This is a genomic window from Paenibacillus sp. FSL W8-0187, assembly GCF_037969755.1.
Lineage (GTDB): Bacteria > Bacillota > Bacilli > Paenibacillales > Paenibacillaceae > Paenibacillus_AQ.
The window spans coordinates 2,183,356-2,414,041 of record NZ_CP150206.1; the positions used below are offsets into that span (position 1 = coordinate 2,183,356).

Annotated in this window: 204 protein-coding genes, 5 tRNA genes, 1 other RNA gene and 2 other annotated features (2 of these 212 running past the window's edge); of the genes, 180 read left to right on the forward strand and 30 right to left on the reverse strand. The window is 49.6% G+C overall.

What is annotated here, in order from left to right; translation table 11 throughout:
• The 30 genes from MKY48_RS09625 to MKY48_RS09770 all read left to right on the forward strand — a co-directional run.
• On the forward strand, positions 1-347 hold the end of the coding sequence (locus MKY48_RS09625) for a class I SAM-dependent rRNA methyltransferase (RefSeq protein WP_339292830.1). Its footprint begins 1,027 nt before the window's first position; 347 of the gene's 1,374 nt are visible here — the last part of the coding sequence; its start codon lies off the left edge, out of view; its stop codon occupies positions 345-347.
• A 531-nt stretch (positions 348-878) separates the two neighbouring features.
• Entirely contained in the window at positions 879-4,409 is a 3,531-nt protein-coding gene (gene addB / locus MKY48_RS09630; protein WP_339292831.1) for a helicase-exonuclease AddAB subunit AddB, read from the forward strand.
• 5 nt (positions 4,410-4,414) lie between these two features.
• Positions 4,415-8,530, forward strand: coding sequence for a helicase-exonuclease AddAB subunit AddA (gene addA, locus MKY48_RS09635; RefSeq protein ID WP_339293485.1), 4,116 nt, complete (start codon positions 4,415-4,417; stop codon positions 8,528-8,530).
• 51 nt (positions 8,531-8,581) lie between these two features.
• The gene (locus tag MKY48_RS09640; RefSeq protein ID WP_076320583.1) at positions 8,582-9,760 is read left to right on the forward strand and encodes an exonuclease SbcCD subunit D; all 1,179 of its coding nucleotides are present in this window, start codon (positions 8,582-8,584) and stop codon (positions 9,758-9,760) included.
• A gap of 1 nt (position 9,761) precedes the next feature.
• Entirely contained in the window at positions 9,762-13,214 is a 3,453-nt protein-coding gene (locus tag MKY48_RS09645) for an AAA family ATPase (RefSeq protein WP_339292832.1), read from the forward strand.
• Positions 13,215-13,497: 283 nt separating this feature from the next.
• Positions 13,498-13,857, forward strand: coding sequence for a histidine triad nucleotide-binding protein (locus tag MKY48_RS09650; RefSeq protein ID WP_071222932.1), 360 nt, complete (start codon positions 13,498-13,500; stop codon positions 13,855-13,857).
• A gap of 185 nt (positions 13,858-14,042) precedes the next feature.
• Positions 14,043-14,216, forward strand: coding sequence for a 30S ribosomal protein S21 (rpsU, locus tag MKY48_RS09655; RefSeq protein WP_005547957.1), 174 nt, complete (start codon positions 14,043-14,045; stop codon positions 14,214-14,216).
• A 16-nt stretch (positions 14,217-14,232) separates the two neighbouring features.
• The gene (locus MKY48_RS09660; protein WP_053489149.1) at positions 14,233-14,673 is read left to right on the forward strand and encodes a GatB/YqeY domain-containing protein; all 441 of its coding nucleotides are present in this window, start codon (positions 14,233-14,235) and stop codon (positions 14,671-14,673) included.
• Between the two features lie 315 nt (positions 14,674-14,988).
• Complete coding sequence (locus MKY48_RS09665) at positions 14,989-16,293, forward strand: nodulation protein NfeD (RefSeq protein ID WP_339293486.1); 1,305 nt, start codon at positions 14,989-14,991, stop codon at positions 16,291-16,293.
• A gap of 94 nt (positions 16,294-16,387) precedes the next feature.
• A complete protein-coding gene (floA, locus tag MKY48_RS09670; RefSeq protein ID WP_339271915.1) occupies positions 16,388-17,395 on the forward strand; it encodes a flotillin-like protein FloA in 1,008 nt (335 codons plus the stop codon).
• Positions 17,396-17,413: 18 nt separating this feature from the next.
• Positions 17,414-17,983 (forward strand): hypothetical protein, encoded by a 570-nt coding sequence (locus MKY48_RS09675; protein ID WP_339292833.1) that lies wholly within the window; start codon positions 17,414-17,416, stop codon positions 17,981-17,983.
• A 141-nt stretch (positions 17,984-18,124) separates the two neighbouring features.
• Positions 18,125-18,418, forward strand: coding sequence for a sporulation protein YqfC (gene yqfC / locus MKY48_RS09680; protein WP_098742710.1), 294 nt, complete (start codon positions 18,125-18,127; stop codon positions 18,416-18,418).
• The gene (gene yqfD / locus MKY48_RS09685) at positions 18,415-19,608 is read left to right on the forward strand and encodes a sporulation protein YqfD (RefSeq protein WP_339292834.1); all 1,194 of its coding nucleotides are present in this window, start codon (positions 18,415-18,417) and stop codon (positions 19,606-19,608) included. Before yqfC ends, yqfD begins: the two co-directional genes overlap by 4 nt.
• 6 nt (positions 19,609-19,614) lie before the next feature.
• The gene (locus MKY48_RS09690; protein ID WP_339271919.1) at positions 19,615-20,586 is read left to right on the forward strand and encodes a PhoH family protein; all 972 of its coding nucleotides are present in this window, start codon (positions 19,615-19,617) and stop codon (positions 20,584-20,586) included.
• Positions 20,587-20,600: 14 nt separating this feature from the next.
• Complete coding sequence (locus MKY48_RS09695) at positions 20,601-22,901, forward strand: HDIG domain-containing metalloprotein (protein WP_339292835.1); 2,301 nt, start codon at positions 20,601-20,603, stop codon at positions 22,899-22,901.
• 2 nt (positions 22,902-22,903) lie between these two features.
• On the forward strand, positions 22,904-23,401 hold the full coding sequence (ybeY, locus tag MKY48_RS09700; RefSeq protein ID WP_076320591.1) for an rRNA maturation RNase YbeY: 498 nt from the start codon (positions 22,904-22,906) through the stop codon (positions 23,399-23,401).
• A complete protein-coding gene (locus MKY48_RS09705; protein WP_076320592.1) occupies positions 23,401-23,784 on the forward strand; it encodes a diacylglycerol kinase family protein in 384 nt (127 codons plus the stop codon). Before ybeY ends, MKY48_RS09705 begins: the two co-directional genes overlap by 1 nt.
• Before the next feature lie 19 nt (positions 23,785-23,803).
• Positions 23,804-24,211: a cytidine deaminase gene (gene cdd, locus MKY48_RS09710; RefSeq protein WP_339292836.1), complete on the forward strand. Its 408-nt coding sequence runs from the start codon at positions 23,804-23,806 to the stop codon at positions 24,209-24,211.
• Between the two features lie 72 nt (positions 24,212-24,283).
• Positions 24,284-25,186 carry a GTPase Era gene (gene era / locus MKY48_RS09715; RefSeq protein ID WP_339292837.1) on the forward strand — a complete coding sequence of 301 codons (903 nt, stop codon included), beginning with the start codon at positions 24,284-24,286 and terminating at the stop codon, positions 25,184-25,186.
• Between the two features lie 134 nt (positions 25,187-25,320).
• Positions 25,321-25,461 carry a YqzL family protein gene (locus MKY48_RS09720; RefSeq protein ID WP_076320595.1) on the forward strand — a complete coding sequence of 47 codons (141 nt, stop codon included), beginning with the start codon at positions 25,321-25,323 and terminating at the stop codon, positions 25,459-25,461.
• Positions 25,462-25,497: 36 nt separating this feature from the next.
• Entirely contained in the window at positions 25,498-26,253 is a 756-nt protein-coding gene (gene recO, locus MKY48_RS09725; protein ID WP_339271921.1) for a DNA repair protein RecO, read from the forward strand.
• Between the two features lie 370 nt (positions 26,254-26,623).
• Positions 26,624-27,511, forward strand: a complete 888-nt coding sequence (gene glyQ / locus MKY48_RS09730) for a glycine--tRNA ligase subunit alpha (protein WP_071223067.1) — start codon at positions 26,624-26,626, stop codon at positions 27,509-27,511.
• The gene (gene glyS / locus MKY48_RS09735; protein WP_339271922.1) at positions 27,504-29,579 is read left to right on the forward strand and encodes a glycine--tRNA ligase subunit beta; all 2,076 of its coding nucleotides are present in this window, start codon (positions 27,504-27,506) and stop codon (positions 29,577-29,579) included. The genes glyQ and glyS overlap by 8 nt, the downstream gene beginning before the upstream one ends.
• Before the next feature lie 326 nt (positions 29,580-29,905).
• Positions 29,906-30,385, forward strand: a complete 480-nt coding sequence (locus tag MKY48_RS09740; RefSeq protein WP_215157579.1) for a YaiI/YqxD family protein — start codon at positions 29,906-29,908, stop codon at positions 30,383-30,385.
• 41 nt (positions 30,386-30,426) lie between these two features.
• Positions 30,427-32,244 (forward strand): DNA primase, encoded by a 1,818-nt coding sequence (dnaG, locus tag MKY48_RS09745; RefSeq protein ID WP_339292838.1) that lies wholly within the window; start codon positions 30,427-30,429, stop codon positions 32,242-32,244.
• 42 nt (positions 32,245-32,286) lie between these two features.
• On the forward strand, positions 32,287-33,417 hold the full coding sequence (gene rpoD / locus MKY48_RS09750; protein WP_076321292.1) for an RNA polymerase sigma factor RpoD: 1,131 nt from the start codon (positions 32,287-32,289) through the stop codon (positions 33,415-33,417).
• Between the two features lie 266 nt (positions 33,418-33,683).
• Complete coding sequence (locus MKY48_RS09755; protein WP_339292839.1) at positions 33,684-34,442, forward strand: tRNA (adenine(22)-N(1))-methyltransferase TrmK; 759 nt, start codon at positions 33,684-33,686, stop codon at positions 34,440-34,442.
• On the forward strand, positions 34,418-35,533 hold the full coding sequence (locus MKY48_RS09760; protein WP_339292840.1) for a Nif3-like dinuclear metal center hexameric protein: 1,116 nt from the start codon (positions 34,418-34,420) through the stop codon (positions 35,531-35,533). The genes MKY48_RS09755 and MKY48_RS09760 overlap by 25 nt, the downstream gene beginning before the upstream one ends.
• Positions 35,534-35,686: 153 nt before the next feature.
• Positions 35,687-36,093, forward strand: an RNA gene (gene rnpB / locus MKY48_RS09765) — RNase P RNA component class A.
• 548 nt (positions 36,094-36,641) lie between these two features.
• On the forward strand, positions 36,642-36,920 hold the full coding sequence (locus tag MKY48_RS09770) for a hypothetical protein (RefSeq protein WP_339292841.1): 279 nt from the start codon (positions 36,642-36,644) through the stop codon (positions 36,918-36,920).
• Between the two features lie 78 nt (positions 36,921-36,998).
• Here the strand turns inward: MKY48_RS09770 and MKY48_RS09775 are convergent, their stop codons facing one another.
• Positions 36,999-38,924: a S8 family peptidase gene (locus tag MKY48_RS09775; protein WP_339292842.1), complete on the reverse strand. Its 1,926-nt coding sequence runs from the start codon at positions 38,922-38,924 to the stop codon at positions 36,999-37,001.
• A gap of 253 nt (positions 38,925-39,177) precedes the next feature.
• Here MKY48_RS09775 and MKY48_RS09780 point away from each other — a divergent pair, with 253 nt between their 5' ends.
• The 6 genes from MKY48_RS09780 (at position 39,178) to thiI (ending at position 43,885) form a co-directional block, all read left to right on the forward strand.
• Entirely contained in the window at positions 39,178-39,684 is a 507-nt protein-coding gene (locus tag MKY48_RS09780; protein WP_006209041.1) for a YpuI family protein, read from the forward strand.
• 136 nt (positions 39,685-39,820) lie between these two features.
• Entirely contained in the window at positions 39,821-40,045 is a 225-nt protein-coding gene (locus MKY48_RS09785; protein WP_006209042.1) for a DUF1540 domain-containing protein, read from the forward strand.
• 69 nt (positions 40,046-40,114) lie between these two features.
• Positions 40,115-40,477, forward strand: a complete 363-nt coding sequence (locus tag MKY48_RS09790; protein WP_076320604.1) for a hypothetical protein — start codon at positions 40,115-40,117, stop codon at positions 40,475-40,477.
• A gap of 150 nt (positions 40,478-40,627) precedes the next feature.
• A complete protein-coding gene (locus tag MKY48_RS09795) occupies positions 40,628-41,314 on the forward strand; it encodes a lytic transglycosylase domain-containing protein (RefSeq protein ID WP_339292843.1) in 687 nt (228 codons plus the stop codon).
• Positions 41,315-41,486: 172 nt separating this feature from the next.
• Complete coding sequence (locus MKY48_RS09800) at positions 41,487-42,647, forward strand: cysteine desulfurase family protein (protein ID WP_339292844.1); 1,161 nt, start codon at positions 41,487-41,489, stop codon at positions 42,645-42,647.
• Positions 42,647-43,885, forward strand: coding sequence for a tRNA uracil 4-sulfurtransferase ThiI (thiI, locus tag MKY48_RS09805; RefSeq protein WP_339293487.1), 1,239 nt, complete (start codon positions 42,647-42,649; stop codon positions 43,883-43,885). The genes MKY48_RS09800 and thiI overlap by 1 nt, the downstream gene beginning before the upstream one ends.
• 91 nt (positions 43,886-43,976) lie before the next feature.
• Here the strand turns inward: thiI and MKY48_RS09810 are convergent, their stop codons facing one another.
• Entirely contained in the window at positions 43,977-44,669 is a 693-nt protein-coding gene (locus MKY48_RS09810) for a TerC family protein (RefSeq protein ID WP_076320608.1), read from the reverse strand.
• Positions 44,670-44,798: 129 nt separating this feature from the next.
• On the opposite strand from MKY48_RS09810, the gene MKY48_RS09815 reads away from it, so the two are divergent.
• The 5 genes from MKY48_RS09815 to MKY48_RS09835 all read left to right on the forward strand — a co-directional run bounded on the left by MKY48_RS09815 (position 44,799) and on the right by MKY48_RS09835 (position 49,814).
• Entirely contained in the window at positions 44,799-45,461 is a 663-nt protein-coding gene (locus tag MKY48_RS09815; protein WP_339292845.1) for a TerC family protein, read from the forward strand.
• Positions 45,462-45,707: 246 nt separating this feature from the next.
• Entirely contained in the window at positions 45,708-46,220 is a 513-nt protein-coding gene (locus MKY48_RS09820; RefSeq protein ID WP_076320610.1) for a hypothetical protein, read from the forward strand.
• 152 nt (positions 46,221-46,372) lie between these two features.
• Positions 46,373-48,214 (forward strand): translational GTPase TypA, encoded by a 1,842-nt coding sequence (gene typA / locus MKY48_RS09825; protein WP_076320611.1) that lies wholly within the window; start codon positions 46,373-46,375, stop codon positions 48,212-48,214.
• Positions 48,215-48,253: 39 nt separating this feature from the next.
• Positions 48,254-48,547: a YlaH-like family protein gene (locus tag MKY48_RS09830; RefSeq protein WP_076320612.1), complete on the forward strand. Its 294-nt coding sequence runs from the start codon at positions 48,254-48,256 to the stop codon at positions 48,545-48,547.
• A 163-nt stretch (positions 48,548-48,710) separates the two neighbouring features.
• Positions 48,711-49,814, forward strand: coding sequence for an LCP family protein (locus tag MKY48_RS09835; protein WP_339271931.1), 1,104 nt, complete (start codon positions 48,711-48,713; stop codon positions 49,812-49,814).
• A gap of 460 nt (positions 49,815-50,274) precedes the next feature.
• Here MKY48_RS09835 and MKY48_RS09840 read toward each other — a convergent pair whose 3' ends face one another.
• Positions 50,275-50,937 carry a YhcN/YlaJ family sporulation lipoprotein gene (locus MKY48_RS09840; RefSeq protein ID WP_339292846.1) on the reverse strand — a complete coding sequence of 221 codons (663 nt, stop codon included), beginning with the start codon at positions 50,935-50,937 and terminating at the stop codon, positions 50,275-50,277.
• A gap of 117 nt (positions 50,938-51,054) precedes the next feature.
• Here MKY48_RS09840 and MKY48_RS09845 point away from each other — a divergent pair, with 117 nt between their 5' ends.
• Positions 51,055-52,386 (forward strand): PhoH family protein, encoded by a 1,332-nt coding sequence (locus MKY48_RS09845; RefSeq protein ID WP_076320616.1) that lies wholly within the window; start codon positions 51,055-51,057, stop codon positions 52,384-52,386.
• A 194-nt stretch (positions 52,387-52,580) separates the two neighbouring features.
• On the forward strand, positions 52,581-53,834 hold the full coding sequence (locus tag MKY48_RS09850) for an extracellular solute-binding protein (protein WP_339292847.1): 1,254 nt from the start codon (positions 52,581-52,583) through the stop codon (positions 53,832-53,834).
• Between the two features lie 32 nt (positions 53,835-53,866).
• On the opposite strand, the gene MKY48_RS09855 is transcribed toward MKY48_RS09850, so the two are convergent.
• Together MKY48_RS09855 and MKY48_RS09860 are read right to left on the reverse strand one after the other, a co-directional pair.
• Entirely contained in the window at positions 53,867-54,979 is a 1,113-nt protein-coding gene (locus MKY48_RS09855; RefSeq protein WP_339292848.1) for a hypothetical protein, read from the reverse strand.
• Between the two features lie 255 nt (positions 54,980-55,234).
• A complete protein-coding gene (locus MKY48_RS09860; protein ID WP_006209059.1) occupies positions 55,235-55,471 on the reverse strand; it encodes a DUF2626 domain-containing protein in 237 nt (78 codons plus the stop codon).
• A 342-nt stretch (positions 55,472-55,813) separates the two neighbouring features.
• On the opposite strand from MKY48_RS09860, the gene MKY48_RS09865 reads away from it, so the two are divergent.
• From MKY48_RS09865 to MKY48_RS10050, 38 genes are all read left to right on the forward strand, one after another.
• Positions 55,814-56,464: an RsfA family transcriptional regulator gene (locus MKY48_RS09865; RefSeq protein WP_076320619.1), complete on the forward strand. Its 651-nt coding sequence runs from the start codon at positions 55,814-55,816 to the stop codon at positions 56,462-56,464.
• A gap of 140 nt (positions 56,465-56,604) precedes the next feature.
• On the forward strand, positions 56,605-57,561 hold the full coding sequence (locus MKY48_RS09870; protein WP_339292849.1) for a 2-dehydropantoate 2-reductase: 957 nt from the start codon (positions 56,605-56,607) through the stop codon (positions 57,559-57,561).
• 11 nt (positions 57,562-57,572) lie between these two features.
• A complete protein-coding gene (locus MKY48_RS09875; RefSeq protein ID WP_213645351.1) occupies positions 57,573-57,959 on the forward strand; it encodes a DUF3397 domain-containing protein in 387 nt (128 codons plus the stop codon).
• Positions 57,960-58,108: 149 nt separating this feature from the next.
• Positions 58,109-59,770 carry a peptide ABC transporter substrate-binding protein gene (locus tag MKY48_RS09880; RefSeq protein WP_339292850.1) on the forward strand — a complete coding sequence of 554 codons (1,662 nt, stop codon included), beginning with the start codon at positions 58,109-58,111 and terminating at the stop codon, positions 59,768-59,770.
• Positions 59,771-59,979: 209 nt separating this feature from the next.
• A complete protein-coding gene (locus tag MKY48_RS09885) occupies positions 59,980-60,912 on the forward strand; it encodes an ABC transporter permease (RefSeq protein ID WP_071222972.1) in 933 nt (310 codons plus the stop codon).
• A gap of 2 nt (positions 60,913-60,914) precedes the next feature.
• Positions 60,915-61,865, forward strand: coding sequence for an ABC transporter permease (locus MKY48_RS09890; RefSeq protein WP_339292851.1), 951 nt, complete (start codon positions 60,915-60,917; stop codon positions 61,863-61,865).
• Positions 61,866-61,878: 13 nt separating this feature from the next.
• On the forward strand, positions 61,879-62,874 hold the full coding sequence (locus tag MKY48_RS09895; RefSeq protein WP_076320625.1) for an ABC transporter ATP-binding protein: 996 nt from the start codon (positions 61,879-61,881) through the stop codon (positions 62,872-62,874).
• On the forward strand, positions 62,871-63,809 hold the full coding sequence (locus tag MKY48_RS09900; protein WP_098742740.1) for an ATP-binding cassette domain-containing protein: 939 nt from the start codon (positions 62,871-62,873) through the stop codon (positions 63,807-63,809). Before MKY48_RS09895 ends, MKY48_RS09900 begins: the two co-directional genes overlap by 4 nt.
• Before the next feature lie 188 nt (positions 63,810-63,997).
• Positions 63,998-65,629 carry a bacillithiol biosynthesis cysteine-adding enzyme BshC gene (gene bshC, locus MKY48_RS09905; protein WP_339292852.1) on the forward strand — a complete coding sequence of 544 codons (1,632 nt, stop codon included), beginning with the start codon at positions 63,998-64,000 and terminating at the stop codon, positions 65,627-65,629.
• A 40-nt stretch (positions 65,630-65,669) separates the two neighbouring features.
• Positions 65,670-66,938 carry an adenosylhomocysteinase gene (locus MKY48_RS09910; RefSeq protein ID WP_076320628.1) on the forward strand — a complete coding sequence of 423 codons (1,269 nt, stop codon included), beginning with the start codon at positions 65,670-65,672 and terminating at the stop codon, positions 66,936-66,938.
• A 207-nt stretch (positions 66,939-67,145) separates the two neighbouring features.
• The gene (gene mraZ / locus MKY48_RS09915; RefSeq protein WP_339292853.1) at positions 67,146-67,583 is read left to right on the forward strand and encodes a division/cell wall cluster transcriptional repressor MraZ; all 438 of its coding nucleotides are present in this window, start codon (positions 67,146-67,148) and stop codon (positions 67,581-67,583) included.
• A gap of 77 nt (positions 67,584-67,660) precedes the next feature.
• Entirely contained in the window at positions 67,661-68,614 is a 954-nt protein-coding gene (gene rsmH, locus MKY48_RS09920; RefSeq protein ID WP_339293488.1) for a 16S rRNA (cytosine(1402)-N(4))-methyltransferase RsmH, read from the forward strand.
• A gap of 33 nt (positions 68,615-68,647) precedes the next feature.
• A complete protein-coding gene (locus MKY48_RS09925) occupies positions 68,648-69,061 on the forward strand; it encodes a cell division protein FtsL (protein ID WP_339271941.1) in 414 nt (137 codons plus the stop codon).
• Between the two features lie 18 nt (positions 69,062-69,079).
• Positions 69,080-71,350: a penicillin-binding transpeptidase domain-containing protein gene (locus MKY48_RS09930; protein WP_339292854.1), complete on the forward strand. Its 2,271-nt coding sequence runs from the start codon at positions 69,080-69,082 to the stop codon at positions 71,348-71,350.
• Positions 71,351-71,437: 87 nt separating this feature from the next.
• Positions 71,438-73,381: a stage V sporulation protein D gene (locus MKY48_RS09935; RefSeq protein WP_339271943.1), complete on the forward strand. Its 1,944-nt coding sequence runs from the start codon at positions 71,438-71,440 to the stop codon at positions 73,379-73,381.
• A 59-nt stretch (positions 73,382-73,440) separates the two neighbouring features.
• On the forward strand, positions 73,441-74,925 hold the full coding sequence (locus tag MKY48_RS09940) for a UDP-N-acetylmuramoyl-L-alanyl-D-glutamate--2,6-diaminopimelate ligase (protein ID WP_339271944.1): 1,485 nt from the start codon (positions 73,441-73,443) through the stop codon (positions 74,923-74,925).
• Positions 74,925-76,346 (forward strand): UDP-N-acetylmuramoyl-tripeptide--D-alanyl-D-alanine ligase, encoded by a 1,422-nt coding sequence (murF, locus tag MKY48_RS09945; protein ID WP_339292855.1) that lies wholly within the window; start codon positions 74,925-74,927, stop codon positions 76,344-76,346. Before MKY48_RS09940 ends, murF begins: the two co-directional genes overlap by 1 nt.
• Positions 76,347-76,350: 4 nt before the next feature.
• Complete coding sequence (gene mraY / locus MKY48_RS09950; protein ID WP_076320635.1) at positions 76,351-77,316, forward strand: phospho-N-acetylmuramoyl-pentapeptide-transferase; 966 nt, start codon at positions 76,351-76,353, stop codon at positions 77,314-77,316.
• A gap of 3 nt (positions 77,317-77,319) precedes the next feature.
• Complete coding sequence (murD, locus tag MKY48_RS09955) at positions 77,320-78,753, forward strand: UDP-N-acetylmuramoyl-L-alanine--D-glutamate ligase (RefSeq protein WP_339292856.1); 1,434 nt, start codon at positions 77,320-77,322, stop codon at positions 78,751-78,753.
• A 49-nt stretch (positions 78,754-78,802) separates the two neighbouring features.
• On the forward strand, positions 78,803-79,900 hold the full coding sequence (gene spoVE, locus MKY48_RS09960; RefSeq protein WP_076320637.1) for a stage V sporulation protein E: 1,098 nt from the start codon (positions 78,803-78,805) through the stop codon (positions 79,898-79,900).
• A 5-nt stretch (positions 79,901-79,905) separates the two neighbouring features.
• Positions 79,906-81,015: an undecaprenyldiphospho-muramoylpentapeptide beta-N-acetylglucosaminyltransferase gene (gene murG, locus MKY48_RS09965; RefSeq protein ID WP_339292857.1), complete on the forward strand. Its 1,110-nt coding sequence runs from the start codon at positions 79,906-79,908 to the stop codon at positions 81,013-81,015.
• Between the two features lie 157 nt (positions 81,016-81,172).
• Positions 81,173-82,078, forward strand: coding sequence for a UDP-N-acetylmuramate dehydrogenase (gene murB / locus MKY48_RS09970; protein ID WP_339292858.1), 906 nt, complete (start codon positions 81,173-81,175; stop codon positions 82,076-82,078).
• Positions 82,079-82,094: 16 nt separating this feature from the next.
• Positions 82,095-83,378, forward strand: coding sequence for a UDP-N-acetylglucosamine 1-carboxyvinyltransferase (gene murA, locus MKY48_RS09975; protein WP_071222989.1), 1,284 nt, complete (start codon positions 82,095-82,097; stop codon positions 83,376-83,378).
• 60 nt (positions 83,379-83,438) lie between these two features.
• Positions 83,439-84,194, forward strand: a complete 756-nt coding sequence (locus tag MKY48_RS09980; RefSeq protein WP_339292859.1) for an FtsQ-type POTRA domain-containing protein — start codon at positions 83,439-83,441, stop codon at positions 84,192-84,194.
• A 215-nt stretch (positions 84,195-84,409) separates the two neighbouring features.
• A complete protein-coding gene (ftsA, locus tag MKY48_RS09985) occupies positions 84,410-85,693 on the forward strand; it encodes a cell division protein FtsA (RefSeq protein WP_076320641.1) in 1,284 nt (427 codons plus the stop codon).
• Between the two features lie 57 nt (positions 85,694-85,750).
• Positions 85,751-86,881, forward strand: coding sequence for a cell division protein FtsZ (gene ftsZ / locus MKY48_RS09990; protein WP_339292860.1), 1,131 nt, complete (start codon positions 85,751-85,753; stop codon positions 86,879-86,881).
• A 392-nt stretch (positions 86,882-87,273) separates the two neighbouring features.
• Positions 87,274-88,290, forward strand: a complete 1,017-nt coding sequence (gene spoIIGA, locus MKY48_RS09995) for a sigma-E processing peptidase SpoIIGA (protein WP_339293489.1) — start codon at positions 87,274-87,276, stop codon at positions 88,288-88,290.
• Positions 88,291-88,461: 171 nt separating this feature from the next.
• Positions 88,462-89,184 (forward strand): RNA polymerase sporulation sigma factor SigE, encoded by a 723-nt coding sequence (gene sigE, locus MKY48_RS10000; protein WP_071222992.1) that lies wholly within the window; start codon positions 88,462-88,464, stop codon positions 89,182-89,184.
• A 77-nt stretch (positions 89,185-89,261) separates the two neighbouring features.
• Positions 89,262-90,044 (forward strand): RNA polymerase sporulation sigma factor SigG, encoded by a 783-nt coding sequence (sigG, locus tag MKY48_RS10005; protein ID WP_006209087.1) that lies wholly within the window; start codon positions 89,262-89,264, stop codon positions 90,042-90,044.
• Positions 90,045-90,240: 196 nt separating this feature from the next.
• Complete coding sequence (locus tag MKY48_RS10010; RefSeq protein WP_243390607.1) at positions 90,241-90,540, forward strand: YlmC/YmxH family sporulation protein; 300 nt, start codon at positions 90,241-90,243, stop codon at positions 90,538-90,540.
• A gap of 69 nt (positions 90,541-90,609) precedes the next feature.
• Positions 90,610-91,467, forward strand: a complete 858-nt coding sequence (pgeF, locus tag MKY48_RS10015; protein ID WP_339271949.1) for a peptidoglycan editing factor PgeF — start codon at positions 90,610-90,612, stop codon at positions 91,465-91,467.
• A gap of 8 nt (positions 91,468-91,475) precedes the next feature.
• Entirely contained in the window at positions 91,476-92,165 is a 690-nt protein-coding gene (locus tag MKY48_RS10020) for a YggS family pyridoxal phosphate-dependent enzyme (protein WP_339271950.1), read from the forward strand.
• A gap of 2 nt (positions 92,166-92,167) precedes the next feature.
• On the forward strand, positions 92,168-92,614 hold the full coding sequence (locus MKY48_RS10025) for a cell division protein SepF (RefSeq protein WP_339271951.1): 447 nt from the start codon (positions 92,168-92,170) through the stop codon (positions 92,612-92,614).
• A gap of 8 nt (positions 92,615-92,622) precedes the next feature.
• Complete coding sequence (locus MKY48_RS10030) at positions 92,623-92,892, forward strand: YggT family protein (RefSeq protein ID WP_076320646.1); 270 nt, start codon at positions 92,623-92,625, stop codon at positions 92,890-92,892.
• Between the two features lie 15 nt (positions 92,893-92,907).
• Positions 92,908-93,690: a YlmH/Sll1252 family protein gene (locus MKY48_RS10035; RefSeq protein ID WP_339292861.1), complete on the forward strand. Its 783-nt coding sequence runs from the start codon at positions 92,908-92,910 to the stop codon at positions 93,688-93,690.
• A gap of 172 nt (positions 93,691-93,862) precedes the next feature.
• The gene (locus MKY48_RS10040) at positions 93,863-94,357 is read left to right on the forward strand and encodes a DivIVA domain-containing protein (protein ID WP_076320648.1); all 495 of its coding nucleotides are present in this window, start codon (positions 93,863-93,865) and stop codon (positions 94,355-94,357) included.
• Between the two features lie 65 nt (positions 94,358-94,422).
• Positions 94,423-94,703 (forward strand) — a binding site (T-box leader).
• A gap of 62 nt (positions 94,704-94,765) precedes the next feature.
• The gene (ileS, locus tag MKY48_RS10045; protein WP_339292862.1) at positions 94,766-97,855 is read left to right on the forward strand and encodes an isoleucine--tRNA ligase; all 3,090 of its coding nucleotides are present in this window, start codon (positions 94,766-94,768) and stop codon (positions 97,853-97,855) included.
• A 241-nt stretch (positions 97,856-98,096) separates the two neighbouring features.
• Positions 98,097-98,444, forward strand: a complete 348-nt coding sequence (locus tag MKY48_RS10050) for a DUF5665 domain-containing protein (protein WP_076320650.1) — start codon at positions 98,097-98,099, stop codon at positions 98,442-98,444.
• Between the two features lie 62 nt (positions 98,445-98,506).
• Here the strand turns inward: MKY48_RS10050 and MKY48_RS10055 are convergent, their stop codons facing one another.
• Positions 98,507-99,247 carry a TraR/DksA C4-type zinc finger protein gene (locus MKY48_RS10055; protein ID WP_339292863.1) on the reverse strand — a complete coding sequence of 247 codons (741 nt, stop codon included), beginning with the start codon at positions 99,245-99,247 and terminating at the stop codon, positions 98,507-98,509.
• A 209-nt stretch (positions 99,248-99,456) separates the two neighbouring features.
• On the opposite strand from MKY48_RS10055, the gene lspA reads away from it, so the two are divergent.
• From lspA to MKY48_RS10175, 24 genes are all read left to right on the forward strand, one after another.
• Complete coding sequence (lspA, locus tag MKY48_RS10060; RefSeq protein WP_076320652.1) at positions 99,457-99,957, forward strand: signal peptidase II; 501 nt, start codon at positions 99,457-99,459, stop codon at positions 99,955-99,957.
• Positions 99,957-100,928 carry an RluA family pseudouridine synthase gene (locus MKY48_RS10065; RefSeq protein WP_076320653.1) on the forward strand — a complete coding sequence of 324 codons (972 nt, stop codon included), beginning with the start codon at positions 99,957-99,959 and terminating at the stop codon, positions 100,926-100,928. The genes lspA and MKY48_RS10065 overlap by 1 nt, the downstream gene beginning before the upstream one ends.
• Before the next feature lie 155 nt (positions 100,929-101,083).
• Entirely contained in the window at positions 101,084-101,239 is a 156-nt protein-coding gene (locus MKY48_RS10070) for a hypothetical protein (RefSeq protein WP_179090564.1), read from the forward strand.
• A gap of 142 nt (positions 101,240-101,381) precedes the next feature.
• Positions 101,382-103,346 carry an ATP-binding cassette domain-containing protein gene (locus MKY48_RS10075; RefSeq protein ID WP_339292864.1) on the forward strand — a complete coding sequence of 655 codons (1,965 nt, stop codon included), beginning with the start codon at positions 101,382-101,384 and terminating at the stop codon, positions 103,344-103,346.
• Between the two features lie 116 nt (positions 103,347-103,462).
• The gene (locus MKY48_RS10080) at positions 103,463-104,716 is read left to right on the forward strand and encodes an LL-diaminopimelate aminotransferase (protein WP_339292865.1); all 1,254 of its coding nucleotides are present in this window, start codon (positions 103,463-103,465) and stop codon (positions 104,714-104,716) included.
• Between the two features lie 318 nt (positions 104,717-105,034).
• Entirely contained in the window at positions 105,035-105,595 is a 561-nt protein-coding gene (gene pyrR / locus MKY48_RS10085; RefSeq protein WP_339271957.1) for a bifunctional pyr operon transcriptional regulator/uracil phosphoribosyltransferase PyrR, read from the forward strand.
• Positions 105,595-106,506: an aspartate carbamoyltransferase catalytic subunit gene (locus MKY48_RS10090; RefSeq protein ID WP_179090579.1), complete on the forward strand. Its 912-nt coding sequence runs from the start codon at positions 105,595-105,597 to the stop codon at positions 106,504-106,506. The genes pyrR and MKY48_RS10090 overlap by 1 nt, the downstream gene beginning before the upstream one ends.
• 121 nt (positions 106,507-106,627) lie before the next feature.
• Complete coding sequence (locus tag MKY48_RS10095; protein WP_339271958.1) at positions 106,628-107,929, forward strand: dihydroorotase; 1,302 nt, start codon at positions 106,628-106,630, stop codon at positions 107,927-107,929.
• Positions 107,930-107,989: 60 nt separating this feature from the next.
• On the forward strand, positions 107,990-109,126 hold the full coding sequence (locus MKY48_RS10100) for a carbamoyl phosphate synthase small subunit (protein WP_213645330.1): 1,137 nt from the start codon (positions 107,990-107,992) through the stop codon (positions 109,124-109,126).
• A 1-nt stretch (position 109,127) separates the two neighbouring features.
• Positions 109,128-112,334 carry a carbamoyl-phosphate synthase large subunit gene (gene carB, locus MKY48_RS10105; protein WP_339271960.1) on the forward strand — a complete coding sequence of 1,069 codons (3,207 nt, stop codon included), beginning with the start codon at positions 109,128-109,130 and terminating at the stop codon, positions 112,332-112,334.
• Positions 112,335-112,353: 19 nt separating this feature from the next.
• Positions 112,354-113,091: an orotidine-5'-phosphate decarboxylase gene (gene pyrF, locus MKY48_RS10110; RefSeq protein ID WP_339271961.1), complete on the forward strand. Its 738-nt coding sequence runs from the start codon at positions 112,354-112,356 to the stop codon at positions 113,089-113,091.
• On the forward strand, positions 113,088-113,729 hold the full coding sequence (gene pyrE / locus MKY48_RS10115) for an orotate phosphoribosyltransferase (protein WP_339271962.1): 642 nt from the start codon (positions 113,088-113,090) through the stop codon (positions 113,727-113,729). The genes pyrF and pyrE overlap by 4 nt, the downstream gene beginning before the upstream one ends.
• A 39-nt stretch (positions 113,730-113,768) precedes the next feature.
• A complete protein-coding gene (locus MKY48_RS10120) occupies positions 113,769-113,912 on the forward strand; it encodes a hypothetical protein (RefSeq protein WP_179090565.1) in 144 nt (47 codons plus the stop codon).
• 24 nt (positions 113,913-113,936) lie between these two features.
• Complete coding sequence (locus tag MKY48_RS10125) at positions 113,937-114,521, forward strand: TetR/AcrR family transcriptional regulator (protein ID WP_076320663.1); 585 nt, start codon at positions 113,937-113,939, stop codon at positions 114,519-114,521.
• A 218-nt stretch (positions 114,522-114,739) separates the two neighbouring features.
• Complete coding sequence (locus MKY48_RS10130; protein ID WP_339271963.1) at positions 114,740-115,534, forward strand: hypothetical protein; 795 nt, start codon at positions 114,740-114,742, stop codon at positions 115,532-115,534.
• A gap of 132 nt (positions 115,535-115,666) precedes the next feature.
• The gene (locus MKY48_RS10135; protein ID WP_339292866.1) at positions 115,667-116,431 is read left to right on the forward strand and encodes a hypothetical protein; all 765 of its coding nucleotides are present in this window, start codon (positions 115,667-115,669) and stop codon (positions 116,429-116,431) included.
• Between the two features lie 200 nt (positions 116,432-116,631).
• Complete coding sequence (locus MKY48_RS10140) at positions 116,632-116,796, forward strand: hypothetical protein (RefSeq protein WP_164817394.1); 165 nt, start codon at positions 116,632-116,634, stop codon at positions 116,794-116,796.
• An 82-nt stretch (positions 116,797-116,878) separates the two neighbouring features.
• Positions 116,879-116,955 (forward strand) — tRNA-Met (locus MKY48_RS10145).
• Between the two features lie 55 nt (positions 116,956-117,010).
• A tRNA-Ile gene (locus MKY48_RS10150) sits at positions 117,011-117,084 on the forward strand.
• A 1,009-nt stretch (positions 117,085-118,093) separates the two neighbouring features.
• The gene (locus MKY48_RS10155) at positions 118,094-118,681 is read left to right on the forward strand and encodes a hypothetical protein (protein WP_339271965.1); all 588 of its coding nucleotides are present in this window, start codon (positions 118,094-118,096) and stop codon (positions 118,679-118,681) included.
• 571 nt (positions 118,682-119,252) lie between these two features.
• The gene (locus tag MKY48_RS10160) at positions 119,253-119,636 is read left to right on the forward strand and encodes a YmaF family protein (RefSeq protein ID WP_339271966.1); all 384 of its coding nucleotides are present in this window, start codon (positions 119,253-119,255) and stop codon (positions 119,634-119,636) included.
• Positions 119,637-119,762: 126 nt separating this feature from the next.
• Positions 119,763-119,828, forward strand: a tRNA-Met gene (locus MKY48_RS10165).
• A 165-nt stretch (positions 119,829-119,993) separates the two neighbouring features.
• Positions 119,994-120,704: a DUF421 domain-containing protein gene (locus tag MKY48_RS10170; RefSeq protein WP_339271967.1), complete on the forward strand. Its 711-nt coding sequence runs from the start codon at positions 119,994-119,996 to the stop codon at positions 120,702-120,704.
• A gap of 260 nt (positions 120,705-120,964) precedes the next feature.
• Complete coding sequence (locus MKY48_RS10175; RefSeq protein WP_339292867.1) at positions 120,965-121,141, forward strand: hypothetical protein; 177 nt, start codon at positions 120,965-120,967, stop codon at positions 121,139-121,141.
• A 95-nt stretch (positions 121,142-121,236) separates the two neighbouring features.
• Here the strand turns inward: MKY48_RS10175 and MKY48_RS10180 are convergent, their stop codons facing one another.
• From MKY48_RS10180 to MKY48_RS10190, 3 genes are all read right to left on the reverse strand, one after another.
• Complete coding sequence (locus tag MKY48_RS10180; protein WP_339271968.1) at positions 121,237-122,442, reverse strand: MFS transporter; 1,206 nt, start codon at positions 122,440-122,442, stop codon at positions 121,237-121,239.
• Positions 122,443-122,560: 118 nt separating this feature from the next.
• Complete coding sequence (locus MKY48_RS10185; RefSeq protein ID WP_339271969.1) at positions 122,561-123,160, reverse strand: TetR/AcrR family transcriptional regulator; 600 nt, start codon at positions 123,158-123,160, stop codon at positions 122,561-122,563.
• A 362-nt stretch (positions 123,161-123,522) separates the two neighbouring features.
• Positions 123,523-124,287, reverse strand: coding sequence for a polysaccharide deacetylase family protein (locus tag MKY48_RS10190; RefSeq protein ID WP_076320669.1), 765 nt, complete (start codon positions 124,285-124,287; stop codon positions 123,523-123,525).
• A gap of 344 nt (positions 124,288-124,631) precedes the next feature.
• Here MKY48_RS10190 and MKY48_RS10195 point away from each other — a divergent pair.
• The 3 genes from MKY48_RS10195 to MKY48_RS10205 all read left to right on the forward strand — a co-directional run bounded on the left by MKY48_RS10195 (position 124,632) and on the right by MKY48_RS10205 (position 126,025).
• Positions 124,632-124,717, forward strand: a tRNA-Leu gene (locus tag MKY48_RS10195).
• A gap of 206 nt (positions 124,718-124,923) precedes the next feature.
• Entirely contained in the window at positions 124,924-125,610 is a 687-nt protein-coding gene (locus tag MKY48_RS10200) for a uracil-DNA glycosylase (RefSeq protein ID WP_215164057.1), read from the forward strand.
• A gap of 19 nt (positions 125,611-125,629) precedes the next feature.
• Positions 125,630-126,025, forward strand: coding sequence for a hypothetical protein (locus MKY48_RS10205; RefSeq protein ID WP_339271970.1), 396 nt, complete (start codon positions 125,630-125,632; stop codon positions 126,023-126,025).
• Between the two features lie 100 nt (positions 126,026-126,125).
• Here the strand turns inward: MKY48_RS10205 and MKY48_RS10210 are convergent, their stop codons facing one another.
• On the reverse strand, positions 126,126-127,202 hold the full coding sequence (locus MKY48_RS10210; RefSeq protein WP_339271971.1) for an AI-2E family transporter: 1,077 nt from the start codon (positions 127,200-127,202) through the stop codon (positions 126,126-126,128).
• A gap of 99 nt (positions 127,203-127,301) precedes the next feature.
• Positions 127,302-127,640, reverse strand: coding sequence for a L,D-transpeptidase (locus MKY48_RS10215; RefSeq protein WP_339271972.1), 339 nt, complete (start codon positions 127,638-127,640; stop codon positions 127,302-127,304).
• A 183-nt stretch (positions 127,641-127,823) separates the two neighbouring features.
• Between MKY48_RS10215 and MKY48_RS10220 the strand changes: the two genes are divergently transcribed.
• From MKY48_RS10220 to MKY48_RS10265, 10 genes are all read left to right on the forward strand, one after another.
• Positions 127,824-129,647 carry a sensor histidine kinase gene (locus tag MKY48_RS10220; RefSeq protein ID WP_339271973.1) on the forward strand — a complete coding sequence of 608 codons (1,824 nt, stop codon included), beginning with the start codon at positions 127,824-127,826 and terminating at the stop codon, positions 129,645-129,647.
• Entirely contained in the window at positions 129,640-131,151 is a 1,512-nt protein-coding gene (locus MKY48_RS10225; protein WP_339271974.1) for a response regulator transcription factor, read from the forward strand. Before MKY48_RS10220 ends, MKY48_RS10225 begins: the two co-directional genes overlap by 8 nt.
• Positions 131,152-131,278: 127 nt before the next feature.
• Positions 131,279-132,754, forward strand: coding sequence for an ABC transporter substrate-binding protein (locus MKY48_RS10230; protein WP_215164052.1), 1,476 nt, complete (start codon positions 131,279-131,281; stop codon positions 132,752-132,754).
• Between the two features lie 139 nt (positions 132,755-132,893).
• The gene (locus MKY48_RS10235) at positions 132,894-133,823 is read left to right on the forward strand and encodes an ABC transporter permease subunit (RefSeq protein WP_179090580.1); all 930 of its coding nucleotides are present in this window, start codon (positions 132,894-132,896) and stop codon (positions 133,821-133,823) included.
• A 53-nt stretch (positions 133,824-133,876) separates the two neighbouring features.
• A complete protein-coding gene (locus tag MKY48_RS10240; RefSeq protein ID WP_076321299.1) occupies positions 133,877-134,773 on the forward strand; it encodes a carbohydrate ABC transporter permease in 897 nt (298 codons plus the stop codon).
• 26 nt (positions 134,774-134,799) lie between these two features.
• Positions 134,800-137,097: a glycoside hydrolase family 3 N-terminal domain-containing protein gene (locus tag MKY48_RS10245; protein ID WP_339271975.1), complete on the forward strand. Its 2,298-nt coding sequence runs from the start codon at positions 134,800-134,802 to the stop codon at positions 137,095-137,097.
• A 3-nt stretch (positions 137,098-137,100) separates the two neighbouring features.
• Positions 137,101-140,214: an alpha-mannosidase gene (locus MKY48_RS10250; protein ID WP_339271976.1), complete on the forward strand. Its 3,114-nt coding sequence runs from the start codon at positions 137,101-137,103 to the stop codon at positions 140,212-140,214.
• 20 nt (positions 140,215-140,234) lie between these two features.
• A complete protein-coding gene (locus MKY48_RS10255) occupies positions 140,235-141,554 on the forward strand; it encodes a glycoside hydrolase family 125 protein (RefSeq protein ID WP_098742788.1) in 1,320 nt (439 codons plus the stop codon).
• Complete coding sequence (locus MKY48_RS10260) at positions 141,551-144,691, forward strand: beta-galactosidase (protein WP_339271977.1); 3,141 nt, start codon at positions 141,551-141,553, stop codon at positions 144,689-144,691. Before MKY48_RS10255 ends, MKY48_RS10260 begins: the two co-directional genes overlap by 4 nt.
• A 21-nt stretch (positions 144,692-144,712) precedes the next feature.
• On the forward strand, positions 144,713-147,448 hold the full coding sequence (locus tag MKY48_RS10265; protein WP_339271978.1) for an alpha-mannosidase: 2,736 nt from the start codon (positions 144,713-144,715) through the stop codon (positions 147,446-147,448).
• 206 nt (positions 147,449-147,654) lie between these two features.
• Here MKY48_RS10265 and MKY48_RS10270 read toward each other — a convergent pair whose 3' ends face one another.
• Together MKY48_RS10270 and MKY48_RS10275 are read right to left on the reverse strand one after the other, a co-directional pair.
• On the reverse strand, positions 147,655-147,816 hold the full coding sequence (locus MKY48_RS10270) for a hypothetical protein (RefSeq protein WP_179090567.1): 162 nt from the start codon (positions 147,814-147,816) through the stop codon (positions 147,655-147,657).
• A gap of 178 nt (positions 147,817-147,994) precedes the next feature.
• On the reverse strand, positions 147,995-148,498 hold the full coding sequence (locus MKY48_RS10275) for a L,D-transpeptidase (protein ID WP_306023904.1): 504 nt from the start codon (positions 148,496-148,498) through the stop codon (positions 147,995-147,997).
• 342 nt (positions 148,499-148,840) lie between these two features.
• Between MKY48_RS10275 and MKY48_RS10280 the strand changes: the two genes are divergently transcribed.
• From MKY48_RS10280 to MKY48_RS10315, 8 genes are all read left to right on the forward strand, one after another.
• The gene (locus MKY48_RS10280) at positions 148,841-149,467 is read left to right on the forward strand and encodes a TetR family transcriptional regulator (RefSeq protein WP_339271979.1); all 627 of its coding nucleotides are present in this window, start codon (positions 148,841-148,843) and stop codon (positions 149,465-149,467) included.
• Between the two features lie 22 nt (positions 149,468-149,489).
• Positions 149,490-150,050: a GNAT family protein gene (locus MKY48_RS10285; protein ID WP_076320684.1), complete on the forward strand. Its 561-nt coding sequence runs from the start codon at positions 149,490-149,492 to the stop codon at positions 150,048-150,050.
• Between the two features lie 45 nt (positions 150,051-150,095).
• Complete coding sequence (locus MKY48_RS10290) at positions 150,096-150,881, forward strand: ABC transporter ATP-binding protein (protein ID WP_076320685.1); 786 nt, start codon at positions 150,096-150,098, stop codon at positions 150,879-150,881.
• A 1-nt stretch (position 150,882) separates the two neighbouring features.
• Positions 150,883-152,514, forward strand: a complete 1,632-nt coding sequence (locus MKY48_RS10295; RefSeq protein WP_339271980.1) for a hypothetical protein — start codon at positions 150,883-150,885, stop codon at positions 152,512-152,514.
• Positions 152,515-153,082: 568 nt separating this feature from the next.
• Positions 153,083-153,694: a hypothetical protein gene (locus MKY48_RS10300; RefSeq protein WP_339271981.1), complete on the forward strand. Its 612-nt coding sequence runs from the start codon at positions 153,083-153,085 to the stop codon at positions 153,692-153,694.
• A 6-nt stretch (positions 153,695-153,700) separates the two neighbouring features.
• On the forward strand, positions 153,701-154,246 hold the full coding sequence (locus MKY48_RS10305; RefSeq protein WP_339292868.1) for an accessory gene regulator B family protein: 546 nt from the start codon (positions 153,701-153,703) through the stop codon (positions 154,244-154,246).
• A 40-nt stretch (positions 154,247-154,286) separates the two neighbouring features.
• Positions 154,287-154,364 carry a cyclic lactone autoinducer peptide gene (locus MKY48_RS10310; RefSeq protein ID WP_339293490.1) on the forward strand — a complete coding sequence of 26 codons (78 nt, stop codon included), beginning with the start codon at positions 154,287-154,289 and terminating at the stop codon, positions 154,362-154,364.
• A gap of 251 nt (positions 154,365-154,615) precedes the next feature.
• Positions 154,616-154,822 (forward strand): hypothetical protein, encoded by a 207-nt coding sequence (locus MKY48_RS10315; protein ID WP_339292869.1) that lies wholly within the window; start codon positions 154,616-154,618, stop codon positions 154,820-154,822.
• Between the two features lie 99 nt (positions 154,823-154,921).
• Here the strand turns inward: MKY48_RS10315 and MKY48_RS10320 are convergent.
• A tRNA-Val gene (locus tag MKY48_RS10320) sits at positions 154,922-154,994 on the reverse strand.
• Between the two features lie 135 nt (positions 154,995-155,129).
• Here MKY48_RS10320 and MKY48_RS10325 point away from each other — a divergent pair.
• Complete coding sequence (locus MKY48_RS10325) at positions 155,130-155,393, forward strand: hypothetical protein (protein WP_339292870.1); 264 nt, start codon at positions 155,130-155,132, stop codon at positions 155,391-155,393.
• Positions 155,394-155,742: 349 nt separating this feature from the next.
• Positions 155,743-156,186 (forward strand): GNAT family N-acetyltransferase, encoded by a 444-nt coding sequence (locus tag MKY48_RS10330; protein ID WP_076320690.1) that lies wholly within the window; start codon positions 155,743-155,745, stop codon positions 156,184-156,186.
• 90 nt (positions 156,187-156,276) lie between these two features.
• Here MKY48_RS10330 and MKY48_RS10335 read toward each other — a convergent pair whose 3' ends face one another.
• Both MKY48_RS10335 and MKY48_RS10340 read right to left on the reverse strand, forming a co-directional pair.
• On the reverse strand, positions 156,277-156,510 hold the full coding sequence (locus MKY48_RS10335; protein WP_076320691.1) for a DUF3892 domain-containing protein: 234 nt from the start codon (positions 156,508-156,510) through the stop codon (positions 156,277-156,279).
• Positions 156,511-156,572: 62 nt separating this feature from the next.
• Positions 156,573-157,310, reverse strand: coding sequence for an MBL fold metallo-hydrolase (locus MKY48_RS10340; protein ID WP_339271986.1), 738 nt, complete (start codon positions 157,308-157,310; stop codon positions 156,573-156,575).
• 250 nt (positions 157,311-157,560) lie between these two features.
• On the opposite strand from MKY48_RS10340, the gene MKY48_RS10345 reads away from it, so the two are divergent.
• Together MKY48_RS10345 and MKY48_RS10350 are read left to right on the forward strand one after the other, a co-directional pair.
• Positions 157,561-158,115 carry a copper amine oxidase gene (locus MKY48_RS10345; RefSeq protein WP_339292871.1) on the forward strand — a complete coding sequence of 185 codons (555 nt, stop codon included), beginning with the start codon at positions 157,561-157,563 and terminating at the stop codon, positions 158,113-158,115.
• 95 nt (positions 158,116-158,210) lie between these two features.
• Positions 158,211-158,534, forward strand: a complete 324-nt coding sequence (locus tag MKY48_RS10350; protein ID WP_071223049.1) for a DUF1292 domain-containing protein — start codon at positions 158,211-158,213, stop codon at positions 158,532-158,534.
• Between the two features lie 66 nt (positions 158,535-158,600).
• Here the strand turns inward: MKY48_RS10350 and MKY48_RS10355 are convergent, their stop codons facing one another.
• Positions 158,601-160,076: an aminotransferase class I/II-fold pyridoxal phosphate-dependent enzyme gene (locus MKY48_RS10355; protein WP_076320694.1), complete on the reverse strand. Its 1,476-nt coding sequence runs from the start codon at positions 160,074-160,076 to the stop codon at positions 158,601-158,603.
• Between the two features lie 363 nt (positions 160,077-160,439).
• Positions 160,440-161,063 (reverse strand): DUF1054 domain-containing protein, encoded by a 624-nt coding sequence (locus tag MKY48_RS10360; protein ID WP_076320695.1) that lies wholly within the window; start codon positions 161,061-161,063, stop codon positions 160,440-160,442.
• Between the two features lie 264 nt (positions 161,064-161,327).
• On the opposite strand from MKY48_RS10360, the gene MKY48_RS10365 reads away from it, so the two are divergent.
• Both MKY48_RS10365 and gndA read left to right on the forward strand, forming a co-directional pair.
• Positions 161,328-161,924, forward strand: coding sequence for a hypothetical protein (locus MKY48_RS10365; RefSeq protein WP_076320696.1), 597 nt, complete (start codon positions 161,328-161,330; stop codon positions 161,922-161,924).
• Positions 161,925-162,116: 192 nt separating this feature from the next.
• Entirely contained in the window at positions 162,117-163,526 is a 1,410-nt protein-coding gene (gene gndA / locus MKY48_RS10370; RefSeq protein ID WP_202618894.1) for an NADP-dependent phosphogluconate dehydrogenase, read from the forward strand.
• A 46-nt stretch (positions 163,527-163,572) separates the two neighbouring features.
• On the opposite strand, the gene MKY48_RS10375 is transcribed toward gndA, so the two are convergent.
• Positions 163,573-164,010, reverse strand: a complete 438-nt coding sequence (locus tag MKY48_RS10375) for a hypothetical protein (RefSeq protein ID WP_339292872.1) — start codon at positions 164,008-164,010, stop codon at positions 163,573-163,575.
• A 253-nt stretch (positions 164,011-164,263) separates the two neighbouring features.
• Here MKY48_RS10375 and MKY48_RS10380 point away from each other — a divergent pair, with 253 nt between their 5' ends.
• Positions 164,264-164,740: a shikimate kinase gene (locus MKY48_RS10380; protein ID WP_339293491.1), complete on the forward strand. Its 477-nt coding sequence runs from the start codon at positions 164,264-164,266 to the stop codon at positions 164,738-164,740.
• Between the two features lie 131 nt (positions 164,741-164,871).
• Here the strand turns inward: MKY48_RS10380 and MKY48_RS10385 are convergent, their stop codons facing one another.
• Positions 164,872-165,180 carry a rhodanese-like domain-containing protein gene (locus MKY48_RS10385; RefSeq protein WP_179090581.1) on the reverse strand — a complete coding sequence of 103 codons (309 nt, stop codon included), beginning with the start codon at positions 165,178-165,180 and terminating at the stop codon, positions 164,872-164,874.
• A gap of 167 nt (positions 165,181-165,347) precedes the next feature.
• Between MKY48_RS10385 and aroA the strand changes: the two genes are divergently transcribed.
• The 4 genes from aroA (at position 165,348) to ptsP (ending at position 170,944) form a co-directional block, all read left to right on the forward strand.
• Complete coding sequence (gene aroA, locus MKY48_RS10390) at positions 165,348-166,640, forward strand: 3-phosphoshikimate 1-carboxyvinyltransferase (protein ID WP_339292873.1); 1,293 nt, start codon at positions 165,348-165,350, stop codon at positions 166,638-166,640.
• A gap of 51 nt (positions 166,641-166,691) precedes the next feature.
• Positions 166,692-167,114, forward strand: a complete 423-nt coding sequence (locus tag MKY48_RS10395) for a CoA-binding protein (protein WP_339271988.1) — start codon at positions 166,692-166,694, stop codon at positions 167,112-167,114.
• Between the two features lie 186 nt (positions 167,115-167,300).
• Positions 167,301-169,184 carry a glucose PTS transporter subunit IIA gene (locus MKY48_RS10400; protein WP_076320700.1) on the forward strand — a complete coding sequence of 628 codons (1,884 nt, stop codon included), beginning with the start codon at positions 167,301-167,303 and terminating at the stop codon, positions 169,182-169,184.
• Positions 169,181-170,944 (forward strand): phosphoenolpyruvate--protein phosphotransferase, encoded by a 1,764-nt coding sequence (ptsP, locus tag MKY48_RS10405; protein ID WP_076320701.1) that lies wholly within the window; start codon positions 169,181-169,183, stop codon positions 170,942-170,944. The genes MKY48_RS10400 and ptsP overlap by 4 nt, the downstream gene beginning before the upstream one ends.
• 142 nt (positions 170,945-171,086) lie before the next feature.
• Here the strand turns inward: ptsP and MKY48_RS10410 are convergent, their stop codons facing one another.
• Complete coding sequence (locus MKY48_RS10410; RefSeq protein ID WP_339292874.1) at positions 171,087-171,614, reverse strand: type 1 glutamine amidotransferase domain-containing protein; 528 nt, start codon at positions 171,612-171,614, stop codon at positions 171,087-171,089.
• Between the two features lie 266 nt (positions 171,615-171,880).
• Between MKY48_RS10410 and MKY48_RS10415 the strand changes: the two genes are divergently transcribed.
• The 4 genes from MKY48_RS10415 to MKY48_RS10430 all read left to right on the forward strand — a co-directional run bounded on the left by MKY48_RS10415 (position 171,881) and on the right by MKY48_RS10430 (position 174,706).
• A complete protein-coding gene (locus MKY48_RS10415) occupies positions 171,881-172,342 on the forward strand; it encodes a hypothetical protein (RefSeq protein ID WP_339293492.1) in 462 nt (153 codons plus the stop codon).
• 95 nt (positions 172,343-172,437) lie between these two features.
• Entirely contained in the window at positions 172,438-172,785 is a 348-nt protein-coding gene (gene ytxJ / locus MKY48_RS10420) for a bacillithiol system redox-active protein YtxJ (protein WP_339271992.1), read from the forward strand.
• A 93-nt stretch (positions 172,786-172,878) separates the two neighbouring features.
• On the forward strand, positions 172,879-173,889 hold the full coding sequence (ccpA, locus tag MKY48_RS10425; protein ID WP_098742808.1) for a catabolite control protein A: 1,011 nt from the start codon (positions 172,879-172,881) through the stop codon (positions 173,887-173,889).
• Between the two features lie 115 nt (positions 173,890-174,004).
• Positions 174,005-174,706 (forward strand): 5'-methylthioadenosine/adenosylhomocysteine nucleosidase, encoded by a 702-nt coding sequence (locus MKY48_RS10430; protein WP_339292875.1) that lies wholly within the window; start codon positions 174,005-174,007, stop codon positions 174,704-174,706.
• 118 nt (positions 174,707-174,824) lie between these two features.
• Here MKY48_RS10430 and MKY48_RS10435 read toward each other — a convergent pair whose 3' ends face one another.
• Positions 174,825-175,457 (reverse strand): GNAT family N-acetyltransferase, encoded by a 633-nt coding sequence (locus MKY48_RS10435; RefSeq protein WP_076320706.1) that lies wholly within the window; start codon positions 175,455-175,457, stop codon positions 174,825-174,827.
• A 286-nt stretch (positions 175,458-175,743) separates the two neighbouring features.
• Here MKY48_RS10435 and acsA point away from each other — a divergent pair, with 286 nt between their 5' ends.
• A complete protein-coding gene (acsA, locus tag MKY48_RS10440; RefSeq protein ID WP_076320707.1) occupies positions 175,744-177,468 on the forward strand; it encodes an acetate--CoA ligase in 1,725 nt (574 codons plus the stop codon).
• A gap of 222 nt (positions 177,469-177,690) precedes the next feature.
• Here acsA and MKY48_RS10445 read toward each other — a convergent pair whose 3' ends face one another.
• Entirely contained in the window at positions 177,691-180,798 is a 3,108-nt protein-coding gene (locus MKY48_RS10445; RefSeq protein ID WP_339292876.1) for a transglycosylase domain-containing protein, read from the reverse strand.
• A gap of 144 nt (positions 180,799-180,942) precedes the next feature.
• Positions 180,943-181,200 (forward strand) — a binding site (T-box leader).
• Between the two features lie 51 nt (positions 181,201-181,251).
• On the opposite strand from MKY48_RS10445, the gene tyrS reads away from it, so the two are divergent.
• Positions 181,252-182,505 carry a tyrosine--tRNA ligase gene (gene tyrS / locus MKY48_RS10450; protein WP_339271995.1) on the forward strand — a complete coding sequence of 418 codons (1,254 nt, stop codon included), beginning with the start codon at positions 181,252-181,254 and terminating at the stop codon, positions 182,503-182,505.
• An 86-nt stretch (positions 182,506-182,591) separates the two neighbouring features.
• On the opposite strand, the gene rpsD is transcribed toward tyrS, so the two are convergent.
• The gene (rpsD, locus tag MKY48_RS10455) at positions 182,592-183,194 is read right to left on the reverse strand and encodes a 30S ribosomal protein S4 (RefSeq protein WP_076320710.1); all 603 of its coding nucleotides are present in this window, start codon (positions 183,192-183,194) and stop codon (positions 182,592-182,594) included.
• Positions 183,195-183,727: 533 nt separating this feature from the next.
• On the opposite strand from rpsD, the gene MKY48_RS10460 reads away from it, so the two are divergent.
• The 5 genes from MKY48_RS10460 to MKY48_RS10480 all read left to right on the forward strand — a co-directional run bounded on the left by MKY48_RS10460 (position 183,728) and on the right by MKY48_RS10480 (position 188,682).
• Positions 183,728-185,719 carry a sensor domain-containing diguanylate cyclase gene (locus MKY48_RS10460; RefSeq protein WP_339271996.1) on the forward strand — a complete coding sequence of 664 codons (1,992 nt, stop codon included), beginning with the start codon at positions 183,728-183,730 and terminating at the stop codon, positions 185,717-185,719.
• A gap of 103 nt (positions 185,720-185,822) precedes the next feature.
• A complete protein-coding gene (locus MKY48_RS10465) occupies positions 185,823-186,656 on the forward strand; it encodes a hypothetical protein (RefSeq protein ID WP_083659562.1) in 834 nt (277 codons plus the stop codon).
• 131 nt (positions 186,657-186,787) lie between these two features.
• Complete coding sequence (locus MKY48_RS10470) at positions 186,788-187,903, forward strand: aminopeptidase (RefSeq protein WP_339271997.1); 1,116 nt, start codon at positions 186,788-186,790, stop codon at positions 187,901-187,903.
• A 95-nt stretch (positions 187,904-187,998) separates the two neighbouring features.
• Positions 187,999-188,244, forward strand: a complete 246-nt coding sequence (locus MKY48_RS10475; protein WP_071223684.1) for an HPr family phosphocarrier protein — start codon at positions 187,999-188,001, stop codon at positions 188,242-188,244.
• A 150-nt stretch (positions 188,245-188,394) separates the two neighbouring features.
• A complete protein-coding gene (locus tag MKY48_RS10480) occupies positions 188,395-188,682 on the forward strand; it encodes a YlaN family protein (RefSeq protein WP_009589686.1) in 288 nt (95 codons plus the stop codon).
• 126 nt (positions 188,683-188,808) lie between these two features.
• Here the strand turns inward: MKY48_RS10480 and cax are convergent, their stop codons facing one another.
• On the reverse strand, positions 188,809-189,882 hold the full coding sequence (gene cax / locus MKY48_RS10485; RefSeq protein WP_339271998.1) for a calcium/proton exchanger: 1,074 nt from the start codon (positions 189,880-189,882) through the stop codon (positions 188,809-188,811).
• A 187-nt stretch (positions 189,883-190,069) separates the two neighbouring features.
• On the opposite strand from cax, the gene MKY48_RS10490 reads away from it, so the two are divergent.
• On the forward strand, positions 190,070-190,456 hold the full coding sequence (locus tag MKY48_RS10490) for an Asp23/Gls24 family envelope stress response protein (protein WP_009589611.1): 387 nt from the start codon (positions 190,070-190,072) through the stop codon (positions 190,454-190,456).
• Between the two features lie 56 nt (positions 190,457-190,512).
• On the opposite strand, the gene ftsW is transcribed toward MKY48_RS10490, so the two are convergent.
• Both ftsW and MKY48_RS10500 read right to left on the reverse strand, forming a co-directional pair.
• A complete protein-coding gene (gene ftsW, locus MKY48_RS10495; protein WP_098742818.1) occupies positions 190,513-191,730 on the reverse strand; it encodes a putative lipid II flippase FtsW in 1,218 nt (405 codons plus the stop codon).
• 11 nt (positions 191,731-191,741) lie between these two features.
• The gene (locus tag MKY48_RS10500) at positions 191,742-192,089 is read right to left on the reverse strand and encodes a YugN family protein (protein ID WP_215164023.1); all 348 of its coding nucleotides are present in this window, start codon (positions 192,087-192,089) and stop codon (positions 191,742-191,744) included.
• Positions 192,090-192,340: 251 nt separating this feature from the next.
• Here MKY48_RS10500 and MKY48_RS10505 point away from each other — a divergent pair, with 251 nt between their 5' ends.
• The 9 genes from MKY48_RS10505 (at position 192,341) to MKY48_RS10545 (ending at position 201,411) form a co-directional block, all read left to right on the forward strand.
• A complete protein-coding gene (locus tag MKY48_RS10505) occupies positions 192,341-192,850 on the forward strand; it encodes an NUDIX hydrolase (RefSeq protein WP_339292877.1) in 510 nt (169 codons plus the stop codon).
• A gap of 30 nt (positions 192,851-192,880) precedes the next feature.
• On the forward strand, positions 192,881-194,053 hold the full coding sequence (locus tag MKY48_RS10510; protein WP_339292878.1) for a M20 family metallopeptidase: 1,173 nt from the start codon (positions 192,881-192,883) through the stop codon (positions 194,051-194,053).
• Between the two features lie 212 nt (positions 194,054-194,265).
• The gene (locus MKY48_RS10515) at positions 194,266-196,050 is read left to right on the forward strand and encodes a DNA repair helicase XPB (RefSeq protein ID WP_339292879.1); all 1,785 of its coding nucleotides are present in this window, start codon (positions 194,266-194,268) and stop codon (positions 196,048-196,050) included.
• Positions 196,047-197,762: a helicase-associated domain-containing protein gene (locus MKY48_RS10520; RefSeq protein ID WP_339292880.1), complete on the forward strand. Its 1,716-nt coding sequence runs from the start codon at positions 196,047-196,049 to the stop codon at positions 197,760-197,762. The genes MKY48_RS10515 and MKY48_RS10520 overlap by 4 nt, the downstream gene beginning before the upstream one ends.
• 104 nt (positions 197,763-197,866) lie before the next feature.
• Entirely contained in the window at positions 197,867-198,304 is a 438-nt protein-coding gene (locus MKY48_RS10525) for a YlbF family regulator (RefSeq protein ID WP_098743096.1), read from the forward strand.
• A 47-nt stretch (positions 198,305-198,351) separates the two neighbouring features.
• On the forward strand, positions 198,352-198,615 hold the full coding sequence (locus MKY48_RS10530) for a YlbG family protein (RefSeq protein WP_076320721.1): 264 nt from the start codon (positions 198,352-198,354) through the stop codon (positions 198,613-198,615).
• A 429-nt stretch (positions 198,616-199,044) separates the two neighbouring features.
• A complete protein-coding gene (locus MKY48_RS10535) occupies positions 199,045-199,482 on the forward strand; it encodes a hypothetical protein (protein WP_076320722.1) in 438 nt (145 codons plus the stop codon).
• Positions 199,483-199,600: 118 nt separating this feature from the next.
• Entirely contained in the window at positions 199,601-200,506 is a 906-nt protein-coding gene (locus MKY48_RS10540) for a selenium metabolism-associated LysR family transcriptional regulator (RefSeq protein WP_339272003.1), read from the forward strand.
• Positions 200,507-200,544: 38 nt separating this feature from the next.
• Positions 200,545-201,411, forward strand: coding sequence for a PHP domain-containing protein (locus tag MKY48_RS10545; RefSeq protein WP_339292881.1), 867 nt, complete (start codon positions 200,545-200,547; stop codon positions 201,409-201,411).
• A 175-nt stretch (positions 201,412-201,586) separates the two neighbouring features.
• On the opposite strand, the gene MKY48_RS10550 is transcribed toward MKY48_RS10545, so the two are convergent.
• Complete coding sequence (locus tag MKY48_RS10550; RefSeq protein ID WP_339292882.1) at positions 201,587-203,344, reverse strand: NFACT RNA binding domain-containing protein; 1,758 nt, start codon at positions 203,342-203,344, stop codon at positions 201,587-201,589.
• Between the two features lie 178 nt (positions 203,345-203,522).
• Here MKY48_RS10550 and MKY48_RS10555 point away from each other — a divergent pair, with 178 nt between their 5' ends.
• The 18 genes from MKY48_RS10555 (at position 203,523) to spoVM (ending at position 224,130) form a co-directional block, all read left to right on the forward strand.
• Entirely contained in the window at positions 203,523-206,318 is a 2,796-nt protein-coding gene (locus MKY48_RS10555; protein ID WP_339292883.1) for a calcium-translocating P-type ATPase, SERCA-type, read from the forward strand.
• A 75-nt stretch (positions 206,319-206,393) separates the two neighbouring features.
• Complete coding sequence (gene dapF, locus MKY48_RS10560; RefSeq protein WP_339293493.1) at positions 206,394-207,230, forward strand: diaminopimelate epimerase; 837 nt, start codon at positions 206,394-206,396, stop codon at positions 207,228-207,230.
• A 181-nt stretch (positions 207,231-207,411) separates the two neighbouring features.
• Positions 207,412-209,283, forward strand: a complete 1,872-nt coding sequence (locus MKY48_RS10565; protein WP_076320726.1) for a bifunctional homocysteine S-methyltransferase/methylenetetrahydrofolate reductase — start codon at positions 207,412-207,414, stop codon at positions 209,281-209,283.
• Between the two features lie 38 nt (positions 209,284-209,321).
• Positions 209,322-210,209 carry a YicC/YloC family endoribonuclease gene (locus MKY48_RS10570; RefSeq protein ID WP_215164014.1) on the forward strand — a complete coding sequence of 296 codons (888 nt, stop codon included), beginning with the start codon at positions 209,322-209,324 and terminating at the stop codon, positions 210,207-210,209.
• A gap of 53 nt (positions 210,210-210,262) precedes the next feature.
• Positions 210,263-210,523 carry a DUF370 domain-containing protein gene (locus tag MKY48_RS10575; RefSeq protein WP_006209218.1) on the forward strand — a complete coding sequence of 87 codons (261 nt, stop codon included), beginning with the start codon at positions 210,263-210,265 and terminating at the stop codon, positions 210,521-210,523.
• A gap of 13 nt (positions 210,524-210,536) precedes the next feature.
• Entirely contained in the window at positions 210,537-211,109 is a 573-nt protein-coding gene (gene gmk, locus MKY48_RS10580; protein WP_076320728.1) for a guanylate kinase, read from the forward strand.
• A gap of 57 nt (positions 211,110-211,166) precedes the next feature.
• On the forward strand, positions 211,167-211,367 hold the full coding sequence (rpoZ, locus tag MKY48_RS10585) for a DNA-directed RNA polymerase subunit omega (protein ID WP_100536098.1): 201 nt from the start codon (positions 211,167-211,169) through the stop codon (positions 211,365-211,367).
• 124 nt (positions 211,368-211,491) lie between these two features.
• On the forward strand, positions 211,492-212,745 hold the full coding sequence (coaBC, locus tag MKY48_RS10590; RefSeq protein ID WP_076321307.1) for a bifunctional phosphopantothenoylcysteine decarboxylase/phosphopantothenate--cysteine ligase CoaBC: 1,254 nt from the start codon (positions 211,492-211,494) through the stop codon (positions 212,743-212,745).
• Positions 212,745-215,273 (forward strand): primosomal protein N', encoded by a 2,529-nt coding sequence (gene priA / locus MKY48_RS10595; protein WP_339292884.1) that lies wholly within the window; start codon positions 212,745-212,747, stop codon positions 215,271-215,273. Before coaBC ends, priA begins: the two co-directional genes overlap by 1 nt.
• Positions 215,274-215,316: 43 nt before the next feature.
• Positions 215,317-215,811 (forward strand): peptide deformylase, encoded by a 495-nt coding sequence (gene def, locus MKY48_RS10600; RefSeq protein ID WP_076320731.1) that lies wholly within the window; start codon positions 215,317-215,319, stop codon positions 215,809-215,811.
• On the forward strand, positions 215,808-216,749 hold the full coding sequence (gene fmt / locus MKY48_RS10605; RefSeq protein ID WP_339292885.1) for a methionyl-tRNA formyltransferase: 942 nt from the start codon (positions 215,808-215,810) through the stop codon (positions 216,747-216,749). The genes def and fmt overlap by 4 nt, the downstream gene beginning before the upstream one ends.
• 50 nt (positions 216,750-216,799) lie before the next feature.
• A complete protein-coding gene (rsmB, locus tag MKY48_RS10610; RefSeq protein WP_339293494.1) occupies positions 216,800-218,128 on the forward strand; it encodes a 16S rRNA (cytosine(967)-C(5))-methyltransferase RsmB in 1,329 nt (442 codons plus the stop codon).
• A gap of 180 nt (positions 218,129-218,308) precedes the next feature.
• A complete protein-coding gene (rlmN, locus tag MKY48_RS10615; RefSeq protein ID WP_076320734.1) occupies positions 218,309-219,349 on the forward strand; it encodes a 23S rRNA (adenine(2503)-C(2))-methyltransferase RlmN in 1,041 nt (346 codons plus the stop codon).
• A gap of 6 nt (positions 219,350-219,355) precedes the next feature.
• Positions 219,356-220,132 carry a Stp1/IreP family PP2C-type Ser/Thr phosphatase gene (locus MKY48_RS10620; protein WP_076320735.1) on the forward strand — a complete coding sequence of 259 codons (777 nt, stop codon included), beginning with the start codon at positions 219,356-219,358 and terminating at the stop codon, positions 220,130-220,132.
• Positions 220,129-222,267, forward strand: coding sequence for a Stk1 family PASTA domain-containing Ser/Thr kinase (pknB, locus tag MKY48_RS10625; protein WP_339292886.1), 2,139 nt, complete (start codon positions 220,129-220,131; stop codon positions 222,265-222,267). Before MKY48_RS10620 ends, pknB begins: the two co-directional genes overlap by 4 nt.
• A gap of 51 nt (positions 222,268-222,318) precedes the next feature.
• Entirely contained in the window at positions 222,319-223,227 is a 909-nt protein-coding gene (gene rsgA / locus MKY48_RS10630; protein WP_076320737.1) for a ribosome small subunit-dependent GTPase A, read from the forward strand.
• A gap of 3 nt (positions 223,228-223,230) precedes the next feature.
• The gene (gene rpe / locus MKY48_RS10635; protein WP_339292887.1) at positions 223,231-223,890 is read left to right on the forward strand and encodes a ribulose-phosphate 3-epimerase; all 660 of its coding nucleotides are present in this window, start codon (positions 223,231-223,233) and stop codon (positions 223,888-223,890) included.
• A 159-nt stretch (positions 223,891-224,049) separates the two neighbouring features.
• Positions 224,050-224,130: a stage V sporulation protein SpoVM gene (gene spoVM, locus MKY48_RS10640; RefSeq protein WP_034273235.1), complete on the forward strand. Its 81-nt coding sequence runs from the start codon at positions 224,050-224,052 to the stop codon at positions 224,128-224,130.
• Positions 224,131-224,574: 444 nt separating this feature from the next.
• On the opposite strand, the gene rpmB is transcribed toward spoVM, so the two are convergent.
• On the reverse strand, positions 224,575-224,763 hold the full coding sequence (gene rpmB / locus MKY48_RS10645; RefSeq protein ID WP_006209230.1) for a 50S ribosomal protein L28: 189 nt from the start codon (positions 224,761-224,763) through the stop codon (positions 224,575-224,577).
• A gap of 366 nt (positions 224,764-225,129) precedes the next feature.
• Here rpmB and MKY48_RS10650 point away from each other — a divergent pair, with 366 nt between their 5' ends.
• The 4 genes from MKY48_RS10650 (at position 225,130) to MKY48_RS10665 (ending at position 230,255) form a co-directional block, all read left to right on the forward strand.
• Complete coding sequence (locus MKY48_RS10650) at positions 225,130-226,908, forward strand: DAK2 domain-containing protein (RefSeq protein WP_339292888.1); 1,779 nt, start codon at positions 225,130-225,132, stop codon at positions 226,906-226,908.
• A 49-nt stretch (positions 226,909-226,957) separates the two neighbouring features.
• The gene (locus tag MKY48_RS10655; protein WP_339292889.1) at positions 226,958-227,815 is read left to right on the forward strand and encodes a DegV family protein; all 858 of its coding nucleotides are present in this window, start codon (positions 226,958-226,960) and stop codon (positions 227,813-227,815) included.
• A gap of 14 nt (positions 227,816-227,829) precedes the next feature.
• Positions 227,830-229,881, forward strand: a complete 2,052-nt coding sequence (recG, locus tag MKY48_RS10660; RefSeq protein ID WP_076320740.1) for an ATP-dependent DNA helicase RecG — start codon at positions 227,830-227,832, stop codon at positions 229,879-229,881.
• A gap of 86 nt (positions 229,882-229,967) precedes the next feature.
• The gene (locus tag MKY48_RS10665; protein ID WP_215164004.1) at positions 229,968-230,255 is read left to right on the forward strand and encodes a stage VI sporulation protein F; all 288 of its coding nucleotides are present in this window, start codon (positions 229,968-229,970) and stop codon (positions 230,253-230,255) included.
• 158 nt (positions 230,256-230,413) lie between these two features.
• Here the strand turns inward: MKY48_RS10665 and MKY48_RS10670 are convergent, their stop codons facing one another.
• Positions 230,414-230,686 carry the 3' end of an SOS response-associated peptidase gene (locus tag MKY48_RS10670; RefSeq protein WP_339292890.1) on the reverse strand. 435 nt of this gene lie beyond the right edge of the window, so only the last 273 of its 708 coding nucleotides appear in the window; its start codon lies off the right edge, out of view — the gene reads right to left on this strand; it ends in the stop codon at positions 230,414-230,416.

A 230,686-nucleotide genomic window follows, 5' to 3' on the forward strand; every position in this document is an offset into this window, starting at 1 on the left:
CCGCGGGAGGTGGACGTTCCTGGGATGTGGTCATTCTGGACCCGCCGGCGTTTGCCAAAACCAGGTCTGCTGTCAAGGGAGCTTGCCGGGGATATAAGGACATCAACCTTCATGGAATGAAACTGGTGAATGAAGGCGGTTATTTGGTTACGGCAAGCTGCTCGTACCATATGCGGCCGGATTTGTTCCTGGAGACGATTCAGGATGCTGCAAAAGATGCCGGCAAAATTCTAAGACTCGTGGAATGGCGTGCGGCTGGCAAGGATCACCCGCAAATTCTCGGGGTCGATGAGGGGCATTATTTGAAATTTGCCGTGTTTGAAGTGCGCAGCAAATCAAAGCTGTAAACTGCCACAGCTATAGCGGTTGATGCGAAGGATTTTGCCATGGTGGGTAAACCACGATGGCAGGATCCTTTTTTGTATGTCCGCAATATTTTGGAATGGGAATGAAATCCAAACGTATGTTCCATCAAACGATACTTATGCTATACTAGTAATCAACATCTTTTTTGATAGACAACGAACCAAAACGTGGATTTCATATGAATTTTGATACATTTGACGAATAGTGCGTGTTCAAAAAGGTCGATTTTCAGCACCGAAGCTTATGCTTCCGACGTGCGTTTTTACAAAACGCCTTAGTTGGATGAAGCTAGGGACGTCAGGAGCGGAGCGTACGATTTGGGTACGTGAGCACCGGAAGGCCCGGCTGAATTCAAGATTCGATGCCGAGCTGCTTCCTGATTCGCTTCGTGATCAAAAGCGGACTTTTTGAACAACCTCTAATAGATTCAAGGGCATGATTTCACCGGAAGCGCAGCTTATTTTGAAGGGTGAAGGAGTCCCTTTCGAAAGACGATGTAAAGGGGGCATAGCATGAGCATTCAATTTGTTATCGGCAGGTCGGGCAGCGGCAAGAGCACGTCGATCCGCCAAGAGATGATCGAGCGATTGGAGCAAGATCCCAGGGGGAATCCGATGATACTGATCGTTCCCGAACAAGGGTCCTATGAAGCAGAGCATGCACTCGTTAATGCGGGAGGCATTCGCGGGATAATGCGCGCGCAAGTGCTTAGTTTCCGTCGACTGGCTTACCGCGTCATGCAGGAAAGCGGCGGGGCCGCAAAGGTGGCGATCAGTGAAGAAGGCAAGCGCATGCTGCTGTACAAAATTTTACGGAGGCGCAAAGAAGAGCTCCAATTGTTCGGTGCTTCGGGAGAGCAGCATGGTTTTGTCGGTAAGCTGAGCGAGTTGTATACGGAAATGAAGCGCTATTGCATTGACGCATCCTGCGTAGAGGAGCAGCTGGGACAGATGATATCTGGCTCCGGGAATTCACCGATACTTCGGCGCAAGCTGGAGGACATCGTAACGGTCTTTCATGATTTTGAGCTTGAGATTTCACGGTTCTACATGGATGAGGAAGATACGCTGGCCTCATTAGCAGCGGGCGTGACCCAATCGGACTATATCAAGCGCGCCGACATTTGGATCGATGGTTTCCATGGTTTTACGCCGCAGGAGTACCGGGTGCTCCGGGAAATTATGGCCCATGCCAACCATGTAACGATTGCGTTGACACTGGACAAGCCTTATACGAACGGCAATGTTCCGCATGAGCTGGATCTCTTTCATCCTACCGCAGTGACGTACATAAAGCTTAAAGGCATTGCTGATGAGATGGGGTTGGATATGGAGCATCGTATTCTGCAACCCGATGTTCTTCCACGGTTTCAAGAATCCCCTTTGCTTGCCCACCTCGAGCGCGGTTATGATCGGAAGAAACGTTGGACGGAAGCTGCCCGAGATGGAAATACAGTAAGCAATCCGGACGGCAGCAGGACAGGTCTTCTTCTGCATTCTGCCAGTCACCGCCGGGCTGAAATCGAAGGAGCTTTACGTGAAATGGTTCGTCTCGCCCGGGAAGAAAGAGCACGATACCGGGAAATGGCCGTGTTTGTCCGGAATATGGGAGAATATGAGCACCTGATAGGTCCTTTGTTCAAGGAACACGGTGTTCCTTATTTTCTTGATCAGAAGCGGAGCGAGTTGCACCATCCGCTGGTCGAATTTATTCGATCTGCTCTTGATGTCATTGGACGCCGCTGGCGTTACGAGGACGTATTCCGCTGCGTGAAGACGGATCTGCTGCTGCCGCTGGACGGTTCGCTTACCCGTGAGGACATGGATCGTCTGGAGAACCACGTGCTGGCTTCCGGAATTCAGGGTTCGCGCTGGACGGATGGCCGCCCGTGGAGGGGAATTCCAAGCCTCTCATTAGAGGATGGCGAGAGTGAGGTGCGCAATCCGGATGGTATGCAGGCGATTGAGTATGCCAGAAAGGTGATTACGGAGCCGCTGCATGCGTTTGAGAAGCGGATGAAAAAGGCAACGAGTGCAATGGATCAGAGCACTGCAGTCTATCGGCTTCTGGAGGAAACCGCTGTTCCCGAAAAGCTGGAGCTGTTAAGCCGCGCTGCTCTGGATGCCGGGCGTCCTGAGGAAGCGAGGGAGCATCGCCAGGTATGGGGGGCTGTGCTTGACCTGCTCGACCAGATTGTGGAGATGATGGGTGCGGAGAAGCTCAGCACCGAATTGTTCACGGGCGTGCTGGGCACGGGACTTACGGAGATGAAAATGGCTCTGGTGCCTCCATCTCTGGATCAAGTGCTGATCGGCAGCATGGATCGGACACGGACGGGCGGGGTGAAATATGCTTTTCTGCTCGGCATTAACGATGGTGTACTCCCAGCCCAGTTTAAGGACGATGGGATCCTGACAGAACCGGAGCGTGTTCAGCTCGAAGACCGTGGATTGGAGCTTGCTCCAAGCATATCCCGAAGACTGCTGGATGAACGGTTCCTGATTTATAATGCTCTGACTTCGGCCAGCAAGCAGCTTTGGGTCAGCTATCCTGCGGCAGATGATGAAGGCAAGACGTTACTGCCATCCGAGGTCATCCGCCATTTGAAGCTGATGTTTCAGATGGAAGAGGTGCCTTTGTTTCCAAGACCGCATGCCGGGCAATCAGCCTGCGAGCAGGAGCATTATGCGTCACGTCCTAATAAGACGTTGGCTTACTTGACGGGTCGGCTACGGGACTGGAGAAATGGAGAGGAGATTCCGAACATTTGGTGGCATGTGTACAATTGGTACGCGGAACGGCCGGATTTAAGGTCGCGTCTTTCTTCGATGCTCTCGTCCTTGTCTTACCGGAATGAAGCCCGGCCACTTAAGCAGGAAACGAGCAGGCAGTTGTACGGAACGAAGCTGCGGACAAGCGTATCTCGGATGGAGCGCTTTGTTGCGTGCCCGTTTTCCCATTTTGCCTCCCATGGATTGAAGCTGAGAGAACGGCAGCTGTACCGTCTTCAGGCTCCTGACATCGGACAGCTATTTCATGCTGCCTTGAGCAGCATGGCCATGAAGTTTCAATCCCAGCATCGAAGCTGGGGAGACCTGACCGCGGAGGAATGCTTGCGCGAGGCGGAAGCGACCGTCGATCGGCTTGCTCCCATGCTGCAGGGTGAAATCCTGCTTAGCTCCAAGCGATATGGATATATTTCGCGCAAGCTGAAAAATATCGTGGGCAGAGCATCCGTGATTCTGGGTGAACAAGCAAGGCGCGGCAAATTCGAGCCGATCGGTCTTGAGCTTGATTTCGGTCCAGGGAAGCCGCTGCCACCCCTGACGTTTGAATTGCCGAACGGGGTCAAGATGGAGATTGTCGGGCGCATTGACCGGGTCGACATGGCACGCGGAGAGCAGGGGATCATGCTTCGGGTCATCGATTATAAATCCAGCCAGAAGGATCTGCGATTGCATGAGGTCTATTACGGATTATCCCTGCAGATGCTGACCTATCTGGACGTGTTGCTGACGTTTGCGGAGGACTGGCTCGGTGAACAGGCTTTGCCTGCGGGAACCTTGTATTTCCACGTTCATGATCCAGTTCTGCAATCTGCAAACGGCATGACGCCGGAGCAGGCGGCAGAGGAGCTGCTCAAACGTTACAAAATGAAGGGCTTGCTGCTGGCAGACCGCGAAGCGGTTTCCCTCATGGATTCTTTCCTTGAAAAAGGACACTCGGCTATTCTGCCTGTCGCCGTCAAAACGGACGGAAGCTTCTACAGCAGCGCAGCCGTGGCAACACCTGACCAGTGGGAGACCTTGTTGTCCGCCGTGCGGGAGAATATGCTGAATATCGGCTCCAGAATTACGGGGGGCGATGTCGCGATTGTGCCGTACCGGATTCAGCAGGAGACCGCCTGCACGTACTGTTCCTTCCGGCCTGTATGCCAGTTCGACGACGCAATTGAGGGCAGCGAATATCAGCTGCTGGGTAAACCGGGTAAAGATCAGGTTTGGGATATGCTTGGACATCCGAAGGGAGGAGAGAGCCGGTGAGAGAGATGATAGCAAAACCCGAGGGCAGCATGTGGAGTGACGACCAGTGGAAAGCCATCGCGCTGTCGGGCGATGATATGCTGGTTGCAGCTGCAGCAGGTTCAGGGAAGACCGCCGTGCTGGTTGAACGGATCATTCGCAAAATCCTCGACGATTCCGCGGGGTTCAGCGTAGACCGGCTTCTAGTAGCTACGTTTACCAAGGCTGCGGCTGCCGAAATGCGGGGACGGATTCGGGAAGCGCTTGACCGTGAGCTGGACCGGGAACCGGACAATGAGCATATCCGGCGTCAGCTTGCTTTGCTTGGTAGGGCGTCAATTACAACGCTGCACTCCTTTTGCATGGAAGTCATTCGGCGATATTATCAGTTAATACCGCTGGATCCGGGATTCCGCATTCTGAATGAACATGAGGCGGATTTAATGCGGCAGGATATGCTGGAGGAGCTGTTTGAAGAGAAATACGGCGAGGCCGAGGGCGACCAGGAAAGTCGGTTTCTTCATTTGGCGGACTGGTTCAGTGGCGAGCGAACGGACGACGCGCTGTACCGTCTCGTTCAGCGCCTCTATGATTTCTCCCGCAGCCATTCCTGGCCGGCACACTGGCTAAGGGAAACGGCTGCCGGCTTCCAGGTACAAGATACGGAGGCTCTCGGACAAACGCCATGGGTTCAAAGCATTTTGGCTGATGCCCGTCTGGCTCTGAACGGAGCGGCTGGCTTGCTGCAGCAAGCCAGGGCGATCGCCATGCAGCCGGGAGGGCCTGCACCGTATGTGGACAATCTCGATGAGGACTTGCGATTGGTCGCCTCCCTGCTTGAGGCCATCGATAGTTCGCCGTGGGAATCGTTGTACGGCATTTTTCGCGAGGCGTCTTTCGGCAAGCTCAAATCCGTTCGGAAGGATGAGGTGCTGCCGGAGCTTCAGGAACAGGTTAAGGAACTGCGCGACAACGTGAAGAAAATCGTCAATGAGCTGAAAAGTGCATTGTTTGGCCGTCCGGCATCGGAATTTTTGCAGGAACTTCACACGGCAGCGCCGCTGATGATGGAGCTGGCCGAGACGGTTATCGCTTTTGGCGAGCGATATCGTGAGGCCAAAGCCGCCAAAGGCATGGTCGACTTTAACGACCTTGAACATTACTGCCTTCATATTCTTCGTCACCCTGATTCCGTCCCGGGGCATATGATGCCTTCCGATGCGGCGATGGAATACCGCGAGCAGTTTGATGAAGTGCTGCTCGACGAATATCAGGATACGAACAGCGTACAGGAAGACATTGTACGATTGATCTCCAGGGAAATGCCGGGGAACCGGTTTATGGTCGGTGACGTGAAGCAGAGTATTTATCGGTTCCGCTTGGCGGAGCCGGGATTGTTTCTCGATAAATATAAGACGTTTTCTTCCGACGCAAGCACGACCCAAGCCGGCATCCGGATTGATCTGGCCCGTAATTTCCGCAGCCGGATGGAAGTGGTGGATGCCGTCAATTTGTTGTTCCGGCAGATCATGAATGAATCCGTAGCCGAGATTGCCTATGATGCTCGAGCGGAGCTTGTATGCGGCGCATCCTTTCCGGAGCAGGAGGTTCAGGGCGGTACGAACCCTTACACGCCTGAATTGCTCCTGATCGACCGTCTTGGAAAAGGGACGGAGGAGCAGTCCGAAGAATCATCTTCCGAAGAGGACGGGGTTCATCTTGAGGTTGAGGCGCTTGAGATGGAAACCGCCCAACTGGAGGCTCGCGCCATTGCCCGCAGAATTCGTGAGATGACAGGCGAAAACGGGAAGCCGCTCATGGTGTACGATAAAGGACTGAAATCGATGCGGCCCGCGGAGTATGGGGACATGGTTATTTTGCTTCGCTCAGCCATGGTATGGGCACCGTTAATTATAGAGGAACTGCGGCAGGAAGGGATTCCGGCGTTCGGCGAGCAGAACAAAGGGTACTTTCAGGCGACGGAAGTGGAGATCATTTTATCGCTGCTGCAGGTGATTGATAATCCCCGTCAGGATATTCCCCTGGCTTCCGTATTGCGCTCGCCGATACTCGGATTATCCGAGGAAGAGATGGCACAGGTGCGTCTGTGTGCCAAAGGGACTTACTACGATGCGCTTAAGGCAGCAGTCGCGTTAAGTGTCGTCCCGCCGGTCATGGATTTGGCCCGCCCTGTGGGCTTCGTGGATGGCAAATGGACGCCGGGTGTAGAACTGGAAGGTTTAGCCGAAGCAGCAGCAGGTCATGAGTTCGTGGCAGGCAGCCTTCTTTCGGATGCTCCGTTATCAGCTAAAGGTCAGAATATCGAAATATCTCCGGAGCTTAGCTCAAAACTTGGATTGTTTATGGATCGGCTTCAGCGCTGGCGGCAGGAAGCGCGCCAAGGAAGTTTGAGTGATCTGATCTGGGGAATTTTCAGTGAAACCGGCTACTTGGATTGGGTTGGCGGTCTACCTGGCGGCAAGCAGCGTCAGGGCAATCTGACCGCCTTGTATGACCGGGCCGTGCAGTATGAACAGGATACAGCCTCCAGAGGTCTCTTCCGTTTCCTGACCTTTATCTCCCGGCTCCGGGAGCGTGGCGGGGATCTCGGCACTGCCGGCGGTACGGAAAGCCAGGGCAATGCGGTACGGTTGATGACCATTCACAAGAGCAAGGGGCTGGAATTCCCGGTTGTTTTTGTAGCGGGATTGTCCAAAAATTTTAACCAGCAGGATTTGAATTCCCCTTTCCTTATGCATAAGGAGCTTGGCTTTGGACCGAAGTTTGTGGATGAAGGCATGCGCGTCAGCTATCCCACGCTGCCTAACCTGGCGATCCGGCGCAGGTCGCAGCTGGAGCTGTTAGCTGAGGAGATGCGTGTGCTCTACGTTGCCCTTACGCGGCCTAAAGAGAAGATGATTCTGGTCGGCACGGTGAAGGATTTGCCGAAGAAGGTGGCTGCGTGGGCACAAGCCGATTTTAACCCGGAGCTTCTTCTGCCGGATTACGTCCTTGCCCGGGGCCGGAGTTACTTGGATTGGATCGGCCCGGCTGTGATACGCCATCCATCCGCAGGTCTGCTCCGCGAGAAGGCGGGCTTATCCGAGGAGACGAACTCACGCGTGTTTAGAGAAGATCGATCGCAATGGATATTTTCGATCGAGACGCCGGAATCCTTGGCGCAGGGCATGATCGGTATTAAGGATGACGTGCAGGCGGATAACGATGACCGGATGAATAAGCTGAATGCCCTGCGCAAGCTCGAGCCGGTTGTTCCGATGGATAGTATAGCCGAAGCGGAAGATATGGGTACGGATGATCAACGTGCAAGCATCTATGAGCGCTTGTCTTGGAAATATCGTTATGAAATGGTCAGCCAAATTTCCGCCAAAACGTCCGTAACGGAGATGAAGAAGCTGCTTGCCTTGCAGGACAGCCCCTCCCTGGATCTACTGGAGGAGCAGGCCGTAAAACGGCAGAGCAAGGAAAATATCGGGGCAGGTGCATCTTTCACACTAAGCTTGCGACGGCCGAAATTTATGGAGTCAACGAAGCTGACACCTGCGGAACGGGGAACCGTGTATCATACGATCATGCAGCATGTGCCTCTTCAACGATTGGAGGGAGCCGCGGAACCGACGCCGGAAATCGAAGACACGATCCGCTACCTTGTGGAAAAAGAAATCATAACCGGTGAGCAGGCAGCCGCGGTGGAAGCGACGGAGATCAGCGGCCTGTTTGCTTGCGAGGTAGGGAAGCAGCTGCTGACTGCAGAGGATGTCTGGCGCGAGATGCCGTTTTCATATGCACTCCCCGCAGCTGAAGCATATCAAGGACTCGCTTTCATGGACCAAATCTCGGAACAAGCGGCCGAAGCAGTGCCGGATGTGCAGCTCCTTCAGGACGAAACCGTGCTGATCCAAGGGGTTGTGGACTGCCTGTTCAGGCAGGGCGGTAGACTTGTGCTGCTGGATTATAAAACGGACCGGGTGCTGGAGCATCGCGGCGGCGTTTCGGCCTTAGCAGAGCAGTATCGCTTTCAGCTTGATCTATATGCAAAGGCCTTGGAAGATATTTTAGGCGAGCCCGTTCATGAAAAATGGCTGTACTTTTTTGATGGGGGACATGCCGTTCAACTATAGTCATTTCGATTTGTTAGATTGGGAAGTTTGAAGCGGGAGAGGAGATTAGCGATGCGTATTTTGCATACCGGAGACTGGCATCTGGGGCGCGCACTTGAAGGCCGGAGCAGGCTTGCAGAGCAGGAGCGCTTTCTGGATGAACTGGTTAAGCTGGCAGATGAAGAGCAGGCCGATCTGATCCTCATGGCGGGGGATGTTTATGATTCCGTAAATCCGCCTGCGGCTGCAGAGCAGTTGTTTTATGATGCGGCCGCCAGACTTACGGAGGGGGGCCGTCCTATGGTGGTCATTGCAGGCAACCATGATCAGCCGGAACGGGTTGCATCGGTCACGCCGCTTGTTGCAACCAGGGGCATAACGCTGATTGGGACTCCCGTCGCCGATGCGATCACTGTTGCAGCGGCACGTACCGGAGAAACGGCCAAGATTGCAGCACTGCCTTATCCGTCTGAGGCCAGGCTCAATGAGCTGCTATCGATCGATGGAGATGAGGATCAGCTCCGGCGTGCCTATAGCGAGAGAGTCGGACAACTGATGAGGAAGATGGCAAGGGAATTTTCTCCGCAGACGGTCAATCTGGCCATGAGCCATATTTATGTACTTGGCGGCGTCGAGAGCGATTCCGAGCGGCCGATTCAGGTCGGTGGAGCGTACACGGTTGATCCGTTGGCACTCTCTGTAGGCGCATCTTATACGGCGCTTGGTCACCTGCATCGTTCTCAGGCAGTAAAAGGGGAGGGAATCATCCGCTACAGCGGTTCACCGCTGGCCTACAGCTTCTCGGAAGCGGGACAGGCCAAGTCGGTGACCCTGGTTGACGTATCGCCAGGAGGAGCACCCGTGATCGAAGAGCTGTTTCTCAGCAGCGGTCGCCCGCTTGTTCGCTGGAAGGCCAAAGGCGGCTTGGAAGAGGTGTATCGATGGCTTGATGAGGGGCGTGATCCCGAAGCTTTCATAGATCTGGAGGTATCCCTAACGGAGGCCATGGGGCTTGCCGACATTCAGCGACTTCGAAAGAGCAGGGACGGCATTGTTCACATCCGTCCGGTTTACCCGGAGATGGAGGCGCTGGAGCTGGAGAGCGAACGGTCCCGACTACCGCTGCCGGATCTGTTCCGAAAGTTCTACCAGCGGCAAACCGGCGGGGCGGAGCCCGAGGATCATCTGGTCGATTTGTTTCTGGAGCTTGTAGAGGAAGAGGAGTCTGACGGGATGGAGGTGAAGCCGTAAGATGAAACCGATCTTGTTGAAGTTATCCGGACTGCAGAGTTATCGAGAAACGCAGGAGATTGATTTTGAGACGTTGTGCGAAACCGGACTCTTCGGTATTTTCGGACCGACGGGAAGCGGGAAATCCACGCTGCTGGATGCTATTACTCTAGCCATGTATGGAAAGGTGGAGCGCGCAGTTAACGGAACCCAGGGCATCATGAACCATTCGGAGGACAGCTTGACCGTTTCCTTTACGTTTGAGTTGTCTTCCGCTGCCGGGCTGGAGCGATATCGGGTAGAGCGCCGATTCAAACGGGTCAACGAGCTCTCCATCAGCAATACGGTGAGTCGATTTATCCACGTTACCCCCGATGGGGATCAGGTGATGGCGGATAAATTGGCCGAAGTCACCCGCTGCGTAGAAGAGAAAATCGGACTTAAAATGGATGATTTTACTCGCGCGGTTGTCCTTCCTCAAGGAAAGTTTGCCGAATTCCTCTCCCTGAAGGGGAGTGAGCGTCGGCAGATGCTTCAGCGGCTGTTTCATTTGGAACGATACGGAGACCAGCTTGCGATCAAGCTCAGCCGCCGCGTTAAGGATACAGAGGGTTCGCTGAAATCCGTCGAAGCTGAACAGCAAGGGCTGGGCAGTGCAGGCAAAGAAGCTTTGGCGGAAGCGACTACGAGGCTGGAAGATGCCAAGAAACACGCGGTGTCATGCCGGAATCATCTCCAGGTTGCCATCGAAGCCCATGAAGCCATGGGTAAAATCCGTGAGTTGGATATGGAAAAACGGCGGCTTCAGGGGAAACTGGACGAGCTTGCCCTTCATGAGGAAGAGATGAAGGAGCTGGAACGAAAGCTTGAGCTGACAGGGGCGGCAGCCGCTGTTCTCCCTGCACTTGAGGCATGGCGGGAATCCGGCAAGGTCTGGGAGCAGCGGCGGCAGATTGCCGAAGGACTCACCGCCCAGGCTGCATCCGCTCAGAAGGCGGCGGAACAGGCCGTAAAGGCGGATGAAGCTGCCCAGGCAGCCCTTCGGGCCGAGGAGCCGAAGCTGGTGCTTCGGGAGCAGCAGCTGGAGCAAGCTGTTATATTGCAGCGGGAACGTGATGGATTACGGGAAGAACTGATTAGGCTGGATGCACAGCGAGTGGATGCACGCAAAGAGCTTGAAGGGGGAACTGCCCAACTGCAGAAGGAGCAGGAGCTGCTTGAACGAGGGCGAAAGCGGCAGGAGGAGCTTCAAGCCAAGCTGAAAGGGCTTGAGACCCGCTCTGGTGAGCGGCAGGCGCTTCATATGGCGATGCAGAAGGTTCAAGCCCTCGAGTCAGCCGGCAGACTCAAGCAGAAGGCTGAGCTCGATTTAAAGACACAGGAGAGCAAGCTGAAGGAGCAAAAGGCAAGGTTTATTGCCCTGCAGAAGCAGGAGCAAGAATTGCAGCAGCACTACATACAGCTCTCCGTGCAAGTTGACAGCTTGCAGCGTGATGCAGCCGAGGCCTCATCGTTTGCCGATCGGATGGCAGCCGCGGCAGCTCAGGTAAACCAGGCGATGAGCCAATCGCTTCGCGACAAACAGCTTCATGCCCTGTCCCTTTCGCTGGCCGCCGAGCTTCAGGCAGGAGCGCCTTGTCCGGTTTGCGGGAGCGAACATCATCCGCGCCCTGCTGCCTCATCAGGGCAGCCTGAAGATAATCTTGATGAGGGCATGGATCGGCTGACGCAGATCACGCATCAGATCCAGGAGGCTAGATTAACCCTGCGGGGGCAGCTTAACGAAGCGGAAGCGCTGGCTAGACAGACGCGCTCGCAGATTGAGTCGTACGCAGATGACGAGCTGCTTGCCGTCAAACGCGACGGGCAAGAGCAGGAACGCGGATGGATGGAGGCGGCAGTGTCAGCCATACCTACCGCTGATAAACTGTACGATGTGGAAAGGCTTGCTTCGGATACAGCATGGCTCCTAAAAGCAGCCGAAACTCAGGCTGCTGCCATCGGACCATGCCGTACGGAAGCCTCCAAGGTACAGCAGAGTCTCTCCACACGCCAGCAGGAGCTTATGAAACAGAGCGCCGCGCTTGAGAATGGTCAAATGACATGGAACCAGCTGCGGGATCAGCTTGCAGGACTGGAAGCAGAAGCTGAGGGCATTCTGAATTCCTGGCAGGAAGTCAAGCCGGATTTCTCTCTGGAAGAGGCGGCCGGCCGTTTTAAGCTCATGCAAGAGAAGGATGCGGAATCCGAGTCGATCAAGGAAGGGCTGGAGCGCAGCGTTCCATTTATCGAGGAGAAGAAGCAGGCCGTCCTTCACTTGGAGCAGCAGCTTCGTGAGCTGGAGAAGCAGCTGATTCAATGGGATGCGCAGCGTGAAGGTAAGATGGAGGGGCTGAAGGATAAAGAAGAGCGTCTTCAGGCATGGATCGGCGACCGGTCGGCTGAGGAGCTGCTGGGCGAATGCCGGACCAGAATGACGATGCTGAATGAATCCGCTGAACAAGCCAGAAGCGAGTGCAGGAAGGCAGAGGAGAAGGCTCAGCATGCAGCCAAGGAAGCGGCTCTTGCAGAACAGGCTGAGGGAGCCGCGCAGGAGCAGCATCAAGCTGCCAAGCTTGCCTGGGAGAACCAGCTGGCAGGCTCACCGTTCGCTACGGAGCATGCCGTCATGGAAGCCTGTTTAACCCCGGAAGAAATTGAACGATGTGCACAATTAGTGAAAGCCCATCGGGAAGGACAGCGGGAATGGACGCTGAGACTTCGCGACGTCGAACAGAAGCTAGGCATAAGCCCTTTTCATGAAGAAGAGTGGGAACGGTGCTCAGGCGAGCTTCAGGCGGCCCGTACAGCCGATGAGGAGGCCCTTCAAGCGAGAGCTCGAGCTGAGCGGGACTTGGAAGACCTGAACAAACGTCACATCCGTTTTATGGAATTGGAAGAGCAGCGTCTTAGCCTTCAACGAGAGAGCGAGCGCTTGTCCAAATTGCAGTCCTGCTTGCGCGGAAACGCGTTTGTGGAATACATTGCGGAGGAGCAGCTGATGCAGGTGAGTCAGTCGGCTTCCCAGCGCCTTCGCTATTTGACCAAGCAGCGCTACTCACTTGAGGTGGACTCCGGGGGGGGATTCGTCATTCGGGACGATGCCAACGGCGGCGTCCGGCGTCCGGTATCCACACTATCCGGCGGCGAGACATTCCTGACCTCATTGGCCTTGGCTTTGGCACTCTCGGCACAAATTCAACTGCGCGGGCAATATCCACTGCAGTTCTTTTTCCTCGACGAAGGGTTCGGCACGCTGGATCCGGAGCTGCTGGAGACGGTCATTACCGCGCTTGAGCGTCTCCATACGGATAAGCTGACCGTTGGCATTATCAGTCATGTGCCCGAGCTTCGGGCGCGTCTGCCGCGCAAGCTGGTCGTACGGCCGGCGGAGCAAGCGGGAGCTGGATCGCAGCTTGCAATCGAATCGATGTAATAGCGAAACATGGATGATGTGATCTAGATCACGGAAACAGCAACATGGCACTGTTATAGTACAGATAAGCCGACATATGTAAGAAGCACCGGGCAGGCGCTTGATCATGAGAGATTCCTATCTTTTTCCTTGCTCTCATGATCAAGCGCCTCCTTACTGGACAGCTGCGTTCCAGGGGTGCTTCTCTTTTTTTTGTGAGTATGCCTTAATTGTCATCTATTGGACGCACTGCCTAATTTCTTATATGATAAAAGTATGTAAACGTAGGAAAGGGGTAACCGTAATGGATTGTCTTTTTTGTAAAATCGTAGAGGGTGAGCTTCCTTCCACGAAGGTACTCGAGAATGATAAGGTGCTTGTTTTTCAAAACATTAACCCGGAGGCACCGGTTCATGTCCTGATCATTCCCAAGAAGCATATCGCATCCATGAATGATATTCAGGATGAAGATTTGCTGCTGATTGGCGAGATGCACAAAGCAGCTAAAGAAGCAGCGGCGAAGCTGGGCATTGCAGAGAGTGGTTATCGATTAATTAACAACTGCGGACCCGATGGGGAACAATCGGTGTTTCATGTGCACTATCATCTGATGGGCGGTCGCCGTTTGGGCGCTTTAACAGGCATTTCACCCGCTCATACATAACATCAGGCCATTGAAGAAATAGACCAGCCTCGCAGCGGGAGTGACGCAGCGGGGTTGTTCTAATTCTTGCCACTATCGTAAAATAGATGTCTAAGGTTGACACCCTATTTCCGTTTGCCCTATAATGAAGTTTGATGAACCGTGTTAATGCTCTTGGACGGTCTGGTCGGAGGGAGGGAAAACTGGTGTCTGAAACTAAAGTTCGCAAAAACGAGACAATTGATGCTGCACTTCGTCGCTTCAAGCGTTCCATTGCTAAAGATGGCGTATTGGCTGAAGTGAAGAAACGCAAGCATTATGAAAAGCCAAGCGTAAAGCGCAAGAAAAAGTCCGAGGCTGCTCGTAAGAGAAAGTTTTAGGAGGATCTGAACTAGCATGAATCTTAGCGAACGATTGAACGAAGATATGAAGCAAGCGATGAGGAGTAAGGACAAGTTCAAACTCTCAACGATTCGAATGGTTCGTTCGACGATAAAAAATCTTGAAATAGATTTGAAACGAAGTTTGGATGACAACGAAGTGCTTGATATTTTTAGTCGTGAAATCAAACAGCGCAAAGATGCCCTCCAAGAATTTGAAAAAGCGGGACGCGACGATCTTGCCGCCGATGCAAAAGCAGAAATTGAGCTCCTTAGCGCCTACCTCCCGGAACAGCTTACTGAAGAAGAAATTAAAGTCATTGTACAGCAGACCATCCAGGAAACCGGTGCTTCTTCAAAAGCCGAGATGGGTAAAGTAATGAGCGCTCTCATGCCGAAAGTTAAAGGGCGTGCAGATGGGAAGCTTGTCAATCAAGTTGTTCAACAATTTCTGTAACAACATAAGTGAAACACCCCTTGTTTTCTCAAGGGGTGTTTTTTCTTTTTTTTGTGGGTATGCTTTCGAGGACCGCCTCTTCGCGATGGTTTTTTTAAGAATGGGAATACTTTTTGAAACGAAATCGTTTCTGATTCGTAATAACTACCATATGAGTGCAAGTAGATACATATGCTTATGCAACAGGCAGGCCGCTGAACCCTATTTGTCGAAGTAATGGTTCAGATGGCTTAATACGTCGAAAAGGAGGGGAACAGATTGAGCAAACCGTTTTCGATCCGCAAATTACTGACATTCACGGCAGCTGTTGTTATGATGCTGATATCCATCGGAATGTATGTAGGTCCGCTGAAATCCGCGGTGGCTGCGAACATCGGGTCGGTGTATGTTATTCCGGTCAAGCAGCAAATTGAGCGTGGTCTAACTAGCTTTATGGAGCGTGGATTTAAGGAAGCCGAGAAGATGGGGGCAGGATTAATCGTCCTGGAAATCGATACGCCGGGAGGCCTGGTGGACCAAGCCGGTAAAATTGCATCCTTGATGAAGGACAGCGATATTCCGATTGTGGCTTACATTACGGGTGACGCCGCATCGGCAGGCAGTTACATCGCGCTTAATGCAGACAAGATTGCCATGTCTAAGGGGAGTATGATTGGCGCGGCTTATATGGTGGATGCCAGAGGAAATCCGATTGAGGATGCCAAGATGGTTTCCTGGTGGAAAACGAGCATGGCAAGTGCTGCAGAAGCTTCAGGTCGAAATCCGGAGATTGCTAAGGGAATGGCTGATCTCAATCTAAAGGTAGACATACCTGAAATTGGTTTGACCAAGCAGCCAGGCGAGATTATATCGTTGACGCATGATGAAGCGCTCAAGACAGGTTATGCGGATACGATAGCAACCAGCACAGAGGAAGTCATTGCGTGGATGGATTATTCCACGGAGGATGTGTTTCGGATGGAGCCAACCTTCTCAGAGAAGCTGGCTACTTTTCTTACGCACCCTGGCGTGATGACGCTGCTGCTCTTCATTGGTATCGCAGGTGTTATTATCGAAGTCATTGTTCCGGGCTTTGGCGTGCCGGGAATTCTTGGTGTGGTTGCATTCATACTGTATTTCTTTGGTAATCAGGTCGCTGGATTTGCCGGTTGGGAGACCTGGCTGCTGTTTGTGATCGGTATCGTGATGCTGGTGATGGAGCTGTTTGTACCAAGCTTCGGGATATTGGGCATCATTGGATCAGCCAGCTTGATTGCCGGCGTCGTAATGGCGGCCTACAGTACGTCACATGTTGCCCTGTCCCTAGGTATTGCAGCGGCATGTGCTTTGGTGGCTATCATCGTGGTTGCTCTCGTATTTAAGGAACGGGGAATATGGCGGAAGTTCATACTCAATGACAGCTTATCCAAAGAGCAGGGGTATATTCCGAATGAAGACCGGGATGTACTTATCGGTCTGGTCGGAACTTCGATTACGCCGCTTCGGCCGGCTGGAACGATGGAGCTGGAGGGACGACGACTTGATGTGGTTACCCTTGGAGGATTCATCGATTCCGGCCGCCCGGTCCGCGTCATCAAGACGGACGGCACCAGAATTGTGGTAGAGGAAGAAAAAGGGTGAACCTCGCCGCGTAATTGTGTAGTATTAAAAGGGCTAGTGTTTTAAACGTTCTAAGTTTATGAAGCCAATATTCAATAATGGAGGGTAAACGAATATGGAATTGGATGGTTCATTGGTACCGATTCTTCTAATCGGTGTTGTCGCGATTATCGTGCTTAGCGTGTTTTTCAGTTTCTTCCCGTTAATGCTTTGGATTTCGGCGCTCGCTTCCGGCGTGCGCATCGGGATTATTACATTGGTGGCCATGCGCCTGCGGCGCGTAACCCCGAGCCGGATTGTGAATCCGCTCATTAAGGCAACCAAGGCAGGACTTGGCCTTAACATCAATCAGTTGGAGAGTCACTATCTCGCAGGCGGTAACGTAGACCGGGTGGTCAACGCCTTGATTGCAGCCCAACGTGCAAATATTCCGCTCGAGTTTGAAAGAGCTGCGGCGATTGACCTTGCCGGACGGGATGTTCTGCAGGCGGTGCAAATGAGTGTTAACCCTCGCGTTATCGAAACGCCGGTTGTAGCAGCAGTAGCCAAAGACGGTATTGAAGTCAAAGTTAAAGCCCGTGTAACCGTACGTGCCAACATTGATCGTTTGGTCGGGGGCGCTGGCGAAGAGACAATTATTGCTCGTGTTGGTGAAGGTATCGTAACAACAGTGGGTTCCAGTAATTCGCATAAAGATGTCCTTGAAAATCCGGATCTGATCTCAAGAACGGTCCTGTCCAAGGGGCTAGATGCAGGAACAGCATTTGAAATCCTGTCGATCGATATCGCGGATGTTGATGTAGGCAAAAACATCGGCGCGTACTTGCAGACCGAACAGGCGGAAGCCGACAAGCGTATTGCCCAAGCGAAGGCGGAAGAACGCCGCGCGATGGCGGTAGCCCAAGAGCAAGAGATGAAGGCTCGCGTCGTAGAGATGAGAGCACGCGTTGTGGAATCGGAATCCCAAGTTCCGCTGGCTATGGCTGAAGCGCTTCGCAGCGGCCAACTGGGCGTGATGGATTATATGAACCTGAAGAATATCGAAGCCGACACCCAAATGAGGGGTTCCTTCGGTAAGATGGGTGAGAATAATGACAATCCTGGTGACAACAAAACCAAGTAACGATGAGGTGAGCCTATAGTGAGCTGGTTATTCGATAATATTTACATTGTAGCTGTTATAGGCTTCTTCATTATCTCCGCCCTCGGAAGACGCGGCAAGAACCCTGAGGAGGGGAAAAACCCCCGTATGCCGTCCTTTGGCGGCGAAGGGGACCGTCCTGCAAGACCGGGGCAGCAGCGGCCTGAAGCAAGACGGGTACAGACGACTCCACAAGTCTCCCGTCCGGCACCTGTTCAGGAAAGCACCCGGATCGAGCGGATGGATGAAGAAGAGACGGATACCGGAAACGGATACTCTCTTGAACATCGAGAGATTGATCGAGCCAGACGTGAGGAAGAGATGAAGACTCACCCTGATAGCATAGATCATAGACTCGAGATGATGGAGAGGGATTTGAACCGAATTCACTCCAATTTGAACCAGATGACCATCGCATTACCTGAAACGGTTGTCGAAAGCAAAGACGAAGATCCTGAACAGTCTAGGGGTAGTGGATCGTTTCTTGCAGAACAAGCTCGAAATGGCATTGTTTGGGCCGAAATTCTCGGAACTCCGCGTGCCAAGCGCTCCATGAATCCTCGGCGTTAAATTGGATGCAGTTAATAGATTCATAGAAGCGGGAGACCGCCTCGTCAGATTTTTTGACGGGGCGGTCTTTTTGCTTTTCATCTCATAAAACAGCTTCATGGGGCATAAGGTGTACAGTACAGGAAGGGGGAAAGTCTCCATATGTCCCGCATCAGCCGCAAGCTGCAGAAATGGACCCAAGAAATGCTTGATTTGCCACAGGACCTGTTATTTGATTTGCCGCGGTTGACCCTGATTGGCAATAAAGAGCTGCATATCGAAAATCATCGCGGAGTCCGGCATTTTTCCGAGGAGCGACTTGTGTTGTCTTTAACGCAAGGTTCTTTGGAGATTTCGGGAACCGGACTTGCGATTCAGGCTATTCAAAGTCATGAAGTGACCATCATTGGCACCATTCATCATATTCAATACATAGGAATGGGGGAGAAACCGTGAAGATTCCGACGATGATCCATCTTCGAGGATATTTGAAGCTCGCTGTTCGCGGTGAGCATGTGGAAGCATTCATCAATTCATTGGCGGAGGCGGGGATTCCGGTTTGGGATGTAACACCGACAGGGGCTCACTCAGCAGAGCTTAAGCTGCTGCTGAAGGATTTCAGAGGGCTCCGTCCGCTGTTAAAACGGACAGGCTGCCGTACGCGCATTAAGGGGCGCTACGGATCCCCCTTCAAAGCTCGCCGCCTGCTGAAACGCAAAGCGTTTGTTATCGGCGTTGTTGCGTTTTTTATGATCCTGCTGACACTTTCCTCGATGGTGTGGAACGTGGAAGTAGAGGGGAATGAAACCATCGCTTCAGAAGATGTGCTAGATGCGGCCAAGTTGGAAGGGATCTACCCGTTTCAATGGATATTCAAGCTGCAATCGCTGGACAAGCTGTCCGGGAATATGACGGCCCGCCTCCCGGGAACTTCATGGGTAGGGGTGGAACGCAACGGGACGCGCATACGCATACAGATCGTAGAGGCGGCTGTACCGGAGAAACCGCCGCTTCAGAGCCCAAGGCATCTGATCAGTACGCAGGACGCTGTCATCACCCATATTTACGCCGAGAAGGGGGTTCCTAAAGTAGGGATTAACAGCCGGGTAAAGAAGGGCGACGTTCTGATCTCCGGTGTACTTGGCGATGAAGAAAACTCGGAACGAATTGTAGCCAAAGGGGAAGTGAAAGGCCTTGTATGGCATGAATACGATATCGAGATTCCATTGGTGAAGACTCATAAAGTTTATACGGGGGAAGGGAAGAAGCGGTCCTATATCGTATTTGGCGATCGGGCCGTCCAGTTGTGGGGCTACGGGGATATTCCGTTTTCGCAGCAGGAGACCTTGACTTTCTATGATCCGCTTACTTGGAGGACGCGCGTGCTGCCGCTCGGCTGGATGACGGAAAAGATCATGGAGGTTACCGAGGTCCAGCGGACCATAAGCGAGGATGAAGCCAAGAAAGAAGGAATCGAGGGGGCACGCCGGGATATTTTGGCGAAATATGGGGCGGATTCCAAATTCGTGAGCCAAAAAATTTTGCATGATAAGAAAGAGAATGGTAAAGTTTATATGAAAGTGCTTTTTGAGGTGGAAGAGACCATCGCGAAAGAACTTCCCATAGTATATGATCAAGGAGAATGAGGCTATTTGTCACAGCAAACGACCAGCATTCAAATTTTACTTCAAAGCGCGTCAGAAGGTCTGTCCTTATTCGGACCACAAGATACATTTCTTAAATTAATCGAAAAAGAAATTCCTGCGACGATTGATTCACGGGAAGCGGTCATCACCATTCGGGGACAACATCGAAATGTGGAGAGTCTTCAGCAGCTGTTTGAAGTGCTGCTCCAGCTTGTGCGCAACGGCTACATTTTGACCGAGCGTGATATTCTTTATGCAGTAGAACTTGCCAAGGATCTGAGAGCGGATCAATTGCTGGATCTGTACAAGGGCGAAATCACGACAACCTTCAAGGGTAGGCCTATTCGTGTGAAAACCATCGGTCAAAAGCACTATGTGACCACCATCAAGAAACGGGATATTGTATTCGGTATCGGTCCTGCCGGAACAGGGAAAACCTACTTGGCCGTTGTTCTGGCTGTTGCCGCACTGAAGGAAGGATCCGTCAAACGGATCATTCTGACAAGGCCGGCAGTCGAGGCTGGAGAGAGCCTGGGCTTCTTGCCGGGAGATCTGCAGGAGAAGGTTGACCCTTATCTCAGACCGTTGTACGATGCCTTATACGACGTCATGGGCCCGGATCAAACGGCCAAGGCACTAGAGCGTGGGTTGATTGAAATCGCGCCGCTTGCTTATATGCGCGGGCGGACGCTGGATGATTCATTTATTATTTTGGATGAAGCACAGAATACCACACCGGAACAGATGAAGATGTTTCTGACACGGCTTGGATTCGGCTCGAAGATGGTCATAACAGGGGATGTAACCCAGATTGACCTGCCGCGGGGCAAGAAATCAGGACTTATCGAAGCTAAAAGGATATTAAGCGAAATTGAGGAAGTCGGATTCGTCTATTTTGCCGAACAGGATGTCGTACGTCACTCTTTAGTACAAAAAATCATCGTCGCTTATGATAAAGCAGCAGAAAACCAAGATTAAAGGGGATTGTCGCAATGGCCTCCAAAGAACCATCGACGGACAAGTCCATATGGGGTAAAAACAGCGGATGGAAATATAGCGTGGCAACACGCTATATTCTGTTTTTGCTGCTTGCATTACTCTTTTATATCAGTCTAGCATCCAAGCTTTTGCCGGAGCGGTATGACATACAGGTCAATACGAAAAGCGAAAAAAATATCGTTGCGCCCGTGCAAATTGAGGATAGCAAGGCAACGCTGAAGGCACAGGAGGCGGCGGCGGAGAACGTACAGCCGATTTACCCTCTCGTTCCTCTGCGGAATGACGTTCTCGTTACACAAATCCTTGATCGCATTGAACGTGTGAATCAGGACGTGGATATAAGCTCCGCGGAAAAGGTGGAAGTTTATCGCAGAGAAATTCCGAGGATGGCCCGAGAATTCGTGCAAAACTTCGTGTCGGCCAACAGCACGAATGAAGCTTATTCCAAAGAGCTGCTTCAGGAAATGCAGCGGGTTATCGAAGAACAAACCTATCGGATCCCTGAGGAAACGTTCATTAAGATACCGAGGTTGAATTCGGAAGATATTATTCAGATGAAGCCTGTAGCTCGCGAGATTGTATCCAGGCTGATGCTGAACGAAATCGTGGATGCCGATACGGCTCGTACCCGCGTGGCGGAGAGAGTGAACACAAGCTCGTTGAATGATCGGACCGCCAGGGAAGTCGTTCAGGAATTGGCGAGTTTAACGATTACGGCCAACAAGTTCTATGATGAGGTTGCCACGAAGAATGCGAAGGTTGAGGCCAGAGAGAATACCCCACCCGTATTTATCAAACAAGGGGATATCCTCGTAGCGAAGGGCCAGATGATCACACCGGAGCTTTACGAGCTGCTTGGTAAAAATGGCCTGCTGAAGGACGATATCAATTACTGGCCGGAGCTGGGCGTTCTGCTTCTGTCCGTCTTGCTGTCTCTTGGCATACTCAATTTCATTCGGCAGTCGGAACCCGGTAAATTTAAATATAACAACTCGCAGCTGCTAATGCTGGTCCTGGTGTATGTGATCACGCTGATCCCCATGCATTTGACCGCATTTCTGCAAAGCGATTCCCAGATGTATGTGGGATATCTTGCACCTGTCGCGATTGGCGCGATTCTGATTACCCTGCTGTTGGAAACCTCGCTGGCCTATTTCAGCGTTATCATTTTCAGCATCATGGCAAGTGTTATATTGAACGTCCAAGGCGAATTGTTTGACTTCAAGTTCGGGTTATTCGCAGCCGTGACTTCTTGCGTGGCGATCTTCTCGATTCACCGCGCGAGCCAGCGGTCGACGATGCTGAAGGGCGGTATTATGGCTTCTCTCTTCGGCTCATTGATCGTGTTTATCATGCTGCTGCTCAATAACGATACATGGACTACGAGCGAAACGCTGTATTCGATCGGTTTTGCCATCGCGGGCGGCTTGTTAACGGCCATCCTGGTTATCGGGTTAATGCCGTTCTTCGAAGTAACCTTCGGTATTCTGTCGGCGCTGAAGCTGGTGGAATTATCGAACCCGAACCATCCGCTGCTCCGCAAACTGTTGACGGAGACGCCCGGCACTTATCATCACAGTGTCATGGTCGGGAATTTGTCCGAAGCTGCGGCGGAAGCGATTGGCGCCAACGGACTGCTGTGCCGCGTCGGTTCCTATTATCATGATATCGGAAAAACTAAGCGTCCGATCTATTTCATCGAGAACCAGAACAATATGGAGAACCCGCATGATTCCATTGAACCGAAGCTGAGCAAATCCATTATCGTTGCTCACGCAAGGGATGGCGTAGAAATGCTCAAGGAGTACAAGCTGCCTAAACCGATACGGGATATCGCAGAGCAGCACCATGGCACAACGTTTTTACACTATTTTTATCATAAAGCGGTTCGTCAGGCTGAAGAGCAGGGCATCGATCCGGATTTTACCGAAGATGATTTCCGTTATCCAGGACCGAAGGCTCAATCCAAGGAGTCTGCGATTGTCGGCATAGCTGACAGCGTGGAAGCGGCTGTCCGTTCATTGCGTAAACCGACGGTGGAACAGGTTGAATCGATGATCGAGAAGATTATCAAAGGTCGTCTGGATGACCATCAGTTTAATGATTGTGATTTAACGATGAAGGAACTGGATATTATCGCCAAGACATTAAAGGAAACGGTGATGGGGATTTTCCATTCCCGGATCGAATATCCGGAAGATGTGAAGCGTCCCAAGCCGTCCGCACCAAATGGCGATATCTCGACTGCTTCCGAGACATCCGCAACGAGTGAGGAACAGAGAAGGAGCGTATAAGAATGAGCCTGCAGCTGGCATGGAATAATGAACAAGAGGATTTTCAGATTAGCGAGGAATTGATCGCCCTGCTTGAAGTGATTCTTCAGAAGGCCGGAGAGGCTGAAGGCGTAACCGATGGAGAGGTGGATCTGACCTTTGTCGATGATGAGCAGATCCATGAATTGAATCGGGAGTATCGTGGAATCGATCGTCCGACCGACGTTCTCTCCTTTGCAATGAATGAGATTACGAACGATGAGCTCGAGATCATTTATGAGATCGAAGAGGGAGAAGATCTGGAGAGCGTGCCGGATGTTCTGGGTGATATCATTATCTCGGTCCCTCGGGCGAAGCTGCAAAGCGAAGAATATGGTCATTCCTTGGAACGGGAGCTTGGTTTTCTGTTCGTTCATGGATTTCTGCATTTGCTCGGATATGATCATCAGGATGAGGCGAGCGAAGCGGAAATGATGGGCAAGCAGGAGGCTGTACTTGCAGAAGTAGGATTGACAAGATAGTGAAGCCGCACAGACAATCGTTATACAGGGCATTTGGGTGCGCGATACGCGGCATCTTGACGGCTGTACAAACGGAACGCAATATGAAAATCCACATTGCTGCTGCCTTGATTGTATTCATCGCAGCAGCTTTGCTGCAATTGGATCGAATGAGCTGGTTGTTTTTGTTATTGGCGATTGCCCTCGTATTTATCGCGGAGCTGGTGAATACTGCAGTAGAGGCCATTATCGATCTGATCTCGCCAGAAGAACATGTTTTAGCTCGGGTGGCTAAGGATACAGCAGCCGGTGCAGCGTTAGTTGCAGCGGTGTTTGCCGTCGTAATCGGCATTCTGGTCTTCTATGAACCGCTATGGGAATGGATACAATCAATGACAAGTTGAACAATAGGAGGAACTGGATATGGATGCAGGATTGTTAATGCAGGAAGCGATTAAAGCACGGACGCGGGCGTACATACCCTATTCGGCATTTGGGGTAGGGGCAGCCCTGCTCGATTCGCACGGAGAGGTACATCTTGGCTGTAATGTAGAGAATGCCGCATATGGCCCTACCAATTGCGCTGAGCGTACAGCATTGTTCCGTGCGATTGCCGATGGTCATGAAGCAGGAAGCTTCCAGGCCATTGCCATCATTGCCGATACGGAAGGCCCGTGCACGCCTTGCGGGGTATGCCGGCAAGTGCTGGTGGAGCTGTGCAAGCCGGATATGAAGGTGATCATGGGAAATATGAAGGGTGACATCAAGGAGACGACCGTCAGTGAACTGCTGCCGGGAGCGTTTGGTCCTTGGGATTTAAACAAGCAGTAAGTTTGCAAATGAACAGGAACATATCAAGGTTTACCCAACATGTAGATACAGGAACAGTAGCGGAGGAATGGTATGCAAAAAAAACAATTTAAGTCCGGGTTTGTGGCTATAATCGGAAGACCAAACGTAGGGAAATCAACGCTGATGAACCAGGTGATCGGTCAGAAGATTGCCATCATGTCGGACAAACCGCAAACAACACGGAATAAAATTCATGGCGTTTATACGACCAACGATTCTCAAGTGGTGTTTCTGGATACGCCGGGAATTCATAAACGTCAATCCAAGCTCGGGGATTACATGAATCAGACCGCTTTGAGCACGCTGGGCGAAGTTGAAGCCGCCTTGCTTCTGGTAGACGCTTCCGAGGGAATCGGCGGGGGAGACCGTTATATCGCCGAGCAGCTGCAGAAGATCAAGACTCCGATCATCCTGGTCATGAACAAAATCGACAAGATTGAGCCGCCCGCTCTGCTGCCTCTGATTGAGCAATATCGGAAGCTGCATGATTTTGCTGAGATCGTCCCGATTTCCGCGAAGCTCGGCAATAATGTCGACACGCTGCTTGAACAGATACAGAAGTATTTGCCTTCTGGCCCGCAGTATTATCCTGAAGACCAGGTGACGGATCATCCGGAGCAGTTCGTGTGCGCAGAGCTGATTCGCGAGAAAATTTTGCATATGACAAGAGAGGAAATTCCTCATTCCATTGCGGTTACCATCGAGGATATGCGGGTGGAGGAGAACGGAACCGTATATATTTCAGCCGTGATTTTTGTAGAACGTGACTCCCAAAAGGGCATCATTATCGGCAAGCAGGGTGCTCTGTTAAAAGAAGTTGGCAGACAAGCTCGTCAGGATATTCAAAGGCTGCTCGGGTCCAAGATTTTCTTGGAACTCTGGGTGAAGGTTAAAAAAGATTGGCGCAACCAAGAACGCGTTCTTCGCGATCTCGGATTTCACCGCGGGGAATAAAGCCGTAGTGCAAATCGGAGCCAAATCATACACGGCGCCGCCTGCCAACAATTGCATTTCATAAATCTGCTCTAGGCGCACATCCTAATTTTCGTAGATGCGAAACGTCATTTCCGAAGAGAGGATGAATACGAATGCGAGATTTTTCGTGGAAGTATTTTGCGATGACTGGAGATGTCGATGCGTATTTGCTGTATAAGCAAACCGAGGGTGAGTCGGTTCTTACAGCTGCATCCGTTGAAGATGAGGCGGCCCCGCATGAAGAAGACGAGTAATTATTGGTTGTTCCAGGAATGGTTGGGGGAAAGCGCATGCTATATCGGGCGGAAGGGATTGTCATCCGCAGCATGGACTACGGTGAAGGGAACAAAATCATTACACTTTGCACCAAAGAATCGGGCAAGGTAGGCGTGCTGGTCAGAGGAGCAAAAAAGGTGAAAAGCCGACATGCTGCTCTGACACAGCTATTTACCTATGGAGAGTATGTTTTCTTCCGAAATGGTACGGGGCTCGGCAACTTGAATGCCGGTGAGATCATGGAGTCTCATCACGGGCTCAGGGAGGATCTTGTGAAAGCCGCCTATGCTTCTTATGCTTGCGAACTCTTGGATCGGGTGCTGCAGGATGAGGAGACGGGCGCTTTTTGGTTTCATCAGCTCAAAGCTTGTCTGGAGGCTCTTCAGGAGGATAAGGATCCTCAAATTATCATCAATCTGTACGAGATGAAAATTCTGCAGGCCGCAGGGTACGGGCCGGAGCTGGATGTGTGCATCTCGTGCAATCAGCCGAGAAAAGACGAGGATTTGCTGGTGAGCCCCCGTCTTGGCGGCGTCCTGTGCCGTTACTGCAAGCATCTGGATCCGCCGGCGATGGCGATCTCGCCCAGAACGTTGAAGCTGCTCCGCCTGTTTGGACGGCTGGATTTAAGACGGCTCGGCAATGTGGATGTAAAGGACGAAACGAAGGCCGAGCTCAAAAAAATCATGCGGGCCTTGATGGATATGCAGCTTGGGCTGCGTCTGAAATCGCAAAACTTTTTGGATCAAATGGACAAGTACAATATTTGACGTAAGATATAGAATGAGGTATTATATTTATCAGTTTATTAGTTTTTTGAATACTGACATGCATTGAACGGGAAAGTAGTGAATGATCGATCCGCGAAATAGCGAGCCGGGGGCGGTGGAAGCCTGGTGGGAGATATTCATGAACAGGGCACCCGGGAGCATGATGAAACGATAAAGTGGGTTTTGTTGATCGCTGAAGACCAAGATTCTGTAGGCGACGCAGCAGGGCCAAGTAGGGTGGAACCGCGGGAAGCTACAGCTCTCGTCCCTATGTCTGTACAACAGGCGTAGGGCGAGAGCTTTTTGTTGTACAGAGAATGGATACGTATGACGGAATGAATTAGAAAAAGAATGTAAAGGAGCTAAAATCATGAATTTTCAGCAGATGATTTTGACGCTGCAGCAATTTTGGGCAGAACAGAATTGCATCATCGTGCAGCCGTACGACACGGAAAAGGGTGCCGGTACGATGAACCCGATGACATATTTGCGTTCGATCGGACCCGAGCCTTGGAATGTGGCTTATGTAGAGCCTTCCCGTCGCCCTGCTGACGGCCGCTATGGAGAGAACCCGAACCGTCTGTATCAGCATCACCAATTTCAGGTCATTTTGAAACCTTCGCCGGACAATATTCAAGAGCTGTATTTGGAGAGCTTGAAGCGTCTTGGCATCAACCCGCTTGATCATGACATCCGTTTTGTTGAGGACAATTGGGAAGCGCCGACGCTTGGTGCATGGGGCCTTGGCTGGGAAGTATGGCTGGATGGTATGGAAATTACGCAGTTTACGTACTTCCAGCAGGTTGGCGGCATTGACGCTAGCCCAGTCGCTGTAGAGATTACCTATGGTATGGAGCGTCTTGCCTCCTACATCCAGGATAAAGAGAATGTGTTTGATCTGGAATGGGTAGACGGCATCACCTATGGAGACGTATTCCATCAGCCGGAATTCGAGCATTCGAAGTACACTTTTGAAGTATCCGACGTGAAGATGCTGTTTACGCTGTTTAACATGTATGAAGAAGAAGCGAACAAAGCAATGAACCAAAATTTAGTATTCCCGGCGTACGATTATGTTCTAAAATGCTCCCACACGTTTAACCTGCTGGATGCCAGAGGGGCGATCAGTGTAACGGAGAGAACGGGATACATTATGCGCGTGCGAAACCTGGCTCGTCAGGTTGCAGCCACATATTTGGAGGAGCGCGAGAAGCTGGGCTTCCCGCTGATTAAGAAAGGGGGCGCAGACCATGTCTAAGGATTTATTGTTTGAAATCGGTCTGGAAGAAGTCCCGGCGAGATTTCTGCGCGCCGCGATGGAACAGCTTCAAGACAAATTAGTCAAATGGCTGGATGCTTCCAGAATCGGACATGGCGAAGTAACGGCATATGCTACGCCGCGGCGTTTGGCGGTATGGGTACAGAACGTTGCGGACAAACAAGAGGACGTCAGCGAAGAAGTGAAAGGGCCTTCCCGTAAGATCGCATTGGATGATAGCGGACAGTGGAGCAAGGCAGCGCTTGGCTTTGCAAAAAGCCAGGGCGTAGATCCCGCGAGTTTTACGTTTAAGGAGCTCGGCGGGGTAGAGTATATCTATGTGACGAAGAACAGCGTCGGCGTGGATACGAAGTCGATCCTGTCCGAAGGACTTCTTGGAATTTTGACTTCGATGACATTTCCGAAAAATATGCGCTGGGGGGCGCACGAATTTAAATTCGTTCGTCCGATTAAGTGGATGGTCGCTTTGCTCGGCAGTGAGACGATTGATCTGGAAATTACGGGCGTGAAGGCCGGCAACGTGACCCGTGGTCACCGTTTCCTTGGCGGAGAAGCCGTTATTCCTGAGGCATCCGCTTACCGCGATGTATTGCGCGAGCAGCATGTCATCGTAGACGTGAATGAACGCCAAGAGATGATTGTGTCGCAGATTCAGGCATTGGCCAAAGAGAAGGATTGGAATATCGCCATCAAGGATGATTTGCTCGAAGAGGTATTGTTCCTGGTTGAGACTCCAACTGTGCTGTATGGATCATTCGATTCCTCATTTCTCCATATTCCGCAGGAAGTATTAATTACTTCAATGCGTGAGCATCAGCGGTATTTCCCTGTACTGGATAAGCAGGGACAATTGCTTCCGTTCTTCGTAACGGTGCGCAGCGGAGACAGCCGTTCCCTTGACGTTATCGCAAGAGGGAATGAGAAGGTGCTGCGGGCTCGTTTGTCGGACGCCAAATTCTTCTATGAGGAAGATCAGAAGCTTCAGATCAAAGATGCCTTATCGAAGCTGGAGAGCATCGTTTTCCATGAGGAGCTGGGGACCATCGGTGATAAGGTCCGCAGAATCCGCCGGATTTCCGATCAGTTGTCCGCGAAGCTTAGCATTTCGGCTGACGAAGCCGATTCTGTGAGCCGTGCAGCTGATATTTGCAAATTCGATCTGGTGAGCCAGATGGTTTATGAATTCCCTGAACTGCAGGGGGTTATGGGAGAGGATTATGCAAGAAAAGCCGGTGAGAAGGAGCAGGTCGCCAAAGCGGTGTTTGAGCATTACCAGCCTCGCTTCGCCGGTGACGCAGTGCCTTCCACCTCGGTGGGATCCATCGTAAGTATCGCGGATAAAATCGATACGATTGTGGGATGCTTCTCCATCGGCATCATTCCGACAGGGTCCCAGGATCCTTACGCACTGCGCCGTCAGGCTGCGGGCATCGTTCAGATCATCTTGGAGCACAAATTCCCGGTGACGTTATCGGACGTCTTCGGCGTGGCCCTGGAGGTTCATGAGAACATTCGCGTATTGAAGCGCTCGGTGGATGAAATCCGTAAGGACCTTAAAGAGTTCTTCGGGCTTCGCGTGAAGAAGCTGCTGTCCGAAGATCAGCGTTATGATGTGGTGGATGCCGTGATTACCGCTGGATTTGATCATGTGGTGTCGGTTGTATCCCGCGGTCACGCGCTGATGAATGCTGTGGATCATGTCCAGGACTTCAAGGCGACGGTGGAATCCTTCAACAGGGTCAGCAATTTGGCTGCCAAGGCCGGCAAGGCTGCGGTCAATCCTGAACTGTTTACGGAAACGGAAGAAGGCAAGCTTTATGAAGCTTGGAGCGCGATCCGCGAAGATTACCAAGCCGCGCTGCAAGCTGCTGACGGTGAACGTTCATTGTCCTTGCTGGGTGGACTCAAAGAACCGATTACCGGGTTCTTCGACTCCGTTATGGTCATGGCTGAGGACGAAGCCGTTCGGGCCAATCGTCTCGCACTGCTCTCCGGTATTGATGGAGATTTGAAGCGTTATGCCGATTTCACAAAATTAGTGTGGTAGTAGTGACAGCATGATTTTACTAATGTTATAATGCATTGTTCAGTGAAAGCGACAGCCCGTGATTATGCACGGGATGGCGCTTTCGCTATGAACGGACGGAATCAAGCAAGTGAGGGTCATTGTTTATTTGAAGAGATAAGAAAGTATAAGCTTCAGAGGCTTACCATCCTTATCTCGCAAGAAAAACTTCCGCTATACGCGGTCTGTCTTCTGTGAAAGTACGTCGATAGACGTTTTTCTTAGAAGCAGGATTTTAATCGGTCAAAGACGTATATAATAATATACAGCATAAAGATGAATCCCAAGATTAACGATAAAAGCCGGTGATGCGAATGAACGAAAGCAACTCCATTTCGATCGTGGTTGACGGTGATGCATGTCCAGTCAAGAAGGAAATCGCAGAGACTGCTCGTACATTTCGTGTGCCGGTACTGCTTGTTTCTTCCTATGATCATCTGCAGCAGGCAGAAGAAGGGGTTACGACGGTCCAGGTGGATCGGAGTGATCAAAGTGCGGATCTATACATCGCTAACCACATATCCAGGGGGGATATCGTGGTGACGCAGGATTATGGACTGGCTGCACTTGCGCTTGCCAAATCATGCCATGTGATTTCTTTTCGTGGTCGTATTTTCCATAATGCGGATATCGATTTCATGCTGGATTCCCGTCACCATCAGGCGAAGGCGAGGAAGCAAGGAAAGTATGGCAAAGGGCCCAAAAAACTGCTTGACGAAGACCGGAGTTTTTTTCAACATAAACTGACAAAACTTTTGCATGAATTGCAGGAGAATGTCCACCCGTAGCGAATACTATTTACGTGCCAAAAGAGATGAAGGTGGTTTGGATGAGTACCGGACAAGGTAATATTCCGGATGATGTCATTGAGGAAGTACTGGCCAAAAGCGATATTGTGGACACGGTCAGCAAATACGTGCATCTTACCAAACAAGGGAAATACCTGAAGGGCTTGTGCCCGTTTCACTCAGAGAAGACTCCTTCCTTTACGGTTACACCGGAACGCCAAATCTTTTACTGCTATGGCTGCGGTAAGGGCGGAAACGCCATTAAATTTAGAATGGAAATCGAAGGATTTTCTTTCCCCGAAGCCGTAAAGACAATGGCAGAAGAGAATGATATCTCGTTGCCGGAAGGTCAAGGAGTTCCCGTAATTCCTCGTAATCCGGAAAAAGAACGTTTGATTGAAGCCTATGAGCTTAGCGCCAAGCTGTACCATTTCCTGTTGAAGAATACGGAGCATGGTACAGAAGCCATGAAGTATTTACGATCCCGTGGAATGAGCGACAAAATGATTGACCAGTTCCAAATCGGTTATGCGCCAGATCGTTGGGACACGCTGGTTCAGTTCCTGACGAAGCGAGCCTTTGACTTGAAAGAGATGGAAAAGGGCGGTTTATTATCCGCAAGAAATGAACAAGAAGGCTATCTCGACCGTTTTCGCGGACGAATCATGTTTCCGATACATGACCGCAGCGGCAAGGTCATTGCTTTTGCTGGCAGAATACTGGGGGACGGTCAACCGAAGTATCTGAATTCCCCGGAGACACTTCTATTTAATAAGAGCCGCACATTGTACAACCTGCACCAGGCAAAGACATCCATACGCAAATTGCGTCAAATTCTGTTATTCGAAGGTTACGGTGATGTCATTTCGTCATGGGAAGCAGGACTTCACAATGGTGTGGCAACGATGGGGACCTCTCTAACGGAAAACCAAGTAGCAATCATGAAATCGGTGGCTGAAGAAGTTGTTGTTGTCTATGACGGTGATAAAGCCGGTATGGCTGCTGCGTTAAAAGTCATTCCAATGCTGGAAGGCGTTGGTCTCAGAGTACGAATCGCTTTGGTGAACGAAGGAATGGATCCCGATGATTACATCCGCAAATTCGGTGCCGAGCGTTTCAGGCAGGTAGTAGAAACAGCTGTTTCAACAACAAAATTTAAACTTATATATCTGAAGAAAAACCATATACTGCTAGAAGAAGATGGTAAGATTGCGTACGCCAAAGAGGCATTGCCCATTATCGCAGTACTGAATTCCTCAACTGAACGAGAAGTTTACTTGAGGGAATTGTCCTCCGAGCTTCATCTTTCCTACGAAAGTCTTAAGCAGGATTGCAATCTGCTACGGCAATCGATGCAAAAAAAGATGGGCGATGGGGATAATAAGGAAAAAAGGTGGAATAATGGTAGGCATAAAAAAGGGCGCCAGCCCGCCCCGGTACTTCTGCCTGCTTACCATGCTGCAGAACGGCGGCTGCTGTCGCTGATGCTGCAGGATGCGGAAGCCGCGCGATACGTTGGCGATCGCCTGGGAGAAGCGTTTAATATTGAAGATCATGCGGCAATTGCTGCTTATCTATATGCTTTTTACGCACAGGGTAAATCTCCGGATATCAGCCGTTTCATGTCATTGCTCCACGACGATCGTTTGGAAATGACGGTCAGCTCGATCATGATGATGGAAGCACCAGCCGAGTGGAATGTTCAAGTGCTCGATGATTGCATACGTGAGGTGCTGAAATTTCCGCAGCAGAGAGAGATCGACCAGAAAAAAGAAGAGATGATAAAAGCGGAGCGCTCAGGTGATTTTTTGCGAGCCGCACAAATTGCAAGTGAGATTATCGCCCTAGAAAGACAATGAAGCCCCGCACATTGCTGTTTCTAGGGAGGAGGGAGTCGAATGATGGCGAATGATCAGCATACTGAACTAGAAACGGAATTTACGCTGGATCAAGTCAAGGATCAGTTGATTGAACAGGGTAAAAAGAGATCCGTATTGAGCTATAAAGATATTATGGAGAAATTATCGCCATTTGATCAGGACACGGAGCAGATGGAAGAGTTCTATGAGCAGCTGGCCGACCTGGGTATCGATGTAGTAAATGAGAATGATGAAGAGGGTACTCACCGGCAATCGGGAGATTCTGAATCCCATGATAATGAGGATTTTGGGTTTGACGACGATCTTTCACTGCCTCCGGGGATTAAGATTAACGATCCGGTGCGGATGTACCTGAAGGAAATTGGACGGGTTCCGCTGTTGTCCGCGGATGATGAGATTGAACTTGCCAACCGGATTGAACAGGGGGATGAGGAAGCCAAGCGCCGTCTGGCCGAAGCCAACCTGCGTCTTGTTGTAAGTATCGCGAAGCGTTATGTCGGACGAGGAATGCTGTTCCTGGATTTGATTCAGGAGGGCAACATGGGTTTGATCAAAGCCGTGGAGAAGTTCGATTACAAAAAGGGTTTCAAATTCAGTACGTATGCAACCTGGTGGATTCGCCAAGCGATCACCCGTGCTATTGCTGACCAGGCCCGTACCATCCGAATTCCTGTGCATATGGTGGAGACCATCAACAAACTGATTCGTGTATCCAGACAGCTTCTGCAGGAGCTCGGACGCGAGCCTTCGCCGGAGGAAATTGCTGCAGAGATGGAACTCAGTGTTGAAAAAGTTCGGGAGATTATGAAGATTGCCCAGGAGCCGGTTTCGCTGGAAACGCCAATCGGTGAAGAAGACGATTCCCATCTTGGCGATTTCATCGAGGATCAGGAAGCGCTCGCTCCTGCGGATGCGGCTGCTTACGAACTTCTAAAGGAACAGCTCGAAGATGTGCTGGATACGCTGACAGAGCGCGAGGAGAATGTCCTTCGTCTTCGTTTCGGACTCGATGATGGGCGCACGAGAACACTGGAAGAGGTCGGCAAAGTGTTCGGTGTTACACGCGAACGGATTCGGCAGATCGAAGCGAAAGCGCTCCGTAAGCTTCGTCACCCAAGCCGCAGCAAGCGGTTAAAGGATTTTCTCGAATAGCTTAATCCACGGACCTTCTGCAGTAACGGCAGCAGGTCCTTTTTTTCGAATTCATGCATCGCATGTATAAGTTTCTTGGTTATGGAATTTCTTCCTGCATTTGTTTTATTGGTCTTTATTTTAGCTCTTTTTCAGACCCATTGCAAATGACCTGGCACAACTTATTTTCACCGGCTTTGCCGGTTTGCAGTTTGGTATCGTCTCTGTTAGGGTAAGGAATAGATCGTGATTTGGACGAAAATATGGAATGGTAAGGTGTGTCAACCGTGAAATTATCAAGAAGATTAACGCAAATACTGGAGAAGATTCCACGCGGCAGCCGACTTGCAGATATCGGTTCCGATCATGCCCTGCTGCCTGTGGCTGCCGTAGAGAGCGGAGCTGCAATTCAAGCGATCGCCGGTGAAGTTAATCCCGGCCCGTATGATGCTGCTGTCAAGCAGGTCATCGAATCAGGGATGACGGATGTCATCAGTGTGCGAAGAGGAGACGGTTTGAACGTACTCTCAGCCGGTGAGGCCGACGTCATTACGATTGCCGGTATGGGCGGCAGCCTAATTGCAGCGATTTTGGACCGCGGCATCAATAAGCTGGAAGGCGTCCGCAGGCTGGTTCTGCAGCCAAATGTAGGAGAAGATATCTTGCGTAAATGGCTGTACTCCCATGGCTGGGTGCTGATCGAGGAGTTGATCCTGGAGGAAGACGGCAAAATTTACGAAGTGCTGATCGCCGAGCCTTCGCATACAACAGACCTGACGAATGAGCAGGTTTACACGGAAAGGACGATTGGAGACGGTGTCCGGTTATCCACGGACTGGCTTTTCCGTATGGGACCTTGGCTGACGAAGTCCCCGAATCCGGTGTTCTACGATAAATGGAAGTCGGAGATGGAGAAGCTGGGGCATATTCTTCAATCGCTTTCGCGTTCAGATCTCACCACGGCAGCCGATAAGGCGAGTGAGATTCGATCGGATATCGAGTTTATTCAGGAGGTGCTGGCATGCTTGCCAAAGGACAAACGGTAATTCAATACATGGAGCAATTGGCCCCGAAGCACGTGGCCGAACCCGATGACCGAATCGGACTCCAGCTTGGAACATTGCAAAAGGACATTCGCACGGTGCTGATTGCACTGGATGTCAATGATGAAGTGGTGGATGAAGCCATCGAGCTTGGAGCTGACCTGATTATCGCGCATCATGCAATTATATACCGTCCGCTGAAACAATTGCAGACGGATACCCCAATGGGCAAGGTATACGAGAAGCTGATCAAACACGACATTGCGGTATATATAAGTCATACCAATTTGGACGTAACCGAAGGCGGGATGAACGATTGGATGGCGGAAGCCTTGGCAATCGAGAATACGTCGCCTATTCATGATATGCATAATGAACAGTTGTCCAAGCTGGTGGTATTTGTGCCGAAGAGCCATCATCAAGAGGTGCTGGATGCTGTGCTCGGCGCTGGTGCAGGCTGGATCGGAAATTACAGCCACTGCAGCTTCAACATCGAGGGCTTTGGCACCTATGTTCCGCGAGAAGGCAGTAATCCTTTTCTAGGTAAGGAAGGCAAGATGGAACGTGCAAATGAGGTACGGATCGAGACGATTGTTCCTCATGCCATCCGAAATAAAGTGATCCAGGCCATGCTGAAGGCGCATCCTTATGAAGAGGTTGCCTATGATCTGTATGCGATGGATCTTAAGGGTAGATCCCTTGGTCTTGGCCGGGTCGGTAAGCTAAAGGAGCCTAAGACGTTGGCTGAGCTGGTAGACGTGGTAAAAGAGAAACTGGAGGTCCCTCATGTTCGTGTCGTAGGTGACCTTGACCGAACCATCCGCAAGGCGGCCGTCATAGGGGGCTCCGGAGGACGCTACATGATGAAAGCACTGTTCCGAGGAGCTGATGTGCTGGTCACGGGAGATGTGGATTATCATACGGCACAGGATGCCCTTGCAGCGGGACTTACGATCATTGATCCGGGTCATAATGCCGAGAAGATCATGAAGGTCAAAGTGGCCGAGTGGATGGAGCAGAAACTGCAGGAGCATAAGTACGAAACCCGGGTTGTCGCTTCCCGCATCAATACAGAGCCGTTCCAGTTCGTTTAAAGAACAGCATTGTAAGGCATGGAAAAGGGTTCTCTTTTTAACACGTGACCATGAACATTACGTCGTCCAAGCTGGGAAATTAATCAGTTGTTGTTAATGTTTAATGGGTTGTGTACCGCTTCAAATCACTGTATAATATATAATGTTGTCCGGAAAGTTTGACAGACAATCGCTGGCGGCGTCAAAGCCGCGAGAGGAAAGTCCGGGCTCCATAGGGCAGGGTGCTGGATAACGTCCAGTCAGCGCGAGTTGAAGGATAGTGCCACAGAAATGGACCGCCGATGGCCGCCTTAGGGTGGCACAGGCAAGGATGGAACCGAGGTGTAAGAGACCCCGAGGAACGCTGGTGACTTCGTTCCTGGTAAACCCCACCTGGAGCAAGACCTAATGGGACGCAGTCTCCTTCGAGGAGACAGCCTTAGCCCGAGGCGCGTCCGGGTTGGTCGCTTGAGCCGATTAGTAATGATCGGCCTAGATAGATGATTGTCGCTCATGGTGGCAGGGTAGTTCCCGCTATGACCACGAAGAGCACAGAACCCGGCTTACGGAAAGCTTTCCCAACTGAACAACATATTGTTTTACGGATATCGCAATGGTACAAACGCGCATTTTCTTTACATTCCTCATCAGGTGTGTAAAGGAAATGCGCGTTTTTTCAAGATATCAGAAAGTATAAACTTCGAAGCTTGGGTCTTCCTGATATCGCAAGAAAAACTTCCTCCAACCGCGGTCTGTCTTCTGAGAAAGTACGTCGATAGACGTTTTTCTTTTAGATATCAGAAAGTATAAACTTCGAAGCTTGGGTCTTCCTGATATCGCAAGAAAAACTTCCTCCAACCGCGGTCTGTCTTCTGAGAAAGTACGTCGATAGACGTTTTTCTTTTAGATATCAGAAAGTATAAACTTCGAAGCTTGGGTCTTCCTGATATCGCAAGAAAAACTTCCTCTAACCGCGGTCTGTCTTCTGAGAATGTACGTCGATAGACGTTTTTCTTATGGTTTTGTGAAAATATTGGGAGTTCATCCGCCCTTTAAGGATAATCGTCCATACCAAATAGCCCTTTGGGTAATAAGCTATAATCATCAACGGAAAGGAGATGCAAAAAACATGTCTTGTTTTAACGAAAATCCATGTCCTCCTGTGTCACCGATAGTGTGCGAACCGATCGTTGTCGTTAGAGACCACTATGTACCGCAAATTGTACCCGTTATTCATCCGATTAAAGTGGTGGATAAGATTCACTGTGTACCTGTAGAAAAACATGTATATACGTACAGCGAAGAAGAAGTCGTATCCGAGAAGGCAGGCTATGGCGGAGTTACCGTATCCGGCAAGCGTTCGAAGAAAGCTGCAGCACGTGCTAGCCGTTCCCGCCGCAAGAAATAAATGTAACGGCGCCTTGCTTCTGAGTATGAATAAAGCAGCTAACGCTAGCGAGGCGGAAGCTGCTTTATTTCGATTATTTTATTCCTTTGAGCTGTTTAATTTGCGAAGCTCCCGCTCCAGATTCCGAAGCGTTTGACCTGGCCACATTTGGAGTGGGACTTCGGGCACGCCAACCGATTTCAAGGATTGGAAAATATCAATCTGACCATGACCGTAATATTTATCTTTTCCTTTATCGCCAAGATCGACCGCTTGGTTTATCATGGCGTCCATGACTTCCTGATTGGTCAGGTCAGGGTTAAGGGAACGAATGAGACCGGCCATGGCAGCTGCGTGGGGGCTAGCCATGGAGGTTCCGGATAGAGCCGCGTATTGATTCCCTGGAAAGGTGCTTGCAATATTGGTCCCTGGAGCAGCCACGTCGATATAATCGCCGTAGTTGGAATATTCCGCCCGCTTCTGATTGGAATCCGTTGCGGCGACGGCCAGCACTTCCGGATAGGCGGCAGGATAACCAGGGCGCTCCGTGTTGTCATTGCCTGAGGCGGCAACAAGGACAACGTCACGGTCATAAGCATATTTCACGGCATCATGCAGGAACTGGGAGTCCGCATAGTTGCCTAGACTCATATTGATCACCTTGGCTCCGTGATCTGTCGCCCAAATAATCCCTTCTGCGACGGCATAGGTTGTTCCTGATCCGGATCCGTCAAGCGCTTTGACCGGCATGATTTTGTTGTACCAGCTTACCCCGGCAACACCTTCACCGTTATTGACCAGGGCGCCGATGATCCCGGCCACATGCGTTCCATGACCAACATCATCCAAGGGCTGCTTGTCCTTATCTACGATGTTGTACCCTTCCACCAACTGCCCATTCAAATCGGAATGCTGAAGATCCACTCCCGTATCAACGACTGCAATGATCACATCTTCACTGCCCCTGGACAAATCCCAACCCCGGTTCGTCTCAATGACGGGCAAATTCCACTGATACTCAGAAAACAGCAAATCATTCGGGATATTGACCTGCGCGTTCGCTCCATCCGGTAAGGAATCCGAGCTTACCCTGGATTGATGGATGCGATCATTGGTTAAATAGATGTAGTGAGGCTCGGTATATTTGGGTTTCCACTTCTGCTCGAAATAGGAGCGGAGTTTAAGGTAGTCCATATCCTTGGAACGGAAAACATAAGCATAGCCAAGTTTCCTCGGAGTTTCACACGATATTTCCTTAGAGATATCGTGGAGCTGCTGCTGTGACGGCTCATTTTGAAAGGACACCACAATTTCATTTTCGTAAAAGTGACTGGCCTTTTCATTATCATGTCCGGTTTTGACGGTGATGTCGGAGAGGGTATCCGCATGAATGGATTCGACCTTGAATTTTCCTTCCTTTGGGTACGGAATTAATCGCAGATTCCGCTTCTGGTGATTGCTTACTTCATGCAGTATGCCTTGATTAACCAAAGCAGCGGCGCCATATTTGCCATCCTTGGACGGCTCGGCAACAACAAAATAAGGCTGTCCCGCGACATTGAACTTGGGTGAATCATAAGTTTCTCCCCGTTTAAGTTTCTGCTGCGCGATTTGGAAATGATCGGTAATCAGTTTTTTATCTTTTTTGCTCATTTTGGGAAGCAGACCCTGTATATCTGTCATTGTGTTTTGCTTAAGGTTATACCACCGTACTTGCTGAAAATGCTTGTGAAACTTTTGTTCTTTTTGCGTATAGGCTTTTATTTGACCTGGGCTGCGCAAAGCGTTATTGTTCAGCATCCTGCGCAGATGGCCTTTTGCATCAATACGGTTTAGTTGATCCGTTGCCTGGATATCGCTTTGCATAGTAAAGTGCTTGGCCTTGTTCTCCTCTTGGGGCCTTAAAGGCTGTGCCGGTTCAGCTGTTGGAGCAGGCTGTTTCGAACCGGGGATGAACAGTAAGATCAGAAGCGCGCCAAGAACTGACGCTGCACCTAGGATGCTCCACAGGGTACGAGATTTCACAAGTTTTCCTCCTCGCCGCATTTCATGATTTAAGTAGTCTTAGCGTGGGAAGAGTGAATCCTTTTTATGCGTTCCATTTCGTGATAAAACGGATGTGAGTTCGCAAAATGAAATGTACTAAAAATAACCGTGTAAGTGTATTCATGATAGGGATTTCGTTATCCCAAAATTTGTGTTAGGATAGTACATATTATAACGGCCGCCAGGTTATATGACCTGTAGGGTCACGACCATTTAAGGGGGATCTATCGTAATGCCAGCAGACAATCTTCAGAAATTATGCTCAGAGTCCAGAGAAAAGTTGAAATCTGCTATTTCGATTATGGAAACGTTTTTGAACGAACATGCTTTATCCCAATTGGTAACGGAACAGGACGAGGAAACCGTTCATTTTTACAAAGGATTTCTGTCGGATGTTCGCCATTTGCTTGTGTTTTCTGAAGTTTCCTATGAGAAGCTAGGTGTTGTACAGCGTCGCCCTAATTTTGATATCGATTTTGCCGAGAAGGCTTTGTATAATTTGTATCACCGCTGTGTTAACAGTTTCTTCTATCCCAAAAATGAAAGCTATTCCGAAGATGGTCGTTACGCCTATACCGGACAGGATGCGATTCGTTTCCGGAAGAAGCCGGTTCGTCCTGCCCGTGATGTCATTATGAACATTACCAAGATTTATGAAGAGCTACGTGATGATCTTGCTTATTACGAAAGCGATTATTTGACGGAGCGCCGTATGCAATCAGAGAAAAGTCACGCTTAACATATTAAGGAATACACATGAGATGCCAACCATTGGCATCTCTTTTTGCGTTTTGCTGCTTAGGCACCAACTGACAATCGTTCTTGTGCATACCGGCAGTAAACTAAGGAAAAAATGTTGACGAGGTGATGCTAAAATGGCCAACGAAGCCAAACCATTAGTGAAGTGCAGTGTCAGCAATTGCCATTACTGGGGAGAACAAAACTTATGTCATGCCGAGATGATTATGATTGAAATTGACCGTCATGCGAATGTGAAACTCAATGAAGAGTATGGAGCAGAGCCTTACGTAGACGACCATCAGGATGTTGCTGACAAGTCTTCCGAGACCTGCTGTTTGACCTTTAAGCCGAAGGGCTGACAGGAAAAAAGCCGGATAAAGTCCGGGTGCTGGGCACTTTAGGATGATGGAAATGGAGGAAGCACGTTTATGGATAAAAAACATCGCAATCACAAAATGAAGGTTGTTGAAGGCAAGCGAAACAGGGTAGACTTCCCGCGCAAAGATCATCGTGAAGAATATGCAACTGAGGTTGCTCCCCCTATGGATGCCTCAACACGAAGAGCAGACGAGGATAAAGCAGACGTTTCTACCGGACGTACTGTCGGATATGTGGGCTTGGTATTGGGCATCGCCTCCTTGTTCATGTGGTCGGTTATCCTGGGGCCCATCGCAGCGGTTGTTGGATATTACGCGTACAGCAAAGGCAGCAGAACGACAGGCGCGTGGTCGATCGGACTCGGCATATTGGCAACCCTCAGTTATTTTATCTTGATTCCTTTCAGTAGGTAATTCATTTTGTAATGATGTGAATATAGGCGGGTCAACCAGTGAGTGGTTGATTCGCTTATTTTTTTGCCGAATAGGTCTAGCAGATTGTTCCAGTTCCATGATAAAATAAAGGACAAGTTTGAAATTTTGCTGCAGAAAGTGAGTTAAACGATGCAAATAGATCCGATATCATGGAAGCAAATGACGGATATACCACAGATGAATACGAATTCCACCGAGTCGGCAACCGGATTTGTCAATGTGCTAAGCAGCTTGCTTGCCGAAGATTCCACCTCCAAGCCGGTTGAACGTTCCATGACACAGCTTGCGCCGGGAGTAACCTTTAAGGATGGACTGTTGTGGCAGCAGCTAGGAGCTTTAGATGAATCCGCCTCGTCTATACCAATGGAGGGGGTCGTGCATGACACGGGGGCAACAAAGCCAACAACCTTTGAGGATTTAATTACAGCGGCAGGGGAACGGTATGGAGTGCCGGTATCGCTGATTAAAGCGGTCATCGATGCGGAATCCTCCTTTAATCCGAATGCGGTGTCCTCTGCGGGGGCCAAGGGCCTGATGCAGCTGATGGACGGCACAGCAAGGGGACTTGGGGTAAGCAACCCTTTTGATCCGGCTCAGAACATCGAAGGCGGTACTAAATATCTGTCCAATCTGATTCAGCGGTTTGGCGGAGAAATGGCTATGGTACTCGCAGCGTATAATGCTGGTCCAACCCGTATCGCGAATTTGGGTGTCTCCAGTGATGAAGAGCTGATGTCCGTTGCTCATGAATTACCCGAGGAAACCCAGGCATACATTGGTAAAGTCATGAATGCACGATCCAAATACACTTTATAAACCCGCATGGGGATAAATAGTAACCTGATAGAGGATCAAACGATAAGCGCCACTTTGTCCGATCTAAAGATGGAGTGCGGCTTTACCGTTTGGTCTTTTTGTGTAAATATAAAGGTCTGGAATAATAAGTTTTACAACGTGCGATTGCGTATGATGGAAAGGGGAAATTACCTTGATATATTGGGACCACGCTGCAACGACCCCTCCCTACGATGAAGTAGTGGATACGATGGCGGAAGTGATGAAGATGCATTATGCTAATCCGTCAGCACTTCATCGTTCAGGCGAGGCTGCCGCTAAACTGCTGAAGAAGGCAAGAGAGGTGTGTGCAGCCGCGCTGGACGTTCAGCCTACGGAGATCGTATTCACATCCGGGGCAACCGAAGGCAATAACATGGCGATTAAAGGGGCTGCGATGCAGTACAGCAGCCGGGGCCGGCATATCATCACGACCGGAACCGAGCATCCTTCCGTATTTGAATGCTGCAAACAGCTGGAAACGCTGGGATGGGAAGTGACCTATCTCCCGGTGGATGCCGCCGGCGTGGTGGATCTGGCTGCTTTGACGGAAGCTGTGCGCAAAGATACGGTGCTTGTCAGCATCATGCATGTCAATAATGAGACGGGGGCCGTCCAGCCGCTGGCTGAAGTGGGGCGTATCGTCAAGGAACGAAATTCACGAACGCTGCTGCATATCGATGGCGTACAGGGATTTGGCAAGCTGCCGGTTACTCTTTCCCAGTGGCAGGCCGACTTATACAGCCTGTCTGCACATAAATTCAATGGCCCGAGAGGAATGGGCGTGCTGTACATTAAGCAGGGCGTGCAGTTGTTCCCGTTGGTATCGGGCGGATCACAAGAGAATGGGCACCGGGCAGGAACGGAGAATGTTGCTGGAGCCGTAGCGATGTCGAAGGCCATGCGGTTATCCAGAGAACGCCAGCCCGAGTTTTATGCAAGGATGACGGAATTAAGGGAGCTTCTGCTCCAGGGCATCGACAAAATTCCGGGATTGGTGTTAAACAGCAGTGAGCAGAGTGCGCCACATATCCTTCATTTTTCGTATCCGGGATTAAAACCCGAGGTGATGGTCCATGCTCTGGAAGAGATGGGCATGCTCGTATCAACCAAATCCGCTTGTTCCTCTAAATTAAGCGAACCCAGCCGGGTCCTGTTAGCGATGGGGAAGGACATGGACGTTGCTTCCTCCGGAATTCGTATCAGTCTTGGCAAAGAGCATCAGCTCAGCGATGCAGCGCGACTAGTCGAAGTCTTGGCAAAAGTTTGCGGGAACCTGCGTCCCATTATAGAAAGAGAGGGTAACCGGAGATGATGACTTACGATAAACTGCTGCTTCGCTTTGGCGAATTTACCCTAAAAGGCAAAAACCGCAACCGATTCGAGAGATCGGTATTGAATCATATTCGAAGCGTGCTCAAACCGTTTCCGGGAGCAAAAATCGTAAAGGAATACGGCCGCTTGTACGTCGAGCTTAACGGGGAGTCACCCGAGGCTCTGATCCAAGTTCTAAAAAAAGTATTTGGTCTTGTTTCCATCAGTCCGGTTCGCGTATGTCCTTCCGAGCTTGACCGCATTATCGAAACAGCGATTGATTTTGTGGGACAGAAGGAACTGGCTGACCCGTCGACCTTCAAAGTCAATGCGAGAAGGGTGTGGAAACAATTCTCACACTCCTCGCAAGAGATGAACCATTTCGTCGGATCGCCTTTGCTGCGAACATATCCCCAGCTTAAAGTAAAGGTAAAGCAGCCCGATATGGAGCTTCGCGTGGAAATTCGGGAGAACGAGACGTATTTGTATTATGAAGTAATCCCAGGCGCCGGCGGGTACCCGATTGGTACGAATGGGAAGGCCATGCTGCTCCTCTCGGGGGGGATTGATAGCCCTGTAGCGGGCTGGTCGGCCATGCGCAGAGGCCTTGAAATTGAATGTGTACACTTCTACAGCTTCCCTTACACGAGCCAACTGGCGAAGGAAAAGGTAATGGAGCTAACCAGGCTGTTATCGGGCTTCACCGGCAAAATCAAGCTCCACCTGGTTCCGTTTACCGATGTACAGACTTCATTTGTCGGTATCGGCCAGGATAATCTGATCATTACGTTTATGCGCAGAGCGATGTTACGGATTGCTTCCTCGCTTGCGGAGCGGGAAGGGGCATTAGCTATCGTGACGGGAGACAGTCTCGGACAAGTTGCCAGTCAGACGCTGCCGAGTATGAATGTGATCGGCAGAGCCACCGAGCTGCCGCTGCTGCGGCCGCTCGTTATGATGGATAAGAACGATATCATCAATATCGCGATGGACATCGGCACATTCGAGACATCGATTTTGCCGTATGAGGATTGCTGTACGTTGTTTGTGCCTAAATCACCCACCACTAATCCGAATTTGAAAATCATCGAGAAGGTGGAGGCTTCCATTACCGAGCTACCTGCACGGATCGAGGCAGCGATTGAAGGTACGGAGACTGTGATCATAACCCCGGATAGCAAAATCGGCGAGCTAGGCGAGAAGCATGCGGAGCCCGTGGTAAACGAAGACTGGTTCTAATCGAGGTTCAAGCGAAGGTCAACATAAACAACACCCCAAAGCTTCTTGGAAGCCTTGGGGTGTTGTTTTTATCGCACGTATGGAGTTTCAATTATGACTGGGTAGATGACTTGCGGCGCCCGGCAGATCTCTTTCTCAGATGTCCTGCAGTCAGCACACCGATAATGATGGCAGCTATGAAGAGATATTTTATAAGCTGATGCGCTTCGAAATATCCCAGAAAATGCTTCTCTTCGGTAATCATGGAGGACGCCGTGTATGCAAGCACCGCAGAGCCTACATAGATAATCCATGGGAAACGGTTGATCAGTTTGATAAACAATGTGCTGCCCCATACCACGATGGGTACACTGATGAGCAGGCCTAGCGTTACAAGGATCACATTGTGTTTGGCTGCGCCTGCAACGGCAATGACATTGTCAAGACCCATAGCAGCGTCGGCTACAATGATGGTACGAATGGCAGCACCAAGGCTTTTGCCGGCTTTTATATTGTCGTGGTCATTATTGTCGTCGGTCATCAGCTTGTAGGCAATGCCAATCAGGAGTACACCTCCCACAAGCAGCAACCAAGGGATGTTAAGCAGCCAGACAACGAGGATGGTGGCAATGATACGAAGAATAACAGCTCCGGCAGTGCCGTAGATAATTGCTTTTTTCTGGGTTTCCTTCGGAAGATTACGTGCTGCAAGACCGATCACAATGGCATTGTCCCCGGCCAAGATCAGATCCAAAAAGACAATGTTGATTAATGCAAGAAAAAATTCAGCGGCTGTGGTTTCCATGAATGTCACTCCTCTTAGAATACGGTTCCACCATTAAACAAAGTGGATTAATTATAGGCCTATTTTTCCCGTTGTGCAAGCATAGCCTGGACCATTACCACATATGTGTAGAGTGGGGGTGTTGTTCTAGTGGAGACGATTTTTTTATTGGGACAGATATTGATGATCAACCTTGTACTCAGTGGCGACAATGCCCTGGTTATCGCGATGGCCAGCAAAGACCTTCCCGAAATACATCGCAGACGGGCGGTCTGGATCGGGACTGCAGGGGCTGTTCTCTTACGGTGTATTCTGACTTTTTTGGCGGTGTTGCTGCTGAAAATCCCATTTTTGCAGGCTGGCGGCGCATTACTGTTGATCTGGATCGCAGTCAAACTCATGATGCAAAAGGAACATGACCATGCAAGCTTGGCCAAAGCTTCAACGATATGGGCCGCTGTCAATACAATTTTGGTTGCCGATTTCGTGATGAGCCTGGATAATGTCTTGGCCATTGCGGGGCTTGCAAAAGGCGATCTTTCCTTGATTGTCATCGGAATATTATTAAGCATTCCCATCGTTGTATGGGGAAGCGGGATGATCTCAAACCTGCTTCACAAGTTTCCCGTGCTGCTTTACATAGGTGCCGGCATTCTAGCTTTTACAGCAGGTGAAATGCTCATACAGGATTCTCGCGTAGGGCTGATTCTGGCTTACTGGATGCCTTATGCCCACAATCTGCTGCCAATTGTTATTGCAGGTGCTGTCGTACTCATTGGCGGATTACAGACAGTAAGACGGCCAGGTATGTAACGGGATTTTACTTCAACAGCCTATTCGCGTAAACGGGAGTGTTCAATCCAAAAATGGACGACTGTCTTGTGCAGTTGTCCATTTTTTGTTAGCTTCATGCAGGTATATGAGGCGGGCCTAGGTTATTTCAAGTGGAACAAGCTCGGGATATGGTTTTTTTTGTCGGTTTGGGCTAAAATTAACGTAACTGCTTCTTTTAGAAACCGCTATTTTTGGTGATACATATATTGAAGAGAGGGTGATCAAATGTCCTCCAGAAAAGATTTGGCGTTGGGTATATTCATCGTTGTTGCTGGAGTCGTTATTTTGCTCGGTAAGCTTGGTGTGTTTGGATTTCTGGGAAGAACGTTATGGCCGCTCGTCCTGCTGCTGCCGGGTATTTTTTTGCATATCATGTTTTTTGGTCGCCGTGCCTCTGCCGCAATTCTGATTCCAGGCGGTATTCTGACGGTATATGGCCTTCTGTTCTTCATATGTAATATCGGGGGATGGGGACTGATGGCTTCATTATGGCCTGTGTTAATTCTCGGTGTGGCTGTCGGCTTGTATGAATATTATCTGTACGAGAGCCCGCGACCTGGCGCAGCGCTGCCGGTTGCGCTTGGACTGACGGTGCTTTCCGTTTTGATTTTCATCTTCACCTGGCTTGAGACAGGGGCGTTCTACATTATTGCCCTGATCTTAATCGCAGCGGGCATTTGGATGATCTTTGGCCGCAATCGTTCCGGGCGCAATAATAAATGGAGCAGAGGTTGGTAATTAGTAAGAGGTAAAAGTTGCTGGAAGTTTTCTGAAAAGACTTGATTTTCCCGCTCGTTTACCTATATTATAGGATGTATGTTGAAGCGTCGGCATGTCGTCCGGCGCTTTCTTTGTGGCTCATTCGAACAGAAGGGATTTGAGATATATTTATGCAATCAAGAGATCAGATTCGCAACATTGCCATTATTGCTCACGTTGACCATGGCAAAACAACACTTGTAGACCAACTGCTGCAGCAGTCCGGTATTTTCCGGGAGCATGAGACGCTGCAGGAACGCGCGATGGACTCCAATGATTTGGAGCGCGAACGCGGAATTACCATCCTAGCCAAGAATACGGCTATTACGTATAAAGATTTCTTGATTAACATTGTGGATACACCTGGACACGCCGATTTCGGTGGTGAAGTTGAGCGTATTATGAAAATGGTTGACGGCGTTCTGCTCGTTGTTGACGCTTATGAAGGATGTATGCCTCAGACCAAGTTTGTGCTAGGTAAAGCTCTTGCACATAACTTGACTCCAATCGTCGTTGTGAACAAAATTGACCGTCCGGCCGCCCGCCCAGCAGAAGTGATCGATGAAGTGCTTGATCTGTTCATTGAGCTTGGTGCGAATGACGACCAACTGGACTTCCCCGTTGTATATGCATCAGCCCTAAACGGTACTTCAAGTCTGGATCCGGAGAAGCAAGATGATAACATGCTTGCTCTTTACGAGACCATTATTGACCATATCCCATCCCCTACTGAGAAAGTGGACGAGCCTCTTCAGTTCCTCGTTACCTTGATGGATTACAATGAATATCTGGGCCGTATTGCCGTCGGCCGTGTGAACCGCGGTATCATTAAGCAAGGCCAACCGGTTACCGTTATGCTTCGTGATGGTTCCACCAAGAGTGCCCGTATCGAGAAGCTGTTCGGCTTCCAAGGATTGAAGCGGATCGAGGTTGCTGAAGCAGGTGGTGGCGACATCGTGGCAATCGCAGGTATCAAAGACATTAACATTGGAGAGACCATTGCGGATCCACAGAATCCTGAGGCATTGCCTGTCCTTAAAATTGATGAACCAACCCTGCAAATGACGTTCCTTGTTAACAACAGTCCTTTTGCCGGACGCGAAGGCAAATGGGTAACATCCCGTAAGCTGCGTGACCGCCTCTTCAAAGAACTGGAAACGGACGTAAGTTTGAGAGTGGATGAGACGGAGAGCCCTGATGCCTATATCGTATCGGGACGCGGTGAGCTTCACCTCAGTATTTTGATTGAGAATATGCGTCGTGAAGGTTATGAGCTTCAAGTATCCAAACCAGAAGTTATCGTTAGAGAAATTGATGGCGTCAAAATGGAGCCGATCGAACGTCTTATGATCGATGTACCAGAAGAAAGCATGGGTTCTGTTATGGAAAGTCTCGGAACACGCAAGGCTGAAATGGTGAACATGGTGAATAACGGAAATGGTCAAGTGCGTTTGGAATTCCTGATTCCCGCTCGTGGACTTATCGGTTACCGTACCCATTTCCTGACCTTGACACGCGGTTATGGTATTATGAACCACGCATTCGACAGCTACGGTCCGCTTATTGGCGGTCAAGTGGGCGGACGTCACCAAGGCGTACTGGTTTCCACGGAGAACGGATCTTCAACGTTCTATGGCATGATGTCAGTGGAAGACCGCGGTACCCTGTTCCTGGAACCGGGAACTGAGATTTATGAAGGTATGATTGTCGGGGAGCATACCCGCGATAACGATATCGTCGTAAATATTTGTAAAGAGAAGCAATTGACCAACGTTCGTTCGGCAACGAAGGACGACACGGTTAAATTGAAAACACCGATTATTTTCTCACTGGAACAAGCGCTTGAATACTTGAACGATGACGAGTATTGCGAGATTACGCCGAAGTCCGTTCGTCTTCGTAAGAAGATCTTGAACAAGAGTGAGCGCGAACGTGCAGAAAAGCATCGTAAAATGGCGCAAGCAAATCTATAATAGATAGAGATCTACTTGTCCAAAAGGAGTGAACCTATCATGCAAGAATGGTTTGCCTCGCACCCACTCATCTCTTATATCGTGATTTTTGTGCTGATCACCTACGTTTACAACAAGGTATTCCGGGTGAAACAGAAGCTCCCTCTGTTGAAGGAGATTCTCCTGTATATCTTGATGGCCTTGGGTTCGGCGATACTGCTTGTGTTTCAGATTGATAAGCTGCCGATTATCCAGTGCTTGTTAGTAGCTGTGGCATTGATGCTGATGGTGCGTATTCGATATTTTGTTGAAGATCGTCAGAAGAAGAAGGCTCAAACCGAGCCGAAGTCATAAGCTTTGTAGAAATTTAGCAACTCAGGTAACAACCATACGGCAACTTTTTGTCAGTCCCCATCGTTTATAAGAGAGAGAAGTCAACCAAGGTCCGGTAAATGCTTCGAAATTTGAAGCGTTTATCGGACATTCATCTAATTTGAATGAAATAAGGTGTTATGATATGAAACCTACTCATACCAATCTCCCTCCGAGAGCCAAAAGTGGGGGGAAGGGCAAGAAACAGCCAGTTCCAAAAAAGAAAAAAAGCGCATGGAAATCATTTTTTAAATTCATTCTTATCGTCTTGTTAATCGCAGTAATATCTGCAGCAGGTTATGCCGGGTACTTGCTCTTCAAAGGTAATGAGATCATTGAGAAAAGCGGGATTGATAAACCTGTAGCTCCAGGACAATCTGCAAAAGAAAAACCGATTACGGTGCTTCTCTTGGGAACGGATCATCGCCCGGAGACGGGAACTTACTTGACGGATGTGGTCATGGTTGCCACCATGCATCCAGAAACTAATACGTCGACGCTGGTTTCCCTGCCGCGGGACACACTGATTGAACTCGAAGGATACAAAGCGAGTAAACTGAACGCTTATTACCCAAGGTTTAAAGCGGCCTACAATGCTGCGGAGAAAAAGGAACCGGGCAGCGGCATTCCGGCTGAAGAAGAAATGAAAGTTATGATGAGCAAATATCTTGGCGTTAATATCGACTATGTAACGGTTATCGATTTCCAGGGATTCCGTGAAGTGGTGGATACTTTTGGCGGAGTGGATGTTAACGTTCAGTACAACATGTGTTACCGCGACAGTGCGGATGGGACGGATATTAACCTAACTGCAGGCCCTCAGAAGTTGGATGGCAAGAAAGCGCTGGATTATGTCCGTTACCGTAAATCTCGGAACTGTACGCCGAAGACGAAGGAATCCAATGACTTTGATCGCAATGCCCGTCAGAGTGAGGTACTACACTCGCTGCTCGATAAAATGAAGTCTTTTGGCGGCGTAACTAAAGTGGGTAATGCGTTGGATGCGGTCAGCGACAACATGACCACCGATTTCGAGCAGGAGCAGATCCGCAACTTGCTCACGACTTATTATGATATTGGTAAAGATGACGTTAAATTTATGCCGATTACCGGTGAGTGGAGAAGCCCTAACGTTTACATTAACGACAATGAACTCAATGCAGCGAAACAAGCGCTGCAAGATGAGCTTGCCGGCAAGCATAACGCTGGCGAGCAGGGGACAGAAGCGGATTCTGCAACAACTCCGTGACAATTGAAGGCAAGTTTTATTGTATGCTATAATACAATGTATCAGATGGAGATCATTGTACAGGAGGCCGAAGGCATGTCCTACCTTATGATGCATACGACACACCCATTGATCTGTAATCGGCAGACGGATAAACCTGCCCATGCATTTGTTCGAGCAGATTCCATTTGGGGATGGGAGCCTTTCAGATGTCATCCTTCTGATTCCATGTCTTCTCAGGCGTGTTCATTCGACATGGGTTTCAATTTCACACCGAACAGGCTACAGAACTCCGAATATGATACGGGTCATGTCACTGGCGAAGCAGAAATGCTCGTTAGTCGCGTTGTTATGACCTTAAAAAAAGCCCAGTGAGCTTCACTGGGCTTTTTTGTATGAAATTTGGAGCTTGGTGACGGACAAACTCGGGGAATGACAGGATTTGTCTTATGCTGATTGGTGAGTTTACCTTCAAGAAGGTCTATTTATTATGATGCGGGTTGGCTGGTGCATTCCCTCGGTTATTCGGTTTAACCGATGGAGTACCGTTTTGCTGTACATTCCCGTCTCGCGGCGTTACATCTTTAGGCAGCTGAGGAATGATGCGACCTACGATGTCAGCAAGTTCACTGGCAAGTCCTGAAACAGGATGCCCCTCCTGAATATGCCGACCAAGATCGGCAATCCGGTTTGCAACGTCCAAATCGGCCGTAACAAGTGCATTGGCACCTGCCGGATCGGCTTGAAGGGCTTCCGCGACTGTGTATTTTATGGTTCCGACTTCCGCACGATCTAAATTTCCATCTACATTAAGTCCAACAACAGCCGTTTTTCCCATGACAACACAGTTCGCGTTTTTAACGCCGGGCACCCTCTCGGCAAGTGATTTCAGGTGATTCGCGGTTGTAGCGTCGACTCGTCCGTTGTTATCATTTACGTTGCCAACTCGTCCCGTATTCGTGTTATTCGGAGTCCGGCCGTCTACATTGTTAGTGGTATAACCTCTGTTCCCGCTCATGTTGTGAACACTGTTAGCAGTAGTACCATTGGTTTTACCACGAGGAGAGGGTGATGCATTGTGATTGGCGGTCCCGCAGCCTGCGAGCAACAACACCGTTAGCATTATGGATAGAGCAGCTCTCATGGATTGATCTGTCCTTTCGTAGTAGAGTTCACTAAATGACTTCAGTCGCTACGCTTATTATGTCCGGGACAGAAAGGTTTATGTGTGTACCTGATGAAGAAGCAGTGGAGGGATAAGATGAAAAAAATATTTGTGCTGGATACGAACGTATTACTTCATGATCCTCAGTCGATTTATGCATTCGATGAGCATGAAGTCATCATTCCTGCGGTGGTTCTTGAAGAGATTGACTCGAAGAAACGAAATGCGGATGAAATCGGCCGCAACGCCCGAACGGTTTCCCGATTACTTGATGGTATAAGAGAACAAGGCCATCTTCATGACGGAGTTCTTTTGGAGAACGGCGGGACGTTGAAGGTCGAGCTGAATCATCGCAGCTTCGTCAAGGTACAGGAGTTATTTAGCGAAGCATCCAACGACAACCGGATTTTGGCTGTCGCGTTAAATTATAAATTGGAGGAGGAGCCGAAGGAGGGCGGAAGACCTGTCGTTCTGGTCAGCAAGGATGTGCTTGTTCGAATTAAGGCCGATGTGCTCGGATTAACGGCACAGGATTATCTATCGGACCGTACAGCCGATCCCAGTGAATTATATCCTGGATTCTCTACCTTAAAGGTTCACCCTTCGGTGATTGACGAATTCTACAGCTATCGTTATTTGCCGATCAAACCTCTTCAATTGTCTTATCCACTTTATCCCCATGAATTTGTTATCCTGAAGGATGAGATGGGGTCAGGAAAGTCTGCCCTCCTTCATGTAAATGAGGATGCAACTAGATTGGAGCCCCTTCATTTAAGCAATGAACCTGTTTGGGGCATCAGCGCCCGTAACGCCCAACAGCGTATGGCGATTGAGCTTCTTCTGAATGACGAGATTCCGCTAGTCACCATTACCGGGAAGGCCGGAACGGGAAAAACCTTGTTGGCTTTGGCAGCAGGCCTTTCCAAGGTGGAGGATGAGCATAAATACAAAAAACTGCTGATTGCGCGTCCGGTCGTTCCAATGGGGAAGGATATCGGTTATTTGCCTGGCGAAAAGGAAGAGAAATTAAGACCATGGATGCAGCCGATATATGACAATCTGGAATATTTGTTCGACACCAAAAAATCGGGTGATATCGATAAAATATTGATGGGGCTTGGCAGTATCCAGGTGGAGGCTCTGACTTATATCCGGGGCCGCTCGATACCAGGTCAGTTCATCATTGTGGATGAGGCCCAGAACTTATCCCGTCATGAGGTCAAGACGATTGTTTCCCGGGCGGGAGAAGGGAGTAAGGTGATCCTGATGGGAGATCCGGAGCAGATTGATCATCCTTACCTGGATGCTGTGAGTAATGGGCTGACCTATGTGGTTGAACGCTTCAAGCAAGAAAATCTGAGCGGGCATATTACGTTGACAAAAGGGGAACGATCCAAGCTTGCTCAGTTGGCTGCCGACTTGTTGTAATATATATTTCCCGAGAAATGATTCTCAGAGTAACTTTGGGATAAAGACTGTTCAGATTCATAGGACAGTCTTTTTTCCTTCCCATCGTTAATTAGTAAAATCTGGACTAGATAATTAACAAAAAAGATAGGACAAGAGCACTAGAAGTTTGGTAAAATAAGGGCGTGCGACTATTGAAGGAGTGAAGATGGGATATGAAGCGGAAGAAATATTGGTTCTTATTTGCCATTTTATTGTTGTCTTTATCCAGTTTATCTCCCAGCTTTGACTTCACTCACCATACTAGACGAGAGCCCCCGGGGGATGAACCGAAACCTCCGCAGCAAAGACCGGAGGTACCGGAGACTGATCTGGGCCCGATCAAGGTCGGTGTTCAGTTAAACCCGGATGAACTGAGACAACTTAAAGCTCTTAATGAGCGTTTTATGGAAGAGACCGGTGCTGAGATTGAAATCACGCCTCTGGAAACGAGTGAAACACAGAAAGAGTCGTTTCTGCTCGAGATGTCCCTTGGTGAAGGGCCTGATATTGTATTAACGGATTCACACCTTATTAAAGCGCTTGCAATGAGTGGCTGCTTACTGCCTGTTGATGCTTCTCAAGGCACAATGCCAGGCGAAGATATCTTGAATGGTCTTCTGCCGCCGCTGCAGTGGAACGGGTATCAATGGGGAATGCCGTTTGATATAGACCCCTATATTATGACCTGGCAGACCAAGGGAAAGGGCGGCGAACCATTTAAAGTGCCAGAGAGCCGTCAGGCGTGGCAGGAATATTTGGAGCGGCATAAGGTAAGCCCTGTCCTCTCATTTGACTGGAATGATCCTTATGCGTTCGGTGCGGCGGTTCATTTGCTCGAAGGTGATCCCTCCAAGCCGGATCAAGAGGTGCTCGATATGCTGATTCGCAATCATGGAAGAGTGACAGAATCAGCGCAAGGATCGACAGAGGCAGACGTTAATGGCCAAGAGTCGACCATCTCCGGTAAAGTGGAAGCAGCCGTGGTCATTGGGCCGTATTCGAGCTTTTCAGATCAAGAGGACGTTGGAGTGTCACTTGCATTGGCAATGGGGAAGGCGCATCTGGATACGCCGGTTGTCCGAACTCGAAGTTTTGCGGTTGCCGCACACACGGAATCATCGGCGCTTGCCATGAAATGGATTACGTATATGACTGGCAAAGCGATGCAGCGTGAATGGAGCAGAGCGGCAGGAACGCTGCCCGTTATTTCCGAGTTGTATGTCATGGGTACAAACCTGAGTGATCGGGGCATTTGGCAAAAAGCGGCCGTTCCAGCCCAGGTGCTGCTCTCTCGAAATGAGCCGGCCGCTTTGAATTTTGGTGATTCGGAAGGTTTTCAAACATATAGCCAAGCAGCAAATCGATTGCTGCTTGGCGAAATCACGATCCAACAATATATGGAATTGTACTCGTCTCCTCAACCTTAAAAAAAGCTGCCCAAGTGAAGGGCAGCTTTTTACTATAAATCCAGCTCCATTTTGACCACTAATCTTTGATCTTGGCTGGATACCTGTGTTGCTTTTAAGAAAGACACCAACTGTTTAGGATAAAAATTCATGTCGAATTCGTCCTGCAGGGCTTTGCGCGTGGTGTCAGGCAATTCCAGTCGATTGAATACAAGTTTGTCGACTTGAAACATGATGGCATTCTCCGGTTCGTTGATCACGGTGTATTTTCCTTCAATCAGCAGCGACAGATTTCCGCTCTCACCCGAAGCTATTACTTTTCCATCGTTAAAATGGAAAGCAAAGCTGTTAAAGATTTCATCTTCGGATCTTAAAAATGCGTTGAGATCATCCTCATGGATACCGATGGTATACTCCTTGCCGTTTGTTTTCAGCATATTCTTGCTTCCCTGGACAAATTGCGGCAGGTTTTCCATGGCGCTGGCTAAAGCCTTGAAGTGACGCTTTACTTCGTACAGCCCCACGTTCTCCCAATAAAGGGTGAATTCCTCAATCAACTTTTTCATAGCATCCGGGTTGCCGCTGGCTGTCAGTGCTCCGTCAACCTGCTGTTCAAGTGCCAGCACCCGTTCACGCTGCTTAACAAGGCTGTCCTTTACTTCGGCGAGCTGAGAAGCATTGCGTGCCGCTTCAGCCTGGGCGGAGGCAAGGGAGCGGTACTGATTGTTATATACCGCAAGTGTATCCCGATCATTTTGAATAATGATATCGTAAAAGTCCATGATCCGGAATAAACCGGCTAAGTCTTTTGCAGACAACAGCATAAAGAATAAATGATCACGTTCACCCATGTAATAAGACCGAAGAACAGCTCCTGCCCGATCGCGCCGGTCTTCGATACGCAAGCCCATATCCTTAATTTTAATTTGCAGTTCGCCCTGGAGGCGCTGCAATTCGGCGATGCGTTTGGTTATCCGTTCGATTTCATGGTCGATCTCCACGATGGAGAGACTGTCCTCCAGAAGTTTGCGTGCCTCTTCCGAATCAGGCATAACAGGGCTTACATCCTGCTCGGAATATACCAGAGCGGGAGTCCCTATGAAGCAGAATAACAGGGTTATACACAGCATGACCGGGAGGAAAGTTTTTTTTACTCGTACATTCAAACGGGAGTCCTCCTTGAATGGTTGTTAGTCGAAAGGAATCCAACCACTGTCTGTCCCTTCATTTTAACCAATATATGACGTATACGACTTAATTATCAACCTTCAGGCACTAAAAAAGCGATCCGGCCGCTAAAGCACCTGATCGCTCTTTTAAGTACTCTCGTTCTCTAATTGCAAGGAAAATCCACCAGCGGGCCTCTGTTTGTACAGGTTGAGCGCCGGTGGATTTCAAGCATCGCTTGCACCATTTACCTATTAGAGTGGTTTGCCCATAATGAAGACCGTCCAATAGCTAAAGCCTGTGAAGGTCACGATCATATAAGCCCAGAAGAGAAGAATATAGGTTCTCTCCGTGAATTTCAAATATCCCAGGATCACAAAAAATGCAGTCTGCAGGAAGAAAAGCAGTGCCATTTCAATATGATCTCCGGCAAAGGCCATCAACCCGATAGTCAGGGTGAAAAAGCCAAGGACTCGAAACATCCGTGCCACGATTATATCCTCCTCTCGTATGTACGCACATAATGCTGCTATCAACATTATAGCGTTATGGCAAAAACGTGTAAACGCCTAACTCAAGAAAACCCTTTATTTTTTATTATTAACCAGAAGTAAGACATTGAATTCGTGAATAATTTGGACGAATCTCCCCCTTTTCCCTTCGTAAGAGTATGATCTGTATTCAAAATGGAAATACATTTTAGTATCAAATAGATTCTATGAACTCTATGAGAGGCATAGAAATGAATTAAGCAGTTTTTATACCCTATTCAGCAGCCGATTTACGGTATTGAAGACGGTTATTTTAGGATGTCGTTAGGAGGGTTTTGTGGTATGTCAGCAGTGAGACAGGATGCATGGAGTGCAGAGGACGACCTAATATTGGCGGAGGTGACTCTTCGTCATATTCGTGAGGGCAGCACCCAATTGGCTGCCTTTGAGGAAGTGGGAGAAAGAATCGGCCGGACATCGGCAGCTTGTGGATTTCGTTGGAATAGCTGCGTTCGCAAGAAATATGAGGATGCTATTAGCTTGGCGAAATCTCAGCGTCAAAAGAGAAGTTATTATAAAAAACAGCCTTCGGTAAGTGGACCGCAGGTTGCCGGCTTGGCTGCTCCGGAACTGGAGCACGATGTCTATAAGAATGATGGTGCAAGTGAAGAAACACTGTCCATCGATGCCGTTATCCGTTTCCTTCGTCAGTGGAAGGGCGGGCTTCAGGAAAGTTCACGTCAGTATAAATTGCTTGAGAAGAACTTGCGTGAAAAAGAGGATGAGCTTTCAAGACTCCGCAGTGAGAATCAAAGGTTATTGAAGGAAGTCAGCGAAGTGAAAACGGACTATCATGTGGTCAATGACGATTATAAGGCACTGATTCAGATTATGGATCGGGCACGCAGACTTGCTTTCTTAAATGAAGAAGACGAGGAGCTTAAAACACGCTTCAAAATGGACGCAAACGGTAATCTGGAACGAATCGAATAGGTAAAGGTTATCTTGCTCTAGCCGTAACCCGCATTAGTGCATTCCATGCGCTTTGGCGGGTTATTTGTGCGTATCGAGGATTATTCTGATATATACTAGGACTAGTACTTCGTGGTTGATTACAATAATGGGGGATTATGATGAATATCCATATTATCGGAGCTGGCTCATTGGGGCTATTATACGCGGGTAAACTTGCGAATTCAGGGTGCCGTGTCACGTTATGGTGCCGAAGCGAGGAACAGGCGGACAAGCTTCGGGCTTCCGGCATAACCATCGAGGAGAAGGGGCAGCACCAGGTCGTTGACGCCCATGCGTTCTCGGTCTGTTCATGGTCAACCTTTGCGCAGTCGGGTGGCGCTGGCGATGCGGATTATCTTTTCCTCATGTTGAAGCAGCAAGGGATTGAAGAGATGGCAACGGAGATGCTGGCTCAATATGGTCAAGAACATCGGAGACTAATATGTTTTCAGAACGGTACAGGCCATTTGGAGCGGCTTCAAGACCTGCTGCCGGTATGGACGATCTACGCTGCCATTACTACGGAAGGGGCCAAGCGTTCAAGCAGCGTCTCTGTTATGCATGCCGGTCATGGAACGACGACAATCGGCAAAATGATGCCCGCTGGGAGCCCATTAGATCCTTTCTCTCAAGAAAATCATGAAATTGAACTGGTTAAACAGCTGAATAGAGCAGGATTTGAAGCTTTTTTGTCGAATCAAATGGATGAGATGATTTATCGCAAGCTGCTGATGAACGCAGTCATTAATCCATTGACGGCATTGTGGAGGATTCCTAACGGAGCGCTGTTATCTTCCCCTGAACGAGTCAGGCTCATGAAGCAGTTATATCATGAAGGGATCGCCGTATATGAAGCGGGTGGAATTCCTTACGGAAGCGGGCTGTGGGAATGGATTATATCCGTCTGCCAATCGACTTCAGGTAACACGTCCTCCATGCTTAAGGATGTAATGGACGGCAGAACGACGGAAGTTGCCTGGATTAACGGAAGTATTGTCCGTTTGGGCCAAAAATATGGCATTTCTGTTCCAACACACGAGCTGGTCACGCAGCTCATCGAGGGGATGAATACATAGGGGGTCTTAGCATGGGTTTCTTGCAGGGGCTGTTTCAAACATTAAGTTCTTTTCCGTTCATTCCGTTTTTACTGGTTTATTTCATTGTCTTGCAAAGAAATAAAAATCGAAAGCAAGCGCTGGAGCTGGCCATGGATGTCACCACATTTTTTATGCTGTTTTCGGTCTCCGCCTTGTTTAATAATACATTCCAGTCCAAATTCGGTTTCTATCTCATACTCCTCATGCTGCTCATTGCTGCGGGGCTGATCGGCAGTGCGCAGAACCGCTGGAAAGGCAAGGTTAACGGTAAAAGGCTGCTGCGCGCCGTGTGGCGTCTCGGGTTTGTCAGCATGAGTTTCGGGTATATCATATTCACATTTTTTGGTGTCCTCTCCTACATAATTAAGATGATGTAAGAACAATCTCATAACTAGAATTTTATGATAAATCTGTTTGATCTTTGGGTCAGGCAGATTTTTCAATTTATTGATTTCTGGATTTTTTTGACCACTGGTTGTATAATCGATAAGCATATACCTAAAATCTATGAGGGGGATACCGCAAGATGAAGAAACAAAAGAAATTAATGCTTCTCATGACGTTAATTCTTGCTTTCAGCTCAGTTTTAGCAGCATGTGGAGCTGACAAGAACGATGGCGCCAATAAAGGCGGAACGGCGGACAAGCCTAAAGAGCAAGTCTTCCGTATGAACCTTGCTTCCGACCCTCCTACATTGGATCCGGGCTTGGCTCAGGATAACACGTCGAATACAGTAATCAGTGCTGTGTTTGAAGGTTTGGTTCGGAAGGGTGCAGACGGCTCAGAAGAGCCTGGCGTAGCCGAAAAATGGGATGTTTCTGAAGATGGATTGAAATATGTCTTCACCCTTCGCAAAGATGCCAAATGGAGTAACGGCGATGCAGTAACGGCAAAGGATTTTGAGTATGCATGGAAACGTGTACTTGATCCGAACTTTACTCCAGCATCACCATATGCGTATCAGCTCTATTACATTAAGAACGCTGAAGCTTACAATCTTGGAGAGATCAAAGACGCCAATGAAGTCGGCGTAAAAGCAACCGATGATTATACGCTAGAAGTTACGCTGGCAAACCCAACGCCATACTTCCTCAGCTTGATGTCATTCCAAACCTACTTCCCGATTCACAACTCCGTTGAAGGTAATGCTTCTTGGGCAACCAAACCGGAAACATTGATTGGTAATGGTCCGTTCAAAGTTTCACAAATGACCAAAGGTCAAAAGATCGAGCTTGTAAAGAACGACCAATATTGGGACAAGGATTCAATCAAACTTGAAAAAGTTCAAATGAGTATCGTGAACAGCTCTGCAACTGAACTTTCAAGCTATCGTAACGATGAATTGGATTATGCAGGACATCCAACAGGGAATATTCCGACGGATCAGCTGAATGCGATCAAGAAGGAATTGGGCGATGAACTGATGATCAAAGGTATTTCATCGACGTATTTCTATATCTTTAACACAACAGAAGAACCATTTGACAATGTGAATATCCGTAAAGCTTTCGCAATGGCGATTGATCGTCAGGCGATCGTAGAGAAAATCACGCAAGGTGGACAACTTCCTGCACATGGTTTTGTTCCTCCTGGTATCAAGGGTGAGTCCGACGAGTACCGTAAAGAGGTGCCGGATACTTACTTCGATGAAAATCTTGAAGAAGCTAAGAAACTGCTCGAGCAAGGCATGAAGGAAAAAGGCTATACCACATTACCGGAAGTTACGTTAATCCATAACTCCGATGACAACCACAAGAAAATTGCGCTTGCTATTGCAGATATGTGGAAGAACAATCTCGGCGTTACTGTGAAGGTACAAAACCAAGAGTGGGGCGTATTCCTGAAGAACCGTACGGATTTGAACTATCAAATTGCCCGTTCCGGTTGGGGAGCAGACTATAACGACCCGATGACTTATATCGATATGTGGACATCCAAAGGCGGTAACAACGATACTGGCTTCAAGAGCGAAGAATATGACCAACTTGTGAAGGATGCTTATGCAACTAGCGATAACGCTAAACGCATGGAGCTGATGTCCAAAGCTGAGAAAATTCTCGTTGAAGACAACCAAGTTGTTATGCCAATCTACTACTACTCCAGCGTGTCCCTGGTTAAACCATGGGTGAAGAATCTTCATCTGGATTATAAGGGTGATATCGATTTCACACGTGCATATATCGAGTAGTCTTTTGTAAACCATTTATAAAAGATTACGGTTCGGGATATATATGTGGGGCATTTTAAACCTCATATATATCCCGATTTTTTTGTATGAACACAAGGTTTCCAAATCTTGTGTCCGTTGGTGAAAGTTAAGGGATGCCAGGTCCGTTCTAGAATAATACAATTATATAGACGGCTTGGTTTAGAACAACTGATCAGGAGGCTAGCGAAATGCTGAGGTATGTGGCGAGTAAGTTTTTTTATATGCTTGTATCGTTGTTCATACTGATCTCAGCCACTTTTTTTCTTATGAAAGCCATACCGGGCGATCCGTTTATGGGAGAGAAAAAGCCATCGCCTGAAATTTTGGCGAGGCTGATGGAGCAGTATGATTTAGATAAACCGGTATTTCAGCAATATACGAAATACTTGGGCAATATCGTTCAGGGTGATTTTGGTTTGTCTATGAAAAAACAGGGGCAATCCGTCACTGATATTATTGTTGACACATTTGGCCCTTCACTTCGATTGGGTCTTATCGCGATCGTAGTATCCGTTATCGTGGGTGTCCTGCTGGGGATGCTTGCAGCTCTGTATCACCGCAAGCTGATTGACAACATCGCCATGATTATCTCGGTTCTCGGCATCGCGGTACCGAGTTTTGTACTTGCATCATTGTTGCAATACGTTCTCGCAGAGAAAGCGGGCATTTTCAATGTTATGGGTTTTGAAGGACCGCTTGACTACGTACTTCCTGTTATGGCTCTATCTGCTCAGCCGATTGCATTTATCGCGCGATTAACGCGATCCAGCATGCTGGAAGTACTGCATTCGGATTATATTAAGACGGCGAAGGCCAAGGGTCTTAACTGGTTCGCCATTATGTTCCGTCACGTTATCCGTAACGGGATCTTGCCGGTCGTAACTTATGTCGGCCCAATGACAGCGAACATCATTACCGGTTCGGTCGTTATTGAACAGATCTTCGGTATTGGCGGCATTGGCAAGCAGTTTGTGGAAAGTATCACAAACCGCGATTATACAGTCATTATGGGGATTACCATATTCTACGGCATCTTGCTGATGCTGGCGCGTTTCGTTACAGATATCGTATATGTATTTGTGGATCCACGCATTAAATTGACCGGCGGGAAGGAGAGGTAGACATGGAGAAAGAACAAAGTATGCCTCATCCTGCGGCACTAAACTTGAAGCCTGAAGATTTTCAGAAGATTGGTCCTGATGAGAAACAATCCGAGGTAATACAGCGTGAAAGTTTGTCCTCCTGGAGAGATTCCTGGGAAAGATTGCGCAAGAACAAGCTTGCTATGTCCGGCTTGATTATTATGATCCTGATTGTCATCATGGCCATTATCGGCCCGATGATCTCTAACTATGATTATGAAACGAATGATTTGATGAATACGAATATGCCGCCTTCATCAGAACATTGGTTTGGAACCGACGATCTGGGCCGCGACGTTTTTGTTCGTACTTGGATGGGTGCTCGGATTTCCTTGACCGTTGGTCTTGCAGCAGCTGCGATTGACTTGATGATTGGTGTAATATATGGCGGCATCATGGGTTATTTCGGTGGCCGTATCGATGAGTTCATGAATAAGTTTGCCGAAATTTTGTATTCCATTCCGTACCTGCTCGTTACGATTTTGCTGTTGGTTGTATTTGAACCAAGTTTAGGAACGATCATACTCGCCTTAACTATCACCGGTTGGATTAACATGTCCTGGATTGTGCGGGGCGAGATTATGCAGCTTAAGAACAGAGAATATGTCCTCGCTTCACGTTCGATGGGTGCGGGAACCGGGCGCCTGTTGTTCCGGCATTTGATTCCGAATGCGATGGGTCCGATTATCGTTACCTTGACCCTGTCGGTTCCAAGTGCGATCTTTGCCGAGGCTTTCCTGAGCTTCCTTGGTCTTGGAGTTCAAGCACCGGTTGCTTCATGGGGCTCCATGATTAATGATGCCCTGTCCGGATGGATGTACTATCCATGGCGGATGTTGTTCCCTGCTCTATTTATCAGCTTGACGATGTTAGCATTTAACATTTTCGGTGATGGATTGCGTGATGCGCTGGATCCGAAATTGAAAAAATAGGAGGTGGGAAGGTATGGAACCGATCTTGCAGGTAAAGGACCTCAACGTATCGTTTCGTGTTCGCGGCGGTGAAGTAAAAGCAGTCCGCGGCATGAATTTTGAAGTCGGCAAGGGGGAGACGGTTGCCATCGTCGGTGAGTCCGGAAGCGGTAAAAGTGTTACCGCCCAGACCATTATGCGATTGATTCCGTCCCCGCCCTCAGAAATAAAAAAGGGTGAGGTCATTTTCCAAGGACAAGACCTTCTCAAAAAAACAAATAAACAGATGGAAGCGATTCGCGGCAAGGATATCGGGATGATCTTCCAGGATCCAATGACGTCGCTAAACCCGACCATTCGAATAGGTAAGCAAATTACGGAGGTGCTGATCAAGCACCAGGGGATGTCTTTCTCCGAAGCCAAAAAACACGCCATAGAAATGTTGAAGCTGGTGGGTATCAAAAATGCGGAGGAGCGCTTCAATCAGTATCCGCATGAGTTCTCCGGCGGTATGCGGCAGCGTGCGATGATCGCGATTGCGCTTGCATGTAAGCCGACCCTGCTGATTGCGGACGAACCGACGACGGCACTCGACGTGACCATTCAGGCACAGATTATGGACGTTATGAAGGAAATGCAGGAACGCTTAGGCACATCGATCATTCTGATCACGCATGACCTCGGTGTTGTTGCTGGCATGTGTGACCGTGTCATCGTAATGTATGCAGGTGAAGTGGTGGAAACGGGAACGAAATGGGAGATTTTCAAAAACCCGCAGCATCCTTATACCAAAGGTTTGCTTCGCTCCATGCCGCGTCTGGATCAGAAGAAAGACGAACCGCTGATTCCGATTATCGGAACACCACCGGATCTGATCAAACCGCCTGTAGGCTGTCCGTTCGCCGCTCGCTGTGATGAAGCTATGCGAATTTGTGAACGGGTGGATCCGGGCGCAACGGAATTTAGCGACACGCATATGGCGCGCTGCTGGAATCTGCATCCGATGGCGAAGGAGGCGCAGGGTTCATGAAGGATAACCACTTGATTGAGGTAAAGGGCCTCAAGAAGTATTTTAACGTGGGCAAAGGACAGATTCTTAAAGCAGTTGACGACCTGAACTTCTATATCCGTGAAGGCGAAACGCTTGGCATGGTAGGAGAGTCGGGTTGTGGTAAATCAACAGCAGGACGGACGATTCTCCGTCTCTATGAACCTACGGCCGGCAGCGTTAATTTTAACGGAACGGATATTTACAAGCTGTCTCCGGGCAAGATGAAGGCGATGCGCCGCGATATGCAGATGATCTTCCAGGATCCGTATGCCTCGCTGAATCCAAGATTCACGGTGTCGGATATTATCGGAGAAGCTTTGGATATTCACGGCATGGCCGGCAGCCGCGCCGAACGCAAGAAGCGGATTGAGGAGCTGCTGGATATGGTCGGCTTGAATAGTGACCACTCGACGCGTTACCCTCATGAATTCTCCGGCGGTCAGCGTCAACGGATCGGGATTGCTCGTGCTCTTGCGGTAAACCCTAAATTCATCATATGCGACGAGCCGATCTCGGCGCTTGACGTTTCGATTCAGGCACAGGTTGTCAACCTGCTCAAGGATTTGCAGGACCGTCTGGGCTTGACCTATCTCTTCATTGCGCATGACCTGTCCATGGTCAAGCATATCAGTGACCGGGTAGCGGTTATGTATTTGGGTAAAATGGTGGAGCTAGCAGACAGTGAAGAGCTGTATGCAAATCCGATCCATCCTTATACCAAGACCTTGTTGTCCGCAATTCCGATTCCGGATCCAGAAATTGAGGCAAACAAAAAGCGTCTCAAGCTGGAAGACGATATGCAGGGGCCGATTTCAGCTGCCAAAGGCGAAGACGGAACGGTTCAACTGGATGTGAAGGATTCGGAATTGGTCGAAGTGTCCAAAGGACACTGGGTTGCAAAAGCCTACGCTTGAACAAGCGGACCTGAATATGAGAAAGCTGCTTCAAGAATAGCCGCTGGCATCGTGCCGGCGGCTATTCTTTTCCTTTGACGCAGAATGCCAACATTCGGTACAATCAAGAAAGGCAAAATGTTATAGAATAAATTAAATTTCATGCACAATCTAGATTTGGTTGCGACGTAGAATAGGAGGAATACCTCATGAATATCGTTCCGGAACCATTATCCCTCGCTTCGCGTCTCGCTCAGGATTATATTCATCATTTTGACCGGGTAAGCGGGTTCTACGGTGAAGATTACCGCGGCGAGCACAGCTATGCAGAGCGGGTACAATGGCTGGATCTTTCGGAAGACAAACGAATTCAGCGTAAAGCGCTGGCAGATTGCCTTCGGACGTATAATCAGAAACACAATGATCATCCCGCTGTACATAAATCACTCCAACTTCTGGAGCAGCCAGGAACGGTTACCATGGTTGGTGGACAACAAAGCGGTTTGTTCACCGGACCTCTGCTTGTCATATATAAAGCAATTACCGTCATTCAAGCGGCCCGTGAAGCGGAAGAGCGCTTGAATCGTCCTGTCGTGCCTGTATTTTGGATCGCCGGGGAGGATCATGATTGGGATGAAGTGAATCATACGTACTTCCTGAGTCAGGATCAGCAGCTTTCCAAGATCAAGCTTGATGCCAAGGACGGACTCAGGACGTCGGTTAGTTATACTAACGTTGCTGAGGAAGATTGGAATACAATGCTGGCAGAGCTCCAGATTCAACTGGCAGACAGCGAATATAAGGCGGATCTGCTGAAGATGGCTAGGGAATCGTTTGACGGTTCGGCTGGATTCAGCGAGGCATTTGCTAAACTCATCAGCTGTATGTTCGGCAAATATGGGCTAATACTCCTGGATTCTGCAGATCCGGGACTGCGGGCGTTGGAAGTGCCCGTATTCGAATCTTTGATTACCCGCAACGAAACAATGGGACTTTCGTACCAGCAGGCAGCAAGGGATATCGCAGGTTTGGGTTATGAAGTGCAGGCTGATGTATCCGAGAATGGGGCCAACTTGTTCTACTTGCATGAAGGCAGACGCTTGCTGCTTTACCGAGAAGGACGTGTATTCTCAGACCGGAAAGGCATCATTACGCTCACGGAGGAAGAACTGCTTCGGGATTTGCATCAGCATCCTGAACGCTTCAGCAACAATGTGCTGACCCGTCCAATTATGCAGGATTCGCTGCTGCCCGTGCTCGGAACGATACTCGGTCCAGGCGAGATTTCTTATTGGGCGATTACGCGCTATGCATTTTCCGACTTAGGTTTGCAGATGCCGCTGATCATCCCGAGAATGTCATTCTCCATCGTTGATGGAACCGTCCATAAGCTTATGGAGAAATATGGATTGTCCTTCGAGGATGTTCACCTCCGTTTGTCTGAGAAGCGTGAGGCTTGGCTTGCCAGCAAGGATGAGTTGAATCTTGAGGAACGATTCAGTCAAACCCGGGAACAATTTGAAGCATTATATCAGCCTTTAATAGAAGATCTTGGCAAAATGCAAAGTGGACTGTTAAAATTAGGTCTAACCAATAAAGAAAAAATATTGGAGCAGATGGATTACCTGTTAAGTAAATCCCGGAATGCCTTGGAACAGCAGCATGAGGCCGCACTGGCACAGTGGAAACGCATTGAACAGACACTGATGCCGGAAGGGAAACCCCAGGAGAGGGTGTATAATATCCTGGAATACATGAATCGTTATGGATTGAATCTGGTGGATCGCCTGATGGAAATCCCATACGTTGCTTTGGGCATTCACAGGGTCGTTTACGTATAATGATCAGGAATTCAATTATCAGATCATAGGAGGCCGTTAAATGAGCTCATCATCAATACAAACCAGCAATATTACCGACTTGAAACTGGCACCGGAAGGTCATTTGAAAATTGATTGGGTGAAGGCGCATATGCCGGTATTGAACCGGGTGCGTGAACAATTCGAGAAAGAACAGCCATTCAAAGGGTTGAAAGTCGCCATCTCCTTGCATCTGGAAGCCAAGACCGCTTATCTGGCGAAAGTCGTTCAGGCTGGCGGAGCTGAAGTGACAATTACGGGCAGTAATCCGTTGTCTACTCAAGATGATGTGTGTGCCGCATTGGTAGAAGACGGGATCACGGTGTTTGCCAAGTATAACCCGGATCCTGCAGAATACAAGCAGCACCTCATTTCAACACTCGAGACCAGACCCGATCTGATCATTGACGATGGCGGGGATCTCGTAACGATCCTTCACTCGGAACGTACGGATCTGCTTGAAGGAATTCGAGGCGGTGCGGAAGAGACAACGACAGGCATCCTGCGCCTGAAATCTTTGGAGAAGGAAGGCTCTCTGAACTTCCCGATGGTTGCCGTGAATGATGCATACTGCAAATACTTATTCGATAATCGTTATGGTACTGGACAATCGGTCTGGGACGGAATTAACCGGACGACCAACCTGGTGGTTGCAGGCAAGACCGTCGTTGTCGTAGGGTATGGCTGGTGCGGGAAGGGCGTCGCCATGCGTGCCAAAGGTCTTGGTGCCAACGTCATTGTGACCGAGATTGATGCAATTAAGGCCGTTGAAGCTTATATGGACGGCTTCCGCGTCATGCCAATGCACGAAGCAGCCAAATTGGGAGACTTCTTTGTCACCGTCACGGGTAACCGCGATGTCATTAGTGGGGAAGACTTTGATGTCATGAAGGACGGCGCCATTTTATCCAATGCCGGTCACTTCGATGTGGAAGTCAATAAACCGGATTTGTCAGAACGGTCTCAATCGGTTCGGACGGTTCGGCGGAATATTGAAGAATATCATCTGAAAGATGGTCGTAAGATTTATTTGCTTGCCGAAGGCCGTTTGGTGAATCTGGCGGCAGGTGACGGACATCCGGCAGAAATTATGGATATGACGTTTGCGCTTCAAGCTTTGTCTCTCAAACACGTGAATGATCAGTACAAGAACATCGGTAACCACGTAGTAAATGTTCCTTACGAATTGGATGAACAGGTTGCCTTATATAAACTGGAAAGTCTAGGTATTACAATCGACAGTCTGAGCGCTGAGCAAAAGTCTTACTTGGACAGCTGGGCTCAGCACTAAACAGCAGCAGCTTTAGATCATTTGCAAACCTCCTTTCCATCCCCGAGTGGGATGAAAGGAGGTTTTTTGTGCGAATGTCCTGAGAGAAAGTTCCAAAAAAACAAATGCTCGTTAGAAGGTATTTGATTCTTGACGCCGAATCTATTATCCTAAAGTGGTGGAAAGTGGTGCAAAGTGGGGAATCGGGGTTAAGGGGTGGAGTGCCTGATGTTCATGGGGGAGTTTCAACATAGCATCGACGATAAGGGGAGAATCATCATCCCTGCTAAATTTCGTGACCTCCTGGGCACCTCGTTTATCGTAACCCGCGGATTGGACAATTGCCTCTTTGTATACCCCAAAGATGAATGGGCCATCATGGAGCAGAAGCTCAAATCCCTGCCACTCATGAAGTCGGATGCACGCGCATTCACCCGGTTTTTTTTCTCCGGGGCGACGGAATGTGAATGGGATAAACAGGGAAGGGTAAATTTGCCGGGCAATTTGCGCGAGTTCGCCAAGCTCGAGAAGGAATGCGTTGTCATCGGCGTATCGAGCCGAGTGGAGATCTGGAGCAAGGAGCAGTGGCAGGATTACTATCAGCAGTCGGAGGAAGCATTCAACGACATTGCTGAGAAGCTGGTAGACTTTGATTTTGATTTATAACCAGCTAGGAACATCGTATTGAAATGGACAAGTTACACTTAAAAATCATGAATGAGACACAATGGAGGGCTGCAGCTTTGTTCCATCACATCACAGTGCTTAAGCAAGAAGCAACAGAAGGGCTGCGCATCAAACCAGACGGTATATATGTTGACTGTACGCTCGGGGGAGCAGGGCACAGCTCGCTTATTGCTTCCCAACTAAGTTCGAAGGGCCGGTTAATCGCACTGGATCAGGACGACTGGGCATTGAATAATGCCCGGGAAGTCATGAAGCCTTATGTGGACCGGATCACTCTTGTCAAAACCAATTTTCGTGATTTGGAGGAGGTGCTCCGAAACGAAGTGGAGGTTGACGTGAACGGGCAGCCGCAAGTTGACGGTATACTGTTCGATTTGGGCGTATCCTCTCCGCAGTTCGATGAAGGGGAGAGAGGCTTTAGTTACAACCATGATGCCCTGCTGGATATGCGGATGGATCAGTCCGCTGAGCTTACCGCAGCCAAGATTGTAAACGAATGGCCAGAACAGGAAATCGCACGAATATTGTATGAATACGGCGAAGAGAAATTTTCAAGACGAATTGCCAAGGTCATTGTTGAAAGAAGGGCACAGAGTCCTATTCAAACAACGGGTGAGCTTGTCGAAATGATTAAGGAAGGAATTCCGGCCGCAGCTCGGAGAACGGGCGGCCATCCGGCGAAACGAAGCTTTCAAGCGTTTCGGATTGCGGTAAATGATGAGCTTGGCGCATTCAAAGATGCGCTTCACCAAGCCGTGAGATGTCTTGCACCAGGAGGAAGAGTTTCAGTAATCACTTTTCACTCGCTCGAAGACCGGATATGCAAACAGATTTTTAACAGCTACATTCCCAAGTGTACGTGCCCTCCAGACTTTCCGATGTGTGTGTGCGGAGGCGGCCAAGGTGATCTGAAACTGGTGAACCGCAAACCGCTTATGCCCTCTGCGGAAGAGATTGAGAGTAATCCAAGGGCACGATCAGCGAAGCTGCGGATTGCGGAGAAACTGTAGAAACATAAAATCCCTGAAGAAGGAGAATCAGCCATGGCCTACACACGCGGCAATTTAGCCGTACAGGAGAGACAGAATGAAACGCAGCAGTCCGCTTATCTCGAGAAGACAAAAGTCGTCAAACGTCGTTCCCAGCTTCCGCAAAAAGAAAAGCTGCTGTATATGTTGTCCGTGGTGTTTGTGGTTGCCGTCATGGGCGTCATTGGCATGAGTCATGTTCATTCCTATGACTTAAATCGGCAAATTCATGATACCGACAATAATATACTCAAAGCGAAACGAAATATTGATCAGCTTCAGGTTGAAAAGCAAACACTGGAGACGCAAATATTGGACAAGGCAAAAGAGTTGGGTTATGTGCCTATTGAGGATAAAAATACGATCCATCTATCACCCGTCTCGGGTTCATCCGGGACACAGAATTCGGACTCGGGACAAAATGATTGAAGTGTGAGGTTTTGACCGATGATAAAAAAAATCAAACTGCGTACCGTGCTAATAGGGGGATGTATAACCCTCTTTTTTGCTTTATTGATTGGTCGGGTCTTTTGGCTGCAGGTAATCGATAACGACTTCTGGAAGGAACAAGCTTTATCGAAATGGTCGCGTAAACAGGATCTTCCGGCCACGCGAGGGACGATTATGGATCGGGACGGCGATATTCTTGCCATGGATGCGCCTGCCTTTACGGTCATTGTGAACCCTGCGGTCATTCAGGCTAACGGCATGGAGAATGAGGTCGTTAAAGAGCTGCATGAGATTCTCGACAAGGATGAGGGCGAACTTCGTGAGCTGGTTAAAGCTAAAGACGATAAAGGGGAATACCTCAAAGGCCGTGAAGTCCGCAGTGAAGGATGGAAGATTGACCAGGAGAAGATGGAAGAGGTTAAAGAGTTTAGTGAAAGCTTGAATCAAAAATTAAAGGCTGCCGGTAAGGTTCCCGATTCGGGCATCGGCTTTCAGCGAGAGTCAAAACGATTCTATCCCAAAGAGACATTGGCTGCACATATCTTGGGCTATACCGATCGTCAGGGTAACGGTATCGGAGGCATTGAGCAGTATTATGACGACAAGCTGAAGGGAACCGACGGATTCGCTTCTTACAAGAGTGACAAGAAGGGGGTCAAGCTGCCGAGTGAGAACGATTTATATCAGCCTGCAATAAATGGGAAAAATTTAGTGCTGACGACCGACGATACAATCCAGTATTATATCGAGGAAGCGATGCGCGACACGTATAACCAATATAAACCAATCAGTATGACGGTAATCGCAGCGGATCCGAACACGATGGAAATACTGGGGATGGCCAATATGCCGACTTTTGATCCCAATACATATTCGAAATGGAATCAAAAGAATTTTAACAATCATGCCGTCCGGTCCATCTATGAACCGGGATCGACTTTCAAAATTGTAACGCTGGCCAGTGCAGTTCAGGAGAAGCTGTTTAACCCGGGTGCTATTTATCAATCCGGATCCATAAGAGCGGGTGGAAGAACTCACCGGGATATTAACAGCGTAGGCTGGGGCCCTATCACCTACTTGGAAGGCGTCAAGAAGTCGAGTAACGTTGCTTTTGTCAAATTGGGATTCGAAATGCTTGGTAAGGAACGATTTACCAACTACATTCGTGAATTTGGGTTTACGAAGAAAACGGAAATTGACCTTCCGGGCGAAATTCTAGGTAGCATAAATATGACTTATGATTCCGATATTTCAACCATGACTTACGGTTACGCCGTATCCGTAACGCCTATTCAACAGATTGCTGCTATTTCGGCAGTGGCCAACGGAGGCAAGCTCATGAAGCCTCATATGGTGAAGCAGATCGAGGACCCTAACACGGGCAAGGTTGAGAAAATCGAGCCGGAAGTTGTGCGTCAGGTTATATCTCCTAAGGCCGCAAGAGAAACAGGGACTTACCTTGAGCAGGTCGTAGCCGACCAATCCATTGGTACAGGTAGGCTTGCGTATATTGATGGCTACCGGGTTGCGGGTAAAACCGGTACCGCTATAAAATCCGGCGGCGGATATAAAGACCGTTCGAAACAAGTGGTTTCGTTCATCGGGTACGCTCCCGTCGAGAATCCGAAGATTGCCGTGCTGGTCATTATCGACGAACCAAACGTGGAACAGGGCGGCGGTAAGCTGGCAGCACCGATATTCAAAGAAATCGTCTCCAAGACCTTGAATTATTGGGGCGTTCCCAAATCGAATGAGGCTCAGGATAAAGAAAAATCGAATGCAGGCACGACGCAGAAGGATTCCCTGAAAGCACCAGACTTTACGGGGCTGAAGCTGAGTGACGTAAAAGCCAAGCTGCTGAAAGATGGAGTGGCATTTGAGACCTTGGGCAACGGAAACACGGTGAAAGAGCAATATCCGCCTGCAAATGCGATCATTAGTGCAGGGCAACGGATCTATCTTCTTACTGAGGATAGCCCAACGATGAAAATCCCGAATTTAGAGGGTGAATCGCTCAGGGACGCCATGGAAGTACTCACCTTGATGAAAGTAAAGGTTAATGTTCAAGGTGAGGGCTACGTTGTTTCGCAATTGGAAGCCAAGGAGAATGGCCAGCGAATCGTGCAGTTAACCCTGAAATCGGCGCAAGAGTTAATAACGGGAAGCAGCAGCTCCGATGAAACATCATCCGCTGGCAACGAAGATCCTAACGGGGAAGAATCCAACGATGAAGAAACTGAAACAACAGGCAGCGCAGGAGGGGAATAGCTTGTTCTAACCCGGGTTTGTCCCGAATACTCATGTGAAGAACGCATAATCATGAGCTTTCGGGTTCAAACAGGGAGGGAAGCTTAGGTGAAAGTATCCAAGGTATCGCAGCGGAGAAGACTGCTCTGGAGCCTGCTGCTGCTGCTCTTGCTGTTCTCTGCACTGATCATCAGACTGGCTTATGTGCAGATTGGGAAAGGTGCGGAGCTGTCTGCGAAGGCGGAGAACCTCTGGCGCCGTGACATTCCGTTTGCGGCACAGCGTGGTGAAATTTTGGATCGTAACGGAACCGCATTGGTTACGAATATAACGACACCGACCATTTGGGCGATTCCTGTACAAATCAAAGATCCGGACCATACGGCTGAGACCTTGGCTGGGCTCATCAGCATGGACAAAGCCGATATCAAGAAAATCATTACGAAACGTTCGAGGTTGGAACGGATAAATCCCGGTGGACGAAAAATTACGATGGAGCTGGCTCAGGAAATTCGTGATTTGAAGCTGCCGGGTATCGTTGTTGCTGAGGATAACAAACGGTATTATCCCTATGGCGATCTCGCAGCCCATATTTTGGGGTTCACAGGGGCCTACAGTCAGGGACTTACCGGCTTGGAAGCCATGCATGATGACAAGCTGAAGGGCTTTGAAGGCGGAATATCCTATCTGTCCGATGCAGGCGGAAGAATCATGCCGGGCTCCTCGGAGAAGTATGTCGAGCCTCGTGATGGTCTGAATCTGGAGCTAACGATCGATAAATCGATCCAGTCCATTATGGAGCGGGAGCTTGACCAAGCCATGGTGAAGTATCAGGCGAATGGGGCTTGGTCGATTGCCATGAATCCCAAGACGGGCGAGATTTTGGCGATGGCCAGCAGGCCGGGTTATTCTCCTGCCAATTACCAGCAGTTTTCAGCCGAGACGTATAATCGCAACCTGCCGATCTGGATGACCTATGAACCGGGCTCGACGTTTAAGATTATTACGCTTGCCGCTGCCCTTGAAGAGGACAAGGTCAATCTGAAGAACGATCACTTCTTTGACAGTGGGGCGGTAGAGGTCGGTGGAGCAAGACTGCGCTGCTGGAAAAAAGGCGGTCATGGCAGCCAGACTTTCATGGAGGTTGTCCAGAACTCCTGCAACCCTGGCTTTGTGGCGTTAGGTCAGAAGCTGGGCAAGGAAAGCCTGTTCCAGTATATCCGCGATTTTGGCTTTGGGGCCAAGACGGGCATCGATTTGAATGGGGAAGAGAATGGCATCCTGTTCAAACTCGCTAACGTCGGTCCGGTTGAGTTAGCCACAACGGCATTTGGGCAGGGAGTATCAGTTACGCCGATCCAGCAGGTTGCGGCAGTGTCCGCGGCCATTAACGGCGGCAAATTGTTTAAGCCGCATGTGGCCAAGGCGTGGGTCAATCCGGAGACGGGCGAGACGGTTGAGGAAATCAAGCCGGAGCTCGTCAGACAAGTGATCTCGGAAGAAACATCCAAGCAAGTGCGCGAGGCGCTCGAGAGCGTTGTCGCCAAAGGGACCGGACGTCCGGCCTTCATTGACGGTTATCGCGTCGGAGGGAAGACGGGAACTGCCCAGAAGGTTATTAACGGCCGCTACTCGTCGACCGAGCATATTGTATCGTTTATCGGATTCGCACCTGCCGATGATCCTGAGATTGTGGTGTACACTGCGGTAGATAATCCGAAGGGCATTCAGTTCGGTGGTGTCGTAGCTGCTCCAATCGTACAGAACATCCTGGAGGATGCGCTGCATTATATGAAGGTTCCACCGCGTAAAGATCAGCTTGCCCGCGAGTATAAATATGGCGAGACGCCAACCGTGACTGTGCCGAATTTGGTCGGAGCGACCATTCAGGATCTGTATGAGGATCTGAATATGAATTTCATGCTGGCCAAGTCCGGGACCGGCAACACGGTGATTTCCCAGGCCCCGAAGCCGGGAAGCCGGGTGGAGCGGGGGGCTACCATTCGGATTTATATGGGTGAAGACCCGGAGGAATCCAAGCACGAACATTAAGGCATCATCTGGTTCACGAGCGGGACGGATGATGCAGATATATAGAGAGAGGGATAACAATGAAATTGAAGCAATTATCATCCGTATTGGCTGCTGCTGTTATCAAAGGATCCGGAGATGTTGAAATAACGGGGATTGAAACAGACTCGAGACAAGTGAAAGCGGGGGATTTGTTCATTTGTCTGCCGGGTCATACGGTAGATGGGCACCAGTTTGCAGCCCAGGCCGCCGACCAAGGCGCTGCGGCATTGGTCGTTGAGCGTAAGCTTGAGGTAGACCTTCCGCAAGTCATCGTGAAGGACAGCCGCTTTGCGATGGCGGGTTTGGCGAATGCCTTTTTTAATCAGCCAAGCTCCCGCATGAAGATGATCGGTGTAACCGGAACGAACGGCAAGACCACGACAACGTATTTGATTGAGTCGATCATGAACGATTACGGTCTGAAGACCGGACTCATCGGCACAATTCAGATGAAATACGACGGCCGTTCGTTCCCGATGCCGAGAACAACGCCCGAGGCGTTGGAGCTTCAGCGTTACTTGAACGATATGGCGAACGCAGGCACCGAGTGCTGCGTGATGGAGGTATCCTCGCATGCGCTCGAACAGGGGCGGGTGAAGGGAACGGATTTCCGGACGGCCATATTCACAAACCTGACGCAGGATCATCTGGACTATCATCATACGATGGAAGAGTACCGCGGGGCAAAAGGGTTATTTTTCTCCCGGCTGGGCAACGCTTTTGCCAAGGATGAATCATCGCGCAAATATGCTGTCCTGAATGCGGATGATGAGGCTTCAGCTTATTTTGCCAAGCAGACGTCAGCGGAAGTGATTACCTATGGTTTGGGAGACGATGCGGATATACGAGCAAGCAACATCTCAATCACCGCTCAAGGGACCTCGTTCCATGTGGATACATTCCGCGGCAGTGCCGATATTTCAATTCGAATGGTAGGGAAATTCAACGTGTATAACGCCATGGCCGCGATTGCTGCCGCGCTTCTTGAGGGAATCCCGCTCGAGGATATCAAGAACAGCCTGGAATCCGTACCCGGAGTCGACGGCCGCGTTGAGGTCGTGGATGAGGGTCAGCCGTACGCTGTGATTGTGGATTATGCACATACGCCGGATGGACTCGAAAATGTGCTGCGTACCGTTAATGAATTTGCTGAAGGACGGGTGCTCACGGTATTCGGCTGCGGCGGCGACCGGGATCGGACCAAACGGCCGATCATGGGTAAAATTGCCGCGAAATATAGCGATGTTGTATTGGTGACTTCCGATAATCCCCGTACCGAAGACCCGGATTTGATCTTGAAGGATATCGAAGCCGGCTTGATTGAGGACGGAGTGGCAACAGAAAGCTACAAGCTCATCGTCGATCGTCGGAAAGCGATCGAAAAGGCTATTGAAATGGCAAGCCCGGGCGATGTAGTATTGATTGCGGGGAAAGGTCATGAGACCTACCAGCTGATTGCGGGCGAAGTGCTAGATTTTGACGACCGCATCGTAGCCAAAGACGCGATAAGGGGCAGACAATAGTGATCCATAAATCATTAAAGAGCATCGCCGACATGTGCGGCGGGACGCTCTCACGTAACCAAGATGACAGCATTATCATTCAAGGGGTCGGTACCGACTCCCGAACCATACAGCCGGGTAATCTGTTTGTTCCGATTGTCGGCGAGAAATTTGACGGGCATGCGTTCGCCGAGAGTGTGCTCGCCAGCGGAGCTGGTGCAGTGCTCTGGCAGAGAGATCATCAACCGATTCCCGTTGACCTGCCACTCATTCTCGTTGAGGATACGTTAACGGCACTCCAGTCGCTTGCTGCGGCCTATTTGTCCGAGAGCCGTGCAAAGGTGATCGGCATTACCGGCAGCAATGGGAAAACGACAGTGAAGGACATGGTGTCCGCACTGCTTGAAACCACGTTTAAGGTTCACAAGACGCAAGGCAATTACAACAATCATATCGGTCTTCCGTTAACCGTACTCGCGATGAAGGAAGATACCGATGTGATCGTGCTTGAGATGGGCATGAGCGGGCGTCGCGAGATTGAACTGCTTTCGACCATTGCGCGTCCGGATATGACGGTGATTACTAACGTAGGGGAAGCGCATATGCTTCAGCTAGGTTCGCGCGAAGAAATCGCCCGCGCCAAGCTTGAAATCATCAGCGGCATGAAGCCAGGCGGCTTGCTGATCTATCACGGGGACGAACCGTTGATCCGTCAAGTGCTTGCTGAAGAAGCTACGGTGAAGCCTGAGGGACTGCGAACGTTTACGTTCGGCAATCAAGAAACCAATGATGATTATCCGACGGGACTCATGTTCCATGCAAGAGGCATCATATTCACTTCGAACCGGCATGCGGGCGAAGGCTTCAGCTTGCCGCTTCTCGGTCGTCATAATGTAGTCAACGCGCTGGCGGCGATGGCTGTAGCGGCCCATTTGGGAATCGGCGATGAAGCCATTCGCAGCGGCTTTGCCAATCTGAAGCTGTCGAGTATGCGGATCGAAGCCGTGGAGACTGCTTTCGGGGTCACCGTGCTGAATGATGCTTACAATTCCAGTCCTACCGCGGTTAAGGCGGCAGTGGACGTGCTTGGAGATATGAAAGGCTACCACCGACGGATTGCCGTTCTCGGGGACATGCTGGAACTTGGTCAGCGGGAAGAGGAATTTCATGCCGAGATTGGAGATTATTTATCTCCGGACAATGCGGATCTTGTGTTCACCTTCGGCCCATTGTCGCTTCACACGGCGAAGAAAGCGAAAGATCGCTTCCCTGAAGGGACTGTGCTTCCGTTTACGGATAAAGAGCAGCTGATCGAGGCTTTGCTGGAGCGGGTAACGGAGAAGGATATCGTATTGGTGAAAGCCTCGCGCGGCATGAGACTGGAACACGTGGTTGACGCCTTGAAGGCCCTGCCTGGCGGCAACAATGGAGTGAGGGGGTGAGCTGATGGACTTTCAATTGCTGTTATTGACAATCGGTGTAGCGTTTGTGCTTGCGGTGATATCGGCTCCGCTGCTCATTCCGCTGCTGCGGCGGATGAAGTTCGGCCAGCAGGTTAGAAGCGACGGTCCGCAGAGTCACTTGAAAAAAGCCGGGACGCCCACGATGGGCGGCGTTGTAATTTTGCTTGCTTTTACACTGACTTATATTAAATTTTCACCTGTCGATACTGATTTCTATGTAATGATCGTAGCCACGCTCGGTTTTGGTTTGATCGGCTTTCTTGACGACTATATTAAGATCGTATTTCGCAGATCATTAGGACTCACGGCTAGACAGAAGCTGTTTGGACAGCTTCTGTTTTCCGGTATTATGTGCTGGTTATTGATCTCCAACGGCCATAGCACGGCAATAAGCGTTCCAGGAATGGATTGGTCCTTTGATTGGGGGCCGTGGTTCTATTATCCGTTCATCGTGGTCATGATGCTTGCGATCAGCAACGCGGTCAATTTCACCGATGGATTGGATGGTCTTCTGTCCGGTGTGAGTGCAATTGCCTTTGGTGCTTATGCCATTGTGGCGATCCAGTCTACCTCGTTTGCGGCGGCATTCTGTGCAGCAGCGATGATCGGCGCGGTTCTCGGTTTTCTGGTATTTAACGCTCACCCTGCCAAGGTGTTCATGGGAGACACAGGCTCTTTAGGAATCGGCGGTGCCATTGGCGCCATTGCTATCGTAACCAAGAGCGAGCTGCTGTTCTTGATCATTGGCGGAGTCTTCGTCATCGAGATGCTATCTGTTGTGCTTCAGGTGATCTCTTTCAAAACCCGGGGCAAACGAATATTCAAAATGAGCCCGATCCATCACCATTACGAATTATCCGGTTGGTCGGAGTGGCGCGTTGTCTTTACATTTTGGGCCGTGGGACTGATACTTGCGGGACTCGGACTTTATATCAACAAGGGGTTGTAACATATGAAGCAGCTAGATGACTATCGGGATAAGCATATCGTAGTATTGGGCCTTGCCAAAAGTGGAGTACAGGTAGCTAAAGTGCTGCATCAAGCTGGGGCTTTCGTCATTGTAAATGATAGAAAGGAAAGAGAACAGTGTCCTGAAGCTTCGGAGCTCGAGGCTTTGGGTATTTCTGTTATTTGCGGTGGACATCCCGATGATCTTATTCATCCCGGTGTGACGCTTCTTGTCAAAAATCCCGGAATTCCGTATTCCGTCCCGCCTGTTCAAAAAGCGCTTGAGCTTGAGATTCCTGTCGTGACCGAAGTTGAAATCGCCTATCACCTGTGTGAAGCTCCGATCATCGGCATTACGGGCTCGAATGGCAAAACAACGACGACAACCTGGGTGGGCAAGCTGCTGGAAAGCGCAGGTCTTTCCCCGATTGTAGCCGGTAATATCGGCACGCCTCTATCTGAGGCTGCAGCAGAAGCAACTGAAAACGACTGGATGGTCGTTGAGCTGAGCAGCTTTCAGTTAAAAGGAACACAGGCGTTCAGGCCGCGCATTGCCTGCCTTCTCAACATTGCGGAAACGCATCTTGATTACCATGGCGGTATGGATGATTATGTTGCATCCAAAGCCAAGCTGTTCGCCAACCAGACTGCGGATGATACCGCTGTGCTCAATTGGGATGATCCCGTGTGCAGAAACCTTGTTCCGTATATCAAGGCGCGCATCGTGCCTTTTTCGATGAGTGAGAGCCTTCGTGAAGGGGTTCACGTAATGCCGCCATATGTTGCCGGTGCTCAGGACTCGATTGAAGACGATCAGGGACGTACCCTGATTTATACAGATGGCGAAGGGTTTACGCATGAGATCATCCGTGTGGAGAACATCGGATTGCCCGGAAGATTTAATGTAGGGAATGCATTGGCGGCCTGTGCGATTGCGATAGCGGCCGGCGTTGCTCCCGATAAGCTGGAAGATGCTTTGTCCAGCTTCCGCGGCGTTGAACACCGCTTGGAATACGTTGCCGAACTTCAGGGCGTATCCTATTACAATAACTCGAAGGCAACGAACTCCAAGGCGACGCACATGGCATTGACTTCGTTCAAGGAGCCTATCGTATTAATCGCAGGTGGGCTTGATCGTGGGTCGGATTACGAGGAATTGATTCCTTCCTTGCAAGGAAGGGTGAAAGCCGTTGTGCTTCTTGGCGAAACGAAGGAGAAAATCGCGAATGCTGCTGCCAAAGCCGGATTAAAGGACATCATCCTCGTCGATAATGGAGAGGACGCCGCCGCGACTTTGACCTCGGCTGTCCAGAAGGCTGCCGGGCTGGCAGAGAGCGGGGATATTGTTCTACTATCTCCCGCATGTGCAAGCTGGGACATGTTTCCTTCCTTTGAGGTACGAGGACGCATTTTTAAAGAGGCGGTGCATAACCTTTAAGTAGGGGGGTGGATAAGCCCCTACTTAGGATGTACGAGGTGGCCTTTCCATGAACAAGAACCGCCAGGCGCCCGATCTGTGGCTGCTTATCTGTATTTTGGCCCTGCTGGCCATCGGAATCGTCATGGTATATAGTGCAGGATCCGTTCTCGCATTTCACGACTATGGCGATAAGTTTTATTTTGTGAAGCGTCAGCTGTTTTTTGCCTGTCTGGGGCTTGCCGCAATGTATTTCACATCGAAGACCGACTATCGGGTTTGGAAGAAATACAGCAAGCTTGCACTGCTGGTCTGCTTTTTTATGCTGATTATCGTACTTATTCCAGGGGTTGGCGTTGTTCGCGGCGGGGCCAGAAGCTGGCTCGGTATCAGCTCGTTCGGTATTCAGCCCTCCGAGTTTATGAAGCTGGGGATGATTCTGTTTCTATCACGCTGGCTTAGTAAGCAAGATTATGATATTACGTCTTTTACTAGGGGGCTTTTGCCGCCGCTTGGTTTGATCGGACTGGCATTCGGATTGATTATGCTGCAGCCTGATTTGGGTACGGGTGCCGTTATGCTGGGTGCTGCGATGATGATCGTTTTTACCGCAGGGGCACAAATGAAGCATCTGGGCTTTCTCGCATTAGGCGGGGTAGCCGGTTTCATTGGTTTGATTCTAACAGCCCCCTACCGGCTGAAGCGGATAACTGGATTTCTCGATCCGTGGTCCGACCCGCTTGGCGCAGGCTATCAGATCATCCAATCCCTCTATGCCATAGGGCCGGGGGGACTTGGCGGACTCGGACTTGGCATGAGCCGTCAGAAGTACGCTTATGTACCTGAACCGCAGACAGATTTTATTTTTTCGATCTTGGCCGAAGAACTTGGGTTTATTGGCGGTTTGATTGTCCTGCTCTTGTTCGCTGCCTTGGTGTGGCGGGGCATGAGGGTGGCCATGACCGTATCCGATGGCTTTGGAAGTCTGCTGGCTGTTGGTATCGTAGGCATGGTCGCCATACAGGTCGTTATCAATATCGGTGTCGTTATCGGTTTAATGCCGGTGACAGGGATTACGCTGCCGCTCATCAGTTACGGAGGCAGCTCACTGACGCTGATGCTGACGGCGCTGGGCATTCTATTAAATATTTCCCGTTATGCGAGGTGAAGGGTATGCGTGTCGTATTAACCGGCGGCGGAACGGGGGGGCATATTTACCCCGCCGTTGCCATTGCAAGACAATGTGAAAAAGAAGATCCGAAAACGGAGTTTTTATATATCGGAGGCCAGCGGGGTCTCGAAAGCAAGCTAGTCCCCCAAGAGAAGCTGCCGTTTGAGAGCATCGATATCACGGGGTTCCGGCGCAAGCTGTCGCTGGATAACGTGAAGACGATCATGCGTTTTTTCAAAGGCGTGAAGCGATCGAAGGCCCTCCTGAAGGAGTTTAAACCCGATGTCGTGATCGGTACCGGAGGTTATGTGTGTGGTCCGGTGGTTTATGCAGCGGCCAAGCTCGGAATACCGACCATGATTCATGAGCAGAATGCGATCCCGGGCCTCACCAACCAGTTCCTTAGCCGATATGCGGATACGGTTGCCGTCAGCTTTGAGGGATCGGAGTCCTCTTTTCCTAAAGCCAAAAGAACGGTATATACAGGAAATCCACGTGCGACAACGGTATTATCCGCCAATCGTGAACGTGGATTTGCTACGCTCGGCATTCCGGTGGACAGCCAGGTCGTGCTGATCGTCGGCGGAAGCCGGGGAGCCAAGGCGATCAATAACGCGATGATCGGGATGGCACCGTTCATACAGAAGCTGTCAGGCGTACATTTTGTGTTTGTTACGGGCGATACGTATTTTGAGAATACACGGGAATCCATCCTGTCGCAGCTCGGTACTATGCCGAATCATCTTCATATCGTGCCTTACGTTCATAATATGCCGGAAGTGCTTGCGGCTACTTCGTTGATTGTAAATCGTGCTGGAGCTTCATTCCTGGCGGAGATTACATCGCTGGGCATTCCATCTGTACTTATACCTTCACCTAACGTCACCAATAACCATCAGGAGGCGAATGCGAGGCAATTGGAGGAAGCGGGCGCATCCAGCATGATTCTTGAAAAGGATTTGACGGCTGAAACGCTGTTTCGAAAGCTTGAGGAGATCATGACCAGTCGCTCTACCAGAGAGGCGATGTCCGCGGCTTCGAAAAAGCTCGGCAAACCGGATTCGGCTACCGTCATTGTTCAAGAAATCCGCCGGTTAACCGGTAAACGCTAAAACGGCTGGGCGATTGTCACACACCTATGGAGCCTGACATAAGATACTCTATAATCGTGACACACCCATGAGGCCGGCATTACTGACAGCGGCCATCTCTTCATCTAGTTGAAGGAATGGCCTTTTGGTTTTGAAAGTCAAGGGGAGGTTTATTTAAATGCAGCAGTGGAAATCGCTACTATCAGAGGCCAATGTCGGAACCGTATTATGGAATGAACCGCTGGCAAAATACACGACGTGGAAAATAGGCGGACCAGCCGATTGCCTGATTATTCCTGAGAACAAGGAACAGCTCAGGGAACTGGTCACTCTTCTCCATGCCCATCACATACCTTGGACACAACTGGGCCGCGGTTCAAACATGTTGGTTGCCGATAAAGGCATTCGGGGAGCGGTCATCAAGCTGGGCCAGGGATTTGAGGAGCTTCATTTTGAGGGAGAGACGGTAACTGCAGGCGGCAGTCTGTCTTTTGTCAAGCTCAGTGTTCTGGCCGGAAAAGAAGGATTATCCGGTCTTGAATTTGCCGGAGGCATTCCTGGATCGGTCGGAGGGGCCGTCTACATGAATGCAGGTGCCCATGGGTCAGATGTGTCACGCATATTCAAGTCCGCTGACATTGTACTGGAAACAGGGGAATTGGTTACGTATGCTGCGAAAGATATGGCGTTTGATTACCGACACTCCATTCTGCATGAACGAAAAGGGATTGTGACTGAAGCGGTATTTGGGCTCCGAAAAGGAGACCGCAAAGAAATTTCAGCTGTTATGGCCTCCTACAAGGACCGTCGCCGGCGTACACAGCCGCTCCAATCCGCAACGGCAGGCAGTGTGTTTCGCAACCCGCCCGGCGACCATGCCGCGAGGTTGATCGAGGCTGCCGGTCTTAAGGGCCTACGGATCGGGGGAGCAGAAGTTTCTTTACAGCATGCCAATTTCATTGAGAACACCGGTCAAGCGACAGCAGAGGACGTGCTCGCTTTGATGGAACGCATCAAGGAAACCATCTCGGAAAAGAACGGAATTCATATGGTGCCTGAGGTGTACGTTCTGGGCGAGCGGTAAACTCGGAGGTGATACATTGGACAAATTGGTGATTGAGGGTGGAAGGCCCCTATCAGGAACCATTCGTATCCATGGCGCAAAAAATGCAGCTTTACCTATTCTAGCAGCAAGTCTTCTGGCAGAAGGGACGGTAAGATTAAGCAATGTCCCGCATCTGCTGGATATTGAAGTGATGCTCAGCATTCTCAGCCGTCTTGGCTCCAAATGCAAGCATGAGCTGGAGACGGTTACCGTGGATACCTCGTCTGCCAATTCGTTTCATGTCCCGGAAGATTTAATGAAGCAGATGCGATCCTCCATCTTTTTGATGGGACCTCTGCTGGCCCGTTTTGGTGAAGTGACGATCTATCAGCCCGGAGGCTGCGCGATCGGAGAACGTAAGATCGACCTCCATCTTCAGGGATTGCAGGCGCTTGGTGCGGAAATCGAGGAGAGTAACGATAAGATCCATTGCAGGGCAAGCCGGCTGGTCGGGACTGATATTCATCTGGATTTTGCCAGCGTAGGGGCAACGGAGAATATCATGATGGCAGCAGCAACGGCGCTTGGCACAACGGTGCTCACCAATGCCGCCAGAGAGCCTGAAATTCAGGACCTTCAGCATTTCCTGAACAAGATGGGAGCGAACATTATCGGCGCAGGAACGGATACCATCACGATCCATGGCGTGGAGCGTCTGGAGCCTTGCGAGTACGAGATCATACCGGACCGGATCGTAGCCGGCACCGTCATGATCGCAGCGGCCGTCACCCGCGGTAGTGTAACGCTTACAAAGACCAATCCATCTCATTTAACTTCCCTTATACATGTGCTAAAGCGCGCCGGTGTTCAAACCAGTATATGCAATGATATAATAAACATAAGCTGTATGAGCCGACCTAAAGCGGTGGAACGTATTGTGACTTCACCGTATCCTTCGTTCCCGACTGATTTGCAATCCCAGGTCATGGTCTTGCTGTCCTTGGCGGACGGATTTAGCGTAATGAAAGAGACGGTATTCGAAGGACGGTTCAAGCATGTGGAGGAACTCTCCCGTATGGGGGCGGACATTTCCACGGATCTGAACTATGCATTTATACGCGGTGTTCAGAGAATTTATGGAGCTACGGTGGAGGCAACCGATCTTCGGGCTGGAGCGGCGCTCGTCATCGCCGGTTTGGCCGCGCAGGGAACAACCGTGGTGGAGCAAGTTCACCATATTGATCGCGGTTATGATCGTATTGAAAACATGTTCCAAGGTTTAGGCGCTCGGATCTATCGTCAATCTCCGGTGCCAAAACCGCTTGATTTAGCCAATTGAGGTCCTGTGCTTCCCCTCCGGAAAAGGAGGGGATAACAGGTCTTTATGGAGAGAGTGGATATGTCCAAGACACATATGCCTGTCCTTAAGCAGGACAAGCCCAAACCGAAAACAGCCAAAAAAATCATAGGGATACTTTTGCTGCTATTCGTAGCCCTGTTGACGATTCTATTTTTCCGGTCGTCAGTCAGCCAAGTTACCGAGATTCATTTTACAGGCAATACGTTTAATACAAATGAGCAGCTTATCAAGCAAAGCGGACTCCACATCGGAGACCAGTACTTTGGCGTTGAGCCGAAAGATGTGCAGGAACGCCTGATGAAGCTGGGAACGATTAAGTCGGCTGAAGTGGTCAAGAGCTTTCCGGGCGAAGTCAGCGTCGTGGTGACGGAGCATCCTACGGTGGCCTACGAGTTGTCCGAAAGCGGGGAACTTCAAGCCATATTGGCCAGCGGCACCTCAGTTCCTGTTACAGCGAGCGGTATTGCCGTTGAGAAGCCGATTTTGACCAATTGGGCTCCGGACGATCCCAACAAGGCCGAGCTTAGCGAGGTGCTTGCGGAGATTTCGGGCAGCCTGACCTCCGATATCTCGGAAATCATGCCGTCTCCGACGCTGTCTTTTCCGGATCGGATCAAGATGTACACACGTTCCAAGTTCGAAGTCATCACTTCGGTTTCCTTGCTCCGTGACAAAGTAGAGTACCTGAACCAGGTGACCGAAATGGAGCGGCCGGGTATGATTACGATGCTGGAAGCGGACTCTTATGTGCCGTTTGTAGAAGAAGTTGGAGAAGACGCGGAAGAAGGGCAATAACCCCCTACTCAGGGATTGGAATAAATGGTACAATTGAATGTATTGACAACTTGTTTCGGCTCTTCTTTTTTGAATGACTTTTACGGCCTGTTATAGCAAATGTTGGCAGTAAAAAAAATGTTGAAAAAAGAGGGAAAGACCTGCGAGTGTTGAATAAGTAGAAATGTATTCTTTATTATCAAAATTAATTTGCTAAAAACAGGAGGTGCCAGGGCTTGAGCAACAATGACATCATTGTTAGTTTGGACATCGGTACATCCAAAGTTCGTGCTATTATTGGGGAAGTTAATAATGGAACCTTTAATATTATTGGAGTTGGATCTGCCGACTCGGAGGGAATTCGCAAAGGTGCAATTGTAGATATCGACCAGACCGTACAATCCATTCGCAGCGCTGTTGATCATGCGGAGCGTATGGTCGGTATTCAAATATCCGAAGTATATGTCGGCATTTCTGGAAATCATATCGGACTTCAATCCAGCCATGGAGTTGTGGCAGTATCGAACGAGGATCGCGAAATTGGTGAAGAGGACATCGACCGCGTGCTGAAAGCAGCGGAAGTCGTGGCGCTTCCTCCGGATCGTGAAATTATCGATGTGGTTGCTAAACAGTTTGTAGTTGACGGTTTGGAAGGAATCTCTGATCCGCGAGGAATGATCGGCGTAAGACTGGAAGTTGAAGCGACGATTATTACTGGCGCCAAAACGGCAATACATAACCTGTTACGTTGTGTGGAGAAATCAGGCCTGAAAGTAAAGGATCTGGTGCTGATTCCGCTTGGTGCCGGACAGCTATCCTTGTCCAAGGACGAGAAAACGATGGGTTCGGTGCTGGTTGACGTCGGGGCGGGCTCAACCACGTTGGCTGTGTTCGAGGGAGGTAGTATTGCCGCAACTTCGACGCTCCCGGTTGGTGGAGATTTCGTTACGAATGATATCGCTTATGGCCTGCGAACGCTAACGGATCAAGCAGAGAAGGTTAAGCTGAAGTACGGATGCGCGCTGATCGAGAGTGCCGCACACGAAGTAACGTTTAAAGTAACGAGAATTGGAAGCAATGTGGACAAGGAGTTCACTCAAGAAGATTTGGCAGCTATCATAGAACCTCGCGTTCAGGAAATTTTCCAATTGGTGCGCCAAGAAATTAAGCGCTTGGGTTACAGTGAGCTTCCTGGTGGTTATATACTTACTGGGGGCACTATGTCCATGCCTGGTGTGCTGCAGGTGGCACAAAATGAGCTGGCGACTTCCGTACGGATTGCGGTTCCCGATTTCATCGGTGTTCGTGATCCGGGATACTGCAGCGGAGTCGGCATCCTCCATAATGCAATCCGGAATGTACGTGTACGCAATACAGGAGGAAGCAACAACAGCAGCGGAAATAGCAAGAAACCGGTGAACCGTGCTAAGCAGCAAAATCCTGTCGCAGCAACTCAGGAGACCAGCCAGAAGCCGGGATTTATTGAACGCTTGAAAAAGATGTTCAGCGAGTTTATATAGCGGATTCATTCGACTGTGGACGTGCCATCCACGCACATTGAGGGGGAGATGGATTAGATGTTGGAATTTGATTTTGAAATGGAGAGCTTAGCTCAAATAAAAGTAATCGGAGTAGGTGGCGGCGGAAGCAACGCCGTTAACCGAATGATTGAGAATGGTGTGCAGGGTGTTGAATTTATTACAGTCAATACGGATGCTCAGGCACTCCACCTTGCCAAATCAGAACATAAACTGCAAATCGGGGATAAGCTGACTCGCGGTCTTGGTGCCGGCGCCAATCCTGACGTAGGCAAGAAGGCTGCGGAAGAATCCCGCGATTTGATCATGAACACCCTGAAGGGTGCCGATATGGTATTCGTTACGGCCGGTATGGGTGGCGGAACCGGAACGGGTGCTGCACCTGTCATTGCTGAAATCGCAAAGGAATGCGGCGCACTGACCGTAGGCGTGGTGACTCGACCGTTTACCTTCGAAGGCCGCAAGCGTGCTTCCCAAGCGGAGCTTGGCATTGAAGCATTGAAAGAGAAAGTGGATACACTCATCGTCATTCCGAATGATCGCCTGCTGGAGATCGTGGATAAGAAGACACCGATGCTGGAAGCGTTCCGAGAAGCTGATAACGTATTGCGCCAGGCCGTTCAGGGCATTTCTGATCTGATCCAAGTGCCGGGTCTGATCAACCTTGACTTTGCCGACGTGAAAACGATCATGACAGAACGTGGCTCAGCTCTTATGGGTATTGGAGAAGCTACCGGTGAGAACCGTGCTTCTGAAGCTGCCCGCAAGGCGATCATGAGCCCACTGCTGGAAACCTCTATCGAAGGTGCGCGTGGTGTGATCATGAACATTACGGGAGGAACCAATCTCTCCTTGTATGAAGTAAATGAAGCGGCCGAAATCGTAACTTCAGCTTCCGATCCGGAAGTGAACATGATCTTCGGTGCGATTATTGAGGAAAACATGAAGGATGAAATCAAAGTAACGGTTATCGCTACCGGCTTTGAAGGCAAGCCTGCTTCAATCCCTCCTGGACGTCGTCCTGTGCCTCAAGAGGAACAGAAGCAACAACAACAGCAGTCGGCAACGGACAAGAGTAATGTGAATCTGAAGCCATTTGGCAACCAGAACAGCAATGATCAGCTTGATATTCCCACTTTCCTTCGCAATCGTTCCCGCAATAATGATTAATATAAATAAGCCTGGGCTTCGTCATCATGATGAAGACAGGCTTATTTTTGTATTCAAACCTCGTTCTCTTCCTTTTGTTTCATTTGTAGGATCATACAGCTAATGCTGTCACACTTTCACGAATATGAACCCGCCGATGGGTAAATACCGCAGAATTTAAGGATATTCCCCAAGCTTTCCTTCCAAGATAGAGATTGCTGATAACGCCAAGTGGCTGCTCTTGGTTAGGGTCTTTTAAAAACTGCCCTTCATCGACAAAAAAAGTCTATAAACCGCCCACAGGTTTAGACAGACTTTGAATTCTATTCTTCTTATACTAGTAACATCTCCCATTGCCCAGCAAACAACAGAAGGATAACCGAAGTGATTCTTCGACTAGGCAGGTGAACAACCTGGTTGTTTATATTGATCTCATATTTTTGGCAAACCTCGTCATTGACGGCATTTTGTTGGCTTTGACCGCCTGGATGCGCAGGGTTCGGCCAAGGTGGTGGAGACTTGCATTATCCTCTGTGGTAGGCGCACTGTATGTCGTCATGATGTTTGTCCCGCAGCTGTCATTTTTGTTTACCTTTCTCATCAAATTTGGACTTTCGTTGATCATGTTATGGATCGCTTTCGGCTTTGCAAGTTTACAGAGTTATCTGCGGAATTTGGGAGCATTTTATATGGTGAATTTTGCCGCGGCCGGAGGCATTATCGGTGTTCATTACTTGGTCCAAAATTCGGGAGAATTGTTCAGCGGGATATGGTATACGACGTCGGGAGGACTATCGTTTGAATTGAAGGTGGGATTCTGGTTTGCGAGCATTACCTTTTTTGTAGTTGTATTCGCGTTTAAAGCCGTTCAGACCACGAAACGTAAAACCGAGAACCGGGAAGCCTTATTGGGAGAGGTGTCCGTATGGATCGGCAGCGCCAAAATATCCTGTATGGGGCTTCTGGATACAGGTAACCAATTGAGTGATCCCTTAACGCGTACGCCGGTTATGGTGATGGAAGCAGCACTGTGGGAAGCCCACCTGCCTCAGGGATGGAGTAAACAGTTGATGGAGGGGGAACCGGACAAATTAATCATGGGGCTGGCGGCAGAGGAATTTGAATGGCAAGACCGTCTGCGGCTTGTTCCGTATCGCGGTGTTAACCGGGGGGCTGCCTTCATGCTCGCGCTAAAGCCCGACATGGTACGGATCGAACTGGGAGGATTTGAATATTCGGCATCCAAGGTGCTGATTGGTCTTGATGGCGGGACGCTCTCGGGTGACAGGGCATACAGGGCCATCATACATCCGGCGTTGACGGAAGGAGAAGGTACCCCGAAGATGAATGGACATTCTACCGAAATGGGCGCTTCATCGCTCAATGGAGGAACCGGTCCGGAATCAGGTGAAGCCGAGAATGCAGGATGATAACGGTAAAGCCATTTTCATAGTGCTCGCATGCTGCCGTCCTTGCAGCGAACCGCATGGATAAGTCTTTGAAAACCTTTATGACATTTCCAATGCATGCCGAACTAGAAGAATGAAAATAACGCTATGAAGTCAGTTATCCCTACGGGAAAACGTTTAGGAGGATAAGAGATGCCCGTTAAATGGAGATTAGCATTGCAACTGCAGTATTATCGCGTACTTTTTTTGCTAGGCCTGAAGAGTCAGGAAATCTACTATATCGGAGGAAGCGAGGCGCTCCCGCCGCCGCTTACAAAAGAGGAAGAGGAGTTCTTGCTCAAGAAGCTGCCTACAGGCGATGCGGCCACCCGTGCCATGCTTATCGAACGTAACCTGCGTCTGGTTGTTTACATTGCCCGCAAGTTCGAGAACACCGGCATTAACATCGAGGATTTGGTATCGATTGGTGCCATCGGTTTGATTAAAGCGGTGAATACGTTTGACCCGGAGAAAAAAATCAAGTTGGCTACATACGCCTCGCGCTGCATTGAGAACGAAATTTTGATGTATTTGCGCCGGAATAACAAAACCCGCAGCGAGGTTTCTTTTGACGAACCGCTGAATATCGATTGGGACGGCAATGAATTGCTCCTGTCTGACGTATTGGGTACCGAGAATGACACCATTTACCGCAACATCGAGGAGCAGGTCGACCGGAAGCTGCTGCAAAAAGCACTCGATAAATTAAGCGACCGGGAACGCATGATTATGGAGCTTCGTTTTGGCCTTCAGGACGGCGAGGAAAAGACGCAAAAAGACGTGGCAGATCTGCTTGGAATCTCACAATCCTACATTTCCCGATTGGAGAAGAGAATTATAAAGAGGCTCCGCAAAGAATTCAACAAGATGGTGTAACTGGAAATCGTAAGGAATAAAATAGCCCCCCTCGGAGATAATGTACAGTAATGTTTCTCCTTGGGAGGTTAGTCATCATGACGCGAAACAAAGTTGAAATTTGTGGTGTGGATACGTCAAAACTGCCTGTTCTGACGAATGTGGAAATGAGGGAACTGTTTCATAATCTGCAGCAGAACAATGAACGATCGGCTCGAGAAAAACTGGTGAACGGCAACCTGAGACTGGTGCTCAGTGTCATCCAAAGGTTTAACAATCGGGGAGAGTTTGTTGATGATCTGTTTCAGGTAGGCTGCATCGGATTGATGAAAGCCATTGACAATTTTGATTTATCGCAAAATGTTAAATTTTCCACGTATGCCGTACCGATGATTATCGGAGAAATACGTCGATACTTAAGGGACAATAACCCGATTCGCGTCTCCCGATCACTGCGTGATATTGCTTACAAGGCGCTTCAGGTCAGGGATCAGCTGACAAATGCGAACTCGCGTGAACCGACGATTTTTGAAATTTCCGAAGCGCTGAACGTGCCCAAGGAAGACGTTGTTTTTGCACTTGATGCTATTCAGGATCCCGTTTCGCTGTTTGAGCCGATTTATCATGATGGTGGCGATCCGATATATGTGATGGATCAAATCAGTGATGATAAGAACAAAGATGTGTCCTGGATTGAGGAAATAGCCCTCCGGGAAGCGATGCACAAGCTCGGACAACGCGAGAAAATGATTTTATCCATGCGCTTTTATGAAGGCAAGACCCAGATGGAAGTTGCGGATGAAATCGGCATCTCCCAAGCTCAAGTGTCCCGCCTGGAGAAGTCAGCGATCAAGCAGATGCAGAAACACGTCAAAACGTAAGAAGACCAGCCATCAATCGAACAGATAACGATCCCGTTCATGGGATCGTTTTTTTAATTTTAAATAAGCTATTTTGCCCAATCGGCTCATATATTGAACAGAGGGATATGGAATGAAAACGGATGGACGGCTAACCTTCAAATACATCTAAGGTGTGATGTGCATGATACCTGATAATCAAATGGTGGGGAAAAAGATGAAAATTTCCGATTTTCAAACGAAGGATGTTATTAATATCATTGATGGCAAGCGGCTCGGACAGATCAGCGATCTGGAGCTAGACTTGCGGCAGGGCCGGATTGAAGCGATTGTGGTGCCAAGCTACGGTAAATTCATGGGGCTGTTCGGCGGCGGGAGCGACCTGATCATTCCGTGGCGGAATATCGTCAAGATTGGCTCGGATGTCGTCCTTGTCAAAATGGAGGAATTGCGAAGAACGCCCGATGATCCGGAATCGGTGGAATACCTTGAACGACCGGACCGGCGATCCTTCTAAACAGACGGATGGGTTAATGTGTCTCCGGCGTAGGTTTTCTGTTACACTGGTCATAGAGGTGGGATGCTCATGGAACCGTTTGTTAGGCAGAATCAGCAGACACCGAGTCTGTTTGTGCTCGAAAAATGGAGTGGGGGATTGGGAAGCGCCGCACTCACGGCCGGTTTTACAGGCCGGCATGGCGGCGTTAGCCAGGCCCCCTATGATAGTTTGAATTTAGCCTTTCATGTCGGAGACGAGCCGGGTGACATTGTAGAGAACCGGAAACGGACCGCTACCGCGCTTGGCTTTTCTCTGGAAGACTGGACTTGCGGTGAACAGGTCCATGATGTTCAGATTGGCGTGGTTCATGATAAGGACAGAGGCAGAGGGAGCTTGGACCGGGCCTCGGCTTTTCAAGATACGGACGGACTTGTAACCAATGTTCCCGGCGTTTTATTGACGTCCTTTTACGCGGACTGCGTGCCGCTTTATTTTTGGGATTCGGTTACGGGTGCTGTTGGTTTGGCACACGCCGGGTGGAAGGGGACCGTGGGAAGCATCGCTGAGAAAATGGTCGACAGGATGGCTGTGGAATACGGAAGTTTGCCTCAGCACATTCACGCAGCGATTGGTCCATCCATAGGCGAGTGCTGTTACGAGGTAGATGATCGGGTCATGGATCGTGTCCGTGATATTGGAATCGGGGAGTTTATATCCGAGGAAGTTACAAATTCAGCTGTTTATATCGACAAGGGACACGGGAAATACATGCTGAACTTGAAAGAAATAAACAGACACATTATGATTAAAGCAGGAATATTGGCGGAACATATCGAATGTACATCATGGTGTACAAGCTGCAATCACGATCTGTTCTTCTCCTATCGTAAAGATGGAGGGACTACGGGTCGTATGGCGAGTTGGATCGGGATGAGAAAGAGGTGAGTCGTCCCTTGAGTTTGAAGGAACGTATCGATCAAGTGGAACAGCGAATAACGGAGGCTTGCGCAAGAAGTGGCAGGGACCGAAATGATGTAAATATCATTGCGGTCACTAAATATGTCTCCTTGGATATGACAGCTTCGGTACTGGATCAGGGTCTGCAGCATATTGGCGAGAATCGCTGGCAGGATGCCCAGGCGAAGTGGGAAGCTCTTGGAGATCGCGGCACATGGCATTTCATCGGCCATCTTCAGACCAATAAGGTCCGGGATGTCATTGATAAATTTCAATATATTCATTCGCTCGACCGCTTGTCCTTGGCCCATGAGCTGGAGAAGAGGGCTGCTGCGCTGAATCTGCAGGTATCCGCCTTTATGCAGGTCAATATCTCGGGTGAGGAATCCAAGTATGGCTTGCCTCCTGAGCAAGCAGCCGAGTTTTTGAAGGAAATCAACAGTCTTTCACACGTAAAGGTGACCGGACTCATGACCATGGCTCCATACGAATCGTCGGCGGAGCAGACGCGTCCTGTATTTCGTGGTTTAAGACAACTAAGAGATGAGCTGAACAAGCAGGCGCTTACGGCGGAGCCATTGACTGAATTGTCCATGGGCATGTCCAATGACTTTGAAGTAGCCATAGAGGAAGGGGCGACCTGGGTGCGTCTCGGCTCGATTTTAGTAGGGAAAGAGGAGGATTGACGATGGGCGTGATGAACCGGTTTATGAATTTCTTGGGACTGCAAGAGGAAGAAGAAGTTGTGGAACGCGAGGTTCTGGCCTCGCAGGATGAGCCGGTGGAGGCAACGCCGTTTGATCATCGGAAGAACCAAAAGAGCGGCAATATTGTCAGCATTCATTCACAGAAGAACGTTAAGGTGGTATTAGTGGAGCCTCGTTCATATGATGAAGCACAGGAGATTGCAGATCATCTGCGCTCCTTCCGAACCGTTGTGGTCAACCTGCAGCGTGTGAGGAATGATCAAGCGCTGCGCATCATCGATTTTCTAAGCGGAACCGTATATGCGCTTAGCGGCGGAATTTCAAAGGTGGGCGGGAACATCTTCCTATGCACGCCGGACACCGTGGAGATCCAAGGTTCAATCTCGGAGATTCTAGCGGACGAGCATGAATATAACAGAATGAGGTGATTTAGGCTTTGACCTACGAAATTTATAGTATCGTCGGAACGCTGTTCCAAATTTATTTTTATATGATCTTGGTCTACGTTTTAATGTCATGGCTTCCGAACGTGAGAGAAAGCTTTATCGGTGAGCTGCTTGGCAAGTTAGTGGAGCCGTATCTATCACCTTTTCGCCGCTTCATTCCGCCGATCATGGGTATGATCGATATTTCCCCGATCGTCGCACTGTTTGTGCTTCAATTGGCACAGCGCGGCGTGTACGCTATTCTCGGATATTTCCTGTAAGCAGGTGAATCAGCGATGAGACTGGACATCTATGATCATTTTCACAAGGATGAACGGGAATTTGTGGACCGGGCTTGGGAGTGGGTTGTCAATGCCGGACAATACCATGAAGCAAAACTGACGGATTTCCTGGACCCTCGGCAGCGATTCATTCTGGAATCGCTTGTGAATCGTCATCCGGATGTGCATGCTATGTTTGATGGTGGACATGCTGATGCAGAACGCGCGCGAGCGTTGATCGCTCCGGATTACCGAGCGCTTGAAGGCGAGGATTTCAAGATGAAGGTGCTCAGCATCTCTTCCGGAGATCAGAAGTTTTTGGAGCTGGAGCATGGCGATTATATGGGTTCGATATTGGGTCTTGGCATTAAAAGATCGAAGATCGGTGACATCCATGTGCTCGCGGACGGCTGCCATGCGGTCGTTGCCGACGACATTAGCGCGTTCCTCCATCTGAATCTCAGCCAGGTCCACCGGGTGCATGTGATGACGGAACTGCTGCCGCTGGACAAGCTTCAGGTTGCCCGCACGAATTTTGAAACGATGGACATTACGGTATCTTCCATGAGACTCGACGGGATCGCCAGTGATGCATACCGCATCAGCCGTACGAAAATCGTGGTGCCGATCAAGGCTGGCCGATGCCGCGTGAACTGGAAAGTGGAAGAGGATCCCTCAACGAATTTAAAAGAAGGCGATGTTGTTTCCATCCAAGGATTTGGGCGGTTTAAAGTTTTGGAGACAGGAAGCCTGACGAAAAAAGGGCGGTACCGTATCAAGGTTGGGAAATATGCCTGACCTTTGAAGGAATTGCCGTTTTTTTGTCGAATGAGTACAAAGTAACATTCAAAATTACAATGGATTTACCGATAAATCGTAAATGACCGCTATTGTCTTCACGGACGGGTGGTTTGGCTAACACAGCGGATGAACCGTCCTGTAAGGCCCATATATTTAGGAGGTGCACACCATGCCATTGACGCCGCTTGATATACATAACAAGGAATTTGCCCGTCGAATTCGGGGTTATGATGAGGACGAGGTCAACGAGTTTTTGGATCAGATTATTAAGGATTATGAAAGTGTGATCCGGGAGAACAAAGAGTTGGGTAACCAGCTTATGACGATGCAAGAAAGACTGGATCATTTTTCGAATATTGAGGAAACCTTGTCTAAGACCATCATTGTCGCTCAGGAGGCGGCGGATGAGCTGAAGAACAACGCGAAGAAGGAAGCTCAGCTGATCATTAAGGAATCCGAGAAGAATGCGGACCGGATCATTAACGATGCGCTAGGTAAATCCCGCAAAATCGCGCTTGAGGTTGAAGAGCTGAAGAAGCAGGCTTCCATCTACCGCACCCGCTTCCGTTCCTTGGTTGAGGCGCAGCTGGAACTTTTGAAACAAGAAGGCTGGGAGACGCTGGAGAACCGTGAACCGAGTCTTGAACCTAAAGAGGTATACTAGGCGGGTATCCGGTTGACTTTTCTCGCGAAAGAGTCTATAACTAATAACATATTGTTGATTTATAAAAGAATTCGTTGATGGGAATAGTACGCGAAGGATCTGTCCCTCAGAGAGCCGGCAGTTGCTGAAAGCCCGGCGTTCAGACCAAGCAGAAGATCATCCCGGAGAAGTGAAGCTGAAGCGTTTAACCGCGTGCGTAAGCTGAACCGTCAGCCGAACGTTACATCGGACCTTGCCTATTACATTCAGGCATGGACATTGAGGTGTCGCTTGCGCAGGCTTTTTAGCGAAAAGTTGGTTAAGCGAAATTAGGGTGGTAACGCGAGAACAGGTTCTCGTCCCTTGGGGGATGAGGCCTTTTTTTATTTTCACAGAACATTTACGAAAAAGGGCGAAAGGAAGATCTGCATGAACAAAGTAGATGTCAAGGAGAAGGCGCGGGCAAGAGAACTGCGCATCTTGAACAAATGGAACGAGGAGAATACGTTCAAGAAATCAATCGAGCTGCGGGCCGGCAAGCCGAACTATGTATTCTACGAAGGTCCCCCAACCGCAAACGGCGCGCCCCATATCGGTCATGTGCTCGGCCGGGTTATCAAGGATTTTGTGGGCCGTTATCAGACGATGAAAGGCTTCCATGTCGTTCGGAAAGCGGGCTGGGATACGCACGGACTTCCGGTGGAGCTTGGCGTAGAGAAGCAGCTTGGCATTTCCGGCAAGCAGGAGATCGAGAATTATGGCGTTGAAGCTTTTATCAAAAAGTGCAAATCCAGCGTATTTGAATATGAGCATAAATGGCGCGAGCTGACTGAAGCGATCGCTTATTGGACCGATCTGGATCATCCGTACATCACGCTCGAGAACAACTATATCGAGAGCGTATGGAACATTTTGGCGACGATTCATGATAAAGGCCTTCTGTATCGTGGTCACCGCGTAAGCCCATACTGCCCTTGCTGTCAGACCACGCTCAGCTCCCACGAAGTGGCTCAGGGTTATGAGGATGTTAAAGACCTTAGTGCAACGGCGAAGTTTAAGCTGCATGACAGCGGAGAGTATGTACTGGCATGGACGACGACGCCTTGGACGCTTCCGTCCCACGTAGCGCTGGCTGTTAATCCGGATATGGATTATGCCCGCGTCGAGCAGGAGGATGGCATCTATATCGTGGCTAAGAATCTGGTAGAGGATGTCATGAAGGGCGACTTTACCGTTCTATCGACGCTGAAAGGTTCTGAACTGGTCGGCAAGACTTACGATCCTCCGTTCCCGTATGTACAAGCGGAGAAAGCAAATCTCATCGTCGGCGCATCCTTTGTTACCGATGCAAGCGGTACGGGGATTGTACACATGGCGCCTGCACACGGTGAAGATGACTATCGCGTGTGCCGCGAGAATGGCATCAGCTTCGTGAGTGTCGTGAACGGCCAAGGCCGTTACACCGATGAAGTGACGGATTTTGCCGGACGCTTTGTCAAGGATTGCGATCTGGACATTGTGAAGGCATTGTCTGAAAAAGGACTGCTGTACAGCAAGGAGAAATACGAGCACAGCTATCCATTCTGCTGGCGCTGTAAGTCCCCGCTGCTCTATTATGCAATGGAGAGCTGGTTTATCGAAACGACAGCGGTTAAGGATCAACTAATCGCGAACAACAATGAGGTAACCTGGTATCCGGGCCATGTGCGCGACGGCCGCTTCGGCAAATTCCTTGAAGATCTGGTCGATTGGAACATCAGCCGGAACCGTTATTGGGGAACGCCGCTCAATGTATGGGTCTGCGATTCTTGTGAAGGACAATTCTCGCCGCACAGCATTGCGGAGCTTCGCGCCAACGCGGTAGGTGAGGTAGCGGAGGATCTGGAGCTGCATAAACCTTATGTGGATGAAGTGAAGGTGAAATGCCCTCACTGTGAAGGCGGCGTGATGGAGCGGACCTCGGAAGTCATCGACGTATGGTTTGACAGCGGATCGATGCCGTATGCGCAATACCATTATCCGTTCGAGGACAAGGAGAAATTCGAACAGCAGTATCCTGCCGATATGATCTGCGAAGGGATTGACCAGACGCGCGGCTGGTTCTACAGCTTGCTCGCCGTATCGACGCTCTTCACGGGTAAAGCGCCTTATAAAGCGGTTATGGCCACAGGTCATATTCTTGATGAGAACGGACAGAAGATGTCCAAATCCAAAGGCAACGTCATCGATCCTTGGGAAATCATCGAAGAGTACGGCACGGATGCGTTCCGTTGGGCGCTGCTGGCTGACAGTGCGCCATGGAACAGCAAACGCTTCTCGAAGGGAATTGTTGGCGAAGCCAAATCCAAGGTTGTGGATACGCTGGTCAATACTCATGCATTCCTGACGCTGTATGCCGGTATTGACGGCTATGATCCGAAGAAGCATGAGTTCAAGGGAACGGACCACAAGCTGGACCGCTGGATTCTGTCCCGCCTGAACAGCTTAATTCAAGTGGTTGACAAGGGATTGGCTGTGAATGATTTCCTGAATGCGGCAAAAGCAATCGAAGCTTATGTGGATGAGCTGAGCAACTGGTATATCCGCCGTTCGCGTGACCGTTTCTGGGGCAGCGGACTCGTAGAAGATAAGCTGGCGGCTTATGGAACGCTTACCCATGTGCTGCTGACCCTCTCCAAGCTGATGGCTCCATTCACGCCGATGCTGTCTGAAGACATTTTCGTGAATTTGGGCGGAGGAGAAAGCGTGCATCTGGCCGACTTCCCGCAAGCCGACGAAGCATTGATCGACAAGGCGCTTGAGCAGGACATGGAGACGGCAAGACAGATCGTAGAGCTCGCGCGCAACGTCCGTAACGAGACAGGGATCAAAACGCGTCAGCCGCTGTCTGAGCTGATTGTGTCGATGGATCGTGAGTTTGATCTCTCCGGTTATCAAGACATCATCAAGGATGAGATTAATGTTAAAGTGATTGAGGTGGAGACCAGCGATAGTGGTTTCGTCGATTTTACACTGAAAATGAACCTGAAGGTCGCAGGCAAGAAATACGGTAAAAATATCGGTTTCCTGCAAGGGTTCCTGAAAGGCATGAGCAGTGACGAGACCCGCAAGGTGGTGCAAACGGGCGGCGTGAACGTTACTTCGCCGGAAGGTGAAGAATTACAGATCACGTCCGAAGAGCTGCTGGTGGAGAAGAAGGCGAAGGAAGGTTTCGCATCTGCTTCAGGTTATGGTTTAACCGTGGCGCTCAATACAGACATCACGCCAGAGCTGGAGCAAGAAGGCTGGGTTCGCGAAGTCGTGCGTGCCGTACAGGATACGCGGAAGAAGCTGGACCTTCCGATCGAGAAGCGGGTCAATCTGACCCTGGATACAGATGATGAGCTTACAGTTGCGATCACTGCATTTGAAGATGTGCTGCGCGAGAATGTCCTGGTTAACGAATTGCAATTCGGACAAAGCGAAGGCATGGAGCGGGTTGAGCTTGGTGGCAAAACCATTGGCATCCAAATCGCATAAGTAATCAATTGGTTATACAACACTGCCCTTATCTACAAGGGGCAGTGTTTTTTTCGTGTTCAAAAAAGTATCGGTTTTCGACAAGGTGATTCTCACGAACGAATGGGATTCTTCCAATTGATGCATAATAATCAGCGAAATCAAAAGTAATGATAAACAGGCTGCGAGCACACATGGTGATGGAGCTGCTCTTGATCTCATTTATTTGATGTCGATTAGTTTAGGCAAAGGGGCGGTGGGTATGGCGGAGAAGCCGGATGCTGGGGTGTCAACTGAACAAAAAAAGCCGTTGGAGGATGAGCAGGACCAATTGAGCGCCATACACCGCATGACCACGGACATTGCAGAGCAGCTGGAGAAGGCCCGAATCGCTGAATACACCCAACTGCTGAACCGCCCATGGAAATTGATATGGACCAATCTGCTGGCCGGGTCGGCCCGGGGTGTGGGAATCGCGATTGGCTTTACCTTTTTTGCGGCGACCATTATATACGTCCTGCAGGCGCTTGGCGCGTTGAACTTGCCAATTATCGGCGACTACATTGCGGATATTGTTCGGATCGTTCAGCGTCAGCTTGAACTAACGTGAGTTTGTAAGTAATGCCCGGCAGCACTGCATCCAATTTTATGCTGCCGGTCGTAAAGACTTATTTAACTTAAAGATTCATCATCAGGGTCGGCATGGGGATCCAGCAGGTAACTTCCTTCGCCCCGGTTTAGGTAATCGACATATTGCGGACTTCGAACGATAAACACTTCGGAGCCATCGATATTGGTTGCAACGAAATTTTCATACACTTCAACAAATCCGCCTTGATCATCGCCATTCTCGATATCCATCTCGTTATAGCTGTCAATTTCGTTGCCTTCCGCCAGAGCAGGGGAATTGGAGCTACCCCAGCTTTCAACGATCTGCCAGGCGTCCTCGCCGTCAAACGCAGCATACTCGTGCTCATCCATACTGGATTTTCCAAAAGCGGGAGCAAGGACTTCCTCCTCAACCGGACGATCACGGGAGACTCGTTGACGAGGCGTGTCTTTTATACAATATTGCGTATCCGGGAGAACCTCCAACCGCTCGTACGGAATCGGCTGGCCGCAGGTAAGGCACACACCGTAACGGCCGTGATGAATCGCTTCAAGCGAAAAAATAACTCGCTGCAGCTCCTGATCCACCCTATCCTGAAGGGCGAGGTCTTTTCCTCTTTCAAACATCTCGCTTGCCAAGTCCCCAGGGTGATTATCAATATGGGACAGCTCGCCGGTCATATCTCGCTCCGATTCCCCCAGCCCATGTTGGTCGTTATATACCATGCGCCGTTCAAGCTCAACCTTTCGATCCATCAGCTTTTGTTGTAAATTATTGAGTTGCTCCTGAGTTAGATGCGACATGTCAGGCTCCTTTCATGGTCCGAAGTTGACCTTCTGGTTCATATGTATAGAGTGCACCCATTGAGATGGTTTTACTGACGGAAAATGTTCTCGCCACTGGACAGGAATGGACGGTTTCTGAGCCGCTGTGCTACAATAAGACGAGTTACTGACCGATCAGCGAAGTGATCGCGAGATTGGAGAAGACAAGAACGGAGTGACATAAACAAGTGGTGTATTATTTGATTGCATTTGTTTTATTTCTTATCGATCAGGGAACCAAGTACTTGATTGCCTCGAAGCTGGAGCTTTATGAACAGATCCCTGTGATCGGAGACTTCTTCCTGATTACCTCGAGCCGAAACCGGGGAGCCGCGTTTGGCATACTGCAGGATCAATTATGGTTCTTCATAGTGGTGACGCTAATCGTTGTGGGCGGGATTGTCTGGTACCTGCGGAAGGTATCGAAAGAAGGACGTAAGCTGCTGCCTACGGCTCTTGCGCTTGTACTTGGCGGGGCAATTGGGAACTTCATCGATCGGTTGGTGATGGGAGAGGTTGTCGATTTCCTGCAATTTAATTTTGGCAGCTACACATTCCCGATTTTTAATATTGCCGATTCTTGTATTGTCATCGGTGTGGGATTGATCATATTGGATACGCTTCTGGAAGGAAGACGCGAGAAGATACAGACAACAAGTGAAGTTTCTGGCACAGAAGGGAATGAATAATGTTGCAAGACGGTATGGATACAGATACGGAATGGACAGGCGAAACAGGGCACGAATCCGAAACCTATGAGTGGACGGTGGATGCAGAATCCGCCAAAACCCGTATAGATAAATACATAACAGAGAACCTCGGTGAGAATGTTTCACGCTCCCAGGTGCAGTTATGGATTACCGATGGACATGTCATCGTTAATGAAGGTCCGGTTAAGTCTAATTACAAAGTGAGTCAGGGTGACCGCATCCTGCTGAAGGTTCCTGAGCCATCGGCAGTAGAGATTATTCCGGAGGACATCCCGCTAGAGATCGCGTTTGAAGATGCAGACGTCATTGTTGTGAACAAGCCAAGAGGGATGGTTGTTCATCCGGCTCCTGGTCATTCCTCGGGCACTCTTGTGAACGCATTAATGTTTCACTGCAAGGATTTGTCAGGCATTAACGGTGAACTCCGGCCTGGCATCGTGCATCGGATTGATAAAGATACAACGGGTCTTATTATGGCAGCGAAGAATGATAAAGCTCATGCTTCTCTTGCGGCTCAGTTGAAGGATCACAGCGTGAACCGTCGTTATCTGGCTTTGGTTCATGGCAATATGAGTCATGATCAAGGGACCGTTGACGCGCCAATCGGGCGGGATGCACATGATCGTAAATTGTATACGGTCACGGACCGGAACAGCAAGCATGCGGTAACCCATTTTACCGTCATAGAACGCTTCGGCGATTACACTCTTCTTGAGCTGAAGCTGGAGACTGGGCGTACGCATCAAATCCGCGTGCATATGAAGTATATCGGCCATCCTCTCGTGGGCGATCCCGTATACGGCAAGAGCAAGGGCATAAAATTGGACGGCCAAGCCCTTCACGCAGCCGTTTTGGGTTTTGTCCATCCTTCGAGTGGTGAGTATATGGAGTATTCGGCGCCGATGCCGAATGATATGGAAGAACTTTTGACGATTCTAAGGGGCCGCTAGCGGTTCCTTTTTGCATTTATATGTTTTGGGGTCACCGCAAAGTATTTGGAGTAAGTATCGAAGCATAGGCTCCACTTTGTGGGGCTATTTTTCTTGCCATTCCATCCCGGGATATGTTATAGTGACGATAACTTTTGATGAAGGAGGTGAGCAGGATGAATATCGAGATGGTTAACAACCGTATTAGCCAGCTGCCTTTAGCTATGGCTGGCATTGTTCATGCATTTCTCTACAACGGGAGAGGTCTGTCCAATTTTACCAATACGGTTTGTACCATCGCGAGAAGTCACCTGCCTGCCTGCACGGATTAAGCCTATTTAGGCTTACAATTCTTGAAGGGTCCGCGGAGCTTGCTCTGTGGGCCCTTTTTGCGTTTGCAGTCCGGGTCTTCTCCCTAATCTATACGCTCTTCGAACAGGTTGAATGTTCGCAGCATACAGGAGGAAACCTAGAATGAATATAATCAATGTACAGAAAATGACGCAATACCACGGTGCTCATCTGGTACTGGACCAGATATCGTTTGAAATACAGGAAGGCGAGAAGGTTGCGCTTATTGGAAGGAACGGCAGCGGGAAGTCGACGCTGATGCGCCTGCTTGCCGGTTTGGATCAGCCAAACGAAGGGCAGCTGGCTATAAAGAAGGGGGCAAAAATCGGATATTTAGAGCAGATTCCGAGCCATATGGATACCTGGACGGTGCTGGATGTATTGTCACAGGGGTTGAGTCACTTGAAGGATTACCGAGCGGAAATGACGGAGCTTGAGGAGAAAATGAGTGACCCGGACACCGCTGGAAATCCGGAACTGCTCGATCGAGTGCTGCGGAAATACTCAGCGCTTCAGGAGCGGTTTGAAACAGAGGGTGGTTATGAGCTGGAAGCGAGCATCGACAAAATCGCTTCCGGGCTGCAAATACCCAAGAGCGAGTACGGACTGGCCTTTGGCTCGTTGTCCGGTGGAGAACAAACCCGTGTCGCGCTGGCATCGCAGCTGATCGTACAGCCGGATTTGCTCTTGCTTGATGAACCGACTAACCATCTGGATTTGGCACGTACGGAATGGCTGGAGGAATTCTTACGCGAATATCCGGGAACCTGCGTCATAATCTCTCACGACCGATATTTTCTGGATCGGGTCGTGTCCAAAACGATTGAGCTTGAAGATGGCGAAGCTTTTACAGCCCATGGTGGCTACACCGCGTTCATGAAAGATAAGGAAGAGCGTTTGTTGCAGCAGTTTGCCGAATATCAGGAGCAGCAGAAAGTAATCAAGAAGATGAAGGAATCCATCAAGCAGCTTGAAGAGTTCGGCCGGATTGGCGGCAATGAGAAGTTTTTCAAGCGCGCGGCTTCCATGAGACGGGCGCTGGAGCGGATGGAGCGGGTAAAGAGACCCGTGCTGGAACGAAGACAGGCTGATTTTGAACTGAATCCTCAGGATCGTTCCGGTCGCCGCGTGGCATACTTTGAGCAAGTTGAGGTTTCTTATGGGAATCAGGCGGTGCTGAGGGGAGCATCCGGTCTAATCGAATTTGGCGAGAAAATTGCACTGATGGGCTCGAACGGTAGCGGGAAAACAACGCTATTCAAAGTGCTGTTGCGCGAGCTTACGCCTGATTCCGGTTCGCTTGAATGGGGTTCGCGTGTCGATGTAGGCTACCTCGCTCAGCAGGAGGAACCGGACAATCCGAAGGAAACGGTGCTTCAATATTTCCGGGAGAAGGCTGGAGTAGAAGAGGGAGAAGCTCGAGGAATATTGGCAAGGTATCTGTTCTATGGTGCGGCCGTGTTCAGATCGGTGGGGCAGTTGTCCGGAGGGGAATGGACACGATTGAGACTCGCGCTGCTAATCCATCAGAAGCCGAACCTGCTGCTTCTGGATGAACCCACGAACCATCTGGATATTGCCTCCCGTGAAGCATTGGAGGACGCACTGCAGGATTATGCGGGGACCATTCTTGCCATTTCCCATGACCGTTATTTCGTGAATCAAGTGTCTCGCAAAGTGTGGGATTTGAATCAAGGGAAGCTGACTGTCTATCATGGGAATTATGATGATTTCCGAGCTAAGAAAGAACAGCTTGAAGCGGCATTGATAGGAAGGGAGCTATCAGCGGGGAGTGAAGGTATCACCAAACAGAAGGTGGCGCAGCAGCCCCAAGCGAAGGATAGCCCTGCTCCGCTTTCCAAACGCGTAAACGCGGATCGCTCTTCCGCCGTAAGGTCCAAATGGTTGGAGGAGGAAATTGCTCGTATAGAGTTCCGCATTCGGCAGCTTGACGACTTGCTCGAGACGGAAGGCGATGATTTACACGAGGATACGGATCTGTCGCTGCTCGAGCAGCACTGGAACGAGCGGGAGTCGCTATCCGCGAGTCGTGACGAGCTCCTTGCGGAATGGCTGGAGCTGACCTAAGCTCCGCCCAGCCGAAAAAGTACAAATCATTTGATATATAATGCATGGCTCCAGTTGTGATTTTCCTGCATATTTAGGATGAGCATGAAAGCATGAGTAGGAGATGAATACAAATCATGAGTATGGATAAATATCAGGAAACGTACATTCAACAGAGCTTCGCCAACCGGATCGGCGGTGCTAATTATGGCAAAGATACAGCCATTTATAAATTCGAGAAGATCAAAAGAGCGAAGGCTGCTGCGAAGCAGGAACACCCTGGCACGGAGCTGATCGATATGGGAGTTGGCGAGCCGGATGAGATGGCGGATGCAGGCATCGTAGCGAAGCTGGCAGAAGAAGCGGCAAAGCGGGAAAACCGCGGTTATGCGGATAACGGAATTCCGGAGTTCAAGGAAGCGGCTGTTCGCTACTTGAAGAATGTATTTGGTGTTGAAGGCATTGATGCCGCTACAGAAGTTCTGCACTCCATCGGTTCCAAGCCGGCACTGGCCATGCTGCCGTCCTGCTTCATTAATCCTGGGGACATCACCATCATGACGGTTCCCGGATATCCTGTACTCGGCACGCATACCAAGTACTTGGGCGGCGAAGTTTACAATGTGGAGCTGAAAAAAGAGAATGGATTTCTGCCGGATCTCGGCTCCATCCCTGAGGACATTGCGCGCCGTGCCAAACTGCTCTACCTGAACTATCCGAACAACCCGACGGGTGCCAGCGCAACGGTCGAGTTTTTCACCGAGGTTGTCGAGTGGGCCCGCAAGTATGGCGTTGTTGTTGTCCATGACGCTCCTTATGCAGCGCTCACTTACGATGGCTTGAAGCCGCTCAGCTTTCTCTCCGTCCCCGGCGCCAAAGATGTTGGGGTAGAGCTTCACTCCCTGTCCAAATCTTATAACATGACAGGATGGCGCATTGGTTTCATCTCCGGTAACCCGCTAGTAGTTAAGGCCTTTGGTGATGTGAAGGACAACAACGATTCCGGACAATTCATAGCCATTCAAAAAGCTGCCGCATACGGTCTGGACAATCCGCAAATTACGGAGAAGATTGCTGAGAAGTATTCCCGTCGCCACAACATGCTGGTAGACGTGTTGAACGGACTTGGTTTTACGGCCGAGAAGCCGAAGGGTTCCTTCTTCCTCTACGTTGAGGCTCCAAAAGGCGTTAAAGGCGGACGCCGTTTTGAATCCGGCGAAGATTTCTCACAATATCTGATTCGCGAGAAATTGATCTCGACCGTACCATGGGATGATGCGGGACACTTCGTACGCTTCTCCGTAACCTTTATTGCTGATGGCGAGGAAGAAGAGAAACGCGTCATTTCCGAAATTCGCAGAAGACTTAGCGATGTAGAATTTGAATTCTAATGAACACCATATAAACTCCGCTTGGCACACGACATTACTCGACATGATTGCTGTTGACATCTCCTGTAGGGTCTGTCATAATGGGATCAATCGAATAGCACCTTTAAATCAGTCCCGTGAGGCTGGCAAGGTAACGTGAACCGAGGTTCATTAACAGGAGGCATGGCTCTGTCTGCGGATAGATGCTGCGCTTTCGACACTATCTCTATGAGATCAACTCCTTGTCCAGCCGGGCAAGGAGTTTTTTTGTGTGTAATGAACTCACGGATCGTCTGAACTAAAGAGGGCTAATCAAACGTTTAGAAGGAGGATTTAAGGATGAGCAACGAACAGCATGTGATTATGGACGAGACGGCCATCCGCCGCGCACTAACGAGAATTGCCCATGAAATATTGGAAAAGAATAAAGGGATTGAGGACTGTGTCCTGGTCGGCATTCGCACACGCGGCGTGTTCCTGGCTCAACGAATCGCTGAGCGAATGAGTGAGATTGAAGGTACGCCGATTCCATGGGGAGAGATCGACGTGACTTCCTACCGCGATGACCGTGAAAGTAAAGAAGCCACTGCAGAACGGGTAGAAGGAGCCAAGCGCAGTCTGGAACACCTGAATATTCATGACAAGAAAGTCATTTTATTCGATGACGTGCTGTACACGGGACGGACGATTCGGGCTGCGATGGATGCCCTGATGGACTGCGGGCGGCCTAGAATGATACAGCTGGCGGTTCTGGCAGATCGCGGACATCGCGAACTGCCCATCCGGCCGGATTATATCGGTAAGAACGTTCCTACCTCCAAACATGAGGAGATTACGGTTGCATTAACCGAATTCGACGGCAAGGACGAAGTGACCATTAGCCAAAGAGAGGAACGATAATCATGACAACAGCCATTTCATTGAAAGAACGTAGCCTCTTAGGTTTGAAGGATATTAGCAGAGACGAGATTGGATCGATCCTGAGTCGGGCGTCATATTGGGAAGCACAGTCCGAGAAAGTGGTGCCGGTACTTAAATCGAAATTTGCGGTTAATATGTTCTTCGAGAACAGCACCAGAACGAGATTTTCGTTTGAAATGGCTGAGAAAAGACTCGGCGCCGAGGTCATGAACTTTGCAGCGGCAGCCTCCAGCGTCGAGAAGGGCGAGTCCATCTACGATACCGTAAGAACACTGGAATCCATGGGAATCGATGCCGGCGTCATCCGGCTGAAACCCTCCGGAGTGCTTCAGGAGCTTGGGGAGCGGATCTCGATCCCGCTAGTCAATGCGGGTGATGGCAACAACGAGCATCCTACCCAGGCGCTGCTCGATCTGTATACGATGAAGAAAAGCTTCGGAGAGCTTAAAGGATTGACGGTATCCATTATCGGAGACATCAAGCATAGCCGGGTTGCGCGTTCGGACCTGTGGGCACTGCAGAAGTTCGGAGCCCATGTGCAATTCTGCGCACCGGAAACGATGCAGGCTCCAGAGCTGGCTCAGTATGCGCCCTATGTATCAATGGAGAAGGCACTAAAGGCAGATGTGGTGATGATGCTGAGGGTTCAGCTGGAACGCCATAGCGAAGGTGCATTCAAATCCAGCGCGGAATACCGGCAGCAGTATGGTTTGACGGAAGAACGGGCGGCCAAGCTGTCAGAGCACACGATGATTATGCACCCGGCACCGGTGAACCGCAATGTTGAAATCGACGATGCGGTCGTGGAAAGTCCTAAATCGATGATATTCAAGCAGATGGCGAACGGAGTGCCCATTCGCATGGCGGTTATGGAACGGGCGATGGGCTGATTGGAAAACGTGATATACGGTGTATAGAATGAATATACGCTAATATTTATACACAAAAGTGAATTTTTATTATACAATATACAAAGAAGCGAATGGTGCTTCTGCTGCGGAGGGAATCAAGATGCAAATGCAAGTGATAAAGAATGCCAAAGTGATCAATGAACGAGGACAGCTCGAAGATAAACATATCGTCATTGCAGACGGATTGATTCAGTCGGTTGCAAGTGATATCGCAGCTTTGCCGGAAATGGACGATAACGTTCAACTAATCGATGCCGAGGGCAAACTGGTCACACCGGGATTCATCGATATGCATGTGCACTTGAGAGAGCCGGGTTATGAGCACAAGGAAACGATCGAGAGCGGCAGCCGCTCGGCAGTGAAAGGCGGCTTTACAACCATTGCCTGCATGCCGAACACAAGACCAGTGACCGATTCGCCGGAAACGGTGAAGGTTGTGCTGGATAAGGCTAGCGAAGCGGGTCTGGCCAAGGTGCTGCCTTACGCAGCCATTACCAAAAACGAGCTGGGCCGCGAACTGACGGATTTTGAGGCCTTGAAGGCAGCGGGTGCGATCGGGTTTACGGATGACGGCGTTGGTGTGCAGAACGCACAGATGATGAAAGATGCCATGAACAAAGCGAAGGCGCTGGGCATGCCGGTCATTGCTCATTGTGAGGATGACTCGCTGGTAAAAGGGGCTTGCGTGACGGAAGGAAAGTTCGCTCAGAAGCACGGCCTGAAAGGTATACCCAATGAGTCGGAAGCGATCCATGTCGGACGGGACATTCTGCTCACCGAAGCCACCGGCGTACATTACCACGTATGCCATGTGAGCACAGAGCAGTCCGTACGCTTGATCCGCCAAGCTAAAGCAATAGGCATCTCGGTAACGGCCGAAGTATGCCCGCACCATCTGGTTCTCTCTGACGAAGATATTCCCGGTCTGGACGCCAACTGGAAAATGAATCCGCCGCTGCGCACCCCGCGTGATGTGGAGGCTTGTATAGAAGGTCTGCTGGATGGAACGCTCGATATGATCGTAACGGACCACGCGCCGCACAGCCCGGAAGAGAAGGCGAAAGGCATGGAGCTTGCACCATTCGGTATTGTAGGATTCGAAACAGCATTCCCGCTGCTCTATACCCAATTTGTCGCTACAGGCAAATGGGATCTTGGCTTGCTGGTGAAGCGGATGACCAGCGACCCGGCAAGAGTATTTGGTCTTGCAACGGGTGTGCTGGAAGCTGGTAAAGCAGCAGATCTGACCATGATTGACCTCGAAGCAGAGAAAGAAGTGAATCCGGAAGAGTTCGCAACGAAAGGCCGCAACACTCCATTTACAGGCTGGAAGCTGAAAGGCTGGCCTGTGATGACTTGGGTGGACGGCGAAGTGAAATGGTCGGAGCAGCACGGATTTTAAGTAACACTTAGGCAAAAGACTTATAAAATAAATTACACATAGATGACAGGAGTGATCGGGATGCAGGCAAGATTGTTACTGGAGGACGGAACGCTGTTCAGCGGAAAATCCTTTGGCGCGGATGCTGAAATGACCGGAGAGGTTGTTTTCAATACAGGGATTACAGGATATCAAGAGGTGCTGAGCGACCCGTCTTACTGTGGACAGATCGTGACCATGACGTATCCTTTGATTGGAAACTACGGCATCACGCGGGATGACTTTGAATCCATTCGGCCGTTCGTCCACGGATTCGTTGTTCGTCGTCATGAGCCTGTTCCTAGCAATTGGCGTGCAGAATATAGCGTTGACAGCTTATTGAAGGAATACGGTATTCCAGGTATCAGCGAGATTGATACCCGGATGTTGACCCGGATCATTCGTCACTACGGTACGATGAAGGGGATTCTGACCACTTCCAACAAGCCAGTGGAAGAGCTTAAGGAGATGCTCGGTGATACGACGATCGCCGAACTCCGCAACCAGGTGGCAAAAACCTCAACGCCGCAAATGTTTACAAGCCCAGGCTCCAAGGAGCGGATCGTTCTGGTTGACTTCGGTGCAAAAAGCGGAATTCTGCGCGAACTGACTTCCCGCGGCTGCGATGTGATGGTCGTTCCGCATGACACGACGGCTGATGAAATCCGCAGACTTCACCCGGACGGCATTCAGTTGTCCAACGGCCCTGGGGACCCGAAAGACGTTCCGTATGCGGTCGATATGGTCAAAGAACTCCTTGGCGAATATCCGATCTTCGGCATCTGCCTTGGCCACCAATTGTTTGCACTGGCTGCTGGCGCTGATACCGAGAAGCTGAAATTCGGCCACCGCGGCGGGAACCACCCGGTAAAAGAGCTTGCCAGCGGACGCTGTTACATCACTTCCCAGAATCATGGCTATACGGTAAATGAAGATTCCGTCAAAGGTACGGATCTGGAAGTTACACATATCAACAATAACGATAAAACGATTGAAGGCTTGAAGCACTCGAAATTCCCGGCCTTCTCCGTGCAATATCATCCTGAAGCTGCACCTGGTCCGCAAGACAGCAGCTATCTGTTCGATCAATTTCTTGAGATGATAAGAGACCATAAACAGAATGAAATCCGGAAACCGCGCCAAGCGGTTCTGGCCGCAGCCGTGAAAGGAGCTCATTAATATGCCTAAAAATGATACATTGAAAAAAATTCTCGTCATCGGCTCCGGTCCGATTGTCATCGGGCAAGCAGCGGAATTTGACTACGCTGGAACCCAAGCCTGCCAAGCATTGAAAGAAGAAGGTATCGAGGTTGTGCTGATTAACAGCAACCCGGCGACCATCATGACGGACACGAACATGGCGGATAAAGTATATATCGAGCCAATTACGCTCGAATTTGTTACACAGATCATCCGTCAAGAGCGTCCGGACGGATTGCTCCCGACGCTTGGAGGGCAAACGGGCCTGAATATGGCCGTTGAGCTTGCACGCGCAGGTATTTTGGAGCAGGAGAATGTGAAGCTGCTCGGAACGCAGCTGGAGTCCATCGAGAAAGCGGAAGACCGCGACTTGTTCCGTGAGCTGATGCGTGAACTCGATCAGCCCGTACCGGAAAGCACGATTGTAACGACTCTGGAAGAGGCGCTTGACTTCGCAAATGAGATTGGATATCCGCTGATCGTGCGCCCGGCATACACTTTGGGCGGCACCGGCGGCGGTATCTGCGCAACCGAAGAGGAACTGCGTGAAACGGTCAGCTCCGGACTTCGTTACAGCCCGATCACGCAATGTTTGGTCGAGAAGAGCATCGCAGGTATGAAAGAAGTCGAGTATGAGGTTATGCGCGACGCGAACGACAACTGCATCGTGGTATGTAACATGGAGAACTTTGATCCGGTCGGCGTTCATACTGGCGACAGCATCGTCGTGGCACCAAGCCAGACTCTGTCCGATCGCGAGTATCAAATGCTCAGATCCGCATCGCTGAAAATCATCCGCGCCCTGAACATTGAGGGCGGTTGTAACGTGCAATTCGCGCTGGATCCAAACAGCTATCAATATTATGTCATCGAGGTAAACCCTCGGGTCAGCCGCTCTTCTGCCCTTGCTTCCAAGGCAACGGGCTACCCGATCGCGAAGATGGCAGCAAAAATTGCGATGGGTTACACCCTGGACGAGATCGTCAACCCGGTAACGGGACAGACTTATGCTTGCTTTGAGCCTACACTGGACTATATCGTCAGCAAAATTCCACGCTGGCCATTCGACAAGTTCATCCACGCAAACCGGAAGCTGGGAACTCAGATGAAGGCAACCGGCGAAGTGATGGCGATTGGCCGCACCTTCGAAGAGTCGATCCATAAAGCAGTTCGTTCTCTGGAGATCGGTGTGCACCGCCTTTACTTGAAGGGCGCTAATGAGCTGAGCGATGAAGTGCTTCAGCAGCGTCTGATCAAAGCCGACGATGAGCGGATGTTCCTGATTGCAGAAGCGTTCCGCCGGGGGTATGGACTCCAGCAGATTCAGGACCTGACAAAGATTGACTGGTGGTTCCTGGACAAGATCGAGCGCCTGATCCAATACGAAGATCACATTCGCAGCGAAGCGTCACTGACTTACGAAACGCTGTACGAAGCGAAGCGACTCGGCTTTACGGATCGTGCGATAGCCGAACTTCGCGCAGAAGGCAATGCCAGCACGCATACAACTGAGGAGTCGATCGGATTCCTGCGTCGCGAGCATGGATTGCGCCCGGTTTACAAAATGGTGGATACTTGCGCAGCGGAGTTTGAAGCAACGACGCCGTATTACTACTCGACGTACGAAACGGAGAATGAAGTCATCGAATCCGCCAAGGAGAAGGTCATCGTGCTGGGCTCCGGACCGATCCGGATCGGTCAAGGGATCGAGTTCGACTACTCCACAGTGCACGCTGTATGGGCGATCCAGAAGGCGGGATACGAAGCGGTTATCATTAATAACAACCCGGAGACCGTCTCCACTGACTTTAATACGTCGGACCGACTCTACTTCGAACCGCTCTTCCTCGAAGATGTCATGAACGTCATCGAGCAGGAGAAACCGATCGGTGTCATCGTACAGTTTGGCGGGCAGACAGCAATTAACCTCGCTGAGCCGCTCAGCAAAGCGGGCGTGAAGATTCTGGGTACCAGCTTGGAAAGCATTGACGAAGCTGAGGACCGTAAAAAATTCGAAGCGCTTCTGTCCAGACTCGAGATTGCCCAACCGAAAGGCAAAACTGTAATTTCAGTTGATGATGCTGTAGAAACTGCGCAATCACTGGGTTATCCTGTTCTGGTAAGACCATCTTATGTACTCGGTGGACGCGCGATGGAGATTGTATACTCCGACAGCGAGCTGCTGAGTTACATGAAAGAGGCGGTTAAGATTAACCCGGACCATCCGGTTCTGATCGACCGTTACATGATGGGTAAAGAAGTGGAAGTAGACGCGATCTGCGATGGCGATACGGTGCTGATTCCAGGCATCATGGAACATGTAGAGCGCGCGGGCGTTCACTCCGGTGACTCGATTGCGGTATACCCTCCACAGTACTTGTCCCAGGGGCTGAAAGATAAGATTGCCGAAATTACGATCAAAATTGCCAAAGAGCTGAATACACGCGGACTTGTTAACATCCAGTTCGTTATCTATAAAAATGAAGTGTACGTGATCGAGGTGAATCCACGTTCTTCCCGGACGGTTCCGTTCCTGAGCAAGGTAACAGGCATTCCGATGGCGAACCTGGCAACACAGGCGATCATGGGCAGCAAGTTGAAGGATCTTGGATACGAGGAAGGCATGTGGCCGGAAAGCGAGCATGTATCGGTTAAAGTACCGGTCTTCTCCTTTGCTAAACTTCGCCGCGTTGAGCCTACACTTGGACCGGAAATGAAATCCACCGGTGAGGTTATGGGCCGTGACGTGAAGTATGCCAAAGCGCTGTACAAAGGTCTGATCGGTGCAGGCATGAAAATTCCTTCAACGGGTGCGATCATCGCTACCATCGCAGATAAAGATAAAGCTGAAGCTGCAGCACTGCTGAAAGGCTTCCATAAGCTTGGTTATAAAATCATCGCCACAGGCGGCACGGCTGCAGCATTGAAAGAGGCGGGTCTTAACGTGACCACCATTAATAAGCTGTCCGAGGGAACACCGAACATTTTGGATATGATCCGCACAGGCGAAGCGAATTTCGTCTTCAACACATTGACCAAGGGTAAAACGCCACAGCGTGACGGATTCCGAATTCGCCGTGAAGCGGTAGAAAACGGTGTGGTATGTATGACCTCGCTCGATACGGTTCGTGAGCTTCTGACGATGCTGGAGACCATCAACTTCTCCTCTGAAGCGATGCCGGTTTAATCGAGAAGGAGGGATATAGATGAACGCCCGCTACAATGAAATGGCGGGCCGCCTGATGGTGGCCCTGGATTACCCCGATGCCGAGCGCGCGAAAGCATTAGTGCAGCAGTTGGAGGGTATCCCGTGTTATATGAAGGTCGGTATGCAGCTGTTCTACGCTGCCGGTCCCGATTTTGTTAAAGAATTAAAAGCAAAAGGCTATTCCGTGTTCCTGGATGTGAAGATGCATGATATTCCGAACACGGTAAAAGGTGGGTCGAACAGCGTAACGCGGCTGGGTGTGGACATGTTTAATGTTCATGCCAGCGGCGGCGCTCTCATGATGCAGGCGGCAAAAGCCGGGGCGGAGGCCGCAGTGGCGGACACCCCGGGTCTTGCCATGCCTACGATCATTGCGGTAACCCAGTTGACTAGTACGAGTCAGAATGTCATGAATAACGAAATCGGCATCCCGGGTTTGGTAGAGGATGCGGTCGTACGATATGCGAAGCTGGCTCAGCAAGCGGGACTGCATGGCGTCGTCGCTTCATCGCTTGAAGTGGAGGCCATTCGGTCCGCATGCGGCCAAGCGTTTAAGACCGTTATACCGGGTATCCGTCCAGCCGGTGCGGATATCGGAGACCAGACTCGGGTCCTTACACCAGGGGAAGCCATCCGCAAGGGCAGTCATTATCTGGTTGTCGGCCGTCCCATTACGGAATCCCCGAGCCCGAGACAAGCTGCAAAACAGATTATTGAGGAGATGATTCAAGCATGAGTACACTCGCGAATATTCCACATCAGATCGCATCTTATTTGCTGAAGATTGAGGCCGTTTCTCTTAGACCTCACCAGCCGTTTACGTGGACGTCGGGAATTAAGTCCCCGATCTACTGTGACAATCGCTTGACGATGTCCTATCCCGAGATTCGCGACTACATTGCTGAATCGTTCGCAGCCGTCATCCGGGAGCAATATCCGGAGGCCGAGGCCATTGCCGGTACGGCCACAGCCGGGATTCCGCATGCAGCCTTTGTATCCCAGAAGATGAACCTGCCCATGTCCTATATTCGGGACAAAGCAAAGGGGCATGGCAAGGAAAACCTAATCGAAGGCTTGATCAAGCCAGGTCAGAAGGTGGTTGTGATCGAGGATTTGATCTCCACGGGCGGCAGTTCGCTCAAAGCGGCGCAAGCGGTCAAGGATGCAGGGGCAGAGCCGCTGGTGGTATTGGCTATATTCAGCTACCAGCTGGATAAAGCGGTACAAGCTTTTGCTGAAGCCGGTATTCCACTGCAGAGCTTGTCCAATTACGGAGCGCTGATTGATGTTGCGCTATCCGAGAATCGGATTCAGGAACAGGATGTGGAGCTTCTTCAATCCTGGAGATCGAATCCAACTTCCTTTGGCGTGTAAACAACTTATACCAGCTAAGATCATCAGGCTGTCGTCTTTGTGAGTTATCGCAGAGCGACGGCTTTTTTTATTGTAATGTGGCGAAGACAATCCATGGTGGGTGCCGGGTTGACAGCGGCAGGCTGGATCGTTACATTAGGACTGTATGCGGCTGGTAGCCAGCCATCGGTGTCCTTATGCTGATATAGAAGGGATATAGTCTAACAGATGAATGCTAAGAAAGAAGCAGTGCTTGAAGCCGGGAAGCGGTTGTTTTTGGAGCAGGGGATTTTACAGACGAGTATGGAGCAGATTGCCGAAGCGGTCCCCGTTTCCAAGATGACGATTTATAACTACTATCAGAGCAAAGAGGGCTTACTGGATCATGTCGTGGACCGGATGGTTGACGAGCTCATGGCGATTTACCGCGATATGATGGACCAGGCAAAAGATCCGCTTGAGGCGTTAACCGTCTTCTACAAGGATCAGCACAAATTTTCGGCGTTTGTCTCGCAGAAATTTGTGGCGGATCTGGCCAAATTCCCGGAGCAGATGGACAAGCTGCTCCAATTCAACCAGAAATTCGTTGTTCCGGAATTTGAAATGCTGATCTTTAAAGGCCAGCAGCTTGGACAGATACGGAAAGACATCTCTCCCCAGGTATTGGTTGCGTTCCTTACTTTTATCAAGGAATTTACAGCCCGGAACGAATGGTACCATGGTCTGGGGAGCCTGAACGTGATCAGTGAACAGCTGATGACGATTCTTTATCACGGTATTATCCAGCAGGAAGATCCGTCTAATCTAACATGAGTACAAGAACATTCCAGAGGTGATTTCGACCCGGGAATGTTTTTTTATGAAATTTTACTGTTGAGCAGTTTGAAAATCGGCTGATTTGAGTATATGTTCCTATAAATTTAGGGCCACGACTTGGTAGAGGGCAAGGAGATGTCTCACCTATAATAGTAATGATAACGTCAGATTTTAACACAAAAATAGGCGGGGCTGACCGTAAGGAGGAGAGATCTTTGGAAATTCCGTCAAGGATCCAACTGACCGGCAAACAATTCTTTGTACTTACTGGCATTGTCGGTGCGCGGGCTGTTATTGGGTTAGAGGACCCTTTTCGTGGAACGTTGACCGAGGAGATGCCCATAGAAGTGGCCAAGATTGAGCAGGAGCTGCAGGAGAAAGACTTGATTGATACGGGTGACAGCGAGCCGGTTCTTGTGCAGGAACTGCTGGAATACATAAAAGTATGCAGCCGGACCCTGTTAACGATACATATGAGGGTGTCCGGTTCCGACAAGGAGCCGAAGGAGTGTTTCATTTATTACAGTTCAAGTCTGGTGGTAAAGGCCGATATTGAAAGCGAGCCTGACGGTGAGAGAGTCTATGTGCTGGAAGCGCTGGGAACCCCTTCGGAAGCTTGGCTTAAAATCATCAATCATCTGCAGCTGGAGGATCGGAAGAACCGTGATACAGCTCTATTGGCAATGCCTAAAGGCTGGTTTCAGCAATGGATGAGTGCCGAGCAAGGGGAGCAGGAGCCTCGCAAGTACTTGCTTGCCCAAGGCTACCCGGAATCGGTTGTCTCCGCCTTGGCCGATTGTGTCAGCCATCCGGAGAGATACGCTACCTTTACAGCGTACTATTGTCCGGATCTGAACTGCCGAATACAGGGAATCGAACTGTTGAGAGGACAGCATTCCAATTGGCTAATTCGCAATGAAGGCGAACAGGATCAAATTTGGGGCGCCACGGTAACGGAAATCATACGGGAGCTTGGCGCGGTGATTGAGCGCATTAAGTGTAGTACCTGAAATGCTGAACCAACAAGGGTGTCTGGCTTGAGAAAGACAGGCGCGGATATGCGAGCCAATGTGACAAACGGCGGGGAATCTGGTCACGAATATCAACGTGAACAAGAGCGGGGCAATAAGGGGAGTGGCAAGATGAGCACAAAGATTTCAGAGGAAGAACAGTTTCATTTCCGGCTAATCCCTGCCGAGCAGATTCGGGGCGGCATTGTATGTTTTTTATTCATTATGCTGATCCCTGCACTGGTCACGTTGGCGGCGCCGATGATGTCGATATACATGTATGTAGCTGCGGCGCTGTGGGTGGTTATGCTGCTATGGGGGATTGGCCTGAGTGTAAATCCGTACCGGTCTGAGGTCGGTTTTGTGCTGTACTTGGGGATATACGGGTTGGCGGTGGCGGTCACTTGTGAGATCGCTATACTCAAAATGATGTATGACATGGCCCGAGTTGAATCCATCGGGTATGGGCTTAGCTCGGCAGCGGTGATGCTTTTGCTCATCTTCGTTTTTTATGTGTTGTATTTCAGAGCACTGCAGCAAGGGGCTTACCAGTCCATGGAGCGCAAAGGCGGCGTTGGAAAAGCGGGCAAAGCGGCCCTGCTGTTTGCGGCTATCGGTTACACTGGGTATTACGTAGTGGTTGCGGTAACCGGCGATCTTGGCGGATTTGTGATGGGGATAGCGGCCTTTTCTGTTCTGTTAATTCTCGGTCTGTACATGGCCGTTGTTTTCATTCATCGGTATAAGTTCATCCAGGACAATATGGATAAGCTGAAAGCTCATTATCCCGTACTGGGATTGCCGAAGAAGCAGCGGAACGCCGCGTTTCTGAACAAAATGAACCGGGGCCGTATGCCTGCGGCACCGCACCGGAGGAGCAAGAAAAGGAGAGGATAATTACGACGCAACAACAGCAGCCAAACGGATCGATTGTCATTTTTGAAAGAAGGCAAGAAGAAGCTGGTGATCTACGGTCGCAAGCAAATTCTGGCGCTTGAGCAGCCGCAAAAGAAGTTTGTTGGATTTCGGTTTTTTTGTGGAAGTTTGGATATAATATGACAGCATTACATTATCATTCGGGTAAGGAGTCGCATAGGATGAACTGGGTATATTACGGAAAGCTGTATACAAGCAAATTTCAGGCGGGCTGCTTCGCTAAACGTTTGGAGCAGGATGGCTGGCTGTTCGGGTACCATGATCCGCGGATGGTGGAGGTTTACCGTTCCAAAAAGGGTCGCTATGGCGTGCGGTTTATGCCTTGAGAAAATTCCATTAAAACAGCACTTGACTTGTTGTAGGGGAATGGTGTATATTTATTCTTGTCGCTGTTTGATACAGCATTGACGCGGGGTGGAGCAGTTCGGTAGCTCGTCGGGCTCATAACCCGAAGGCCGCAGGTTCAAATCCTGCCCCCGCAACCAATTTTTAAACGATGTATGTATGACGTCCTTATGTTTATGTGTACATGTATGTTCAGGGCCCTTAGCTCAGTTGGTTAGAGCGGTCGGCTCATAACCGACTGGTCGGGGGTTCGAGTCCCTCAGGGCCCACTTTATCGAAAACCCTTGCGATGCAAGGGTTTTTTGCTGTTTATAGGACTGTTTAGTTGAGTGAAAAACTATGGTGAAAAACGCATTTGCTAACGGCAGCTATTGATCGACAGTATCGTTCATTGAACATTGCTGTGGTCATTCCAAGGTGTTCAACTGCGACTTTCAGATAGCTGAAGGCACTGAGAGTATGGCTAATACGTCCGTTCTTCAAGTAGACCGCGATGTGAGGAACCCCTCCCAGTCCTATTTATGGTACATTAGCACATTCTGATCATGATTGCCGAAATGTCCAGACTAAGTCCGTCTATGTACATAAACTGTACCATTCCACAAAACAAGGAGGTAAATATCGGTGAGTTACGAAAAATCTTGTTACGGCGGATACGGGAATCCAGTAGGTACTGTTCTGGTTTTATTTATTCTCTTGGTTATTATCTTGGGAACTTTTTGGATTTAACTAAGCACCTGAATGAAGCATTCATTGATTTGATTTAATTTAATTCAGCAATTACGATACTGCACCCATGCGGTATCCCCAATTCGGTAAACGGGGACGGCTACTTTCCGTCCCCGTTTTTGGATTAAGTTCATTGTACATAAACCGAACATCAAACAACGAGGAGATCAGTGCTGTAAGGCATGTTTATTTGTCTGCGAACACATGAATCGTGACAAGGGCAGAAAATAGTAGAGAAGGGGCACAGCGTTGGCGTGTGCCCCTTATTTGTCGTGCATCCATATATAGAAACCAACAGGGCATCAACGGTATAAGATCATGGTTCATGAGCTGGGCTATCAGAGCTGGAGGTGTCAGTTGTTGACCTGGACGATCGGCAAGAACTCTATGTAGCTGGTTGCAAAATGTGAGACAGATCTCCGTTTTTACGGGGGACTATTTTCATTTGAGGAAATTGAGCGATTTGACTAATCATTTGTCCATATCCATTGAATCCATGTACTCATATATATGTTAAGGATTTGATAATTAAAAAGGAGGGAACACGAATTGCCAAAAAGAACAGTCAGAAAAATGGGAAATCATACGGTGAAACAACTGCATGCACCTAAGAGACATTCCGGAATCCGTTCGAGTAGCGTTGCAAAGGCAATGAGGACGATGATTGCCGCGCAAAGAGCATTGAATGCACAAGTACCAGTTGTTATTAACCAAAGAAATAGGATAATCAGCACGAATCGAAATTGGGTAAACGCACTTGAAATCGAGCGGAATCCTGCCTGGGTAGCGCCACAAGCTGGTGAATCCTACGTTTGGGGAAGAAATGACCCTAACGGTCCCGCTGCTGTGGTCGCCAGAAGATTTACGATTAGAGACGATATTGAGAGAGCTAGCTTATTCCTGTCCGTTGATAACTTTGCCATCGTTTTAATAAATGGACGGCCGGTAGTTATCGACAATCCGCAGGGCAATGTTTCATTCTTTAATCCGGGAAGAACGTTTAATATTAGGCGTTTCCTTCGGAGAGGTACAAATGATATTGTGATCGCCGCCTTTAACTTCCCGTCAAACGCAAACAGAAGCGGAGATAATCCAGCTGGTGTCCTTGCACGTATCGCAATTGAGCTAGAAGATTAGTCCGGTAGTAGCTCTAAGTTCAATCGGTTGCGAACGCTAAAGCATTTGCCGACATCGTAATCATCGCCATGTTCGACTTTAATTCGGCGCAACCGGTATGTTGAATACAAAATAGGAGTAGACGACTTTTTTGATGACCGAGTTTTTTCAAATGATGTGCTCCTCATCGACGTACTAAGCTGACTAAGCTAACGGAACACTATAGTTTAGAACAAACCGCCTAATGATTGGGCGGTTTTTCTTATGCAAAGACTTATTAAAAGGAGGACGCTGACACGTCCTCCCCTTAGTCCAGGTATCCCCCGGCTGAGATAGCGGCCCGCCGAGCGCAATTTATCTGACATCCGCTATCTCGCATTCCATCATAACTGAAAGCCGAGAGGAACGACAATCGGAACACTTGAGAGTAAGAATTTGCTAATGCCGCACGAGCTCTTCAAAGCCGGAATAGCCAAACAGAAGGATGAACTATAAAAACTATTAGAGTAGTCCTAATAATGGCCTTGCACATAACCATGTATGTCTAAATAGGATGTTGTAAGTCGTTTAAATTTAAGGAGGCATACAACGAATGCAGACGAAACGGCAAGCAGTAAAGAAGGTTAGAATAACATCTACAAAACAGGTGAAGAGACGCGTAAAGGTACAGAGACACGTACATGAATTTGAAGGTAGTACCAAGCTGGCAGAAGAAGGAGCAGATCGGCACAATCATCGGTTTGCTGGTGTTACAGGGCAAGCGATTCGAGTGGGGAATAGTCATGTCCACGAAATTGAATTAGAAAAAACTGATTTCTTGAACCATTTTCATAATCTGAAAAAGATTAGAACTGGACCGGCTATTCCAGTAGGAAATGGCAAACACGTACATTTTGTAACTGGTCAGACTACATTAAACGATGGTCACGTACACCAATTCAATTTTGCGACATTGATTCAATCACCTCTCGTTTAAGAATTATAAAACAATAAACTTTGACGGCTAGTGGTCTAACGCAATTGCTGACAAAAACATAAAAACCACGAAAACATTTGCAGTTCTAAACCTATATATAATGAAGTAACTAAACTGGCTGTACCCTGCTCAGTTGGTTAGAGCGGTCGGCTCATAACCGACTGGTCGAGGGTTCGAGTCCCTCAGGGCCCACTTTATCGAAAACCCTTGCGATGCAAGGGTCTTTTGCTGAGATCACCGATTAATTAGAAGTTCAATTAGAGTATATTCTTGAAACTTTGCTATCCTTATCGGTTTATTTTTGCGAAAATTGCCCATATATATGTTATACGATGAAAATGGGGTGTATGGGCTCACATGGATGAACATATGATAATTCTGCTTCGTAGTATATCTGCATTTGTGCTTTTGTTGATTATTACGCGATTCTTGGGAAAACAAACGTTATCTAACATGAATTTTCATGAGTTTGTTACCGCCGTTATTTTGGGTGCAATTGCTGCAAATTTTGCTTTCAATGAAAAATTGCAGGTAATACAACTACTCATCTCGCTTGCTGTTTTTACATTTACATCCTATCTTTTATCAAAGCTCGTTGTGAAGAACCGTAAATTCCGTATGTGGGCTGAAGGGACACCGAGTATACTTATAGAGGGTGGGAAGATTCTTGAAGAGAATCTAAAGAAAAATAAATTAACATTAGATACAGTAAATCAGATGTTACGACAAAAAGATATTTTTGACATCTCGGAAGTTGAGTACGGCGTATTAGAGATCAATGGAATGATATCTGTGATGAAGAAAAAGGAATACCAGAATGTAACTTTAAAAGATATGAAAAAGGGAATGAAAGGGAATCAACAGTTTCCGATTGAGCTTATCATGGATGGACAACTTTTAGAGAAGAATCTAAAGGTAAATGATCTTTCCCCCGATTGGGTTCATGATAAATTAAAAGACCGGAACAAAAATATTGAAGATGTTTTTTATGCGGTCAAGGGAACCGACGGTCAATTGTATCTCGATTTTTATAAGGATAAGATACAACATCCAATTGACGTAGAGTGAAGCTGAGCGGCATGATCAGGACCTTAGCGAAACAAACATAACCGAAGCGAAAAACTCCCCGCGGTTCACTTTAACGTAAGACTCCACCAACAATGCCGGTGGAGTCTTTTTCGGTATATATTTTAAGCGAGATTTGTAATCGGGGGCGACATACGGTACATTTTAATAGAATCATTGGGGATACGCTTATTTATACAGCTGCTGCTGGGTGGATGCAGCTGATTTTAGATATAGGATGGGGGATTAAGGTGTCAGAGTGGGTGTTAAATCAGTCGTGGGGATTGCCTGTGTTGCTTGCCTTCTTGATGGTCGTATTCGTATTTGAGTCACGGAAAGCCTTTAAGGCATATAAAGAAAAAAGACGGTTCGAATTGGGATGGGCTCTCTTGTTTGCGCTGGTGGCTTTATTGGCGATGATCGTCCTGGTGGCATATTAAAAATACATAACCAAAAACAAGACACCGCCAGAAGCTTCCGGCGGTGTCTTGTTTAATGATTGGCTATAAACGTTGCTGAAGGAAGTTATCCTTCGTTACCCTTCACTCATGACAGCCTCTGTTGCGGCCCAGGCTCTGCCAGCACGCATGGCCAGGAAGAAGCAGAGGATGAGGACGATGGACGCGGAGATGTAGGGAAAGTTGATGTCCAAATCAAACAGATACCCTGCTACCAGCGGTCCTGCAATATTCCCCAGGCTGGTATAGGCCGAGTTCAGACCGGCCACGTAGCCTTGCTGATCCTTCGCCAGCTTGGACATTTGCGTACCGATAGCGGGACGTAAGATGTCGATCGACAGAAAGACCAGGAAGGTAACAAGGAATATCAGCCAGTATTTATGCACAAACAGGGTTAACAGGATACAGATTCCTGCGGTAAGCAAGCTGAGCGTAATGACTCTTTTCTCACCGAACCGGTTCAGGATCCAACCGAAAATCGTCGCTTGGACGACGGCACCCGCAATCGATCCAAATGTGATGATCATGGCAATATCTTTAGGGGTGAACCCAAATTTATGATCCACAAACAGGCCGAACACCGTTTCATAATTGGCAAGGCCGAAAGAGAGCACAAATACAATGATCAAACTTAAGAAATAAGGTTCTTTGAAAGAACGTACCAGTTGGACAACCATGCTCTCCTTCTTCCGTCCCAGCAAGGTAGGTGCTTCCTGTTTGGTGGATGACTCCGGAAGCAGCAGCAGCGTTACCAGTGCGGCAATTCCTCCCGCAACAGCCGCAGCGTAGAAAGGAACGCGAATGCCAAACTCGGCGATAAACCCTCCGATGCCCGGTCCGATGATGAAACCTGTCGTAATCGCAGCATTAATGAACCCCATGCCCCTGGCACGTTCCTCATTCGAAGTCACGTCAGCCGTGTAGGCCATAACAGCAGGCATAATGAGCGCAGCGCCAATACCGCCGAGCATTCTCGATGCAAACAGGAGCGGCGGTGTGCTGGCAGCTCCGAACAACCATTCCGATATAGCGAACACAATCATGCCGGAGATGATGATTTTTTTACGACCCATGGTATCCGACAATCTACCCGCAAGTGGCGAGAATAACAGCTGTGTTAATGAAAAAGCGGCAACGAGCATGCCTACCGTGCTTCCGCTGATATGCAGTTCCGTCATATAGGTTGGCATAATAGGTATGACGAGCCCGATGCCGGTGAAGACTAGAAATATATTGAACATGAGGAGCAGGATGGCTCCATTGTTTCGCATCAGTAATGACATGATGATTCCTCCAAAATAAAAGACGATTTAATAATGACATGATGAAAATGATGTAATCCGACTATTTATATACTGAACGTTCGGTTTGTAATAGATTATGAAAAAAGAGTCTTGTTTTTCATGATTTCTTTTCAATACCATGCAGAAATACTTTGATGGCGGCATGATAAAGGGAAAGCGCATTTTCCACCTTCGTTATGCGGGACATTTGGCTTAAACCAACAATGAGGCTCTCAAAGATGACGGAAAGCTGCTCCACATTATGATTCTCAAACTCCCCGCGATCAATCCCTTGCTGCAGCAATCTTTGATCGAATTCCAAATGGCTCCGAATAATCTGGACGATTCGCTGCTCTACTTCCTCGGTAACATCTCCATTGCTGTTCATAAATTCATCAAGCGCCTTAGAGAAGGGGTGGTTCAGATCATCAAACACCAATTGATCCGCTATTCCGTATAGCTTGTCAACGGTGGTGGTGTAATGCTGCTCTTTACTGTTCCATTTCTGTTCCCACTCGAGGTCCCATTCCTCGATCAGATACAGAAACAGCCCTTCCTTGCTCTTGAAATGATAATAGATATTCCCTTTACTGCTGCCGGTGGCTTCAACGATTTCCTCTATTGACGTTGATTTGTAACCCTTCTGCATAAAAAGCGCCTTGGCGGCCTCGGCTATGCGTCGCTTGGTATCTTCCGTTTGTTGTTGTTTTTTATTCACGCATGCACCCCCCTTATACCCTTTGCGAGCTTTTCAAAATTTATATACTGAACGTTCGTTCTGTATCTTACCAAATACAATTAATTTATTCAAGACCTCTTGCTGGAGACCTCCAGGCGTTTTTAATTCCAGGATATCGCCCTTGAGCGTCAAGGAAGTAGCGGCCTGCTCCGTAACCTGGGTACGAATATTGTCATTCCGCAGAGGAGGAGCTCCATATTGCTCAGCCGGCGCTCTAGCAAGACATTTCCACTCGAGGAGGATCCGAAATTGAACTCTGTGTTATCGGATCCAATCGGTTTCCCAAAAATAACCGTTACCATGAGTAGGTAGCGGTTATTGTAGAAGTTGATTCATTCCCTTTAATGGTTTACTTCAATGAACTTACGCGATTTCTCATGATAGGACAGCAGCCCCGAAACGGTCACAAATTCGTAGCCTCTCTTTTGCAGCTCCGGCAGAATCACTTTGAGGGCTTCAACTGTCTGTGTACTACCCGGCACAAAATCGTGCATCAGTACAATGTCTCCATTATGGGCATTATCCAGCACTTTTTTGGCAATCCGATTAACGCCGGGCTTTCGCCAGTCCAGCGTATCCTGGTGCCATGACCATAATACGGTCAGCATACCGAAATCCTTGCTTGTGCGGACAATCGCTTCATTATAACTGCCTCCGGGTGGACGAAACAGAACGGTTCGAATGCCGGTTGCATGAAAAATCGCATCCTGCGTACGGTTCAGTTCGCTCGTTAACTTGCTGACGTTAATATTGTGAAAGGGAGGATGGGAGTATGAGTGATTGCCGATCTCATGTCCTTCCTGCAGCTCTCGCGCTACGATCTCAGGGTGTTTCTCCACCCGGTTGCCAACAACGAAGAAGGTAGCCTTAGCGTCATATTGCTTTAGCAGATCCAGAATTTGAATGGTATTCTGTTCGTCCGGACCATCGTCAAAGGTAAGGGCAATTACTTTGTTTTGTGTGGGGACTTCCCATACAATCTCGCCGCGTTCCTCATAATAATCCCTGCCTTTGGAAGCGGATGGTGCATGCTCGGCGTTAACAACTTTCGGATAGCAAAGGGAAATGGAGAGAGCGATTAATACGACGGTTGAGAGTTTTTTCATGGTGAGGGGTATCCTTTTCTCGGCTGTTCTAGTCTTCGCATATGACAATGCAAGCCTATTTATCATTTGGCGATAACGGTAAAATTATTCTTTATGGCATACGGAAGCCTTTGAATCGATGAATTAAAGCGGTGGTTCAAGCTATTAAGTAAGGTGATGCCAAAAATTATGAGTTTCATATATTGACATCACATGGTTGGACATGGTATTATCAATTTTGTCGCTAAGACGAAATGTGCACACCTAGATATCGGAATGAGATCGCAATATATTGCGATTCCCACGCGTACCTTCGGCTATGTAAGTGAACGTGAACGACGCTAGGAACATGCGCGGATAAATATGCCGGGGTGGCGGAATTGGCAGACGCACAGGACTTAAAATCCTGCGGTAGGTGACTACCGTACGGGTTCGACCCCCGTCCTCGGCATTATAACAGCGTCTGGTAAGATGCAAAATAAGTCGGCCCCCGTATGGGTGCCGGCTTATTTTTTTAAATCGACATAAGGTCAATTCATGATGAGCGTTGTTATTGGGTTCAAATTGAACGGAAGATGTTATGGTGTTCCGATTATAGAAATCGCATTCTTTATGATTCCATGCTGGCCTGTGTGAGAGGAGAGAGGAGACATGCGGATGTTTAACAATGATTGGGACCTTATTCTGCAGGGAGAAATGGATAAGCCTTATTTTCAAGCTTTGATGGAACGGGTGGACGAGGAATACAGGCGCAGCACGGTGTATCCCCCCAAGGAAGATATATTTCGGGCTCTTCAGCAAACATCGTACCAATCGACAAAAGTCGTTATTTTGGGACAAGATCCTTATCACGGTCGTAGGCAGGCGCAGGGACTGAGCTTTTCCGTTTCGCCCGGGGTTACGATTCCTCCGTCTTTACGAAATATACATAAGGAGCTTGCTTCGGATCTGGGAATCTCGATTCCCCGTCACGGTTCCTTGCAATCGTGGGCGGATCAAGGAGTACTGCTGCTCAATGCAGTGCTTACGGTTCGCGAAGGCGAGCCGAACTCGCATAAAGGGATCGGGTGGGAGACATTCACCGATACGGTTATTGCGAAATTGAATGAACGTGATCAGCCAATGGTTTTTATATTATGGGGCAGTTACGCACAGAAGAAAGGTTCTTTCATAGACCGAAGCCGGCACAAGGTGCTTGAGTCCAGTCATCCGAGTCCATTTGCAGCGCATAAAGGATTCTTCGGTAGTCGTCCATTTTCAGCATCGAATGCTTTTTTAATGCAAAAGGGTATGGATCCGGTGAATTGGGACATCCCAAGCACACCGGGCGATGGAGATGAATAATCCGCGAGAGGTGACCTTCATGAAGCATTGGATTGGTCGTCATGTTGTCATTCAGCGTTTAGACGGGGCGAAAAGCACGGTTGAAGGTGTGCTGAAAGGGTGGGATCCCGTTCAGGAAAAAGTGATTCTAGGTCCGGGTGAGCTTGTTATACCGTTTCGTGCCATTCATAGAATTATGCCAAGAAACGCATACCCTGCCTTGAACTCCATCGGTTATGTCGTGAATCATACCATTCAATTCGATAACGCCATCTATTTTGGATCTTCCGTGATGATATGGCGAGGCAATCGACTGGTGTTATCACAGGCCATTCTGACTGCTCACGATGAGGATACCGTTACCTTGTCAAATGGCATGATATTGCGCAAGGATGAGCATGATTTTGTGGTTCGATCTCTGCGCGGCAATGCGTGATTCGTTATATAAAGGATGTCCCCAGGAGCCATCGTGAAGTTGGCGGGGACATCCTTTTTTGTACAAATGTCACTTGTATGTCTGAAGTAACTCGAGTTCATTATGCGTCTTCTACTTTTTCGGCAAGGAACAGTTCGTAAATCCGTACCACGATAATTTTGACGATCATGTAAGCGGGAATGGCGAGCAGGATGCCAAGCAGCCCGAAGAAGTCGCCGCCTACAAGAATGAGGACAATCGTGGTCAACGGGTGAATATCCAGCTGTTTCCCGTAGATGACCGGTGTCAGAATATTATCTTGGATCTGCTGTGCGATGACAATGACGACAACAGACCATATCGCAATCGAAGGAGATTCGATAAAACCGATGATCACGGCAGGAATGGTAGCCAGCAGCGCTCCGATATACGGGATGAAATTCAAGAAGAAGGAGATCACCGTCAAGAGCAAAGAATAAGGCAGCCCGATGATCAGAAATCCGATATAGATCATGATGCTAAGTATAAGATTCAGGATCACTTTGCCGATAATAAAATTGCTGAGTGCTGTATCAATCTCACCCAGCACTTCATTGCCGTCACGGCGGTATCGTCTTGGTAGGACACTGAGCAGCTTGGGCGGAAGCTTGCTGCCTTCCTTCAGCATGTAGTACAGAATAATCGGAATCGTAGCAATAATAACGACAACGCTGGATACAACGGCAATCAGGTTATTGATGGAGTTGCTGATCCAGGTAATGATCCGATTCATGTATTCCGTCAGTGAGGTAGATAACTCGGATTCCGTTGGTATAAAGCGTGACCAGTATGGATTCTGCTGCAGCTGGTCGATCTGTTGCTGCACACCCTCTACCAGAAAGGGGGCATTACTGATAAAATTTTCGATCTGCTCGCGAAGTGTCGGCCACACCACAATGCCGAATATGGCGCAGAGACCGGCAAACACGAAATACAGCATCAGGACGCCTATGGATCGTTTGATTTTCCGCCGCTCCAGGTAGTCCACAATCGGTCTGAGCAGATAATAGAAGAAGCCGGCCATCGCGACGGGAACGATCAGCATATTGAACATGGAGACGATTGGCCGGAACAAGAAGCTGATTTCGGATCCGAGATAAATGATCAAGAGCAGTGCGATTATGCCAAAGCATGTCCTGAAATATTTGCTCTGCATCATGGGCAATCCCTCCATACAACGAATAGGTAAATACATTGGTACGATGTAACATTTGTATTTAACCAATTTGGAGGGATTTGAAATCACCAGTTTATGCTATCAGTTTCGTATGGTGACCCGGGTATGAATCGGAACGAGGGAGGCAAGCTCAATGACGTCCTCGTTGTACATTCGAATGCAGCCATGGGAAACGTAGCGGCCGATGGATGAAGGGTCATTCGTGCCATGGATGCCATAATGGGGTTTGGACAACCCTAACCAATAGGCTCCAAAAGGCCCCCCGGGATTTGGCTGTTTGTTGACGATGGTGTAATTGCCTGGCGGCGTCTGCGTAGCCATTTTACCGATGGCAACCGGGAACGTACGTACCACGGTGTCGCCATCCAGCAGGTGCAGCTGAAAATCGGATAAATCGACAATAATGCGGTATTGGGGCATCTTAATTCATCTCCTTCCTGATTATGCTATGAATTAGCGGGAAGAGCGACCCCTAAATCAACTTAAAATAGGCAAATTACATCTTCATGACTGGTAGAAATTTCATCCATTGATAACGCTCTGCTGATGTTATTATTTAATAGGTTAAGCAGTAACAACGTTTACATCAGGAAGGGGAAACCAATGTCTCCTGCTAAGTTTTATCAAAAATATATTAAAAATAATATGTTTACCAAAATGCTGCTGTTAATCTCCTTGATTGCGGTGGTTACCATCGTCACCTTATCTTTTCTCATGTATTACTTCTTGTTTCAATCGGCCGTGCGCAGCGAACTCGACATTCAGCGAAGAGCGGTTGAACGGGTGGAGCGGCAATTGAATCAAAAATTTGAGAATGAGCAGTCCTATGTAAATGACTTGTACCGCAACAGTTCTCTAGGGATTGACACTTCCTATTTCCTCATGAACTCGTTTGATGAGTACATGGCCAAGCGAATGGATCGGATCGCGGGCGGCGGGCAGTCCAATTCAGACAGTGTGGTTGCTTATTTCAAGCAAAGGCTGGACGACGACCCGGATATTGAGAATATCATGCTGTATAGTGCCGAGAAACAATATGTATATGTATACAAGCAGGGCAGCATGACAAGGCTCTATCAGGCGAATGCCACGCATTCGTACATTCCTGATGTGATGGCGATGGAGAGCCAGAGCGTCACGCTGCCGAATCTCTGGGTACGTAAGCTGGCCGGAGATGTGAATTTGCCTTTATTCTCGATCCGGAGCCCGATTAATGATATGACCACATACAAGAATTTGGGGCAGTTGGTTATTTTATATCGAACGGAAGCACTGGGTGCTGTCCTGAACAGCGGCGAAGATCCCCTGAAGGGATCCGTGCTGGTCTTGTCGGGTGACGGCCGTGTGATGTTTGATTCTTCCGGCAAATATTACGGGAAGAAGTATCCTTATGCCGACCGGCTGCTGAATTCCAAAGATACCGTGAACCTGGATGAGGAATCGTACATTACAACAGCGGCTCACAATCAGGCAGGGTATACGGTGGTCGGAATCACACCCAAACGTGAGATATCGGAGTCCTTCCATGGTTTGCAGAACACCATCATCATTGCGGCCCTGCTATGTATTGTCGTTGCGGTATTCATTCCTTCACTGACAATCGTGAATTACTCCAAGCGCACCGATAACATTATCCGTTTTATGCGCAAGGTAGAGAAGGGGGAATTCGTTGCCCGGATGCAGGATACCAAGGAGGATCAGCTAGGGCAAATTGCGGGCAGCTTCAATGAGATGCTGGATGAACTTTCCCGGTATATCGACAAGGTATATAAGGCAGAGATTAACCAGAAGAACGCGGAGCTGTCTGCACTGCAAGCGAGAATTAACCCGCATTTTTTATACAATACGCTTGAAGTGATTCGGATGAGAGCTCTTTCGCAAGGGGCTCAGGATGTCGGTGATATGATCTACAGCTTGTCGATGCTGTTCAAGAATATCGTGCAGCATAAGTCCCACTACACATTGAAGGATGAGCTGGAGGCGTGCAGGCTCTACCTGGAGCTGTTTCGCATTCGCTATAAGGACAAGTATATTTATAAAATGCACTGTGAGGAACAAATCAAACATGTGCCGATGATGAAAATGTCGCTGCAGCCCCTGATTGAAAACTACATCGTTCATGGACTGCGCAGCGACCAGGATGATAACTGGCTAACGGTTAACGCGTCGCAGCAGGATGATGATGTCGTAATCGAGATCAAGGATAACGGGAAAGGGATCGAGCCAGAGCAGCTTGAGGAGATCAAATCCCGGCTGGAAATGGCCGAGTCGAGTGGAGAATCATTTGGTCTGCGGAGTGTGAATGAGCGATTAAAGCTGACGTTTGGAAGTTCGTACGGAATGGACATCCAGAGTGAGCCGGGCAGCGGTACAACGGTGACAGTCAAATTTCCGGTGGCAGAAGGGAAGCTGAATAACGATGTATAAAGTGTTTATCGTGGACGATGAGCCATTTATTATAGAAGGATTGGTTGACGTCGTGGATTGGTCGAAGTATGGCATTGAGGTGGTGGGGCATGCGGAGAATGGCCGTCAAGCGCTGGAGAAAATGGCGGTCATTCCGGTTGATATTCTCATTACGGATATCTCGATGCCTGTCATGACGGGACTTGAATTGATTGAAGGCGCACGAAAATTGAACCGCAATTTGAAGGTAATCATCCTGAGCGGCTTCGACGATTTTGCCTATTTGAAGGAAGGCATGCGTCTGGGGATCGAGAATTATTTGCTCAAGCCGATCAATCTAAAGGAATTGGAAGAAACGATTGCCAGCACAACGGATAAAATGAACAAATCCAGAAGAGAGATGAGACTGGACGAGTACGACATTAACGTATTGCGGAGCAATATCCTGTACCGCTGGATCACGGACCGGATTGAGCCGGAGGAACTGGAGGAGCGCACGACCCTTCTGGGGCTGAATCTGAATTTGCCGTATGTCATGGCGTCTATCCTGAGAGCGGATTTCACGCCGCTGGAGAATAGCCTGTATCAATTAATGGATCAGGAGCCGGGTGTCCTGTATTTCCGGGACAACGACGGCGATCACGTGGTGATTTTTATGATGAAAGATCCGGACACGGAAAAAGCGAGAGCCATTCGGCTGCTGCAGCAGGTGCGCGAGCAATGCTATGAAGAGGAGCTGTCCATCTCGCTTGGCAGCGTGGAAAGTCTCGGCGGAAATTATAAGGACAGTTATCTTCATGCCAAGGAGGCGCAGGAATACTATCTTGTTCTGGAGCAGCCCTCCTACGTGGATTATGTTGATGTTCAAGCCAAGAAGGGGGAAGCGGCGGAATCCTATTCCGTGCAGTGGCCCGAGTATGCCAAAGGCATCGCCGGTAGGGACAAGCAGGTGCTGTTTGATTTGATCGATAGTGATTTTGATCGGCTTCGCCATACGCAGGGGATGATCCCGACGACACTCAAGAGCATCGCGGTCGAGATGGTCATTCGCCTGAAACTGGAGCTGAACGATATCCAATACACGGCTGCCCCTGATTTTGTGAAAAATACGATTACGGACATTATGGATTCCGTATCGATCGACGATCTGATTACGGCTGTGAAGGATGGGGTAGGCGGGCTGGTTGATTCGCTCAACAATGATGTGAAGAGCCCTGTCATCCAGCAGATTCTGCATCATATCCAGCACCATTATAATGAGGATTTGTCGCTGAAGGTGTTGGGCGCTCAGTATCATATTCATCCCGTCTATCTGGGGCATCTGTTCCATAAAGAGACGGGAGAGAACTTTACGGAGTATATTAACCGGTACCGGATTGAAAGAGCGAAGGAGTTGCTCCGAAACTCTTCAACGAAAGTACAAGATATCGCAAAAAATGTAGGTTATTGGGAAACCGGTTATTTCTATAAACAGTTCAAAAAATTTGTCGGCGTATCGCCGAGGGATTTCCGAGGAATGCTCTGATTGATTTAATCAGAGTTTTTTTCTTTATTTTCACCATAATACCTTTAATTTTTCGCCTATGTGAAACTGCTTTCATGGGATAACCTTATAAGTGTAGAGACACAAGGATTCAAAAGGGAGGATAAACATGAGTAAATCGAAAAAGAAATGGCTCCTGCCCCTAACGCTTTTATTGTCCGCATCCATGCTGTTGTCGGCATGCGGGGGCAACAAAGAGAGTGCAGGAAACGGCGGGGGAACTGCCGAGAAACCGGTTGAGCTGATCTGGTACACCATCGGAACACCTCAAAAGGATGTTGACAAGGTTGAGGAAGAAATCAATAAATACACTGCTGAGAAGATTGGTGTAACCGTTGACATGAAAATGATCGACTTCGGTGATTACAACCAGAAGATGCAAGTAATGGCAGCTTCCGGCGAACCGATGGATATCTTGTTCACAAGCTCATGGGCGTTTGACTATGTGCAAAATGCACGTAAAGGCGCATTCATGGAAATGGACGAGCTGATTGAAAGTCATGGACAAGGCATTAAAGACGCGATTGACCCTGCGTTCCTGGAAGGTTCCAAGGTTGATGGTCACAACTATGCGATTCCGGCAAACAAAGAGCTTCCTGCTCAAGAAGCATGGCGCTTTAATAAAACATTGCTTGATAAGTACAACCTCGATATTTCGAACGTGAAATCGATGGAAAGCTTGGAGCCACTGCTGAAAACGATCAAGGAAAAAGAACCGAACGTCGTTCCTTTGGCACTTAGCAAAGACTTCGGTCCATTGCTTCCGTTTGACTACATCATCGAAAAAATGCCAATGGCCGTTTACCTGGATGACAAGGAAGATCTGAAAGTTGTGAACTTCCTCGAAATGCCAGAAACAATGGACATGCTTAAATTGATGAACAAGTACTACAAAGCGGGATACATTTCCCCAGAAGCAGCTACAACAACTTCGACGCAAGATCTGATGACTTCTGGCAACTGGTTCGCAGACCGTGCGGCAACGCAGCCATTCGCAGATAATCTGTGGAGCCAAAGCTACGGCTATCCGGTAGTGTCCACTCCGGCTGGCGATGCAACGATCTTCAACTGGTCGGTAATGGGTTCGATGCAAGCGATTTCCGCTAACTCGAAATACCCTGAGAAAGCCATGGAGTTCCTGAACCTGCTGAACACAGACGTATATCTTCGTAACCTGGTTGACTCCGGTATCGAAGGCGTACACTACAAAAAGCTTAGCGAGAACGTAATGGAAAACTTGCCAGAATCGAAAAACTACGACATGCCTACCTTCGCGCTTGGTAATGTCATGCTGACTTACTTGAATCCTGAGGATCCTGAGAACAAATGGGAAGAGTTCAAGAAGTTTAACGAGTCCGGCCAGGCTGCTCCGCTTCTCGGTTTCAACTTTGATCCAACCAAAGTATCCACAGAGCTCGCAGCAGTCAACAACGTAAAAGAAGAGTTCTGGGCGCCGCTGATGACAGGTACCGTAAATCCTGAAGAGTTCCTGCCAAAAGCGAATCAAAAGCTGAAAGCCGCTGGTCTGGACAAGATCATCGCTGAAGCACAAAGCCAAATTGATGCTTGGAAAGCAAGCAAGTAATAACAATGCATGAAGCGGTCTTTCTTGTCCCAAGGACAGCAGAAACCGCTGCAGTATGAACAAGGACGGGGCGGCGGATGTTCACCGCCCTTCTTTTGTTCATTCATGCACATCACGAGGAGGGGTAAGCGTGAGAGCGATCGGACAGTTTTTCAAAAATATTATGACGAATAAGGCCATGCTGTTCATGGTTTTGCCGGGGACCCTATGGTTTCTCTTATTCTCATATTTGCCCATGTTCGGGACCATTATTGCATTTAAGGAATACCGCTTTAGCCGGGACGGCTTCTGGGCAAGTATCGTTAATAGTGAATGGGTAGGATTCCAAAACTTTAAATTCCTGTTCAGTACCAACGATGCTTACATCATTACGCGCAACACGGTACTTTATAATTTCGTGTTCATCATTTTGGGTCTCATTCTATCCGTAGTACTGGCTATCGTGTTGTCCGAAATTGTGAATAAGAAATTGGCTAAAGTCTATCAAACGGGTATGTTTCTGCCGTACTTCTTGTCTTGGGTTATTGTAGGTTATTTTGCATTCAGTTTCCTGAGCATGGATAAAGGGATGTTGAATCAAATCCTGGGATGGTTTGGCATGGAGCCGGTTCAATGGTATTCCGAAGCCAAGTATTGGCCGATATTCCTGACGTTAATCAGTTTGTGGAAATCCGTTGGTTATAACAGTGTCGTTTATCTGGCGGCGATTATGGGGATCGACAAATCCTTGTACGAAGCGGCGATGATTGACGGCGCGAACAAATGGCAGCAGATTAAAGCCATCACGCTTCCGATGCTGAAACCGCTGATGACCATTTTGACTCTTCTTGCGATCGGTAAAATCTTCTACGCTGACTTTGGTCTCTTCTATCAAGTGCCAAGGGATTCGGGAACCTTGTATTCCGTAACGAACGTTATCGATACCTATGTATATCGTGGTCTGAAGACAACAGGCGAGATCGGAATGAGTACTGCTGCGGGTCTGTACCAGTCGGTAGTCGGATTTATTCTCGTTATGGTATCGAACTATATCGTTCGTAAATATGACAAGGATAATGCATTGTTCTAATCGATCAATCTACCAAGAAGGGGGTATGTGACGTGTTCAAATCTAAAAGCAAGATGAAAGATTTCCATCAGCTTTCATCCGGGTGGAATGTCGTGTTCAACCTGATTGCCGGTATTTTCTCGTTCCTGTGTGTATTTCCGTTTTTGTTCGTCATGATCATTTCATTTACGGATGAAGGCGCCCTTGCCCGCAACGGATATCAAATCTGGCCGGAAAAATGGAGTCTGGAAGCCTATAAATATGTATTCCAAACGGGCGATACACTCCTTCGTTCCTATGGCGTTACGATCTTTGTAACGGTAGTGGGGACGTTGATCAGCTTGTTTATTATCTCGTTGTATGCTTATGCCATCTCTCGTAAAGGATTCAGATATCGGAACTTCTTCGCGTTCTTTGCGTTTTTCACGATGCTGTTTAACGGGGGTCTGGTACCGACTTATATCGTTGCAACACAATTGCTCGGTCTGAAAGATTCCATCTGGGCTTTGATCCTGCCATTGGCACTCAACGCCTTCTATATTATGATACTTCGTACGTTCTACAGCACCAGCGTTCCGGATGCTATCATTGAATCCGGTAAAATCGACGGTGCGAGCGAGTTTAAAATTTTCTACAAGCTGGTATTGCCGCTATCCTTGCCGGGTCTGGCAACCATCGGGTTGTTCAGCACCTTGGGTTATTGGAATGACTGGTTCAACGCATTGCTCTACATTGATGATCCGAACCTGGTTCCGCTGCAATCCATGCTCATGCGGATTGAGACCAGCATGCAGTTCATCTTGCAGAACTCTCAGAATTCATCCCTTAGCATGGCCGCTCTGCAGAGCATGCCGCAGGATACTTCGCGGATGGCGATGGTCGTTCTGGCAACCGGACCGATTATTCTGGCCTATCCGTTCTTCCAGCGCTATTTCATTCAAGGTCTGACCATCGGCGCGGTTAAAGAATAAATTCTTCATGTACCGGAGGGTATGAGATGACTTATAAAGATTCCAGTAAACCCATTGCGGAAAGAGTGGAACATCTTCTTGGCCTGATGAACCTGAAGGAAAAGGTTGGGCAGCTGATTCAGCCGTTCGGCTGGAAGACCTATGAAGTGAATAAAGGTCGGATTACATTAACGGATTCATTTAAAGAGCAAGTGAAAAATGGCGGCGTCGGATCCCTTTACGGGACCCTGCGCGCCGATCCATGGACCGGTGTAACACTTGAGACCGGTCTTTCTCCGCGTGAAGGAGCAGAAGCCGTCAATCACATCCAGCGGTACGCCATTGAGGAATCACGTCTGGGTATTCCGATTCTGATCGGGGAGGAATGCTCGCATGGGCACATGGCCATCGGCGGCACGGTTTTCCCGGTCCCGCTGTCCATTGGAAGCACATGGAACGTGGATTTGTACCGGGATATGTGCCGTGCCGTGGCGCTCGAAACGCGCAGCCAAGGCGGTGCTGTCACCTATTCCCCGGTCCTCGACGTCGTGCGCGATCCAAGATGGGGCCGTACCGAGGAATGCTTCGGCGAAGATCCATACCTGATCAGCGAATATGCGGTCGCATCGGTTGAAGGCCTTCAAGGCGATTCATTGGACAGCCCGAACAGTGTTGCTGCGACATTGAAGCATTTTGTGGGTTATGGGAGTTCCGAAGGCGGGAGAAATGCGGGTCCCGTGCATATGGGAACACGTGAATTGATGGAAGTGGATATGCTGCCTTTCAAGAAAGCCGTGGAGGCAGGAGCTGCATCCATTATGCCGGCCTATAATGAAATTGACGGTGTGCCTTGCACCGTTAATACCGAGCTCCTTGACGGCATTCTCCGCAAGGAGTGGGGTTTTGACGGCATGGTAATTACCGACTGCGGTGCCATCGATATGCTGGCCAGCGGCCATGATACTGCTGAAGACGGAATGGATGCCGCTGTTGAGGCGCTTCGTGCCGGTATCGATATGGAGATGTCAGGCGAGATGTTCGGCAAGCATCTCCTGAACGCGATCGAGTTAAACAAGCTTGAGATTGCCGTACTGGATGAGGCGGTTCGCCGAGTATTGACCTTGAAGTTCAAGCTCGGATTATTCGAGAAGCCTTACGTGGATCCGCAGGTAGCGGAGGAAGTTATCGGCAGCCAGCAGCATGTCGAACTTGCCAGACAGCTTGCGGCGGAAGGCATCGTCCTGCTCAAGAATGAAGGCCAGGCGCTGCCGTTATCCAACGAAAGCGGCGTGATTGCCGTCATTGGACCTAACGCCGATCAAGGATACAATCAGCTTGGAGATTATACGTCTCCGCAGCCGCCGGCAAGCGTGACCACCGTACTGGGTGGAATCCGCGCGAAACTGGAGGATGAAGCTGAACGTGTATTATATGCACCGGGCTGCCGCATTAAGGATGACTCCAGGGAAGGCTTTGAATTCGCTCTAGCTTGTGCGGATCAGGCCGATACCGTGGTCATGGTACTGGGTGGTTCCAGCGCACGCGACTTTGGCGAAGGCACGATCGATTTGCGAACAGGAGCATCGAAGGTCACGGACGACGCTTTAAGTGACATGGATTGCGGTGAAGGCATCGACCGGATGACGCTGCAGTTATCCGGCGTTCAATTGGAATTGGCTCAGGAGATTCATAAGCTTGGCAAGCGGATGATCGTTGTGTATATCAACGGTCGGCCCATTGCAGAGCCGTGGATCGACGAGCATGCGGATGCCATCTTGGAAGCATGGTATCCGGGCCAGGAGGGCGGCCATGCGGTAGCGGACATTTTGTTCGGCGATGTGAATCCGTCCGGCAAACTGACGATGTCGATACCGAAGCATGTCGGACAGCTTCCGGTTTACTATAACGGCAAGCGGTCGCGCGGTAAGCGTTACCTCGAAGAGGATTCCCAGCCGCGTTATCCGTTCGGATACGGGCTCAGCTATACCGAGTTCAGTTATTCGGATATTCAAATTACCCCAGAAGTGATTAGAACGGGCGAAACGGCTGTTGTCTCCGTGAATGTTACAAACAGTGGCGACAGGGAAGGATCCGAGGTTGTACAATTGTATGTGAGCGATGTGGCCAGCAAATATACGAGACCGGCCCGTGAGCTGAAGGGCTTCCGCAAAATCTCTCTGCAGCCTGGAGAGCGGAGCAAGGTGGAATTTACCATCGGTACGGAACAGCTTCAATATATCGGTCAAAATTACAAGCAAGTGGTTGAACCTGGCTTGTTCCGTATCATGGTTGGCAGACATGTGAACGATACGCTGAGTGCAGATCTGACTGTACAGGAGGGTTAAGGAATGGAACGCATTCGACGTTTTATACGCGAACTTTCGGAGCGGCAGTGGCTCGAGTCAGTAGAGCTTGGAGAGTGGAACATTACCCGAGCTACGTACATGGTTCCGGGCGTGTATGAAGATAAAGCCCCTTATACGGAAGGACAAGACTTCAACCGATTCCCGAGCACACAGGGGACAACCTATTTCTTTCGGAGGAACCTTGAATGGCCCACGCACTGGGTGGACGGAGCGATCGGACTTGTGTTCCACTCCGGGGGCGAGGGCTTACTGCGCATAAACGGAGTATCTTATCAGGGTTTGGATCGTAATCATACCTTCGTCAAGCTTGATCCGAAACGCACCGGCTTGAATATGGAGCTTGAGATCGAGTTATACGATCCGATTCCGGAGCCGGTGGACCCGCTGAATCAGCAGGCTGTCATTCAGCCTCCGATTACTAAGGTGCAAAGCTTGCTTGTCAAGGTGAACGTGTCCGTTCAGAGCCTGATGTACACCGCGACCGTGATTCGGGATTCACTTATCCTGTTGCCGGATAGCGATATGCGGCGCATCCGCTTAATGGAGGCGCTGTATCAGGCGATGGACCGCTTTGTCAGCCTGGATGACGCCGCCATCCGGGACGGCGCTCAGGTAACCGGGATTGAGCATGATCTGAAACGGAGCGTTACTGCCATTGGCGGCCATACTGAAGGCACGGAGCATATGGTGGGTCAATCGCATATTGACATCGCTTGGCTGTGGCCCGTCCGGGAAACCGTACGTAAAACAAGCCGGACCTTCTCCACCATGGATGCGCTGATGAATGAATATCCCGAATTTAAGTACGCGCAGAGCCAGCCTTTGTTATACCAATTCCTGAAGGATCATGATCCTGAGCTGTACGAGAGAGTGAAGGCTAGAATCAAGGAAGGACGCTGGGAGCTTGTCGGCGGGATGTGGGTCGAACCGGACCTGAACATTCCGAGCGGGGAGTCCCTCATGCGTCAATTGCTATACGGGCAAGGCTTCTATCAAGAAGAGTTTGGCCGGACATCGCATATTGAATGGCTGCCGGATACATTCGGATATTGTGCATCGCTGCCTCAGATCTTGAAGCATGGCGGCATTCGTTATTTCATGACAACTAAGCTTGGCTGGAACGATACGAATGTGTTTCCTTATGACCTGTTCCATTGGGTTGGGATCGATGGAACACCGATGTTATCCTATCTCAATCATGGCGTGAACGAGAACACGCTGCCCAAAGATGTTCACGAGCATTGGCAGTCATACCGCCAAAGAGCCGTTCATCCGGAGCAGATGCTGCTGTATGGACACGGTGACGGCGGAGGCGGCGTAACCCGCGAAATGTTGGAATATATCGACCGTGCCGAGCTTATGGTCGGTCAACCGGCCAGCAAGTATAGCACAGCTGCCGAGTTTTTCGGCGGGATTGAGGATGCACAGCCGAAGCTGCCCCAGTGGCGCGGGGATTTGTACCTCGAGCTTCATCGCGGCACCTATACAACGCATGCGCGGAACAAGCGTCATAACCGGAAAGCGGAAATCCTGTACCACGAGGCGGAGTTATGGAATTCGGTGGCATTTCCGTCGATGAGCAATGAGCAGCAGCAGGCGATTATGGGCGAGCTGCATGACGGCTGGAAGTTGATTTTGCTGAATCAATTTCATGATATTATCCCGGGCTCTGCCATTACGGAGTCTTACGTTACTTCTGAGAAGGAATACGCAGAGGTGTTCCAAAAAGGAAATCAAAGCCTCCGTCTTGGGCTTCAGGTATTGGCGGATCAGGCCGATACAGAAGGGGAAGGCATTCCGTATGTCGTCTTTAACGGACTTGGATGGAGCAGAGATGCCGTCATTTCGATTGAAGGAGAGCAGGGCCTTGCGCCGTATGATTCGGATGGAGCGCTGCTGCAGTACGATGCGCGAACAGAAGGAAACAGTAAAACTTCTCACCGCTTGAATGTTCATGTTCAATGCATCCCGGCTTTGGGATACAAGACCATTTGGTTGAAGCCTTTGGCAGGAAACAAGGCGGTGGCGGAGAATTCTACTACAGTGTTCGCAGATTCCTGGGAAACGGATTATTATAAGGTCAGCTTTAATGAGCGTGGGGAAATCACGAGCCTGTGGGATAAAGAGGCCAATCGGGAAGTGGTCAAGCCGGGCGAAGCCGCAAACCGCTTCCACTTCTTCCATGACCGTCCGACGCTGTGGGACGCATGGGACATCGATACCCGTTACGAGGAGCAATTAGCCGGAGAGGCGGAGCTGATCGAGAAGAAGCTCGTGCAAGCGGGTGAGGTACAGGATGTGCTGCGTTTCCGCTGGCGTATCCATAACTCGGAGATCATACAGGATATGATTTTTTATCATCATGACCGGCGGATCGACTTCAAGACGCAAGTCAGCTGGAACGAATCACACAAACTGCTGAAAGTCGGCTTCCCAATCGGGGTCGTTGCCGATAAGGCTACGTATGAGATTCCGTTCGGAACCATCGAGAGACCGACCCATCGTAATACAAGCTGGGAACAGGCGCAATATGAAGTCTGTGGCCACCGTTTCGCGGATGTGTCGGAGCATGGATACGGCGTCAGCCTCATCAACGACTGCAAGTACGGGTATGACATTCAGGACAGCACGATCCGGTTATCCCTGCTGCGCGCACCGAAATGGCCCGATGCCACGGCAGACTTGGGTGAGCATGAGTTCACGTATTCCTTATACCCGCATAACGGAGACTGGAGAAGTGCCGGAATCGTCCGTAAAGCTGCCGAGCTCAATCATGAGCTTCCTTGCGTAAGAACAAGTTCGAATCAGGGTACCCGGCCTGCTGTTCATTCATTTATTCCGTTCGAGAGCCATCATGTAATCCTGGATACGGTCAAACCTGCAGAAGACGGTTCAGGGTATATCCTTCGGATGTACGAATCTGCGGGAGGCAGAGATAATGCAGCAGTGAGCTGGCCTTATCCTTATGAAAGCGTCCATTTATCCAACGCCTTGGAAGAAGAACTCGAACAACTGGATACCGCAGAAGGAAGGTTAACCCTTCGATTCATGCCGTATGAGATCAAAACCATCAAATTGACTACACATCATACTTAATTAAAGGAGCCAGAACAACCATGGAACAATTCAGACTCCCCAAAATACCAATGCCGGAGCTTGAGCTGCCGCAATCGATTCAGGCAGTTCTGCAAGAGGCTGAAGAAAAGCTTGCGCACCGTCCCAAGCTGCTTCAGCTGTTCAAGAACTGTTTTCCGAACACGCTGGAGACAACAACCAAACTGATGGAGGATGGCACAACATTTGTGATTACCGGTGATATCCCGGCCATGTGGCTGCGCGACTCGGTAGAACAGGTGATCCATTACATTCCGTTTGCGAAGAATGATCTGCAGCTGCAGCGGATTTTAAGCGGATTGATCAAACGCCATTTTCAATATATTCATATCGATCCTTATGCCAATGCCTTTAATGAATCGGCGAATGATTGGCATTGGAACACAACCGACGAAACTGAAATGTCCCCATGGGTGTGGGAGCGCAAATTTGAGATTGATTCGCTATGCTTCTCTGTTCGCTTGGCCTACCTGTACTGGAAGGAAACCGGCCTTACGGATGTGTTTGACGCCAACTTCAAGTCGGCTATGATTAAGATTATTGAGCTGTTTAAAACGGAACAATACCATTTCGAGAAATCGCCTTACCGTTTCACACGGGATAACGGAATTCCAACGGATTCCTTGCGCAATAACGGGCTCGGCATGCCGGTGAATTATACGGGCATGATCTGGTCCGGCTTCCGTTCAAGTGATGACGCTTGCGATTTCCACTACAATATTCCAGGCAACATGTTCGCCGTTGTCGCCTTGCGTCAAATGCAGGAATTCGCGGAATGGGTATTCCGGGATATGAAGCTGTTGGATGAACTGAAACGACTCGAAGCCGACGTGGATCACGGAATTCAGTTGTACGGCATTTACCGTCATCCGGAGTTTGGACCGATTTACGCCTATGAAACAGACGGTTACGGAAATTACTGCTTGATGGATGATGCGGGAACACCTGGATTGATGTCCATTCCTTATCTGGGTTATTGCTCTGCAGATGATCCGATCTACCAAAACACCAGACGGTTTGCGCTAAGCAAAGAAAATCCTTTCTACTACGAAGGCGCTGTTGCCAAAGGAATCGGCAGTCCGCATACGCCGCCGGATTATATCTGGCATATGGCCTTGTCCATGCAGGGAATTACGGCACAAACGGCAGAAGAGAAGCTGCAGATGATTGCATTGCTGGAAGCAACCGATGCCGATACCGGATTTATGCACGAAGGCTTCCATGCCGACGATCCGAAAGTTTTCACCAGATCATGGTTTGCCTGGTCCAACAGCCTCTTCTCGCAATTGGTGTATCAGGCGATGAAAGCAGGGATTCTATGAGCGGGCGTCTGATTGTATTTTATGATCCGTCCTTTCCGGCAGCAGAAGCTGCCGGTTTGCCGGCTAGCGCGGCGGCTCTGAATGCATTCGATGTCGTGTGCCGCGCTGAGAATTTGGCTGAAGCACTGGAATCTGCAGGAGGACAGGGCGCAAGCTTTGTCAATTTGCATGCGCCTTACTTCCCGAAAAGCGCCTGGAGAGCGATCCTGGACTTTCTGAGAAATGGCGGCGGCTTGGTCAGCATTGGGGGCGCACCTTTCAAGCGTCCTGTCCGCATGGAGGACGGCGTTTGGGTGGTGGAGCACGAACAGACGGCATACCATCAGCAGCTCCACATACATGAAGCGCTGCCAGTGGACAGCGGACGCGTCGACCATCTGACTTCCAGTGACGTTATTCCCCTTATGGAGAGCAGCCGGGAGCGGTTATCCATAAACGAAACGTGGAACCTGGTTCCACATGTCACCAAAAGCAGTGATTTGCCGCATCAGATGGGATCGGCCGGGCCGATGGATACGCGGATTTATCCGCTCCTTAAGGGGAGCACAGCGAAGGGAAGAGAAGTCGCGGCTCCTGTCGTTCTGTGGGAAAATGTCGGCGGGCCATTCTTGGGCGGACGCTGGCTGTTTGTGAATCAGCCTCTCTCTGCTTCATTCTGGGAACAGGATGGAGGCGAAGAGGTGCGCAGCTGGGCGGCATTCTGTGCGAAGGGGATTACCGAGCTGTGGATCAAGCCGAATTATGCGACCTATGAGTCTGGCGAGCGTGCGATCCTGACCCTGCAGGCACAACGGCTTGGCCGGAAACTTTCCGAACAAGAGCCGCAGAGCTGGACGTTCCGCATCTCCGTCCAACACGACCAAGATGAATCCTTATCATGGAATCATTCCGTGAAGGTGGATGTGACCGGACAATTTCATGTACAGCGCATTCCGGTTATGCTGGATATCAAGCCAGGGTCTTATCGGGTGGTGTGTGAAGTCGAAGGGCCGGATGGAGAAATCCGCAGGCTGAGACAAGGGTTCTGGGGAGCGGATTCCGAGCTTTTGCAGGCGGGTACGCCTGTAACCTGCAATCGGGATTACTTCATCAAGGATGGTCGCCCACTGCCTGTTGTCGGGATGACTTACATGACGTCCGATGTAGCGCGTAAGTTCCTGTTCCTTCCGAATACGGATGTGTGGGATCGCGATATGGCGCAAATGCGGGGTGCGGGCATCAATTGGATTCGTACCGGGATCTGGACCGCGTACCGCAATATTATGCAGGTGGACGGGCATGCATCCGAAGAGGTCTTGCGTTCGATTGACGCCTTCCTGTTAACGGCGAAGAAGCATGATTTGCAGGTAACATTCACGTTCTTCTCCTTCACGCCGGAGACTTGGGAAGGCCAAAATCCTTACCTCGATCCGCGAAGCGTGGAAGCGCAGAAGCGTTTCATACGTTCCATCATTAGTAGACATAAAGATACGAAGAATGTGGACTGGGATCTGATTAATGAGCCATCCATGTTCGATCCGCCGCAGATTTTCTCGGACGGCCCGCGTTCCGCGAAGGATCCGTTTGAGAAACAAGCTTATATCGAATGGCTGAAAAAGCGTCATGGTTCGATTGAGCGTCTGCAGGAACGTTGGAATATGACAGCGGATCAGCTGCCGGGTTTTGACTCCGTGGTTCCGCCGGAACCTCAAGTCATTAATTTTGATGTTCAAGACATGCATCAAGGGAAAAAAGGCACACAATGGCTCGATTATGCACTGTTCTCGATGGACATGCATAACCGCTGGGCCAAGGAGTTATATGACGATATCAAAGAGGTATGCCCTGATCATATGGTTACCGTTGGACAGGACGAGGCCCTTGGGGCACAGCGTCCATCTCCGTTCTTCTATGCCGAAGCCGTAGACTATACGACGGTTCACTCCTGGTGGTTCAACGACTATTTGATCTGGGATGGCATATTTGCCAAAACGCCGGATAAACCGAACCTGATTCAGGAAACAGGCATCATGTACGTGGAGACACCGGATGGCCGGGCGAAGCGAAGCGAAGCCGAGCTTCGGAATCTGCTGGAGCGCAAGTATGCTTACGCCTTCTCCACAGGAGGCGCTGGAGCCATTCATTGGATCTGGAACACGAATTTCTACATGGATAATGCCAATGAATCGCATATCGGAGCTGTCCGCGCTGACGGCACGGAGAAACCGGAAGCGGATGTGTCGTATGATTTCGGTGCCTTCATGGAAGACATCCGGGACATGTTTAAAGGCCGGAAGCTGGAAGAAACCGCGGTCATTTTCCCTTATTCGAACGATTTCTCGAACCGGAAGCTCGCTTTTGAAGCGACGACCAAGGCGACGCGCGCGCTTGCTTACGAGCTGAACGTGCCGTTCCGTGCTGTCGGGGAGTATGATTTAAGCTCGCTGCGTAACCATCCGGTGAAATTCATCATTCTGCCGAGCGCGCACAATGTCGATGACCAGGCGTTTGCTGAGTTGATGGATATCGTGAAGGAAACGGGAGCTACATTGCTTCTGACGGGTCCAATCGGTCTGGATGCATATTGGCATCAGGTCGATCGAATGACAGAGGAGCTGGGCGAGCGGAAGCTGGCGAATGTGCGCCGGGAAGAAAGCTTGCGCATTGGGGACCGTACATGGTCTGCATCGTATGGACATCGGAAGATTGCCGAGCTGACCAAAGAAATTCCGGCAGGCAGCGGGGCGAAACCGGCCGATATGGCTGGCGATTCCATCGTGGACGTGAAGCTTGGGGCAGGACGTCTTCTCTGGAGCCCGCTTCCTGTTGAATTGAATGATCGAATCGACACCATTTCGGCTTTATATCGGTATGCATTGGAGCTATCTGCTGCCGACACAGGGCTCATCTGGAATCAAGGCGGAGAACATTCCGGCGTATATGGACGCAAGGTAACGTTTGAAGAAGGAGCACTCTTCGTATTCGGCTCGGAGCAATCGTGGGACACGAACGTCGAGGTAAAGGATCCTTCAACAGGACTCATCTATTCATTCGTGCTGGAAGCGGATCGTTCGATCTTGTTTGCAGTAGATGCAAGCGGTGACCTGTTATCGGTGTACCGCCCGGATGAGGTCGAAATCACAGTATCGAAGGGCTAACATAAGGGGGACTAAGCAGAGATGGATCAATCCAGAAAAGCACATATTATTTCGCATACTCACTGGGACCGCGAGTGGTATTTACCGTATGAAAAGCACCATGTGCGGCTGATCGAGCTCATGGACAGCTTGCTAGAGACGATGGAGAAGGACTCGGAATACCGCAGCTTTTTCCTTGATGGCCAGACGATTATTATCGAAGATTATTTGCAGGTAAGACCTGAGAAGAAAGAGCAGCTTGAGAAGCTGATCACGGACGGACGTATCATTATCGGTCCATGGTACATTTTGCAGGATGCCTACCTCACGAGCAGTGAAGCTAACGTGAGAAATATGCAGATAGGACACCAGGATGCCGAGCGATATGGCACGGTTGCCAAAATCGGTTATTTCCCGGATACATTTGGACTTACAGGCCAAATTCCGCAGTTGATGCTGCAGTCCGGCATTGATAATGCCTTCTTCGGCCGGGGCGTAAAGCCAACGGGCTTTAACAATACCGTCTCCGACAGCGGCTATGAGTCTTCATTCTCAGAGCTGATGTGGGAAGGCCCGGATGGCTCCAAGGTGCTGGGCATCCTGTTTGCCAACTGGTACAGTAACGGTAACGAGGTTCCCGTTGATGAAGCGGAAGCGAAGGCATTCTGGGACCGCAAGCTGGCGGATGCCGAGAAGTATGCTTCCACACCTGAGCTGCTCTATATGAACGGGTGTGACCATCAGCCGATACAGACCGATCTTCCGGAAGGCATCCGTACAGCGAAGAAGCTGTATCCGGATACGGAATTCATTCATTCCAATTTTGACGATTACCTGACAGCCGTTCGGGAGAAGCTGCCGCAAGATCTTTCCTCCGTAAAAGGAGAACTGCGCAGTCAGCGTACCGATGGATGGGGTACACTTGTGAATACCGCTTCGGCACGCGTATACCTGAAGCAGATGAACCAGCGGGGCCAGACCTTGCTGGAAAAAGTGGCCGAACCGCTTGCATCCTACGCCAGCCTGCTCGGCAAGGAGTATCCGCATCATCTGTTCACCTATGCGTGGAAGACGCTGATGCAGAATCATCCGCATGACAGCATCTGCGGCTGCAGCGTGGACGAAGTTCACCGCGAGATGGTGACCCGCTTTGAGAAAAGCGCACACGTGGCTGAAAATATCGTGGACGATAGCGTTCGCGTCATTGCCGATGCGGTTGACACAACCGCCTTCGAACAATGGGGATCCGATCCGCTGCCGCTTGTTGTTTTCAATACGACGGGATGGAGCCGCAGCGGTACGGTCAGCATTGAGCTGGACGCGAAACGCCTTTATTTCCGGGAAGGTTACTCTTTGGAGGAAACCAGCCGCCGGATGAAGGAAATCGACTTGTCCGGCCGTGTGCTGGTTAACGCACAAGGTCAAGCTGTGCCTTGCACCGTTGAGGATCTGGGTCTTCAGTTCGGGTACGATCTGCCGGACGACCGTTTCCGCCAGCCGTATATGTGCCGCCGTGTGAGACTTACCTTCGAGGCAAACGCGATCCCAGCAATGGGCTTAACTACTTATGCTTGGGTGAAGAGCGAAGTGAAGCCTGCCGAGGTAGCATCCTTAATTAGTAAGTCCAATGTGATGGAGAATGAGCTGATCAAGATTGAGATCGCTGAGGATGGTTCCTTCTCCTTGACGGATAAAAAGAACGGACAAGTATACCGGGATCTGGGCGTCTATGAAAATACCGGAGATATCGGTAATGAATATATGTACAAACAGCCGGATGGCGAAGCAGCATTGACCACGAAGGGCCAAACCGCCCAAGTTTCGGTTCTGGAAGATACGCCTTACCGCGCATCCATTGAAATCGTTCATAACTGGTCCATTCCGGCTATGGCGGACAGCAAGCTGGATGAAGAGCAGCATGAGCTCATCTATTATCCGAACCGCAAAGCGCAAAGATCGAGCGAAATGGTGCCAATGCGCATTCGTACCGTAATCAGTCTGAACCGCAGCGGTAAAGGCGTGGAGATCGAAGCGACAATGGATAATCAAGCGAAGGATCATCGGGTGCGTGCATTGTTCCCAACGGATCTGCTGGCATCGTCCCATAACGTGGATTCCATGTTTGAAGTGGCAACTCGGGATAATGAACCTGCTGCCGAATGGGAGAATCCAAGCTATACCGCTCATCAACAGGCATTCGTTGATGTCTCGACAGCTACTGCAGGATTGACAGTAGCTAACCAGGGCTTGAATGAATATGAAGTCCTGCGTGACGGCCGGAATACCATCGCTGTTACATTGCTTCGTTCCGTAGGCGAGCTCGGTGACTGGGGGTACTTCCCTACGCCTGAAGCTCAGTGCATCGGCGTGCATACGGTACGTATGGAGGTCATTCCGCATCAGGGCGACGGCATGAAGTCAGGCGCATACGCCGAGGCTTACCAATTCCAAATCCCATGGACGGTTGCACAGACCGGGGTCCATGCCGGCGCTGTCGCATCGACTTCCGCACCGTTTGAATGGAGCCATGAAGAACTTGCGTTCTCTTCCCTGAAAGTGAATCCGAAGACCGGGGATCTGATGCTGCGCTGGTTCAATATGGCAGGCACGGATACTGAGCTGAAGCTGAAATCTTCTCTACCTTCCCAGGGTGTGTATAAGAGCTCTATTCTGGAAGTAGAGGGAGCGGTTCAAAGCTTTGATGGCGATGGAAGCTTCACGCAGCCGGTTAAGCCTCACGAAATCGTAACACTGGGAGTTAAAGTTTCGGTCAAGTAAGAATTTATTATGATATAGTGCTGGGAATGTTGTTGTACATCCCGGTCCAGCAAAGCCCGATTCCGAAATTACAGGGATCGGGCTTTACTCCTCTTGCCTAATGACAGGCAATTCCTGAACGCTCTGAAATATATATAATGAAAAGGCTGCTCTCCCTAGGTCTTTGCGGACGGCTGGAGGGCAGCTCTTTATTGTACTCGGCTTAATTATTGATTTTTCCCTTGGTTTTGGTCTTTCTCGTAAGCAATCAGGGTGATATCTTTGCCTGTAAGCTCGGCAATCTTGGTCTCGGCGTCTTCAATCGCTTTCAAGGTACCTTCATTCCCATTGAGTGAGGCAATTTTATATTCCTCCGAATGGATGTCCATGTGAATCCCCCCTTAGATGGTTGATAACAAATATAATGATAAGTTATCCTATACAAGATGGTTACATACCTGGTATTCAAAAAATTGGAATGAACTTGAGGAATGGAGCGGAGTATGGTTCCTATGCGTCCAATTTAAAAAAGCCAGACACATGAAATGTGTTTGGCTTTTTGCGTTCTTATTTTTGGATGAGGACGGGGGTACTCATTTTCACCTTGTCGTAAAGCCAGCGTACGTCTTTATTATGCATCCGTATACAACCTGCCGACACGTACTTGCCGATCGAGTTGGCGTTGTTGTTTCCATGTATGGCGTACGCGTAGCTAACTCTACCGTTCACTTTCACATTAATGCCGAGCCAGCGATCCCCAAGCGGATTGCGCGGGTCTCCTCCCTTGATGCCTTCCTTGTAGTAAGGTCTGTTCTTCACTTTTTCGTGAATTCTGAACAGGCCTTCCGGTGTATAGGAGGGTTTTTTGCCTGTAGCGACGGGAAATGTTTTTATGACCTTACCTTTTTCATAATACGTCAGTTTGTTGGTGGATTTATCAATGACAATAAACTGTGCGTATTTGGTGTACTTACTGTCCAGCTTCTGTCCGGAAGCGCCTTGGGATACGGCGGGGAAAAAGAAAACCAGCAGTAAGGTGAAGATCAGTATGCGGCTGATGCCCTTAATGATGTCCGATCACCTCTTTTCGTTCTCCCCCATATATATGCAGCTATTCGCGAATGTTGACGGAAATGTGCATAAGCCGAAAAATAGAACAAGTTGTTTTCAAAGAGAGATATAAGGGCGCGGAGGGGACATTCTATCGAATATCGGATCGTGGCTTGGCTGTACGCAAATGACCTCCTGAAGGGATTTCTTCAAGAGGGTTTTCGCGTTCATTATAGCAACCACTTGAAAACGACACTAATGTCGTTTATGATGAAATGAGTTAAAAAAGACACTTATGTCGTTTATATTGAGGTGAAGTTCATGGAATCGATATTGATGTTAAAGGCGGGAGAGGGATGACTTATGTGTCCACGGGTTAGTGAGGAATATAAACGGGAGAAGAAGTTTGAAATTTTGACGGCAGCCAGGCGCGTCTTTATCAGAAAGGGCTATACCCGCACCGTGATGCAGGACATTATGGATGAAGCGGGCATGTCCCGCGGAGCCGTGTATGCGTATTTTGATAATGTGGAGCATGTATTTATAGAGGTTCTGCGTTTTGACGACCAAGAGACGCTCGGTTTTTTTGAACCGGATCCGCAATATCCGATATGGAATCAGTTGATGGACTGGGTTCAGAAACAGCAGGGTGATATTTCGCTAATCCAGCATTCACTTGTATTGGCCAGGGCGGAATTTTTCCTGTCTTCCTCTTATGTTCATGCCAAGAAGGAGTATCCCTATATAACTGAACGTTATCAGCTGACCGTTGAGGCCATGGGCCGGGTCATTCGAAAGGGCCAACAGCAAGGGGAGTTTCGGCCGCGATTGGAACCGGAAGCCATAGCACGTTATATGATTTCGTTTCTGAACGGACTGATGCTGGATACCTTCCAACTCGGACCGACGGTGACTTGCGTGCCGGAGCAGTTGGAAACCTTCATACATTCTCTCAATGCAATGTTAAATCCGATAACACTAGAACCATGATGATGGAAAGGGTGTTTTTTGAATGCTATTTGAATCTGCTAGACTTGCTTGTCGAAAAATGACGATAAACGACGCGGAGCTGTACCATTCCTGGCGCAATGACCTAGAAGTGATGCAATCCACCAGTCCCAACCTGGATACTTATCAACTGGAGGAGACAAAGGACTTCGTTCAGCAGGTGATCCTGGGTTCTTCCTCCTCGAAGAGCTATCTGATCCAGTTGAAGGAAACCGGCAGACCGATTGGCATCATGTCATTGATTCATATCGATACCAAGAACCGGAACGCGGAATGTATCATCGACATTGGCGAAAAGACCTATTGGGGCAAGGGTTACGGCTTTGAAGCGATGACGCTTTTGCTTGATTATGCTTTTTTGGAGCTGAATCTGCACCGGGTAAGCTTGCAGGTATTTTCCTTCAACCATAACGCGATCAAACTGTATGAAAAAATCGGATTTGTCCAGGAAGGCAGCTCCAGACAGAGCTTGTACCGGAATGGCGTCTGGCATGACATTGTACACATGGGGATATTGCAGAGCGAGTATATGCGTCAAAAGGTTGATTTTCCCTCCCTTCCATAATAAGGTAGGTATGTGAAGACAATGAGGGAATGGGAGAATAATATCATGTCTGAAAATGAAGTGTTATTGATTCAAGACCTGCGCATGAAATATGATAATCGTTATGTGCTGAACGGTATCGACTTGGAAGTACGCCGCGGCGAGATGATTGGATATATCGGTCCGAACGGCGCGGGGAAGAGCACGACGGTCAAGATTATGCTTGGGCTGGTTGAGGGGTACACGGGGACAGTGCGCATATTCGGTCAGGATATTTCCGATGGGAATATCGATTACAAACGGAGAATCGGATATGTGCCTGAGGTGGCGGAATTGTACGATCAGTTAACGGCAGCCGAGTATTTGACTTTTATAGGCGAGTTGTACGGACTTACATATGATGCAGCGGATTATAAGGCGAAGCAATTAATGGATTGCTTTGACATGGAAAAGGCTTATCACTCACGGATCGCTACGTTTTCAAAAGGAATGCGGCAAAAGGTGCTGCTGATCTCGAGCCTGCTGCATGATCCTGATCTATTGTTCCTGGATGAGCCCTTAAGCGGGCTGGATGCGAACAGCGTGATGGTAGTCAAGGAAGTACTGGCCCAGCTGTCTGCCCAGGGCAAGACGATTTTTTATTCCTCACATATCATGGACGTCGTTGAGAAAATCAGCAGCCGGATCATTCTGCTCGCTGACAGCCGGGTAGTGGCGGACGGAACGTTCAAAGAATTGCAGCAGCATTCCCATGAGGGGTCCCTGGAAGAAGTGTTTAATCAGCTGACGGGGTTCCATGACCATGCCCGTATTGCAGAACGGTTCGTATCGATCGTTCGGGAGGGAAGCTGATATGGCGGGATCGGATTCATCGTTTCGGATGCTGAAGATACTGGATCGATTTCAGGGAATCATCTCGAGATTGGGTGTCGACTATAAAACGCTGCGCCGGATACTCCATGTCAAATTGTTGATGGATTCGAGGCGCGCACCCGTCATATTATCTTCTAGCAACCGGAAGAAAGAAGAGCAGGACAAGAACCTGTTTGTCAGCTCCCTCTGGCTGTATGGCTTAATCGGGCTTGTCCTGACGCCGTTTGTGTTCTGGAGCGATCCGGAATATTTAATGCCGATGAGCATCCTGTCTGCGATCCTAATGTTCCTGATTATGAGCTCCATGATTTCAGATTTCTCATCCGTGCTGCTGGATGTGCGCGACCGCAGCATTTTGATGACGAAGCCGATCGACGGTCGAACGGTCGGATTGGCGCGATCGATTCATGCAGGAATTTATTTGCTGCTGCTAACCGGAGCGCTCTCAGCAGGCTCACTGGTCGTGGGATTGATCAAGCATGGCGTGCTGTTCTTTCTGATCTATATCCTGGAGTTAATACTGATGAATATGCTCATTCTGGTGAGCACCTCCTTGGTTTATCTGTTGCTGCTCAAGTATTGGGATGGAGAGAAACTGAAGGATCTGATCAATTATGTACAGATTGGACTTTCCGCCACGCTGGCCATCGGCTATCAGTTTGTGATCCGTTCCTTCGATCTGATTGATTTTCATCTGGTATTTAAGCCAGCCTGGTGGCAGATTCTGCTTCCGCCGGTGTGGTTTGCGGCTCCGTATGAGTGGTTGTTTGGCGAGGGGAGCAGGTGGCTGGCTGTTCTCTCGTTGCTGGCTGTATTCGTCCCGATTGTGTTTATGATCGTCTATGTCCGTTATATTCCTTCGTTCGAGCAGCATCTGGAGAAGCTGGCTCACAGCGAAGCGGGAAAAGGGCGGGAGCGCGGGCGATTGGACAGATTCTTGGCCAAAATGGTATGCGGGTCGCGCACGGAGCAAGCTTGTTTCCGACTATCAGCCAGCATGCTGAAGAACGAGAGAGAGTTTAAACTTAAGGTGTATCCTACACTTGGGTTGTCCGTGTTATTGCCTTATTTATTCTTTGTCTCTACGATCCGTAACTCCTCATTGGCGGAAATCAGCCAGGGATCGTCGTACTATGTACTGCATAGTATGCTCATCATGATTATCACCGTCGTTATGATGCTGAAATTCTCCGGCAAGCCCAAGGCCTTCTGGTTATTTGGCGCAGCCCCGATGCAAGGCATGAATCCTTTGTACAAAGGGGCTTTAAAGGCTTTTGCCATCAAAATGTTCGTGCCGCTGTTCATTGTGAACGCGATCGTGTTTCTGATCGTGTTCGGTACTCGGATCATGCCGGATATTCTCATCATACTCCTTACCGGATTGGTGTTGATTCCCTTGTCAGCCAAGGCAATTCTGCGCAATCCACCGTTCTCTCAAGCGTTTAATATGGCGCAGCAGAAAGACGGCTGGTGGGTATTGTTATTCTTCTTTGTTATTGGTGGACTCTGTGGTTTACATTATGCAAGCAGCACGATTCCTTATGGTATGTTGGCCTATATCCTCGCGCTGCTCGTTGCGAATGGCTTGGCATGGGCCAAGCTGTATAAGTAAATTGGGGAAGGCATCCGAATGGATGCCTCTTCTTTTGTTTTGTCAGATCATTGTATACTTGCGTTTAAAAGCGGTTGAGCTAGAACGTAAGTTCGTATATAATGAAGATATAGCAAATTAACTCTCTATTTCACTCTTCATTTCATAAATCCATGATGGATTCCCCCACTAATGTATTTAATTACCTGTTGTTATGCCTTCCGGGCCTTATATAATCAACTTAGATGATGTCAGGATGTTAAATAGTAGGATCTGAGTTTATTCTGGCTTAGTCATATTCACAAGGTCGTGGATTCTTGATAACTAATGCTTGGTTTTCGTTTGGTTAAAAACGACGTTTATTGTTTTTGCATTTTCCATCACAGTTTCCAGACATATAAGAAGTGGCAGGCGCCATCGGAATTGACCTCAAGAACATGCATCATTAGGACGACTCGATAGAAACTGAGGGTCTGTCGGTATATCGTTTATTTATGGACGTTATAACCATCAGTGTAATCAGGTTACATCGGGAAGTGGCGTAGCACACATTTAACCATTTCTTATGGTGTAGGGAGGAAATCTTTGAATGGAAGTTATTTGGTTTATGGTGTTTTCAACATTTGAAACACTGGCGATTTATTCACTAATCATGACATTGCTTAGATTTAAGACAACAGAGTACATATGGCAGGCGTTGATTGTCATGATCCTTGCCAATTTGCAAAGTTTCGTTATGCGCAACGAGCTTCAATTGGATTTTCTCGCCCCTCTCATTACCGTGCTGATCTTCGTTTTCTTGTTTTCTGCCATTATTAAGATCCCAGTTATCTGGTCGGCGATATGTACCATTCTGGGGTATATGTTTTATGCTCTAATTCAGGCCTTTTACATGCTATCATTGTATGGCTCAATCGAAGCTACACACAACAATGAAGTAGATGGCTATGTACTTCAGCTATTATCGTCAGTGACGGGTTTACTCATTTCTTGGATTATGTATAAGTTTGCAATAGGTTTTACATATGATCTCGAAAAGTTGCGTATTAAATTTGAGCACATCTTACTAATCTCCCTCATCGTAGTCGTTTTGATCTTATTGGCGATATTATTTTATCTTAATCGGTTATGGCTTCTTCTTCTCTTTTTTGGTATAACTTTTGGTATTTTCTTATTTTATGCGATCCAATCAAAGGAGTGACAATTCATGATTGAAAGAGCCGCCCTTTGGATATCGGAAGGCATTAAACGACAAGTGCCTGAACACCCTTCATCTGTTGGAGTTTTAAAGCATGCGATCGCAATTCTATTAAATATACTATTTATTGTTACATTTACTTTATTATTATCCATTTATACCGGACATATGAAGCAGGCTATTACAGGTTTGATCGGTTTTGCACTGCTAAGACAGTTCTCTGGAGGAATCCACGTTAAGACTGGCGCTGGTTGTATTGTTATTACTACTGCTTTGTTTACTGCAGTGTCTTTTGTTGATTTAGGCGAACTGCCTACACAAATTTTGAACATCCTAAGTTTTTTGTTAGTCGTTTTATTTGCCCCTAGTAAGATTGCCAAGCAATCAAGAATACCAAGAAAACATTATCCTAAACTTCGTCTAATTAGCTGTATTATTGTTGGGGTGAACTTTCTCATTCAATCACCAACATTATCCATAGTATTCTTTATCCAGGCACTGAGCCTAATTCATTTGAAGGGAGGTGAGTCAAGTGTCGGTAATCAACAAATCTAAGCATGGCTTATTTTCATTTATCGCATCTGCTCTTACGGTGGTGGCTGTATTCTTTGTTAATACTGCAAGTCCTGTTTTTGTGTATAGTGGTGATACACCCGAAGAGCTCTTGAAATAACCTTTCTAAATATGAATCCATTATTATTCTGTTTATTGAATTCCGGTACCTACTAGGTGCCGGATTTTTCTTTTACTATCAACATCAACAAAGCATGATCATGCAAATTAAACTGTAGTCATCATGACCAGGATTTATAAATTGCTGCGTCCTCCTTTAATCAAGTGCAGTCAGGGTAAAATTGACATTGCTAAAAGAACGAATGTTCGCATATAATACAAACAAACGTTCTGGTTAGAGGTGGTGGCATGATGTTTAAGAATTACATGGAGCAAACCATTGAAATCATATATGAAGACAGGAAAGGGAATATCACCCAACGGAAAATACAGATACACAGTATTCGGGATCATCGGATACGGGCAACGTGTCTGGAGACTGGAAAACCTCGGGTGTTTAATGAACATAATATTCTGTCCTGGAGACCCGGGAAAGGAAGGGGAACGCATGCTTCCTGACGGAACGAATATGGCTGAGAATCTCGGTCAACCCAAATAGACAATAGGTTTAGAAAATGAAAAACCCCTGAAGCCAATGGCATCAAGGGTTTTCGGTAATGATCTGTAGTGGGCTCGAACCACTGACCCCTACCCTGTCAAGATAGTGCTCTCCCAGCTGAGCTAACAGATCATGAAATATTTAAAAAGGTAATTCATATATTACCAGCAGACAGTGTGGCTGTCAATGGTTTTCTCGTTATAAAAAATCACATTCCGGTTCAGACTAAATACAGCATGATTATGCCAATGGAGGAGTGTGAATGGCATGGCAGGTGGGAAATTCCATCATTTTAATCGAGCCAGTCTGGTGCTCTCGTTGCTGGGGGTATCTGTACTAGGGAGCGGTTGCAGTATCCCGGAGAGAACGTCGGTGCAGCTGGAGCCGCTACATGGGCCTGCGGCGCCTGTAATGCTTGAAGTTTACGGACGTTCGATAGATCAGGACGTATATTCTAAGCAGGGAAGCGGAGCACTGGAGCCGGTATCCCCGATGGATTCGGTGGATACCTTACGCGATCTCCATCCGTAATGGGTGCAGCAACGTCTATAACAAATCGGTCATACCAATATCCTTACCTTTTGCTCGAACAGCGAGCAGAGCAAACCGCCGGCAGGCAAGCTGGCGATTTGCTGTAAAACGGCCGATGCTATTCCTCATCCCATTTGCGGGAATAACCTTTTTTAATCGCCCAAAAGATAGGGTAGATGATGATGGCTGAGATGATAACAGCCCAAAATATCGTGGTTCCCATGCCCATAAAGGCAATGCTCCTTTCAAAAAAACGTTAGCTTATACTATACAGGAAAATGATTATTTTGTATAATATTTCGATCTGCGATATTACAAGGAATTGATTCTACATAAAGAGGTGTTGAAATTGGCAGCAGAAATCATAAATGTATCAACCGAAGAGCAGTTGCAGCAAGCGCTGGATATCCGGAAGGATGTTTTCGTGCTTGAACAGAAGGTTCCGATTGACCTGGAGATTGATGATTACGATCGTCTGGACTCCGATGCACATCATGTCCTGATCAAGTCGGAGGGACAGTACGCGGCAACTGGACGTATCACCTATTACAATAAGGACTCCGCCAAAATGCAGCGCATTGCGGTACGTAAGCCATTCCGATCCAAAGGGATAGGGCGTGTGCTGATGATGGCATTGGAAACGCAGGCGCGTGAATTGAAACTGCAGTATTCCGTGCTGGATGCCCAGGTGCAGGCGGAGGCGTTTTATCGCAAGCTGGGGTATGAGACGATTTCGGACGAGCCGTTTGATGATGCTGGCATTCCCCATGTTCGTATGAAAAAGGAACTGTAGGCATCTTCTTAACTATAAGGTGGCTGATGATCCCATCGTTCTAAAAAGGAAAGACCTCGAGTATCGACTCGAGGTCTTTTTAGGCATGAATTAAAAGCTTGGCATATTATCCAGGTTGTTGCTGGGATCGCCATCCGCATTGGAACGAAGATGTTCATCTCCGTCACGTCCACGGAATACGTTCACGTTTTTGATTTCTTTATTCTTGGCCATCTGTTGTGCAGTCTTGTAGTCCACGACACTACCGTTATCCAGCTTCAGTTCGATGATGTCGCCGTCGCCATTTTTACGGACGCCTACGACTTCTTGTTGTGTATTATCCATATAGATCGCCTCCCGGAATTAGTGTTCCCGGGAACCCTCATAAACTATTCATCTATATTGAACTACAATTCGTATACCCGCTGCTGCTCCACAAATTCCATGATTCCGGTCTTGCCAATGAAAGCTTCGACCTCATCACTGTAATGCATGAGATAGGTGCGTTCCTGAATTTCTTCAGGAAGGCTGAGCAGCTCATCCAGTGTCGTATGAACCTCGCCGGGGCCTTGCAGCTGACATTCATGCAGAATCACTTCACAATCCCGCTCATTCACCAGTTGGTTGAGCAGGATCGGATCGAATACCATGTCAGCACTGTAAAATATCCGATCATTCAGATAAAGCGAATAGCTGTCCTTGCCGGGAATATGCTGGGTATGAATCAGCTCTACCGAGATGCCTGATGAAATATGGGCCTTCACTCCCGGTTTCAGAGGGTGTACGTCAAATACATCATGCAGGGAGGAGATATGTCCCTGTTGATATAATCCGCCTTTGAGTGAATGTTCCCATATCGGTTCCACCAGCGATTCAGCAATGTAAAGCGGGAGTTTGCGGTTGTATTTCATTTTCATCATAAAGGCAAGCTCTTCGAGTCCGCCCACATGGTCGGCATGAATGTGTGTGATAAGCACGGCATCGATATCGTTAAATGTCTTATTCAGCTGATGTAGTGCCATTGGAGCGGTGATGCCGCAGTCGATCATAAGTGTGAAATTCCCGTCATGTACCAGTGCGTTATTGTTATAGTAGTTCTTGGCAAACGCACTGCCGGTGCCAAGCATTTGTAATGTCAGTGTCAATGGATGAAACCTCCTGATGATATGATATGTAGTCCAGTATGCTAATGTATATTTTAACGAATTCCACGTTGATTTACACGGATTATATGATCGAATCGGCCCTGAAATGCAGTATAATTCGCGATAGGCACAAACCTTACTGCATGAGGAAAAAATTTTACCACAAAGTGCAAAATTGTCCGCAACTTGTTTTTTGACATGTAGTATACACATATAACAACAAGATGAGCCAATGGAGGGAAATGAATATATGAAGTGGAAAAAAGTGATGGCATGTATGTTAGTGCTCTCTTTAATGGGTGGCAGCACCCTTTTGTTTGCAGATTCTGTCAATGAGCGAGTCCGTGTCTGGCTGAACGGTCATGAATTGAAGGATGGTGGATATTTAATTGATGGCAAAACCTATGTGCCGGTTCGGGAATTCGACGGGGCTGTGGATTGGAATCCCGCGAATGGACAAGTTCACGTCATCAAGCCGAACGTGCATATTTTTCTGTTTAAAGGAGATACTGTATTCGGCAACGTGAACAAGGGTAAGCTGAAATTCAATGTTTTTAGCCAGGTGGACAGCTTAAACAACGATATACACTCAGTGAAAGTAGCGATTGAGGATCCTTCGGGCAATATCAAAGATATTCAATCCGAGGTTGTAAAGGACCGCAAGGATAACTTTTGGTTCCGAACCTATGACTTCACGTACGATTTTAAAACAACAGGTAAGTATTCGGTTGGTTTTTATGTAAAAGTAAAAGCTGATTCGGATTTTGTGAAAATTGCTGAAAAAGTCATTACTACGCTCAATTAATGGGTTCTTTGGCTGTCTGGCAGAAATTGACCTGGAGAAGCTATCCGTGATACGATACGAAAGTATGATAATTTAACCGAAGTGAGGTTTTTTCAATGAGTGAACACAAACATGAACACGGAGATGCTTGCGGCTGCGGTCACGATCATGACCACGACCACGAACATGAAGAGTTTGTGCTGACATTGACGGATGAAGAAGGAAAAGAAGTAGAGATGGTTCTTGTGGAGACATTTGATGTCGGCGAGAAACTCTACGCGCTTTTGCTTGAACGCGAAAATCCGGAAGCGGACGGCGTCATTCTACGTATGGAAGAAGAGAACGAGGAAATGGTTCTTTACAATATTGAGGACGAAGAAGAATGGAATGAAGTAGAGGCGGTTTACAACGAACTGGTCGCTGCTGCAAACCAGGAATAAGACTCCTAAGCAATAAACCCGGTGCGAACCTCTTGCACCGGGTTTATTGTATTTACAGCTGCCATTTTAGAATATAGGATCCGTTTCCACGATGACTTTAACATTTTGGATACTGCGGTCCTCAGGACCTTTCACCGGAAGGCCTACCTCGACATGATCGATAATGTAATCGATGTTTTCCTGGGAAATCACTTCGCCCGGAAGCAGAATCGGAATGCCTGGCGGGTAGACATAGATGAATTCGGCAATAATGCGTCCTGCCGATTCCTTGAAAGGTACAACCTCTGTATCCCCGTAAAACGCATCGCGAGGGATAAGCGACAACTGCGGAATTTCTGGTGTTTTCACAACCAACTCGTTAATCTCATTCACATGCATGTACTGATTCGAAAGCTCGCGGAGCGCTGTCAGCAAAATATCGATGGCCTCCTGATTGTCTCCCGGTGTAATGAGGCACAGAATATTGTACATATCACTGAGCTCAACTTCAATATTGTAGTGATCCCGCAGCCAGTTCTCGGTTTCATATCCTGTAATGCCGAGATGGCGTACATGGATCGTCAATTTGGTCGGATCATAGGAGTATGTTGCTTCTCCGCCTAATATTTCTTCACCGAAGCTGTACAAACCTTCGATTTTATTGACTTCCTGACGTGCATATTGCGCCAATTCAATCGTCCTTGCTGCCATTTCTCGTCCATGCAGCGCCAGACTGCGGCGTGAAGTATCAAGCGATGCCAGCAGGATGTAGGAGGTGGAGGTTGTGGTCAGCATGCTGATGATCGTCTGTACGCGATAAGGATTGATGTATCCGTTCTTGGTATTCACGTTCAGTACGGAGCTCTGCGTCATCGAGCCGCCGAGTTTGTGCACGCTGGTCGCAGCCATATCGGCCCCGGCTTCCATTGCCGACATCGGAAGATCTTCATGAAAATGGATCAATACGCCGTGCGCCTCATCCACGAGAACGGGTACGTTGTAGCTATGAGCCAAATCCACGATTTCTTTCAGATTGGCGCTTACGCCGAAGTATGTCGGGTTAATGACCAATACGGCTTTGGCGTCAGGGTGACGTTTTAATGCTTTCCGGACCGAGCTGATGGTGATGCCGTGATCGATCCCCACATTGGCATCCTGGGCAGGCGATACGAATACAGGCTTGGCCCCGGTAAAAATGATGGCGGAAAGCACGGATTTATGGACATTGCGCGGTACAATGATTTTATCGCCAGGCGAACATACCGACATGATCATAGTCATGATCGCTCCACTTGTTCCTTGGACACTGAAGTAGGTGTGATCGGCACCGAATGCATCGGCGGCCAGCTTTTGGGCTTCCTCGATGACGCCTGTAGGTTGATGTAAATCATCCAGCGGCGCAATATTGATCAAATCTATAGAAAAGGCGTTATCCCCTATAAATTCCCTAAATTCGGCATCGGTGCCGAGGCCCTTCTTATGTCCCGGAATGTGAAATTGCACGGGGTTTTTGGCCGCATGTTCTTTAAGTGCGGTGAAGAGCGGTGTACGACTGTGGTCCATGGACGTTGTCACAACCTTTCCCTATGTTTATTTTCTTATGATTTGTTGATTTCTGTTTTTATATAAACAAAATTGAGTATAGCAAAATAGGGGGGGAATGCAAGGAGAATGAACGGCTTTTTTTGCTTTGTCCAGCAACGCTTCATACTTTAGACATATTAACAAGATCTTCATCGTTCCTTCATTAAAATATCATCCATAAGAAAAACGTCTATCGACGTACTTTCTCAGAAGACAGACCGCGGTTAAAGGAAGTTTTTCTTGCGATTATAGAATTGTTCAGCTTCGCTGAAAATTTATAAATTCTATAATCTTAAAAAAAGAGCTGCACCAGCAGCCCTTTTCATCAACATATCTTGCTCATTAAAACGCCATTTTATAAAGCGGCAGCAGCGACTCAAACGTCTCCTGCACCTTTTGCACCAGCTCGTCCCCTTCAAGCTTGACGGCTTCCTCGCGCGGGATGCGCAGTCCGCACATGACTTCAGCCTTTTTCACCTGCTTCAGCTTCTCAATCAGACGCGTGAAATCCTCCTCGCTCATATCCTGATGAGGGGTGCCGGACGGGTTCATGTGATCCATGGACCAGTAGAAATTTTTGGGCAGCGCCTTTGCTGTTTTCTTCAGCTTGGCTTCCAGGTTGCTGGCAAACACGGTCTTATTGGGACTTTCGTAAATAATCGCGAAGATGACAAACAGATGGGTTCCGAACATGCCTACCTCAAAATGAGGCAGTGCTTTGTACCCGCGTTTGCTGGCAGCCCAAGCGACCCAAGTGTCAATGGGAGGATTGACAGTGCGTCTTGCATGCTTGGCGACATGCACAAACATCTCTTCCCCAGCCAAGACGGATACATAGGGGGCGAGCTCAGCCCCTAGCGCCTCCAGCTTGGGTCTTACCCGTTCAATGAGAACCTCCATACGGGCTTCAAGCCCGGGAACGGAGAATACGTCGAAATCTTGATCTGTAAATCCGGTAACCGTCATGGATGTGATGGCCTCCCTGTTGTAGATGTTATCGTTACTAAACTCGGTTTTTGGATAACTTATTATAACATAAGGCGAATGGACATCACGCATTACCCAGAAAAGCTTCACCGTATGTTCATGTGGGCTAAAAATAGTCAATAAACCAAGTTACCGTTACATAAGATGGAGTATAAGATATAGATAAGACAACATCAAAAGCAGCCATGGGGGAAATCTTCACCGCCGTTTAATGATCGGTAGTAAACCGGAGGAGGGAGTGCCGTGAATAAGAGCGAGGAAGTGGAGTATTGCAACCTGGAGCTCCGGTTTGATCGCCGGCATATCCAGGACCTAATCAAGGAATTGATCCAGGAAGGATATTCGCTTTATTGGAGCGAGAATGATACGCAGTTTGTCATTTCAATCCGAACAGGTCGCAAGCTGGTAAAGCTGCGGTTTCAACGAACAGGAAGCGGTTTTAAACTAGTAGGCGATTATATGATCCGTGATCCCAAACTCGCGGAATGGATGGAGAAATTGATCGAAAATACCCGTGGCCATGCTGTCGTGAAACGTTTCAAGGACCGGCAAATATTGATCGAGAATATTTTGTTCGGTGAGGTCATAAGGCTTGTGGAAATATCCGGTTACCGGCAGCGGGTGCTGTTTCAGAAGGGGACGCCGATGACGGAGCAGGAAATGCTGCGGTTGTTTGAATCGGATGTAGGGGAACAGCGATTGCTGCTGTCCAGACTGGAAACCGACGATGAGCTTGAGAAGCTCCATGCGGCACTGCAAGAGGGGAACGAAGACAAAATTTTGGCTTGCAAGCAAAGACTCCGTGAGCTTTCCTTGGAGCTGATGAGGCTGGAGTGGTAACTACTTCTATCCGGATACAAGTTTAAAGCACGAACAACACTCCGAAACAGAAGGGGTGTTTTCGCGCGTGTTCTGATTTTGTGACAGGGGTTCACTTGTCAAATGAAAAACGTTAATATAAGATTATTGCAAATCATCTCGGATAGGGATGGGTTGTTTAAAAATATATTGGAGCAAAGGATGGAGAACCAGATGTCAAAACAACAAATCGGTGTGATTGGCCTTGCTGTAATGGGAAAAAACCTGGCCCTGAACATCGAAAGCAAAGGCTTCACCGTTTCTGTATATAACCGCTCTCCGCAAAAAACGGAAGACATGCTGAAGGAAACCGAAGGCAAGCAAGTGAAGGGGACATTCTCGATCGAAGAATTCGTGGACTCCCTTGAGACACCTCGTAAAATCCTGATCATGGTACAAGCCGGACAAGCTACCGATGCTACGATTGAACAGCTGATTCCACATTTGGACAAAGGCGATATCATCATTGATGGCGGTAACGCATATTTCCCTGATACACAGCGTCGCAGCAAAGAACTGGCTGAAAAAGGCTTTAACTTTATCGGTGCTGGGGTTTCCGGCGGCGAAGAAGGCGCATTGAAAGGCCCATCGATCATGCCTGGCGGACAAGAAAGTGCTTACAAGCTGGTTGAGCCTATTTTGACAGCCATTTCCGCTAAAGTTAACGAAGAGCCTTGCTGTACATATATCGGACCAGACGGTGCTGGCCATTATGTAAAAATGGTTCACAACGGTATCGAGTATGGCGATATGCAGCTTATTTGCGAAGCTTACCAATTGCTGAAGGACGTACTTGGCCTTGATGCGAAGGATCTGCACGGAATCTTCACAGAGTGGAACCAAGGTGAACTCGATAGTTACCTGATCGAGATTACGGCTGACATTTTCTCCAAATATGACGAAGAAACCGGCAAGCCGATGGTGGACGTGATTCTGGATACGGCGGGTCAAAAAGGAACAGGTAAATGGACAAGCCAAAGCTCCCTGGATCTGGGTGTGCCGCTGTCCATGATCACCGAATCCGTATTCTCCCGTTTCCTGTCCGCGATGAAAGAAGAGCGTGTGGCAGCAAGCAAAATCCTGAATGGTCCTAAAGCAGCTGCATTTGACGGCGACAAAGCCGAGTTCATTGAAAATGTGCGCAAAGCGCTGTTTGCAAGCAAAATCGTATCCTACGCTCAAGGCTTTGCACAGCTTCGCGTGGCATCCGATGAGTACGGCTGGAACCTGCAATACGGCAACCTCGCTAAAATTTGGCGCGGCGGCTGCATTATCCGTTCCCGTTTCTTGCAGAACATCACGGATGCATATGAGAACAATCCTGAGCTGAAGAACCTGCTGCTGGATCCGTTCTTTACCAATATTATTGAATCCTATCAAGATGCATGGCGTAAGGTTGTTGCTTCCGCAGTATCCTTGGGCATCCCGGTTCCTGGGTTCTCCAGCGCGCTTGCATACTACGATAGCTATCGCACCGCAAACCTGCCAGCGAACCTGCTGCAGGCTCAGCGTGACTACTTTGGAGCTCACACGTTTAAACGTGTGGACAAAGAAGGAACCTTCCACTATAACTGGATGGATTAATTCTGCTCTATCTATGGCAGCATGAATACCATCCTCCCTGGATGAATTAATCCTGCTCTTTTACGGGAGTGTGAATGCCATTCCCCCTGGATGGATCAATTTCACTCTCGGATGTAGGATGAATTCCGTTCGTCGGAGGAGAAGCCGGAGATTCAACCGTGCGGGCTTGAGAAGGGGAGTGCGCCTCCGCCAGCTCAGGGAGTCCGTGCATGGCTTCTAAAAGACAGGTGCGGATGTCGTGGTTCTTCGTATGGATGTGGTTTCCGCTTCCGAGCAAGAGAAGCGCGGCTTCGCAATAACTGTTGTAATTTTGCAGCAAACGTGGCTTTGAAAGATCCAGCAGTGCAGGATCCTTCAGAGCCACTTTTTTTTGGACAAAATGAAGCACCCAGATCACATCTTCGCGGCATAGCGGGTAGGATGGGTCGAGGATCCGGCGGATGCGCTTGGCAGCGGAAGAGAGGCCAGTTGGACGAAAAGACATAATGGATTTCACTCCTTTCTTCTAATCTTGTATTCTTGTAATTAGTATATGACAATAGGGAACCAGATAGACTCGATAAAATTGGAGCATTACTTGGGGTTACTCACGTAACAGCAACCTAACAGTAATTTAGAGAGTTAGGTCCATTGTCGAAAGATTTGGGGCTGTGGTATGATATGAGCAACCTTTACAGTGAAGCAGCAAATGGGGTGTCAAATTGGATAAGATAGGTAAGAACATTATTCTGATCGGGATGATGGGCACGGGCAAGTCAACCGTAGGGCGTCTTCTGGCAGAAACGCTCGGCTACACCCTGATCGATCTGGATGCGGAAATTGAGAGGATGGAAGGCAGAACGATTTCCGAGATGTTTGAAGCGGATGGAGAGCCGTATTTTCGTGAGGCTGAATCTGTCGCACTGCGCACGGTATTGCAACGGAAAGGCATTGTTGTAGCGTCCGGCGGAGGGGCTGTGCTTCGTTCCGAGAATTGTGACCAGATGAAACGTGATGGCTGGGTCGTCGCTCTAACAGCGGATGCTGCTAGCATCGTCGAACGGGTACGGGGTGATGCCAATCGGCCGCTGCTTGCGGGTGATGTCGAAGAAAGAGTTCGGCGTATCCTGGATGAACGAAAGGACAAATACCTGTTTGCGGATGTCATAGTGGATACGGTTGGCCGATCTGCAGGGGAAGTGGCGACTGACATTTTAACGCATTACCGCGGCTAAGATGGTCAGCGAACGGGTTTGGCGTGATGATTTTGAATCAGTCTCTATGGGTGAATCTGGGGATCGCATTCGGATTGGAATAAGCAAAAAAAGGCGGGGATAACGATCATCCCTCACCTTTCATAGCTGGTTTATTCTTCATCGTCATGCCACTGAAGCATGCCGCCCTTCATATTGATTATATTAGTCAAGCCTTGGTGATTCAAAAATTCGCATACGTGTTGACTGCGTCCGCCGCTGCGGCAGATGAAGACAACCTCTTGATCGCGTGGAATTTCGTCCAGGCGATTCGGGATCTCGCCCATCGGAATATGCTTGGCACCGCTGATCATGCCGGCGGCAACTTCCTCATCCTCCCGGACATCAATCATGTATACATTTTCGCCGTTTTGAAGCCGGCTTCTAAGCTCCGTTGTTTCCATTTGAGGGATCGGTTTCATCATATAGACCTCTTTTCTGATAATAAATGATTAAGATCGTAACGATCTGTATTTCCAGTTCACATGAACTATGATAACCAAGCGGTTCTTTCCCTGTCAATTTATCCTAAGGGAGATTTCAAGGTTGGTTTATCGTAACATAATATATACAAGGAGAGATACATACGATGGATGTAATCGTCAAGCCTACGCCTATACTAAACGGAGAGATTGGAGCGTTATCCTCCAAGAACTATACAACCCGTTACCTGCTGCTGGCTGCACTTGCGGAAGGAACAAGCACGATCTATTACCCAGCTCATAGCGAGGATAGCGATGCCATGAGACGCTGTATCCGGGATCTCGGAGCCGTGATCGAGGAGGACGAGGAGAAGGCGGTTATTACGGGCTTTGGCAAATCGCCCCGGGATGTGAAGGAGCTGAATGTCGGTAATGCCGGTGCTGTATTGCGTTTCCTGATGGGCGTTACGGCATTATCTAAAGAGGTTACTTTCGTCAATACCTATCCGGATTCACTGGGCAAACGTCCTCACGATGATCTCATTGAGACGCTTGGTCAATTGGGTGTGGAAGTGGAGCATAACGAAGGCAAACTGCCGATCACGATTCGTGGCGGTCAACCTAAGGGCGGAAAGCTCACTGTTTCTGGCGAAGTGAGTTCGCAGTACTTAAGCGCACTGCTGTTCTTAACGCCACTGCTTGCTGAAGACAGCGAGATTACCGTTACCGGAGATTTGAAATCCAAGGTCGTTATCGGTCAGACCCTGGAAGTGCTGGAGCAGGCGGGCATTACCATTCACGCAGCGGATGATTATACATTCTTCCGGGTTCCTGGCGGTCAATCCTATGAAGCGAAGACCTATACGGTTCAAGGTGATTATCCGGGCTCTGCTGCTGTCCTGGCGGCGGCTGCGGTTACGCAGTCGGATGTAACCATCCGCAATCTGTCAGAGGACAGCAAGCAGGGAGAGCGGGCCATTATTGACGTCCTCCGGATGATGGAGGTTCCGCTCACACACGAGAACGGAAATGTCCATGTACAGGGCAATCGTACCCTGAAAGCATTGGAATTTGACGGAGATGCAGCGACGGATGCGGTGCTTGCTATGGTAGCGGCAGCTGTGTTTGCGGAAGGGACCTCCCGATTCTACAATGTGGAGAATCTCCGCTATAAGGAATGCGACCGGATTACGGATTATTTGAACGAATTGCGGAAAGCCGGAGCCAACGTTGAGGAACGCCAGGCAGAGATCATCGTTCACGGCCGTCCTGAAGGCGTCGAAGGTGACGTTGAGATCAATGCCCATTATGATCATCGGGTGATCATGGCCCTGACAGTGGTCGGGCTTCGCGCACATCAGCCGATCCGAATTAAGGATGCACATCATGTGGCCAAGTCGTACCCGCAATATTTCGATCACATGAAGGCGCTTGGAGCCAACGTGGAATGGGTAAAATAAAGAAATAGCCAAGCAGCTCGTCTATTACGAATGGAGAGGTGGTCATGAATCATGGCATTTGAGAATCCTACGCGCGAAGAAATCGCGGATATTTTGCGAAACGCAGGCAATATTGCTGTTGTTGGTCTGTCTGATCGGCCGGATCGTACATCCCATATGGTTTCTGCTGCGATGCAAAAGCGAGGGTACCGGATTATCCCGGTTAACCCTGGTGCAACAGAAATACTCGGGGAGAAGAGTTATCCATCCCTGAAGGACATTCCGGAGCCGATCCATATCGTCAATGTGTTTAGACGCAGTGAATACTGTGCTGATGTGGCGCGGGAAGCTGCCGAGATTGGCGCCAAGGTGCTCTGGCTGCAGCAGGGAATTATCAGTGAAGAGGCGGCGGCCATCGCGGAGAAGAGCGACATGATCGCCATCATGGACCGCTGCATTAAGGTGGAGGATTCCATCGCTTTGGGTGGACGTTAAGATTTAAATGGTGAATTGGAAGTATGGGCAAGCCTTATGTTAAAGCAGCCATGGCAGACTGGACACGATCCGTCTTGCCGAGGTATTGCTTGTGAGGCTTGCTTTTCTTTGTGGCATTTGCCCTGATTTCTTTTTGACAAAAACAGGCGCAGCGCTTACCATCAAGGATAGAAAGGAGGGCTCGCCTTGAATTGGTTGGGATCATTACAACAGCTGGGCAGAGCAGTTATGCTCCCTACAATGGCGCTTCCAGCGGCAGCTCTCCTGCTTAGCGTGGGAAGTCTGCCATGGTCGGCGTGGGGCTTCGGAACCTTGGGCGAGATTGCTCAGGCTGCGGGGCACGGCGTGTTTTATTACATGCCGTATTTATTTGCCATTGGTGTCGCGTGGGGACTTTCGAATCAGGGAGGACCCGCAGGGCTTGCCGCTCTGGCTGGCATGTTCATCTATGATCAGGTTATATCCCGTCTGGGAGACGGGAGTGTACAGCCCTCGACTTTGATTGGTATTATTTTTGGGGTAATGTCCGGTTACGTTTACAACCGGTTCAAACATATTAAGCTTCCCGAAGCGATACAGTTTTTTGGAGGCTCCCGATTTGTACTTTTATTCATGGGACTGTTCTCCACGATATTTGCATGGGTCATGTTGGGGATGGCCCCCATTGTACAGCGCGGATTAGATGTTTTTTATGATCTGACCGTACATATGGGGGCGTTCGGATTATTCCTTTACGGAATTTTGTACAGGGTGCTGACGGCATTCGGTCTGCATCACTTGTTGAATAACGTGTATTGGTTTCAGTTGGGATCGTACGAGACGGAAGACGGAACCGTCGTTCAAGGGGATCTGCCCCGATTCTTTGCGGGTGATCCAACAGCAGGCGACTTCATGGCCGGGTTATTCCCGATTATGATGTTTGCTCTGCCGGCGATTGCATTCGCCATTATTCAAGAAGCGCGTGAAGATTTGAAGCCGAAGGTAAAAAAAACGTTTATGCGGTCCGCGCTTGTCTGTTTTTTGACCGGGGTATCGGAGCAGATTGAATTCGCGTTTTTATTTGCGTCTCCTTATCTGTATGTGCTCCACGCCTTGATGGCCGGGTTCGCGATGGTGCTTACCTATGCATTTGATATTCATCACGGGTTCTCGTACTCGGCGGGATTTATCGATTACGTACTCAATTTTCACTTGTCCAAGAATGCCTGGATCATCATACCGATCGGGGCCGTATACGGTATCGTTTACTATTTTCTGTTCCGTTGGGCCATTCGCACCTTCGAAATCCCGACACCGGGGCGTGAAGAAGGTTCGGCGCTGGAAGGCCGGGCAGGAGACATTCCCTATCAGGCACCGCTTATTCTGGAGGCGCTTGGGGGAAAAGACAACATCGTTCAGGTTCAATCCTGCATGACGCGTCTTCGATTAACCGTATATAATGACCGCCAGATTGATTCGGATGCACTGAAATTGCTCGGTTCAGCTGGTATCATCAAGCTGGGCGGCGGTAACGTTCAGGTGGTGTTCGGGACGTATTCCGAGCTCATCCGCGAAGAGATAAATAAGCTGATGCAGCAGGATTTGCCGCGCGTTCTGTTCAGCGCGCCCGTACAGGGACGCATGCTTCCTATTGACGAAGTGCCGGATGATATTTTTGCCGCCAAGCTTGTCGGTAACGGCGTGGCGTTCATTCCGGAAAAAGGAGAACTTGTATCTCCGGTATACGGCACCGTGATGCATGTCTATCCGACGATGCATGCCATTGGCATTTCAACGCCGGATGGACTCGAGGTATTGATTCATATCGGGATCGATACCTCTCAACTGAAAGGGCCGTTTTCAGCTGTGGTAAGCGAAGGGGATACCGTTGAGCCGGGGCAATTGCTGGTCAAGTTCGATCTGGCTTATTTAAAGACACATGCCGCATCACTGGCCACACCTATGGTGATCACGAATCCCGATAAAGTAAGATCTTGGAGCTTTGCTCCATTCAAGTCCGTTAAGAGAGGACAGTCATCTGTCATGTCCGTCGTATTAAATGAGAGTAATGCTGGGGGTAGAGAATCATGATACAAGGCATTGGCGCAGCAACAGGCGTAGCGATTGGTAAGGCTTTCGTACTGCCGCACTGGGAGCTGGACCTTCCAGATTCCGAAATGGATGCTGTCGATTTAGCCAAAGAGTTCGAGCGCTTATATGAAGGCATACGAACCTCCAAGAATGAAATTGAATATATCAAGAACGAATTCAAGGAAATGGTGGGACACGAGGAGTCGCAGATCTTTGATGCGCATCTGGCCATACTGGAGGATCCCGTGTTCATGAACGAAATTCAAGGGATCATCGAGCGCCAGTACAAGGCTGCCGAGGTGGCGGTTAAAGAGGCGATCGATCATTTCGTATCCATGTTCGATTTGCTGGACGACGAGTATATGAAGGAGCGGGCGCTGGATATTAAGGATGTTGGCAATCGGCTGCTCAAGCATCTTCTCGGTGCTCCGGAAGTCAAACTTCCGGCTGATACGCAGCCTTATATTTTGGTTGCGAAGGAGCTCTCTCCGTCTCAGCTCGTGCACCTTAACCCTTCCCACGTTCTTGGCATTGTGACGATGACGGGTGGCAAGACCTCTCATTCGGCGATTATGGCCCGCGCTCTTGGCATACCGCTCGTATCCGGGATTGAGAACAAGCTGGATCATCCGATCCAGACCGGACAGCATTTAGTTGTGGATGGAGATGAAGGCTTGCTGTATTTGGAGCCTGACACGCTGATCGTGGAGCGTTATGAAGGGATCCGAGAGCAACAACGGAAAAAGAAAGAGCAGTTGCAGCTCCTGGCAACGGTTGATGCGGTTACGAAGGATGGAACATACTTTAATCTGGCCGCGAATATGAACTCCATAAAAGAAATGGAGATTGCGCTCAAGAACGGCGCGCAGGGAGTTGGATTGTTCCGGACGGAATTCTTATATATGGATCGCCACAACTTTCCTTCGGAAGAAGAGCAGTTTGAAGTGTATAAGCTGGTTGCCGAGAACGCAGGTCAGGCTTCGGTCGTGATCCGTACGCTGGACATTGGCGGCGATAAGCAGCTTGATTATTTCGGGCTGCCGGAAGAAGAAAACCCCTTCTTGGGGTATCGCGCCATTCGTATCAGTCTGGATCGCACAGAGCCGTTCCAGACCCAGCTGTCTGCTATTCTGAGGGCCAGCGCTTTCGGTAACGTCAAAATCATGTATCCGATGATATCCTCGGTAGAGGAAGTCAGGCAGGCTAATGCTGTGCTGCGGCGTGCGATGGCCGATTTGGACCAACGCGGCATAGCGTACGATCCGAACATTAAGGTTGGCATTATGATTGAGGTACCGGCAGCAGTCACCATTTCGGATTTGTTGGCAGAGGAGACTGATTTCTTTAGCATCGGGACCAATGATCTGGTTCAGTATGTGCTGGCGGTGGATCGCATGAATGAGCAGATTGCACACATGTACCATCCGTTTCATCCAGCAGTTTTGCGCATGCTACGGACGACGGTGGAGGCTGCGCATGAGGCAGGCATACCGGTCAGCGTGTGTGGAGAAATGGCAGGGGACGAGCGGGCGATTCCAATATGGCTGGAGCTTGGCGTTAAGGATCTAAGCATGTCTCCGCAATCCTTGCTTCGCGTGAAGCATCGCATCTTGAATACCAATGCGGCAGAAGCGAAGGGGGAGGCAGCGGATTGCTTCAAATTGCGTACCAGCGACGCTGTCGAAGAGCGCCTTAGCGCCTTTGCCGAACGCAGCAGTTATCTGAACGGAAAGAATGGTACGGACAGCACGGCCTCTTAAAAGGCTTCTAGGATAACGTTCCAATTTTTCATGTTTCTTTTTTGAGTGGACAAGCTATATTCATATAAAAAACAGCTGCCTATCTCACCAGGAGCACTTCTTGGTGAAATGAGCGGCTGTTTTTGTGTGGTGCAGGGGAGCTTTAGCCTTGCTGTGCAAGAGCATCGCAAAAGGCTTTGCCGTACGGGGGCAGATCCGGAGGACGGCGGGCGGAAATAATATGGCCATCGGTTACAACCGCTTCATCCTTCCAGATTGCACCGGCATTTTCCATGTCGTCCCGGATTCCCGGTGTGGAAGTCACCGTAATGCCGTCCAGGATTTTGGCAGAGATGAGCACCCATCCGGCGTGGCAGATCTGTCCGATCGGCTTTTTGTCTACATTCATCTCTTTAACGAGTTGCAGCACTTTATCATAACGGCGCAGCTTGTCCGGCGCCCAGCCGCCCGGAACGAGAATTCCATCATAATCCTCGCTGTTCAGTTCTTCAAAGGAATACTCAGCTTGAGCGGGAACACCATATTTGCCTGTGTAAGTTTTTCCTTTTTCCAATCCGGCGAGATGGACTTCGGCCCCTTCTTCCCGGACTCGGTAAACGGGATACCATAGTTCCAGATCCTCAAATTCTTCGTCTACAAGCGCGATCACTTTTTTTCCAGCCAATCTCATGATCGATTTAGCCCCTTTCTCTGCAGATTTCTTGATATATCCGTAACATGATCGAATAGGTCTCTTAAGACTGTATTCATTGTAACAAATATGGACAGGGGTTTCATAGGAGCGACCAAAGAACAAACATTTGGAAACATATCTGGTAAATAAAGCATTATCACAAAATAGCAGGATTCTCTGGTATGATAGTCGAATAGAACTAGTTCAGGTGACAGATTTGTGACATAGGGCTGTTGGTATTAGATTACGTGATAGGATTTGGGGTGGGCATTTTGTTCAAAACCTGCAACTGCGGACAATGGATGAAGTTGGAATTAAGGAAGCTGATTCATGAAAGAAAGACTCGAATATGTCATGTTCCTGTTTATGCCTGTCAGTCTTGTATGAAGTATGAGCTTCTACCTCTTATTAAACCGGATTTACTTCGCTATCTCGCATCGATTAGCAATGAAACCGGACGAATACGCGTTTCGTTCGCAGATGTTAATGAGTCTGCATACGTACTTCGAGAAGTGTTCCGTACATACGATGATAATTTGTCGGTAGAATGGCAGGCACGCTGCATGGAAGTCTTTGATGAGCGAATTAATATGCTGTTGGATCTATTTCGTTATGCCCAGAGCATGGGCGACGGTGACTGGATGAGACAAATTGAGGGACGTCTTGAGCAATTAAGCACCATCAAATCCCTCATTCCTGAAAATTCGGGCAATTATGCAAGATAATTTTCAGAAAATTTTCGCGGTTGTTGGATTTTTCACGCACTTTTTGTTAGGATAGAGGATAGGAACTTCAATACAATGAAGGGAATGTATATCCTATGGCGACGTTGACGAAAATGACTACTATAGAAGAGTTACGCAACACGATTGAATCTTCCGAGCAGAGGCCCTTGCTGTTGTTCAAACATAGTACCAGATGTCCAATTAGTGCCGGAGCTTATAAGGAAGTGCAAGCTTACCTTGAGGACCAGCCGAACGAGCGGATTGACTATGTATGGATCGATGTCATTGCCGACCGTCCGGTGTCGAATCAGGCTGCGGAAACTCTAAGCATACAGCACGAATCGCCACAAGTTATTCTTGTAAAAGAAGGAGCGCCAGTCTGGCATACATCCCATTCCCATATTACGGCTGAAGCGCTGAAAGCTCAATTGGACGGCATCTAATGCCGTGTCGTTGCACAAAGCAGTAATTTGTCGTATCATAAATTCAATTGGTATTGAACGAATGAAAATCTATTGGCAATGGAGAGAAGGAATTTGACGGTAACCATTTACGATGTTGCGCGCGAAGCAGGCGTTTCCATGGCGACGGTATCACGGGTTGTAAACAATAACCCGAACGTTAAGCCTCAGACCCGGAAAAAAGTATACGAAGCGATTGAACGTTTAGGGTATCGTCCGAATGCGGTAGCCAGAGGTCTGGCCAGCAAGAAGACCACAACCGTCGGCGTTGTGATCCCTGATATTTCGAACTCGATCTTTGCGGAGATTGCCCGTGGTATTGAGGATATTGCTAACATGTACCACTATAATATAATTTTGTGTAATGCCGACAAACGTAAGGAAAAAGAAATCCGCGTTATCAACACCTTGCTTGAGAAGCAAGTGGACGGGCTGTTGTTTATGGGTGGAACGGTGACGGACGAGCATATCCAGGCGTTCCAGACATCGGCTGTGCCGATTGTTCTTTGTGCGACAAGTGATGAGAGAGGTTCTTATCCTTCGGTCGACATTGATCATGAACAAGCTGCGTTTGATGCGGTAAGCACACTGATCCGGCACGGGCATCGTGAGATTGCCATGATCAGCGGAACGCTGCAGGATCCGGCGAACGGTTATGCACGCTTCCAAGGCTACAAGAAGGCACTGGAGACAGCTGGCATTGAGTATCAAGAGGATCTGGTGCGGATTGGTAACTATCGCTATGAGTCCGGCGTAGAAGCGATGAAATACTTCCTGGGGCTTAAGAAGAAACCGACGGCTATTTTTGCTGCTACCGATGAGATGGCAATTGGCGCTATTCATAGCATTCAGGATGAAGGCTATAAAGTGCCGGATGATTTCTCTATTATCAGCGTTGATAATATCCGGATGGCATCAATGGTTCGTCCACAGCTGACAACGGTAGCTCAACCGATGTATGATCTGGGAGCTGTAGCTATGCGTTTGCTTACCAAGCTAATGAAGAAGGAGAATGTGGAGAATCCTCGCGTGATTCTGCCGCATGAAACGATTCTTCGGCTTTCGGTTAGTCATGTGAACGAGTAAGAAGTGTGAATAAAAGCTGTTTAGACATCTATTGATTTGAAGAAAGCTCCTGATTTTAAGGGGCTTTTTTCTGGTGGGATTTATATGTGGTCTTGAATTCAGGAGGGATATCGGTATGACAACACAGGTTATCGGCCTAATCGGGGCCATGGACGAAGAAGTGGAATTGCTGCTCAGTCAACTGGAGAATAAAGAAACAGCAGTCCGTGCAGGAGTTACATATGCTTCAGGAACGATTCATGGCAAGAGAGTCGTTGTATGCAAGAGCGGGGTGGGTAAGGTGAATGCCGCGGTTACCACGCAAATCCTGATTGACACCTATGGCGTTTCTAAAATATTGTTTACCGGCGTAGCGGGTGCGCTGCATCCGGAGCTGAATATTGGCGATATCGTCATCTCTTCCTCCTGCATGCAGCACGATATGGATGTGACTCCGCTCGGCTTTGCGCGCGGTTTGATTCCGTATCAGGAAGTGTCTGATTTTCCTGCGGATCCGTCGTTGATCGAGCTGGCAGAGGAAGCGTGCAAAGAGCAGGCGGTGAATCATTACGTCATCGGGAAGGTTCTGTCCGGCGACCAGTTCATTGCCAGCCGTGAAACGGTACGGACGCTCTACGAGGATCTGAACGGGGCTTGCGCGGAAATGGAAGGTGCTGCTGTTGCCCAGGTGTGTTATATGAACAGCGTGCCATATGTGGTGATCAGATCCATGTCAGATAAGGCTGACGGCTCTGCCCATGTCAACTTCCCTGAGTTTACAGTGAAAGCTTCCAAGCGTTCGCACGAAATCGTGAACTACATGCTGGGCAAACTCTAGTAACAAATTTGAGCAAGCAGTCGGTATGCATATTCAGTTATGCGCCCGCAGATAACAAACTCCCCTGTGGCAAATTCTCGGGGAGTTTGTTTTTTTGTTTATTTTATTGGGTATCGACTTAATACATAAACCGCTGTCTGAAACGGATACGATCGAATTGTTCTTGTGATGAAAGCGGTACGTGCCGCCCGATTCTGACCATAAGACAGTTGGCAGGATGGGAACAGATTTCCGGATCATCGGTTGCGTACCACTCCATATCCACGATTTTCATTAACCGTTCCATCATTTTGCGGTAATCCCATACGTTAAGGCCGCTTCCTTTAAGATCCCAATGCCAGTAGTACTCGGTCGTAAACACGATGTAACGCTCCATCTGTTCTTCTTCAAATGCAGTCTTGATCATCTGCTGCCCAAGTCCCAGAGAACGGTAGTCTTTTGCTACCTCGATGGCACCAAGTTCAATCAAATCTTCCATATTGCCCTCGGACCAGCGTTCCTGCTCATCCGGGTGATGAAATGTTACATATCCAACGATCATATCTTGGTCTCTCGTGATGATGATTCTGCCTTCGGGCAGGCCTGCAATTTCCACCAATGCCTCATGCTGCTCCGCAGGACGACGAAAAGCCTTGAGATCAGGGTGCATGGTTAGCTCGGATAGTTGCTCGGGAGGTACAGGTCCTTCGATGATCAGGCGGCGGTCTTCAGGGAACAAAACATGAGACAGGTATACCTTGCAGTGTTCCATCCGTTACGCTCCTTTCAATTCCATACCCTACTTATAGCAAAAAAATAAAAAAATGAAAAGCAATGACAGGCAAACAAGAGCTATGATATAATCTTTTCGACATAAAATCTTCACATTTATGTTGTACTTAACGATATGTTTCCTTGCGAATTCTAAGGGTTGATGACTCGATGACTGCGACAACGTGACGACCCACCGCAATGTGTAAAATGTATGTTTCATTCAATCATTTTGTAAGCGCTGTCCACTATGAGGAGACCGATTTGAGAATGAGGAGGATGTTATCATGAATCAAACGCATAGCGAAATATTGCCAAGTGAAGTTTCACATTCCAATATGAAGAGTTACGAGCAGGCACGCTCCGAGTTTTCATGGGACGAAATCGAGAGACATTTTACTTGGTATGAGACGGGCAAAGTAAATATGGCGTATGAAGCTATTGATCGTCATGTAGCAGAGGGGCGAGGAGACAAGGTAGCTCTCCTGTACAGTGACGCCAATCGCGAGGAATCTATTACTTATGCGCAGTTGAAAGAGAAATCCGACAAGTTCGGTAATGTACTCCGCAAATATGGTGTTGGCAAGGGTGATCGGGTATTTATCTTTATGCCGCGCGGCCCTGAGCTCTATGCCGGTTTGCTGGGCATTCTGAAGGTAGGCGCCGTGGTCGGCCCATTGTTCGAGGCGTTTATGGAAACGGCGGTAAAGGACCGTCTGGAGGACAGTGGTGCTGTTGCACTGATTACGACGCCTGCACTGTTGTCACGTGTGAAGCGAGACGAGTTGCCTGAACTGAAACATATTTTTGTTGTTGGCGAGATTGAGGAGGAGGACTCGCGGCTAGTAAGCTACCACGAGGAAGTAGAGGCTGCATCAAGTGAGCTGGAGATTGAATGGCTTGAGCGGGAAGATGGATTGATCATGCACTATACATCAGGCTCTACCGGGAAACCGAAGGGCGTGTATCACGTGCAGAATGCCATGATTCAGCATTATTATACGGGCAAGGTTGTTTTGGATTTAAGGGAAGATGATATATATTGGTGCACGGCGGACCCGGGTTGGGTAACCGGTACGTCCTATGGTATTTTTGCACCGTGGTTGAATGGGGTTACCAATGTCATTCGCGGAGGCCGTTTCAGTCCACAGGATTGGTACAGCACGTTGGTGAACAATAAGGTAACGGTATGGTACAGCGCTCCGACCGCTTTCCGCATGTTGATGGGTGCCGGTTCCGACCTTATCGACCAATATGATTTGAGCCATGTACGGCATATTTTATCTGTTGGTGAGCCGCTTAATCCCGAGGTGGTGCGTTGGGGACACAAGGCTTATAAGCAGCGTATCCATGACACATGGTGGATGACAGAGACGGGCGGACAGCTGATCTGTAATTACCCGGGCATGGCGATCAAGCCAGGATCCATGGGGCGTCCGGTGCCGGGCATTACAGCTAAGATTTTGGACGATCAGGGGAGAGAAGTGCCTCCGTACACGATGGGTAATTTGGCCATCAAGACACCTTGGCCGTCCATGATGAGAAAAATTTGGAACAACGAGGCGAAGTATGAAGAATACTTCCGAATTCCGGGCTGGTACATTTCAGGTGATTCGGCATATATGGATGAAGAAGGATACTTCTGGTTCCAGGGCAGAATAGACGATGTGATTAATTCGTCCGGTGAACGAATCGGACCGTTCGAAGTGGAGAGCAAGTTGGTTGAGCATCCCGCTGTCGCTGAAGCAGGCGTGATCGGTAAGCCTGATGTAACCCGTGGCGAGATCATAAAGGCCTTTATCTCCTTACGTGAGGGGTATACACCTACTCAGGAGCTCAAGGATGAAATCTACCGTTTCGTAAAGGAAGGACTTTCCGCTCATGCCGCACCTCGTGAAATTGAGTTTAAGGATAAACTTCCGAAGACGCGCTCTGGTAAGATCATGCGCCGCGTATTGAAAGCGTGGGAACTGGATCTTCCGACAGGCGATTTGTCCACGATTGAAGATTAAACCGTGATCAAGAACAGACTGACAATGGAGATGGTGACCACCATTTCCATTGTCAGTCTTTTTTTAGAGAAAGTTTAAACTTCCGAGGTTAACCTTCTTATCTTGCAAGATGCAGTCTGTCCTCATGGAATATACGTAGAAGTATCTGCTTTACCTAAAAAATAAAGCCAGCCCTTCTAACAGATGATCTCTGTAGAGGGGCTGGCTTTTTAGTATACCAATCTATTTTTTCTCAAAATATACGGCCGGTGAAGCTGCAGATTCACCGATTGGATTTACGGCAGTTACTCTAAAGGTACCGCCGATTGGGTTACCCGAGGAGTAGTAGAACTCCGTGCTCTTACTTGAGCCAAGAAGCTGGTAATTGCCATCACTGTTCGGACTGATGTAGATGTTGTAGACCATTACTTCTTCCTCTGGAGCATTGCCGCTCCAGGTGGCCTGGAAGCCCTCAGGGGTAGCCCCAAGGGTCGGCTGACCTGGTGCAGACGGTACGGTAGTAGCACCTTCATTCCCAAGTTCCAGGTCGTCATTGGGATCTCCCTCCGTGATGCCGTCACCAGGATTATCGATGTCGTCATCCGGATTCGTGTCGTTATCGCCTGGAACTTCGAATCCAGGTGCTGTACCGCCCACAATAGCGCTTGGTTCAGATGTTTTGCCGGCTACGTCAACGGCAACAACGTAATAGGAAGTAAACATTCCGTCAGCTCCAAGTCCCGAGAAGACAAGGCTCTGGTCGCCGAGCACCACCTGCCCTTGATGTGTAAACGGACTGCCGTTAACGGACTTAAAGAGCCGGTATCCGACAACATCAGGAGATCCACTGGCATTAAAGCTGATGGAGCCGCTGCCCATCGAATAATGTACGTTTTTCGGTGGGGTAGGGGCTTTGCCGTCATCTGTTCTAGGGTCAACCTTGCTTGGCATCCCTTTCTTCGCGTCCTGCGGAAGATAAGACTCCAGCGATCTCTTTTCACCTTTCATGACCTTCAAGGCGTTCTGCAGTTCTACAATCAGCTCATCAAGAGGCTTCTCACGCTTGATTACGATTTGTTCTCTCAACATATCCAAAGGCGTCGCTTCCTGTGGAATGTAATTTACACCCCGATAGGTGATGTATTTCGCTTTTGCGATACCGTCATCGCTTTCGGTAGGCACAAACTTCACATTAAACAGATCCGTTACGAATCTGTCCGTTAAGGCCGTCGGCAGCTTGCCGCTGTAAGCGGAAACCGTCTTGGACGTTATGCCCTCAGGTTTCTCGAACGTTTTGGTCGGGAACAGCTCCGGTTTCACGTCCGTTACTTCGTTCATGATTCTGGCCCAAATGGCCTGGGCGTGCTTGCGCTGGTCTCCGACGAGCGTATTTTTTTGTTCCTTATATCCGACCCATACGCCAAGCGTAACGTCAGGCGAGTATCCCATGAACCAGACATCCCCGTAGTTCTGGGTGGATCCGGTTTTACCAACAACCGGAACCTCATTGAATTTCTTGTACGTGTCTCGGACCTTGCTGCCTGTTCCGTTCGTGATGACGGTACGAAGCATATCCGTCATGAGATACGCGGTTTGTTCAGAGAATACCTGCTCCGGCTTTACTTCGTGTTTATAGACAATATTGCCTTTGGAATCCACGATTTTCTCAATCATGAAGGCGTCCGTGAATTTGCCTTGGTTGCCGATGGCACTGTATGCATTGGTGAGTTCTTCCACTGTCACCCCGTAATGCAGCCCCCCCAGTACACCGGTGGAAGCATTATAATCGTCTTCCTCCAAGGTAGTGATACCCAGCTTCTTGGAAAACTCCCAAGCCTTCTCGATGCCAACCGTGTTGTTAAACAACTTGAGCGCCACCGTATTGGTTGAATTGTTCAGTGCCTGTCTTGCCGTCATCAATCCCCTATACCCGCTGTACGAGTTTTTAGGAATATGGAACACTTTGCTGTAGTCCTTTAAGATGATCGGTGAATCGTCCACCACGCTGGCAGGCTGAATCGCCCCCGAATCGAGTGCCGGTAAATAGGCGGCAATAGGTTTCATGGCAGATCCAGGTTGTCGTTTCATTTGCGTAGCGTAGTTCATTTGTTCTGTGTTAAAATCCCTGCCCTCAATCATCCCGAGAATGGCGCCGGTTTTGTTGTCGATCATCATCGCGGCGGTTTGCTCCATTCCTTTTTCCGCGCTGTCAGGCACGTAGTTGCTGTCATTCTCTGCGATGGAGCGCATGGTCTTGTATAATGTCCGGTCGATGGTGGTGTAAACACGGTAACCGCCGGTGCTGAGCTGAGCTCGGGATGCATCCATCAGATCGGAGTTCGCTTGCGTGCCTTTTGCGTTCTCTTCGGCTTCCTCGCTCAGCTTCATCAGGATATTCGATGCTTGGCGCTCTACTTCCATCATGAGATAAGGATAAGTCACATAGGCCTTCTGCGTGCGAGGAGCAAGCGATTTTTTGATATCGAATGCCTTGGCCTCTTCATACTCAGCTTGCGTTATTTTACCTTCTTCCAGCATGCTTCCCAGTACGCGGTGCTGGCGGTTTATTGCACGGTTGAATGATTTCTCGTCAAATTCCCCCTTGCCGTTAAAGGCAGAGTAGGAGGACGGTAGCTGCGGAAGACCTGCCAAATATGCAGCTTGAGCCACATTCAGATCATTCAGATTGTTAATGTTAAATATGCCTTTTGCCGCAGCCTTGATCCCGAACAGTTGGTATCCGCTGGAACCGTTACCGTAAGGAACCTTGTTCAAGTAGGCTGTTAAAATTTGGTCTTTACTCAAAAAGCGTTCCATCCGCATGGCCAGAAGCATTTCTTTGACCTTGCGGTTATCGGTTTTGTCGCGACTTAAAAAAGTGAGCCTGGCCAGCTGTTGCGTCAACGTGCTGCCGCCGGTTTGAACCGACTCATTCAGCACGCGTTCCTTCACGGCGCGAGCGGTACCTTTTATGTCAACACCCTTATGTGTATAAAAACGGTTATCTTCTATGGATACGACGGCATCCTTCACAAGCTGGGGAATATCCTTGAATTCCACAGGTCGTCTGTCTTCTTCGGTTCTAAGCTGGCCGATCGGTGAGCCATCTGCGAAGTAGGCGAAGCCCGTTATAGCATTATCGTTCACCGTATTCTCGATGAGAGCCCTGGATCTTACCGGCTCATTCTCAACAATAGAGGTTACGTAGCCACCTATGGCTCCTCCGGCGAACAAAACGCCCATCAGACCTACCACAAAGAGCCATCCGATGACGGATCCGAGCACCCGCAGAAAGGACCGTTTACGCGGTTTCTTCTGTTTTTCAGGCTCTTGTTTTTTCTCCTCAACCATGAATGTATACTCCTCCTTTTAACGCACCTATTATAGCATAAATCGAAGGTTTTGAATCATGTGTCCCTACATAGCGTGTCCTTTTTTGAGGAAGATTGACTTTTTCGGGAAGCATATGATACAAATAATGCAAAGTTCATATCGTGAAAAGCTTTGAAGGACCCCAGTAGAAGGCGGAGCCTTTCGTTTCCAGAGAGTCGGTGGGTGGTGTAAACCGATAACGAGCCCCTTTGAATTACCGTCCGGAGCTGACCGGGGGAAACAGAGTCGTGCACCTGTACGGCTGTTACAGTAGTCCGGTTCCGGGATGACAATCCGTTATGGCAATGAAGTGAAAATCCGTTCCTGAGGCAACGGATTTTAATTAGGGTGGTAACGCGAGCGCTCCTACTCGTCCCTTGGGATGAGTAGGAGCTTTTTTGCGTTCAAAATTAAAGGGAGGTGTATGGAAACATGAAATGGGATGTGTTATCGAATGTCCAGCAGCAGGAGGTGGAACGCCAGATGGAGGTGATTTCCCGTGGAGCGGTGGAGATCATTCCGGAAGAAGAGATGAGGCAGAAGGTGATGACATCGGTCGTAACCGGCGAGCCGCTGCGCGTGAAGCTGGGAATGGACCCGTCAGCGCCTGATCTTCACGTCGGGCATACCGTCGTGCTGCAGAAGCTGCGTCAGTTCCAGGAACTCGGACATGAAGTACAGCTCATCATCGGGGACTTTACTGGCAGGATCGGAGATCCGACAGGCAAATCCGAGACGCGCAAGCAATTGTCAGAAGAGGATGTGAGGCGTCATGCGGAAACGTACAGGAAACAAATATACAAAGTATTGGATCCAGAAAAAACGAAGGTATACTACAACTCCGAGTGGCTTGCGCCGATGACTTTTGCTGAAGTGGTCGGCTTATCGGCAAAGGTTACGGTGGCACGGATGCTGGAGCGCGATGATTTTACTAAACGTTACCAGGGCGGGCTTCCGATCAGCATCCACGAGTTCTTTTACCCGTTGATGCAGGGTATGGATTCTGTAGCGCTTAAGACCGATGTCGAGCTTGGGGGAACGGACCAGAAGTTTAACCTGCTGATGGGGCGGACCCTGCAGAAGGAGTATGGCACAGAGCCTCAGGTTGCGATCACGATGCCGCTTATCGAAGGACTTGACGGTATACAGAAGATGAGTAAGAGCTTGGGGAATTACATCGGTATCGATGAAGAGCCAAATGAGATTTACGGTAAATCCATGTCCGTTCCGGACGAACTTATGCTTAAGCACTTCGGCTTGGCCACCGATATGGCAGGTGAGGAGGTAACCAGACTGGAGAAGGGGCTTCGGGACGGAAGCGTTCATCCCCGGGATGCCAAGATGAGTCTCTCGCACACTCTCGTTCGGATGTATCATGGGAGGGAGGCTGCGGATGCCGCACAGCAGCATTTTGTGACCGTGTTCCAGCAGAAGGCACTTCCTGAAGACATTGAGGATTATATTGTACCCGAAGGAGAACTGGAGGAAGGAAAGATTACGCTTATCAAAATGCTGACACTGCTCGGTTTTGCCGCTTCCAATGGTGAGGCCAGACGCAGTATCCAGCAGGGGGCTGTAAAATGGAATGGAGAAAAGTGCAGCGACACCCACGGTGAAATCGCTCCTCAAGACGGGGATGTGGTTCAAGTAGGCAAGCGTAAATTTGCCAGATTGAAGTTTTCTTAAGATGATTGAACTTGCGGAGGATTCATTTCGATAATAAAAAAACCTGAAGGCCAAGGCCTTCAGGTTTTTTGGGTTCCGAGTTAATCTTAACGGTTGTAGAATTCGACGATTTGTTTCTCATCGATATCTTGGGAAAGTTCGGAACGTTCTGGAAGACGGATGTATTTCCCTTCCATTGCTGCTTCATCAAACTCAAGGTAAGCTGGAAGATGTACGCGGTTAGCCAAAGCTTCCTTGATGGAAGAGAGGCTACGGCTTCTTTCACGAAGACCGATTACATCGCCAGTGCTTACAGCGTAAGAAGCGATATCGACTTTCTTGCCGTTCACAGTCACGTGACCGTGAGCTACCAATTGACGAGCACCCGCACGGGAGTTGCTGAAGCCAAGACGGTAAACCAGGTTGTCCAGACGGCTCTCAAGCAGGAACATAAAGTTCTCACCAGCGATACCTTTCATGCCAGTTGCTTTGTTAAACAAGGTTTTAAATTGCTTCTCGCCCAAGCCGTACATGTGACGCAGCTTTTGCTTTTCTTGAAGCTGCATACCGTAGTTGCTAATTTTTCTCCGTTGGTTAGGACCATGCTGACCTGGAGGGAAAGGGCGTTTAGCCAATTCTTTACCTGTACCGCTCAGGGAGATTCCCAGACGACGGCTTAATTTAAATTTAGGACCGGTGTAACGTGCCATGTTATATAGACTCCTTTTTAATTAAAGTTTCATTAGGGCTCTATTTGCGCCGTATTTGTTTGCTCTAGCCGTAATCTCCGGAAGATCTGCCAGGAAAGTTCAGCCGCTGTCCTGGCAGTAACAAATAACGTGAGGGTGACACAACCCGCCCAAATTCATGGAATGCATTGCATTCTTACTCAACAATAAATATTATATGAAGTAATGATATAAAGTCAAGTTCAACCTGCAACTTACTATAACTTGGTTTTTGTCTAATTTTGTCGATAGGACCACAGACCTAAAAATATTGTGAAAAACGCATAAATTTTAATGCAAAAATGGGTAGAAAAGAGTAAGATGATATTGGATTAAGTAGTCTCATTTATCTAGTTACATATCGTAACATCTTTTGTGTTTATCATGACCCTCCCAATATGTTGAACAGCTGGGTTACCGTTATTAAATGCGGCAGCCAAATGGATCCTTACATTATGAATCCCGAACGCCAGTCTTGGATAGGCCTTTTATAATGGTGCAAAGGAGCGCCCAATATGTCAGAAGATCAACGGAAAGCGTATGAAAGCTCTCCCGGTTCTGCAGTTATGTTTAATGATGCTGGGCCAATTCCTGGAAATGGGCCTCGTTTTTGGCTTCAGAGCTTGGATATTACACCTCATGATTTCCCTTATATTCAGCCTCTCATATCAGACAGCTATCTGGAGTGGCTAAGAGAAAGCGCAGGCACACAGGCGATGAAGAAATTCAGCTGGGCCCTTCTTTCTCATGAGGGAGCTTGGCTGACAGGGGCGTCCGAAATAACGCAATACCTTAACGCAAGTGAAGATGAGACATTATCGCTTACTTTAAACTCCAAAGAAGCCGCCCAAGGGATGGGAAAGGGTTCTTTGGAGGGAAGCGTGCTGTGCGCTGTCCCGCTCTTCACTCGCATTCATGGCGATGTATTTGCGGTGATGGTCAGTGTTTCCTCGCTTGAGATGGAGCCGGAACAGTCACTTATGCTGACAGAAACTCATGCGTTATTGTTTCGTTCCTGCTTCTATCGGAAGTTGGAATACGTATTTGCCGATGATCTGGAGAAAGTCCACAACCAAGCTGAGCGTGAGGTGCACAGGCGTTCCATCATGTTTCAGTATGTAAAGCGGATGCATGTGCAGATTAATGTGGACAATGTGCTGGTGGAGGCTATCGACAGTGTTCTGGCACTGTATCCCAAGGCCAAAGTTGAATTGTTTATGTCTCAGGACCATGAGAGCGGACATCCGCTGGTGCGTCCCCTGCTGCTTCATCATTGGCAGAGAGAGGTTTATGTCCGCACATTTATGGAGGGTACCCTCACGATTGATGAACATAAGGAACCCGATTCGATCGTGGAAATCGGGATTCCCATGGGAGGCAAGCAGGGCGTTTATGGCGTGCTCCATGTGGAAGTGGACAAGTCTGAGCTGCCCGATATGGATCTGGAATTGCTCTCTATGATGGCCGATGCTGCGGGCACCGCGTTTGAGAATGCCAAATTGTACGAGCAGTCCAACCTGATGATTCATGAGCTCCGTATGATTAATGAACTGACACAGCGGTTGAACAAAAGCTTGCATTTGGCGGAGATATTTCAATTTGCCAACCATGAGCTGCTAAAGATTCTTGAGGCCGATTACTGCTGCATTTTGATTTATAACGAGGAGCTTGGCGGTCTTGAAGTGGTATCCTGCAACGCCGAATGGCTTGCCAAGGAGGTCTTTGAGAAGGATTATGGTTTGGGCGGCCTAGTCTACCATTCGAAGGAACCGCTCATCCTGTCAGACTATAACGAAGAACGTCCGGCGGAATCCCGGCTAATGGAGAGCACTCATTCCAGCTCGATGATTGCTACTCCGCTTACCGTAAACGGTGAGGTGCGGGGGGTTGTCCTTCTCACCCATGCGAAGCGGCATTATTTTTCGTATGACAGCTATCGGTTGCTTCAAGCTTTGACAAGCCATATTGGTCTGGCTATCGGCAATGCCTTCCTGCATGCGGAAGTGAGAAGAATGGCGAACCGGGATATGCTGACTGAACTGTATGCGAGACATTATCTTGATGAAATGATCCATGAATGTCAGACTCGTGATTTTTGCGGTTCTCTCATTGTTGTGGATATCGATGCATTCAAGCAGGTTAATGATACGTTCGGTCACCAGCGGGGGGACAAAATTCTGAAGCAGGTCAGCAGTATCGTGAAGACAACGATTCGCCATAGCGATATTCCGGCCCGCTGGGGAGGCGAGGAGCTTGCCGTGTATTTGCCGGGACTCGGCATTCAGCAGGCGATGCAGGTCGCCGAACGGATTCGCATAAGGGTATCGGAAGAGACCGACCCGCGCGTAACGGTGTCCTGCGGAATTTCCGAATGGAACTGGACCAATGACAAGATCAGCGTGGAGTCCCTCTTTTATCGAGCGGATATGGCTCTTTACGAAGCGAAGAATGGTGGCCGCAACCGGATTGTCGTGGAGAGGGCCGAGGCTGAAATCGGATTAGATTAAAAACCCTGCAGCTATTTAGTGGCTGCAGGGTTTTTTCTGTCATCTGCATAATGTCATGGACCGCGGATAGCCTAAGAGAAAGATCAATGAGGGGCTGAAGATTATGAGAATAAGAAGATCACGGAGCGTCATCGGAATGGTTTTGTTTGTCTTTTGCTTAACCGGATGTGCCTGGCAAGATCAATTGTCTGCCGAAGAGTCGTTTAACCGCGCCCTGTCGGGGCTGTCTGGCGTTGATAATTTCTCTTTTCGGGGAGAAGCGGCGATTCGGAGCGGAGAAAACGGACCGTTTCAGCAAAGTTTGGCATTTGAAGGCAATCTGCAGCATCATACGGATCTGACACTATCCTCAAGGAACAAGGGCACAACCATACGTAATGATAAGGATAAGGTATATGCCGATTCGGTATATCAAGCGGATGGACTTACCGTGTCCCTGAAGCGCAAGGAGGGCAAGTGGAGCACACTCTCATCAGGACATGTCGAGGAAATGTGGATAACCCGCTTGAATCCATTAGAATTACTGGAATATATCGGGAATTCGGAGAAGACGGTGACTCAGGAACTGGGGGCGGCAAGAGGAACCAAGGTACTGCGCATCGAGCTGTCACCCGAAGCGGCAGCCCAAATGGTATATGGATCGCTGGATGAGCAGATGAAGACGCTGGCGGAACGGATCGAACGCAAAGGGGATCCGCTGTACAGTGAAGATCCGAAGGTACGCAAACGACTGAAGGCCGTGTGGGAGCGGGACTATAATGAAATGAAGAGCATGTTGAGCAAGGCGGACACGGTTTCGGTTTCTCATGTAACGATTAATCAAAAAAAACAGCTTCCTACCAAACTGACTATGGAACGAACGTTGTTTTTTGTTGATGAACAAGGCAAAACCCGCACGGAAACGCTGCTGTCCGATGTTACATTTACTGGTTATTGAAGGGATTGCCATGAAAATTTTTTTAACGATGAACGCTGACTTAAGGCTGTTCGCATGCTACAATAATGAATAAATTTACCGCTGTTCAATTCATAACGTAGGGAACAGTCATCATAAGGAGGATATGACATATGCGTGATCCCAGAATTCAAAAATTGGCTCAAAATCTCGTGAACTATTCGGTAGATATGCAGCCGGGCGAAAATGTGCTCATCGAAATGATTGGATCGGAGCGCGATCTGCTGAATGCCATCATTGAGGAGGTTTCGAATCAAGGTGGCCGCCCGTTCGTGCAATTGACAGATCGCACGGTTCAACGTGCCATGCTGAAGAACGCAAATAAGGAGCAGCTTGAGCTGTGGGCTGAGCTGGATCTTGAGCGCATGAAGAAAATGGATTGTTACATCGGTATCCGCGCAGGCGAGAACGTCAACGATATGGCTGACGTGCCTGAGGAAAACATGAAGCTGTATAATGCACTTTATTCGCACCCCGTACATAGCGAAGAGCGCGTCAAGCGTACGAAGTGGGTGGTTCTCCGCTATCCGAACGCCAGCATGGCGCAGCTTGCCAACACCAGCACCGAGGCGTTTGAGGATTTCTACTTCGATGTGTGCAATCTGGATTACTCCAAAATGGACCGCGCCCAGGATCCTTTGGCCGAGCTGATGAGAAAGACCGACAAGGTTCGCATCGTTGGACCGGGAACGGATCTCAGCTTCTCGATCAAAAACATTGGTGCAGAGAAATGCTCCGGTCAGAAGAACATTCCGGATGGCGAGGTATATACAGCGCCTGTTCGTGATTCAGTTAACGGTACAATCTCTTACAATACACCGACTCTCTACAATGGCGTAACCTTCGAGAATATTAAATTCCGCTTTGAAAACGGAAAAATTGTTGAAGCAACCGGCAGCGACACCAAACGTTTGAACGAGATTTTGGATGCGGATGAAGGTGCAAGATATATCGGCGAATTTGCCATCGGCTTCAACCCATACATTTTGACACCGATGAAAGATATTCTGTTTGATGAGAAAATCGCCGGAAGCCTGCATTTTACGCCAGGTCAAGCATATGATGTAACAGACAACGGCAATCGTTCCTCGATTCACTGGGATCTCGTTTTGATCCAGCGTCCTGAGTACGGCGGCGGGGAAATCTACTTTGATGATCGCTTGATTCGCAAGGATGGTATATTTGTAATTCCAGAACTAGCAGCGTTAAATCCGGAAAATCTTAAATAGATTGGAAAAAATGTTGCATAAGAAAACGGATTCAATGTATCATGAAGGTGCAGTGATGAGCTTTATTCAGATCCTAAAGTTACGGAGGGATTCGTATGTCCAATAACAATCAATCTATCGTAGAAATTTCGCAAACCGCTAGCCAGTTCTCATCCTCCATCGTTTTGCAGGCAGAGAACAAGTACATTGATGTTAAGAGCATCTTGGGTCTGTTCACAACGCTTGTCAACAGCCAAAGCTATGAACTGCATGTTCATGGACCTGATGCTGATGCAGCTAAAAAAGCAATGATCGACGTATTCACCAAGCATGGTTTGAATGTATCCGTCGTGGCTGAATAACAGTCGCCCAAAACACCCCTCCATAGAATGGAAGGGTGTTTTTTCGTAGAGAAAGGGTCTATTTTGTTCAGGTCCTTGTATTGAGAAACGATTTCGACTAATATTAAAGATAGTAACTGTGCTGTGATTTTTGACATAGGGGGGAAGATCATGACTTCATCTGATTTACAGGAACAGCTGAATTTAAAAGCGATCAGTCTTCTTCATGAAGATGCAGATAAAATCCTAAAGCTTATTGAAGTACAGATGGAGAATCTGGCGACCCGTTATTGCCCTCTCTATGAGGAAGTGCTGGATACCCAAATGTACGGTTTTTCAAAAGAGGTTGATTTCGCGGTGCGGGCCGGGCTTCTTCCGGAAAGTACGGGAAAGCAGCTGATCAGCAAGCTTGAACGCAATCTGGCGGTCCTGTACGAAGCCATGAATCAATCCAAATAGCCTGTATTCGTACAGGCGCATACATAGAGAAACGCATGTCGCACTCAGGCGGCATGCGTTTTTTTCTTGTGAATTATCGCACACGATGTAGGCAGCTGTGTGGGCTTCCTCTTCCTTACATTACATTTAGACGAGGAAGAACGAGACGCCTAGTATGACGTACACGGCGAGCAGCAGGAGGCCTTCATACCAGTTGGAGGCACCGTCTTGCGTAATGGATCTAGCAATGAATACGGCGACACCGATAGCAACCAGTTCCAGCGTGGTAAACACAATATCCATCGTATCCCCAAGGAAGAAGCTGATGAACACGAGCACGGGAGCAACAAACAGGGCAATCTGCAGGCTGCTGCCAACGGCAATTTCAACGGCTGCGCCGATTTTGTTCTTCATGGCGAGCATAATGGCTGCACTGTGCTCGGCTGCGTTACCGATAATCGCTACAAGGAATGCCCCGATAAACAGTTCGCTAAGGCCATACTCGTGGCTGATAGGCTCAAGCACCCCCACAAGCCATTCACTGACAAACGCAACCATCACCGTAGCGACAACGAGGTACAGTATTGAGCGTTTCTTGGACCAGACGGGACCGTGCTCGTGCGGCAGCGCATCCTGATCGTTATCGTCGCTGACATCCGCCAAATAGTTCTTGTGGGTGATCATCGAGAACCCCAGCCATGCGATGTAGGCTACGATCAGAATTCCCGCCACAATGAGGCTGAGCGTCTTGGTCTCACTCTCCGTAATGGAGTGGGTATTCAGAAAGACAGCAGGGATAAACAGGGCGATAATCGCCAGCGTCATCAGGGATCCGTTCAGACCTGCCAGCGTCACGTTGTATTTTTGGATTTTAAATTTGAGGCCCCCGGCAAACAGGCTGAGTCCGAGGACGAGCAGCAGGTTGCCGATAATGGAGCCGGTGATGCTTGCTTTCACCATATCGTACAAGCCTTCCTTGATCAGCAGGATGGCAATGATCAGCTCCGCCGCGTTACCGAAGGTAGCGTTCAGGAATCCCCCGAGCCGTTGACCGGCGTAATGCGCAACGCTTTCGGTTGCTTTGCCAAGGAAACCGGCGACAAAAATAACTGAGATGGCAGACAGAATGAATTGGAGTGTGAAGTTCCAATTCGCAAAATGCCCCAGCGCACTAAGCAAAAAAGTGAAGATGAGCAGCGCGGGGTTTAGCCATTTTTTCATAATCGACACCTACCTTATGATTTATGTATTGATGAGTTCTTGCGAGCGGAAACGACGATTCTCGTATCGCTTTTTACAATATACCCAAATTTTTCGGAAAATTATCCTTCTTTTCAGAAAGGAGCATTTGCTTTTTAGGTCCGTTACCATTTACAATAACGGATAATGAGGTGAAGGAGGAAATGGCATGACGGAACAACTTCAACTGGATAACGGTTTGATTCGAATATCGGATGATGTCGTCTCGAAAATTGCCGGATTAGCTGCCTTGGAAACCCCAGGTATTGCAGCAATGTCCGGTGGATTGTCCGAGGGCTGGGCTAAGCGACTGAGCGGCAAAAATGTGCAAAAGGGTGTTACCGTAGAAGTAGGTCAGCTGGAAGCAGCGATTGACCTGCGGATTATCGTGCTTTATGAGACACCCATACATGAAGTGTGCCGCATGCTTCAACAGAATGTCCGCGAAGCTGTCGAGAGCATGACAGGACTTCGTGTGGTTGAGGTCAATGTGAAGGTCGAAGGCGTAGCTTTTAAAGACGATGAAATCGACGATATTCAGCTTCGAGCTAAATAAGACGTACCATAGGGGATCCGCTCCCCGCTGATGATGAAAAAAAACGAGAAAAAAGACTACCCGATTGCCCGGTAGTCTTTTTTAATTACGGATTTAACCTGCTCCTCTTTCATCGGACGGTTGCTGTCCCTGGATATGCTAAGCACGATTCCCATGCTCAGCATCATAACCAGCAGCGAGGATCCGCCATAACTGATGAATGGGAGGGTAACGCCCGTTATCGGGATGGTATTGGTAACCCCACCGATATTGATGAAGGCCTGTATGGCGATTAGTCCCATGATGCCGACGCCGGTCAAGGTTCCGAACGGATCCGAGCAGCGAAGCGACACAATGATCCCTCGCAGGATAAAGTATAAGTAGAGCAGGAGGAATATCGCAGTTCCGATAAAACCGAATTCTTCGCCGATGACCGAAAAGATAAAGTCATTGTAAGGATTCGGCAGGTAATGCAGCTTCTGCACACTCTCCCCGTAACCGGCTCCAGTGACACCGCCCTGGCCGATGGCGATCAGCGATTGCACCAAGTTGTAGCCCGTGTCCGACTCATCGTGGAACGGGTCCATGAAAGCCTCGATCCGGCCCATCTTGTAGTTCTTGGAAGCCTGCTCCTGATCTCCGCTGGAGTTAAAGAGTGCACCGACGCCCAGAGTGAGTACCAGGCCAAGCGCGACAAGCGAGATACATCCCAGGATATGCTTGAGGCTGGCGCCGCCAGCATAGATCAGCAGCCCGCTCGTAGCCACGAGTATGAAGCAGGAACCTAAATCCGGCTGAAGCATGATAAGTCCCGCTACGACCCCTACAATAATGAGTACGGGGAAGAAACCGCCCTTCCATTGACGGATTCGTTCCCCTTTTTTGGTAATCAGCGCTGCCAGATAGACAATGGTCGCAATTTTGGCCAGTTCGGTCGGCTGGATGCCGAATTTCCCCAGGTTAAACCAGCTTGTGGCTCCGTTGGTCGCGGAACCGATGATCACCACAAGAATCAGCAACATCAAGGTTAGAAAAAACACCGGTATGAATAGCTGCTTGTATTTCTTATAGTTGATGTTCATGGCAACAAACATAACCAACGTGCCAAGGACGGCAAACGCGACTTGCCGCTTCGTAAAATGCAGCGGATCGTTATTGAATTTTTCATTGAAAACGGCCAAGCTGGAGCTGGAACTGAACACCATGATCAGTCCGAATCCCACTAACAGCAAGGTAAGGATCAGCAGTTGAAAATCAGGCGTCCCTCTCTTCGGCTGAGGTTTGGTCGTATTCATAATGTTCGACCTTACGCTTCCAGAAGAGCTTTGAGCTCTTGAAGCTTCTTGGTAGCCACATTCATAACGGGCTGTGGAGCCATGGATTCATACTCAAGTCCGTGCGGGAACGTGGCTCTACCCAGGTATACCGCTTCGATTTTGAGGATGGCGTCCGGTTTTTCGAGCTTGCCTTCAACAGCGCGGGTGTTAATGCGCAGGAAGTATTCAGCCTGATTTTTTTTATCTTCGATTTTCAAGTCATATGTAGCGCGGTAGTATTCCCACTGCCAACGAATGAAGCCTACTTTCTCGGCACATTCATCAAGGTAAGCTAAATCGCTGTGCAATTCGTCCAAGCCTGTATTTTCGAAAATCATATGGTTGTAACCCCCTTAATAGTCCTTGCAAAGTTCTTTAATATGATAGTATGTTTCAGGAACTTGTGCAAGCCTGTACCGCCCGTCACGCTTCAATTGAGACCTTTTATCCAGATGAGATTTTGATAACGACAGGCATTCTTCTTTTCTGCTAAAATAAAAGGAAGTGAAAACGCTGTGAAATGTACGCTTTCCATCCTGGTGGTTATATATTCATAGGACTTCAATTAAGCGAAGGGTGGATATGGCCAATGAATCGCGTCGTTTACCGCACGGATTATTATGTAGTGGAAGAGAACGGGCAGCAGGAAATTGTCGTGATCGACCGGATTCCGGAATCGGCAGCGGTTGTGGCCGTTCATCAAGGGTGTCTGCTCCTGGTATGCCAGCACCGGGAAGCGGTTAATGAGATCACCTGGGAGCTTCCCGGCGGAACGGTGAAACCGGGTGAGGAACGGAAGCTTGCCGTGAAGCGGGAGCTTGAGGAAGAGGCAGGCGTGCTGTGCAAGGACCTGTCCTACATGGGCAGTGCTTATCCGATGGCTTCTCTGGCCAACCGGAACGTTCATTTTTATTTCACCGACGATTTGAAGGTGTCCGGCAGCCAAGAGTCGAATCAAGATGAGGACGAAGATGTTAGAGCTGTGTGGGTCCCGCTCAGGGATGTATATCGCAAGATCAAGGAAGGCGGCCGAATGGATGCCATGGTTGGGCACGGACTGCTGCTGAGCAAGCTTTACGGATTTCTTGCGATCGATTGAGCCGCATATAGCGGGGGAGGATGATGGAACTTGACGAAGGAAGCATTTTGGGAACAATGGTATCCACGGATGGTGGAGTGGCGTCGTCATTTACATATGCACCCGGAACTTTCGTTCCAGGAGAAGGAAACTTCGACATTTATAGCAACCCGGCTGCAGGAGCTTGGCCTTGCGGTCAAGACAGGTGTGGGCGGGCATGGCGTTATAGGAATTATAAAAGGAGATACACCTGGCAAGACCGTTGTGCTGCGTTCTGATATGGATGCGCTGCCGATTGAAGACGGCAAGAGCTGCGAGTACAGATCTCGGGTGCAAGGCGTGATGCACGCTTGCGGGCATGATGGGCATACCTCCATGCTGCTGGGGGCCGCTGCTTATTACAGCACGTATCCGGAAGAAGTCCAGGGCGAAATTCGTTTTATGTTCCAGCCGGCGGAGGAAGTCTGTCCCGGCGGTGCGGTAGAGATGATCAAGGATGGAGCACTTGAAGGAGCCGACGTTGTCTATGGTCTCCACTTATGGACGCCGTTTCCGATAGGGACCGCAGCGAGCGCGCCGGGTCCGCTGATGGCTGCGGCGGATGAGTTTTTCATTGATATTACAGGACGCGGGGGACATGGCGGTATGCCGCATGTGACAGCCGATGCCCTGGTAGCGGGGGCAGCGCTTGTAATGCAGCTCCAAACCATTGTAAGCCGCACGGTAGATCCACTGCAGCCTGCCGTGGTTACGGTAGGAACGATACAGGCCGGAACGGCGCAAAACGTAATTGCTTCCTCTTGCCGGATCACGGGAACGGTGCGCACCTTTGACGAACCTACCCGGACATTGATCCGGGAGCGGATCGAACATATGACCCGGACGGTTTCGGAAACCTACGGCACGAAGGCAGCGGTCCGATATCTCGTCGGTTATCCACCCTTGGTGAATGATGAGACCGAAACCGCGCGGTTCTTCCGTACGGCACCGAAAATATTCGAAGCGGATCAGGTCAAGGTCTCGCCCAAACTGATGCCAGCGGAGGATTTTGCCTATTACTTGATGGAAATTCCAGGCTGCTTCATTTTTGTTGGAGCCGGTAACCCGGACAAGGGGGCAATCTATCCGCATCATCACCCGATGTTCGACTTTGATGAAGATGCTATGCGTTATGGGGCGAAGTTGCTGGTCGAGATGGTGTCGAGTTATCAGAACGGGGACTAGATTTTAAGAAAATCGCAATCATCGCGCATGAACGCTCGTCATTTGGAAATCCTATTGATCATAGGGGAAGTTCAGATCCATGGATATGGATGTGGACTTCTTTTTTTTAACCTCCGCTATATGCGGTCTGTCTTCTGAGAAAGTACGTTGATAGACGATTTTCTAACCTGTCATGAAAAATAGAGAGCCAAATGTTACAAGGAGGGATTAGGATGCATAACAAGCCATGCATCGTCCAGCGGGATCGGACCATCTTGCTTGAGACCGCTCATGCGGAGGCTGAGGGCGCACGCGAACAACTGGCCCAGTATGCGGAATTGATCAAAAGTCCTACGTCTTTTCATACATATCGCCTGTCCCCGTTATCCTTATGGAATGCCGCTGCCGGAGGATTGACAGCTCAGGCGATTTGTTCGAGCCTTCAGTCGCTATCACGTTGGGATGTACCTGCAGCCCTGCTGGAAGAGGTTGTCCAGCTCGTTGGGCGTTACGGACAGTTGTCGCTGCTCCCGCATCCCACACTGGATCGTTCATTGCTGCTACACAGCGATAGTGAAGCCCTGATGGAGGAACTCAGCTCCAAGCGTTCCCTGATGGAAATCGGCGTTCGGTTGATTTCGGCAAACGAGGCAGAGGTGCCCTCAGACCGGCGTGGCCTATTAAAGCAGGAGTTGACCCGGCTTGGATATCCTGTGTTGGATCAGGCGGGATATTTGGACGGGCAATATCTGAACATCCTTTGGCGAGGAGAAACAACGGGTACGGAGAGAGGCGGAGGTTTAAGCGGCGGCTCAAACGATCAGCGATTCAAGCTTCGCGACTATCAGCAGAAGGCTGCTGAGTCCTTTCGGGATATCGGCGGAGAAGGGGGGAACGGGGTGCTTGTCCTGCCCTGCGGTGCCGGGAAAACGGTGATTGGCATCGCCGCCATGCGCGATCTGCAGTGCGAGACCCTGATTCTAACCTCCAACACAACGTCTGTAAGGCAGTGGATAAACGAGCTGCTGCAGAAAACCTCACTCTCCGCGGAGGAGATCGGTGAATACTCCGGTCAGCGCAAAGAGGTGAGGCCGGTAACGGTCGCTACCTATCACATCTTGACCCACCGACAGGGCAAGGGCGATGAACAACAGCATATGAAGCTGTTTAATGAACGTCGCTGGGGCTTAATCATCTATGATGAGGTCCATCTCCTCCCCGCCCCGGTATTCCGTGCGACGGCCGATATTCAGGCGACCCGCAGGCTTGGTCTGACCGCCACCTTGGTTCGCGAGGATGGAAGGGAGCATGACGTGTTCTCGCTGATCGGCCCCAAACGATATGAAATGCCGTGGAAAAGGCTGGAGGAGCAGGGCTGGATTGCTTCGGTGGACTGTATGGAGATTAAGGTGCCGCTGCCGGATGAGATAAGAGAAGCCTGCAAGACGGTAGGCAAAAGGGAGCAGTATCGGCTGGCTGCCGAGAATCCCTCCAAGCTTCGTGTGATTCGGCAGCTCGTGGATCTCCACAAGGATGCACAGACGCTGATCATCGGGCAATACCTGGATCAGCTTCACGCCATTGCCGAGGAGCTGCAGGCCCCTCTCATTACGGGGCAAATGACGCAGGATCAGCGCAATGAATGGTATAAGGCTTTCCGGGAAGGAGCCGTCCGTGTACTTGTCGTTTCGAAAGTGGCTAACTTCGCGGTTGACCTGCCCGATGCTTCCGTCGCGATCGAGGTTTCGGGCAGTTACGGCTCACGGCAGGAGGAGGCGCAGCGCCTTGGACGCTTGCTGCGGCCGAAGCAGGGGGAGAATCGGGCTTCTTTCTATGCATTGGTGACGGAGGACAGCCGGGAGGAGATGTTTGCGATCCGGCGCCAGCTGTTCCTGATTGAGCAGGGGTATGAGTATCACGCGATTCAAGCGAAGCATCCGGCCTCCCTTGACCTCATAGCGATGCGGCATACGCATCGCTTGCAGATTCCTGACGGGAAGGAGGCCTCGTGGAGATGATGGAACAGCAGGACGTGGCGGAAGCCACAAGCTTAGAGCATCTTCTTGCCAAGGAGCGATCGGTCCTTCATCATATTTGGAGCCGCTTTGCCGGGCAGAGCTTTGATGACGACAAGCTTCGCTCGCTTCGCGTTCAACGCCTGAGCGGTGTGGAAGTACAGCTTGCCTTCTTATCCTTGAGGCAGCAGCGATGGGTTCAAGCAGTCAAACAGGGCTGGGGCGAGAGGCTGTATTTCATTCCTTTTGATAAACTTCAGATTCTCCAGGAGGCTTTTGGCAATCTCGAGGCGGATTCCGTTCCCGCTGCTGCCGTGAAGCTCCAGCAAGAGGGAAGAAGCGGCATAGCAGTTGATATGTTCAATGTGCTTGTCTTTATGGCCAAGAACCAGGTGGCTATAACCGCTAAAGGGGTTCTACATAAGAAGTTTATTCAGAAGCTGGGGAGCATCGCGGGATTAACGCCATCCGATGTCGAGGGGCTTACTCTCCAATATGATCACGTCGATGTTTACCCACCGCATGTTGCGATCGTATTGGATCTGCTGTTTTCGTTTGAGCTGGTCGCCTTGGAGCAAAGGGAGCTTAGGCTAAACATGACCGCGCTCCGTCATTGGCTCGCACTCTCACGCGAAGCGATGGACCGATTGGTTCTTTTGCACATGATGGAACGTTATGTTCCGGGTTCGGCCGAGTATCAGCATTTCACATGGCAGATTTGCCACTCATCACGGATCGGCGGGATGTGGTATTATGCTCAGCACATGTTAGCAAAGGGCGAGGAACCACTGAACTGGGATCCTCTTAGGGGAAGGGAGTTGTCCGCGGGGGATGCGGCTTCATGGCTCCGTTTATTGACCGGTTGCGGTTACATCGATCTTGGGATGGATCACGATGGTCAATTCCTGTTCCGGTGGCGTATGGATCCCTGCTCCTTGTTGAGTGGAAGCAGTAAGGATGACACCGGATCTTCGGGGCTGTTTATTCAGCCGGATTTTGATATATTGATTCCGCCTGACGTGCCTTATATGGTCAAGTTTACGGCTGCCCTATGCACGGAGCGCATCTCGGATGACGTAATGACGGTTTATCGACTGACTAGAGATTCGGTAGCTCAGGCGGCGACTGAAGGAATGGGGCCGGAAGCGATCACGGCTTTTTTCACGGAACATGCAGTGGCAGAAATTCCAGAGAACGTGTACACGGCCCTACGTCAATGGGGCAAGGAGATTGAACGCACGGGGAGGAATGAGTTCTTACGGTATGCCGACGCAACTCCGAAAGATGAAACGGAATTCGGGGACGGTGATGAAAGAGATAACCGTTACGCTTTGCCGCGTTATCCAGGCTGCCTTTCCAGCGGATTGATTCGCCCAGCTCGCAGTGAGCTTGTTCTTGAATGGGACGACAGCCTTCCGGATAAAGCGTCAATCGTTCCGGATTTGAACAGGATTCCCATCATGTGGACACGGGATTGGCGTTCTTATCACGGTTCGACGGCCAAGCAAATGATGGAGCAGGCGCTTGAATTGTCAGCCAAATTAGAGATTGCGGTCGATGGAAGCCGGATGGAGTTTATTCCATATCAGCTCGAGCGGCAGCCATGGAAAATTTCGGGAGCATTATATGATCTGGATTCCGATTCCGAAATGACGGAAACCGTGGTGCAGTTAGGCGAAGGGGAATGGAAGGAAATGCGGCTAGTGATTCCGTAAAAGCGTATGAATTCCCCCTTCTTAAGATACGAGCGTTATGCTATGATGAAAGAGTCCACAAAAATAAAGCGTGGGCCAAACTATTAGAAAAGCGGGATGAGTTCATGAGCGTATCGGAAATAAACACGGTCGATATGGCCGAGGTGCTCACCTATGCCTATGAAATAGGCGACATGATTAATGCTTCCGTCGAAGTGGCGGATTATCTATATTGGAAGCAGGCAGTTGAAGGTGATCCTACGATTCAGGCTTTGATCAGAAAGCTTGATTCCAAGAAAGAGCTATTTGAAGAGACTCAGCGGTTCGGTCACTTTCACCCGAATTACCATTCGGCCAAGGATGAAGTAGCCGCAGTAGAGGCGGAGCTTGAGGCTTACGAGCCTGTAGCCCGGTTTAAGCAGGCGGAGAAGAATCTGGACGATCTGCTGCATTCGATGTCGGAGAAGATTGCTTTTTCGGTTTCGGAGAGCATCAAGGTACCTGGCAACGATCCTCTTCCCAAGAAGGGGTGCGGCAGCGGCGGAGCTTGTTCGTGCGGATAATAAGCATAGACTAGAGATAGAGACGAAAGTGAGGCGAGGAGCTTAGGATGTTGGCTGAACGGACCGGTTTTATTATATGGGTCAGCGATGTAAAGGCAGCAAGAAATTTGGAGAAATACGGCAGCGTGCACTATATATCACGCCGCATGCATTATGTTGTCATGTACGTCAATGCTGACCGCGCCGAGGAAACAATGAAGAACATCCGGAGATTGTCCTACGTTCGTAAGATCGAGCGCTCCTTCCGGAATGAGATCAAGACGGAGTACAGCAGCAAAGGGCCGGATAAAGCGAAGTTTTACGGTCCTTAGCATGATGTGCCTGATCAAGACTCTAACGTTAACGCATAAGTTAGCATAACGAGCGTAAAGCGGCCCCCACGGGGGCCGCTTTTTTTAAGATATTGGAAGGGATAAAATTGGAGCATGGGACTTCCTGATATCGCAAGGGAAATCCACTTTTTTATAAAGTTTTTTTGGATTGATGGCGATAGATTGGCATAAATCGGAATCTTGTTTGATAAATTAGTATAAGTAAGGTACAATTTACATTTTAATCAAGCCATCATTCCAGGCGACGTCAGCGCCTAACGCACAGGATACAACTAGAGATATTTCTAAATTTTCGGTGATTGTTCACAAGAAGCGAGGTTTCAATCTTGTGAATGCCAGTGGAATGATGTAATATGTTGGGTATATATACATAGATACAAAGACCCATTTGGTGGAGAGTGATATTCCATGCGCGACAAAGGGACAGAGCGGTGGAGCACCTATGAGCCGTTTTATATTACGTTAAATGATAAAAAGGTAGCCGACATCATCATTACCAATCATGCGAAGAGCCGTTATACGGACCGGGTTCAGGGTAACGACACCTCCCATGAGGAAATCGGGACTTGGATGTGGGAGTGCCTGAAACAGGACCGGATCGTGCCGTATTACCGCAACGAACAGGATGTCTATTTGATTGACGACGACTTGGTGGTTGTGGCGGAGTTTTCGGAGCTGGAGCATGAACGTGATTTGATTGGCAACCCGCTGCACCGGATGATTATTGTAACTTTTTTGGGACGTATGTCAGAAACCATTGAGCTTCGAGACCTGAAGTCGTATTACTCATGGCTTCGCCATTCACGTCGTATGACACTGATTAAGAATAGCCGGAAACGTAAATAAAGAAATAGCGTCATCATATGGCATGCGAGCGTAAGCGCGGATGTCTTTTTTGTATGCTCCGCTCTGATCCGTTACAATGATAATAACAAAGAGAGGCAGCGAGAGGGGAACCGATGCTATGAACTTTCATCAGCTACATATTTTTTATACGGTAGCAGAGCGTGGGAGTTTTTCCGCTGCTGCCCAGGCGCTTCATATGAGCCAGCCCGCTGTGACGATGCAGGTACAATCGTTGGAGGAATATTTTGGGACAAAGCTCCTCATTCGTTCCACCAAGCGCATGGAATTGTCCGAGGCCGGGAGGACGCTGCTTCCTTTTGCCCGCAAGAGCCTGGAGCTGTCGCAGGAAACGGACGCAGCGATGGCGGCATTCTCAAATAAGCTTCAGGGAAGACTGCAACTGGGGGCTAGCCTGACTATCGGGGAGTACGTGCTGCCTCGATTGCTGGGGCCCTTCGGCAGGGAGTATCCCGATATATCCATCATGCTTAAAGTGATGAACACCACGCAGATTCTCGAGGAAATCGCTGGCCATCAATTGAATTTTGGGCTGATTGAGGCACCTGTCGAGCATCCGGATATGGTCCTGGATTCGGTTATGGAGGATGAACTGAAACTGATCGTTCCTTCCAGCCATCCTTTAGCGACAAGGGAAGATGCGATATATTTGGAGGAGGTGCTGAAGTATCCGTTTGTCCTTCGTGAGAAGGGGTCTGGCACCCGGAAGGTGATGGAGCATGTGCTGCTTATGCGGGGGTACGATCCCGAGAGCATCCGGACGGTAATGGAGCTTGGGAGTACGGGAGCGGTGAAATCGGCGGTAGAGGAAGGACTCGGCATTACGATGCTGTCGACCTCAACGGTCAAGCATGAAACGGCGCTCGGCTTAGTCAAAATGATCGATATTGCGGATGCCTCATTTAAACGGAACTTTTATTCCATTCAGTTGCGGTCAGCGCTGCTGCCGATGTCGGCGATGACGTTTTTGGCCTATTTAAGGGAACGCCAGCGAAACCAGCGATAAAGCACACCCGCACAAACAACGAAAGGGGATTGAATATCATGGATACATCGATGGATCGGACAGGCTGCGACCTTCATTCCCACACTCAGGCTTCGGACGGGATGAACACACCTTCGGAGAACGTGCAGCTTGCCTTCGATCGGGGACTTGGGGCGCTAGCTATAACGGATCATGACACCGTAGCTGGTGTCGAGGAGGCGCTGCAAGCCGGAGAACGGCTGAACATGGCCGTGGTCCCTGGAGTAGAAATCAGCACCATGGCATGCGGGACGGATATTCACGTCCTAGGCTATTACATAGATTACCGGGACCCCGTATTTCTGGAGCGGCTGGCAGAGCTCCGTCGAACGAGGGAGAAGCGTAATGAGAAGATCATGAGCAAGCTAAGAGAGCTTGGCATCGAGCTTACGATGGAGGAAGTCATCGCCAGCTTGGGACGGCCGCTGGAACCCGATGAGAGCATCGGCCGCCCGCATATTGCGGATGCGCTGGTCCTAAAGGGCCATGCTCTCGATCTGAGGGATGCCTTCGACCGTTATCTCGCACAGGGCGCAGCTGCTTATGTGCCGCAGCCGCGGATTCATCCCAAGGAAGCCTGCGAATGGATACGGGAAGCCGGAGGTGTGCCGGTGCTTGCACACCCTGGACTCTACAGCGATGACGCGTTGGTGAGAGCGGTCATTGAAGAGGCTGCATTCAAAGGGATTGAAGTCTATCATTCGGACCATGGGGCAGCGGAGGAGAAACGCTACTTGGCCATGGCCGAAGATTACGGCTTGATTGTGACCGCCGGATCGGATTACCATGGTGAGAGGCAGGGCCAGGTATTCCATGGGGATATCGGAAGCCGCCAGGTATCTATCCAGGTGTTGGACCAACTTCAACAGGCGCAGGCAAGGAGCTGAGAACCCGACAATACTGCCGGTTTCGAGCGGATTAAGTTTGTGCGGCTCCGGCGGATTCGTATAGGAGAATCCTGGCATGAGAATAAGAAAAAACGGGCATCCCGGCTGGTCACACGACCTTTCGGGTTACCCGTTTTTTAGTTAAATTAACGATATATCGATGTCTTAGATTATCTTAATTGCGATTGTTTTTTACCGAACTGGGCATCGCCTTGATCCGCTGCTCGTCCGGCGTGACAAACAGCGTTTTCTGATTGTCATAAATGACAAATCCGGGCTTGGCTCCATTCGGCTTGCGTACATGGCGAATGAGTGTGTAGTTGACGGGAACACTGCTTGATTCTTTCGCCTGACTGTAATAAGCAGCCAGCTGTGCCGCTTCCTGCAGCGTTGCATCCCCGTACTCGCTACTGCGGATAACCACGTGGGAGCCCGGGATATCCTTGGTGTGCAGCCATGTATCGTTAGAGGAAGCGAGACGGTTGGTAACGTACTCGTTTTGTAGGTTGTTTTTGCCTACATAAAGCTCGATGCCTTCGGATGAAGTATAGACATGCAGCGTCGGCTTGTCGTTTTTCTTCTTTTTCTTCGCTTTACGATTGCGGTCTCTTAAGTATCCCTGCTGGATCAGCTCTTCCCGGATTTCATCGATGTCGCTCAAGGAAGCATGCGACAGCTGCTGCAGAAGATTCTCGATATAGTTGATCTCTTCGCGGGTTTTGATTAATTGTTCGTCGATGACCGCGAGGCTGTTCTTGTACTTGTTATATTTTTTGAAATAGCGCTGTGCATTGTCCGACGGAGTCAGGAGCGGATCCAACGGGATGGTGACGGTCGCCTGCTCTTCATCATAGAAGTTAACTAGCTGGGCTTCACGGTCGCCCTTCTTAATCTGATGGAGCGAGGCAAAGAGAAGCTCGCCAAAGATACGATACCGGTCGGCATCCCCGGCTTCTTCCAAGTCCTTATTCAGATTATCCAGCTTCTTGATGTTCTTCGTCCGTTCATTCTGCAGGAATCGGAGGAGGTCGCTTACCTTCTGTTTAACTGTATCCCGCTGCGCCTTATCCCCGTAATAATCCTCCATGCATCGGCTGACCGACTCGTAGGTTGTGGTTTCGTCCACCAGCAAGGTCAGCGGAATGACGGAGAACACCGATTTCCCCTTGGCATTGACGCCTGTAACGGGCGTATATTGATGGTTACGAACTTGTTCCATGAGTTTATCAAAAACGCTCCACAGGCTGCCGCAATCTTTTTCCCCTTCAACCCCGCTAGCACTGCTTTCTCCTGCACGGTGGGCAATTTCCTGTGCCGCGAGCGGACTGAGGCCGCTGAACGCGCTGACCAACCATGGAACGGCCTGCTCCTCGTTCATCAGACAAGATTCCCGGAAGGCTTCCTGCAAGGTTTCGAGCGGATTCAGCTTGTGCTGCTCCGGCGGATTCGTATAGGCGAATCCCGGCATGACCACGCGATAGCTGCTGATGGCGGGTGTCACATGGTTGATGCCGTCCAGAATGGTGTCGCTTGCTGGGTCGAGCAGAATGATGTTACTGTGTCTGCCCATCAGTTCGACGATGATTTTCTTGGAGGAGATATCCCCAAGTTCGTCGCGCTGCCGGATCGTAATATGGATAATTCGTTCCATACCGACCTGCTGGATGTCCTCGATGATGCCGCTCTCGCAATGCTTGCGCAGAATCATGCAAAACATAGGGGCTTCGGCCGGATTCAGAAAGGTCTCCTGTGTCAGATGAACCCTGGGATACGTGGGGTTTGCGGATAGCAGCAGCTTGGCGTTTCCCTGCTGGGTGCGTATATGAAACACGATGTCCCGATCGTTCGGTTGATATATTTTATTGATCCGTGCGCCCCGGCATGATTGAAGCTCATGCACGATCGCACGTGTGACAATGCCGTCTAATGCCATCCTTCATTCTCCTATCTGTCTGTTACCCTTCCTATCGTACTTCTCTATGATGCCATATTTCCCTTAAAAACTTAAGGCCCCTTCTGTGATAATTCAGGACCTGTCCGAATACATTTACGTAGAAAGGGTGGAAAAGCTGTCATCCGCCGGAGGAAAACAACCGGGAGGGAAAGGAAGCATGGAACAAAAGCAATGGCATCAAATGGATACGGATGAATTGCAGCAAGCGCTGCATATGCATCCAGAGCAGGGCCTCACGGAAGAGGAAACCGGGGAGAGACGAAAAAAAAGCGGCTATAATGAGCTCTCCGAGGGCGTTAAAATTTCTCCATTTGTTCTGTTTCTGAATCAATTTAAGGATTTCATGACGTTGGTGCTCCTTGGAGCCACTCTGGTATCGGGTCTGCTGGGTGAGTATCTGGATGCCGTAACGATTGTAGCCATCATCCTGATCAACGGGATTCTTGGTTTCGTTCAGGAATTCAAGGCGGAACGCTCGCTTCGGGCCTTGAAGCAGCTGTCCGCACCAATGTCCAGGGTCATTCGGGACGGTAAAGTGGTACAGGTTGCGGCCAGAGAACTCGTCCCTGGCGATGTCGTGCTCGTCGAGAGCGGAGACCGCATTCCGGCCGATGTTCGCTGGCTTGAGATCAACAGCTGCAGCGTCGAGGAATCGGCCTTGACCGGCGAATCCCTGCCGGTGAACAAACATGCCGAGCCGATCCGCGATGCGGATGTTCCCCTGGGTGACCGGAAGAACATCGGGTTCATGGGCACGATGGTGGTCCGCGGTACGGCGAAGGGTGTTGTCATCCGAACCGGAATGGATACGGAGATGGGCAAAATCGCCGATTTGATCCAGAACACGGAATCCCAGGAGACGCCGCTGCAGCATCGACTGGAGCAGCTGGGCAAAATCCTGATCGCCGTTTCACTGGGGCTTACGATTCTGGTCGTCGTAGCAGGCATTCTGCATGGACAGCCTGCCGCAGGCATGTTCCTTGCAGGAGTCAGTCTTGCGGTTGCGGCCATCCCTGAAGGGCTTCCGGCCATCGTCACGATTGCGCTCGCCCTCGGCGTGCAGCGCATGATTAAGCGCAAAGCGATTGTACGCAAGCTGCCATCCGTGGAAACGCTGGGCTGTGCATCCGTAATCTGTTCGGACAAAACCGGGACGCTCACGCAGAATAAAATGACCGTAACCCAAGTTTGGCTGGGAGGGCGCTCATTGGAAGTGACCGGGCATGGTTATGACCCGACGGGTCAGATCCTTCATAGAGGCAAACCGGTCGAGCTGCGGTCCGACCAGGGCCTGCGCAGATTATTGCAAATCAGCGGTCTGTGCAACAATGCCGAAATCTATGAGAACGTGCAGGAAGAAACGCGGAACAAGCGGAAGAGCAAGGAAGAGCCGACAGCTGCTGCCTGGGAATTAAAAGGGGACCCGACCGAAGGGGCGCTGTTGACGCTATCGTCCAAAATGGGATTGACAAAGGGAAGCCTGAACTCCATCTACCAGAGAGACAAAGAGTTTCCGTTTGATTCGGAGCGAAAGCTGATGTCCGTCATTGTCAGCCATCAGGGCGGACGCTTGCTCTGCACGAAAGGCGCGCCGGATGTGCTGCTAGATGCATGTGCTTATATTATGTGGGACGGAAACGTTGTTCCGCTTACCGCTACGCTCCGTCAGAAGGTGTTTGCCGCCAATGAAGGTATGGCCTCCGAGGCGCTGCGCGTGCTTGGTTTGGCTTATCGGGATTTGCGTTCTTATGACAAGCCGGAAACGGAGCAAGAGGCCGAGAGCCAGCTTATCTTTGTCGGGCTGGCCGGGATGATCGATCCGCCGCGCCGTGAAGTGCGCGATGCGATTGCGACATGCCGCCGCGCGGGCATCAAGACCGTCATGATTACGGGCGACCACCGGACGACGGCGGAAGCGATCGCCGCCCAGCTTGGCATCCTGCCAAGGAACGGCCTGTCGTTATCAGGCCAGGAGTTATCCGGGATGGATGACAAAGAGCTGGATGCGAGGGTGGATCAGACCTTTGTTTACGCCCGCGTATCCCCTGAGCATAAGCTCCGCATCGTAAAGTCGCTTCAACGTAAGGGGCATGTGGTTGCCATGACGGGAGACGGCGTGAACGATGCTCCGGCCATCAAAGCGGCGGATATCGGAATTGCCATGGGGATTACCGGGACAGACGTAACGAAGGAAGCGTCTTCGCTTGTGCTCAGTGATGATAATTTCTCCACAATTGTTTCAGCGATTGAGGAGGGGCGCAGCATCTATGAAAATATTCGCAAATTTATCCGCTATTTGCTGGCTTCTAATGTCGGCGAAATTCTGACGATGTTTTTCGCGATGATGATGGGTCTGCCGCTTCCGCTCGTTCCGATCCAGATTCTGTGGGTCAACCTCGTGACCGACGGACTGCCGGCTATGGCGCTTGGGGTGGATCAGCCGGAGAAGGATCTGATGGAGCACAAGCCGCGCGGAGCCAAGGAAAATATTTTTGCCAGACGTCTGGGTTGGAAAATCATCAGCCGCGGCATATTGATCGGCCTGTGTACACTTGGCGCATTTTGGATTACGCTGCGCATCGCGCCGAATGATCCGGGTCAGTTGGCCAAGGCACAATCCGTTGCCTTTGCGACACTCGTCATGGCCCAACTGATCCATGTGTTTGACTGCCGCAGCTCGCGTTCGATTTTCCATCGCAATCCGCTTCAGAACAAAGCGCTGGTGCTTGCTGTGCTGTCCTCGGTATTGCTGATGCTTGGCGTCATGTACATCGAGGCGTTTCAGCCGATCTTTAAGACCGTTCCATTGAATTTGAAGGAATGGGCACTGACACTCGTGGCCGCCGGCATTCCTACCTTCCTGATGGGAGCGGGAAGCGTGTGGGGAGGCAGACGAAACCGCAACCGGAACCGCCGCAGCATGATGACGAAGAGTGCAAATATTTCGGCATAAATTGAATGGATAGCCCATCACCTCTGCGATATGCTAAGCACGAGCATAGCAATTGCAGAGGAGATGGGTTTTATGATGGAATTTACGAAAATGCATGGACTTGGCAACGACTTCGTTGTCGTATACGGCGAGCAAGAACTTCCATCCCATGCATCCGAATGGGCCGTGAAGCTGTGCAATCGCTTTTTCGGCATCGGTGCAGACGGACTTGTATATATTTTGCCTTCCACAAAGGCTAACTTTATGATGCGCATCATGAACTCAGATGGTTCCGAAGCGGAACAATGCGGCAACGCCATTCGTTGTGTAGCGAAGTATGTGTATGATCACGGCCATATTGACCGAGAGGAGATTACCATTGAAACCATCGGCGCCGGGGTACAGCAAGTACGCCTTACGGTGCAGGATGGTCAAGTGAGCAGCGTGCGGGTCGATATGGGTGAACCGGTCCTGAATGGACTGAGCGTGCCTACATTGATCGATCTCCATCCGGTGGTGAATCATCCAATTGAAGTGGACGGCCAGGATTTCCGCTTCACCGCGGTGTCCATGGGCAATCCGCACTGCGTCATTTATGTGGACGATGCCATTAACTTCGATCTCGGTGAATGGGGACCCAAGCTTGAGGGACATCCGCTGTTCCCGAGAAAGATTAACGTGGAGTTTGCGACGGTGAATTCACGGGGCCAAGTGGACATGCGGGTATGGGAGCGTGGTGCAGGACCGACCTTGGCCTGCGGCACCGGCGCCTGCGCAACTTTGGTATCCTCGGTACTGAACGGATTGACAGACCACAGCGCAACGATCTCTCTTAAAGGCGGGGACTTGTTTATCGAGTGGGATGAGTCCGACAATCATGTGTACATGACAGGGCCAGCCGAGGTCGTGTACACAGGCACGGTTGCCTTGTAGAGCATTCGCCAGCCGTTACAATCCTGCCCGCAAAAGTGAAAAACAGTATGATCTAAAGTTTGTCCATTAGGGGTGGACACGTTAGGGAGGCCTTCTGAAGGCTTCCCTTTTGTCTCTTTATCTTTTGAGAGGTTTTATGATACATTAGTTGAAAATAAACGTCGGGTGGAGGAGAAACGCGATGAAACCGAATCTTCGGCAGGCATGGGAGAATCAGGTACTGGTCGGTGACGGCGCGATGGGTACTTATTTATATCAAAAAGGATTTCCTGTAGGCATATCATATGAAGAACTGAATTTAACCTCCCCGGAGGTCATCGGAAACGTTCATCGCCAGTATGCTGAGGCTGGTGCCCAGGTCATTGAGACGAACACGTTCTCTGCCAATTATGACAAGCTGTCCAAATACGGTTTGGAGGCGAAGGTAGGAGAGATTAACCGCGCAGGCGTGAGAATTGCGCGTGAAGCTGCCGGCGATCACGGATATGTAGTGGGTGCGGTAGGCTCCATTCGTGCAGGCAAAAGAAGCAACATTTCCACGAGCGAGCTCAAGCGTTACTTCGAAGAGCAGCTGTCGGTACTCATATCGGAAGGCGTTGACGGCATTCTGCTCGAAACGTTTTATGACGTGGACGAGATTCAATTGGCTTTGGCGCAGGCTCGGATGCTTAGCGATCTGCCGGTGATCTGCCAGTTTGCGGTAGAGGATATTGCCCGTACACTGGACGGCTTCACGATGCCGGATGCTTACCGCATCCTGAGTCAAGAAGGTGCGGACGTGATCGGCTTTAACTGCCGGACGGGTCCAAACGGTATCATGCGCGCACTTGAAACCCTGAACGGCATTATGAATCTTCCGGCTTCGGTCTACCCAAATGCGGGGATCGCTGATTATGTGGATGGGGAATACCTTTATGGTGCGAGTCCTGAGTATTTCGGCAAGACGGCTTTGGAGTTTGCGAAACGTGGTGCCCGGATTGTCGGCGGCTGCTGCGGAACGACACCGGAGCATATCGCCGAAATATCATCGGCGTTGTCCGATTACGTACCCGCGCCGCTTCCTGCCGTCGATGAGGCTGAAGTCAACCGGATCGTGATTCACGAGACAGCCCAAGAGCAATTTTACGAGCGCATCGGGGAGCCGACGATTGTCGATATCGTGAAGGAACGTCATACCGTTATCGTCGAGCTGGACCCTCCAAGGGATCTGGATATCACCAAGTTCATGAAGGGTGCGGAAGCTTTGAAAAAAGCGGGAGCCGATGCGCTGACCCTTGCAGATAACTCGCTGGCCGTAACCCGTATGAGCAACATGGCGCTCGGCCATCTAGTACAAGCACGCACGGGACTGCGGCCGCTGATCCACATCGCTTGCCGTGACCGAAACCTGATCGGCACGCAGTCGCACATGATGGGCTTTGATGCGCTTGGCATCGACCATGTGCTTGCGGTGACGGGGGATCCGGCACGCTTCGGGGATTTGCCGGATTCCAGCTCGGTGTACGACATGACCTCATTTGAAATCATCCGCATGATCAAACAGCTGAACGACGGCATTGCTTTTTCCGGAAAGCCGCTTAAGCAGAAGGCCAAATTCGTTGTCGGCGCAGCGTTCAATCCCAATGTAAGGCATCTGGACAAAGCGGTTGCCCGCTTGGAGAAGAAGATTGCGTCGGGTGCGGATTATGTGATGACACAGCCTGTGTACGATCCCGAGTTAATGGTTAGGCTGAGGGAAGCGACGGCACATCTGGATATTCCGATCTTTATCGGCATCATGCCGCTGGCAAGCGGACGGAACGCGGAATACCTGCATAATGAGGTACCGGGCATTCAACTGTCGGACGAAGTCCGCAGCCGCATGGCCGGGCTTGAAGGTGAAGCGGGCCGGGCGATGGGTGTCAAGATTGGCAAGGAGCTGCTGGATGTTGCAACAGAGCATTTTAACGGCATATACTTAATGACGCCGTTTATGTTCTATGAAATGAGCGTACAATTAATGGAGTATGTCTGGGAGAAATCGGGCCGTCGATTGACCCCCTTGTTTCATTAATAATTATCAATTACAATAGTGTAATGGATGTGATTCCGATGTCATTGAGCATGACCGGATATGGGCAATCCGTTGTCGATTTTCAAGGTTACAGTATCTCTTTCGAAGTGAAGTCAGTCAATCATCGGTATTGTGAAATCGTCTTTCGTATGCCCCGTGAGTGGGCTTGCTTCGAGGATTCACTTCGACGGGCGGTACAGAGCCGAATTGGACGCGGGCGGATTGATGTTTATATTAACAAGGAAAACAACGGCGAGTCCCAGGGTGCTGTGCTGAACCACGCCATGGTTCAGGCGTATTTACAGGCAGCCGAGGATTTGAAGTCATATGGAATCAAGGGAGATCTGGCGGTGCGGGATATTTTGTCGCTGCCAGATGTTCTTGTTAGTCCGAGCGGACTTCCCATGGATGAAGCGCAGCAGAAGTTATGGAATGATGCGCTTCTTCAAGGTCTTGAACAAGCGCTGGAGGGTCTGATTCAGATGCGCAGCAGGGAAGGTTCTTTTCTCGTGAAGGATATCGGGCAGAGGTTAGACCGATTGCAGCTGCTTCACCGAGAGATGACCGAACTTGCTCCTGAAGTTCCGGAAGAGTACCGGAAGCGTCTGCGGCAGCGCATAGAATCTCTTGATGACGGGTCGCTTGCTGTTGATGAACATATATTCGGAATGGAAGTTGCCCTGTTTGCTGAACGTTCTAATGTGGACGAGGAGTTGATTCGACTTCACAGTCATTTGGAACAATGCAGAGAGCTGCTTCATCAGAAAAGCCCTGTAGGCCGTAAACTGGATTTTCTGATTCAAGAAATGAACAGAGAAGTCAATACGATTGGATCGAAAGCCAATCATCTGACTCTGGTAAACCGTGTTGTCGAAATGAAAGCGGAACTGGAGAAGATTCGTGAACAAGCCGCTAATGTGGAATGACCGCAGCTTCATCGGCAAGTAAGAGTCAAATGTATAGGGGGAGCAACCGCACAATGGCAATCAAACTTATTAATATTGGCTTCGGAAACATCGTATCGGCCAATCGGATCATCTCAATCGTGAGTCCTGAATCGGCTCCGATCAAGAGGATCATTCAAGAAGCACGGGACCGTCATATGCTGATTGATGCTACATATGGCCGAAGGACACGGGCTGTTATCATTACGGATAGCGACCACGTGATTTTATCGGCTGTGCAGCCAGAAACGGTGGCTCACCGTCTGTCCAGCAAAGATGACGACAACGACGAATAAGATGAGGAGTACTATGTCTAGAGGATTATTGATTGTATTGTCCGGTCCTTCCGGGGTGGGAAAAGGAACCGTCTGTACGGCACTTCGCAGCCTGGTTCCAGAACTGGTGTATTCGGTGTCGGCTACGACACGTTCACCGCGGCTCGGCGAGGTACATGGTGTGAACTATTTTTTCAAAAGCCGGGAACAATTCATGGATATGATTGAGAACGACCAGCTTCTCGAATATGCGGAATACGTCGGGAACTATTATGGAACCCCGCGTGATTTTGTGGAAGAAACTTTAGCCTCCGGCAAGGATATTATACTGGAGATCGAAGTGCAGGGTGCGCTGAAGGTCAAGGAGAAGTTTCCAGAAGGTATCTTTGTGTTTCTGATGCCGCCGTCGCTGGATGAACTGAAAGATCGGATCCAGGGCCGGGGAACAGAGAGTCAAGCTACCATCGACCACCGCATGTCCGTAGCGGTTGACGAAATCAATTTACTGCAGCATTATGATTATGCGGTAGTGAACGATGAAATCAATCTCGCTTGTGAGAGAATACAATCTATCATTATTGCCGAACATTGTAAGGTGAGAAAGTAACCTGTCTATTCATAGACGGTGTTAACTTTCAAGTAAAAGAAGAAGAGGTGCTTCGCCATGTTATATCCATCCATTGATGAAATGATGAATAAGGTAGACAGTAAATATTCTCTTGTGGTTGCGGCTTCCCGCCGTGCACGCCAGTTGCGTGAAGGCGGAGTCAGCGAGTTGAAGAATCCGAAATCCCATAAGTTTGTCGGTGTCGCTCTGGAAGAAATCTATGGCGATTACGTGAAAATCGAGAAGGGACAGGACTAAGACTTTTTCTTCAATATTTGAATAACATGCGTTAGCGCGCGAAAATGTGACAACCGAAAGGTTGTTATTTTTTTGAGAAGATATGAGAATGTAGCCTTTATACAATGGAAAGCGGGGGATTGTCATGTTGAACGGAAAAGTCATTGTGCTTGGCGTTACAGGTGGCATTGCCGCGTATAAAGCAGCGACTTTATGCAGCAGGCTTGTCCAGAGGGGAGCGGATGTGCATGTCATTATGACGGAATCCGCGAAGCAGTTCATTCCGGAATTAACGCTTCAAACGCTGACTAAAAACCCGGTTTATAGCGATACCTTTGATGAACGGGACCCATCGGTCGTCTCGCATATCCATTTGGCTGATTTGGCCGATCTGGTATTGATCGCTCCGGCCACAGCCAATGTCATCGGCAAGATGGCACATGGCCTGGCGGATGACATGCTGACCACAACGCTGCTCGCGACCACGGCTCCTGTCATGATCTCGCCGGCAATGAACGTGCATATGTACACACACCCGGCCGTCATGGCGAATATGGAGACGCTGGTCTCCCGCGGGGTATCCATGATTGAACCCGGAGAAGGGCTTCTGGCTTGCGGATATGTCGGTAAGGGACGGATGGAAGAGCCCGATACGATAGTTGACGTGGTTGACCGGTTTTTCCGAGATCGTGCCGCACAACCTGTGGCGTTGAATGAGGAAATGGCGAGCAGCTCGACAGGCATATTGCATGGTAAAAAGGTAGTTGTCACGGCCGGCGGCACGATCGAACGCATTGATCCGGTCCGATATATAACGAATGATTCTTCCGGAAAAATGGGGTTTGCGATCGCGAAAGTGGCCAAGCAGCTGGGAGCGGATGTTCACCTCATTGCCGCTCATACCGATGAAGTCCCGCCAGAGGGAATCAAGACGGAAAAGGTGGAATCGGCTCAAGATATGTACGATGCGGTGCAACGTGTGTTCGATCATAGCGATATCGTGGTCAAGGCAGCAGCGGTTGCCGATTATCGCCCTGCTGAGGTAGCGACATCAAAGATCAAAAAGCGCGGGGAGACGATGACGCTGGACCTTGTCAAGACAACGGACATTCTGGAGAGCCTGGGACGCCAAAAAACCACCCAGTTCTTAATCGGATTTGCTGCTGAGACCGATACGGTGGAGCAGTTTGCCAGAGAAAAGCTGAAACGCAAAAATTGCGATCTGATCGTTGCTAACGATGTTACACAGGAAGGAGCAGGCTTCCGCACGGATACGAACAGCGTTCATATCTTTGATGCAGAAGGGCTGGTCCTGCAGCTTCCCGTGATGTCCAAGGAGGAAGTGGCCCAGAGGCTGTTAACGCTGGCGGCTGATCGGTTGTCCGGGAGGTCATCCTGATGGAAATGGCACGAGTGATTGTGGACGTGCCGTCCAAGGATACGGACCGGCCTTTTGATTATTTAATCCCTGAGGAGCTCCGCCCATGGGTCGAGGTAGGCAGCCGGGTCGGCGTGCCGTTCGGGCATCGTACGCTTCAGGGGTTCGTGGTCTCTCTGCATCCCCGGCCCGAGATGGATACGGCGAAAATGAAGCCGATTCAGGAAGTGCTCGATGTGATGCCGCCGCTTTCGCCTGAACTGATTGAGCTTGGAGAATGGATGAAGGAGCGGTATGCATGCCGCTATATATCGGTTCTGCAGTCGATGCTGCCAACGGCGCTGAAAGGGAAGGCTGAGCGGTACATTTCCATTGGCGATTCAGACACGTCTCCGACGGATGAAACCGACGGATTATTTGCGCTCCTGCCCGAGAGTGAGTCAAAACAGGAGATCATCCGCTTTGTCAGTCAGAGAGGCGAGGTTTCGCTCCAGCAGTTAACGCGGGCATTTCCGGATGGGGCTGCCACCATCAAAGCACTGATCGGCCGTGGACGGCTGAGTGAATATCAACAAATCAAGGATAAACTGCAGAAAAAAACGGTGAAAGCGGTAGAGCTTGCCGTATCGAGCGAGGAAGCGCATCTGGCGCTTGCCTCATTTCCGGCCAAGGCCCAGCGCCAGAAGGAAGTGCTCCAGTATATATTGGAAATGGAAGCATTTCTGCCAATATCGCAGAAGGATCTGCTACAGGCGCTGGGCGTCACCGCAGGCACCGTGAAGGCGCTGGCGGACAAAGGGCTGATTACCCTTGAGGATATCGAAGTGTTCCGTGACCCCTATCGGGGGCGGCATTTTACGCCTAGCACCCCATTAGCGCTCACACCGGAGCAGCAAGCGGTGTACCGCAGCATCGTGCACAAGCTGGATGAACGCAAGCATGGCGTGTTTCTTCTCCACGGGGTAACAGGCAGCGGCAAGACCGAGATCTACCTGCAGACGATTCAGCGATGCCTCGAACAGGAGCGCCAGGCGATTGTGCTGGTGCCTGAAATATCGCTGACACCCCAAATGGTGGAACGATTCAAAGCCCGTTTTGGCGATCGCGTAGCTGTCATGCACAGCCGGCTTTCAGATGGGGAGCGTTACGATGAATGGCGGAAAATAAGGGAAGGCCGGGCGTCCGTTGTCGTGGGCGCACGATCGGCAGTGTTTGCGCCGTTTGACCGTCTGGGCTTGATCATTATGGATGAAGAGCATGAAGGTTCCTATAAGCAGGAAGAGACGCCGAAGTACCATGCCAGGGATGTTGCGATTCACCGTGCCCAATTGACCGGTGCAGCCGTCATTTTGGGTTCGGCAACGCCTTCGCTGGAGAGTTACCATGCGGCGAGATCGCAAGCTCAGGATGATTTTGCGCCTCATCTGCTGGAGATGCCGAGCCGTGCGCTGGGCAACAAGCTGCCTGAGGTCCAGGTCGTGGATATGCGAGAGGAGCTGCGAGAAGGAAATCGCTCGATGTTTAGCCGCTCCCTGCATGCCGCAATTTCGGCAAGGCTGGAACGCGGGGAACAGACGGTACTGCTGCTGAATCGGCGGGGCTACTCCACGTTTGTCATGTGCCGGAGCTGCGGATATGTGGCAGGCTGTCCGGAATGCGACATATCGCTAACCTATCATCAGAAATCGAATAATTTGCGCTGCCATTATTGCGGTTATGCCGCACAAGCGCCGGAGGTTTGCCCGGATTGCGGAAGTGAACATATACGCTATTTCGGTACGGGAACGCAGCGTGTCGAGGAAGAATTGGCCAAGCTGTTTCCCGGCATTCGCGTCATTCGGATGGACGTTGATACCACGACCGAGAAGGGTTCCCATGAGAAGCTGCTGAAGCAGTTTCGGGATAAAAAAGGGGACGTGCTGCTAGGTACCCAGATGGTCGCCAAAGGCCTGGATTTCCCCGATGTCACCTTGGTCGGCGTCATTACAGCCGATTCGGCGCTGAACCTGCCCGATTTCCGGGCGGCCGAGAAGACGTTTCAACTGCTGACGCAGGTTGCCGGAAGAGCAGGACGCCATCATCTGCCGGGTGAAGTGGTTATCCAATCCTATACACCCGAGCATTATTCGATTATTCATGCAAGCAGCCATGATTATTTATCCTTTGTCAAGGACGAGCTGAAGCACCGCAAAGCGCTCCATTATCCGCCGTATTGCAGGCTGATCCTGGTGACGCTGTCGCATGAACAGCTGCCGCTGCTGGTAAGAATGGCGGAGAATTTTGCCGCGACCATCAAAAGCGAATCCGACCGCCGGGGATGGTTTGGGAGTCTGGACCGATTCGACGCTAGCGCGCTCGATATATTGGGCCCGGTAGCCTCCCCTATTCCGCGGTTGAAAAATAGATACAGATTTCAATGTATGATAAAATGGCGGGGAACGATGGATGCTGTCTCGCTGGTACGTTCGGTTGCCGAGAAGCTTCAGGATTCGGCGCGGGACAGCAAGCTCCAGATCAGTATTGACGTAGATCCGCAAATGTTAATGTAATTCAGCATATAATGATGAAAAGCACAAGGATGGTGTCATAGACATGGCGATTCGTATTATCGTTAAAGAACCGGATGAGGTTCTTCATAAAAAGGCAAAGGAAGTTACCAAAATTACGCCGAACGTTCAAAAGCTCCTGGACGATATGGCCGATACCATGTACGATGCGGAAGGCGTTGGATTAGCTGCGCCGCAGGTCGGCATTCTGAAGCGTCTGATCGTGATCGATGCCGGTGACGAGCACGGTTTGATCAAGATGATCAATCCGGAGATCGTGGAGAGCGAAGGCGAGCAATTCGGACCGGAGGGCTGCCTGAGCATTCCGGGATGGAACGGGGATGTCCGCCGTGCGGAGAAAGTGACGGTTAAGGGGCTTGATCGTGAAGGCAAAGAGCTTATCATTACGGGTACCGGGCTGCTTGCGAGAGCGTTTCAGCATGAAATCGATCATCTGAACGGGGTGCTGTTTACGGAAATCGCTGATCGGGTGTATGAGTATGTTCCGGAACAGCCGAGAAAAGAGCTGGAGAATCGATGAATATTGTATTTATGGGCACCCCGGCCTTTGCAGTACCCAGCCTGGAAATGTTGATTGCCGAAGGTTATTCCATAGCTGCCGTCGTTACGCAGCCTGACCGTCCGCAAGGGCGTAAAAAAGTGCTGACCCCAACACCGGTTAAGGAAGCCGCTCTTCGTCACGGCATCCCGGTTCTGCAGCCTCAGCGGCTGCGGAATCCGGAAGCCGTGGCCGAGCTGGCCCGATATAAGCCTGATTTGATCGTCACGGCCGCCTATGGCCAAATCCTGCCGAAATCAGTGCTGGATATGCCGTCACTCGGCTGTCTTAATGTCCACGGCTCGCTGCTCCCCGCTTATCGGGGAGGAGCTCCGATTCAGCGCAGCATCATCAACGGAGAATCCGTAACAGGCATCACCCTGATGTATATGGCTGAGGGGCTCGACACGGGGGACATGATCGCCAAGGCCGAGGTTCCCATTGAAGATGACGATACGGCCGGAACGATGTTCGAGAAGCTGAGCCAAGCCGGTGCGGAGCTGCTCCTGCGGGAGTTGCCGCGGCTCGTGAAGGGCAAGGTGGAGGCCGAGCCCCAGGATGAAACGAAGGCAACGTATGCTCCGAACCTGACCCGGGATGACGAGAAGATCGACTGGACTCGCACTTCCCGCGAAATTTACAATCAAATTCGCGGTCTGGTTCCTTTCTCCGGTGGATTTACGCTGTGGAACGGGGAAGTGTTCAAAGTATGGGCAGCGGCTAAGCCGGACAGCGCTCAGAAGCCATCTGGCGATGCACAGCCTGGAACCGTGCTTGACCTTCATGAGAAGGGGATCGTCGTGAAAACAGGCGACGGCGCGCTGACGCTGCTTACGGTTCAGCCCAGCGGCAAGAAGGCAATGGATGCAGCGCAATTCGTGCGCGGGACGAGCCTGACGGCCGGGACGGTGCTGACGTGAGCGGAAACCGCAGCCCGAAGGGGCGTCAGGACTCCCCGAGAGAGCTGGCGATGAATGTATTAACACAGGTTGAGCAGGAGGGGGCGTACAGCAATCTTCTGCTCAACACCGCCTTGCAGAAGTCCTCGCTTGCGAAGAGCGACGCCGGACTTGCTACAGAGCTGATCTATGGCACGATCTCGCGACTGAACACGCTCGATTATTTTTTGGACAAGTTTGTCAATAAAGGGGTACAGAAACTGCAGCCGTGGGTAAGGGCACTGCTTCGCATCAGTCTGTATCAGGTCGTATATCTGGATCGGATTCCGGATCACGCGGTTGTCAGCGAGGCCGTTAATCTGGCGAAGCGCCGCGGGCATCAAGGAATTTCCGGTATGGTGAACGGGGTGCTTCGGAATATTTTGCGTCAGAAGGAAAGCTTGGCGATCCCTGAGAATATGCCGGCGGCCCAGCGCATTTCTCTGCTGCATTCCCATCCGCAGTGGCTGGTGGAGCGCTGGATATCCCAGTACGGGGTCGAGACGACAGAGGCAATCTGTGCCGCGAACAATGAACCGCCGGCTGTCAGCGTTAGGGTGAACACCACGATGATCAGCCGGGAGGACATGCTGGCATTAATGAGCAGCCACGGCCTTGATGCCACCCCTTCGTCGCTTAGCCCCTATGGGATTGTCGTAAAAGGAGCGGGCAATATGGCCTTGACCGATTGGTATCGGGACGGGATGATCTCGATCCAAGATGAAAGCTCCATGCTGGTCGCCGAGGCTGTCAAGCCAGAGGCGGGAATGCGGGTGCTGGATTGCTGCGCAGCCCCGGGCGGGAAAAGTGCCCACATGGGCGAGCTGATGAAGGATGAAGGCAGCATTGTTGCCAACGACATCCATGCCCATAAAGGCAAGCTGATATCGGATCAGGCCAGCCGTTTGGGACTGGACAGCATTTCGATCGTAACTGGTGACGCGCTGGATTTGGTTGACCGCTTCGAGCCTGCGTCTTTTGACCGAATTTTGCTGGATGCTCCATGCTCGGGCCTTGGCGTAATCCGGCGCAAGCCTGATCTGAAGTGGGGCAAGTCACAGGAGGACATACATGAAATTGCGGCGCTTCAGCTAAGGCTGCTGGAGTCGGTCTCCACCTTGCTTCGTCCCGGAGGACTCTTGGTGTACAGCACGTGTACGATTGAGCCGCTGGAGAATGAAGGCGTTGTATCTGCTTTTCTGGAAGGCCATTCCGAGTTTGACATCCCGAAAGACGGTCTTGGAGCCTTAAGCCGGCTGGAAGAGAAATCGCTTCAGCGTGGAGGCGGGATTCAAATTCTGCCCCAGCACTATCACAGTGACGGCTTTTACATTGCAAGACTCGGCAGACGCCCCTCTTAGGGTGTCCGCCGCCATGACTATAGTCGTATCCCGCCAATGCCGGCGGGTTTTCCTCTTTTACCGTCTCTTTTATTTATGTTAGAATAGGAAGAATGAAAAAAGAGATGCATATGAATGTAATAGGGAGAGTTCGGAAGAATGCTGACTGGACTTCCTCTAAATTAGACAGGTGTGGTGAGAATGAAACCTTTTATATATGATTATTCACTGGAAGAGCTTCAAGCATGGGCTCAAGAGAATGGGGAACCGGCGTTTCGCGGAACCCAGATCTATGACTGGCTGTACGTAAAGCGGGTGAACGACTTTGCGGAAATGACGAATCTGTCCAAGGAGCTTCGGACGAAGCTGGAACAGGAGTTCAGTTTTGTTACCCTGACGGAAATCACCAAGCTGGAGTCAAAGGACGGAACGGTCAAGTTTCTGTTCGGTCTGCATGATGACCATGCGATCGAGACCGTCATCATGAGGCACAATTACGGCAACAGCATCTGCGTTACAACGCAGGTAGGCTGCCGCATCGGATGTACGTTCTGTGCATCCACACTGGGTGGCTTGAAGCGGAATCTGACCTCTGGCGAGATTGTTGCCCAGGTGGTTCAGGCGCAGAAGATTCTCGATAAAACGGGAGAACGTGTCGGCAGCATCGTGATCATGGGCTCAGGCGAACCGTTTGAGAACTATGAAGCGACCATGAAGTTTCTGCGCACGATGATCCATGAAAAAGGCTTGAATATCGGCCAGCGCCACATTACCGTTTCGACGAGTGGCATTGTGCCTAACATCTATAAATTCACGGAAGAGGATACCCAGATTAATCTGGCCATCTCCATCCATGCACCGAACGATAAGCTGCGCTCCAAGTTAATGCCTGTTAACCGCCGGTTCCCGTTTGATGACGTGATTGAGTCGCTTCGTTATTACCAAGCAAAAACCGGACGGCGCATTACGTTTGAATACGCCTTGATCGGCGGCGTAAACGATCAGGTTGAGCATGCCGAAGAGCTTGCGGATGTCATTAAGGATATGAACTGCTTCGTCAATCTGATTCCGGTTAACCATGTACCGGAACGGAAATATGTTCGCACATCGCGTAACGATATTTTCAAATTTCAACGTGCGTTAGCAGACAAGGGGGTCAATGTGACCATCCGTCGTGAACAAGGCCATGATATCGCTGCCGCTTGCGGTCAGCTGCGGGCCAAGCATATGGAGTTGGGGTGAGAAGATTTGATCAAGACGGTTCATGTAAGCCATGTGGGACGCGTTCGTCCTGTTAATGAAGATTCGGTATTTGTTAGCACACTGGAGCATGGCTATACCTTGGGTGTGGTTGCTGACGGTATGGGAGGTCACCTTGCGGGTGACACCGCCAGCAGGCTTGCGGTAGATACTGTAGCCGAGGATTTGTCTTCTTTGGAACAGGACATGTCCATGGAAAGTATTCGGGCTGCGCTTGGTGATGCCATATTGCACGCCAATGCCGTTATCTATCGTGAAGCCTCGGCTGATGAGCGGCTTCACAATATGGGCACGACGATTGTAGCGGTGCTGCTGCGAGGTTCCGAAGGTTATATCGGACATATCGGGGATAGCAGGGCTTACAAAGTCGTTCCCGGACAAGTGATTCGACTCACGGATGACCACACATTGGTCAATGAGCTTTTTAAGAGTGGTCAGATTACGGAAGATCAACTGGAAACCCATCCCCGGAAAAATGTATTAAGCCGGGCACTTGGAACGGATGTGGATGTGACGGTTGAGCTAACACCGGTTACGATCGGAGAAGGCGAAGTGCTGCTGCTCTGCAGTGACGGGCTCAGCAACCGGGTCAGCCGCGAGCTGATCGGTCAGATTTCCGGTTCACTTGACCTTCCTCTGGAAGAAAGAGCGGATCGCCTGCTTCAACTGGCACTTCTTGCTGGCGGTGAGGACAACATCACGGTCGCAATGTTTGAACATCAAGAAGAAGTTGTCGGGCAACGTATAAAGGGGTGGGATTCATGATCGGACATGAATTGGCTGGTCGTTATAAAATTATAGAACGCATCGGTGGCGGTGGCATGGCGCTGGTCTACAAGGCTCAGGATATTTTGCTGAACCGGAATGTAGCGATCAAAGTGCTGCGTCAGCAGTTTGTGCACGACGAGGAATTTATTCGCCGTTTCCGGCGTGAGGCACAATCAGCGGCTTCGTTGTCGCATTCCAACGTGGTCAGCATCTATGATGTGGGCCAAGAGGAAGAAGTGCATTACATCGTCATGGAATATATCGAAGGTCAGAATTTGAATGAAATTATAAAAGAACGGGCACCGCTGCAGGTGGAAGAAGCTGTACGGATTGCTATCCAGATCTGCGATGCACTGGGGCACGCCCATCATAACCAGATCATTCACCGGGATATTAAACCGCATAATATTCTGATTGGCCGCAATGGGAGGGTCAAAGTAACCGACTTTGGCATTGCCAGGGCGGTCACGTCGACAACCATTACGCAAACAGGCTCTGTTGTGGGCTCTGTGCATTATTTTTCGCCGGAGCACGCCAAGGGCGTTGTTACTGGCGAGAAATCGGATTTATACTCACTTGGTATTGTGTTATATCAAATGCTCACGGCCCGTCTTCCATTTTTGGGCGAGAGCCCGATTAGTGTTGCTCTGAAACATCTCCAGGAGGAATTTGATGAGCCTAGAGAAGTGAATCCGCTCATTCCTCAAAGTGTGGAGAACATCATCCTGAAGTCCATGCGCAAAAACCCGGAGGAGCGTTACCAGTCTGCAGAAGAGATGATGGACGATCTCGAGACGTGTTTGATGCCGATGCGACTCAACGAACCGAAGATGGAGTTCGAGGACGATGCCGATTCAACCCTGGTCATGCCGGCGCTCAAAACGATGCAGCGCAGCAGCCAGCATCACCATGACCCGGACGACGACTCGGATGACGAGGAGTTTGAGGAAAAGCCGACCGGTAAACCGAAGAAAAAATGGGTCAAGCCGACCATCATCATCGGTTCGGTGCTCCTGTTCCTCGGCATTATGGTTGGTGTTGTCATGTATGTGAACAACATGCTGGAGGTACCTGAGGTTAAGGTGCCCCCAGTTGTAGGCATGACGGAAGAGGAAGCGATCCGCGAGCTTGAGGCCCAAGGTTTGACGGTGGATGAGGAAGTCATTCGTGAATATAAACCAAATGTCGATGAAGGCATTGTGTTTGCCCAGGATAAGGAACCAGAGACCATGCTCAGGCAGGGGGCACCGGTTCAATTGTCGGTTGGGGATAAGGAGCCGCTTAAGCAAATGCCGGATCTCTCGGGTAAGACGTTTGATCAGGCAGTTGAGATACTGAAAAATATGGGTATTAAGGATAACGCTATTAAGCAGTCCTCTGAAAACAATGATAATGTACCTGTCGGTCAGATCTATGATCAGAGTCCTTCCGCGACCACCGAAATTGATCCTGAACAGGTGGAGGTCCGGGTCACGATCAGTAAAGGTAAGTTAACGGTCAATATGCCGAGCGTGATTGGAATGGATAAAGACAAAGCGGTCGCTACCATCGAATCCTTCGGCCTTAAGGTTGGAGCGATAAAGGAGAAATCCAGCTTTGAAGTGAAGAAGGGCGAAGTAATGGAGCAATGGCCTTATGAGCCTAATGCGCAGGTACCGCCTAACTCCGAAATCACGCTGTTCGTCAGCTCCGGCTATCCTTCGGATGCGCTTGAGTACAATTACAGTGTACCGGTCTCACCAAGCATGGAAGGACAAGAAAGCAAAATTCGGGTCGTTTTCACCGATGCGCTGGGAGAAAACCAGGAGGCTGTGAACAAGGTCATTACAACCTCGGAAATGGTACCTGTTAAGCTGCTGCTGGCTCCCGACAAGCATGCAACGGTCATGATCTTCCGTGACGGTCGCCAAGTGGATACGTACAGCGTAAGTTACAGCGATGTCAAGAATGGCACCGTGCCGCAGCCAACCTTTGAACAACCGCCTGTTGAACCTGATGTGCCGGTGGACACTAATCCGGATGAAGGAACTGGCGAGGAAGGTTCAAATGAGGAAGATGATGCTGCTTACCATTGGGACTCCGGCAACCATGAAAAAGGCAAAGGCCCTGGTAAAGGTAAGGATAAAGATTAAAAACGAGTCGTGAGCACATTAAATTTCAACAAGAAAGGTGAGGCCTATTATATGCTAGAGGGACTGATCGTGAAGGCACTAAGCGGATATTATTATGTCAAACCAATGCAGGATGGCAACATTATATCCGGGGAGGACCCAGCGGTTCAATGCAGAGCCCGCGGCATTTTCAAAAAGAAAGGTATCTCTCCGCTCGTTGGAGATCACGTGATGTATTCATTGACTGAAAATGGGGAAGGGACCGTGGACGAAATTCTTCCACGGTCTTCCCAATTAATTCGCCCGCCTGTCGCGAACGTCGACCTGGCGGTACTGTTGTTTTCGGTCAAAGAACCGAATCTGAGCTTGCATCTGCTGGACAAGTTTCTGGTACATATTGAGCATGAGAGCCTTGAGGCATTGATCTGTCTGACGAAGCAGGATCTTGTGGACGCCTCCGATGGTGTACTGGAGCAGGTGAAGCGCCAGTATGAAGAGATTGGTTATGAAGTGCTGATTACCAGCTCTCTGCAAGGGATTGGGACCGAAGAGGTGAAGAAACGCCTGGCCGGTCGAATCAGTGTCTTCTCCGGTCAATCCGGTGTCGGGAAATCGTCCCTGCTGAATGCGTTGATGCCAGGCCTCTCGCTGGAGACGAGTGAAATCAGCCTGCGTCTTGGCCGCGGTCGACATACGACACGCCATGTGGAGCTGATTGAGCTTGATAACGGAGGGTATGTAGCCGATACACCCGGCTTTAGCCAGCTGGATTTTCTAGAGCTGGGTGTCGAGGAGTTATCGACCTGTTTCAGAGAATTTGCTCCTTATGCTGCGGAATGTAAATTCAGAGGCTGCAGTCATCTGCAGGAGCCGGGCTGCCGTGTGATCCAAGCCAAAGAGGATGGAATCATCCTGGCTAGCCGTTATGAGCATTATGTGGAGTTTTATACAGAGATGAAAGACAAGAAACGGAGGTACTGAATAATGATTAAAATTGCGCCATCCATATTGTCAGCGGATTTTGCGAAGCTGGGACAAGAAATTAAGGAAGCCGAGGCTGGCGGAGCCGACTGGATTCATGTGGACGTCATGGACGGACACTTTGTACCTAATATTACGCTGGGACCGCCGATCGTCCAAGCCATCAGACCCCATACGAGCCTGCTGCTTGACGTACACTTGATGATTGAACAGCCTGAGCTGTATATTGCGGACTTTGTCAAGGCTGGAGCCGATCTGATCACCGTTCATGCCGAGACCTGCCCGCATCTTCATCGAGTCATCCATCTGATCAAAGAGTTTGGCGTGAAGGCCGGCGTCGCGATCAATCCGGCTACGCCAGCCCATGTTCTTCAGGAAGTGCTGCCTGACTTGGATTTGGTGCTGGTGATGACCGTGAACCCGGGGTTTGGCGGACAGGCATTTATCGAGCGGACTGTAAACAAGATCTCACAGCTGCGTGAATGGATTTCAAACTCCGACTACCCGAATATCCATATTGAAGTGGATGGCGGCATTACAGCGGAGACAGCGCCGCTTGTGGTGGAAGCGGGAGCGGATGTCCTGGTTGCGGGCAGCGCCGTATTCGGCAAGCCGGATCGCGCGGCAGCCATTGCAGTAATCCGTGACAGTGTATCATCTTGACCAGAACGTGAGCAACGGATGCATAGGGCGCGGGGTTCCCGCATAAATATGGTTACATGAGCTGGGTTCTCATGTAGCCTTTTTTGTCTGTGTTCACATCTATGGGCTTGGTGCATAACATAATCTAGGAAGGCATGAGAATGATGGGGAGGGTGAGACATGAAATTCTATACGTTCAAGCTGCCGAAGTTTTTGGGAGGTTTTGTGAAGGCCATCTTAAATACGTTTCACAAGAGCTGACAGCTTGTCCCGGCGTAACAAAACCTCCGCCTGGGACTGACGCCGCCTAGCCGGTTCTGGGGAAAGAGGCAAGAACACTCCGATAGAGCGCGCATGGAGGACATACCGCATCAGTGTGCGGAGGTTTTTCTTGCGGTATAAGAAAGCCATAATGTGCGGGAGTTCTCCTTCGCTTTCTTATATCAAAAGAAGAGTGTCTAGCGACGTACTTATCGAGGACAGACTGCGTTCGACCGGAAGTTTTTCTTGCGATATAAGAAAACGGAAGTTTTGCTCTTTCATTTTTCTTATATCTAAATAAAAAAAGCACCTGCTAACTGCTTAGGGTGCTTTTTGTTTAGAAGGAGCATATGTATCTAAACGCAAGAAAAACTTCCTTGTCCCGGATCGCCCACAAATGGTGCCTGGAGATTAAGAAGTTTTTCTTCATATAACACAAGATGATTATACGCGAGTCACTTTACCGGATTTCAAAGCGCGAGTGCTGACGTATACACGTTTTGGCTTGCCATCCACCAAAATGCGAACCTTTTGAACGTTGACACCCCAAGAACGCTTGTTGTGATTGTTAGCGTGAGAAACATGGTTACCACTGCTTGGTTTCTTGCCAGTTACATAACATTTGCGAGCCATTTATTACACCTCCTTGTTCCTAACCCTGCATGAAACAATACTTAAATATAATATCACAGTAAAAATTGCTCCGTCAACTGTCTTAAAAACATTTATTTCTCTTTGCCATTATAGTACAATGTTGATTAGTCCATAATATTTCCGAAGAAATAGTTCGTGGGCTTGTCGGCATGGCTCTCAAAAGGCTTGGGAACCGCCGGAAAGCGTAGAGGACGAGAGGATAGCCCATCATAGATTTATGATCCATTAATCATGGTAAGTCTTTTATTTACTGCTTGGGCATTTCGTCAGCTATAAGCTATGAAATAGATATGAAATTTACAACAAGAAGTGTTATGGGTATCAAGCCAGGAAGGGGAATTCTCATTGAGTAAGCGTTCTTTGAATGGAACAGAATTTACCGCGATGGTCCTAGCCGGAGCGGAGCAGCTGCAGCAGCATGCAGAACACGTCAATTCCCTGAATGTATTCCCGGTGCCGGACGGCGACACGGGGACCAACATGAATTTGACGATGACTGCAGGTGTGGCAGAACTGAAGAGTAAGTACTCGGAGTCCGTCGGGCATAGTGCCGGTGTGCTGTCCAAGGGGCTTCTGATGGGAGCCAGAGGGAACTCGGGGGTTATTCTGTCCCAGCTGTTCCGTGGTTTCAGCCGATATGCTGCACCTTATACAGAACTAAATTCTCATCAATTCGCCGCAGCACTGCAGACAGGCGTAGAAGCTGCGTATAAAGCTGTCGTGAAGCCTGTTGAAGGTACCATCCTTACCGTAGCTAAAGAAGCGGCCAAGCATGCGGTCTATTTCTCCCGCCGCAACAACGATATCGTGGAATTGATGGAACAGGTGTTGGCCAAAGCCAAAGAAACACTGTCCCAGACGCCGGATATGCTTCCTGTTCTGAAGCAGGTTGGCGTCGTGGACTCGGGTGGCCAGGGCCTGGTTTACATTTATGAAGGTTTCTTGCAGGCGCTAAGAAAAGACGCTCCGTCCGGTTCGTTTACAGTTGCCGAAGGACAAGCTGAACAGAGCAACACGGCACCGGCCTTTCGAGCAGTCCCTGACTTCTCGGCGGTTCAGGCTCCGGCTTCTGCCCAGTCCAGACTGTCCACAGAGGATATTGAATTTTTATATGACATGGAATTCTTTATTAATCGGCAGCTCGGAGAAGGAACGAACGCAGACTTTGATGAAGATAAGTTCCGGAAAGCGCTTGCAGTGAATGGTGATTCCATCATTGTCATCGCCGATGACGAGACCATCAAAGTTCATGTGCATTCCAAGGCTCCGGGCGAAGTGTTGAATTTGGCGCTAATGTATGGAGAGATCACTCAGATTCATATATTGAATATGCGCGAGCAGCACCGTGATTTGCTGACAACGGGAATGGATATCGCACCGATGCCTGAGTTATTTGCGGATATTCCGGCAGAGACCGTGACACCGGAAGCTCCGGCTGTTCCTCCGGCAGACGAGATCGCACCGTACGGTTTCATTGCGGTATCGTCAGGGGAAGGGATATCCGACATATTCAAAAGCTTGGGCGTTGACGTCGTTCTCTCCGGAGGACAGACGATGAACCCGAGCACCGAGGATTTTGTCAATGCGATTACTTCGATCTCGGCGCAGCAGATTTACATCCTGCCGAATAACTCCAACATCGTGCTGGCTGCCCAGCAGGCGAGAGAGCTTCTCGAAGGCGAGCGCAGCGTAACGGTTATTCCGAGCAAGACGATTCCGCAGGGGATCGCGGCAGCATTTGCTTTCGAGGAAGACGAGAATGCGGATACGAATACCGACAATATGCTGAATGCGATCACTCGTGTGCAATCGGGGCAGGTAACCTATGCCGTGCGGGACACAACGATCGATGATCTCGAGATCAAGGCTGGCCAGTTCATCGGTATTCGCAATTCGAACATCGTTGCAGCAAACGCGGATCTGATTACGACCTCCCAGGATTTGCTCGGTAAAATGCTGGAATCCGGGGATGAAATCGTGACTCTGCTTACCGGCGCGGATGCAACCGAGGAATCGACCAACACACTCACGGATTGGCTTGGTGAGCAGTACCCTAACGCAGAGGTTGAGGTACACTACGGCGGACAGCCGATCTATTCTTATCTGTTCTCCGTGGAGTCTTGATATACAACGCTTTGACATTATGCAAGGTACATTTATAGGAGGGGTTCCGGTGAATAAGACCGTTATTGTGACAGACAGCACAGCGGATATTCCGGCAGACCTGGCGAAGCAACACAACATTCATATTGTGCCGCTGAAACTCATGTTCGGGGAAGATTCGTATTTGGACGGAGTCGAAATCACGCCGGGAGAGTTCTACAAAAAGCTGGTTGAGTCGCCACAGCTTCCGACGACCTCTCAGCCTTCACCCGCAGATTTTGCGGCTGCGTATGAGTCCATCTTGGAACAGCACCCAGGCTGCTCCATTGTGTCGATTCACATCTCATCCGGCATGAGCGGGACGTATCAGTCCGCGTTGCTTGCCACCTCTCTCATCGAAGGAGAAGCGGATATAACCGTGTGGGATTCCAAATCGGCCTCCTATGGTTTCGGATTATTCGTGGTCCATGCAGCGAAGCTCGCACAAGAAGGAGCCGCTGTTTCTGATATTATTTCGTCACTCGAAGACCTTCGTTCCAAGCGCCGTCTCTACTTCTTGGTAGACACGCTGGAATATTTGCAGAAGGGCGGACGGATCGGTAAGGCTTCGGCTGTGCTGGGCACGCTGCTTAACATTAAGCCGATCTTGTCCATTGATGGCGAAGGAATCATATTTCCGGTAGACAAGGTCCGCGGTCGCAAGAAAGCGACGGCGAAAATGATTGAACTGTTTCAACAGGATCTAACCGGTGTGAAAAATATTAAAGTGGCTGTGGGTCATACAGCTGACCCTGCTCAGGTTGAGGATTTTTTGCAGCAGCTGTCCGCTGTGTTTACGATTGAGGAAACCGTATATTCCGAGATCGGTCCGGTTGTCGGTACTCACGTTGGACCGGGAACCATTGCAGCATATATATGGCCTGCTTAAGTGAGGTAGATGATATGAGTCTCAAACTCGATCAAATATCCGTCAGACAGATCAACGGCGTGAGCGCCCTGAAAGAGGGGGAGCTTCACGCCTTTGGCGTCTCTACGGTCAAGGATCTTTTGGAGTATTACCCCTTCCGGTATGAGGATTACCGGCTCCGTTCTCTAAGTGAAGTCAAGGACGGGGACAAAATCACCATTCAAGCCAAGATAGCCAGCGTACCGGTACTGCAGCGCTATGGGCGTAAATCCCGTCTCACCTGCAAAATGCTGGCCGAAAACTGGATGTTCACCGCAACCTGGTTTAACCGGCATTTTCTGAAGGACCAGCTTACGGCTGGCCGGGAGATCGTGCTGACGGGCAAGTGGGATCAGCGCAGAATGCAGCTTACGGTGTCCGAATCCGAATTCCCGGATAAGGGAGCCTTCCGCAGCGGGACGCTGCAGCCGGTGTATTCCATCGGCGGTAAGATCACGCAATCGTGGATCCGAAAAACGATGGGACAGGCATTGGAGCAGTACGGGGAGATGATCCCCGAGATTTTGCCACAATCCCTGCTTAGGAAATATGATCTGATGCCCCGTAAAGCGGCAATCATGACGATCCATCAGCCTGTCGACTCCCGGGAAGGTCAGGAAGGGCGGCGCCGGATGGTGTATGAGGAGCTCTTCTTGTTTCAGTTGAAAATGCAGGCGTTCCGGGCGCTGAACCGGAGTCGAATGGACGGTGTTGTACATACGGCTGACAATGCAACGATCCGGGAGTTCGTGCGCAGCTTCCCTTTTGAGCTCACGGATGCGCAGAAGAAGGTGGAGCTGGAGATTTTGCATGATATGCGCTCCCCTTACTGCATGAACCGTTTGCTTCAAGGGGATGTCGGCTCGGGAAAAACGATTGTTGCCGCCGTCGCTCTGTTTACAACAGTGCGCTCAGGCTTTCAAGGGGCCTTGATGGTGCCGACAGAGATTCTCGCCGAACAGCATATGCGTTCGCTGCAGAAGCTGTTTGAGCCCTTTGGCATTACCGTTGGCCTGTTGACAGGCAGTGTCACGGGTAAGAAGCGCAAAGACCTGCTGGCTTCCTTACAGATGGGGTTGACGGACGTTGTCGTGGGCACCCATGCTCTCATTCAGGATGATGTATACTTCCGGGAGCTGGGACTCGTCGTGACGGATGAACAGCACCGTTTTGGCGTGAATCAGCGAAGCGTACTCCGCCGTAAAGGCTATAACCCGGATGTGCTAACGATGACGGCGACGCCGATTCCACGGACGCTGGCCATTACCGCCTTCGGGGATATGGATGTATCCACGCTGTCGGAGCGTCCGAAAGGCCGTATTCCCATTACGACCTATTGGGTCAAACATGAACTCATGGACCGTGTGCTCGGATTTATTTCCCGGGAAGTAAATCAAGGACGTCAGGCATATCTGATTGCTCCTCTGATTGAAGAATCGGACAAGCTGGACGTTCAGAATGCGATTGATCTGCATGTTCAGATGCAGCAGGCCTTTCCTACGTATGCTGTGGGTCTGCTGCACGGCCGTATGACACCTGCCGAGAAGGATGAGGTTATGCGCCAATTCTACAGCAATGAGGTCCAGCTGCTGATTTCCACGACGGTCGTTGAGGTTGGCGTCGATGTGCCGAATGCCACGTTGATGATCATTATGGACGCCGATCGCTTCGGTCTGTCCCAGCTGCACCAGCTTCGGGGCCGTGTAGGCCGTGGGCAGCATGCATCCTACTGTGTTCTTGTGGCCGATCCGAAATCGGAAGTGGGCCAGGAACGGATGCAGGTGATGACCGAAACCGAGGACGGCTTCGAGGTATCCCGGAGGGATTTGGAGCTTCGGGGCCCGGGCGACTTCTTCGGTACGAAGCAGAGCGGACTGCCGGAGTTCCGGCTGGCCGATATGGTCGCCGACTTCAAAGTAGTGGAAGAGGCCAGGGGCGATGCAGCGGCCCTTGTTAGCGACAGTTCCTTCTGGACGTCTCCTGAATATGAGCCATTGCGCGACTTTCTTCAGCAGGAGAAGATCTTCCAAGGCGATATCATGGACTAATAACATGAATCTGTTAGCACAATGGACAGACCTTCGTCATATACTCAAAAAAGGTAGCAGCATTTATGACTGGAGGTGCTTCAACATTGAGTTATCAGCAGTACGGGATTAGTCCGCAGCTGGTAGAACGAATCAAGCAAAAAATGAAAAACCCGGCAGTCAAGGAAAGAATCAAAGGGCTGACTCAGGGTTTAACCAAGGCAGATCTTCAAAATAGCGCAAAAGTGCATCAAATGATCCGGACGGCCAGCGGCATCTTGAATGAAAAGCTGAGCTCCACGCAGGAGCAGCAAATGGTTCAGTTTGTGCTTGCACAGCGCATCGATCCGAACAACACCTTCCATTTGATCAAGCTGTGGGGGATGTTTCGATAACAATTGGATGACATCAAGGAATTACTTTGCATAGAAGAAGCCCCTCTCGGGAGTGTTTTCTCCTTATGAGCAGGGGCTTTTGATTTCGCGTATGCAAAGGATGCAACATTCCTGGCGGACTCCCGTAAAAGGAATCCCTTAGTTTGTGGTCAACGGATTTAGCTGCCTGTAATAGAACGGATGCAATCTTCCGTGTCATTTTTCACGGAATTTACGGTTGTGCTAACCGGAATGGCTTGCATGTCCTCCGCGGGGTAAGGCCTCAGAAGCTCTTTGAGGGATTGCAGGAGGGAGGGGCTACCTTCATGGGTATGGGAAGACGTCTGCCGTTCAAGCCATAACGCTTCGTCTGCGGGTCTCAGAATGACCGGCATCCGGTTATGGATCGACGCCATGAGTTGATTGGGTTCGGTTGTAATGACGGTGCAGGT

Coding starts and splice junctions, on each gene's coding strand:
- addB (WP_339292831.1), top strand. CDS start 879: ATGAGCATTCAATTTGTTATCGGCAGGTCGGGCAGCGGCAAGAGCACG.
- addA (WP_339293485.1), top strand. CDS start 4,415: ATGATAGCAAAACCCGAGGGCAGCATGTGGAGTGACGACCAGTGGAAA.
- MKY48_RS09640 (WP_076320583.1), top strand. CDS start 8,582: ATGCGTATTTTGCATACCGGAGACTGGCATCTGGGGCGCGCACTTGAA.
- MKY48_RS09645 (WP_339292832.1), top strand. CDS start 9,762: ATGAAACCGATCTTGTTGAAGTTATCCGGACTGCAGAGTTATCGAGAA.
- MKY48_RS09650 (WP_071222932.1), top strand. CDS start 13,498: ATGGATTGTCTTTTTTGTAAAATCGTAGAGGGTGAGCTTCCTTCCACG.
- MKY48_RS09660 (WP_053489149.1), top strand. CDS start 14,233: ATGAATCTTAGCGAACGATTGAACGAAGATATGAAGCAAGCGATGAGG.
- MKY48_RS09665 (WP_339293486.1), top strand. CDS start 14,989: ATGCTGATATCCATCGGAATGTATGTAGGTCCGCTGAAATCCGCGGTG.
- floA (WP_339271915.1), top strand. CDS start 16,388: ATGGAATTGGATGGTTCATTGGTACCGATTCTTCTAATCGGTGTTGTC.
- yqfC (WP_098742710.1), top strand. CDS start 18,125: ATGTCCCGCATCAGCCGCAAGCTGCAGAAATGGACCCAAGAAATGCTT.
- MKY48_RS09695 (WP_339292835.1), top strand. CDS start 20,601: ATGGCCTCCAAAGAACCATCGACGGACAAGTCCATATGGGGTAAAAAC.
- ybeY (WP_076320591.1), top strand. CDS start 22,904: ATGAGCCTGCAGCTGGCATGGAATAATGAACAAGAGGATTTTCAGATT.
- cdd (WP_339292836.1), top strand. CDS start 23,804: ATGGATGCAGGATTGTTAATGCAGGAAGCGATTAAAGCACGGACGCGG.
- era (WP_339292837.1), top strand. CDS start 24,284: ATGCAAAAAAAACAATTTAAGTCCGGGTTTGTGGCTATAATCGGAAGA.
- MKY48_RS09720 (WP_076320595.1), top strand. CDS start 25,321: ATGCGAGATTTTTCGTGGAAGTATTTTGCGATGACTGGAGATGTCGAT.
- recO (WP_339271921.1), top strand. CDS start 25,498: ATGCTATATCGGGCGGAAGGGATTGTCATCCGCAGCATGGACTACGGT.
- glyQ (WP_071223067.1), top strand. CDS start 26,624: ATGAATTTTCAGCAGATGATTTTGACGCTGCAGCAATTTTGGGCAGAA.
- glyS (WP_339271922.1), top strand. CDS start 27,504: ATGTCTAAGGATTTATTGTTTGAAATCGGTCTGGAAGAAGTCCCGGCG.
- MKY48_RS09740 (WP_215157579.1), top strand. CDS start 29,906: ATGCGAATGAACGAAAGCAACTCCATTTCGATCGTGGTTGACGGTGAT.
- dnaG (WP_339292838.1), top strand. CDS start 30,427: ATGAGTACCGGACAAGGTAATATTCCGGATGATGTCATTGAGGAAGTA.
- rpoD (WP_076321292.1), top strand. CDS start 32,287: ATGGCGAATGATCAGCATACTGAACTAGAAACGGAATTTACGCTGGAT.
- MKY48_RS09760 (WP_339292840.1), top strand. CDS start 34,418: ATGCTTGCCAAAGGACAAACGGTAATTCAATACATGGAGCAATTGGCC.
- MKY48_RS09770 (WP_339292841.1), top strand. CDS start 36,642: ATGTCTTGTTTTAACGAAAATCCATGTCCTCCTGTGTCACCGATAGTG.
- MKY48_RS09780 (WP_006209041.1), top strand. CDS start 39,178: ATGCCAGCAGACAATCTTCAGAAATTATGCTCAGAGTCCAGAGAAAAG.
- MKY48_RS09785 (WP_006209042.1), top strand. CDS start 39,821: ATGGCCAACGAAGCCAAACCATTAGTGAAGTGCAGTGTCAGCAATTGC.
- MKY48_RS09790 (WP_076320604.1), top strand. CDS start 40,115: ATGGATAAAAAACATCGCAATCACAAAATGAAGGTTGTTGAAGGCAAG.
- MKY48_RS09795 (WP_339292843.1), top strand. CDS start 40,628: ATGCAAATAGATCCGATATCATGGAAGCAAATGACGGATATACCACAG.
- thiI (WP_339293487.1), top strand. CDS start 42,647: ATGACTTACGATAAACTGCTGCTTCGCTTTGGCGAATTTACCCTAAAA.
- MKY48_RS09810 (WP_076320608.1), bottom strand. CDS start 44,669: ATGGAAACCACAGCCGCTGAATTTTTTCTTGCATTAATCAACATTGTC.
- MKY48_RS09820 (WP_076320610.1), top strand. CDS start 45,708: ATGTCCTCCAGAAAAGATTTGGCGTTGGGTATATTCATCGTTGTTGCT.
- typA (WP_076320611.1), top strand. CDS start 46,373: ATGCAATCAAGAGATCAGATTCGCAACATTGCCATTATTGCTCACGTT.
- MKY48_RS09830 (WP_076320612.1), top strand. CDS start 48,254: ATGCAAGAATGGTTTGCCTCGCACCCACTCATCTCTTATATCGTGATT.
- MKY48_RS09835 (WP_339271931.1), top strand. CDS start 48,711: ATGAAACCTACTCATACCAATCTCCCTCCGAGAGCCAAAAGTGGGGGG.
- MKY48_RS09840 (WP_339292846.1), bottom strand. CDS start 50,937: ATGAGAGCTGCTCTATCCATAATGCTAACGGTGTTGTTGCTCGCAGGC.
- MKY48_RS09845 (WP_076320616.1), top strand. CDS start 51,055: ATGAAAAAAATATTTGTGCTGGATACGAACGTATTACTTCATGATCCT.
- MKY48_RS09850 (WP_339292847.1), top strand. CDS start 52,581: ATGAAGCGGAAGAAATATTGGTTCTTATTTGCCATTTTATTGTTGTCT.
- MKY48_RS09865 (WP_076320619.1), top strand. CDS start 55,814: ATGTCAGCAGTGAGACAGGATGCATGGAGTGCAGAGGACGACCTAATA.
- MKY48_RS09870 (WP_339292849.1), top strand. CDS start 56,605: ATGAATATCCATATTATCGGAGCTGGCTCATTGGGGCTATTATACGCG.
- MKY48_RS09875 (WP_213645351.1), top strand. CDS start 57,573: ATGGGTTTCTTGCAGGGGCTGTTTCAAACATTAAGTTCTTTTCCGTTC.
- MKY48_RS09880 (WP_339292850.1), top strand. CDS start 58,109: ATGAAGAAACAAAAGAAATTAATGCTTCTCATGACGTTAATTCTTGCT.
- MKY48_RS09885 (WP_071222972.1), top strand. CDS start 59,980: ATGCTGAGGTATGTGGCGAGTAAGTTTTTTTATATGCTTGTATCGTTG.
- MKY48_RS09890 (WP_339292851.1), top strand. CDS start 60,915: ATGGAGAAAGAACAAAGTATGCCTCATCCTGCGGCACTAAACTTGAAG.
- MKY48_RS09895 (WP_076320625.1), top strand. CDS start 61,879: ATGGAACCGATCTTGCAGGTAAAGGACCTCAACGTATCGTTTCGTGTT.
- MKY48_RS09900 (WP_098742740.1), top strand. CDS start 62,871: ATGAAGGATAACCACTTGATTGAGGTAAAGGGCCTCAAGAAGTATTTT.
- bshC (WP_339292852.1), top strand. CDS start 63,998: ATGAATATCGTTCCGGAACCATTATCCCTCGCTTCGCGTCTCGCTCAG.
- MKY48_RS09910 (WP_076320628.1), top strand. CDS start 65,670: ATGAGCTCATCATCAATACAAACCAGCAATATTACCGACTTGAAACTG.
- mraZ (WP_339292853.1), top strand. CDS start 67,146: ATGTTCATGGGGGAGTTTCAACATAGCATCGACGATAAGGGGAGAATC.
- MKY48_RS09925 (WP_339271941.1), top strand. CDS start 68,648: ATGGCCTACACACGCGGCAATTTAGCCGTACAGGAGAGACAGAATGAA.
- MKY48_RS09930 (WP_339292854.1), top strand. CDS start 69,080: ATGATAAAAAAAATCAAACTGCGTACCGTGCTAATAGGGGGATGTATA.
- MKY48_RS09940 (WP_339271944.1), top strand. CDS start 73,441: ATGAAATTGAAGCAATTATCATCCGTATTGGCTGCTGCTGTTATCAAA.
- mraY (WP_076320635.1), top strand. CDS start 76,351: ATGGACTTTCAATTGCTGTTATTGACAATCGGTGTAGCGTTTGTGCTT.
- murD (WP_339292856.1), top strand. CDS start 77,320: ATGAAGCAGCTAGATGACTATCGGGATAAGCATATCGTAGTATTGGGC.
- spoVE (WP_076320637.1), top strand. CDS start 78,803: ATGAACAAGAACCGCCAGGCGCCCGATCTGTGGCTGCTTATCTGTATT.
- murG (WP_339292857.1), top strand. CDS start 79,906: ATGCGTGTCGTATTAACCGGCGGCGGAACGGGGGGGCATATTTACCCC.
- murB (WP_339292858.1), top strand. CDS start 81,173: ATGCAGCAGTGGAAATCGCTACTATCAGAGGCCAATGTCGGAACCGTA.
- MKY48_RS09980 (WP_339292859.1), top strand. CDS start 83,439: ATGTCCAAGACACATATGCCTGTCCTTAAGCAGGACAAGCCCAAACCG.
- ftsZ (WP_339292860.1), top strand. CDS start 85,751: ATGTTGGAATTTGATTTTGAAATGGAGAGCTTAGCTCAAATAAAAGTA.
- sigE (WP_071222992.1), top strand. CDS start 88,462: ATGCCCGTTAAATGGAGATTAGCATTGCAACTGCAGTATTATCGCGTA.
- sigG (WP_006209087.1), top strand. CDS start 89,262: ATGACGCGAAACAAAGTTGAAATTTGTGGTGTGGATACGTCAAAACTG.
- MKY48_RS10010 (WP_243390607.1), top strand. CDS start 90,241: ATGAAAATTTCCGATTTTCAAACGAAGGATGTTATTAATATCATTGAT.
- pgeF (WP_339271949.1), top strand. CDS start 90,610: ATGGAACCGTTTGTTAGGCAGAATCAGCAGACACCGAGTCTGTTTGTG.
- MKY48_RS10025 (WP_339271951.1), top strand. CDS start 92,168: ATGGGCGTGATGAACCGGTTTATGAATTTCTTGGGACTGCAAGAGGAA.
- MKY48_RS10035 (WP_339292861.1), top strand. CDS start 92,908: ATGAGACTGGACATCTATGATCATTTTCACAAGGATGAACGGGAATTT.
- MKY48_RS10040 (WP_076320648.1), top strand. CDS start 93,863: ATGCCATTGACGCCGCTTGATATACATAACAAGGAATTTGCCCGTCGA.
- ileS (WP_339292862.1), top strand. CDS start 94,766: ATGAACAAAGTAGATGTCAAGGAGAAGGCGCGGGCAAGAGAACTGCGC.
- MKY48_RS10050 (WP_076320650.1), top strand. CDS start 98,097: ATGGCGGAGAAGCCGGATGCTGGGGTGTCAACTGAACAAAAAAAGCCG.
- MKY48_RS10055 (WP_339292863.1), bottom strand. CDS start 99,247: ATGTCGCATCTAACTCAGGAGCAACTCAATAATTTACAACAAAAGCTG.
- MKY48_RS10065 (WP_076320653.1), top strand. CDS start 99,957: ATGTTGCAAGACGGTATGGATACAGATACGGAATGGACAGGCGAAACA.
- MKY48_RS10070 (WP_179090564.1), top strand. CDS start 101,084: ATGAATATCGAGATGGTTAACAACCGTATTAGCCAGCTGCCTTTAGCT.
- MKY48_RS10075 (WP_339292864.1), top strand. CDS start 101,382: ATGAATATAATCAATGTACAGAAAATGACGCAATACCACGGTGCTCAT.
- MKY48_RS10080 (WP_339292865.1), top strand. CDS start 103,463: ATGAGTATGGATAAATATCAGGAAACGTACATTCAACAGAGCTTCGCC.
- pyrR (WP_339271957.1), top strand. CDS start 105,035: ATGAGCAACGAACAGCATGTGATTATGGACGAGACGGCCATCCGCCGC.
- MKY48_RS10095 (WP_339271958.1), top strand. CDS start 106,628: ATGCAAATGCAAGTGATAAAGAATGCCAAAGTGATCAATGAACGAGGA.
- MKY48_RS10100 (WP_213645330.1), top strand. CDS start 107,990: ATGCAGGCAAGATTGTTACTGGAGGACGGAACGCTGTTCAGCGGAAAA.
- carB (WP_339271960.1), top strand. CDS start 109,128: ATGCCTAAAAATGATACATTGAAAAAAATTCTCGTCATCGGCTCCGGT.
- pyrF (WP_339271961.1), top strand. CDS start 112,354: ATGAACGCCCGCTACAATGAAATGGCGGGCCGCCTGATGGTGGCCCTG.
- pyrE (WP_339271962.1), top strand. CDS start 113,088: ATGAGTACACTCGCGAATATTCCACATCAGATCGCATCTTATTTGCTG.
- MKY48_RS10125 (WP_076320663.1), top strand. CDS start 113,937: ATGAATGCTAAGAAAGAAGCAGTGCTTGAAGCCGGGAAGCGGTTGTTT.
- MKY48_RS10135 (WP_339292866.1), top strand. CDS start 115,667: ATGAGCACAAAGATTTCAGAGGAAGAACAGTTTCATTTCCGGCTAATC.
- MKY48_RS10140 (WP_164817394.1), top strand. CDS start 116,632: ATGAACTGGGTATATTACGGAAAGCTGTATACAAGCAAATTTCAGGCG.
- MKY48_RS10160 (WP_339271966.1), top strand. CDS start 119,253: ATGCAGACGAAACGGCAAGCAGTAAAGAAGGTTAGAATAACATCTACA.
- MKY48_RS10170 (WP_339271967.1), top strand. CDS start 119,994: ATGGATGAACATATGATAATTCTGCTTCGTAGTATATCTGCATTTGTG.
- MKY48_RS10180 (WP_339271968.1), bottom strand. CDS start 122,442: ATGTCATTACTGATGCGAAACAATGGAGCCATCCTGCTCCTCATGTTC.
- MKY48_RS10190 (WP_076320669.1), bottom strand. CDS start 124,287: ATGAAAAAACTCTCAACCGTCGTATTAATCGCTCTCTCCATTTCCCTT.
- MKY48_RS10200 (WP_215164057.1), top strand. CDS start 124,924: ATGTTTAACAATGATTGGGACCTTATTCTGCAGGGAGAAATGGATAAG.
- MKY48_RS10205 (WP_339271970.1), top strand. CDS start 125,630: ATGAAGCATTGGATTGGTCGTCATGTTGTCATTCAGCGTTTAGACGGG.
- MKY48_RS10210 (WP_339271971.1), bottom strand. CDS start 127,202: ATGATGCAGAGCAAATATTTCAGGACATGCTTTGGCATAATCGCACTG.
- MKY48_RS10215 (WP_339271972.1), bottom strand. CDS start 127,640: ATGCCCCAATACCGCATTATTGTCGATTTATCCGATTTTCAGCTGCAC.
- MKY48_RS10220 (WP_339271973.1), top strand. CDS start 127,824: ATGTCTCCTGCTAAGTTTTATCAAAAATATATTAAAAATAATATGTTT.
- MKY48_RS10225 (WP_339271974.1), top strand. CDS start 129,640: ATGTATAAAGTGTTTATCGTGGACGATGAGCCATTTATTATAGAAGGA.
- MKY48_RS10230 (WP_215164052.1), top strand. CDS start 131,279: ATGAGTAAATCGAAAAAGAAATGGCTCCTGCCCCTAACGCTTTTATTG.
- MKY48_RS10240 (WP_076321299.1), top strand. CDS start 133,877: ATGAAAGATTTCCATCAGCTTTCATCCGGGTGGAATGTCGTGTTCAAC.
- MKY48_RS10245 (WP_339271975.1), top strand. CDS start 134,800: ATGACTTATAAAGATTCCAGTAAACCCATTGCGGAAAGAGTGGAACAT.
- MKY48_RS10250 (WP_339271976.1), top strand. CDS start 137,101: ATGGAACGCATTCGACGTTTTATACGCGAACTTTCGGAGCGGCAGTGG.
- MKY48_RS10255 (WP_098742788.1), top strand. CDS start 140,235: ATGGAACAATTCAGACTCCCCAAAATACCAATGCCGGAGCTTGAGCTG.
- MKY48_RS10260 (WP_339271977.1), top strand. CDS start 141,551: ATGAGCGGGCGTCTGATTGTATTTTATGATCCGTCCTTTCCGGCAGCA.
- MKY48_RS10265 (WP_339271978.1), top strand. CDS start 144,713: ATGGATCAATCCAGAAAAGCACATATTATTTCGCATACTCACTGGGAC.
- MKY48_RS10270 (WP_179090567.1), bottom strand. CDS start 147,816: ATGGACATCCATTCGGAGGAATATAAAATTGCCTCACTCAATGGGAAT.
- MKY48_RS10280 (WP_339271979.1), top strand. CDS start 148,841: ATGTGTCCACGGGTTAGTGAGGAATATAAACGGGAGAAGAAGTTTGAA.
- MKY48_RS10285 (WP_076320684.1), top strand. CDS start 149,490: ATGCTATTTGAATCTGCTAGACTTGCTTGTCGAAAAATGACGATAAAC.
- MKY48_RS10290 (WP_076320685.1), top strand. CDS start 150,096: ATGTCTGAAAATGAAGTGTTATTGATTCAAGACCTGCGCATGAAATAT.
- MKY48_RS10295 (WP_339271980.1), top strand. CDS start 150,883: ATGGCGGGATCGGATTCATCGTTTCGGATGCTGAAGATACTGGATCGA.
- MKY48_RS10300 (WP_339271981.1), top strand. CDS start 153,083: ATGGAAGTTATTTGGTTTATGGTGTTTTCAACATTTGAAACACTGGCG.
- MKY48_RS10305 (WP_339292868.1), top strand. CDS start 153,701: ATGATTGAAAGAGCCGCCCTTTGGATATCGGAAGGCATTAAACGACAA.
- MKY48_RS10315 (WP_339292869.1), top strand. CDS start 154,616: ATGTTTAAGAATTACATGGAGCAAACCATTGAAATCATATATGAAGAC.
- MKY48_RS10325 (WP_339292870.1), top strand. CDS start 155,130: ATGGCAGGTGGGAAATTCCATCATTTTAATCGAGCCAGTCTGGTGCTC.
- MKY48_RS10335 (WP_076320691.1), bottom strand. CDS start 156,510: ATGGATAATACACAACAAGAAGTCGTAGGCGTCCGTAAAAATGGCGAC.
- MKY48_RS10345 (WP_339292871.1), top strand. CDS start 157,561: ATGAAGTGGAAAAAAGTGATGGCATGTATGTTAGTGCTCTCTTTAATG.
- MKY48_RS10350 (WP_071223049.1), top strand. CDS start 158,211: ATGAGTGAACACAAACATGAACACGGAGATGCTTGCGGCTGCGGTCAC.
- MKY48_RS10355 (WP_076320694.1), bottom strand. CDS start 160,076: ATGGACCACAGTCGTACACCGCTCTTCACCGCACTTAAAGAACATGCG.
- MKY48_RS10360 (WP_076320695.1), bottom strand. CDS start 161,063: ATGACGGTTACCGGATTTACAGATCAAGATTTCGACGTATTCTCCGTT.
- gndA (WP_202618894.1), top strand. CDS start 162,117: ATGTCAAAACAACAAATCGGTGTGATTGGCCTTGCTGTAATGGGAAAA.
- MKY48_RS10375 (WP_339292872.1), bottom strand. CDS start 164,010: ATGTCTTTTCGTCCAACTGGCCTCTCTTCCGCTGCCAAGCGCATCCGC.
- MKY48_RS10380 (WP_339293491.1), top strand. CDS start 164,264: ATGATGGGCACGGGCAAGTCAACCGTAGGGCGTCTTCTGGCAGAAACG.
- MKY48_RS10385 (WP_179090581.1), bottom strand. CDS start 165,180: ATGAAACCGATCCCTCAAATGGAAACAACGGAGCTTAGAAGCCGGCTT.
- aroA (WP_339292873.1), top strand. CDS start 165,348: ATGGATGTAATCGTCAAGCCTACGCCTATACTAAACGGAGAGATTGGA.
- MKY48_RS10395 (WP_339271988.1), top strand. CDS start 166,692: ATGGCATTTGAGAATCCTACGCGCGAAGAAATCGCGGATATTTTGCGA.
- ptsP (WP_076320701.1), top strand. CDS start 169,181: ATGATACAAGGCATTGGCGCAGCAACAGGCGTAGCGATTGGTAAGGCT.
- MKY48_RS10410 (WP_339292874.1), bottom strand. CDS start 171,614: ATGAGATTGGCTGGAAAAAAAGTGATCGCGCTTGTAGACGAAGAATTT.
- ytxJ (WP_339271992.1), top strand. CDS start 172,438: ATGGCGACGTTGACGAAAATGACTACTATAGAAGAGTTACGCAACACG.
- MKY48_RS10430 (WP_339292875.1), top strand. CDS start 174,005: ATGACAACACAGGTTATCGGCCTAATCGGGGCCATGGACGAAGAAGTG.
- MKY48_RS10435 (WP_076320706.1), bottom strand. CDS start 175,457: ATGGAACACTGCAAGGTATACCTGTCTCATGTTTTGTTCCCTGAAGAC.
- acsA (WP_076320707.1), top strand. CDS start 175,744: ATGAATCAAACGCATAGCGAAATATTGCCAAGTGAAGTTTCACATTCC.
- MKY48_RS10445 (WP_339292876.1), bottom strand. CDS start 180,798: ATGGTTGAGGAGAAAAAACAAGAGCCTGAAAAACAGAAGAAACCGCGT.
- tyrS (WP_339271995.1), top strand. CDS start 181,252: ATGAAATGGGATGTGTTATCGAATGTCCAGCAGCAGGAGGTGGAACGC.
- rpsD (WP_076320710.1), bottom strand. CDS start 183,194: ATGGCACGTTACACCGGTCCTAAATTTAAATTAAGCCGTCGTCTGGGA.
- MKY48_RS10460 (WP_339271996.1), top strand. CDS start 183,728: ATGTCAGAAGATCAACGGAAAGCGTATGAAAGCTCTCCCGGTTCTGCA.
- MKY48_RS10465 (WP_083659562.1), top strand. CDS start 185,823: ATGAGAATAAGAAGATCACGGAGCGTCATCGGAATGGTTTTGTTTGTC.
- MKY48_RS10470 (WP_339271997.1), top strand. CDS start 186,788: ATGCGTGATCCCAGAATTCAAAAATTGGCTCAAAATCTCGTGAACTAT.
- MKY48_RS10475 (WP_071223684.1), top strand. CDS start 187,999: ATGTCCAATAACAATCAATCTATCGTAGAAATTTCGCAAACCGCTAGC.
- MKY48_RS10480 (WP_009589686.1), top strand. CDS start 188,395: ATGACTTCATCTGATTTACAGGAACAGCTGAATTTAAAAGCGATCAGT.
- cax (WP_339271998.1), bottom strand. CDS start 189,882: ATGAAAAAATGGCTAAACCCCGCGCTGCTCATCTTCACTTTTTTGCTT.
- MKY48_RS10490 (WP_009589611.1), top strand. CDS start 190,070: ATGACGGAACAACTTCAACTGGATAACGGTTTGATTCGAATATCGGAT.
- ftsW (WP_098742818.1), bottom strand. CDS start 191,730: ATGAATACGACCAAACCTCAGCCGAAGAGAGGGACGCCTGATTTTCAA.
- MKY48_RS10500 (WP_215164023.1), bottom strand. CDS start 192,089: ATGATTTTCGAAAATACAGGCTTGGACGAATTGCACAGCGATTTAGCT.
- MKY48_RS10505 (WP_339292877.1), top strand. CDS start 192,341: ATGAATCGCGTCGTTTACCGCACGGATTATTATGTAGTGGAAGAGAAC.
- MKY48_RS10515 (WP_339292879.1), top strand. CDS start 194,266: ATGCATAACAAGCCATGCATCGTCCAGCGGGATCGGACCATCTTGCTT.
- MKY48_RS10520 (WP_339292880.1), top strand. CDS start 196,047: ATGATGGAACAGCAGGACGTGGCGGAAGCCACAAGCTTAGAGCATCTT.
- MKY48_RS10525 (WP_098743096.1), top strand. CDS start 197,867: ATGAGCGTATCGGAAATAAACACGGTCGATATGGCCGAGGTGCTCACC.
- MKY48_RS10530 (WP_076320721.1), top strand. CDS start 198,352: ATGTTGGCTGAACGGACCGGTTTTATTATATGGGTCAGCGATGTAAAG.
- MKY48_RS10535 (WP_076320722.1), top strand. CDS start 199,045: ATGCGCGACAAAGGGACAGAGCGGTGGAGCACCTATGAGCCGTTTTAT.
- MKY48_RS10540 (WP_339272003.1), top strand. CDS start 199,601: ATGAACTTTCATCAGCTACATATTTTTTATACGGTAGCAGAGCGTGGG.
- MKY48_RS10545 (WP_339292881.1), top strand. CDS start 200,545: ATGGATACATCGATGGATCGGACAGGCTGCGACCTTCATTCCCACACT.
- MKY48_RS10550 (WP_339292882.1), bottom strand. CDS start 203,344: ATGGCATTAGACGGCATTGTCACACGTGCGATCGTGCATGAGCTTCAA.
- MKY48_RS10555 (WP_339292883.1), top strand. CDS start 203,523: ATGGAACAAAAGCAATGGCATCAAATGGATACGGATGAATTGCAGCAA.
- dapF (WP_339293493.1), top strand. CDS start 206,394: ATGGAATTTACGAAAATGCATGGACTTGGCAACGACTTCGTTGTCGTA.
- MKY48_RS10565 (WP_076320726.1), top strand. CDS start 207,412: ATGAAACCGAATCTTCGGCAGGCATGGGAGAATCAGGTACTGGTCGGT.
- MKY48_RS10570 (WP_215164014.1), top strand. CDS start 209,322: ATGTCATTGAGCATGACCGGATATGGGCAATCCGTTGTCGATTTTCAA.
- MKY48_RS10575 (WP_006209218.1), top strand. CDS start 210,263: ATGGCAATCAAACTTATTAATATTGGCTTCGGAAACATCGTATCGGCC.
- gmk (WP_076320728.1), top strand. CDS start 210,537: ATGTCTAGAGGATTATTGATTGTATTGTCCGGTCCTTCCGGGGTGGGA.
- rpoZ (WP_100536098.1), top strand. CDS start 211,167: ATGTTATATCCATCCATTGATGAAATGATGAATAAGGTAGACAGTAAA.
- coaBC (WP_076321307.1), top strand. CDS start 211,492: ATGTTGAACGGAAAAGTCATTGTGCTTGGCGTTACAGGTGGCATTGCC.
- priA (WP_339292884.1), top strand. CDS start 212,745: ATGGAAATGGCACGAGTGATTGTGGACGTGCCGTCCAAGGATACGGAC.
- def (WP_076320731.1), top strand. CDS start 215,317: ATGGCGATTCGTATTATCGTTAAAGAACCGGATGAGGTTCTTCATAAA.
- fmt (WP_339292885.1), top strand. CDS start 215,808: ATGAATATTGTATTTATGGGCACCCCGGCCTTTGCAGTACCCAGCCTG.
- rsmB (WP_339293494.1), top strand. CDS start 216,800: ATGAATGTATTAACACAGGTTGAGCAGGAGGGGGCGTACAGCAATCTT.
- rlmN (WP_076320734.1), top strand. CDS start 218,309: ATGAAACCTTTTATATATGATTATTCACTGGAAGAGCTTCAAGCATGG.
- pknB (WP_339292886.1), top strand. CDS start 220,129: ATGATCGGACATGAATTGGCTGGTCGTTATAAAATTATAGAACGCATC.
- rsgA (WP_076320737.1), top strand. CDS start 222,319: ATGCTAGAGGGACTGATCGTGAAGGCACTAAGCGGATATTATTATGTC.
- rpe (WP_339292887.1), top strand. CDS start 223,231: ATGATTAAAATTGCGCCATCCATATTGTCAGCGGATTTTGCGAAGCTG.
- spoVM (WP_034273235.1), top strand. CDS start 224,050: ATGAAATTCTATACGTTCAAGCTGCCGAAGTTTTTGGGAGGTTTTGTG.
- rpmB (WP_006209230.1), bottom strand. CDS start 224,763: ATGGCTCGCAAATGTTATGTAACTGGCAAGAAACCAAGCAGTGGTAAC.
- recG (WP_076320740.1), top strand. CDS start 227,830: ATGAGTCTCAAACTCGATCAAATATCCGTCAGACAGATCAACGGCGTG.